Source organism: Sandaracinobacteroides saxicola (genome assembly GCF_014117445.1).
Lineage (GTDB): Bacteria > Pseudomonadota > Alphaproteobacteria > Sphingomonadales > Sphingomonadaceae > Sandaracinobacteroides_A > Sandaracinobacteroides_A saxicola.
Map to the genome: position 1 here is coordinate 2,959,376 of NZ_CP059851.1, position 220,548 is coordinate 3,179,923.

The window sequence follows — 220,548 nt, forward strand, 5'->3', positions numbered from 1 at the left end:
TGGCGCTGGCCTGCGCGCGGGAAAGCGATGGCGTGGCGAGCTGGGACCGGTTCGTGATGACGCCGGCGATTGCCGCGCGCCTGCTGGGGCGGCTGCGGGGCGCCGGGCTGTTGCTGGATGTGCCGGCGTGGCAGGACAAGGCCGAGTGGCTGTTGCGGCTGCCGCCGGAGGATGTGCCGTTCATCCCGCGTTCGCGCGTGCTGGCGGAGGCAGACAAGGTGGGCAAGGGGGTGCTGAGCCAGCTCCACCTGGGGAAGATGCCGACCGAGGCCGATGTGGCGCAGGCGACGGTGTTCTTCCTGGCGGACCGGGCGGTGAGCGGCGAGACCTTCATGCCCTCCGGCGGGTTGAGCGTGGAGCGGTCGACCACAGAACGCGAACTGTTCGGCAGCCCGAAGCAGGAGCGGCTGGACCAGATGCGGGGCAAGACCGTGTGGCTGGTGGGCGAGCATCTGACCGATTATCTGGCGGAGGCGGCGCGGGCGTTCGTGGAGGACTGCCATGTGGCGCGCGTGGTGCTGCTGTGCGCCACGAAGGCCGGAGCGGAGGCGCTGAGGGGCGCGCTGGGCGCGTTGCCGAAGGGCAGCGTGGAAACGCTGGTAACGGGTGACGCGGTGGAAGCCGCGATGGACAGGGCGCTGGGCAAATGGGGGCGGCCGACGACGCTGGTGTCGACGCCGTGCTCCGCCCTGCCCGATATGCTGTTCGGGGAGGGCGGATTGAGCCCGGCGGATTTCGGTGCGGTGGTGGAGGCGAACCTGACCTGGCATTTCCGGGTGGCCAAGAAGGCGTCGCTGTATGACGGCTGCCAGCTGGTGCTGGTGTCCCCGGATGTGCCGATGGGCACCAAGGGGCCGGCGTTCGCACTGGCGAATTTCCTGAAGACGACGCTGCATGCCTTCACGCTGACGCTGGCGGTCGAAAATGAGCGGCTGGTGCATGACGTGGCGGTCAACCAGATCAACCTGACGCGGCGGGTGCGAAGCGAGGAGCCGCGCGACCTGGACGAGCATCTGGAGGAGGTGCGGCGGTTCGCGCGCGCCGTGCTGCTGCTGGGCGCGCCGCTGCCCGACGCCGAGGACAGCCGGTATCGGGCAAGGATTTATCGGGGGATGTCGATGACCGTCTGAGGGGGTTGAGACACTACTGACCCGATTAGCAATTGTGTATCTTGCAAACATTGGCCAATAGCCGCCTTATTGGCGAAAGTACGGGCTATAATTCGGATTTGGGATCGTCTTTCGGCTTCTGCGTCGCTACTTTTTCAAGTTAGCAGCCCAGCAGGAACTGTTCCCATCTCATTGGAGGTCGCGGGCTGCTTGCTTTAAGCGCTATAGCTAAAAAGTGTGAGGTTCGGTCATAGAAGTTTCTTCAGGCGATTCGTGGAGGTCACCCGATATATGAATGGGCCTCTTCGACTTCGGCATACAGCTATCATCTTGTCATAGTTGTGAGCCAAGCTTTTCATCTTAAAGAAGCCAAGCGAGCTTGCGCCGTAAAGATAGAAGCAACCAATACTGTGTTGTTGGATCGCCTTCAGCGCCGCGCTTTCATTCTGCCATTTCGCGTCGTGGCTGCACACGATCCATCCTTTGGGGCCGACCTCATTTAGCCACTCGTCATCTGGCATGTTTGACGAGAATCGCTCACCGTCGTGAGAGCGCACCTCGAAGGGACACCTCAACATACTCAACGCACGGGGAAAATTTTTCCCCATGTTGCGATCAAAATACAGGGTCAGTGACGCGTTTCCCTCCCTTGAAGATTCACGCCTTCGAATTCCAAGGCCGCCAGCACATCAGAATTTGCTACGCCAAAATCATCGGCGATGTCATCGAGCAGCTCTCCTGCCTCCCATCTCCCTTTGAACGCCCAGGTGGCGATGCCTTCGACCGAAGGCGCGCCAAACTGGATACGAGGATCGATAACAAGCGGACTATTGCGACCAGCGAGGTGCCATCGCACCGCCAAGCCTGCCCTTTCATACTCAAACTCTTGCAGCCGCCCGATTATGTCGGTCCATGCCAACTGGCCCCCGGCAGAAGCCTTGAGCAACTTATTGTCGCCCATCTTGGCTTCGATCTCGGCGTAGTCCATCCAAAGGTCTTTACCGTCCGTTTTGAAACGATATTCAGCGAAGGGAAACTCGGCATTAAGCTGCTTGCTGACATATTCGCGCGCAGCCCGAATCTTGTCGAGACGCACGTTTGCGCGACGGAACTGCGCCACGACCGCGACCTCGATAAGCTGGAGATAGGACAGCGATTGCCCCTTGTTTTTATTGCTCAGCGTTCCTCGCTTGTTGCTCTGTCCTGTTTGATGCCAGCGAGCGACCGTCTGCGAAGATATATCGGCATACCGCGCGGCTTCGCCGATACGATAGTTTGGAACGAAGAGTCGCTGCCTCCAAAATTCGGTCGGTTGAGGCATCGCGTTCATGCAGATACGCCTAGCAGTCAATTCACTCGAAGTGAATCGACTTTTTGTAGCGGCATCAGAGCCGTCACAGGAATGGTGTAAGCCATTGATTTCCCTGCATTTTACGATGCGGCTCGGACACTGGTTGTTTGATTGACGATCAGACCAGCTCCCCCAGCGCCGCGCGGTCGAAGGGGGTGAAGTCGGTGCGTTGGTCGCGGACTTTTTCGGCCCAGTCGGGGTCGACGATGAGGGCGCGGCCGACGGCGACCAGGTCGAATTCGCCGTCTTCCAGGCGTTTGGCGACATCGTCGATGGGGGCGGGCGCGCTGGCTTCGCCGGCGAAGCCGGCGATGAACTCGCCGGTCAGGCCGACGCTGCCGACGGTGATGGTGGGGGCGCCGGTGAGTTTCTTCGCCCAGCCGGCGAAGTTCAAGGGGCTGCCCTCATACTCCGGTTCCCAGAAGCGGCGTTGCGAGCAGTGCAGGATGTCGACGCCGGCATCGACGAGGGGCGTGAGCCAGGCCTCCATCGCAGCCGGCGTGTCGGCGAGTTTGGCGCCATAATCCTGTTGCTTCCATTGCGACAGGCGCAGGATCAGCGGGAAATCGGGGCCGATGGCGGCGCGGACGGCGGCGACGACCTCGCGCGCGAACCGCCCGCGTTCGGTGCCCCATTGGTCCTCGCGGATGTTGGTGCCGCTCCATTGGAACTGGTCGATCAAATAGCCGTGGGCGCCGTGCAGTTCGACCGCGTCGAAGCCGATGCGTTTGGCGTCCGCGGCGGCCTGGGCGAAGGCGGCGATGGCGTCGGCGATGTCGGCGTCGGTCATGGCGCGGCCGTGCGGGCGTTCGGGTTTGAACAGGCCGCTGGGGCTTTCCGCCTCGGCAGGCGGCGTGACGCCACGGTTGATGGCGCTGCCGACGTGCCACAGCTGCGGCGCGATGCGGCCGCCGGCGGCGTGGACCGCCTCCACCACGCGCGCCCAGCCGGCGAGCGCGTCCTCGCCGTGGAAATGCGGCACATTGGGATCGTTGGCGGCGCCGGGGCGGTTCACCACCGTGCCTTCGGTGACGATCAGGCCGACGCCGGCGCGGCGGGCGTAATAATCGGCGACATTGGCGCCGGGGATGCCGCCGGGCGAGAAGCTGCGCGTCATGGGGGCCATGACGATGCGGTTGGGGAGCGTGAGGTTGCGGCTGTGGAAGGGTTGGAACAGGGCGTCGGTGCTCATGCTTGGGTCTCCTGCGCGGCCCATTCCATACGGGCGCGCTCGTTGAGTTTCAGGCTGGCGTCCATGCGGGCCAGCTGTTCGGGGGTGGCCTGGGGCTGGCGCGCCTTATACGCGGCATAGGGTTCGCCATAGACGTGGGTGCGGGCGTCATCGCGGCTGAGGGGGATGCCGGCGTCGTGGGCGGCGTCCTCCAGCCATTCGGACAGGCAATTGCGGCAGAAGCCGGCGAGGCCCATCAGGTCGATGTTGGTCGCGTCCTGCCGCTGCCGCAGGTGGATGAGGAGGCGGCGGAAGGCGGCCGCCTCCAGGGCCTCTCGCTGTGAATCGGTCATCGCCAAACTTTCATGCCGCCCGCTATAAGGTGATTCTTGCCTCACCACGCCAGCCCGGCGCGGGCAAGCAATCATATGAGGGAGTGAAGTTTGTCTGTTGCCCGACCACCCCGCGCCCGCCACATCCGGGTGCTCGCCACGCTGGGACCGGCATCGAACACGCCCGAGCGCATCCGCGCGCTGTATGAGGCCGGGGCGGACGCGTTCCGCATCAACATGAGCCATGGCGACGAGGCGGCGCGGGGTGCGCTGATCGCGGCGGTGCGCGGGCTGGAGGGGGAGATCGGCCGGCCGATGACGATCCTGGCCGACCTGCAGGGGCCGAAGCTGCGGGTGGGGAGCTTCGCGGAGGGCAAGGTGATGCTGGCGGCGGGGACGCCGTTCCGGCTGGACAGCGACCCGGCGCCGGGGGACGCGCGGCGGGCGCATCTGCCGCATCCGGAGATCCTGGCGGTGCTGCGGCCGGGGCACCGGTTGTTGCTGGATGATGGCAAGGTGGTGCTGAGCGTGACGGACCATGGCCCGGGCTTCGTGGAGACGCAGGTGACGGTGCCGGGGGTGCTCTCCAACAACAAGGGGTTGAACGTGCCCGATGTGGTGGTGCCGATGGCGGCGCTGACCGAGAAGGACCGGCGCGACCTGGCGTTCGCGCTGGATGCCGGGGTGGACTGGATCGCGCTGAGTTTCGTGCAGCGGCCGGAGGATGTGGCGGAGGCGCGCAAGCTGATCGGCACGCGGGCCAGCCTGCTGTCGAAGATCGAGAAGCCGGCGGCGCTGATGAGCCTGGACGGGATCATCGAGCTGTCGGACGCGGTGATGGTGGCGCGCGGCGACTTGGGGGTGGAGCTGCCGCCGCAGAGCGTGCCGCGGGCGCAGAAGCGGATCGTGGCGGCGGCGCGGGCGGCGGGCAAGCCGGTGGTGGTGGCGACGCAAATGCTGGAATCGATGATCCAGTCGCCCTCCCCCACGCGTGCCGAGGTGAGCGATGTGGCGAACGCCATCTATGATGGCGCCGACGCGGTGATGCTGTCCGCCGAGAGCGCGGCGGGGCAGTGGCCGGTGGAGGCGGTGGCGATGATGGACGCGATCGCGCGGGAGGTGGAGGCGGACCCGCTGTTCACCAAGCGGGTGAATTTCGTGGAGACGCGGCCCGAGCCGACAACGGCGGACGCGATGTGCGAGGCGGCGCGGGAAATCCAGGCGATCGTGGGGGCGAAGGCGGTGGTGTGCTTCACCACGTCGGGATCGACGGCGCGGCGGGTGAGCCGGGAGCGGATTCCGGCGCCGCTCCTCGTGCTGACGCCGAAGCTGGCGACGGCGCGGCGCGCGGGCATCTTGTGGGGCAGCCATGCGGTGCACACGCGCGACGTGCACGATTTCGAGGAGATGGTGGGCAAGTCGAAGCGCATGGCGCTGCGGCACGGGCTGGCGGCGGCGGGCGACCGGCTGGTGCTGATGGCCGGTGTGCCGTTCGGCGTGCCGGGCAGCACCAACGTCGTTCATGTGGTGCGGCTGGCGGGGGATGAGCTGGACAAGCGATAGGCTCAGCGCCCGCGCGGGGTAAGGGGGAAGACCAGGCAGGTGGTGGTGCCGGTGGCGAGCAGCCGGCCTTCGGCGTCGACGATGCTGCCGCGCGCGGTGGCGATGCGCTTGCTGGCGCTGATCACCTCGCCACGGGCGGTGACGCGGCCGGTCGCGTCGGTCATGGCCTTCAGATAGGTGATGTTGAGGTCGACCGTGGTGTAGCCGAAGCCGGCGGCGACGCGGGTGTGGACGGCGCAGGCCATGCAGCTGTCCAGCAGCGTGGCCGCGAAGCCGCCGTGGACGGTGCCGATGGGGTTGTAGTGCGCGGCGGTGGGGGTGGCGAAAAACTCCACCCAGCCGTCGCCGACGCTCATGCCGTTGAAGCCCATCAGCTCGCCGATGGGGGCGCGCGGCAGGGCGCCGCTGGCCATCGCCTGCATCAGTTCGAGGCCGCTCATCGAGGCGAGGGCGTCCTTGGGGAGCGGTGCGCTGCTCATTGGGCGGCACATTTCGCCAGGGTTTCGGCGGCGACCGGGGTGGCATCGACGGTGAAGGCCGCGACCGCCCCGGCGGCGCGGACGATGTCGGCGCAGACGCGGGCGGCGGAGCGGGGGCGGCGGTCGACGACGGAGCCGGTGCAGGCGGCGCCGTCGCAGCGCCAGGGCCGGCCGTCCGCGACCAGTTCCAGCGGTTTGGCGAGCGGGGTGGCGAGGGTGGCGGTGGCGGGCGTGTCGGCATGCGCCGGCGCCGACAGGGCGATGGATGCAATTGCAGCAATAAGCAGGGTCTTCATGGCTTCTTCCTTGACAGGTTACAGACGGGGGAGGGCGGAATCGATGGCGCGGTGAAGCTCGGCGCGGTCCTCGCCCAGGCGGGCGCTGACCTGCCGGTCGGCGGTTTCCCAGCCGGCGAGCGCGGCGCGGACGCGGGCGGCGCCCTTGTTGGTGAGGCGCAGCGCGCGGGCGCGGGCGTCGTAGGGATCGGTTTCGGAGACCACCAGCCCTTCGGCGATCAACGGTTTCAGCAGTCGGGACAAAGTGGAGGCATCGGCCATCATGTCGTCTGCCAGGTCCATCACGCGGCGGGCGCGGCTGCGGCGGAGGCGGCCCAGCAGGCCGAACTGGCCGATCGTCATGCCGTGCGGGGCGAGCGCGGCATCGTAGATGGCGTTGACCCGGCGCGCCAGCTTGCGCGCCCGCATGGCGAGGCACTGGGTTTCGGCGGGGTGGGGCAGTGCCATGACAGGCGCTCTCTCACTGCGTGCAATTGCAGGCAATCTGGCGGAATTGAGAGGCGTGGGAGGATTTGGGTTAGAGCAAGCAGCGCAAAATCTGGCGCAGACTGCTTGCTCTATCTCTTTGCAATCGCATCGCTCATTGCAAAAAACCGGTTCCCACTTTTTTGCGCGATGCTCTAAGGATCAGATGTTGGCGGCCATCCAGAGCAGGGCGGCGTCTTCGGCTGCTGTTTCGGCCGGGGCGGCGCGGCGGTTCGTGACCATGCGGGCGTGCAGCGCGGTGATGGCGCGGCTGCCGGTGGTGCGGCAGAGGCCGGGGATGAGGGCGTGGACGAAGCAGGCGGCGGAGGCGCGGGCGAGCGCCCAGCCGAAGCCGGCGGCGACGGCGGCATGCTCGGCGTAGCTTTCGCCGACGTCCCGAGGATGATCGATGAACAATGTGCGCAGCATGAAGGCCTCCCTGCGCCGGATATAGCGCGGCCGCGGGCGAATCCTTTTGCGATTCTGCCTGCCATTGCCATGGATGGAGAAAACTGCTTCCATGGTTTCCGGCCCCGATGAAACAGCTTTCCACCGAACTCGATCTGATCGACACGCGCATCCTGCGGGAGGTGCAGCGCGACGCGACGCTGTCGCTGGCGGAGCTGGCGGCGAAGGTCGGCCTGTCCGCCACGCCATGCTGGAAACGGATCAAGCGGATGGAGGCCGCGGGCATCATCACCAAAAGGGTGACGCTGGTCAACCGCGAGGCGGTGGGGCTGGGGGTGACGGCCTTCGTGTCGATCCGGGCGGGGGCGCATGACGAGGGCTGGCTGGAGCGGTTCGCCGGCGGGGTGTCGGCGATCCCGGAGGTGGTGGAATTCTACCGGATGGCGGGAGAGGTGGATTACCTGCTGAAGGTGGTGTGTCACGACATCGCCGATTATGACCGCATCTACAAGAAGCTGATCAAGGTGGCGCCGATGGGGGATGTGTCCTCCGCCTTCGCCATGGAGCAGATCAAGTTCACCACCGAAATGCCGCTTTTATGAGCCCGGCTGCGCCGGGAGAAGGCGGCGCACTGGCGCCGGCGCCCGGTCGGGCTTGCCGCCTTCGGCGTTTTTGTGCCCGGCTGACGCCGGGAGAAGGCGGCGCACTGGCGCCGGCGCCCGGTCGGGCTTGCCGCCTTCGGCGGATCAGACCTTGACGCAGCGGACAGGCTCCCGGCTGCCCGGCTCCGCGATTGCCTGGGCGAGTTTCGAGGGGTTGCGCAATCCGCTGATCATCCTGTGCACCATCTATGTGTTCGCGCCCTATTATGTCGGCACGGTGGCGGCGTCGCCGGTCGCCGGGCAGGCGCTGATCGCGCAGGCGAACCAATATGCCGGCTGGATGGTGGCGCTGACCGCGCCGCTGATGGGGGTGGTGGTCGACCGGATGGGGCCGCGCAAGCCGGGGCTGGCCATCATCGTGGCGCTGCTGCTGCCGATCCTGTGGACGCTGTGGTTCGTGGTGCCGGGCGGGCCGATCGGCGCCGGCGCTGTGTTGATGCTGTTCACCGCCTATACCGCACTGTTCGCCTGGACCGAGGTGTTCCACAACGCGCTGCTGGTGCCGGCGGCGAAGGGCGAGGTGGCGCACACGTCCGGTCTGGGGCTGGCGCTGGGCAACCTGTTCAGCGTGGCGGCGCTGGTGGCGGTGCTGTGGATGTTCGCGCTGCCAGGCAGTGTCGATTGGCCGGGCGTGCCCGATGCGCCGCTGTTCGGGGTGGATGCGGCGGCGCATGAGCCGGCGCGGCTGGTGGGGCCACTGTCCGCAGTGCTGGTGGCGCTGGGGTTGCTGGTGATCGTGCTGGGCGTGCCCGATGCGCCAAGGACCGGCGTGCGGCTGGGGGCGGCGCTGCGCGCGGGGCTAGCGGATTTGCGGGCGATGCTGGGGGAGTTGAAGCGCAACCGCGAGGCGGCGAAGTTCCTGCTGGCGCGGATGCTCTATGCCGACGGCAAGACGGTGATCATCGCCATGGGGGGTGTGCTGGCGTCCGGCGTGATGGGCTGGGGGACACTGGACATGCTGGCGTACGGCATCATCCTGTCGGTGTTTGCCGTTCTGGGCGGGTTCCTGGCGGGGCCGCTGGACAATGCCATCGGGCCGAAACGCGCGATCCTGATCGAGATCGGCGTGACGAGCGCGGTGCTGGTGGCGCTGCTGCTGAGCGACCAGGGACGGATCGCCGGGTTCGCGGTGCCGGCGGCGCCGCTGTGGGGCGGGCCGGTGTTCCAGACGCTGCCGGAGCTGGGCTATCTGGCGCTGGCGTGCATCAGCGCGGTGAGCATCACCGCGGCCTACGCGAGCAGCCGGACGATGCTGGCGGTGCTGGTGCCGGTGGAGAAGAGCGCGAGTTTCTTCGGCCTTTATGTGTTGTCCGGCACGGCGACGATGTGGCTGGGGCCGACGCTGCTGGCGATCGCCACCAGTTATTTCCAGTCGCAGCAGGCCGGGTTCGCGACGGTGCACCTGCTGCTGGGGGCGGGGTTCGCGGTGTTGCTGACGGTGCGGGCACCGGGGGGTCGGGTGGTGGCGGTGTAGGATCATGGAAGGCTTGGCGAAAAAAGGGCGTTTTGATTCAAGGGGTTGGGGGAAAGGCGGTTTTTTCGCGCTGCGTTTGGTGTTGGTTGCGCCAGGGGTGCTGAAACAAGTTCAGCAGGACGGGTTGGATTTTGCAGGGAGAGGGCGCTGTCATCGGAGGGGCGTCACCCCTCCCGCACTGCGGGAGAAGGGGGACTCAACGAACGGTGCTGGCGTTCTGGTGGAAGAGGGCTTTTTTCTGGTCTTCGGTGATCGGGCCGGTTTGATATTCCGGGCGTTGCGCGAGGGCGTAGGCGCGGGCGGTGGCGGGGCGGGCGGCGATGCTGTCCACCCAGCGGGCGAGGTTCGGCATGGCGGTGCCTTCGGGGAGCATTCTGGTGCCGAGCATGGCCCAGGGGTAGCTGGCCATGTCGGCGATGCTGTAATCGTCGCCGGCGAGGAAGGCGCGGTCGGCGAGGCGCTTGTCCATCACCTTCAACAGGCGCAGCGTTTCGTTGGTGTAGCGTTCCAGCGCATAGGGGATGGGTTCGGGGGCGTAATTGCGGAAGTGACCGGCCTGCCCCATCATCGGGCCGAGGCCGGCCATCTGCCAGAACAGCCATTGCAGGGTTTCGGCGCGGCCGGCGGGGTCGGTGGCGAGGAAACGGCCGGTCTTTTCGGCAAGGTGGAGGAGGATGGCGCCCGATTCGAACAGGGTGAGGCCGGTTTCGTCATCCTCGATCGCCGGCATGCGGTTGTTGGGGGCGATCTTCAGGAACGCGGGCTTGAACTGGTCGCCCTCGCGGATGTTGACGGGGTGGAGTGTGTAGGGGAGCGCCGCTTCCTCGAGGAAGAGCGTGACCTTGTGGCCGTTGGGGGTGGGCCAATAGTGGAGGTGGATCATGGCGGTGCTCCGTCCAAAGGGATGGCGCATGGTAGCGGACGGCCCCACCCCCGGCCCCTCCCCTGAAGGGGAGGGGAGTGGTTTGGGCTTTGGTGGCAAAGCGGGGGAAGGGAGAGCGCATATGGCGGATCAGGTGGCACCATTCGGGGGGTTCAGCCGGGCGACGCCGGACGATGCGCTGGTGAACCCCGAGGTCTATACCGACATGGACGAGATCCACGCGCTCTACACGCAGCTGCGGGAGGGCGATCCGGTGCACTGGTGCACGCCGGCGGGGTTCCGGCCCTTCTGGGCGATCACGAAACATGCCGACATCCTGGCGGTGAGCAAGGCGAACGACCGCTTCATCAATCGGGAGCGCACCTATCTCTCGCCGATCGAGGGGGAGGAATGGATCCGGTCGATGACCGGGGACACGCACCTGTTCCGGACGCTGGTGGACTTGGACGACCCCGAGCATCGCAAGCTGCGCGCCATCACCAACGGCTGGTTCCAGCCGGGGGCGGTGCGGGCGCGGCTGGAGGGGGAAATCCGCGCGCTGGCGCGGAGCCACGTGGCGCACATGCGGTCTTTGGGGCCGGAACTGGATTTCGTGAACGAGGTCGCGCTCTTCTATCCGCTGCGGGTGATCATGCGCATCCTGGGGGTGCCGCCGGCGGACGAGCCGCTGATGCTGAAGCTGACACAGGAGACGTTCGGCGCGATCGACCCCGATGTGGTGGCGCGCAGCCAGCGGCTGACCGAGGGTGCCGGGCTGTGGAGCGGCAGCAGCGGCAATGCGCAGGTCGACCTGCTGGCGCTGGCGCAGACCTTTTTCCAGTATTTCGGCGCCGTGCTGGCCGACCGGCGGGCGAACCCGCGCGACGACGTGGCGAGCGTGATCGCCAATTCGACGATCGACGGTGCGCCGATTCCGGAACGCGAGGCGCTGAGTTATTATGTGATCATCGCGACCGCCGGCCATGACACGACGAGCAGCACCGCGGCGGGCGGGTTGCTGGAGCTGGCGAAAAACCCGGCGGAGTTGCGCAAGTTGCAGGCGGACCCCGGCCTGATCCCGCGGTTCGTGGAGGAATCGATCCGCTGGGTGACGCCGGTGAAGCATTTCATGCGGACGGCGACCGAGGATACGGCGCTGGGCGGCAAGACCATCCGCAAGGGCGACGGGCTGGCGCTGTTCTATTGGAGTGGCAATCGCGACGCGGATGTGTTCGAGGCGCCGTTCGAGTTCAGGGCCGACCGCGAGCATAACCCGCACATCGCCTTTGGCCATGGCGTGCATCTGTGCCTGGGGCTGCATCTGGCGCGGCTGGAGCTGCGGATCCTGTTCGAGGAGCTGTTGCCGCAGATCGCGACGCTGGCGGTGGCCGGCGAGCCGAAGCTGAGCCTGGCGAACTTCGTCAGCGGGCTGAAGACGCTGCCGGTGCGGGTGGGCTGGAACTGATGGCGTACAAGGATGATGCGCGGCGGTTGGCGGTGGAAAGCTGGGCCTGGCAGCTGCTGGTGCCGACGCGCTTTGCCGACATGGACCCGAACCGGCACCTGAACAACACGGCGATCGCCCGGCTGTGCGAGGAAGGGCGGGTGCGGTTCCATTGGCATCTCAGGAAGGCGCATCCGGCGATCGGCCATCCGCATTTCCTGGTGGCGCATGTCGGCGTGGATTATCTGGCGGAGGGGCATTATCCGCACGACGTGACGCTGGGGCTGGCGGTGACGCGGGTAGGCAGCAGCAGCTACACCATCGCGCAGGGACTGTTTCAGGTGCGCCAGGGCGCGTTGCGGGCCTTCGCGCTGGCGGAGAGCGTGCTGGTGCACCGTGACGAGGCGATGCGGCCACTGGCGATGCCGGCGGCCCTGACGGCGGCGCTGGGGGAGTATGGGCTGCGATGAGCCGGGACGCGATTCGGGCGCTGAACGACGCCTATGCCGATGCGGTGTTCCGGCGCGATGCGGCGGCCTGGGGCGCGCTGTGGACGGCGGACGCCGTGTGGACATTGATGGGCGCCCGCATTGAGGGACGGCACGCCATCGTGGCGGCGTGGCAGGGGGCGATGGCGCAGTTCGGCTTCGTGGGGTTCTTCGTGCAGCTGGGGGCGGTGACAGTGGACGGCGATGCGGCGGATTGCGTTGTCTATACGCATGAGGTGCTGGCGGCGGCGGACGGGTCCGTGCGGCGGCCGGTGGGGCGCTATGCCGACCGCTGCGTGTTGACCGACGAGGGATGGCGCTTTGCGGCGCGGGATTTTAGCCTGTTGTGGGGGTGAGCATGAGAATCGTGATTGCGGGGGAAGTGGACCTGACGCCGGGGGTGCGGGAGGCGGCGCTGGCGGGGGCGGCACCGTTCATCGCCATGGCGCTCGCGGAGGAAGGCTGCCGGCATTATGCCTGGAGCGCGGACCCGGCGCTGCCCGACCGGGTGCATGTGTTCGAGGAATGGGACGACGCGGCGACGCTTCAGGCGCATCTGGAAGGCGACGCCTATCGCGCGATGCTGGGGCATCTGGGCGGCTTCGGCATCGTGGCGGCGGACACGCGGAAATATCGGGTGACGAAGCAGGCGCCGGTTTATGGCGCGGATGGCGTGGCGAGCGCCCGGTTCGGGGACGAGGCATGAAGGGCAAGGTCGCACTGGTGCTGGGCGCCGCGGGCGCGGGCAACATGGGGCAGGTGATCGCGCGGCGGCTGGCCGGCGCGGGCGCGCGGGTGTGGGTGGCGGGGCGGCGGCTGGAGCCGCTGCAAGCGCTGGCGGCGGCGATCGGCGGCGTGGCGGCGCGGTGCGACATCACGGTGAAGGCCGAGGTGGAGGCGCTGGCGGCGGACATGCTGGCCGCCGAGGGCCGCGTGGATGTGGCGGTGAACGCCACCGGCTGGGGATTGATGAAAGGGCTGCACGAGGTGACCGAGGACGAGCTGGACGCGATGTGCGCGTTGCAGTTCAAGGGTGTGCATCATTTCCTGAGCGCCTTCGTGCGGGCGATGCCGCATGGTGGCTCGATCATCCAGGTGAGCAGCGCCACCACGCAGGTGCCGATTTTCGACCATGCCGCCTATATCGGCACCAAGGCGGGGTCGGAGGCGCTGGTGCGGGCGGTGGCGAACCAATATGGCAGTCAGGGCCTGCGGGTGAATTGCGTGTCGCCGGGGCTGACGGCGTCCCCCATGACCGCGGATGCGATGGCCGCGCCGGGGCTGGAGGCGGCGTTCGCCAAGGAATATCCGCTGGGGCGGATCGGCACGAGCGAGGATATCGCCGACGCGGTGCTGTGGCTGGCGGGCGATGGCGCGTTCGTGACCGGTCAGAACATCCAGGTGAACGGCGGGTTGACACTGCGGCGCAATCCGCGCCCTGAGGAGATCGGCGCGGCAATCGCCGCCGCGATGGGCCAATGACGGGGGCGTGACCTGATGGATTTTTATTCGGACAATGCCGCCGGGGTGCACCCGGCGGTGCTGGCGGCGGTGACCGGTGCGGCGGGGCCGCATGCGAAGGGCTATGACGCCGACGATTGGACGGCGCGGCTGGACGCCGCGTTCGGCGCGCTGTTCGAGACGCCATGCCGCGTGTTCGCGGTGCCATCGGGCACGGCCGCCAATGCGCTGGGGCTGGCCGCCATGCTGCCGCCCTGGGGGGCGCTGTGGTGCGAGCGGGAGGCGCATGTCGAGGTGGATGAAGCGGGTGCCGTGCCCTTCTACAGCGGCGGGGCGACGCATCTGCTGGTGGCGGGCGCGCATGGCAAGTTGTCGGTCGAGGCGTTAAGCGAAGCGGCGGGGCGGCGGCGGGGCGACGTGCACCAGACGCAGGCGGCGGCGCTCAGCCTGACGCAGGCGACCGAGGCGGGCACGGTCTATGCGCCCGATGAAATCGCGGCGCTGTCCGCCTGGGCGCGGGCGCGGGGCTGCCGGGTGCATATGGACGGCGCGCGTTTCGCCAACGCCGTGGCGCATCTGGGCTGCGCGCCGGCGGACGTGACCTGGCGCGCCGGGGTGGAGATATTGAGTTTCGGCTGCATCAAGAATGGCGGCATGAGCGCCGAGGCGCTGGTGGTGTTCGCCCCCGACCTGGCGGCGAGCATCCCGCACCGGCGCAAGCGGGCGGGGTTGATGCCCTCCAAAGGCCGGTTTGCCGCGGCGCAGCTGCTGGCGATGATCGACGGCGGCGTGTGGCTGGCCAATGCGCGGGCGGCCAATGCCGGCGCGGCGGCGATTGCGGCGGCGGTGCCGCAACGCCTGCTGCATCCGGTGCAGGCGAACGAAGTGTTCCTGCGGCTGGACGCGGACGAACGGCAAGCGCTTCGGCGGCAGGGGTTCGGCTTTTACGAGTGGGAAAGCGATGGGCCGGGCGCGGCGCGGCTGGTGGTGCGCTGGGATGCGGACAGCCATGCAATCGCGGCGCTTGTTGCCGCGTTGCGCGCCCTCTAACCCGGCCGCATGACCTATCCGGCGCGCACCTGGTGGCAGTTCGCCGCGGTCACGATGATCTGGGGGACCACCTGGCTGATCATCAAGACGCAGCTGGGGGTGGTGCCGCCGACCTGGTCGGTCGCGTACCGCTTCGCCATCGGCGGCGTGGCGCTGGGGCTGTGGTGCCTGTGGCGCGGCCAGAGCCTGCGGCTGCCGGCGGCGGCGCACCGGTTCGCGCTGCTGGTGGCGGCGTTCCAGTTCGTGGGCAACTTCAACTTCGTCTATCGGGCGGAGGAGCATGTCGCGTCCGGCATCGTCGCCGTGGGGTTCGCGCTGTTGATGGTGCCCAATGCGCTGATGGCGTGGCTGTTCCTGCAGCGGCGGGTGAGCGCGCGCTTTCTGGCGGGCAGCGTGGTGGGGATCGCCGGCGTGGCGCTGCTGTTCGCGAAGGAACTGGGGGCGCCGACCGCGGGCAGCGGCGATGTCGCGCTGGGACTGGCGCTGTTCTGCGGCGGGTTGCTGTGCGCGTCGACCAGCAACGTGTTGCAGGCGACGGAGACGGCGCGGCGTTTTCCCTTCCTGCCGGTGCTGGCGGTGGGGATGCTCTATGGCGCGGTGGCCAACGCCGGGCTGGCGCTGTGGTGGGACGGCGCGCCGGTGTGGGACCCGCGGCCCGCCTATCTGGCGGGGTTGCTGATGCTGGGGGTGATGGCGAGCGCGGTGGCGTTCGCCTGTTATTTCGACATGATCCGGGTGATGGGGCCGGGCGAGGCGGCCTGGTCGAGCGTGCTGATCCCGGTGATCGCGATGGCGATCTCGACGGTGTTCGAGGGTTATGAGTGGACCGCGCTGTCCTTCGCCGGCGCCGGGCTGGCGGTGGTGGGGATGGTGGTGGCGTTGGGGCCGGGGCGACGGATTGCATGATAGACGCTTGACGGAGCGCGACGGGCTGGCACGATGCAGATGTCTGTCGGGAGTGGCGTGGTGCGCAGATTTGCGGGGTGGTTGGGCTTTCTGCTGGCCTGTGTGGTCGGCGCGGCCGCGGTGTTCGGCGTGCTTTACTTGTTCGCGCCCGTGGCGCCGGCGTTGTGGACGCTGCTGATGGTGCCGCTGCTGGTCGGCACGGCGCTGGCCTGGTTGCTTGCGCGCATGCTGGGGCCACGCCTTGGACTGCGACCGGCGACGGCGGGCATCGCGGCGGCGTTGATCGCTGCCTTGCCGTTGACAGGGCTGATCACGGCGATGCTGTTGAGCCCGGCACAGCCGCGCGCTGCGCCGGGCGTCGATCCGCGCGGGCCGCATCAGACGTTGCGCACGCCGGCGGGCTCGGCGATTGCCTGGTGGTCGCTGCCGCCTGCGGTGCCGAAGCATCGGACGCCGGTGATTTTTCTGCATGGCGGCCCGGGGACATTCATACGTCCCCGCGATTTTGCCGTCGGCGATGGCTTTCGCGCCGCGGGCTTTCGCACGGTGTTTTACGATCAGTCGGGTAGTGGTGCGTCGGGGCTATTGCCGGCTGCCGATTATACCCTGGCGCGGGCCGTTGCCGATCTGGACGCCTTGCGGGCGGCGTTGGGCGCCGAAAAGCTGGTGCTGTGGGGGCAGAGCTGGGGCGCATCGCTGGCGGCGGCATATGCACGGGCGCATCCGGATCGGGTTGCGGCGACGGTACTGGATTCGCCGGGCGATTTCCCCGGGGAGCCGCTGCCGCTGGATTATTCAGCCACCGATACCGATGGTGGCTTTCAGCCGACCTTGCGTGACGCGACGCTGTATCTGCTGATCGGCCATGCGCCGCAACTCGCCGAGCAATGGCAGACGCAGCGCGATGCGCAGGCGGTTGGACAGGCGCGCGCGAACCGGAAAATGTTTATGTACGGCTATCAATGCAAGGGCGCGCCGGCGAAGCTGCCCCGGCCGGCTTCACCGGGTGGCGGCAACCTATATCCGCAACTTTTGCTGCAGAATGATCTGGAACGGCAGGCCAAGGTGACCGGGCCGCTTTCCACCGCGCCGATGCTGCTGATCCGGCCTGCCTGCGATTTCATCCCGGCGGCAACTACCGCGCGCTACATGGCGGCCTATCCGGCGGCGCGGCGTATCGACGTGCCGGGGCGCGGGCACGGCTTCTTTGGCCATGACGCGGAATTGCGCGCATTGCTGCAGGGCTTTGCCGCGAAGGATCTTGCGCAGCTACCGTGACCGATGGTGCGCGCCGTCAGGGAGTGGACGTGGCCCGCGTCAGTCGCTGCTGTGAAGCCCCGCATAGCGCCCGCGATGATAGAGCAGCGGCGCATGAGCCGGATCGGCGGTGAAGCCCTTGATGTGGCCGATGAAGATGACATGGTCGCCGGCCTCGATATCCTGTTGCACGGTGCATTCGAAGGTGGCGCAGGCGCCGGTCAGCAGCGGCACGCCGAGGGTGGCGTGGTGCCAGTTTGCCCCGGCGAAGCGGTCGATGCTGCGCTGGGTGAAGCGGCGGCTGATCGCTTCCTGGTCCACCGCCAGGATGTTGACGCCGAAGGCACGGCTGGCGCGGATGGCGGGCAGCGCCGAGACGCCGTGCGCGGCGCAGACCAGCAGCAGCGGCGGTGTGAGGCTGACGCTGGTGAAGCTGTTGGCGGTGAAGCCGACCGACGCGCCCTCTGCCGTGGTGGCGGTGATGATGGTGATGCCGGTGGCAAAGGCGCCGAAGGCGTCCCGCAGCGCGCGGATGTCTGGGGTGGTCATGCGGATATCACGTCCGTCCGGCTGAAATCATCCCCCACGAACAGCAGCGGGCAGGCGCGCTCGATCGCCAGTGCATAGGCGAAACAGTCGGCAAGGTTGAGCGCGGCGGGGTGGACGCCTTTGCCCCATTTGTCATAGGCATCGGCGACACGTCGCGCGAAGGCTTCGGTTACCGAAACAATGTGGAGCTGAGTGTCGCCTAGCAGATCATCCATTTGTGCAGCTTTGCCGCGCCTGCGTGCAACAATCAGGGTTTCTGCAAGCGTCGCTGCGGAGATAAGGGCGTCATCTGCTGCCATCAGGGTTGTCCGACAGCGCAGTGCTTCAGCTTCGCCAAGAATGATTGCCATCAGTGCCGACGTATCGACAATGATCACAAACCATTCTCGTCATAAAGAAAATCCTGGCTTCGTGCAGCACATGGTCCGGGCAACGCCGGATGCGTGCGTGCAGCTTCGATAGCACGATCGATCGCTGCCATGCGTCGGGCCATGTCCACTTTGGGCGTCACCGGCACCAATCGCACCGCCGGCTTGCCGTTGCGGGTCAGCAGCACGTCTTCCCCTGCTTCGGCACGGCGAACCAGGCTTGTCAGTTTTCCCTTGGCTTCACTCACCGCGATCTGCATAGCATGTCCCTTGATGGACCATAGAAATAGTCCATTTCATGCCTATGTCAATCATTTGCCCGTGAACACCGCCGGGCGTTTCTGCAGGAAGGCCATGACGCCTTCGGCGAAGTCCGCGCTGCGGCCGGCGTGGAGCTGGTTGCGGCGTTCGACCATCAGGCCTTCGGTCAGCGTCTTGTCGAGGCAGTCGCGGATGCCGTGGCGGATGAGCGCGAGCGCTTTCGTGGGGCCGTTCGCCAGCTTGCGGGCGATGGCGCCGGTGTCCGCCATCAGCTCCTCGGGCTCGCTGACCTTCCAGATCATGCCCCAGTCGAGCGCGGTCTCGGCCGGAATGCGCTCGCCGAGCATCATCATCGCCTGGGCGCGGGCCTTGCCGGCAAGACGGGGGAGCAGCCAGGTGGAGCCGACATCCGGCACCAGCCCGATGTTGACGAAAGCCTGCAGGAAATAGGCGCTGCGCGAGGCGACGACGATGTCGCCGGCAAGTGCGAAGGAGCAGCCGGCGCCGGCGGCGGCGCCGTTGACCGCGGTGACGAAGGGCACGGGCAGCGCGAACAGCCGTTCCAGCAGCACGTTGAAATGGGTTTCCAGCACCTTGCCGGCATCGACCGGCCCCTTGCCCATGCTGGTGCCGCCGGCGCCGCCGCCGGAGAGGTCGGCGCCGGTGCAGAAGCCGCGACCGGTGCCGGTCAGCACGAGGCAGCGCGCGGAGGAGGTGCCGTCGCGGATCTGGTCCACCGCATCGATCATCTCGGCGATGACGCCGGTGTGGAGCGCGTTCATCACCTGCGGGCGGTTGATGGTAAGCGTCGCGACGCCCTCCTCCTCGGTCCAGAGGATATGTTCATAGCTCATCGGTTGCCCTTCCCGGCTGGTGTCGGACGCTGTTAGCGTGGTTTGGCGGGCGGGTGGGCTGTGGTTATCGGGAGGGACGCCCGCGCCGGTTTCAGCGGCGGGCAGGGACCTGAAGGAAGGCGGGGACGCCTTCCTCGCCGAAGCCGGCGAAGCGGGGGCCGAGGTCGTCGCCGCGCTCACCGCGGCGCCCTTCGTTCTCGCGCTCACCGCGGCGCCCTTCGTTTTCGCGCTCACCGCGGCGCCCTTGGTTCTCGCGTTCAGCGCGGCGCCCTTCGTTTGCGCGACCTGTGCGGCGCCCGTCATCTTCGCGCGGGGCGCGGCGCGTGTCGCTGTCGCGGGGCGGCCGCGGTGCGCGTTCCCGCCGGGGGGCGGGTTCGGCGCGGGGTTCGGGTTCCGCGCCGGTCTCGGCGGGCGGTTCGGCGCGGCGCGCGGCAGGCCGGCTGCGTTCGCGTGGCGGCCGCGATGGCGGTTCCGCGGTGTCGGGCGCGTCATCGTCTCGGCTGGCGGCGGGGCGGCGGCGGGAGGGACGCTCGGCTGGGGCGGTTTCGGCCGGGGTGGCGGACCCACCGGCGCCGCCGTCGCGGCGCGGGATCGCCTGGCCGATCAGCTTTTCGATGCGCTCCACCGCCTCCATGTCCGACGGCGCGGCGAGCGTGATGGCGATGCCGGTGGCGCCGGCACGGCCGGTGCGGCCGATGCGGTGGACATAGTCATCGGGATGCCAGGGCACGTCCATGTTGAAGACATGGCTGACGCCCTTGATGTCCAGCCCGCGCGCGGCGACGTCGCTCGCCACCAAGATGTCGATCTCGCCGGCCTTGAAGCGGTCCAGTTCCTTCAGCCGGTCCGACTGCTCCATGTCACCATGGATCTGGCTGGCGCGGAAACGGCTTCGTTTCAGGCCGGTGGCGAGGTCGCGCACGGTGGTCTTGCGGTTGCAGAAGACGATGGCGTTCTTCAGGCCGGGATCGCGCAGCAGATCCTCCAGCACGCCGCGCTTGGCGCGTTCGCTGCCGACGAGCATCACGCTCTGGGCGATGTCCGCATTGGTGCTGGCGGCGCGGGCGACCTGCACGGTGCGCGGGTCGGTCATGAAGGCGTCGGCGAGCTTGCGGATCGGGCCGGGCATGGTGGCGCTGAACAGCAGCGTCTGGCGTTGCGGTTTCAGCAGCGCGCAGATTTTTTCGACATCGGGGATGAAGCCCATGTCGAGCATGCGGTCGGCCTCGTCGATCACCAGCACATCGACGCCGGAGAGCAGGATCTTGCCGCGGCTGTGCTGGTCCATCAGCCGGCCCGGCGTGGCGATGAGGACGTCGACGCCCTTTTCCAGCGCCTTGTCCTGATCCCCGAAGGCGACGCCACCGATCAGCAGCGCCATGCTGAGCTTGTGGTATTTGCCGTATTTCTCGAAGTTTTCCGCCACCTGCGCCGCCAGTTCGCGGGTGGGTTCCAGGATCAGCGAGCGCGGCATGCGGGCGCGGCTGCGGCCCTCCGCCAGGATGTCGATCATCGGCAGCACGAAGCTGGCGGTCTTGCCGGTGCCGGTCTGCGCGACGCCGATCAGGTCGCGGCCCATCAGCACCTGCGGGATGGCGGCGGCCTGGATGGCGGTGGGTTCGTCATAGCCGCTGTCGGCGACAGCGCGCAGCAGGGCATCGGACAGGTGAAGGTCGGAAAAGGGCAAGCGGGTTCCTTGGGATTGTTGCGCCCGCTTGCCGTCATGCCATGCGAAATGTCAATGCGGAGGGCATGCAAAGGGGGGAACGGTTGCCCGTTCCCCCCGCTCCCTCCCCCGAGAGATGAAGAAGACTATTGCTGTCGCATCGCTTGTCGCCAAAAACCGGTTCCCACTTTTTGGCGCGATGCCCTAGAACCGAACGCCGACCACTCCGCCGAAGCGCCGCGGTTCCAGCGTGAAGATGTTGGTGAACAGGCCCGACGACGGGTCGGTCACATATTGGCCGGTGATGCCCTGGTTGTCGAACAGGTTCTGCACGAAGGCGCGGACGTACCAGCGCTCCTCCCGGCCGTTCAGCTGGATCGACAGGTTGACGGTTTCATAGGCCTTGATGCGGTCGATCGGCAGGTTGTAGTTGCGGCCCCATTGTTCGCCGACGAAGTTGAGGTCGGCGCGGATCACCGCGCTCATGTCGTTCGCCATTTCGGCGGTGTATTGCGCGCCGGCGGTGAATTTCCACTTCGGCGAGTTCTGCAGTTCCTTCCCATCCAGGTTGACCGCGTTGCCGGAGGGCAGGTTGGTGCGGGCGAGGATGGCGGGATCGGTGATCGGCACAAAGCCGGTCGCCGTCGGCACGCGGTTGACGCCGGTGGGCAGGGTGATGTTGAACGGCAGGCCCTGGGCCGCGATGGCGGACCCCATGGCAGAGCAGATGCCGAACGCGCCCATGGCGTTGGTGCCCGGCACGGCCACCGCCGGCCGCAGCAGGCCGCCGGTGGCGGCCGCGTTGAAGCCGTTGACGAAGGCGGCAGCCGACCCGGGCGGCAGGGTGGCCGCCGGGGTGACGACGCAGTTCGCCGCGTTGGTGACGTCCTTGATGATGACGCTGTCGGCGCGGCCGCCGCTCGGGTCGCGGACATCGACCAGGCTCAGGTCCTTCACCTTGGTCTTCAGATAGCTGGCGGTGGCGTTGAACTGCCAGTTGCGGGTGGGGGCGACGATGAATTCGCCTTCCACGCCATAGACTTCGGCGTTGGTGTTGTCGTTGAAGCTGGTGCGGTTGATGATCCGGCTGATCTGGAGATTCTTGTAGTCATAGTAGAAGCCGGTCAGGTTGGCCTGGAAGGTGCCGCCGGCAAAACGGTTCTTCGTGCCGATTTCGAAGGCGTTCACCTTTTCCGGCAGATAGGTGACGGGCGCCGAGAACAGGGTCGGGTCGAACGGCGGGTTGATGCCGCCCGGCTTCGAACCGCGGCTGTAGCTGGCGTAGATCAGCGTGTCCTCGGTGAAGCTGACCTCCGGCTTCCAGTCGAGCACGACGCGGCCGGTGACGGCATCGCTGTTCAGGCGGGCATCGCGGAAGGGCTGGCGGCCGGGCGTGTTGATGTCGGCGTCGACGGTGTCGTTCAGGATGGTGCCGGCGTTGGCTTCACCCAGCGGCACGAGCGCGTTGAACAGCCGCTGCCGGTCCTGCACGCGCTTCTTGTCGTTGGAATAGCGGGCGCCGATGGTGAGTTTCAGCGTGTCCGTCATCTGCCAATAGGCTTCGCCGAAAATGCCATAGCTCTTCAGGTCGAAGCGCTGGGTTTCGGAGTTGAAGAAGGGCGAAGCGTTGAAGCGGGTGCCGCCCGATTGCAGCGCGCCGAGCAGGCCCGAGCCATAGTCAAGGCCGGTCGAGGTGACGAAATAGTCGCTGTCCGACCGGTTCTCCAGATAGATGGCGCCGATGCGGAAGTTGAACTTGCCCTCGAACTGGCTGGACAGCACGCCTTCGACCGACCATGTGCGCGACGAGCCGTTCGACTGATCATATTGCGTCGGGTCGGGGAAGCAGCCCAGCGTCGCGCCGCCATAGATGCCGGAATAGAGCCGGCTGGCGTTGGAGATGCAATAGTTGGCCCCGCTGTAGAGACGGTTGGCGACATTCGGGAACAGCGCCTTCAGTGCCGCATTCTGTCCCGGCCCGGGGCCGGTGACATTGTTGTAATCCTGCCGCGAGGTAACATTCGATTCCTGCCAGCTGCCGGTGACGGCCAGCGTCATGGTATCGAATTCCTGGTTCAGCTTTGCCTGCACATATTTTTCGCGGGTGCGATAGCTCGGGGTGAAGTTGGTGCTGACGGTGCGCAGGTCGGCGGGGTTGGTCAGGCCGGTATATTGGCTGGGGCCATAGACGCTGAGGTTGCCGAAGGGCAGTGCCGCGGCACCCAGCGCGATGGCGGCGAATTCGCGGCTCTGGATGATGTTGCCCAGCGTGGCGTTGCCATTGAGGTAGCCGTTGCCCAGCTTGTCCGGCGAGCAGCCGAGGATGGCGGTGGGATCGCTGTTGCACAGCTGTTTCTGGATGCGCATCCGGTCGCTGTTCTCGCCGGCATAATAGCCGATGAGGTCGATGGTGGTGGTATCGGTCGGGCGGAAGCGCAGCGACAGGCGGGCGCTATACTGGTCGCGGCCGTCGATCTTCGTGTTGTTGTAGAGGTTGGTGGTATAGCCGTCGCGCTTGATATACTGCCCGGCGAGGCGGACGGCGAACTTGTCGCCCAGCGGCAGGTTGATGATGCCCAGGCCGCGGAAGGCATTGTAATTGCCATATTCGCCTTCGACGCGGACGCTGAGGTCGTTCGTCGGCTTGGCGGTGATAAAGTTCATCACGCCGCCCGTGGCGTTGCGGCCGAACAGGGTGCCCTGCGGTCCGCGCAGCACTTCCAGCCGTTCGAGGTCGAGGAATTCGGTTTCGAAGATCAGCGGGCCCTGGATGGGCGCATCGTTGTAGTGGATGCCGACACCGGCGTCGCCCGAGGTGGCGACCGCGGGCGAGCCGATGCCGCGGATAGTCAGGTTGGCGCCGGTGAAGTTGCCCTTGGTGAAGGTGATGTTCGGAAGCGCCAGTTGCAGCTGGCTGGTGTTGTTGAGCTGCTGCCGTTCCAGGTTTTCGGAGGTGAAGGCGCTGACCGCGATCGGCACGTCCTGCAGGCTCTGCGCCGAGCGCTGCGCGGTGACGACGATTTCCTCGACACCGGTGTTGACCGCGGCGGGCTGCGCCGTCTGCTGCTGCGCCTGCGCGCCGACCATGCCGAAAAGCGATACCGCCGAAAGCAGCGCAAGGCGCGCCGAAAGCTGGCTGGCTGTCATCTGATGTCCTCCCATCCCAAAACTAGATCGCGCGCCAGTGGGCTGGCGTCATTGTCGACACCCAATCACCGGCTCTCCCAAGCCGCCTCCTGGCGCGTTTCACATATACAATCAGGGCAATGGCCGCTTGTCCAGCGGCAGCGGGGGGAAAACGGCCCTGTTCATATTGATGAGGGCGAGTGTCGCTTTTCGGCAACGGCTGTGACGCCGTTGTCAATATTTCACTTTTCGCATCGAAACGATCGCCGCGATACGGCAGCTGCCGCCTTCACGGCCCATCAGCTTGTCCCGGCCGGCGCACAATTGCCCGTCACGACCGCGCTTGTAGTAAAATCCGCCATAATAGGCGAGCTGCGGGCAATCGCTGGCAAAGCGCAGCCGCTTGCGCACCCCGCCGCGCATCGACAGCTCCACCGTGCGGCTGCCCAGCACCAGCGCGCCGCCGATGCGGTCGGCGGGGATGCAGGCGCGCGGATCGGGGCGGCCCAGCGCCCAGCCCGCCGGCGCGGCGAGCAGCGGCGCGGCGCGGACGGCGGGCACATGCGACACCGGTTGCGCCGGCAGCGCCTGCGCCAGGAGCAGGCCGGCGAGCCCGCCGAGCCATGAGATCGGATGCCGCACGCCGCTCACGCCAGAAGGAAATCCGGAACCATGCGAAGGGGCATCGGCGGCATCGGGTGAACTTTGGCTGAATTGCCGATGAATGCAGGGCTTAGCGGGCGGGCTTCATGAATTTCAGCGTCATGCGATCGGATTCACCGATGGCGGTGTATTTCTCCCGGTCCTTGTCGCCCAGGCGCAGGTTGGGTGGCAGGGTCCAGACGCCTTCGGGATGGTCGGCGGTGTCCTTCGGATTGGCGTTGATCTCGCTCGTCGCCACCAGCTTGAAGCCGGCGGCCTCGGCCATGGCGATCACCGCGGACTGTTTCATGTAGCCGCTCTTCGCCGTCTTCTCGTCCTCGGTGCGGTTTTCCGGCAGGCGGTGCTCCTCGATGCCCAGGATTCCGCCGGGTTTCAGCGCGGTGTAGAAAGCCTGGAAGGCCTGCGGCGCGAAGCCCGCCATCTGCCAGTTGTGGACGTTGCGGAAGGTCAGGATCATGTCGGCACTGCCCGGCGCGGCGATGTTGCCCAGCAGCTGGCGACCGAAGCTGGTGACCGCGGGCTTGCCGAACACCTCGGGCGCGGCCGCCAGGCGGGCGATATAGTCCGCCCGCTGTTTCTGGGCGTTGGCGCTGCCGTTGGGGTTGTTGTGGGCGGCGATGAACACGCCCCTGTCTTTCAGCACCGGCGCGATGATGTCGGTGTACCAGCCGGCCGATGGCGAGATTTCAACGACCGTCATGGTCGGGCGCAGGCCGAAGAACAGCAAGGTTTCCTTGGGGTTGCGATACCGGTCGCGGGCCTTTGCTGCGGCGCTGCGGTGTTCGCCGGCGATGGCCTTGTCCAGCAGGGCGGCGGTTTCCGCCTCCGCCTTCTGCGCCGCGGCGGGCTTGTTGTGGTTCTTGTGGTTGTTGGCGAAGCTGGGTGCGGCAAGAAGCGCGAGCGCGGTGGCGGCAAGCAGGCTGGACAGGCGCAAGGTTGGTCTCCCCGTTGGATGGCTGATGCGCCATATGGGGCGGCCGGTGCATTCGGCAAGCTGAACGGGGCCTGAGGAAAAAGATGGGATATGAGGAAACGGCGTGGATGGCGGGAGTGGCGGCGGCATTGCTGCTGCTGGCGGGCCTGTTGCACCGCCGCCGGCATCGCCGCGGGCCGGCGGTCGGCGCGCCCTGGGCGCTGCTGCCCTGGGACTATGTCATGCTGCTGGCCGGCGTCTGCCTGATCGTGTCCATCGTGCACCTGCTGGCGCTGTGGCGGGACGGGTTATAAAGCGAGCGGCCGTTCGTTGCTGGCGTCGTACATCTTCACGTCCAGGCTGAGCACGGCGCCTTCGGCGGCCTTGTTGAAGGCGGCCATGTGCGGTGCCTTGAAATGCGCCTTCAGCGCCTCCGCATCGGCCCAGCGTTCGGCGATGCACAGCACGGCAGGATGGCCGTCGCTGCCGTCGCTCTCCACCGCCAGGCTGTAGGACAGGCAGCCGCTTTCCGCCCAGGTGGCGCGCATCATGTCGTTGAGCGCGCCGCTGAGGGCCGCGAGCCGCTGCGGCTTCACCTCGGCGCGGCCCATGATGATGATCATTCAGTGATTCCTGCCTCTGTCTTGGGTTTGGCGACGGTCACCAGTGCCGGACGCAGCAGGCGATCGCGGAAGACATAGCCGGCCTGCAATTCGCTGACCACCGTGCCGGGCTCGGCTTCATGCTCCACCTCCACCATCGCCTGGTGCTGGTTCGGGTCGAGCGGCAGGCCGGTCGCCGCCACGCGCTTGATGCCGTGGCGGCCGAAGATGGCGTGCAGCTCGCGCTCGGTCGCCTCCAGCCCGCCCTTCAGCCCGGCATCGGTGTCGGCTGGGAGCGCGGCGAGCGCCCGGGCGAGATTGTCGGCGACCGCCAGCATGTCCCGCGCGAAGCCGGCGGCGGCGTAGCTGACGGCGTCGGCCTTGTCGCGCTCCAGCCGGCGGCGCACATTCTCCGCCTCGGCCACCGCGCGCAGCGCGCGGTCGCGCTCGGCATCGCGCGCCTCGGTAAGGGCGACGATCTCGGCGCGAGCGTCCTCCAGTTGCTGCTCGATGCTCTTTTCCTCGACCGCTTCTTCGGCGGCATCCGCTTCGTTCATGACATCAACCTGCTCAATCGATTTGCTGTGAAATCCACGATGGGGACGACGCGGGCATAGTTCAACCGGGTCGGCCCGATAACCCCCACCACGCCGACAATCCGCCCGTCGGCGCCGCGATAGGGCGCGGTGATGACGCTGGAGCCGGAGAGCGCGAACAGCTTGTTCTCCGCGCCGATGAAGATTTTGAGCGCGTCGGCCTCCCGCGCCTGGTCGAGCAGGCGGGCCATCTCCTCCTTCGCCTCCAGCTCCTCCAGCAGCAGGCGCGTGCGGTCGAGGTCGCCGCTGTCGAGCAGGTGCGCGCTGCCGCGCACGATCAGAATGGGGCGGGCACCGTCCGACGACCAGGCGGCCAGCCCCTGCGCGACCATGTCGGCGGTCAGCCGGTCGAGCTCGGCGCGGTTCGCCGCCACCTCCTGCCGCAGCCGGCCGGAGGCCGCGGTCAGGCTGAGGCCGGAGAGCCGGGCGTTGACGTAATTTTCCGCCTGCGCCAGCACCGCGGCCGGCAGGTCGGGCGGCAGGTCCAGCACCCGGTTCTCGACGCTGCCGTCCATGCCAACCAGCACCGCCAGCACCCGGCCCGGCGCCAGCGGCACGAAATTGAGCGCGCGCAATTGCGGCTCCGCCTTGGGCACCACCACCATCGCCGCGCATTGCGACAGGCCGGAGAGCGCCGCGGTGGTGCGCGACAGCACCTCCTCCAGCGGGGCGCCCGAGGTGCTGGCCTCCCGGTCGATCAGCGCGGTCTCCCGCGCGTCCGGCTGCGCCACCTGCATCATGCCATCGACGAACAGCCGCAGGCCGCGTTCGGTGGGGATGCGGCCGGCGGAGGTGTGCGGCGCCGCCAGCAGGCCCAGCTCCTCCAGATCCTGCATGACGTTGCGGATGCTGGCCGGCGACAGGCCGAGCGATCCCAGTTTGGACAGCGTGCGCGAACCCACCGGCGTGCCGGTGGTGAGGAAGGAATCGACGAGCTCGCGGAAGATGATCCGCGAGCGATCGCTGAGGTCGGAGACGGACAGGGCGGGCTGCACTGCCCCTACATAGGGCAGGGTGGCGGTGCCGCCAAGGATGACAGGGCCGCACGGGGCCGCTATGCCCACTGCCTTACGAAACAAAGGAATTGACCATGCGCCCCAGCGGCCGCGCCCCCGACCAGATGCGTTCGATCACCATGACCCCGCGTTTCAGCCGCCATGCCGAAGGGTCCTGCCTGGTGGCATTCGGCGACACGCATGTGCTGGTCACCGCCAGCGTGGAAGAACGCGTGCCGCCCTTCCTGCGCGGCAAGGGCAGCGGCTGGGTGACGGCCGAATATGGCATGCTGCCGCGCGCCACCCACACGCGGGGCAGCCGCGAAGCCGCGAAGGGAAAACAATCGGGCCGCACGCAGGAAATCCAGCGGCTGATCGGGCGCAGCCTGCGGGCGGTCACCGACCTGAAGGCGCTGGGCGAGCGGCAGATCACGCTCGACTGCGACGTGTTGCAAGCCGATGGCGGCACGCGCACCGCGGCGATCAGCGGCGCCTGGGTGGCGCTGCGGCTGGCGCTCGATGGCATCCATGCGGCGACGCCATTTGCGGCCGATCCCCTCGCCGTCCATGTGGCGGCGGTGAGCTGCGGCGTGTTCGAGGGGACGCCGGTGCTCGACCTGGATTACCCCGAGGATTCGAATGCGGGGACGGATGGCAATTTCGTGCTGACCAGCACCGGCGGCCTGGTGGAGGTGCAGGCGACCGCCGAGGGCGAACCCTATGACGAGGAGACGCTGCTGCGCCTGCTGCGCCTGGCGCGCATCGGCTGCGCCGAGATTTTCAGCTGCCAGCGGGCGGCAACGGGGCGCTAGGGTGCGGACAGTGGCGATGCCCGACACGCTGCTCCTCGCCACCCACAATGCCGGCAAGGTCGCCGAATTCGCCGCCATGTTCGCGCCGCTCGGCATCACACTGGTGTCGGCGGGGGACCGGGGCCTGCCGGAGCCGGTGGAGACGGAAGACAGCTTCATCGGCAATGCCCTGCTGAAGGCGCGGCGTGCCCATGCGCTGACCGGGCAGGCGACGCTGGCGGATGACAGCGGGCTGTGCGTCGATGCGCTTGGCGGCGCGCCGGGGGTGCATACGGCCGACTGGGCGGAAACCGGGCAGGGGCGCGACTGGATGCAGGCGATGGCGCGGGTGGAGCGCGAACTGGCGGCGCAGGGGCCGGGCGTGTCGCGGCGCGCGCATTTTGTCGCGGTGCTGGCGCTCGTGCTGGCGGACGGGACCGAGCATGTGTTCGAGGGGCGTGCCCATGGCAGCCTCACCTGGCCGCCGCGCGGGCACATCGGCTTCGGCTATGATCCGGTGTTCGTGCCCGATGGCCACAGCCAGACCTTCGCCGAACTGCCCTTCGAGGCCAAGCAGGCGCTCAGCCACCGGACGCGGGCGTTCGAGGCGCTGCTGGCGGCGGGGGTATTGGCGACGTGACGTCGGACGGGCTGGCGCTGCCCCTCCACGCGGGCAAAGCCCGCGCTGCGGGCCAGCCCCACCCGCCGGCCGGAGACGCTCGGGAGTCTGTGGACGTTCAGCCGAATGCGATGCATTCGCCTTCCACGCCACAGCCCCTCGCGCTCTACATCCACTGGCCCTTCTGCGTCACCAAATGCCCCTATTGCGACTTCAACAGCCATGTCCGGCCGGACCGCGACGAAGCCGCCTGGGCGGGCGCGCTGCTGGCAGAGTTGGCGCATGAAGCGGCACTAACGCCCGACCACCGGCTGGGCAGCATCTTCTTCGGCGGCGGCACGCCCTCGCTGATGGCGCCGGCCACGGTTGCCGCGGTGATTGACGCCGCCACCCGGCACTGGCGCGTCGATGCCGACATCGAGATCACGCTGGAGGCCAACCCCTCAAGCGTGGAGGCGGCGCGTTTCGCGGGGTTCGCGGCCGCCGGCGTCAACCGGGTCAGCCTGGGGTTGCAGGCGCTGGACGACGCGGCGCTGAAGCTGCTCGGGCGGCCGCATGACCTGGCGGAGGGGCTGGCGGCGCTCGACGTGGCGCAGGCGCATTTCGGCCGCGTCAGCTTCGACCTGATCCATACGCGGCCGGGGCAGAGCGTGGCGCAGTGGCAGGCCGAACTCGCCCGCGCGCTGGCGTTCGGCACCACGCACCTCAGCGCCTATCAGCTGACCATCGAGCCGGGGACGCGCTTCGCCAGCCTGTTCGCCAAAGGCCTGCTGACGCTGCCGCACGAAGATGATTCCGCGACCATGTTCGAACTGACAGGGGCGATGTGCGCCGCCGCCGGCCTGCTGCCCTACGAGGTCAGCAACCATGCCCGGCCCGGCGATGAAAGCCGCCACAATCTCGCCTATTGGCGCTATGACGACTATGTCGGCGTCGGCCCCGGCGCGCATGGCCGGCGGCACGGCGCCGCGACCGCGCGGCTGAAGCGGCCGGAAAGCTGGATCACGGCGGTGACGGCCGACGGCCATGGCATCGAGACGAGCGAGGCAATTCCCCCCGCCACCGCGGCGCGGGAGGCGCTGCTGATGGGCCTGCGCCTGGCGGACGGCATCGACCCGGCGCATTTCGCCGCGCGCACCGGCGTGGCGCTGGACGCGGCCATCGACAGCGTCGCCCGCGCGCGGCTGACCACGCTGGGCCTGCTGCACCCGGGCGAACAGCTGCGCGTGACGGACGCCGGGCGCAGCGTGCTGAACCGGGTGATCGCCGAGTTGGCGGGTTGAAACGCTTGTCTGGCGTCGCGAGCAGGGGTAGAAAGGGGCATGGTTGCCATCGCTCCTGCGCGCACTCTCACCATGAAGCTTGGGCCCTATTTCGACAGGCTGATCGAAGGCCAGATCGCCAGCGGGAGATATGGCAGCGTTGATGATGTCATTCGCGAGGCGCTCACCCGACTGCAGGATCATGAAACCCGCGTGGAGGCACTAGGCGAGGCACTGCGAGAGGGGGAAGAAAGCGGCCTGCATGGCCCCCTTGATGCCAATGCCTTTCTGCAGGAATGTCGTGCCGCTCGAAGCGCATGAGCTCGGCGCTCTACAGCAACAGGGCGGTCGACGACCTTCGCACCATCGAAACCTACACCGCAACGCAATGGGGTGATGCCCAAGCCGACCGATATGTTCGGGCCATCATGACGGCAGTGGACAGGCTGGCTGAAAATCCTGCGCTTGGACGGGCAGTTGCCGTCAACTTCGGACAATATCGACGGATATCATCGGGCTCCCATGTTATCTATGTCGTTGTGCAGGATGGCCAGACGACAGTCGTTCGCATTCTGCACCAGCGCATGGAACCTGGGCTGCATCTCTGATCCCTGCCACCCCTTGCCTTCGGCGCCAGGTTTCCCATTTCCTGTTTCTTCCTGCCGCCCCTTCCAACCCGGCAGATGTGGAGCCCGACCATGATGACCCTGCGCAAGGCCGCCGACCGCGGCGTGGCGGATTTCGGCTGGCTGGACAGCCGGCACAGCTTCTCCTTCGGCCATTATCATGATCCCGCGCACATGGGGTTCGGCCCGCTGCGCGTGATCAACGAGGATCGCGTGGCCGGCGGTGGCGGCTTTCCGCCGCATGGCCACGCCGACATGGAGATCCTCAGCTATGTGATCGACGGCGCGCTGGAGCATCGCGACAGCATGGGCAATGGCGCGGTCATCCGCCCCGGTGAAATCCAGAAGATGCGCGCCGGCACCGGCGTGCAGCACAGCGAATACAACGCCAGCAAGACCGATCCGGTGCATTTCCTGCAGATCTGGATCATCCCCGCGCACCGGGGGCTGGCGCCGGGCTATGAGCAGGTCGCGCTGCCGCCCGTGCCGGCGGGCAACTCCCGGCTCGACCGCATTGCCGCGCCCGGCGGCGGCGAAGGCGTGGTGGACATCGCGCAGGACGTCACGCTGTGGCGCGCGACGCTGGCGGCCGGCGGCAGACTGAACCACGCGACCGCGCCCGACCGGCGGTTGTGGGTGCAGGCGGCGCGCGGCAGCGCGCGGGTGAATGACGAGGTCCTTACCGCTGGCGATGGCCTGGCAATCGCCCATATGTCTGCGGTGGACTTCGACGCCGACAGCGAGGCCGAGCTGCTGTTGTTCGACATGGGGGCATAGTTCGGCGCGGGGCTTGGAACAAAGCTCCGCGCTTCCCATTTCCCTCGTCTCATCCACAGGAGGCGTTCATGCTTGGCAAGATCATCACCGCGCTGGCGGGGCGCAGCATTGCCCGATCGGTCGGCGGTGCCTCCGCCGGGCCAACCGGCGCGATCATCGGCGCGGTGGTACCCACCGTTTTGCCGCGCATCGCCCGCCGCCTCGGCCCCGTCGGCATGATCGCCGCCGCGGCCGGTGGCTATGCGCTGACGAAATTCCTGGAAAACCGCCGCAAGGTGCCCGTCACGCCCGCCCTGCCGGCACCTCAAAGCGCCGCGCCACCCGTTGCTGCCACGCCCACACCGCCGGCGTGACCCCCAGCTCCAGCAACAGACCGATGCGATAGCCGCTGGAGGGCCATCCCTCCAGCAGGCCACCGCCCAGCCGGGCGAGACCGCCCAGCACCACGGCCAGGCAGACGAAACCGAACAGCCGGCCCTCTCGCTCGATGTGCCGGACGCACGACAGCAGCATGATGCCCAGACCCAGGAAGATGCCCGACAGGTAGCGCCAGTGGCTGCTGACATCCCCCGCCACGGCGTCGCCCTCCCCCAGCCCCGCCGGACCGCCCAAGGCGCCCAGCAGCCCGACCGACAGCGGCGACAGGGCGAGCAGCAGCAACGTCGCCTGCAACAGCCGCTTCTCGGCGGCAGGCGTCACTCGGGCGTCACCTCGACCAGCAGCTTGCCGAAATTGCCGCCGGAATAGAGCAGCTTCACGCTGTCGCGCGCATGCTCCAGGCCCGGGCGAATGTCCTGCCGCGTTTTCACCTGGCCGCCCAGCATCCAGCCGGCAAGGTCGCGGAACGCCTCGCCAAAGCGCGGTGCGAAATCGGTGACGATGAAGCCGCGAACCGTCAGCCGCCGCATCAGCATCAGCGTCCAGAACCCGCGCGGCTCGGCATTGCTGGTCGCGTTATAGCCGCTGATCATGCCGCACAGCGGCATGCGCCCGAACAGCTTCATGCGGCTCACCACCGCCTCCATGATCGGGCCGCCGACCTGTTCGAAATTGATGTCCACGCCGTCGGGCGCCAGCCGGTCGAGCGCCGCGCCGACATCCTCCGCCTTGTAATCGATGGCGGCGTCAAAGCCCAGTTCGTCGACGATGTAGCGGCATTTGTCCGCGCCGCCGGCGATGCCGATCACCCGGCAGCCCTTCAGCTTGCCGATCTGGCCGACGATCTGCCCCACGCCGCCCGCCGCCGCGCCGACCACCAGGGTCTCGCCGGGCTTCGGCTGGCCGATGTCGAGCAGGCCGAAATAAGCCGTCGGCCCCACCACGCCAAAGGTGCCGAACGCCGCCGCCACCGAAATGCCGGGGATCTCCGGCATCGGCGCCATGCCCTCGCCGCGGCTCACCACGATGTCCGCCCATTCGCCCAGGCCGGCCATCAGCTGCCCCTCGCTCACGCCCTCCTTGCGGCTGGCGATCACGCGGCCCACCACGCCGCCCCGCATGGGATCGCCCAGCCCGACCGGCGGCATATACTGCTCCATGTCGCTCATCCAGATGCGATTGGTCGGGTCGAGCGACAGGTAGTTCACCCACACCGCGAACTCGCCGTCGGCCAGCTCGGGCATCGTTTCCGTCACAAAATGCAGGTCGTCGTCCGCGATGTCCCCCACCGGCCGCTTCGCCAACCGCCACACCCGCCGCGTCATGCTCATGCCCGTCTCTCCCGCTCGTTCCCGCCCGCCTTACCGGCGCCGCCCCCGCCACGCCAGCTACCGAAAGCGCCACATCAGGCCGGGCTCCAGCGGCGTCCACAGCCCCACCCGCACGCCCGCCGACGCCAGCGCATCGCGCACCCACTGGTTGCAGGTACGGAGCGCGGAATAACGGCCGCGCGCGACATAGAAGGCATCGTCGGCGCCATAGCCGGCGCCGGGCAGCGGCTGCACATCACCGGCGCTGCCCCGGGCAAAACTGGCGGCAAGGACATCCACCAGCACCGCATATTGCGCCGGCGACAGGCGGATCGGCACGCCCTCGGGCGCGGCCAGCCGGTCGACATGCACCAGCGTCCGGTCGCTGCCGAGCGCGGCGCTGAGGATGCGGTCGACGCGGGCATCGGCCCAGGTCGGCGTGTTCAGATAGAAGTCGCGCTCGCCCCAGCCGAAGGCAAGCCATTGCTGCCCCGCCGGCGCCCCGCGAAAATGCCCGTCCCGCACCAGCGCGCGCCAGTCCGCGCCGGCGGTGACCAGCGGCAACACCAGGTAGGCGTGGACACCGTTGCTCGCCAGGTGAACGGTCACGCCGGCCGGCGCCTGCCGCCAGCCGGCGTTCTGCGGAATGACCGCGCCACCGACCAGCGCGAGCAGCAGCAGCGCGCACGCCGCCGCCAGCGCGCGCAGCAGCCTCATCACACGCGCGCCAGCAGGCGGTCGATCGCCGCCAGCGCCTCCGGCTCCGCCAGCGTCGGGGCGTGGCCGACGCGCGGCACCGTCACCGCCTCCAGCCCCGCCACGTCCCTGACCATGGCGGCCTGCGCCGCCGCGGCGAACACGTCCGACAGCTCCCCCCGCAGGCTGAGCAGCGGCAGACCCTGGAGGCCGCGCAGCGCCAGCGCCAGATCGACCCCCGAATCGCCCCCGGGCAGCCGGAACGGCGCGGAAATGCGCGGATCATAATCCCACACGATCCGGCCCTTCGGGCTCAGCCGGCACAGCCGCTTGGCATGTGCCAGCCAGTCCGGCAGCTGCCAGTCGGGATAGACCCCGGCCTGGCGTTCGGCGATGTCGCGCGCCGCGTGCAGCCAGGTCGGCCAGCCGTTGCCGCGGCCCACCTGCGCGCGGATGCGCTCCAGCCCCGCCGCCTCCAGCTGCGGGCCCACGTCGTTCAGCACCACGCCCGCCAGCCGTGCCCGCTGCGTGACGCCCAGCAGCATCGCCAGCAGCCCACCCAGCGAGGTGCCCACCACCACCACCCGGTCCAGCGGCACGGTTGCCAGCAGCCGGCCGATATCCTGCACATAGGTCAGCGGCACATAGGTCAGCGGATCCTTGGCATAACCCGATTCGCCCCGGCCGCGCAGCGACACGCTGACCACCCGCCAGCCCCGCCCCTGCAGGCGCAGCGCGAGGTCGTGGAAATCCCGGACATTGCGGGTCAGCCCCGGCAGGCAGAGGATCGCCGGCCGCCCGGCGGCGCCGGCATAGTCGCGGAAATGCAGCCGCACGCTGTCGGCGGACCACCAGTAACCGTCGCTGAAACCGTCCATCGCGCGATGCTAGGCCGGCGGCGAGCGAAAGTCATCGTTAACGCCATGCCGGAACTTTTGACTGCCACTCAGATTCATGGCATAGGCCCCGCACGGATCGGGAAAGAGACAGAAAGAATGGCATCGAAGGCTTCGGACGCTCGCGCGCGCCGCTATGATCCCACCGAAACGCGGCAGCGTGTGGTGGAGGCCGCCTATCAGCTGTTCGCCACCCGTGGCTATGCCCAGACCGGTACCGCCGACATCGCGCGCGAGGCGGACGTCTCCGAAGGCTCGATCTTCTATCATTTCGGCTCCAAACGCGCGCTCCTGGCCGAACTGGGCCGGCTGCACGGCGAAAAGATGGTCGCCGCCATGCAGGGCGATGACGCCATCGAGGATCTGGAACCCGGCATCAACATCCGCCGCTGCTTCGCCTTCTGCGTGGAGAATGAAACCTGGGAGCGCATGGCGGAGGCCGGCGCGCCCTGCCCCAGCGGCAGCGGGAAGGGGCACAAGAACCACAATCCCGAGGCCGAACCCTTTTTCAATGCCGCGCGCGAAGTCACCCAGCGCTGGGTGACCGAACAGCTGGTCCGCAGCTTCGCCAAGCGCGGCATCACCGGCATCGATCCCGAAATCGCCGCCAGCCTGACCTTCACCGTGGTGGGGGATGCGCTGCAGATGGCCTTCGGCGACCCGGCCACCCCGCCCGAGCGCATCGCCTTCATCCAGGAACAATGCGTGCGCTTCGTCCGCGCCGCCTGCGGTTATCCCGCCGACCTCGACTGATTGCCAACGCGCCAAAGCCTGCCACACTGGCATGGTGACCGATCCGCGCCTGCCCCATTTTCGCCCGTCCCGCGCCATCCTGGCGCTGGAAGAACTGCTGTGCGACGTCGTGGCCGCGGCGGAGTTCCCGCAAGCCATCCTGCGCTATCGCAACCAGGCGGCCGCCCGCGAGGTGGGCCTGGACCCGCTGTCGGACGGCGAATGGGTGCAGCATTTCGGCCGTTTCGAGCCGCTGAACGGCAGCCTCTGCCGCCCGCGCGCGCTGCGCTATCACGGCCACCAGTTCCGCCACTACAACCCCGAGCTGGGGGACGGCCGCGGTTTCCTGTTCGCGCAGATGCTCGATTCGCGGGGCCGGCTGATGGACCTGGGCACCAAGGGCAGCGGCACCACGCCGTGGAGCCGGCGCGGCGACGGCCGGCTGACGCTGAAGGGCGCGGTGCGCGAAATCCTGGCGACGGAGATGCTGGCGGCGCTGGGGGTCACCACCAGCCGCACCTTCAGCGTGATCGAAACCGGCGAGGCGCTGGAGCGCGGCGACGAACCCTCACCCACCCGCAGCGCCGTCCTCGTCCGCCTCAGCCACGGCCATATCCGCTATGGCAGTTTCCAGCGGCTGGCGGCGCTGGAGGATGACGGCGGTCTGGCGGCGCTGACGCATTATGTGCTCGACCATTTCGCGGACGGCGCGGACAGGTCATCGCCCTATGCCGCCCTGATGGACCATGCCGTCGCCGGCGCCGCGCGGCTGGTCGCGGAATGGCATGTCGCCGGCTTCGTCCACGGCGTCCTCAATACTGACAACATCAACATCACCGGCGAAAGCTTCGACTATGGCCCGTGGCGCTTCCTGCCCGCCTGGGACATGGGATTCACTGCGGCCTATTTCGACCAGTTCGGCCTCTACGCCTTCGGACGGCAGGCGGAGGCGCTGCACTGGAACCTGTTCCAGCTCGCCGGCGCGCTCAAACGGGTGGCGCCGGTCGATGACCTCATCCCCGCGCTGAAGACCTGGCCCGAGCGCGTTGCCGCGAACAGCCGCCGCCAGGCGCTGTGGCGACTGGGCCTGGAGCCGCAGGACGAGGCGGCCGACATCGCCCTGCTGATGGCGTGGGAGAGCGCGCTGGCGGCCAGCGGCGTGCAGCCCGACCGCGCCTGGTTCGACTGGCGCGGCGGGCGGCGCAGGCAAGGCTATGACGGCGCGGCGTGGGCAGTGTTCGCGGAAAAGGTCGCCGACCATCCCGCCGTCCCCGGTGCGCTTGACCATCCCTATTGGGCCGACCCCGCCCCCTGCACCATGCTGATCGAGGAGGTCGAAGCGCTCTGGCGCCCCATCGCCGAGGTCGACGACTGGGCGCCCCTGAATGCGAAAATCGCCGCCATCCGCCGCATGGGGACGGCGCACTTGACGTCCTTGCAATGCCCCTCACAGCCATCTATCTTGCCATCCTAGAGAGGCAATTGATATGGCAACCGCCTTTGCCCCACCAGTGTCGAACGCGCTCGATGGCGTCGTCGATACGTTGCGGCTGACACAGGCCGAAATCGCCCGTGCGGCCGGCCTCCCACGCGAGACGCTCGCCCGCAAGGAACGGCTGCACAGCCCGTCTGCCCAGGCCCGCCTCCGGTTGCTCGCCGATATCCTTACCCGCGCCTCGGCCTGGACTGGCGGGCCGCTCGCCGCCTTTGCCTGGTATCGCTCCCAGCCCCTCCCCTCCTTCGGCGACATGACCGCCGAGGATCTGGTCCGCGCCGGGCGGGGCGAGGCGGTGCGCGACTATCTCAGCCGCATCGCGGTGGGCGGTTACGCCTGATCCCGAACCCGGCGTGACGCTGCCCTTCATCCGCTTCTCCGGGCTGGTCTTCCGCGCCCACCATCCCGGCTGGGCGCATCAGCCGCTCTCCGGCGACGGCGCGCGGCAATGGGGCGGTCGCTTCAACCCGCCCGGCATGGCGGCGCTCTACACCTCGCTGCGCTTCGAAACGGCGTGGCTGGAGGCGCAGCAGGGCTTTGCCTTCAAGGCGCAGCCGATGACGCTGTGCGCCTATCGTGTCGATTGCGCCCATGTCCTGGACCTGACCGACGCCGCGACGCTCACCGCGCTCGACATCGATGCCGCCACCCTCGCCTGCCCCTGGGAAGGCCTGCTGTCTCGGCGCGCCCCCGTCCCCAGCCATGATCTGGCGAAGCGGCTGGCGGCGCAACGCACGGCCGGCATCATCGTGCCCAGCCACGCCGCTGGTGCAACTCCCCGCGATCGCAACCTCGTCTTCTGGCGCTGGGGCAAGGCGCCCCACAGTTTGACCCTGATCGACGATTATCAGCGTCTGGCGACCTGAGTGCCCGTCAGGAACTCCGCCGCCGCCCGCGCGATTCCCGCCGCCACCGCCCGCTGGCCATCCCGGTCGAACAGATAGTCGCTGTCCTCCGCATTCGACAGGTAACCGGTTTCCAGCAACACGGCGGGCACGCCGACATTCTTCAGCACCGCAAAGCCGGCGAAATGGTGGAACCGGCTGCGGAAGCGCACGCCTTCCGGCTCCAGCGCCGCCTGCAACCCCTGCGCGAAATCCACGCTGGCATTCATCGAATCGCGCTGTGCCAGGTCGATCAGCAGCCCGGTGGTCTCCCGGTCCTGCCCGCGCAGCGTCACGCCGGCGATGGCATCGGCGTTGTTCTCCTTCGCCGCCAGCCGCGCCGCCTGCGCGTCGGACGCGACCTCGGACAGGGTATAGACGCTCGCCCCGCGCGCCGCCGCGTTGGGCGCGCTGTCGGCGTGCACACTGATGAACAGGTCGGCGCCCCAGTCGCGCGCCAGCCGCTGCCGCTGCCCCAGCGTCAGGAACCGGTCGTCATCGCGCGTCAGCCGCACCCGCAGCCGGCCATCGCGTTCGATCGCGCGCTTCGCCGCCTGCGCGATCGCCAGCGTCACGGTCTTCTCATAACCCCCGTTTACCGAGATGGCGCCGACATCCTTGCCGCCATGACCGGGGTCGATCACGACCAGCGGCTTGCGCCCGTCGCGCCCGCGCGGGCGGGGGGCGGCGGCCGCCGCCTCCGTGGGTGGCGCCACGACGGGTGACGGCGGTGCCGGTGGCGGCGCCGCGGTCGCCGGCGGCTTTCCGGCGGCGGGCCGGGGCGCGGCCGGCGCGATCACCGGTTTCGCCACCGCCTTCCCCGCGGCCTCCTGCGCCCGCAGCTGTTCGGTCAGGATCGCCTCCACCTCCTCCAGCCGACCGGCCGCCGGCGCGCCGACCGCCGGCCCGGTAAAGCCGGGAATCGGGTTGCGCCCGCGCGACACCAGCCCGCGAAACCCCGCCGCATCAATGGGCGCCAGCGTCAGCAGCAGGCGATTTTTCGCGTCCTGCTCTGCCTTCACGATTCGCATCGGCGCGGACAGGTCGATCACCACGCGAACAATGTCCGCATCGAACTGCCCCACCCGCGCCGCCTTCACCGTGCCGGCACCCCCGGCTTCGATCCGGCTGGCCGACGCGCCCGACAGATCGACCGCCCAGCGCATCGGCTGCGGCAAGGCAAACGCCCTTGGCGGCGCAGCGAGCGGCCGCGACAGCGGCACGGTCACCGTCACCTCCCGGGCACTGCCCGCCACCGACAGGCCGGTGGCCACCACCGGGCGCGACTGTTGCGCCAACGCAGGCGCGACCGCGACAATCAGCACGAACAGCAGGCGCAACAGCATCGCGATCTTCATAGCGACCCGCGCCGCCCATGGGAATCCGCCCCGCCACCACTTGTCGCAGGGCTGACCATCGGCCGGCGGCCACCCCATATCCGCCGGATGACGGTCACCCTCTGGTATGATGGCGCCTGCCCGCTGTGCTCGCGGGAGATCGCGCTGCTGCGCCGGCTCGACACACGACGCCAGGTGCATTTCATCGATCTTGCCGACCCAAGCGCCGCCTGTCCGCTCGAGCCTGCGGCCATGCTGGCCCGCTTCCACGCCCGCGAGGACACGGGCCCGCTGCTCTCCGGCGCGGCCGCTTTCGCCGCCGTGTGGCGCGCGCTGCCACTGCTGCGGCCGCTCGGTGTGGCGGCGCAATGGCCGCCGTTGCTGCGCCTGCTCGAACGCGCCTATGTCGCTTTCCTGGGCGTGCGCCCGCGCCTGCAACGCTGGCTCACGCCGCCAGCAGCGCCCTCAGCCGGTCGTTGACCATCGCCGGATTCGCCTTGCCGCCGGTCGCCTTCATCACCTGGCCCACGAAAAAGCCGAACAGCTTGTCCTTGCCGCCGCGATAGTCCGCCACCTTGTCGGCATTGGCCGCCATCACATCGGCGATCGCCGCGTCCACCGCGCCGCTGTCGTTCACCTGTTTCAGCCCGCGGGCCTCGGCAATCGCGCCCGGATCCTCGCCGGTCTCCAGCATGATCTCGAAAACCTGCTTCGCCAGCGGGCCGGACAGCGTGCCATCCGCCATCAGCGCCAGCAGCTCCGCGCCCTGGGCGGCCGACACCGGCGACTGCGCGATCTCCAGCCCGCGTTTGTTCAGCGCGCCGAACAGCTCCCCGGTCATCCAGTTCGCCGCCGCCTTCGCCATCTCCGCCTGCGGCCGGCCGGCCTTCGCCGCGCTGGTCGCCAGCAGCGTCTCGAACCAGGCGGACTGGTCGACGTCCGCCGTCAGCACCGCGGCCAGATAGGGGGAAAGCGCCAGTTCCGTCCGATACCGTTCCGCGCGGGCATCGGGCAGCTCGGGCAGGCTCGCCAGGCATTCCGCCACGAAATCCTCGCTCAGCTCCAGCGGCAGCAGGTCGGGTTCCGGGAAGTAACGATAGTCGTGCGCATCCTCTTTCGACCGCAGCGACCGCGTCTCGCCCCGGTCGGGATCGAACAGCCGCGTCTCCTGCACGACGGTGCCGCCCTCCTCGATCAGCTCCACCTGCCGCCGCGCCTCGTAAACGATGGCCTGCTGGATGAAACGGATGCTGTTCACATTCTTGATCTCGCAGCGCGTGCCGAACGTCGCGCCGGCCTTCCTGACCGACACATTCACGTCGGCGCGCATCGATCCTTCCTGCATGTTGCCGTCACAGCTTCCCACCGCCCGCAGGATCGCCCGCAGCTTCGTGACATAGGCGGCGGCCTCCGCCGGCGATCGCAGGTCGGGCTTGGAGACGATCTCCATCAGCGCCACGCCCGACCGGTTCAGATCGACATAGCTTTCGCCCGGCGCCAGGTCATGCACGGACTTCCCCGCATCCTGCTCCAGGTGGATGCGCTCGATGCCGATCTCCTTGACCGTCCCGTCCTCCAGCTCGATCGGCAGCACGCCTTCGCCCACCACCGGATACTGGAACTGCGAAATCTGATATCCCTGCGGCAGGTCAGCGTAGAAATAATTCTTCCGGTCGAACCGCGACCAGCGGTTGATGGTGGCACCCAAAGCCAGTCCCGTCCGCACCGCCTGCCGAACACATTCGCCGTTCAGCACCGGCAGCATCCCCGGCATCGCCGCGTCCACCAGGCTGACCTGCGTGTTCGGTTCCGCGCCGAAATCCGTGGCGGCGCCGCTGAACAGCTTGGACCTGCTGCTGACCTGGGCATGCACTTCCAGCCCCATCACCAGCTCCCACGGCCCCGTCCGGCCTTCGATCGTGTAAACCTCGCTCACGCCTGCTGCCTCGCCTTCGCGCCGAACCGCCGCCGCGCCCAAAGCTGGCCCGGCACCTCGACAAACCGGTAGGTCAGATAGGAGATTCCGACCACCAGCGCCAGCATCACGAACAGCAGCAGCGTGCCCTGCACCGGCGTCGCGCCGGCATAATCCACCATTTTTCCGGCATGGAGCATCGGTGTCAGCAGCGTCGCGCCGGTTGCCCGCTCGATCAGCTTCAGCAGGTCGTCGAACCGCGCCTGCACCAGCGCGTGCACCATGTAGATGGAGAAGGACAGCAGCCCCAGCCACTGGAACAGCGGCCGCCGCAGCAGCCGGCTGACCGCCCCCGCCTCGTGCGCGAACAGCAGCACCGCGGCCATGAACAGCGGCGGCAGCAGGATGTTCGCCGGGTTGCCGCCCAAGAGCGGCACCAGCAGCAGCAGCAGCGCCACCATCGCCAGCTCCGCCACCGTGCCCGGGGTCGCCCCCGGCCGCCAGGCCGCCACACGCGGCCATAGGGCCCAGGCCAACACCCCCAGCGAAAAGCCATAGACGCAGCGGATCATGCCGAAATCCCAGGTCACGTTGACGCCATGGTCGGTCAGCGTCAGCAGCAGCAGGGCACAGGCCACCACCGCGGCCAGCAGCGCGGCGTTCAGCCAGCGCCCGCAGGCGACCACCGCCACGGCGAACAGGCCATAGGTCCAGAACTCGGTGGCGATGCTCCAGCTCGGCTCGTTCCAGGTCAGCCCGCCCGTGGTGTGGAAACTGTGCAGCAGCAGGATGTTGAGACCCAGCGATTCGAGGCTGGTGTGGCCGGTGAACACGTCGCGCTCCATCACGCTCGCCCCCACGCCGCTCAACCCGATGGCTTCCGACAGCACGAAAAGCCCCAGCATGAACAAATGCAGCGGATAGACGCGCCCGAACCGCAGCCCCATGAAGCGCAGCAGCCCGAACCCGTCCGCCAGCCGCTGGCGATAGGTGCAGGCAATGACAAAGCCCGACAGCACGAAGAAGAAATCCACGAACAGCCAGCTTTCGCGCACCAGGGCCCAGTCGGCGACCGGGCTGTTCACCCGGAAATGGAACAGGCACACCAACAGGGCGCACAGTCCGCGCAGCGCATCGAGCACCTCGAAACGGTGCGACGGACCAGTCAACGACATGCGCGACAGGTAGCCGAATGCTGCACCGCGTCAATCGACGAACGATTGGCAGTGCTTATGTCACCACCAGTTGTCGGGGCGTGCCGCAAATCCCGCCGCCCGCTCCAGCGCAAAGCCCGCATTCAGCACCCCCGCCTCGTCCAGAGGCCGCCCGATGACCTGCAACCCCAGCGGCAGGCCATTGTCGTCCAGCCCCGCCGGCACCGACATCGCCGGCAACCCCGCCAGCGAGGACGGCACGGTGAAGACATCATTGAGATACATGGCGATCGGATCGTCGCTCTTGCTGCCCAGCGCGAAGGCGCTGGTCGGCGCGGTCGGCGTCAACAGCAGGTCGCATTGCTTGAACACGTTCTGAAAATCCCGCGCGATCAGCGCCCGCACCTTCTGCGCCTGGAGATAATATGCGTCATAATAGCCGGCACTCAGCACATAGGTGCCGATCATGATGCGCCGCCGCACCTCCGCGCCGAACCCCGCCGCCCGCGTCGCGGCATACATGTCGTTGAGGTTGCCGCCCTCGGGCGTCACCCGCAGGCCATAGCGAACGCCATCATAGCGCGCGAGGTTGGAGGACGCCTCCGCCGGCGCCACGATATAATAGGTCGGCAGCGCCTGCGCCGTGTGCGGCAGGCTGACCTCCACGATCTCCGCCCCCGCGTCGCGTGCCCAGTCCGCGCCCTGTTGCCACAGCGCCTCCAGCCCGGCGTCCATCCCCTCCATGCGATATTCGCGCGGGATGCCGATGCGTTTCCCGCGCAGGTCGCCATCCAGCGCCGCGGCATAATCCGGCACGGGCACGTCCAGGCTGGTCGAATCGCGCGGGTCGTGCCCCGCCATCACGCCCAGCAGGAGGGCGCAATCGGTGACGGTGCGCGCCATCGGCCCGGCCTGGTCCAGGCTGCTGGCGAACGCCACGATGCCCCAGCGGGAACAGCGCCCATAGGTCGGCTTGATCCCCGCGATCCCCGCGAACGCCGCCGGCTGCCGGATGCTGCCGCCGGTGTCGGTGCCGGTCGCCGCCGCCACCAGTCGCGCCGCCACCGCCGCCGCCGATCCCCCCGAGGACCCGCCCGGCGTCAGCGCCGCGTTGCTGTTCCGGGCGCGCCACGGCGACAGCACATTGCCGAAGGCACTGGTTTCGTTCGACGATCCCATGGCAAACTGGTCGAGGTTCAGCTTCCCCAGCATCGCCGCGCCGGCGCCCAGCAGCTTCGCGCTGACGAAACTCTCATATCGCGGCACGAAGCCGCGCAGCATGTCGGACGCCGCCGTGGTCTCGACGCCCTCGGTGGCGAACAAGTCCTTGATGCCCAGCGGAATCCCCGCCAGCACCCCGGCGCTGCCGCCTGCCAGCGCCGCGTCCGCCGCCTTCGCCGCGGCAAACGCATGCTCGGGCGTCTCGGTGATGAAGGCGTTCAGCGCCCGAGCGCCCTCCACGGCGGCGACATGCGCCCCCACCAGCTCGGTCGCGGAAAATTCCCGCGCCCGCAGCCCCGCCGCCATGTCGGCCAGCGTCAGATCGGTCAGCGCGGTCATTATTCGATCACCTTCGGCACCGCGAAATAGCCGTGGCTCGCCGCCGGCGCGTTCGCCAGCACCGCGTCACGCACCCCGCCGTCGCTGACCACATCCTCCCGCCACGGCGCGGTCTTCGGGATCACCGCGGTCATCGGCTCCACGCCCGCGGTATCCACCGCCGCCAGCTGGTCGATCCAGCCCATGATCTTGTTCAATTCGCTGACCAGCGGCGCCACCTCGTCGTCGCGCAGGGCAATGCGCGCCAGCCCGGCCACCCGCCGCACGATTTTCTCATCAACTGCCATGGCAGGGGGCGTTAGCGGCAATGGCCGCCTGCCGCAATGCGGCAGCGCTCAGCCGGCGTCGACGAGCATGGCATTGGCCGGCATCGGCTGCGGCATCACGCTGGTGCTCATCCGCGCCAGCAGCCTGCCCGTCTCATCCATCATGTCCGCCTCGGCAAAGGCGATGGTGCGCCCGCGCTTCACCACCCGCCCCTCCACATGCACCCAGCCACCCACCCGCGCCGGCGCCAGAAAGCTCACCTTGAACTCGATGGTGGGCACCACGATCCGCTCCCCGCTGTGCGCGATCACCGCGGTCGCCGCCGCATCGTCCAGCATGGCCGCGATGATGCCGCCCTGCATGTTGCCCATCGGGTTGCAGAATTCGGGCTTCACCGGAAAGCGCATCCGCGTCTGCCCTTCCGCGATGCTGACGGACAGCATCTCCATCCCCAGCAAGCGCGCGGTCGGCGGCACGCGGGTGGACATGCGCTGCAGCAGCTCGTCATCGGTCATCGTCATTCAGAACACCTCGAACGGGGGCAGGCCAAAAGCTTTCAGGGCCGGTGCATAGCGCTCCAGCCCCGGCACCGCCCCTGTCGCAATCGCGCGGTGACCACCCGGCGCCGGCCAGTGCCGCCCGGCCAGCAGATGCGCCGTCCGCCGCGCGATTCCCGCCGCCCCATCCACGAAGCGCAACGGCCGCGGCGCCACCGCCGCCAGGCGCTCCGCCACCAGCGGAAAATGCGTGCAGGCCAGCACCACCACGTCCATCGCGTCGCCCCCCGGCTGCATCAGCAGCCCCTCCAGCGCCGCGCGATAATCGGCATCCGCCGTCGCCTCGCCCCGAAGGTGCGCCTCCGCCAGCGCCACCAGCGCGCTGCTGCCGTGGCGCAGCACCGTGCAATCGGCGGCGAACCGCGCCGACAGCGCATCGACATAGGGTTGCCGCACCGTCGACGGCGTCCCCAGCACCCCGATCACCCGGCTCACCGACGCTTCCGCCGCCGGCTTGATCGCCGGCACCGTGCCCACCACGCCGACATCCAGCACGGCGCGCACATGCGCCAGCGCGATCACGCTCGCGGTGTTGCAGGCGATGACCACCAGCGAGGGCCGCAGCCGCTCGGCGAGCCGCCCCAGCCAGGCCGATACCCGTGTCGCCACCTCCATCTCGCTTTTCACGCCATAGGGAAAACCGGCGGTATCGGCGGCATAGACCAGCGGCGCCTGCGGCAGCGCTCGCGTCACCTCCCGCAGCACCGAAAGGCCGCCGATCCCCGAATCGAACAGCAGCACCGGCCCGGTCAAAGCTCGATCAGCCGATCGTCCAGCTCATTGGGGTTCTTCGGGCAGGGCGGAAAATGCGCCGCCAGCACCGCGCCGGCGATGGCGATCGCCTCCTCGAACGCCCGCGCCGGATCGCCGGCACGAAGGCCCCGCAACAGCGCCTCGTTGGTCTCCGCCCAGGTTTCCGGCGGCACCTTTTCATAGATGCCCTTGTCCGCCACCACCTCGGAAATCCGGTCCGCCACCGAGACGAACAGCAGCACGCCGGTCCGCCCCTCGGTCAGGTGGATGCCCTTCGCCAGGAACTGCCGCAGCGCCAGCTCATGCACCCGGTCATGCCGCAGGAAACGCGGCGCGAGACGCTGCGACAGCGGCGTCAGCCACAGCAGCGCGGCGATCCCCACGAACAGCGCCAGTTGCAGCGCGGCATACAGCTCGATGGCGCGCCGGTCGGCCAGGTCGGCGTCTCCCGCCAGCCAGCCGGCATCCCGCACCACCGCCAGCCAGGCCGCCGGGCCGAACCCCAGCGCCACCGCCGCGAACGGCAGCACGAACGCGATGAACGCCGCCACCGACAGCGCGAACCCGGTGTAGCGATGCCGCTCCTGCGTCAGAATGGCGAAAATCTCGCCCGACGTCGTCGCCTCCGCCGCCTTGATGGCGGCGCGCACCCGGGCATGGTCATCGGCGCTCAGCTGCATCACCACCCCCCGCTCGATCCGCCGCCGCCAAAGCCGCCGCCGCCACCACCGAAACCACCGCCCCCAAAACCGCCACCGCCGCCCCCCCAGCCACCGCCACGGTTGCCGCCGCTCAGCATGCCGGTTGCCACGCCCCACAGGAAACTGCTGCCCCCGCCCGAGACCACGCCCGAACGCCGCCGGCCCCGCCGCATCGAAAACAGCACCCACAGCAGCAGGAAGCCCAGCCACAGCAAGGCGCCGAGCCCCGGGCCATCATCCTCCGCCCCCGCGCTGGCGGTCGCCGCCGCCACATTCGCCCGCGCCTGCTCCGGCGGCAGGCCCAGCTGGCGGATGATGGCATCCGCGCCATCGCGCACCCCGCCCGCCAGGTCCCCGGCCTTGAACCTTGGCAGGATCGCCTGCTGGATGATCACGCTCGACAGCGCATCGGTCAGCACCGGCTCCAGGCCATAGCCCACCTCGATCCGCACCCGGCGTTCGTTGGGCGCGACGATCAGCAGCACGCCATCATTCGTCCCCGCCCGCCCGATGCCCCAGGCCCGGCCGAGCTGATAGCCATAATCCTCGATTTCCAGGCCCTGCAGGTCGGGCAGCGTCACCACCACGAACTGCGCCTTCGTCGCCGCCTCCAGCGCCGCCGATTTCGCCTCCAGGTCGGCGCGCACGTCGGCCGGCAGGATGTTCGCCGCATCCACCACCCGCCCCGTCAGCGCCGGGAAGGTTGGCGCCGCCTGCGCCAGCCCGGCAAAGGCCAGCAGCAGCAGGGCCAGGATCAGGCGCATCCGCCTCGCCTCAGAACTCGACCTTTGGTGCCGTCTCCGCGCCAGGGCTGACCGCCTGATAGGGCGTCATCGGCTTGCTGCCATAGATGATGCGCGCGCCGATGATCGACGGAAAGGTGCGGATCTCGGTGTTGAACGCCTGCACCGCGCTGTTGTAATCGCGCCGCGCGATGGCGATGCGGTTCTCCGTCCCCTCCAGCTGCGATTGCAGCGCCATGAAATTGGCATTGGTCTTCAGGTCCGGATAGGCCTCCTGCAACCGCTGCACCGCCAGGATGCTGGTCGACAGCCGCGCCTGCGCCTCGGCAAAACGCGCCATCGCCGCCGGGTCGGACAATTGCTCCCCGCTCAGCTGGATCTGTGTCGCGCTCGCCCGCGCCTCGGTCACCTCGCGCAGCACGTTGCGCTCCTGCGCCGCCGCGCCCTTCACCGCGCCCACGATCTGCGGCACCAGGTCGGCGCGCCGCTGATACTGGTTCTGCACCTCGCCCCAGGCCGCCTTCGCCGCTTCCTCCTTGGTGGGAATGCTGTTCACGCCACAGGCCGACAATGAAAGCGCCGCCAGAGCCGGCAGCAGGATGCGCATAAAACGGGCCATCAAACCTCTCCTCAAACGCCGGAACGGCAGCCGCCCGGCTATAGCGGCTCCGCGACAGGCTGTGCACCCCTCCCCCCTTGCCGCGCCAAGCAAACTGATATTTAATCGGGCAAAGGGTCAGGAGGGGTTGCAAATGCTACAGGAATTCAAGGCATTCGTGCTGCGCGGCAATGTGCTCGACCTCGCCGTCGCGGTGATCATCGGCGCCGCTTTCGGCGCCATCGTCGCCTCGCTCACTGATGATCTGCTGATGCCGCTCTTGGCCGCCATGATCGGCTCGCCCGATTTCAGCAGCAATTTCGTCCTGCTCGGCCCCATCCCCGATGGCTATCAGGGCTCGCTGACCGACTATGCCGCGCTGAAAAAGGCCGGCGCCGTGATGTTCGGCTATGGCGCCTTCATCACCAAGATCGTCAGCTTCCTGATCATCGCCTTTGCCATCTTCATGATCGTCCGCCAGGCCAACAAGATGATGCCCAAACCCGCCGAGGCGCCGCCCGCCGGCCCGTCCGAAGAGGTGCTGCTGCTCCGCGACATCCGGGATTCGCTGCGCAAGTGACCGGCTATCCGCTCGATGCCCTGCCGCTCGGGGCAACGGCGGTGCTGCTGTTCGTCGGCCTGATGCTGGCCTTCGGCGCCGGGCGGCTGATCGTCGGCCGCACGGCCGACCATGACAGCGACGACGAAGGCTTCATCCTCAGCGCCGCCCTCGGCCTCCTCGCGCTCCTCATCGGCTTCACCTTCAGCCTGTCGCTCAGCCGCTACGAGGAGCGGCGCGACCTGGTGCGCGCCGAGGCCAACGCCATCGGCACCGCCACCTACCGCGCCTATCTGATGCCGAGGAAGTTTCAGGAGACCGCGATCCGCCTGCACCTCGCCTATGCTGAGGCACGCCTGTCCATCGCCGCCGCCGGCGAGGACAGCGCGGCGATCGAGGCCGCGGAAGCCCGCGCCGACACCATCGGCCGGCAGATCTGGCGCAACGTCATCGCCGCGTCCGAAGACATCGACTCTCCCGCGGTCGATGGCACGATCATCCAGATCAACAACGACATGCTCGATCTCGGCACCATGCGCCACACCGCGCTCAGCGCCCGCCTGCCGGTCGCCGTCGTCGGCGCGGTCATCGTTTACGCCCTCGTCACCGCCCTGCTGTTCGGCTATTGCACCGGGCGCTCGCGGCAGAAGCACCTGTTCGTCTCCGCCATCATGTTCCTGCTGCTCACCATCGCGATCACGCTCATTCTCGATCTCGACCGGCCACGCACCGGTTTCATCACCATCAGCCAGATGCCGCTTGAAGAGGTGATCGCCCAGCTGAAAACCGTCCAACCGAAAGGATAAGACATGCGCACCCTGATCCTCGCCGGCGCGCTCCTGCTGGCCGGCTGCATGGAGGCTCCCGTGGCAAAACCCGCACCCGCCCCCGTCAGCGCCAGCCTCGCCGGCAGCGAGTGGCAGGTCGAAACCCTGGCCGGCGCCCCCGTCGGCACCGCCCGCGTCACCATGGCCTTCACCGCCGACCGCGTCGCCGGCAGCAGCGGCTGCAACCGCTACACCGGCGGCTGGAGCGGCAGCGGCAGCGGCATCAAGTTCGGCATGATGGCCGGCACCCGCATGGCCTGCATGGATGAGGCGCTCAGCCGCCTCGAAGCCGATTTCCTGAAATTCCTGGGGGATGCCAGCAGCTGGCGCATCGACAACGGCGTCCTCACCGTGAAGACCGCCGATGGCCGCGCCCTCACGGCTCGCGCGGCCACGCCCGCACCGCGGTAGGGCGCAGCCTGATCGCGTCGCCCGGCGCCAGCCCGGCGGGCGGCGCCAGCAGCGTCGCCTCCACCGCGCTGCCATCCGCCAGCACGCCATCCACCATCGTGCCCGCCCCCACCCGCACCAGCCGCTTGACCGTCACCGCCAGGCCATCGTCGGCAACCGCCCAATCATGCGCCCGCACATAGGCGATGCCCGGCCCCGTGCCCGCCGGCGCCGCGTTGGCGAAATCCCCGCCCGCCACCCGCACCCGCGCGCCCTCCAGCACGCAGGGCAGCTTCGTCGCCGCGCCCAGGAACTGGCAGACGAAGCCGCTCGCCGGCGTGTCATAGACCTCGGACGGCGTGCCCACCTGCTCGATCACGCCATGGTCCATCACCACCACCCGGTCCGCCAGCTCCAGCGCCTCCTCCTGGTCGTGCGTCACGAATACGCTGGTCAGCCCCACCGCCTCGTGCAGCTCGCGCAGCCAGCGCCGCAGCTCCTTCCTCACCTTGGCATCCAGCGCACCGAATGGCTCATCGAGTAGCAGCAGCTTCGGCTCCACCGCCAGCGCCCGCGCCAGCGCCACCCGCTGCCGCTGCCCGCCCGACAGCTGGCTGGGATAGCGCCCGGCGAGCGACCCCAGCTGCACCAGCTCCAGCAGTTCCTGCACGCGCGCCGCAATCGCCGCCTTCGCCGGCCGCTGCCCGCGCGGCTTCACGGACAGGCCGAACGCCACATTCTCCGCGACCGTCATGTGCCTGAACAGCGCATAATGCTGGAACACGAATCCCACGCCCCGCGCGCCGGCCGGCCGGTCCGAGACATCGACGCCATCGAACGCCACCCGGCCCGAATCGGGAAACTCCAGCCCCGCCATGATGCGCAGCAGCGTCGTCTTGCCCGAGCCGCTCGGCCCCAGCAGCGCCAGAAACTCCCCCGGCCGCGCCGCCACGCTGACATCGTTGAGCGCGGTGAACGCCCCGAACCGTTTCACCAGATTCTCCACGGATACGGTCATCAGTGCGCCCTGTGGTTGGCGGCGAGCGCATCGGCGTGCCGCCATTCGAGAAAGGATTTGGCGGCCAGCGTCACCAGCGCCAGCAGCGCCAGCAGGCTGGCGACCGCGAACGCCGCCACGAAATTATACTCGTTGTACAGGATCTCGACATGCAGCGGCATGGTGTTGGTCTCGCCCCTGATGTGCCCGCTCACCACGCTGACCGCGCCGAATTCACCCATGGCACGCGCGTTCATCAGCAAAACACCATAAAGCAGGCTCCAGCGGATGTTGGGAAAGGTCACGCGCCAGAACATCTGCCAGCCGCTCGCCCCCATGGACAGCGCCGCCTCCTCATCCTCGATCCCCTGCTCCTGCATCAGCGGGATCAGCTCCCGCGCCACGAAGGGAAAGGTGATGAACACCGTCGCCAGCACAATTCCCGGCACCGCGAAAATGACCTGCACGTCGCGTTCCTGCAACCACGGCCCCAGCCAGCCATGCGCGCCATAAAGCAAGACATAGATCAAACCGGAAACCACCGGTGAAACGCTGAACGGCAGGTCGATCAGCGTCGTCAGGAACGCCTTGCCGCGAAACTCGAACTTGGCGATGGTCCAGGCCGCCACCACGCCGAACAGCAGGTTCAGCGGCACCGCGATCGCCGCCACGATCAGCGTCAGTCGGATGGCGGCGATGGCATCCGGCTCGACGATCGCCGCCAGATAGGCATCGACTCCTTGCCGGAACGCCTCGGCGAACACCGCCGCCAGCGGCAGCAGCACCACCAGCGCCAGAAAGCCCAGCGCCAGCAGGGTCAGCGCCATCCGCACCAGCATCGGCTCGGCGGTCACGCGCTTCATGCGCGCGCCCTGAACGGCTTGCGCGTCATGACCGCCGCCGGCTCCAGGCCTGCAACAAGTTGATCACCAGCAGCATGGCGAAGGAAATCACCAGCATCACCAGCGCGATCGCCGTGGCCCCGGGGTAATTGAACTGCTCCAGCTGCACCACGATCAGCAGCGGCGCGATCTCCGACTTGAAGGGCATGTTGCCGGCGATGAAGATCACGCTGCCATATTCCCCCACCGCCCGCGCGAACGCCAGCGCGAACCCCGTCGCCGCCGCCGGCGCCACGGCGGGCACGATGATGCGGCTGAACACCTGGCCCCGGCTCGCCCCCAGCGTCGCCGCCGCCTCCTCCACCTCGGCCCCCAGGTCGGCCAGCACCGGCTGCACCGTCCGCACCGCGAACGGCAGCCCCACGAACACCAGCGCCACCACCACGCCCAGTGGGGTGAACGCCACCTTCACCCCCAGCGGCTCCAGCAGCTGCCCCACCCAGCCATTGGGGGCATAGAGCGCGGTCAGCGCGATGCCCGCAACGGCCGTGGGCAGCGCGAACGGCAGGTCGACCATCGCATCCACCAGCCGCTTGCCCGGAAAGCGATAGCGCACCAGCACCCAGGCGACCACGAACCCAAAGACCAGGTTGATGCCGGCCGCCAGGAACGACGCGCCGAAAGACAGGCGATAGGCCGCCCGCGCCCGCTCCCCCAGCCCCAGTTCCACGAACTGCGCCCAGCTCAGCTCGGTGGTCTTCAGCACCACCGCCGACAGCGGGATCAGCACGATCAGCCCCAGCCAGAACAGCGTATAGCCCAGCCCCAAACCGAACCCCGGCAGCACGCTCGGCGCCTTCCACCGCCCCCATGGCACAGCGCCGGCCATCAGCGCGCTGCCCGCCCGCCGCGATTCCGTCGATCCGTCCGCGCCACCCTCATCGCCGCCTGATGACAGCCTTTGCGGGCGATGGGAATGTCGGCGAAACCACAGCCCCTAAAAGCGCAGCTTCACTGTCGCCCCCCAGGTGCGCGGATCGCCCGGCTGCCCCACGATCAATCCGGTGCTCGCGGGCGCCGCGGTCAGAAACTCGAAATAGTTGACATCAAACGCATTTCTGACCCAGCCGAACAGCTCCCAGCCGCTCTTCGCACGCCACCCGCCGCGCAGGTTGGTCAGCGCATGGCCCTCGACATTCTGCACCGCCGACGGCGTCGGGCTGGACGAGAAATCCGACCGGAAGCTGCCGTCCACGCCCAGATACAGCTCGCCGGCATCCACGGGCCAGCGATATTCCGCGCCATAGCTCAGCGCATAGCGCGACACCCCCGGCATCCGCCCGCCGGAGGCATCGACGAACTGCACGGCGCCGCCGCTCAGCTCCACCGGCACCGGCGCGCCGGGAAAGCTGACATATTTCGCATCGGTCAGCGCGAAACTGACATAGGCGTTGAACGCCTCGACCGGCCGCACCGTCAGGTCCGCTTCGATGCCCTGACTGCGCACCTTGGGCACATTCGCGAGATAGCCGCGAATCACCCCGACGCTGCCGTTCACCACCGTCGCCTGGAAATCGCGGATGTCGGTGCGGAACGCCGCGATGTTCAGCGTCGCGGTGCCGTCCAGCCACCGCGTCTTCAGCCCGGCCTCATAATGATCGACCTTCTCCGGCGCCACATTCGCCGTCTCCAGCGCCGGCGTCACGCCATCGGCGCGCGTCGGCAGGCCGGACAGGTTGATGCCCCCCGACTTGAAGGACCGGGCATAGGTGACATAGCCCAGCAGGCCGTCGCGCGGCTTCCACGACAGCGTGATGTCGCCCGACAGGTTCCAGTCGCTGAAGGTCGAGGCATAGCTTTGGCTTTGCAGCACGCCGTTCTTCAGCGCCTGCTGCGCCGGCGTCGCCGGGGTCAGCCCGCCGCTCACCACCGCGTCATAGACGCCGCGCTTGCGGTCATAGTTCAGCCGCAGCCCCGGCGCGACGCTTAGCGTCTCGCCGATGTTCCAGGTCAGCTTGCCATAAAGCGCCGCGCTGTCGTTCGAATAGCGGATGTCATTGTCCGACCGCAGCCCGTCCAGCAGCGCCGGATTGGCGCCATTCGTCGGCCCCAGCAGCCACAGGCTCGCGGCCGAGCCCTGCACCTGCACCCCCTGGGTGTCGATCTTCTGATGGAAATAGAAGGCGCCGACGACATAGTCGAACCGGTTGCTGCCGTTGGACGCCAGCCGCAATTCCTGGCTCCATTGCTGCTGCTGGGAAGGGTTGGCGGACACGGTGGTGATCGGCAGCGCCGTGAAATCGCGGTCGTTGCTCGGCTTCCAGTCCCATTTGCGCCAGGCCGAGATCGAGGTCAGCGTCGCTGCTCCCACGTCCCAGTTCGCCAGCAGCGAGACCCCGGCGATCAACTGCTCCGCCCGAAGCGGCGAATCATTGTCTACCAGCCGGTCCGCCGGGTTGGTGCTGGCGGGCGCGTAGTTGGACAGCCGCGCCAGGTTGCCAAACTGCCGCGCCGACGCCCGCGCCGTCGGCACGACCTTCGCATAGAGTTGCGTGAAGCCTTCCGGCGACTGCTTGTTATAGTCCCCGCTCAGCGTCACATCAAAATTGTCGCCTGCCTGCCACAGCAATTGCCCGCGGACGCCGATATTGTCCTGCTCGTTCACCCGTCGCTGCGTCACCGTGTTGAACAGCGTGCCGTCGCGCCGCGTGAACGAGGCGCTCAGCCGTGCCGCCAGCCTGTCCGCGACCAACGGGCCGGACACCGACGCCTTCGCCTGCACATAATCGAGATTGCCATAGCTCGCCTCGGCGCGCAGCTCGGTCTCGAAGCTCGGCTTGCGCGTGCGGATGTTGACCGCGCCCGCCGTGGTGTTCTTGCCATAAAGCGTGCCCTGCGGCCCGCGCAGCACCTCCACCTGCTCGATATCGACGAAATCCAGCGTCGCGGCGGCGATGCGCGCATAATAGACCTGGTCGATATAGAGGCCCACCCCCTGCTCGATGCCGTCGTTCGTCAGCCCGAACGGCGCGCCGATGCCACGGATGTTGATCGCCGAATTGCGCGGGTTCGAGGAGATGAACTGCACCGAGGGCTGCAACTGCGTCAGCCGGGCGATGTTGAACGTGCCGGTCGCCTCGATCTGCGCCGCCCCCACCGCCGACACCGCCAGCGGCACATCCTGCAAATCCTCCGCCCGCCGCCGCGCCGTCACCACGATCTCATCCGCCGCGCCCGCGGCCGCCGCTGCGACCACCGCCCCCTGCGGCGCCGCCCCAACCTCGCCGGGCGCGAACGCCGCCAGCGACAACAGAAACAACCTCCTGGACATGACACGACACTCCCTGCCCCGGCGTCACCGCCGACAGCGATTCTGGTGATGAAACCTGCCTGCCTGGCCTCCTCGGAGACCGTTTGAGAAATGGCGCAGGCCGTGGCGAGAGGGGTGATTTGGGAGCCCCGAGGCGCAGCGACCTTCAGGGTCGTGAGCATCGGAGCGCAGCAAATCGCCCGTCGCAGCCCGGCATGGGCAATTTGTCAGACGGTCCCTAGCGTTTGGCGGCCTCGAAAATCTGGTCGAACTGACCACCGTCGTCGAAATGCGTCTTCTGCGCCGCCGCCCAGCCGCCGAAATCGCGATTGATGGTCAACAGCCGCAGCCTCGGAAACTGCGCGGCGAATTCCTTCGACACGCTCTGCACCTGCGGCCGGTAATAATTGCGCCCGATGATCCGCTGCGCCGCCGGCGTGTAAAGGAAATCCAGATAGGCCTGCGCCACCCGCGCCGTGCCGTTGCGCCGCACATTGGCATCCACCAGCGCCACCGGCGGCTCCGCCAGCACCGAGATGCTCGGCACGATGATGTCCACCTTGTCCGGTCCCAGCTCCTTCTTCGCCAGGAACGCCTCATTCTCCCACGCCAGCAGCACGTCCCCGATGCCGCGCTGCACGAAGGTGGTGGTCGATCCCCGCGCGCCGGTGTCCAGCACCGGCACGTTGCGATACAGCCGCGTCACATAGTCCCGCGCGCTCGCCGGCGATCCGCCGGGCTGGTTCAGCGCCCAGCCCCAGGCCGCCAGATAGTTCCAGCGCGCGCCGCCGCTGGTCTTGGGATTGGGCGTGATCACCTGCACCCCCGGCTTCACCAGGTCGCCCCAGTCGCGGATGCCTTTCGGATTGCCCTTGCGCACCAGGAACACGATGGTCGAGAAATAGGGCGTGCTGTTGAAGCGCAGCCGCTTCTGCCAGTCGCGCGCGATCAGGCCATTCTTCGCGATCTCGTCGATGTCATAGCCCAGCGCCAGCGTCACCACATCGGCGGGCAGGCCATCGATCACGCTGCGCGCCTGCTTGCCGCTGCCGCCATGGCTCATGCGGATGTTCACCGTCTGCCCGGTGCGCGTCCGCCAGTCCGCGGCGAAGGCGTCGTTCACATCCTTGTACAGCTCCCGCGTCGGGTCATAGCTGACGTTCAGCAGGGTGACCGTCTGCGCGGCGACCGGTGCCGCGACCAGAAGCGGGGCCAGCAGGGCCGCGGCAAGCAAAAGGCGTCGGTTCATCGAGGCGTCTCCTGTTGACGACCCATGGTCTAACGCGCCGCCCGCCGCCGGTTCACCGCATCTTTGCTATGTCACGACGAAGCGCCGCTTGAGCGCGCCCGCGTCACGCCGCGACCGACCGCATGCTGCGGATGACGCCCGGCTCCCGCGGCGGCTCGCCCTTGGGCAGCGCATCGACATGCTCCATCCCCGATTCCACCTCGCCCCACACAGTATATTGGTTGTCCAGGAAGCGCGCGTCGCCAAAGCAGATGAAGAACTGGCTGTTGGCGCTGTGGGGCGCGCTGGTGCGCGCCATGCTGCACGTGCCACGCCCGTGCGGCTCGGCGCTGAACTCCGCCTTCAGGTCGGGCAGGTCGCTGCCCCCCGTGCCGGTGCCCTTCGGGCAGCCGCCCTGCGCCATGAAGCCCGGAATCACGCGATGGAATTTCACCCCGTCATAGAATCCGGCATCCGACAGCTCGACCAGCCGCGCCACATGGCCCGGCGCCAGGTCCGGGCGCAGGCGGATGCGCACCTCGCCGCTGTCCAGCGTCATGGTCAGATGGGTGGCGCTGTCGGTCATCGCATGGTCTCCGCTGGAAAAACTGCGGCCTCATAACGCAAAACACCGCAGGCGACAGGCCCTGTTTTTCCTGCCAAGTGCATCCAAAGCGACGATGCTGCGTTGAGGTGATGGTGAAGTCACGCGCGACAATGGAAAAGCCGGGCGGGATGCGCGGCGGGGTGCTGGGCAGCCTCACCTGCACGATGCTGCTGGTCGCCGCGCCGCTCCACGCCCAGACGGCGCCGCCGCTGCCGGCCGACGCCGTTCCGGAGGTTCCCGCCGCCACCGAAACCCTGCCGCCGCTCGATCCCGTCATCCCCGACACGCCGCCGCTGCTGCAGCCGCTCACCCCGCTCGGCAGCTTCGATGCCACCCCCGCCGCCACCAGCGCGCTCACCGGCGAAACCGCCGAAGCCACCGCCCGCTACGGCGTCACCATCGAGGGTCTCGACCCGCTGCGCCTCACCGGCACCTTGAAGGCGGTGTCCGAACTGTGGAAAGGCCGCAACCGCCCCGCCACCGCCGGGCAGCTCGCCTCGCGCATCAAGCTCGACACCGTCACGATGCGCACGCTCCTCGAATCGGAGGGGCACTATGGCGCCGTCATCGACAGCAGCATCACACCCCGCGCCGCCAGGGGCGGCACGTCGCCGGACAATGCCGGCGGCGCCGACGTGCTGCTGCGCGCCGAGCCCGGCAAGCCCTATGTCTGGAGCAGCATCACCCTCGATGCCATCCCGCCCGGCCGCGGCGACCTCGCCCTCATCTTCGGCCTGAAGGTCGGCCAGACCATCCGCGCCGCCGAGGTGGAGAAGGCCGAGGCCGACTACCGCCTGCGCCTCGCCAACATCGGCTTCCCCTTCGCCGACCTCGGCCCGCGCGATGTCGAGATCGACGACGCGACGCAGACCGGCAGCTACCTGCTCACCGGCACGTCCGGCCCCATCGGCCGCATCGGCCGCATCCGCATGGAGGGCTATGCCCCCTTCGGCGTCGATCACGCCCAGGTCATCGCCCGCTTCCGCCCCGGCGACCGTTACTCCGCCGTGCTGACCGAGGACTTCCGCCGCGCGCTGGTGCAGACCCAGCTCTTCGCCGGCGTCACCATCAAGCCGGTGGACACCGGCGAACGCACGCCCGAAGGCGACGCCATCACCGACATCGTCGTCAACGGCAACCAGGGCCCCTTGCGCGCGCTCGCCGGCCAGGCCGGCTATTCCACCAGCGAGGGCGTCCGCGTGGAGGCGCAGTGGCGCCACCGCAACCTCGTGAAGCCCGAAGGCCAGTCCACCGCCCGCATCGTCGCCGGCACCATCGAGCAGGCACTGGGTGCCGAAATCCGCCTCGGCAACTTCCGGCAGCGCGACCGCACCGTCGTCGGCCTGGCCGAATTCGCCAACATCACCCGCCCCGCCTTCCAGGCGAAGACCCTCACCGTCGCCGCCCGCATCAGCCGCGATTCCACCCCGATCTGGCAGAAGCGCTGGACCTGGAGCGCCGGTTTCGAGCTGGTCGGCTCCGACGAGCGCGACCGCTCCGCCGGCCGCGACGCCCTCGGCCGGCGCCAGTATCTGGTCGCCGCGCTGCCGCTGCAACTCGGCTTCGACACCTCGGACGACCTCCTCGATCCCACCAGCGGCTATCGCCTGACCGCCCGGGTCAGCCCCGAAGCCGCGCTGCAGGGCGGCAGGTTCCGCAGCTACGCCCGCCTCCAGGGCGACGTCTCCGGCTATCAGCGCGCCGGCCCCATCGTCATCGCCGGGCGCATCCGGCTGGGCAGCATCACCGGCATCGACCGCGCCGAGGTCGCCCCCACCCGCCGGCTCTACGCCGGCGGCGGTGGCAGCGTGCGCGGCTATGATTTCCAGGGCGTCGGCCCGCGCAGCGCCAGCAACACGCCCTTGGGCGGCCTCAGCCTGGTCGAGGGCAGCGTCGAGGCGCGCTACCGCTTCGGCGATTTCGGCGCCGTCGCCTTCGTGGACGCCGGCCAGGCCTATGAAAGCAGCACGCCTTCCTTCAGCGGCATCCAATATGGCGCCGGCGTCGGCGGCCGCTATTACACCCCCTTCGGCCCGCTGCGCTTCGACATCGCCCGCGCCATCAACCGCCGGCCGTTCGATCCGAAATTCGCCATCTACATCTCGATCGGCCAGAGCTTCTGATGCGCCGCGCGGCCCTCATCCTCGTCGCCATCCTCGCGCTGGTCGCCGCCGCCATCCCCGCCGGCCTGTGGTGGCTTGCCCGCACCGACGCCGGCCGCAGCTTCGTCGCCCAGCAGGTGGCCGGCGTCTCGCCCGCCTCCGGCCTGAAGTTCAAGGTCGGCCGCATCGACGGCGACCTCCTCACCCGCTTCAGCCTGGTCGACGTCCAGGTCTATGACCTCGACGGCCTGCTGCTCACCGCGCCGCTCGTCGATGTCGCCTGGCAGCCGCGGCAACTGCTGGGCAACAGCATCGCCATCGACGACCTGCGCGTGCCCAGCGCCCGCATGCTGCGGATGTGGCGCATCAACCCGTCCGATCCGGACGAACCGCTGCTGCCCGACATCGACATCCGCATCGACCGGCTGACGCTCGGCGCGCTCACCCTCGAACCGGCGCTCGCCGGCCGTCGCACCGTCCTTTCGGCCAACGGCAAGGCCGACATCCGCGACGGCCGCGTGCTGCTCGACCTCGTCACCAGCAGCGACCGCGCCGACCGCCTCACCCTGCGCGCCGATGCCGAGCCGGACCGCGACCGCTTCGACCTCGCGGCCCGCCTCACCGCCCCCGCCGGCGGCCTTGTCACCACCATGGCCGGCCTCGCCAAGCCGCTCGCCCTCAGCCTCGATGGCGCCGGCCGCTGGAGCGACTGGCGCGGCCGCGCCATCGCCACGCTGGGCGGCGCGCGCGCGCTCGACCTTTCCATCACCCAGGCGCGCACCCTCACCCGCGTCCGCGGCAACCTCTTCCCCCCGGCCCTGCTGACCGGCCAGCCCGCTGCCCTGCTCGGGCCGACGCTGGCGATCGAGGCCGACGCCACCATCGCCGACCGCGCCATCGAGGGGCGCTTCGCCGCCACCGCCACCAGCCTCCGCCTCAGCGGCGGCGGCGGCTTCGACATCGACGCCAACCGCTTCCGCGCGCTCGCCGTCGAACTCCGCGCCGACAGGCCCGCGGCGCTCTATCCCGGCCTGTCGGGCAGCGCGCTGCAACTGCGCGCCCGCCTCGATGGCCCCCGCGCCGCTCCCGAATTCACCCTCAACGCCACCGCCGCCAGCCTGCGATACAAGGGCATGGGCGCCGACGGGCTTCGCCTCAGCGCCAGCGGCACCGCCGACCTGTCCCGCGCGCTCACGATTCCCGTCGATGTCGGCGTCACCCGCCTCGTCGGCCTGCCGGCGAACGTCGCCGCGCTCGCCGCCAATCCCCGCCTCCTCGCCACCCTGCGCTGGGACAAGGGCACGCTGTCCAGCCAGGACATCCGCCTCACCACCGCTGCCGCCCGCGCCACCGCCAGCGGCAACTTCACGCCCGCCACCGGCCGCTACGCCGGAACCCTCCGCGCTCAGGTCGACCGCTACGCCGTGCCACAGCTGGGCAGCATCGCCGCCACCCTCACCGCCAGCGTGGCCTCCACCGGCAAGGGACCCCCCGCCATCCGCGGCGCGCTCGACGCCCGCGCGCTCACCCTTGCCAACGCCGGCGTGCGGGATTTCCTGGGCGGCCTGCCCACCCTCTCCATCGCCTTCGCACCCGCCGCCGATGGCAGCATCCGCTTCAGCGATGGCCGCCTGACCGCACCCAAACTCACCCTCGCCAACACCACCGGCAGCTTCAACCCCTCGACCGGTCGCTTCACCATCAGCACCGCCGGCCGCAGTGCCGACTATGGCCCGCTCACGCTGGTGGCAGAGGGCACGCCCGCGCAACCCCGCGCCACCCTCACGCTCGCCCGCCCCGGCTTCGGCTTCGGCATCACCAACCTCGTCGCCGTCATCGAACCCGTCGGCAACCAGTTCGCCATCACCGCGCGCGGCCAGAGCCCGCAAGGCCCGCTCGATGGCCGCGTGCGCATCCTGCCGTCGCCGCTCACCCTGGACATCGACCGGTTCGCGCTCGCCGGCCTCACCGCCAGCGGCCGCCTCGCCGCCACCGCCGCCGGCCCCTTCGCCGGCACGCTCGCCATCAACGGCCGCGGGCTGGACGCCGACCTCACCCTGTCGGCGCGCGGCCGGGTGCAGGCGGTGGCCGTCGATGCCCGCGCCAACGGTGCCCGCATCCCGCTCGACACCCCGATCAGCATCGCCAACGGCCAGGCCAACGCCACCATCCTGCTGTTCCCCGGCGCACCGCACATCATCGGCGGCTTCAACGCCACCGGCATCCGCATCGGCGAGATCGCGCTCACCCGCGCCTCCGGTCGCGCCAACCTCGTCGGGCAGCGCGGCAATGCGCTGCTCTCGCTCGCCGGCGCCAACACCGACGGCACGCCCTACAGCGCCGACCTGGGCGTCACCGCGCTCGCCACCGGCTATCGCGTCGGCCTGACGGGCGCCATCGGGCGCCTGCCGCTGCGGCTCGCCCAGCCCGCCGAGATCGACCGCGTCCCCGGCGGCTTCGCGCTGCGCCCGGCTCGCCTGCTGCTGCCCAAGGGCCAGGTCGATGTGCAGGGCGAATGGGCGGCACGCCGCAGCCTGCGCGCCCGCCTGTCCGGCGTCGACCTGTCGATCGCCACCCTTGCCGATCCCGAACTTCGGCTCGGGGGCGCGCTCAGCGGCGACATCGACCTGGCGCTCGCCCCCGGCGCCGACCTGCCCACCGGCCGCGTCCGCCTCAACGTCGTCCGCCTCACCCGCGCCGGCCTCACCACCGTCTCCGCCCCCATCGATGTCGCCTTCGCCGCCGACGCCACCGCCTCGGGCATTGTCGCCGGCGCCACGCTCGCCAATGGCAACACCCCGCTCGGCCGCGCCCGTGTCACGCTCGACCCCGGCCCTGGAGAGGACGCGGTCGCCCGCCTCATGTCCGGCACGCTCGCCGGCGGCATCCGCTACAACGGCCCCGCCGAGGCGCTCTGGGCGCTTTCGGCCATCGAGGGGCAGGAGTTGGAAGGCGCACTCGCGCTCGGCGCCGACGTCAGCGGCCCCGTCCGCCAGCCGGCGATCACGGGCATCGCCCGCGGCCGCAACCTGACCTACAGCAACAACGCCACCGGCACCGTCATCAGCAACCTGCAACTGGACAGCCGCTTCACCGGCAGCCGGTTCGAGCTGCTCTCGCTCACCGGCACCGCCGGCAAGGGCAGCCTCAGCGCCAAAGGCGGCGCCAGCCTCGACAATGGCAGCCTCAGCGTCGACATCGGCGCCACGCTGGACAATGCCCGCCTCGCCAACAGCGAACTCATCGCCGCCACCCTCTCCGGTCCGCTGCGCCTCAGCGGCAGCGCCGGCCGCTACGCGCTCACCGGCGACCTGCGCCTGCTGGAGGCGCGCACCAAGCTCGTCCGCAGCAACAGCGCCGCCATCCCCGTCATCGCCGTCCGCCGCAAGGGCGAAGTCCGCGTGCCCGACGCGGACTCGCTCAGCCCCGGCCGCATCGCGCTCGATGTCGCGGTGAAGGCGGACAACAACATCTTCGTCGAGGGCATGGGCCTGGAAAGCGAATGGCGCACCGACATGCGGCTGCGCGGCACGCCGGCCGCCCCCGAACTGCTCGGCACCGCCCAGGTCGTGCGCGGCACCTTCGAATTCGCCGGCCGCGAATTCACGCTGAAACGCGGCCGCATCGGCTTCAACGGCGCGCCCCTCGACAGCAGCCTCGACATCCAGGCCGAAACCATCGCCGACACCATCACCGCCACCGTCGCCATCGCCGGCTCCGCCAAGGCCCCCTCCGTCAACTTCAGCTCGGTGCCCACCCTGCCGCAGGATGAGGTGCTCGCGCGCCTGCTGTTCGGCACCTCGGTCGCCGACCTCAGCCTGACCGAGGCGGTGCAGCTGGCGACCGCGGTCGCCAGCCTGCAGGGCGGTGGCGGCCTCGACCCCGTCGGCAAGCTCCGCCGCGCCGCCGGCATCGACCGGCTGAAACTGCTGGGCGAAGACAAGGCCAGCGGCCGCGGACCCTCATTGGCCGTCGGCAAGCGCCTCAGCCGCAACGTCTATGTCGAGGTCACCACCGACAGCGAAGGCAACGCCGCCACCCAGGTCCAGCTGTCCTTGAGCCGCGTGCTCAGCCTGCTCGCCCAGGTCGGCAGCTTCAACCGCAACAGCGTCAACCTGCGCTACTCACGGGATTACTGAGGGCAAACGCCCGCCGCCGGGCCCGCCGGATCATCCAGCCCACCAGCCCGAATCCCACGATCATCATCGCCCAGGCCTGCGACTCCGGCACCGGCGCCACCTGCGGCACATTGGCCTGCTCGATCGGCCGCCCCTTGCTCTCGCCCGGCCCCTCCACCGGTGGCGCCTCCCCGCCGCCCGCACTGCCCGGCACGCCGCCGCCATCGCCGATGAACGCCGGCGCCGCCGGCATGCCGTTGCTCCCCGGCACCACGCCCGGCAGCGGCAGCGGCACCCCGGCCACGCGCGCCCCGCCCGGTTCCAGCATCGGCTGCAAGGCCGACAGCCGCGCCACCGTCGCCTCTTGGCTGGAACAACCCTCCTCGCCCCGCTCGGGCACCACCTCCTCGAAGCGCACTTGCTGCTGCGCCAGGCTCACCTTCGCCCGCGCCGCCTGCGCCCCCGGCGTCGGCGCGGGCTTCGCCGCCTTCACCACCGCCGGCCTCGGCTTCGCCGCCACCTTCTGCACCGCCACGGTCGTTCCCGCGCCCAGCCCGCCCGCGGCCAGCAGCGCGCACATCTGTTTCAGCGTGGCCTGTGTAACAATCATGCCCGCCTTAACGGCCAGCAACGCATCAGCCTGCGTCCCCTCATGCTTAATGAAACTGACAGGCCCCCACCCCGTTGCCACCACACAGCCACCCACTATGTTCACCGCCGAAGGGGAAAGAGATGACCGATACGATGATCGACCGCGCCGACGCGCGAGACGCAGCCGCCATGCGCGCCACACTGGAGGCCCAGCGCGCCGCCTTCACCGCCGAACTCCCCGTCTCCGCCGCGACACGCAAAGACCGCCTGCGCCGCGCGCTCGACCTCGTGCTCGCCAACAAGGACGCCTTTGCAAAGGCGCTGTCCGACGATTTCGGCCACCGCAGCATCGAACAGACCATGGTCACGGACATCATGGCCTCGGTGAAACCGCTCAAACACGCGATCAGCCATCTCGACGCCTGGATGCGCCCGGAAAAGCGCAGCCTCGATTTCCCCCTCGGCCTGCTCGGCGCCAAAGCCAGCGTCGAATGGCAGCCCAAGGGCGTCGTCGGCATCATCGCGCCCTGGAACTTCCCGGTGAACCTCACCTTCGCGCCGCTCGCCAACATCCTGGCCGCCGGCAACCGCGCCATGATCAAGCCATCGGAATTCACGCCCGCCACGAGCGAGCTGATGAAGACCGCCTTCGCGACATATTTTTCGGAGGCCGAGATCGCCGTCATCCTGGGCGGCGCCGAAGCCGGCAAGGCGTTCAGCGAACTGCCCTTCGATCACCTGATCTTCACCGGCGCCACCAGCATCGGCCGCCATGTCATGGCCGCCGCGGCGAAGAACCTCGTCCCCGTCACCCTCGAACTCGGCGGCAAATCCCCCACCATCATCGGCCGCAGCGCCAACCTGCCCCAGGCCGCCGAGCGCGTCGCCATGGGCAAGCTGATGAACGCCGGCCAGATCTGCCTCGCCCCCGATTATCTCCTCGTCCCCGCCGAGGCGGAGAATGAGATGGTCGCCCAGCTCCAGGCCGCCACCGCCCGCCTATACCCCACCATGCTGGCGAACGACGATTACACCAGCGTCATCAGCCGCCGCCACCGGGACCGCCTGCAGGCCCATATCGAGGATGCCCGCGCGAAGGGCGCCGAGGTGGTCGAAATCAACCCCGCCAACGAGGATTTCAGCAAGCAGAACACCAACAAGATGCCCTTGACCGTGCTGCGCAACGTCACCGACGAGATGAGCGTCATGCAGGAGGAAATCTTCGGCCCCGTCCTCCCCGTCAAGACCTACAAGGCGGTCGACGACGCCATCGCCTACATCAATGCGAAAGACCGCCCGCTGGGCCTCTACTGGTTCGGCACCGACGCCAGCGAGGAACGCCAGGTCATGGACCGCACCATCAGCGGCGGCGTCACCGTGAACGACGTGCTGTTCCACGTCAGCGCCGAGGACCTGCCCTTCGGCGGCATCGGCCCCGCGGGCATGGGCAATTACCACGGCCATGACGGCTTCAAGACCTTCAGCCACCCCAAGAGCATCTACCGCCAGCCGAAACTGGACCTCGCCGGCCTCGCCGGCTTCAAACCCCCCTACGGCCCCAAAACCCGCAAAGCCCTCGCCCGCGAGTTGAAGGCGTAAGAATGAAGCCTCAAACCACACCCCTCCTGCCCCGCGAAGCGGAGAGCGGGAGGGGCGACTCGCGCGACAGCGCGGCGGGGGTGGGTGAACCGCAGGTCGAGCTGACGAACCACGGACCGAGAAAATGACCCCCCGCTCCATCGCCGGCGCCACCGCCCTCATCACCGGCGCCGCCAGCGGCATGGGCCGCGCCACCGCGCAGCTCTTCGCCGGGGAAGCCGCCCACGTCGCCGTCACCGACCGCGACCATGAAGGCGCCGAATCCGTCGCCCAGGAAATCCGCGCGCAGGGCGGCTCCGCCCGCGCCTGGCCGCTCGACGTGTCCGACCCCGCCGCCATCCGCGAAACCGTCGCCCAGGTCGCCGCCTGGCACAACCGCCTCGACATCCTCGTCAACAACGCCGGCATCGCCGGCTTCGCGCCGGTCGACTCGCCCGATTACGACGCCCTCTTCGCCCGCATGCTCGCCACCAACCTCACCGCCCACCAGCGCCTGATCCGCGCCGCGCTCCCGCACCTTCGCCGGTCCCCCGCGCCGCGCATCATCAACATCGCCTCCACCGAAGCGCTGGGCGCGACCTCACAGGACAGCGCCTACGCCGCGGCGAAAGCGGGCGTCACCGGCCTCACCCGCGCGCTCGCCGTCGAACTCGGCCGCGACGGCATCACCGTCAACTGCCTCTGCCCTGGCCCCATCGACACCGGCATGACCGCCACCATCCCCGATGCCGACAAGAGCCTCTACGCCAAACGCCGCACCGCGCTGGGCCGCTATGGCCAGCCGCACGAAGTCGCCCACCTCACCCTCGCCCTCGCCCAACCCGGCGCCAGCTACATCACCGGCACCACCATCCCCGTCGACGGCGGCCTGATGGCAAGAAACGCCTAAAACCCCTCTCCCGCTCGCTCGGGGTCCCCATGAACTTGTTCATGGGGTGGTTTGGGAGAGGGCGACGCGCGCCAGCGAGCGGGGCCAGGGCCACCATTCCCCTCCCCTTCAGGGGAGGGGCGACTCGGCAAAGCCGAGCGGGGGTGGGGCCGTCCAGCACCACCCCCCCAACCCAAGGCTACCCCATCACCCTCCGCCCCCGCCGCATGCTCACCCCCACCAGCCCGAATCCCATGATCATCATCGCCCAGGTCGCCGGCTCCGGCACCGCCGCCGCCGACGCGATGGTCAGATTGTCGATCGCGAAAAACCCGTCCGTCGTCGGCTTGCCTTCGACGCCAAAGGCAATCGATCGGATCAGCTTGTCGGATGTGATTCCCGGCGTCCCGCCATTCCCCAGCAGCAGCAGCTGCGTGCTGCCGTCCCCGAAGGTGATCAGGGAGGAGAAGGGCCGAAAGGCATTGGCCACCAGGTCCAGCGCCACGCCATACACCCCGCCCGTGCCGAAATCCGTCTGGTCGAAATGCAGCGTGAAACTGCCCTGGCAACCGGAACAATAGGCCGTGCCGCCGGCAATCCCCAGCAGCAGGTTGTTGCCCAGGATGCCGGTCGTCTCATAGCGCGTCTGGCCCACCACCGCCGACATCGCCGCATCGCCCAGCACCTGCGGCGACGGCGGATAGCCCAGGGCGGTCTCATAGGTATCGACAAAGTTGGCGCCGACCGCCGCGATGAACGAGGCACGGTCGCTGAACAGCGTGGTCGCCGCCGACGCCGGCAAGGCCAGCATCGACACCGCCGCCGCGGTGATGAGGAATTTGAACGTCATGAAAAATCTCCCGAGTGCAGGATTGCTCGCCCCCCATGACCCCCACCCGTTGCACGCACCGTTGCCACTGCCGTGTCGGCACCGTGGTTTCTGCTGGAAAATCGCCTGCACAGCTGAGGGCAAGGCAACGGAAGCCTCCCTCCAGCCCCTCCCCCGCTTGGCGGGGGAGGTGTCAGCGCCGCAGGCGATGACGGAGGGGGCCATCGCCTGCAGGCGGCACCCAATCGTCTCCCCTCCCCTTCAGGGGAGGGGCCGGGGGTGGGGCCGTCCCTCGATTGCGGTGGATTAGGATTGCTGCACAAGCGATCCGCCGTTCGGCTATAGCGTGTTTGGTTACGATGGGGCGAACCTGGTGGTGGAGAAGAGTTCGAACTATGCCATTACGCGCCGCTATGTTCACGGCCAGGGTGACGACGAGCCCTTGGTCTGGTATGAGGGAGCCGGGACGGGTGACAGGCGGTGGCTGGTTGCAGACGAGCGCAACTCGGTCATTGCGGTCACCGATGCCGGCGGAGCCGCGATCGCCGTGAACCGATACGACGAATATGGCATCCCGGCGTCGAGCAACCTCGGCCGGTTCCAGTATAACGGCCAGATGTGGCTGTCCGATATCGGCCTCTACCACTACAAGGCCCGCACCTACTCCCCCACGCTGGGCCGGTTCCTGCAGACCGATCCCATCGGCTACGACGATGGCATGAACATGTATGCCTATGTGGGCAATGATCCGGTGAATCTCGTTGATTCTACCGGACTAGGTCAGTGTATAGCAGGAGATGTGGGCGGAATCATCATTGTTCAGGTTGGAAATCAGGGTCAAGACCAAATTAGTAGTCTGATTTGTGGAAAGCGTTGAAATGGATTCTTTATATATTATTCTTTTTTGTATCTGCATACTCGTATTTGATCTGGTAAATTGGATTTACTATTTTGTCTATAAAAAACTCAATTCTGAGCTAGATTATCCTCTTTTTAGCAGCATTTACTTTCGGGGCTGGGCTCCAGTTTTTTTTGGCGTGCTTTTTGTGGGATTTTATGGCTATGTAAATAAGGACGATTTTAGCAGTATTTCTCAGTCAGGTGGGATGGATTTATTTCTGCTGGTGTCGCTTCTTATTTTATTTGCGTATATTTTTTTCGCTAGGCCAAGAATAATTGTTCAATATATGAAAAAGAGGAGAAATTGCAACAATAGCAAGTTATAGAACTACGAATTACGGTGATGGTGTGGACGGTACTCTGATTGGGGGTTTGGTTCGGCTGTGCCGACCCTTCAAGGTGTAACGTCGAGGTTCACCTGCAGGAGCATCCCCGGCCTTCGCCGGGGCAGGCTATGCCAACGCTACTCTCTGATCTGTCGTCTGTCACCGTTGTCGGGCTTGATCTGGCCAAGGATCTATTCCAAGTGCACGCCCTTGATGCGGCTGGCCACATCATCGTGGCCCGGGCGCTGTGGCGAAAGGATGAGCCAGCTTTCTTCGCCGCCTTGCCGCCAGCTTATGGGAAGCTTTGAAACAGCTTGCCAAATCCACTCACCTCTGATAACCATATTGGCATCATCGAGTCAGCATCCAACGTCCATCCACCCCGCGCGACCCGCCCAAACCCCCCGAAATCGCTAAGTCCTTGATTCAGGCTGTCACTTTTTTCGACAAACCTTCCAAGTTTCAGCGATGCAACAAACCAACAGCCTCACCCATCCCGTCACCCTGGGCTCGACCCGGGGCCCATTCGACACTCAGCCCACCCCAACAGCCCAACTGTCTCACAAACCCCCGTCCTGCTGAACTTGGTTCAGCACCCATGGTTCCTCCAACACCCCACATGGCGCAGAAATCGACCATTTCCGCCAACCCCTTGATTCAGGCTGTCACTTTTTTCGATCAACCTTCCATAATCCTACAGCCCCTGCGCGGCCAAGCCGCGCGAAACGAGCAGTGGCGCAGGCGGAAGGAGCGAAAAGAAGAAAAGTAAGAAGAAAAAGGCGTGGCAAAGCCACGCTGTCGGACGTGTCGGTCGGCCAAGGCCAACCGCACGCCGGCCAAGCTTGCCTGAGTCGGAAAATAGCTACGCTATTTTCCGCCAGGCGGCGCTCAGCGCCGTCCCCAACACCAACCCCCGCGCGCCCTCCCGAACCCCCAGCTCCCCGCTCTCCACCTCACCCCGCGCGCCCATCACCTGCCGCATCAACGCATCCAGCGCATGCGCGGACAGCCGCAGCGCATAGGTCGTCAGCACCATGAACCGGCTCTCCGCCCCCAACAGCGCCGCGCAATCGCTAAGCAACGGCGCCAGGTCGCGCGTCAGCTCCCACGTCTCCCCCGCCGGCCCCCGCCCGAACTTCGGCGGATCCAGCAGGATCCCGGCATAGACCCGCCCCCGCCGCACCTCCCGCGCCACGAACTTGCGCGCATCCTCCACGATCCAGCGCACGCTCTCCACCCCGTTCAGCGCTGCGTTCGCCCGCGCCGCCTCCACCGCCTTCTTGCTGGCGTCCACATGCGTCACCCGCGCCCCCGCCTTCGCCGCCACCAGGCTCGCCACCCCGGTATAGCCGAACAGGTTCAGAAACTCGTCCCCGGGCCGCAGCGTGTCGGCGATCATCCGCCAGTGCGGCATCATGTCGGGGAAGTATGCCAAATGCCGGAACGGCGTACACGCCGCATGGATGTCCACTCCCGGAAACGCCTCCACCACCCAGCTAGCCGGCACCTCGCCCGGGATGTGCCAGCGCCCGCCGCCCTCCTCGTCACTGCCGCCGATGAACTCGCCATCGGCGCGCCAGTCCGCCCCCGCCGGCGCCCACATCGCCTGCGGCTCCGGCCGGATGAAGCGATAGCGGCCATAGCGCTCCAGCTTCCGCCCATGGCCCGAATCGAGCAGCGCAAAGTCCCCGCCCGGCTCCGTCACCCAGGTCTTGAGCTGGCTCATCCCCGCTTCGGCCCCACCCGCGCCTCCACCTGGGCGCCCGCCAGCAACGCCGCCCCCGCCGCCCGCACCGCCTCCAGCGGCACGGCATCGATCGTCGCCGTCAACGCCGGCACATCGATGAACGCCCGGTGGCTCAACCAGCGCTGCCCCAGCCAGCTCGACAAGCCCCCCATGTCCTCCATCGCAAACAACAGGCTCGCCTTCAGCTGCGCCTTCGCCCGCGCCAGCTCCGCCGGGCTCAGCGTCGCTGCCGTCGCCGCCAGCGTCGCCCGGCTCAGGTCCAGCGCCTGCGCCGCATCCCGCGGCTGCGTCGCCATGCTCACGCTGAACAGGCCCGTCTCGGCATAGGGCGAATGCGACGCGCCAATCGAATAGGCCAGCCCCCGCTCCTCCCGCAGCTCCTGGAACAGCCGGCTGGACATGCCACCCCCCGCGGCCGTCGCGAACAACTGCGTCGCGAAATAGCCCGGATCATGAATCCCCGGCCCGGCAAATCCCAGCACGATATGCGCCTGCTCGCTGCGCTTCTTCACATGCTCCGAACCCCCGCGCCACACCCCGGCCTCCGCCACCGGCCCCGCCTCCGCCGCCAGGTCGCCGAACAGCCCCTCCGCCTGCCGCACCAGCGCCGCATGATCCACCGCGCCGGCCGCCGCCAGTACCGAGCCTGCCCCCCGATAATGCGTCGCCAGCCAGCGGTTCAGCCCCGCGGCATCCATCGCCGCCAGCGTCCCCTCATCCCCCAGGATCGCCCGCCCCAGCGGCTGGTCGGGAAAGGCCAGCGCCTGCGCCACATCCCACACCAGGTCATCGGGCGTGTCCCGCGCCTCCCCCAGCTCGGACAGCACCACCTCCCGCTCGCGCTCGATGTCGTCCGCATCGAAGCGCGGGTTGCGCACCAGGTCGGCGATCAGCTCCACCCCCAGTTCCACGTCGCTGGCCAGCGTCCGGGCGTGAAACGCCGTCACATCGCGCGCCGTCCAGGCGTTCAGGCTGCCGCCGGCATCCTCGATCGCCTCGGCAATCGCCCGGGCAGAACGTGTCCTGGTGCCCTTGAACACCATATGCTCCAGGAAATGCGCCAGGCCATTGTCCGCCGCCGCCTCGTGCCGCGCGCCGACATCCACATACAGCCCCACCGCCGCCGTGCTGACGCCGGGCACCGTCAGCGTCGCCACGGTAAAGCCATTGCCCAGCGTGCTGACCGCGGGCGTCATGCCGCCACCGCCCGCGCCGCGATGAAGGCCTGCAACGCCGCCTGGTCATTCGCCACCGTCTCATACCGCTCGACCCGGTCGAACAGCCCCGCGCACCGTGCCGGCAACCCCGGCCGGTGCCCGGTGGCCCGCTCCACCGCATCGGGAAACTTCGCCGGATGCGCCGTCGCCAGCGTCACCACCGGGCCGTCCAGCGGCAACGTCCGCGCCGCCGCCAGCCCCACCGCGGTATGCGGATCGATCACCTGGCCGACCTCCTGCGCCGCCCATTGCATCGCTGCCGTCATGGCATCGGCATCGGCGCGGAACGGCGTGAAATGCACCGCCGCCACCGCCTGCTGCTCCGCGCTCAGCGTCAGCCGCCGCGTCGCCTCGAACCCCGCCATCGCCGCCGCCAGCGCCGCGCCGTCTTGGCCATGGAGATCGAACAGCAGCCGTTCGAAATTGCTGCTCACCTGAATGTCCATGCTCGGCGTCGCCGTCGGCACCAGCCGGCCGCTGCTGTAATCGCCGCTCGCCAGCGCCCGCGCCAAGATGTCGTTCACATTGGTCGCCACCACCAGCCGCCCCAGCGGCAACCCCATTTTCGCCGCCGCATAGCCGGCAAACACATCGCCGAAATTGCCCGTCGGCACCGCGAAATTCACCCGAACGTCCGGCGCGCCCAGCCGCACGGCCGCATGGAAATAGTAAACGATCTGCGCCAGCAGCCGCGCCCAGTTGATGCTGTTCACCGCCGACAGCGTGAAGCGGCCGTTGAACGCCGCATCGTTGAACATCGCCTTCACATGCCGCTGGCAGTCGTCGAAATCGCCCTCCACGGCGATATTGTGCACATTCGCCGCCTGGATCGTCGTCATCTGGCGCCGCTGCACCTCGCTCACCCGGCCCTTCGGATGCAGCATGAAGATGTCCATCCCCGCCCGGCCGGCGACCGCCTGGATCGCCGCGCTGCCGGTATCCCCGCTGGTCGCGCCCACGATGGTCAGATGCTGCGTCGTACCGGCCAGAAACCGCTCGAACAGCCCGCCCAGCAGTTGCAGCGCCACATCCTTGAACGCCAGCGTCGGGCCATGGAACAGCTCCAGCAGCCACTGCCGGTGATCCAGCTGCACCAGCGGCGTCACCGCCGCATGCCCGAACCCGCCATAGGCCACCCGCAGCAGCCCGCGCAGCTCATCCGCGCTCAGGCAGTCCCCCACGAACGGCGCGATCACCCGCTCCGCCGTCTCGACATAGGACAGGCCGCGCATGTCCGCGATGTTGCCGGCCGACAGCCGCGGCCATTTGCGCGGCAGATACAGCCCGCCGTCACTGGCAAGGCCGGTCAGCGTCACGCCACGAAAATCGAGAACCGGCGCGGCACCGCGCGTGGACTGGTAATGCATCGCGCGGCGTTATACGCTGCAACGCAGCGACGCAACCGAACCAACCAGGCTATCGCCCGACATCGACCTCGTCGTCGTCGGCGTCGTCGCCCAGATCCTCGTCTTCCAATCCGTGCTCGCTCGCCACGTCGCCCAGTGGATCGTCGCCGTCGTCCGCCACGCCCTCCATCAGCGCGGCCTCATCCTCGTCACCCTCGGTATCGCCCAGCTCGTCTTCCTCATCGTCATGCATCGGCTCGCCGGCATAGGCGTCGTTGTCGATATGGCCGGACCGCAGCATCTCCTTCATCCGGTCGACCAGGTCCGGCGTGTCGTCGGGCACCGCCGCCGTCCGGTCCGCCCGCGGCTTGTGGCTTTCCAGCGGGTCGTGGCCATGATCGCCGTGCATCGCATCGTCGGCCACATCCTGGGCCTGCCCCTCATCCGCCTGCTCGCGGTTGAAGGTTTCGGGCGCCAGATTGTCATCGCGCTTCGGGTCTGTCATCGGGCGGATCCTTCCGCGGGGCATAAGTCCATCATGCCACGCTTGTTCCGCGCGCGCCAGCTAAGCGGCGCGCCGTCGCCGCATCATGAACAGCGCATAGATCACGCTCCAGATGGTGGCAAAGCTGAACCACTGGATCGCATAGGACAGATGGTTGTTGGGAATCTCGTCCAGCGCGGGCGGCACCGCGGCCGCCAGCCCCGGCCCCGTCGGCCGCGCGGCATAAAGCCGATAGGCGGGATTGGTGCCAGTCTCGATCAACCGGCCCAGCAACGTCATCCGCATCGCCGGCACCGCCTGACCGGCGAAACGCTGCCATTGCTCGGGCACGCTGAACCCCGCCACCAATTCCACCGGTGCACCAACCACCCGGCATTGCAGCAGCACGGCATAGCCGCTCTGCCCCCGCGCGCTGCGCCCGGCCCGCACGGTCGGCGTCTGCGCCGGGCAGTCGACCGTCGCCATCACCCGGCGAAACCCCAGCCCCGGCCCCGGCGCGCCACGCAGCCGCAGCACCGGCGCCTGCATCGCCGCCGCATAGCCGGCAAGTTGGGCTTCCTTCCAGCCCTTGCGCTGCACCTGCCAAGCCCCCAGGCCCAGCATGGTGGGAACCGCAATCAGCGTCATGACGGTGGCGGCAAGCGGCAGCCGCCGACGCGCCGGCGGGTCAGCCGAAATAGGGCGCCGCCGCCGCGCCGAAGTTGCTGCCCCAGATATAGATCGACAGGAACAGGAACAGCCACACGACATCGACGAAATGCCAGTACCAGGCGGCCGCCTCGAACCCGAAATGCCGCTTCGGGCTGAAATCCCCGGCATAGGCGCGCATCAGGCACACGGCCAGGAAGATGGTGCCAACGATGACATGGAAACCATGGAAGCCGGTCGCCATGAAGAAGGTCGCGCCATAGATGTTGCCGCTGAAACCGAACTCGGCATGGCTGTATTCATAGGCCTGCAAACAGCTGAACAGCACGCCCAGGATGATGGTCAGCCACAGCCCCTGCTTCAGCCCATCGCGGTCGCCATGGATCAGCGCATGGTGCGCCCAAGTGATGGTCGTGCCGGACAGCAGCAGGATCAGCGTGTTCAGCAGCGGATAGACGAACGGATCCAGCGCCTCGATCCCCTTGGGCGGCCACACCCCGCCCACGGCATCGCCGGCGTGCGGATAGAGCGCCGCCGAGAAAAAGGCCCAGAACCAGGCAACGAAGAACATCACCTCGGACGCGATGAACAGGATCATGCCGTAACGGTGGTGCAGCTGCACCACCGGCGTATGGTCGCCGGCATTGGCCTCGCGGCGCACATCGCTCCACCAGAAGATCATGGTCGCCAGCACGCCGATCAGGCCCAGGATCGAAATCCATTTGCCCGCCACCGAACCATGCATCCACAGCGCCCCACCGCCGGTCAGCGCCATCGCCGTGAAGGCGCCCATGATCGGCCAGGCGCTGGGCGGCAGGATGTGGAAGTCGTGCGTCTTGGTCGAAGCCATGGTCGTCCCCGTTAACGTCGTGCCGCGATGTCGCTGGCGGATGTGGTGGTGATTTGCGCGGGTTGGGTGGGTTTGTCCACCGGGAAGAAGGTGTAGGACAGCGTGATCTCGTCGATCCGCTTGGCATCCGGATCGTCCAGGATGGCCGGGTCGATGAAATACACCACCGGCATGTCCACCGTCTGGCCGGGTTTCAGCGTCTGCTCGTTGAAGCAGAAACACTGGATCTTGTTGAAGAAGCGCCCGGCGCTTTCCGGCGAGACATTGAAGGTCGCGGTGCCGGTCACCGTCGCCGCGCTCTGGTTGGTGGCGCGATAGAAGGCCATCTTCCGCTCGCCGATCTTCACCGTCACGCTGTTCTCAACCGGGTGAAAGGCCCAGGGCATCCCCGGCGCGCTGTTGCCGTCGAAGCGCACGCGGATGGTTTTCCCGGCCACGCTTTTCAGCGTCGCGGCATCAGGCAGCGCGCTGGCATCCGCCTTCTGCGTCGTGCCGCCAAAACCCGTCACCTGGCAGAAGATGCGATAGAGCGGCACGCTGGCATAGGCCAAGCCCACCATCCCCAGCGCGATCAGCGCCGCGATCAGCCCGGTGCGCCGGTTGGCCGTCGTCGATGTCGCCATCTCAGCCCCCCACCCGCGCCACGGTGATGCCATAGAACAGGATGACCAGCGCGCCCAGCACCAGCGCGAACAGGATGTTCCGCTGCCGCCGCCGCTTCTCGAACAACGCGCGCTCCGCCGGCGTCATCGCAGCCACCCGTCCAGCACCAGCGCGGCGAAGATCAGGAACAGATACAGGATCGAGAATTTGAACAGCGCCTTCTCCGGCGCCATCGCCACCGCCTCGGTCGCGCCGTTGCGTGCCACCCGCACCGCCAGCAGCAGGAAGACGGCACCCAGCACCGCCGCCGTCACGCCATAGAGCGCGCCGCTATACCCCAGCAGCCACGGCAGCAAGCTGACCAGCACCAGCGGCGGCGTATAGGCCAGCACCTGCCGGCGGGTTGCCGCCACGCCATGCGTCACCGGCAGCATGGGGATGCCGGCGTTGGCATAGTCACCCTTCACGAACAGCGCCAGCGCCCAGAAATGCGGCGGCGTCCACAGGAAGATGAGGCCGAACAGGATCACCGGCATCAGCGTGACATCGCCCGTCACCGCGGCCCAGCCGATGAGCGGCGGAAAGGCGCCCGCCCCGCCGCCGATCACGATATTCTGCGGCGTCCGCGGTTTCAGCCACAGCGTGTAAACGACGGCATAATAGAAGATGGAAAAGGCCAGTACCGCACCGGCCACCAGGTTGACGCCCAGCGCCATGATGGCCACCGATCCCACTGACAGGATCACCGCGAACGCCATCGCCTCGTCGCGGCTCATCCGCCCCGCCGGGATCGGCCGCTTCGCGGTGCGCTTCATCCGCGCATCCAGCTCCGCCTCGAACACCATGTTGAATGCCGCCGCCGCGCCGGCGCCGATGGCGATGCACAGGATCGCGGTGAACGCCAGCACCGGATGCAAATGCCCCGGCGCCACCGCCATCCCGCACAGCCCGGTGAACACCACCAGGCTGACGACACCCGGCTTCAGCAGCGCGACATAGTCGCGCCAGTGCGCCCCGGCCGGGTTGCCGCTGATGACCTCGGACTGGTTCACCGTCTCGCCTTACTTGATGACCGGCAGCGTTTCGAACTGATGGAACGGCGGCGGGCTGGACAGCGTCCATTCCAGCGTCGTCGCGCCCTCGCCCCAGGGGTTGTCCGCCGCCTTGCGACCGCCGAACAGCGCCCAGCCGATGTTCACGAAGAAGATCGCCATCCCCGCCAGCATGATCGCATAGCCATAGCTGGCGATCAGGTTGTAATGCGCGAACGCCGCCGGATAATCCGGGATCCGCCGCGGCATGCCGTCCTGCCCCAGGAAGTGCATCGGGAAGAACAGCACGTTCACGCCGATGAAAAACACCCAGAAGTGCAGCTTGCCCAGGAACTCATTATACTCACGGCCCGTCATCTTGCCGAACCAGTAATAGAATCCGGCGAACAGCCCGAACACGGCCCCCAGCGACAGCACATAATGGAAATGCGCCACCACATAATAGGTGTCGTGCATGTAGGTATCGAGGCCCGCATTCGACAGCAGGATGCCGGTCACGCCGCCCACCGTGAACATGAAGATGAAGCCGATCGCCCACAGCATCGGCGTGGGGAAGGTCACGCTGCCGCCCCACATCGTCGCGATCCAGCTGAAGATCTTGATGCCGGTCGGCACCGCGATGATCATCGTCGCGGCGGTGAAATACATCTTGGTGTTCACGCTCAGACCGGCAGTGAACATGTGGTGCGCCCACACGATAAAGCCGATGAAGCCGATCGCCACCATGGCATAGGCCATCCCCAGATAGCCGAAGGTCGGCTTCTTGCTGAAGGTGCTGATGATCTGGCTGACGATGCCGAACGCCGGCAGGATCATGATATAGACTTCGGGGTGGCCGAAGAACCAGAACAGGTGCTGGTACAGCACCGGATCACCGCCGCCCGCCGGATCGAAGAAGGTCGTGCCGAAATTGCGGTCGGTCAGCAGCATGGTGATCGCACCGGCCAGCACCGGCAGGCTGAGCAGCAGCAGGAACGCCGTCACCAGCACGCTCCACACGAACAGCGGCATCTTGTGCAGCGTCATGCCCGGCGCGCGCATGTTGAAGATCGTCGTGATGAAATTGATCGCCCCCAGGATCGAACTCGCGCCGGCGAGGTGCAGCGAGAAGATGGCGAGATCGACCGACGCCCCCGGATGCCCCGAGGTGCTGAGCGGCGGATAGACCGTCCAGCCCGTGCCCGCCCCGTTGAACCCCGCCGGCCCCGGCAGGAACATCGAGATGCACAACAGCAGGAACGCCGGCACGATCAGCCAGAAGCTGATGTTGTTCATCCGCGGAAAGGCCATGTCCGGCGCGCCGATCATGATCGGCACGAACCAGTTGGCGAACCCGCCGATCAGCGCCGGCATCACCATGAAGAACACCATGATCAGGCCGTGCGCCGTGATGAACACGTTCCACAGGTGATAGGCGCCGTCCAGCGTCCCCGCGTCCGCGCCATACATCGCCCGCGCGATGTCGGGCAGCACCTGCATCCCCGGATGCGCCAGCTCCCAGCGCATGAAGCCCGAAATCGCGCCGCCGACGATCCCGGCGAAAATCGCGAAGATCAGGTACAGCGTGCCGATGTCCTTGTGGTTGGTGCTGAACAGCCAGCGCTGCGCGAACGACAGCTTGTGATCGTCATGCGCATGATCGTCATGGTGGGCAACAAGCGCGTCGGCGGTATGGGCCATGGTCTATCGTCCTCGAAAAATCAGGCGGCCGGAGCCGGTTCGGCGGCAGCCGCGGGGGTTTCAGCGGCAGGGGCAGCAGGCGCAGCAGCCGCCGGCGCTGCGGCAGCCGACACCGGGGCGGCGATCCCCGGCCCCACCGGCGTGATGCCGCCCTCCTTCTGCTTCATCCGCACCCAGTCCAGGAACTTCTCGCGCGGCAGCACCTCGACCGCGATCGGCATGAAGCCATGCTTGGTGCCGCACAGCTCGCTGCACTGGCCATAATAGACGCCCGGCCGGTCCACCTTGAACCAGGTCTCGGTAATGCGGCCCGGAATGGCATCCATCTTCACCCAGAAGGCCGGCATCGCCCAGCTGTGCAGCACGTCCGCCGCCGTGATCAGCATCTTCACCGTGGCACCCGCCGGCACCACCACGCGGTTGTCCACCTCCAGGTGCAGCGGGCCGTCGTTCGGACCCAGCTCCTTCGCTTCCTTCGGCAGCGCGTCGAAGCTGATGTCGCCATAATCGGGATATTCGTAGGACCAATACCATTGGTGCCCGGTCGCCTTGATCGTCACGTCCGCCTTGGGCGGATCATATTGGTTCGCCAGCAGCCGGAAGCTGGGCACCGCGATGAACACCAGGATCAGCGCCGGCAGCAGCGTCCAGATCACCTCGATGGTAAAATTGTGCGTCGTGGTGGAGGGCGTGGGGTTCGCCGCGGCGCGATAGCGGATCACCACCCAGGCCAGCAGCCCCAGCACGAACAGCGAAATCGCCACCATCAGCGGATCGAGCACATGCTGCGCCAGGCTCGCCGCCTCCTTGCCGATCGGCGTCACAGGGGTCTGCAGGTCCCAGCCGCCATCGGGCTGGCCGATCCCCGGCGTCGGCGCCATCCGCTGATACAGCGGTGCCGCATCCGGCGCGGTCGCCGCAGCCGCCACCGGGGCCGCACCCGCGGCCGGCGCCGCATCCTGTGCCCACGCAACGGTCGCACCGCTCAGGATGAGCGCCGCCAGACCGATCCGTACCGTCCGTCCAATCATTCCAGCCCCTTTACCGGCACGGGCGCCACGCGCGGCGCCCACCACTTGAGTCTCTGCCGCCATATACCGCCCACCCCCTCGCCTCAAGCGCCGACTGCCCGGTGCGACTTTTGATGCCGGGTGAAGCTCGGGCGAGCGCTACGCCGCCAGGTCGGCAAAGGTCGCCTGGCCCTTGGTCATCTGCGCCGTCACCGCCTTCGCCATGTCCTCGCCCTGCAACATCGCCGCATTCCAGACCGCGACATATTCCAGCCCGTCCTCGATCGTCCGCCCCCGGCCATGGTTCAGCACCTGCTTGATGCCGGTGATGGCGAGCGGGCTCTTCTTCGCAATCTCCGCCGCCATCACCAGCGCCGCGTCCACCGTTGCCGCATGGTCCGGCAGAACCCTGTTCAGGAACCCCTGGCGGCCCGCCTCGTCCGCCGTCCAGCGCCGGCCGGTGTAGGCCAGCTCGCGGATCAGCCCCTGCGGCAGCAGATGCGGAATCCGCTGCAAGGTGCCGACATCGGCGACGATGGCAATGTTCACCTCCTGGATGGTGAAGAAGGCGTCCGCACTGCCCAGCCGGATGTCGCAGGCCGTCACGAAATCCACCCCGCCGCCGATGCAGCCGCCCTGGATCGCCGCGATCACCGGCACCCGGCACTGGTCCACCACCGTGAACGTGTCCTGCATATGCTTCACATGCCGGCGGAACTTTTCCCGCGCCCGCCCCGCGTCGGCGCTCTGGTTGCCCAGGCTGGTGCCCGCCCATTTCAGGTCCAGCCCCGCCGTGAAGTGCCTGCCCGTGGAGCTGATCACCACCGCCCGCACGCTGGCGTCCGCATCGATCTCGGCGAATCCGTCGATCAGCTCGGTCCAGAAGGCGCCGTTCATCGTGTTCAGCTCCTGCGGCCGGTTCAGCCGCAGGTGCGCCACATGATCCGCCACACTCAGGTCGAACGTGCTGTATCCCATGATTGCCAGTTCCTCTGCTGCCGCCTCCGGTGTATGAAGGCGCGCATGACAAGCTTCACCGTCAACGGCAACCCCGTCAAATATCAGCTTCCGGCCGACACGCCGCTGCTCTGGGCGCTGCGCGATGCCAGCAACCTGACCGGCACCAAGTTCGGTTGCGGCGCCGGCCTGTGCGGCGCCTGCACCGTGCATGTCGATGGCGTCCCCACCCGCAGCTGCCAGGTGACCATCGGCGACATCGAAGGCACGCTCGTCACCACGATCGAGGGGCTGTCCGAAGACCGCAGCCATGTCGTGCAGCAGGCCTGGCTTGCGGAGCAAGTCCCGCAATGCGGCTATTGCCAGTCCGGGATGATCATGGCGACCGTCGCCCTCCTGAAAACCACCCCGGAACCCACGCGGGAGCAGATCCGCGAGCAGATCACCAACCTCTGCCGCTGCGGCACCTATCCCCGCATCGAAAAAGCCATCCTCCGCGCCGCCGCCGCCATGAAAGCCGGCGAAGCCATCAGCGTGGTGCCGGGACCGGAAACCACGGTGGAGGAAGCGGCACGCCGGGTGCCGAGCCTCCAGTCATCGTAAGCTGTTGATATCGAGTCCGAATTCGCTGTTTGCGACTGTGATTCCAATATGTTATTGGTTTCGGCGGAGACCGGGCTGTGGCGCTTTCAAATTACGATCGCGAAGTGAAATCAAATTTCGACGCCTTGCAGCGCGAACTTGGCAACCTGCTGCCGCATCACGCGGGGCAGTACGCCTTGATGCAGAACCGCCAGATCCTCCAATTCTGCGCGACGATGTCCGATGCCGTCCGTGAAGGCGTCCGGCGGTTTGGCGAGGCGCCCTTTTCCGTTCAGGAGATTACCGATCAGCGTCTCGACATCGGAACGCTGATCAGTGCTTCCCATTGAGGGGCGGCTTCTCCGCAACGGCCTGCCAATGGTCGAAATCAGGTTGTTCGATGCCTTCTGCAACCCGATGGAACTGCGCCCGCTTCACGACGCGCCGCTGACGGCGCTGGTCGATACCGGCGCCAGCATTTCCGGCGTCTATTTCTCGCTCTATCGCTCAATGGGCTTGCGAACGATCCGGGACATCCCTGCCATCGGTATCGGAGGGGAGCAGAATTGTCCGGCGTCGCTGGTCCGTCTTGCCCTCGTCAAACAGGCCGAGGCCATCAACGACGTCAACGGCTTCTACATCCTGCCAGACGATGTGACCGTCGCCGCAATCCAGAACCATGGGTCGTTCGACATGATCCTTGGCATGGATGTCATCCGAACGCTCGGGCTGACCATCGAGCGAAGCGGCAGTTTCCGTCTGGGATAAGCCGGCCGGCGGCTTCACACTTGGCTGCTTGGCCTACTTGCACAGTCTGAAGATTCCGGAAATCGTTCGAGAAATTGTTCAGGCCGTCGGCGAAAATGGTGATTTGCGAGCACCGAAGCGCAGCGACCTTGATGGTCGTGAGCATCGGAGCGCAGCAAATCGCCATTTGCAGCCCCGGCATGGACGATTTATCGAGCGATTTCACACCGCCAGATACATCTGCGTCACCATCGCATACAGCATCGGCATCGAGAGGATGAAGTTCGTCCGGCTGAACATCATTGCCGTCGTCGCCGCCGCGGCCTTCGCCTCCGGCGTCGCGTCCACGATCCCCAGCGCCTTCTTCTGGTTCGGCCAGATGAACACCCAGACGTTGAACGCCATCACCATGCCCACATACATGCCGAAGCCGATCACCTTGAAGCCGTCCTGGAACGTCAGCGCCTCGATCAGATAGCCCTTCAGATGCGCCACGATCAGCCCGGTCAGCAGCGTCGCGATCGCCGCCCAGCGGAACCAGAACAGCGCCTCGGGCGCGATATATTTGCTCACCCCCGGCTTCAGCTCGGCCGGCACCTTCGGCATCGTCGGGATCTGCACCAGGTTGAAGTAATAGAGGAGGCCGATCCACAGCACGCCCGAAATCACGTGAAAGAACACGAACCAGGGCGCCAGATAGGCGCCGCCGAACTGGTCGCCATGGAACACCACCATCGCCGACACCAGCAGCAGCACGCCGATCAGGATCGCCGTGTTCAGATTGCCCAAAATCTTGCTCATGTTCCGCGTCCCTGTCCGTTAAACCATTGTCCCTGCAATAGCGCCATCGCCCGCGCCGTTGCAATCGCCATCACGGCTGACTAGCGTCCTTTCCAGTTGCACTGAAATGGGGCGGCACCGGCCCGCTCCCCCACCCGACCGCCCTGCGCCAGTATCCTATGGGCGGTCGGGTGGGGGAGCGGGCCGGTGCCGACTCTGACGAAGTCAGGTAAACAAGAATGCGCCTCGGCCCCATCCTCACCTACGTCATCGGCATGGCCTTCTTCTGCGCCATGGACGCCTTCATGAAACATCTGGTCGGCGTCATGCCCGCCAGCGCCGCCACCTTCTGGCGCTATGCCGCCGCCTTCGTCTTCGTCATCCCCTTCTGGCTGCATGCCGGCCGCCCCGCCATCACGCGGGAGATGCTGCCGATCAACATCCTGCGCGCCGTCTTCGGCTCCATCTCCGCCGTGCTCTTCTTCTGGTCCCTCACCGTCCTGCCGCTGGCCGAGGCGGTGACCATCGCCTTCGTCGCGCCGCTGATGATCCCGTTGCTCGCCGCCGTGCTGCTGCGTGAAAAGCTCCAGGCCTCCAACCTCGCCGCCGGCGCGTTCGGCTTCGCCGGCGTCCTCGTCGCCGCCGGCATCGACCCCGCCATGCTCGCGCCCGAGCGGCTGAAAGGCATCGGCGCGCTGCTGCTCGCCGCCCTCTTCTACGCCCTCGTCATCATCATCACCCGCCTGCGCGCCGCCAAGGACGGCCCCTCCGTCCTCACCCTCCTGAACGCCGCCTTCGCCGCCATCCTGATCGGCGGCTTCGTCGTCGCCACCCAGCCGCCGTCCGCCTGGCTGCCACCCACCCCGCTGGACTGGCTCGCCATCGCCGGCGTCGGCCTCACCGGCGCCGTCGCGCTCCAGCTCATCGCGGTCGCCTATGCCAAGGTCGAGGCGCAGGTGCTCGCCCCCTTCGAATATACCGCGCTGCCCTGGGCGGCGCTGTTCGGCTACGCCTTCTTCGCCGAACCCGTGGCGCTGCGAACCTGGCTCGGCGCCGCCATCATCATCGCCGCCTGCCTCTGGCAAAGCCGCCGCCAAACCCCCGACCTCAGCCAACCCCAAACCCCAGCGGCTTGATTTCCCCTCCCTCCCGCGAAGCGGCGAAGGGAGGGGCGACTCGCGCAGCGAGCAGGGGTGGGTGGCGGCCCCATCCCCCTGACTCCGCGCTTACTTTCGCCAGGTCGCCACATACCGCACGCCATCGTCCGTCTCATACCCCGCGACCCCGCGCGTCAGCAGCCCGGCCTTGCGCGCCGCCTCCCAGGCATCCTGATAGGCGGCGTTGGTCAGCCCATGGCGCTGCATCCCGCCCGCCGGCGTCGCCGCGTTGGCGATCGCCACGATGAACGGCGCGCCCCCCAGCCGATAGCCGTTGACATAGGCGATATTCTTCCCCGCCTTGCTGTTCTCGTCATAAAAGGCCTGATATTCCGCCGGCGTCAGCTGCGACCGCGCCGTCCAGGCCCCAACATCGCGCTTCTCCCAGATCGCGCTGTACCGCCGCCCGCCGCTGTCCACCACCGAGACGGAGACCGGCACGAACCCCTCCTTCTTCCAATTGTCCATGGCATTCTGGTGAAAGGCCGCCTCCTTGCCATGATAGACGCGATAGCCCGGCCCGGCGACTTTCCGGAACAGCGCGGCATAGCGCACGCCATCGTCGCGATAGCTCTCCAGCAGCACCGGCCGGAAGCCGTCCTTCTTCGCCGCGTCGAACTTCGCCTGATAACCATCGGCGTCCAGCCCATGATAAGCGCGCAGAGTCCCCGCCGTCGCCGGCCGGAAAACCGCATTGACGAACGCATCGCCGCCCTTGTTGGTCATGTCCAGCCACACCGGCTGGTATCCGGCGATCGCCGCCTGGTCGAACAGGCACTGGTAATCGACGATCGGCAGCCCGTGCCGCGCCACCTCCACGCTGCCGGCGCTCATCGGACCCGGAACCTTGCGGGCGGTATGGCTGTTGCCCGCCACGAAGCGCTGGTCCGGAATCGAACAGATCCGCGCGCGTCGGTTGCGCTTGCTGTCGCCATTGTCCTGCAGGAAGCCACCCACCGTGGTGATCGGATCGGTCGCCCGCGGCACGCCGACCTCGAAATGCAGATGGTCGCCACCGGCGCAGCCGACCTTGCCCTCGTCCCCCAGATAATCCCCGGCCTTCACCACGTCGCCCACCTTGCGCCCGGCCTTCACCTTGGTGCTGTCCTTTCGCATGTGCGAATATTTGCTCCACTCGCCATTGGCATGCTCGATCCACACATAATTGTTGGTGCAGGGCTTGCCGCTGTCGCTGTCGATCTGGGCGCTGAAACTGTCCTCGATGAAGCGGATCGTCCCCGGCGCCGCCGCGACGATGCGATAGGGCTCGCTGCCACCCTTGCCCACCAGGTCATAGCGGCCGATCGGCGTGTGCGTCTTCTCGTCCCGGTTCACCTTCATCTCGGTGCCGTCGGCATAGGGAATGCGATACAGTCCGGTCGACACCGGGATCGTCTGCGCCGTCGCCGCCACCGCGCATAGCGCCACACCACCGCAAAGCAGAGTATTGTTCATGGTCCCATCCTCCCGGACGGAACATTAACAGATTTCAAGAAACATTAACAGAGTTCATGGGCGGTCACAGAAACCGCGCCACCACCTCACGATAGCTGCGGCTCACCTTCACCGTCGCGCCGCTCGCCAGGGTCAGGAAACATTCGCCGTTGGTGTGCGGCTTCACCTGCTTCACATTGTCCAGATTGACGATTGTGCTGCGGTGCACCCGCTGGAACTTGCGCGGGTCCAGCCGCCGCTCCAGATCCTTCATCGTCTCGCGCAGGATCAGCGTCTGGTCGGCGGTCGTCAGGCACATGTAATCCCCGGCGGCGTCGATCTTCTCGATGCGGTCCACCTCCACGCGGAAAATCTGCCCCTGGTCCTTCACGTTGATCACGCGCTCGAACCGGTCGGCACCGGTCTCCAGCGCCGGGGCCAGCTCCACCACCGCGTCCGGGTCCACCTCCGCCAGCCGTGCCGCCAGCCGCTCGGCCTCCATCGCGCCCCGCTTCTCGTTCAGCACCTTGCGCACCCGCTCCATCGTCTGCGCCAGCCGCTCCGGCTCCACCGGCTTCATCAGATAATCCACTGCCTGCGCCTCGAACGCGCGGATGGCATGGTCGCTGAAGGCGGTCACGAAGACGAACAGCGGCGGCTCCACATCAGCGAGCGCGCCCACCACGCTGAAGCCGTCAAACCCCGGCATCTGCACGTCCAGGAACACCAGGTCGGGCTTCTCGGTGCGGATGGCGCGGATCGCCTCCCGGCCATTGGTCGCCCGGCCCACGATCTCCACATCGTCGAACGGCTGCAACCGCAGCTCCAGGCCCTGAATCGCCAGCGATTCATCATCCACCAACAACGTCCGGATGCTCATGCCGCCTCCGTCTGAAATGCAATATCGATAATCACGCGCAACCCTTGCGGCTGATTGGGCACCAGCTCGAACCGGTGGTCCGGGCCAAAGGCCTGCAACAACCGCTCCCGGATGTTGCCCAGGCCAACCCCCGTCCCTTCCGATGTCGGGCCGACTTTTCCCTCGATCAACCCCGGCCCGGTGTCCGCGACCGAGATTTGCAACCGTTCACCGACAATCCGCGCCGACACGTCGATATCCGCGCCCTCCTCCTGCGGCGTCACCGCATATTTCACCGCATTCTCCACCAGCGGCTGCAACAGCAGGCTCGGCAGCCGCCCCTCCAGCGCCCGCGGTTCGATGTCGAAGGTCGCACGAAGCCGGTCCTCGAACCGCGTCCGCTCGATCTCCAGGTAGAGCTTCAGCGCCGCCACCTCCTGCTCCAGCGTCGCCATCCCCGCCTGCTCCCCCACCAGGCTATAGCGCAGGAAGCTCGACAGCCGAGAGAGCATGGTGTTCGCCCGCTCGGTCTGCTGCAACAGCACCAGCGTGGAGATGCTGTTCAGCGTGTTGAACAGGAAATGCGGGTTGATCTGGTATCGCAGCATTTCCAGCTGCGCGGCATTGGCCTGGCTCGCCATCCGCTCCAGCCGGTCGGACTGTTCGTCCAGCAGCAGGTAATAGTTGATGCCGTAATACAGCCCCGTCCACGCCCCCAGCACCGCGAGCGTCAGCAGGATGGCACCGAAAAACTCCACCCCCTGCGGCCGCCAGCCGGCTTCGTAGAATGTCGCGTGCGCCCACACCTCCAGCACCGAAAACAGCACTGCCGCCACGATCAGGATGGCGACCGTCAGCGTCCACACCCACACCGGTTTCAGCCGGATGATCAGCCGATAGGCCCAGGCCATCAGCAGCGTCAGCGAAAAGCCCGTCACCGTCACCAGGATGGTGGGCAGGATGAACCCCACCCCCATGCGGTTGGCCAGGCCGCCGAGCGCCCGCAGCATGAAATAAGCGATCCAGCCGCCCGATTGCAGCACCCAGAAGGCGCGGTTCTTGTCCGTGAAAAACCCCTGCGGGCGCCCCGTCACCGTCATCCTGCCACCGTCATGTCATGCGGCTTAGCAGCTTCCGAGCGGCCTGTGAAACCCGCCCGCCAAACGCTATGCTGCCGCTATGGCCTTCCCCCCCAACCCCGCCATGGCCGCCGCGCTCGCCGCCGCCCGCGCCGCCGCCGCGATGGGCGAGGTCCCCGTCGGCGCCGTCATCACGGACAGCGCCGGCACCATCATCGCCACCGCCCACAACCGCACCCGCGTTGATCATGACCCCACCGCCCACGCCGAAATCCTCGCCATCCGCGCCGCCGCCAAAGCCCTCGGCACCGACCGCCTGACCGGCTGCACCCTCACCGTCACCCTGGAACCCTGCGCCATGTGCGCCGGCGCCATCGCCCACGCCCGCCTCACCCGCCTCACCTATGCCGCTCCCGACCCCAAAGGCGGCGCCATCGAACACGGCCCCCGCATCTTCACCCAACCCACCGTGCACCACAGGCCGGAAATCATCACCGGCGTCGCCGAAGCCGAAGCTGCGCAGTTGCTGCGGACCTTTTTTACCGAGAGACGCTAAACGCCCTCACGCCGTCCGCTGCGCCCGATCCGCCGCGTTCGTGCTCCGGATCGCCGCGTTGATCATGTCCCAATCGCCGCCATCCAAATTGGTCAGCGCATGGAAATTGCCGCCGCTCGCCAGCCACTGCCCGCCGTCGATCGGGATGCACGCACCGGTCAGATATTCGCACTGGTCGCTCATCAGGAACAGCGCCAGGTTCGCCAGCTCCTGATGCTCCCCCATCCGCCGCAGCGGGATGCTCCCCGCACCCGTCCCCGCCCCGGTCTTGGCCGCCAGCGGCGCCGGCATCAGTCGCTCCCACGCGCCCTTGGTGGGGAACGGCCCCGGCGCAATCGCATTGGCGCGGATGCCCTTCGGCCCCCACTCCACGGCCAGCGATTGCGTCATCGCGTTGATCCCCGCCTTGCTCATCGCGCTCGGCACCGTAAACGGCCCGCCGGTCCAAACCCAGGTGGTCACGATGCTGATGATATTGCCCTTGTGCCCGCCGGCGATCCAGCGCTTCCCCGCCGCCACCGTCGTGTTGAACGTGCCGTGCGCCACGATGCTGGCGATCGCGTTGAAGGCGTTGGCGGACAGGTCCTCCGTCCGGCTGATGAAGTTCCCCGCCGCATTGTTCACCAGGCCCGTCAATGGCCCGGCATCGAAGATCGCCTGCATCGCCTCGTCGATGGCGCCGGCGTTGCGGATATCCACCGCCATGTCGGACACCGTGCCACCGGTCTTCTCGCGGATTTCCGCCGCCGTCTCCTCCAGCACCGCACCCCGGCGACCCCAGATCACCACCTCCGCGCCATGTGCGGCATAGGCTTCGGACATGGACTTGCCCAACCCGGTGCCGCCCCCCGTCACCAGGATCTTGTGGCCGCTCAGCAGGTCGGGCTTGAACATCGTCTCTCTCCCAAAAATCGATGAACGCGCCTAAGCCTGCCCCGCCATGCCCTGCCAAGCTATCAATATCGACGCGAGAGGCCTGCGCTGCCCGCTCCCCGCGCTGCGCCTCGCCCGCGCCGTCCGCGAAAACGGCCCCGGCACCTACAGCCTCGCCGCCGACGACCCCGCCGCCACCCTCGACATCCCCGCGCTTTGTGCGGAGCGCGGCTGGCACCTCACCGCCGCCGGCGAAGGCGTCTTCCACGTCACCGTCCCCCTGTCCCCCAACAGCCCAAGCGCCTAAGGCGATCCCATGACCGACCGTCTGACTATCGTCCTCGCCCAGATGAACCCCGCGATGGGCGACCTCACCGCCAACGCGGACACCATCCTCGCCCTGCGCGCCGCACACCCGGATGCCGACCTGATCCTCACCCCCGAACTCTCCCTCATCGGCTACCCGCCCGAAGACCTGGTGCTGAAACCCGCCCTGGTCCAGGCCGCCGCCGCCCAGCTCGCCCGCCTCGCCGCCGCCACCGCCCCCCCCGGCCCCGCGCTGCTCGTCGGCACCGCCCACCAAGCGGACACCGGCCTGCACAACGCCATGGCCCTGCTCGATGCCGGCCGCATCGCCGGCGTCACGCTCAAACATGACCTCCCCAACTATGGCGTGTTCGATGAAAAGCGCGTCTTCGCCCCCGGCCCGCTGCCCTTCCCCCTGCTGTTCCGCGGCATCCAGCTCGGCATCCCCATCTGCGAGGACATGTGGACCCCCACCGTCACCGCCCACCTCTCTGCACACGGCGCCGAACTCCTCCTCGTCCCCAACGGCAGCCCGTACGAGATCGGCAAGGAAGCCCGCCGCCTGGCGCTCGCCCGGGCCCGCGTCGCCGAAACCGGCCTCCCCCTGCTCTACGTCAACCGCACCGGCGGGCAGGACGAGCTGGTGTTCGACGGCGGCAGCTTCGTCCTCAACCCGGACGGGCAGACCATGGCCCGCCTGCAGGATTGGGACGCCACCACCGCCACCGCGCACTTCGCCCGCACCGCCAACGGCTGGCGCGCCGACCCCGGCGAGACCCACGCGCCGGACAGCGACATGGAAGAAATCTACCACGCCATGCTGCTCAGCCTGCGCGACTATGTGAACCGCAACCGCTTCCCCGGCGTCGTCCTTGGCCTCTCTGGCGGCATCGACAGCGCGCTCTCCGCCGCCGTCGCCGTCGATGCGCTGGGCGCCGACCGCGTCCACTGCGTCATGCTCCCCAGCCGCTTCACCAGCCAGGAGTCGCTGGATGACGCCGCCGAATGCGCAAAGCTGATGGGCACAAGGCTGGACACCATCCCCATCGCCCCCGCCATGGACGCGTTCAACACCATGCTCGCCCCCCTGTTCGCCGGCCTGCCGGCGAACACAACGGAGGAAAACATCCAGTCCCGCATCCGCGGCCTCACCCTCATGGCGCTCAGCAACAAGTTCGGCCCCATGCTGCTCACCACCGGCAACAAGAGCGAGATGTCCACCGGCTACGCCACCATCTACGGCGACATGGCTGGCGGCTATTCGGTGCTGAAGGACGTGTACAAGACCACCGTCTTCCGCCTCTGCGAATGGCGCAACACCCACCGCCCGCGCTTGGGCCTCGGCCCCGACGGCCCCGTGATGCCCGCCCGCGTCATCACCAAGCCACCGTCTGCCGAGCTCCGCGACAACCAGCGCGATGACGACAGCCTGCCGCCTTATGAGGTGCTGGACGCGATCCTCCACGGCCTGATCGAGGAAGAGCGCAGCGTCGCCGACCTCGTCGCCGCCGGCCACGACGCGGCAACGGTCGCCCGCGTCGAACGCCTGCTCTACATCGCCGAGTATAAACGCCGCCAATCCCCCCCCGGCGTCAAAATCGGACCCCGAACCTTCGGCCGAGACCGCCGCTACCCCATCACCAACGCCTTCCGCACCAGCTAGCACCGAGAACTACGATACCCTCGATTCGGGTGTCATGACGACCGAGCCGCAATGACGAACAGTGCAATCCAAGATGGTGCATATAAAAGAATTTTTCTTAGGGTTTGTTGCTCAGCATGCCATAGAATCCGGCAACGAGATTGATTGGGTAGAATTTATTATTCAAAAACAACGCAATATACCATTTTAGAATATAACGCACTGGTTAAGTGAAAACGACATCCAAGGCCTGCATGATGTTATCCTCGGTATCCACACCTACCATATCTTGACATGCTGCTGAGCCTAACCGAAACAAAATGAGCCGAGGCACCTGCCAGTGCCTCGGCTCGGGTATTTCCACCGGCTCTGAACGCCGATGGTTGTGATCACTGCTAAGGCATGGCCGGTGGCAGCGTTCGCGTCAAGAGTGTTCAGGGCCCTCATTGTGAGAGGGCAGAGCAAATGAGTCCTTAAGGTAACTTCTTTCCGGCGCCGCTCCCGATTAGGTTGCGAACCGTTGTGATTGCACGAGCCCAAAAGCCCAAGCCTGCGGGAATACGTGCATCTATCACGCCATCTATGCGCGCGAAAGCAAGCTGGCCCAACCGGCTCCGTGCGTCGTCCCAGCTTGATGCTGGCAATTCAAACGACCACTCAGCCGCATTGTGTCGATAGGTGATGAGATAGCGATCAAATTTTCTTTCCATTAAGGAATCTCCCATGAACCATTATAAACTCTATCGTGACGCCTCCAACTATTGGAGGTGGCGGTTTGTCTCAGCGAATGGCCGCACCATCGCAGACTCTGCTGAGGGCTACAGCAACAAATCCGACGCACTCAATGGCATTGCCATTATGAAGGCATCGTATAGCGCCCCGGTCTACGAATAGTGAGAATGGCGGATAGTCTTAGCACTATCCGCCATTTATCAATAGATTAGACAATATGAGTCGCTCGTCTGGATAGAAGAAATAGGGCTTATTGGCACTCGACGACGACGTCGGATTCCACGGGCGCCAGCATCGTAAACGCCGCCATGGTCAGCGGCCTTATCGGCAATCCGTTGAAACGCCTCGGCATCCCCCTCCCCGAACCCACAGCCTTGCCACATCCCGCCGCCCCCGCCACCCTTCCCCCATGAAAACCCCCTTCCTCCTCGCCGCCCTGCTCCTCGCCACCCCCACCCTCGCCACGCCCCCGGCCTTCGGCGGGCCACCAACGACCATCTTCGTGCTCGGCAGCACCCACCTCTCGCAAACCCCCGGCATCAAGCGCGAGTATCTCCCGCCGCTCCTCGACCGTCTCGCCGGCACCCGCGCCGACATCATCGTCCTTGAAGGCCTCTCGGGCATCCAGTGCGACACGCTCCGCCGCTTCGAACCCCGCTACCCCGGCATGTATCGGGATTATTGCCGCGCGCCGGACATCGCGGCGAAATCCACCGGGCTGGACGTCCCCGCCGCCACCGCGGCGTGGGCGGCCACGCTGAAAAACTGGCCCGCCGCCCCCACGCCCGCGCAGCGTCGCACGCTGGCCAGCCAGTTCGCCGCCGGGGGCGAGCTCGAGTCCGCCCTCGTCCAGTGGCTGCGCCTGCCCCCCGCCGAACGCACCGAAGGCGATGGCATCGACACCGCGCTCAAAGACCTGCTGAACAAGCGCGAACTCGTCATGAACGAAAATACCCAGATCGGCGTGCCGCTGGCCGTCCGCTTGCGCCACGAGCGCGTCTTCATGGTGGACGATCACACGGCAGACAGCATCCAGGCAGAAAGCGGCCCGGCGCTCGACCCCTGGCTCACCGCGCTCTGGAAATCGCCGGCCGCCGCCGCCTTCGGGAAGGTTTATAACGCGCGGCAAAATCGTGTCACCGATGGCCCCAGCCTGATCGCCTTCTACCGCTGGATCAACACGCCTGCCGCCCAGCAGGCCGCCAACCGTGTCGACCAGGGCGCAGCCGCGCTGGACGCCAAACCGCCCCATCTCGGCCGCCACTATCTCGCCTGGTGGGAAACCCGTAACCTGCGCATGGTCGCCAACATCCGCGAGGCCGCCGGTGCCAGGCCCGGCGCCCGCATCCTCGCCATCGTCGGCAGCAGCCACAAGCTGCCCTACGAACGCTACCTCGCCACACAAACCGACATGCGCGTCGCCGACATCGACCCGTTGCTCAGATAGACCCCCACCGATCCTCCCCCACCTCGTGTGGGGGAGGTGCCGGCGAAGCCGGCGGAGGGGGGGGCCTCACAACCGCGCCTTCAGCTCGCTCTTCAACACCTTCCCATTGGCATTGCGCGGCAGCACCTCCGCCTCCACGAACACCGCCACCGGCACCTTGAACCCCGCCAGCCGCTCGCGCACGAATGCCCGCAGCTCGTCCGCCCCTGCGCTCGCCCCCGGCTTCAGCGTCACGAACGCCACCGGCTCCTCCCCCAGCACATCATGCGCCCGCCCCACCAGCGCCGCGTCCATCACCGCCGGATGCTCGCACAACACCCCCTCCACCTCCACGCAATAGATATTCTCGCCGCCCCGGATCAGCATGTCCTTCGCCCGGTCGACGATGGTGATGAACCCCTCCGCGTCGATCCGCGCCAGGTCGCCCGTCCGCACCCAGCCGTCGGGAAAGGTCTCCGCGCTCGCCTCCGGCCGGTTCCAATATCCCTTCACGATATTCGGCCCGAACCCGTACAGCTCCCCCACCTCGTCCACGCCCAGCACCGCCCCGTCCGGCCCGCGCACCTCCGCGTCGCACACCGCCACCGGCGGCCCGGCACTGTCCGGCCGGTGCAGATAATCCTCCGCCATATGGTGGCTGAAGGTCGCGCTCGTCTCGGTCATGCCCCAGCCATTGCCCGGCGCGCGGCCCCCGCTGCCGATCTGCCGCACCAGCTCCGGCGCCGAGGGGGCGCCACCATAGGCAATCGTGTCCAGGCTGCTGATGTCATGCTTGCCTACATCGGGATGCGTCAGCAGCTGCCAGGCGATCGTCGGCACGCCGCCGGCACTCGTGATCCGCTCCCGCTCGATCAGCTTCAGCGCCTCGCCCGCATCGAACCTGCGCTGCATCACCAGCTTGTACCCCGCCACCAGACTGGGGTTTAAAATGGCATGACACCCCGTCGCATGAAAAAACGGCACGCTCAGCAACGTCGCCTTCTGCGGTGAATCAGCACTGGGAACCGCCGGCATCTCCCCCCGCCGCAACGCACTCCGCGCCTGACTGTAGGCACTCGACAAGATGTTCGACACGATGTTCCGCTGCGTCCCCAGCGCGCCCTTCGGCCGCCCGGTGGTGCCGCTGGTGTAGAAAATCGTCGCATCATCCTCCGGGCCCAGGAACGGCACCGGCGTCGCCACCTCCGGCAAGCCCGCCCACTCCCCCGGCCGCCCGATCAGCCCCTCCAGCGTCACGTCGCCCTCACCGCGCGTTACGATCACCTGCCGCAAGTCCGGCAGCCGCGCCACACAGGGCGCAATGCGCCCCCAACGCTCGCCATCCACCAGCAGCACGCCCGCGCCACTGTCGGCCAGCCCATATTCCAGTTCCGGCCCCGTCCACCAGGCGTTCAGCGGCGTCAGGATCGCGCCGCACAGCACGCCGGCATAAAAGGCCACCGGCCATTCCGGCAGGTTGCGCATCACCACCGCCACCCGGTCGCCCGGCACCACCCCCATGCCGCGCAGCGCCTCCGCCAGCGCAATCGTCGCGCGCGCGAACGCCTCGAAACTCACCCGCTCGTCGTCCAGCACCAGGAAGGTCCGCTCGCCATGCGCGCGCCCCGCCGCGAAACAATGCTGAAGGCTGGCCGGCGCATTCTTCCAGGTGCGCGTCGGCCGGCCCCGGATCACCACCGTCTCCATCTCGAACGGCATCCCCGGCGCGGTCAGCATCTCCCGCGCCGCCGCGATGCTCATCGCCGGCCACTCTCCCATGTCATTCTCCCGCGCCGCCTCTCCCAGCGGTCTTCCCCGAACGCTAGCGAGCCACCGCCAACCCGTCCAGCCATTCCGCCAGATGCGCATTGACCGCTTCCGGCGCCTCCTGCTGCACCCAGTGCGACACCCCCGGCAGCCGCCGCAGCGTAAAGTCCGCCACCCATTGCTCCGTCCCCTCGGTGCAGCGGATGTTCAGCGCCGCGTCCTCCTCGCCCCACAGCATCAGCGTCGGCACCTCAACCCGGCCGTCGCCTGCATCGGGCGGAAAGCGCAACAGCGCGCGATAGTAGTTCACCATCGCTGTCATCGCCCGCGGCCGCAACGCCGCCGCTGCATAAATGTTCAGCACCTCCTCCGGAAAGCGTGCCTTGTCCACCGCCATCCCCACGAACGCTTGGCGAACGCCCCGCGCGCCATCGCGCGTCATCATCAGCTCGGGCAGCTTCGGCAGCTGGAAAAAGAACACATACCAGCTCCGCCGCAGCTGCCGCCAGTGCCGGATCTCCCGCCGCGCCACAAACGGATGCGGCACATTCATGATCACCAGCCCCACCAGCGGCCGCACGCGCTGGATGGCGAACTGCCACGCGATCAGCGCCCCCCAGTCATGCGCCACCAGCAGCACCTCGCGGGCACCGCTCGCGTCGATCAGCGCCGCCACATCCGCCACCAGCATGTCCATCGCATAGGCCGCCACCCCCTCGGGCCGCGATGAAGCGCCATAACCCCGCAGGTTCGGCGCCCACACCCGCCACCCCCGCGCCGCCAGCATCGGCATCTGGAACCGCCAGCTGTAGTTCAGCTCCGGAAAGCCGTGCAGGCACAGCGCCAGCCGCTCCCCCGCCCCACATTCCGCCACTTCAAAGCGCTGGCCGTTCGCCGCCACGAACGCTTGCGAAATCCCGCTCGCGGGTTCGGGCGTCCAGCTGAACTCCGGCATTGCAGCCTCCTATTTCGTGGGCGATTCCTTGATCACGCCCTCCAGCCATTTCTCGTTCAGCGGGGGTTGTGCCGCCGCCCGCGGCGCCTTCGCCGGCGGCGGCGCGGTCTGGTCGATGATCTGCCCGATCGGATCGCTCGCCGGGTCGCTCGCCCCCGGCACCGGCTCCGGCGGCAGGGGCGCGCCATCGGGGCTGATGCCATAGGCCTGGTTGTCCGGCTCAACCGCCCCCGCCAGCGGATCCTCCACCTCGGTGTTCAGCTCGCTCGCCACCGTCCCCGTCAGCGCCTTCGACATGAACACCCCGAACACCCGCGCCGGCGCCCGTCCACCCGCCAGCCCCGGCACGCGGCGCGCGTCATCGCGCCCGATCCACACGCCAGCCACCAGGTCCGGCGTAAACCCGATGAACCAGCCGTCCTTGTTGCTGCTCGTCGTCCCCGTCTTTCCGGCGAGCGGCCGGCCGATCTGCGCCGCGCGCCCCGTCCCCGTCTCCACCGCGGCGCGCAGCAGGTCGGTCATCCGCGCCGCCACGAACGGCGGCACCAGCACCCGCGGCGCCTCCGCCTCGCGCTGGTACAGCAGCGTCCCCCGCGCCGTCGTCACGCGCTGAATGGCCCAGGGCCGCGCCTCCACGCCGCCCGCCGCCACGCTGGCATAGGCGCCCGTCATCTCCAGCAAGGTCACATCGCTCGTCCCCAGCGCCATCGCCGGCCGGCGATCAATGGGCGTCGAAATGCCGAACCGCCGCGCCATCTCCGCCACCGTGTCGAATCCCACCTTCGCCGCCAGCTGCACCGCCACCGTGTTCACCGACAGCGCGAACGCCTGCCGCACGGTCACCTGGCCGCGGAACCGGTTGTCGCTGTTCTTCGGGCTCCAGCCATCCATCGTCAGCGGCTCGTCGACATAGACATCGTCCGGCGTCACGCCATTCTCCAGCGCCGCCAGATAATCGAACAGCTTCCAGCTCGATCCCGGCTGCCGCCGCGCCACCACCGCCCGGTTGTAGATGCTGCTGACATAATCGCGCCCGCCCACCATCGCCGTCACCGCGCCGTCGCGCCGCATCGCCACGATCGCCGCCTGCGTGCCCGGCAGGGCCTGCGTCTTCACCGCCAGCTCCGCCGCCGCCTGGTGCGCCGTCACCAGCGTCGTCACCACCTCCAGCGGCTCCACCGCCTCATCGGTCAGCGTGTCCAGCTGCGTCAGCACCCAATCCGTGAAATAGCGCACATCGCCCTGCGCCGCCTCCACCGCGAACCGCAACCCGTCCAGGTCCGCCGCCGCGGCGGCCGCCGGCGTGATCGCGCCGCTGTCCGCCATCGTCGCGATCACGATCCGCGCCCGGCTCTTCGCCCGCAGCGGATCGCTCGACGGCGCATAGCGGCTCGGCGCCTTCACCAGCCCCGCGATCACCGCGCTCTCCTCCAGGCTCAGCGTGGTCGCGCTGTGGCCGAAGAATTTGCGGGATGCGGCATCGATGCCATAGGCACCGCCCCCGAAATACACCCGGTTCAGATACAGCTCCATGATCGCACGCTTGGTGAACTTGCGTTCGATCGCCAGCGCCAGGATGATCTCCCGCACCTTGCGGCCATAGGTCTGGCGGCTGGTCAGGAAGATGTTGCGCGCCAGCTGCTGCGTGATCGTGCTGCCGCCCTGCACCTTCTCGCCCGCCTGCCAGTTCACCCACACCGACCGCGCGATGCCGATCGGGTCGGCGCCGGGATGCCAGTCGAACCGCCGGTCCTCCACCGCCTTCATGGCATCGACCATCGTCGCCGGAATCTGCTGATAGGGCAGCCAGCGCCCGAAACTCGGCCCCACCGTCACCAATTCCGTGCCGTCCGCCGCGCGCACCACCACGGACTGCCCCTGCGGCGACTTCATCATCTCCTCATAGCTGGGAAGCGACGCCACGCTGATCCCCACCGCCACCGCCAGCGCGATGAACCCCAACGCCGCGCCGATCAGCACGAACTGCACCCCGCGCACCAGCCAGCGGCGCGCGGAAGAGGGTCCGGAGGTGCGGGGAGAACGGGCCATGAACTGGCGGCTCCTTTAGCCTGCCCTCCCCACCCCCACAAGCCGCGGACTCAGCCATTGCACCGCCGCGTCACGCCCCCTATCCGCGTGGCGCAGCGGCATAGACAGAAAGGTCCGGGATGAACGACGTGAAAAAAGTGGTCCTCGCCTTCTCCGGCGGCCTCGACACCAGCGTCATCCTGAAATGGCTGCAAACCACCTACCAATGCGAGGTCGTCACCTTCACCGCCGACCTCGGCCAGGGCGAGGAGCTCGAACCCGCCCGCTCCAAGGCCCAGCTCATGGGCGTCAGGCAGATTTTCATCGACGACCTGCGCGAGGAGTTCGTCCGCGATTTCGTCTTCCCCATGATGCGCGCCAACGCGCTGTACGAGGGCCTCTACCTGCTCGGCACCAGCATTGCCCGCCCCCTCATCGCCAAGCGCCAGATCGAAATCGCCCGCGAAGTCGGCGCCGACGCCGTCAGCCATGGCGCCACCGGCAAGGGCAATGACCAGGTGCGTTTCGAACTCGGCTATTACGCCCTCAACCCCGACATCAAGATCATCGCCCCCTGGCGCGAATGGGACCTGACCAGCCGCGAGGCCCTCATCGCCTTCGCCGAAGCGCACCAGATCCCGATCCCCCGGGACAAACGCGGCGAAAGCCCGTTCTCGACCGACGCCAACATCCTCCACACCTCGTCCGAAGGCAAGGTGCTCGAGGATCCGTGGGAAGAGGTGCCGGACTATGTCTATTCGCGCACCGTCAACCCCGAGGATGCGCCGGACACGCCCGAATATATCACCCTCGATTTCGAACGCGGCGACGCCGTCGCCCTCAACGGCGAGGGCCACTCCCCCGCCACCCTGCTCGCCAAACTGAACGATCTCGGCCGCGCCCACGGCATCGGCCGGCTCGACCTCGTCGAAAACCGCTTCGTCGGCATGAAATCCCGCGGCATGTACGAAACGCCCGGCGGCACCATCCTCCACATCGCCCACCGCGGCATCGAATCGATCACGCTCGACCGCGGCGCGGCGCACCTGAAGGACGAGCTGATGCCGCGCTACGCCGAACTCATCTACAACGGCTTCTGGTTCGCCCCCGAACGGGAAATGCTCCAGGCCGCGATCGACCACAGCCAGGCGAAAGTCACCGGCACCGTCCGCCTGAAACTCTACAAGGGGCAGGCTTCGGTCGTCGGCCGCAAGTCACCGCACAGCCTCTACAGCCCCCGCATCGTCACCTTCGAGGATGACGCCGGCGCCTATGACCAGCGCGATGCCAAGGGCTTCATCCGCCTGAACGCGCTCCGCCTGCGCCTGCTCGGCCAGCGCGACGCCTGAGCGCCGCGCCCACCAGGCCGAAACCGGCGATCAGCATCGCCCAGGTCGCCGGCTCCGGCACCGGCGCGGAGCTGAAGGTCATGGTCACGCGGCCGCCCGCGGGGTTGTAGAAATAGGCCTCGCTGAACCCCATCGCCGTGGTCGCGCCCTGAAAACGCTCGGAGCAGATCCAGCCGGGAAACTGGACGCACTTGTCGATGGTCGTCGACAGCAGCGTATCGAAGGTCAGCGCGTCGGCGCTCACGGCACCGCCCACCGCCGACCCGTCGAACGTCAGGAAGGGCGGCGCCAGTCCCCAGGTCGCCGAAAGGGAGCCCGCGTCGATCCACGTCGTGTTGCCCAGCATGTCGCCCGTCACCGGATCGCGGGCCGACCATCGCCACTCCGCCATCCAGCCGGCGGCGAAACCATAGCCCTCCGCCCCGGTGCCGGTCACCCGGGTCCGCCACCGCCCCGGCGCGAAGGTCGGCACATAGGTGAACGCCGGCGCGCACACGGTCGCACCCCCCGGCCCGTCGAAACAGTCGGCGGGATCCAGCACAAAGGAATAGTTGATCGTCTCCGCCCGGGCGACACCCGTCACCCCCAGCGCCACCGCCGACGCCAGCGCGCCCAACATGATACCACGCAACCCGCCCATTACGCCCTCCACAGCAACCCAGACATCAAGGAACATCATTAACTATTGGAACAATATCATTGTCAATACTTTCCGCGCCGTGAATCATGAAGAAATCATGAAGACACGCTGTTAACCATGTCATGCGCAACAGCTGTCGGCTTTATTTACAGCCGTGCATCGGCTCCAAACAGAAATGGCAGGGAATCAAGTGCCTTGAGACGGGTACGCGTTTGGCACGGCGCTTGCATGGATGTGCAATGACAGCAGCGGTGTCGGAGCCAGCTGCAAACAAAGGAGTGTGTCATGCGGGTTCTGGGTCTTGGTGCGTCATTGCTGCTGCTCATGGCAGCGCCCGTTTCGGCAACGGTGATCTTCGCCGACAATTTCGACGGCGAAGGCGCCCCCGGCGCCAATATCCTGAACTACAACAGCTTCGCCAACTGGACCGTGACCACGGGCAATGTCGATCTGGTCGCCCAGGTCAACCCCTATGGCATCGGCAGCTGCCCGGGCAAGTGCGTGGACCTCGCCGGCACGCCGGGGCCGGGGGCCATCACCTCCAAGCCGATCTTCTTCAGCGCCGGCAACCGCGTGGACGTGTCGTTCCAGCTGTCGGGCAACCAGCGCACCGGCTCGGTCGACGATTTCGCCTTCAACCTCACCTTCAACCAGCCCACGTCGGGCTGCTGCCTGGGCGTCGACTCCGGGCCGGCCACCTTTGATTTCCCGGCCTGGCTCAACATCCTGAACCAGGTTGGCCCCTACACCGAAAGCGTCGCCGGTGGCCGCCCGTTCGTCACCTACTCGGCCTGGTTCATCGCCAGCCAGTCCGGCAGCTTCCAGCTCAGCTTCGCCGGCACCGGGACCGGCAACGCCAACATCGGCCCCATCCTCGATAACGTGCTGGTCAGCCAGGTGCCCGAACCCGCCACCTGGGCCATGCTGATCGCCGGCTTCGGCATGGTCGGCTTCGCCCTGCGCCGCCGCAGCGCGCTGGCGGCCTGACCCCTTTCGTCACGGAAAAAGCGGCGCGGGCACCCCCCGCGCCGCTTTTTTCATGCCCGGGTTTGCCTGCAACGCCATCCGCGCGTTAAGGTCACACGATGGCCGACAACCCCGACCCCCCCGTGCTCGAAACCACCCGCTCCAGCGGCGACGTCTTCCGCAACACGCTGGTCGCGGCCGCCGCCGCCGGGGTCGCCGTCCTGATCTGGCGCCTCGTCGACCTCATCCTGCTGCTCTTCGCCTGCGCGCTGGTCGCCATGATGTTCTACCAGTTCGCCCGCTGGCTGGAGCTGCGCCTGCGCCTGCCCTTCGCGCTCGCCCTCACGCTCGCCGTGCTGGTGCCGCTCGCCAGCCTCCTCACCGTCTTCACCCTGTTCGGCGCCATGCTCGCCGACCAGTTCGGCGATCTCTTCACCCGCCTCCCCGCCGCCTTCGCCAGCGCGGAAAAATGGCTGCTGCAACAGCCCATCGGGCAAGAGGTCATCACCCGCCTCAAGGGCCTCGCGCCCGACGGCAGCAGCATCGTCAACGCCGTCAGCGGCATCCTCGCCAGCACCGGCACCGCGCTTTCCGGCCTCGCCGTCGTGCTCATCGGCGGCATCTACCTCGCCGCCCAGCCCCGGCTCTACACCCGCGGCATCCTCATCCTCGTCCCCGCCGAACACCGCCCCCGCGTCGTCCACATCGTCGGCCAGATCGTCGAATCGCTGAACAGCTTCCTGAAGGGGCAGGGCGTCGGCATGCTCTTCGTCGGCGTCACCACCTCGATCGGCCTCTCCATCGTCGGGCTGCCCTCCGCCGTCGCCATCGGCCTCGTCGGCGGCCTGTGCGAGTTCGTCCCCTATCTCGGCGTCATCGTCGTCACCATCCCGGCGGTTATCCTCGGCTTCGCCCAGGGCACCGACACCGGCATCTGGACCTGCGTCGTGCTCCTCGTCGTGCAGCAGGTGCAGGGCAACATCGTCAGCCCGATGGTGCAGAGCCGCATGGTGGACATCCCGCCGGCGCTCACCATCTTCACCCTGATCGCCGCCGGCCTGCTGCTCGGCCCGCTCGGCGTCATCCTCGCCGTGCCCCTCACCGTCATCGGCCTCGTCCTGCTGCGCGAACTGGTCACCCACCGAAAGGCCTGACCGCAGGCCGGTAACTTGGCCCTTCCCGTTGGCGTCCGCCCGCCGCTGCGATAGGGCCGGTCCATGGACCTGAACCTGAAACAGCCCGGCCGCGCCGCCATGGATTTCATGGTCTCGCTCACCGCCGCCGCCCGGCCCCTCGCGGCCGCCTGGGCCTCCGAGCTCGCCGCCGCCGGCGTCACCGCGCAAACCCTGCCCGACGATCTCGACGCCCGGCACGAGCGCATCCACCAGGCACTCGCCCACAGCCGCGCCTTCGCCGTCTCCAGCCTCGCCATGGACTTCGCCAGCGTCGAACATGGCCGCGTCGCCACCGCCGCCTTCGAAGACCTCGGCCTCGAACCAACCCTGGCCATACTGGAGGCGAAAGGCCCCGCCGCCATCGAAACCCGCGAAGGCTTCGTGCCCCCCGATTATTACCGCGATGTCTGGTTCCACCGCACCACCGGCGGTTGGGACGGTCACCCGCAACAGGGCCTGATCCACGGCGAACTCATCCACCGCCATTATGTGGCGAAGAACTTCCCCGGCGACATCTTCGCCCAGCGCCGCCGCGTCCTCGCCGAACTGCCGCGCCGCGACTACACCCGCATCTTCGAAATGGGCAGCTCGTCCGGCCACTTCACCCAGGCCCTCGCCGAAACCTTTCCCGCCGCCCACATCACCGGCTGCGACATCAGCCTGCCGATGCTTCGCCAGGCGCTGCGCACCGCCAACGCCCACGGCTGGCCCTGGCGCCTGATCCAGTGCGCCGCGGAGGACAGCGGCCTCCCCGACGCCAGCTTCGACCTCGTCACCAGCTACATCATCCTCCACGAAATGCCGCGCGCGGCCATCGCGAAACTCTTCGCGGAGGCCTTCCGCCTGCTCGAACCCGGCGGCCACATGCTGATGAGCGACGTCACCCCCTACGCCGCGCAGGACCGCATGGCCGCCTGGCGCGCCGACTGGCTCGCCCGCCACGGCGGCGAACCCTGGTGGCGCGAATCGGCCACCACCGACCTCGCCGCGCTGGCCCGTGACGCCGGCTTCATCGATGTGCAGTCGCGCGGCATCGACGGCGCGCTTTATCCCTGGATCACGATGGCCACCAAACCCGCATGACCGACCCGAAACCACCCGGCCGAAGGCCGCAAGCGCGACCGCGCGCCGGCGCCAATGCGCCGCCTTCCTCCGGCGAAGCCGGCCAGACAGAAAACGGCCGAAGGCCGCAAGCGCGACCGCGCGCCGGCGGGAGTCCGCCGCCTTCTCCGGCGCAGCCGGCTACCATAAACGCCCGCGCGCTGCTCTTGCTCGCCCGCGAACTCTGGGTGGTGAAGGACCGGCAGATCATCCTCGAGGCGGTCCTCGCGCGCCACGGCCTCGACCTTGCCGCAGAGATCGCCGCCTTCCAGCCCGAAGGCGCTATCGCGGACCGCCTCGCCGCCGAACGCGCCGCCCTCCTCGAACGCCTGATCACCACCCTGGCGGAGGGCTGAATCCGGGCCGCCCGGCGGTAACCATCCTTTGCAATTCCCCCTCTCGCCCCCGGACGTGCAATAATCTATACCGTCACCATCATGGGTCGGACCTTCATCTCTTCGCGCGCCGCGCTGGCGCTGCTTCTCGCTGTCGCCACCGCGCCGGCCACCGCCACCACCTTGCTCCAGGGCAGCGTGCTGGATACCGGCACCACCGGCCTGCTCAGCGACACCGCGCTCAGCTACAGCCTGTCGGGCGACCAGTGGATCGCCGGCCGCTTCGTCCTTGCCGCCCCGATGCGCGTCGGCGGAGTCCAGGGCCTCATCCAGAACAATGGCAGCGTCGGCGACACCCTGCACGCCGTCATCCGCCTGCCCGATGCCCAGGGACTGCCCGGCGCCATCGTGCACAGCGCCCGCTTCGCCGTCACCAACGAGTATGAGGCCGACTGGGAAGGCCCCGAGTCCATCCGCTGGACCCTCGGCGCCGGCAGCTACTGGCTCGCCTTCGAGGTCCACGGCGGCGACAGCTTCACCGGCGGCATGCCCGACACCGCGCTCACGCCGCTCGGCAACTACAGCTTCAGCTACGCCGGCAATTATTACCGCTACCCCGCCCTCAACAGCGGCATGCGCCTGCTCGCCGCCTCCGCCGTCCCAGAGCCCGCCAGCTGGGCGATGATGATCGCCGGCTTCGGCCTCGTCGGCCTGGCGCTCCGCCGGCAGCCCTCCGCGCTCGACGCCGCACGGTTCCTCCCGCCGAATCAATAAATTGTCATTGCAGCGGCGTCACAAAACGCCGCCCCCGACCCGTGCCCGCCCGATTCCGCCTGCACGTTGCACTGCATGACCGCCTGTCGCCGGCGTCATCTTGTATCAAAAACGAATTGTATTGCCCGCCCTCTTAAACTTGGGTTCCCTGCCGGGGCGCGGGGGGCATCCCCCTGCCAACAGGGAGAATGAACCATGCGTATGCGTCTTTATGGGGCGGCTCTGGCGGCTCTGGTCGCCGCCTCCACCCCGGCCCACGCCTTGAAGATCGTCCTCGTCGATACCGGCGGCGTGAAGGGCTCGCCCGCCGGCGCCGGCTTCAGCGCCGCCGCACGCTATTGGGAAAGCGTCATCACCAACGATGTCACGCTGCGCCTGAACGTCGGCTTCGAGGATCTCGGCCCCAACGTGCTCGGCGCCACCGGCAGCACGCTCACCACCCGCGGCGTCCAGTTCGTGCAGAACCGCATCGATGCGCAGCGCAGCAGCTCGGCCGTCGACAGCACCATCCACGCCGTCGGCCGCGCCCCGCTCACCCCTGGCCAGCTCGGCATCGGCGCGCTGGATGTCGTCACCCCCGGCTATGTCGACCCGGTCGACCAGCTCGGCATCGACAATGCCGGCGCCGTGCTCGACACCGACGGCTCCTTCAACAACAGCGTCATCGCGCTCAGCACCGCCAACGCCAAGGCGATCGGCTATGTCTTCGATCCGCTCCAGGCGGATGCCAACATCACCTTCAGCTCCACCTTCCCCTTCGATTTCAACCCGAAGGACGGCATCGACACCGGCGCCTATGATTTCATCGGCGTCGCCATCCACGAAATCGGCCACGCCCTCGGCTTCCTCAGCGGCGCCGACGATTATGATTTCCTCGGCTGCCCGAACGGCCCCGGCTGCGCCGCCTTCGCGGACTACCCGGTGAACGACGACTGGTGGGGCTACACGCTCGACCTCTACCGCTACGGCAGGAGCTTTGATGGCCAGGCCCGGCTGGACTGGCGCCCCGGCGTCGAATCCTATTTCTCGATCGATGGTGGCGCGTCCGACGTCGGCCGCCTCGCGGAGGGCTCCTTCCACGGCGCCGCCGGCGACCAGGCCTCGCATTGGTTCGCCCCCACCCAGTCGCCCTTCTGCAGCGGGCTTCAGGGCATCATGAACCCCTATATCTGCAGCCGCACGCCGGCCATCGTCACGTCGAAGGACCTGACCGTGATGGACGCCATCGGCTGGAACCTGACGGACGAGGCGCAGAACGCCAATTATGTCCTGCCCACCAGCGCGCTCGCCTATGTGCCGGAACCGGCCACCTGGGCGATGATGATCGTCGGCTTCGGCCTGGTCGGCAGCACGATGCGCCGCCGCCGCCCCGCCGTCAGCGCCTGACCCTTACCCGCCGCCGGGGCGCCCGCGCGCCCCGGCGGCTTTTTCATGCGCCCGCGCAAACAGTGCCGCTCAACCGCAGCGGTGCAGCTTCACCCGCCGTCCGGCCTGCATCCGGTATTCGGTCGCGGCGCCGCCCGCTTCCCGCACGGTCAGTGTCATCCAGCCATCGGCGATCCGGCCGCTGAACCGCGCATTGTCCCGCAGCTGCTGGTCCCCCGGCGCGGGCCCCGGCGCATCCCGCACATGCAGGCCGCCGGCGCTGAACCGGCCGTCGCCATCCGGGGACAGCGCGCCACGGATCACACCGCTCGCGCAATCCGCGCTCAGCACCGCGCCATCGGCCGTCACACGCAGCATCACCCCGTCGCCCCCCCAGTCACCGGGGGGCAGCGGCGCGGCGGCGACCATCATCGCCGCCACCAGGATGATCTCAGCTGACGACAACCGCCGGGCGCCGCCGCCGCACGCTCGCCCCGATCAGCCCGAAGCCCAGGATGAACATCGCCCAGGTCTGCGGCTCGGGCACACCGCCCACGCTCAGCCCGGCGATATAGGTGCCCCAGCGCGAGCCACCGGTGCCGTTCGGATGGCCGAACTGCGGCAGGTTATACTCCCGCGCAAAGCCGCCCTGCACCCAGAAACCATGTGGATCCAGCGGATCAAGGCTGACCGACGAATAATCTTGCCAGCGCTGCCGCCCCGCCGCGGGCTGCCCGAAGATGCTGCCATTGTGATAATCATCCGTCAGGCTCACCTTCAGCACATGCTCGCTGCCCTTCTGCACCAGCGTGCCGTCGGCCTGCGTGTGGAACACCCGCGCCAGCAGCGTGATGCGCCCGTCGGTCGGGTTCAGGCCAGAGCGGTTGTAGCCGATCACCACCTGCCCCAGCCTGTTCACCGCCAGCGAGCCCTGGTAATAGTCATAGCCCGCCTCGCCGATCTCGCCCTCGTCCAGCACCGCGTTGGTCGCCTGGTCGATGACATAGTAACGCACCCGCGTCTCATCCTGGCCCACCGGCGTGATGGTGTGCACACCATAGAGTTTGCCGTCATATTCATACACCGAACTGCCGATGCGGTCGTCCAGCGTGTCGATGATCCGCTGGTTCGCCGCGATCGCCGCCGGTTGCCGCCCCGGGCTGTTGAAGGTGTAGGTGGAGCCGACATCCACGCCCGCCGTGCGCACATCCGCGCCGGTGCCGGCGTTCAGCACATCATAGCGGCTGACCGCAAAGTCGTTGATCGACACCGCCATGATGTTGCCGGTCGAGCTGTTCTCCCGGCTGTTCACCCCCTGGATGGCGAACCCCCGCGTGAAATCATTGGTCGGGCTGCCCGACACGAACGGCGTCACGAAGGCCTGGCGGTTCGCCGCCGTCGGCGCGGCGCCGAACAGGTCGCCCAGCGGAATGACGTTCAGCGTCGTGCCGCGGAAACTGCGCGTGCCCCCCGGCGTCGCCGCGCCGAAATCATTGGTGCCGATGTACACCGCGTTGCGATCGATCGCGAGCGTCGGATAATCCGCGATCGGCGCGAAGAAGCCGCCGTTGAACCCCTCGAACTGCGTCACCTTGTACGGCCCCAGCGCGTTGCTGGTCTGCGACACCGCGATCTGGATGTCCTTCGCATTGGCGCCAAAGCCGATGACGATCCAGCGGTTCGCCATCTCATTGTACATCACCCGCTGGTCGCCGCTGGACCCGGCCTGCCCCAGCCCCTGCCAGAAGGCATTGTCCGACACCAGGCTGGTGCGAACGCCCGTCGCCTTGTCATAAACGGCGATGCCGCCGTTCGTCGTCTGCATGATCTGCGTCCGGCCGGCGGCCGCGATCCCGTCCGAGGGGATGAAGTTCCGCCCCAGCGCGGCGCCATCATATTGGCTGATGCCCTCGAAGCCCAGGAACACCGGGTTCGGCCCGGCCATCGGCGTGGCGCGACCATTGTTGTCGAACGAAATGTCGCCCGGAATCGGCGTCAGCCCCGGCTTCTTGAACTCATAGCCCGGCTTGATCTCGTTGCCCCCCGGCACCCAGGCCTGGGCCGCGCCCGAAATCGCCAGCATCGAACCCGCGAGAATAAGTTTCCGCACGATCATGATACGCTCCCCCTTCACACGCCGCTCCCACGCAAGCGACTCATGCAGCGAAGGCTTTCACGCCTGCCGGCCGTGCGCAAGCGAAATATGAATTGGGTTTAATGATCGGCGAAGCGGCCCATGCCCCCATGATCGGCATGCCTGGCGCCCGCCCGGCAGGCCGCCGAAAACCATTCCCCGGCCGGTCTCAGCTCCCCGCGCCGCGCCCGCCCACGATCAGCAGCAGGATCACGAACACGATGGCCAGCAGCTGGAACACCACCCGCAGCGTCATGAACTTGTTGGATCGTTCGCCGCTCAGATCCTTGCCTTGCGCCATGTTGATCACGCCCTTCACCAGCACGAACGCGGTCGCGATCGCGGCCAGGATGATGAAGGCAATCAGCACCGTATTGATGGACATGCGCGCTCCTTACGCGCCAAAACCGCGCGCCGCATCCCCGAAATAGGCACGGACGCCCGCGCCGGAACCCCGGCGCGGTGTCGCACCGGCATGCATCGCGAAAAAAGCGGGAACCGGTTTTTCGCGATGCACGACCATGAGTCAGGCGACGGCGGCCCGCCGGCGACGCCGCAAGACTATCGTTGCACCGCGCGGACCCTTCGGCGTGCGGCGGCCCCCACCAGCCCGAACCCGGCGATCATCATCGCCCAGCTCGCGGGTTCGGGCACCAGTGAGATCGGGGTCACCTGTACCTGCGGGTTCAACATGCTGAACGTCACCCCCGGCAGCGTCGTCACCTGCGCCCCGCTGGTCGGCACGCCCCGGCGGAAATTGAACGCGAAGAAGGTGCCCACCCCCTGCTGCGGCGCAAACACCGCGCCCAGGTCGGGAAAGGCGCTGCCATTGATCAGCGTCGGCGCTGGTGCCACCACCGACCGCCCGAAATTGAAGCTCGACAGGAAAACATCCGCCGGCAGCGGCGCCGTCGTCGCCAGGTGCGGCAGGAACCCCGGCCCAAAGCTGAAGCCATAGGACAGGCTGAACTGGTCGAAGCGCAGGGTCGGCGGCAGCGACGGCGGCGCGCCATTGTCATAGACGAAGGCGCTGTGCATCGCATTGCCGGTCGCGGTCACGCCATAGCCGCCTACGCTGATGCCGAACCCCACCACCGCGAACGGATACATGGTGGCCGTGCCCTGCCCGCCTATCGGCGGCAGGGTCACCGGCGCCACCGCGCCGTTGATGATGAAACCCGCCTGCGCATATTGCCCGCCAAAGGGCACGCCCGTCACCGGGCCTGCGCCATTGTTCAGGAATCCCTGCACCGTCACCAGCCAGGCCGCGGCATCCGCCTGTGCCGCCCCTGTCAGCAGCACCGCCGCCAGCATCACCTTCCGCATCTGCAACCCTCCTTGTTTGTTAACTTGTTTATTACAGCCATTTAAGGCCCTGATTTTTACAGGGTCAAGGCACGATCCGCGCCAAATGGCACTTCCGCCAGCAGCCGCGCCGCCAGCCGGCCACCGTCCACCCCGCCCTCCCGCAGCGCCCGCAGCGTCGCCGCCCCATCACGCTTCGCCAGCCGCCGGCCATCGCCCGCCAGCAGCAGCGGATGGTGATGGTATCGCGGCACCGGCAATTCCAGCAGCGCCTGCAACAGCCGCTGGGCATGCGTCGCCGCGAACAGGTCGCGCCCGCGCACCACCTCGCTCACCCCGGCCGCCGCATCGTCGACCACGCAGGCCAGCAGATAGCCCACCCCGATGTCCTTGCGCGCCAGCACCACATCGCCGCCGGCGTCCGGCACGGCCCGCACCCGCCCCGCCGCCATATCCTCCCACCACAACGCCCCCACCAGGCGGAGGGCGGCTGCCACGTCCAGCCGCACCGCCCCCTCCCCCCAGCCCTTCCCCCGGCAAGTCCCCGGATAGACGCCCGCCTCGCCCGCATGCGGCGCGCCCCCCGCCGCCGCGATATCGGCGCGGCTGCACACACAGCGATAGGTCACCCCCAGCGCCACCAGCCGCGCCAGCGCCGCCGCATGCGCCGACGCCAGCGCCGACTGCATCACCAGCGCATCCCACTCCATCCCCAGCCAGCGCAGGTCCTCCAGGATGCCGTCCACGAATGCCGGCCGGCACCGCGTCGTGTCGATATCCTCGATGCGCAGCACGAACCGGCCTGCCCCGTCCCGCGCACGCCGCCAGGCCAGCAGCGCCGACCAGGCGTGGCCCAGATGCAACAGCCCGGTGGGGGAGGGCGCAAAGCGCGTCACAATCGCCATGCCCGCCAAATTGCCCCTTGCCCGAAACGATATCTAGTGGTTTCATCAAAGCGTCATCCCATATCGGGTATGACACCCCCGCGCCGAGCACCCCATGGGGCATCCGGCGCGAGAAATTGGCGGCCGCGTCTCCGGGCGCAGTCACCCGATGTGCGATAGGGCGGCGACCGGACATGCGACTGCAACGAGCAGGAGCGTGATGCATGTATCAGCCCGACCTTCTGGAACAGCGATGGGCCAGTCCGCAATCCTGCCCCGCCCTCGTCCTCAACGCCGATTTCACCCCGCTCAGCTATTATCCGCTCTCGCTCTGGAGCTGGCAGGACGCGATCAAGGCCAGCTTCCTCGAACGCGTCGATGTCGTCGCCACCTATGACCGCGAGATCCGCAGCCCCAGCCTGCGCCTGAAACTGCCCAGCGTCGTCGCGCTGCGGCAATATGTGAAGCCCGCGTCCCACCCCGCCTTCACCCGCTTCAACCTGTTCCTGCGCGACCGTTTCCAGTGCCAATATTGCGGCGCCGGCAACGACCTCACCTTCGACCATGTCGTCCCCCGCGCCTATGGCGGCCGCACCACCTGGTCCAACGTCACCACCGCCTGCGCGCCCTGCAACCTCAGGAAGGGCGGCCGCACCCCGGCGGAGGCGCACATGCAGCTCCGCTCGAAACCGCACCAGCCCAGCACCCACGCCCTCCAGGACCATGGCCGCGCCTTCCCGCCGCACTATTGCCACGAGACCTGGCGTGACTATCTCTACTGGGATGTCGAGCTGGAAAGCTGACCGTCCGGCGAAAAGCCTTGACAGGGCAATGGCGAAGTGATAACCATATCGGTTATTCCGCCAGTGTCGATTGCGACTGGTGAAATGTTAAGTGCTTGAATGCGAAAAAGAACAAAAAGCATAAAACAGTCAAGATTTCAATCTTGAAACATTCCCCTCACGCACTGGAATCCCACGATAAATTGCGTTAACCTGACCGTGCCAAGGTTCCGGCGAACGGGGGTATGCCATGCGCGTCCTGCTTCTTGCCCTGCCGCTGCTGCTCGCCGGCTGCGCCCGCGATGTCGTCCTCAAACCCGCCGTCATCACCTTCAACACCCAGGCCCGCACCGCAGTTGCCGCCGCCGAACGGCAATATGATGAAACCATCATCCGCCTCAACCAGCAGACCGCCGACTTCCTCGCCCGCAACCCCGATTGCGGCCTCGCGCTGGACATCGTGCCCCGCCGCCTCAACACGCCCGGCGCCACCCCCGCCGGCGCCGGCTACTGCCTCTCCGAGGCGGAGAAAGCCGCCCTCACCGGCCCCGTCAAAACCGAACGCCTGCCCCTCGCCAGCCGCGAAACCTTCGCCGCCCAGTTCCGCGCCCTCGGCCTCCTCGTCGACTATGTCAGCTTCCTCGCCAAACATGCCGACGACCCCAGCCTCACCGCCGCCGCCGACATCCAGTCGACCGCCAACGCCGTCAAGGGCCTGGGCCAGGGCCTCTCCAGCCTGAAAACCGCGCTCGGGGGCGAACCGATCGCCGAGTTCGCCAACGGCGGCCCGGTCGAAAAATTCGCCACCGCGCTCGCCTCCATCGCCGGCCAGTTCGAGCTGATCGCCAAACAGGCAAATGACGTCTCTGCCCTCGAACGCGCCATCAAATCCGCCCAGGTCCCGATCGGCGGCGCCATCGACACCCTGGCCGACAGCGCCGACGCCTGGGCCTGCGCCGCCCTCGAACGGCGCCAGATCGACGCCAACAGCTACGCCCTCAACTGGTCGCCGAAACTCGCCTCGCTCGACCCGGCCGCCCGCAAGGAGGTAGCGCAGGGCTGGGTGAACCGCGCCCAGTTCCGCCTCCCGGCCTTTTGCCCCGGCAGCGACAGCCCGGCCGCCATCCGCGGCGAGGTCGCCACCATGCTGCTCGGCGTCAAGCAGGCCCAGAACGAGCTGCTCGAACTCGCGAACCACAATTACACCCCCGCCCAGCGCAAGGCGATCATCGAGGCCACCCTCTCCCGCCTCGGCACGCTGCTCTCCCGCATCGCCACCCTCGTCCCCGTGCTGCCCTAAGGAATCCCCCGCCATGGCCGACTTCGACACGCTGAACACCGCCCGCGGCGCCCTTTTCCAGGCGGTCAACCGCGCCGTCAACAACGCCGCCTTCGCGCTCCCGGAACGCATCGCGCTCAACGAACTGCTCGCCGACCCGCTCGCCGCCGACCATCTCCTGCTCGCCCGCGCCATTGTCGAGGCGAAGCCACCCGAAGCCCTCGCCGCCGTCGAGGAAAAACTGGTCGAAGCCACCCGCCGCATGAGGCGCGTGCTGGCCGGCGAAAATGCCCGAGACCAGCGCCGCGACGCCATCGACCAGGTGGACGCCGCCAGCGATGCCCTCACCGCCCTGCTGGATTAGGCAAAGGCGCCTGACGCCACCAGCAGGTCATGCGCCTCCACCGCCGCGCGCAGCTTGTCCTCCTGCCCCCGGTCGCCGCCATTGCTGTCCGGATGGAAGCGCCGCACCCGCTCCCGATAGCGCGCCTTGATCTCCGCCAGCGTCGCGCCGTCGCCCAGCCCCAGCGTCCCCAGCGCCCGCCGCTCCGCCGCGCTCAGCACCCGGCCCGCCGGCGTGGCACGCCGCCCCTCCCCCCGCCGCCAGTTCAGGATGCCCAGCGCATCCGAAATCCGGTCCGGCCCGGTGGCGTTGGTGGCAAAGGCCCGCGCCGCCCCTTCCCAGTGCGGATAGGGCGACTGCGCGACATGGATCTCCTCCGGCGTCATGCCATCGAAATAATTCCAGGCCGCGTTGAATTCGCGCACATGCGCCAGGCACAGATATTGCCACTCCGGCGGCATCCCCGCCGGCAGCAGCGCGCTCCCCGGCCGCCGCACCGGCGCGCGATACTCGCCCGGTTCCCCGCACCCCGGATGCGCGCACCGCCGCTCGCCCTCGAACGCGCCCCGATATCGTCCCCGCGGCGTGCTCACACCCTGTCGTTCCCGTTCATCCCCGCTATATAGCCGCCATGACCCCAGACCAGAAGATGCCCGCCGGCCCCGTCGCCCGCGAAATCCACGCCCGCCTCATGGCCGCGCTCGACCCGCTGGCGCTCGACGTCATCGACGACAGCGCCCACCATGCCGGCCACGCCGGGCACGACCCGCGCGGCGAAAGCCACTTCACCGTCCGCATCACCAGCGCCGCCTTCATCGGCCAATCCCGCCTCGCCCGCCAGCGCGCCGTCAACACGGCGCTTGCCACGCTGCTGAAAGAGCGCGTCCACGCGCTGGCCATCATCGCCCGATCGCCCGAGGAAACCCGCTCATCCTGAGCCTGTCGAAGGATGATCTCGCCAGAACGCCAACTTCACACCGGCTGCTGCCCGTTCAGGCTCAGCGCCAGCCCCGCCAGGTGCAGGGACCCGGCGATCAGCACCGGCCCCGCCGTAACCGATAGTGCCGTCGCCACCGCCTCCCCCAGCCCCGCCGCGGTCCGCGCCGGCAGCATCGACACCCGCGCCCAGCCCGCCAGCACCTCGGGATCATGGCTGTCATGCCCCGGGATCGGCACCGCGATCACCTCGCCCACCCGCCCGGCGAAGGCGCGGATGAAGCCGTCGGCATCCTTGTTCGCCAGCATCCCCAGGATCAGCACCGGCTTCACCGCGCCGAAATGTGCCGCGATCGCCTTCCCCGCCGCCGGGTTGTGCCCGCCGTCCAGCCACACCTCCGCGCCCGCCGGCACCAGCGGACCGGGGGCCAGCCGCTGCACCCGCGCCGGCCACTCCGCCCAGGTCAGCGCCGCCCGCTGCGCGCTTTCCGGCACCGGCAGCGCGCTCTGCGCCCGCAGCATCGCCAGCGCCAGCGCGGCATTGTCCACCTGGTGCGCGCCGGCCAGTCGCGGCAGCGGCGCCGTCAGCGTGCCCTGGCCATCCTTCAGATGAAACTGCCCCTGATAGACGGCGGCATCCCACGCCACGCCACGCGCCATGACGGGCGAGCCGGCCAGCATCGCCACCTCGGTCACCTTCGCCGCCACGGCCGCCGCATATTTCTGCGTCACCAGCGGCACGCCCTTCTTGGCGATCCCGGCCTTCTCCGCGGCGATGTGCCGGATCGTCGGCCCCAGGATGGCAACATGGTCCATCGCCAGCTGCGCGATCCCCGTCACCGCCGGCGCCGGGATCACATTGGTCGCGTCCAGCCGCCCCCCCAGCCCCACCTCCAGCACCACCGCATCCGCCGGCGTCGCCGCGAACAACAGGAAGGCCGCCACCGTGAACGCCTCGAAGAAGCTCAGCGGCTGGTCGGCGTTGAAGCGCAGCACATCGGTCAGCGCGTCGCGCAGATCCTGGTCGCCCGCCAGCACGCCCGCCAGCCGCACCCGCTCGTTCACCCGGCACAGGTGCGGGCTGGTATAGACATGCACCTTGTGCCCCGCCGCCTCCAGCCCCGCCCGCAGGAAGGCGCAGCTGCTGCCCTTGCCGTTGGTGCCAGCGACATGGAACACCGGCGGCATCTTCAGCTGCGGCGAGCCGATCCGCCCCAGCAACCGCTCGATCCGGCTGAGCGTCAGGTCCACCCCCTGCACATGCAACGACCCCGCCGCCCGCAGCAGCCGGTCCAGCACCGGGTCGTCAGATCGTGCAAAATCCATCACGCCCCCCGGCTGGTTCACGCAGCCACGGGCTGTTTCATCAGCATCCCCAGCGTCCGCCCCAGCACCGCGGCCAGTTCGGCGCGCGGCACCACCATGTCCAGCATGCCATGCGCCAGCAGATATTCCGCCCGCTGGAACCCCTCGGGCAGCTTCTCACGAATGGTCGATTCGATCACCCGCGCCCCGGCAAAGCCGATCAGCGCGCCGGGTTCCGCGATCTGCACATCCCCCAGCATGGCATAGCTCGCCGTCACGCCCCCCGTTGTCGGATCGGTCAGCACCACCACATAGGGCAGCTTCGCTTCCCGCAGCATCGAAATCGCCACCGTCGCCCGCGGCATCTGCATCAGGCTCAGGATGCCCTCCTGCATCCGCGCGCCGCCGGCGGCGGTGAACATCACGAACGGCATCTTCCCCGCCAGCGCCGCCTTCGCCCCCGCCACGAAGGCATCGCCCACGCCGATCCCCATCGATCCGCCCATGAAGGCGAAATCCTGAACCCCCACCACCGCCTTCACGCCGCCGACACGGCCGGTCGCCAGCGCCAGCGCGTCACCCTCCTGCGTCGCCGCCCGCGCCGCCTTCAGCCGCTCCGGATAGCGTTTCTGGTCACGGAACTTCAGCGGATCGTCCGCCGTGCTCGCCGCAACGGTAATGCGCTCGAACACGCCATCATCGAACGTCAGAGCAAACCTGATCGCCGCCCCCACCCGCTCATGATGGTTGCAGGCGGTGCAGACATACAGGTTCGCCGCGAAATCGCGGCTATAGAGCATCGTCCCGCAATTCTTGCACTTGGTCCACAGATTGTCCGGCGTGTCCCGCCGCTCCAGCATCGCGGTGATCCGCGCGCGCCCCCGGTTCAACCAGCTCATGCCGCTTCCTCCTGCCGCGCCCCGTGGACGGCGTCCGCCAGGCTGCGCACGAACGCCGTCACCTGCTCGGGAATGTCGTTGGCGCGGGCCGCGGCGCCCGCACCGATCAGGTTGACGATGGCCGAGCCCACCACCACGCCATCGGCATGCCGCGCCATCGCCGCCGCGTCCGCCGGCGTGCGGATGCCGAACCCCACCGCGATCGGCAGGTCGGTCGCCGTCCGGATGCGCGCCATCGCATCAGCGATATCGCCCACGTCCGCGCTGTTCGCACCGGTCACGCCGGCCACCGCCACATAATAAAGAAAGCCCGACGCGCCCGCCACCACCGCCGGCAGCCGCGCGGCGTCGGTCGTCGGCGTCGCCAGCCGCACCATGTGCAGGCCGTGCGCACGAAGGTCGGGCAGCAGCTCGCCATCCTCCTCCGGCGGCAGGTCCACCACGATCACCCCGTCCAGCCCCGCCGCCGCCGCATCGCGGGCGAAGGCTGCGCCGCCATAGGCCAGGATCGGATTGGCATAACCCATCAGCACCAGCGGCGTCGCATCGTCGATGCTGCGAAACTCCCGCACCATCGCCAGCAGCCGCCTGAGCGTCATCCCCGCCCCCAGCGCCCGCAGATTGCCCGCCTGGATCGCCGGTCCATCGGCCATGGGATCGGTGAACGGCATCCCCACCTCGATCACATCCGCCCCGCCCGCCACCAGCGCGTGCAGGATGCGCGGGCTCAGGTCCGGCGTCGGATCCCCCGCCGTCACGAACGTCACCAGCGCCGCCCGCCCGCCCGCCCGCGTCGCCGCGAACCGCGCCGAAAGCCGGTCGCTCACAGTTCCACCCCCAGCGCGTCCGCCACGGTGAAGATATCCTTGTCCCCCCGCCCGCACAGGTTCATCAAGATGGTCTGATCGCGCCGCATCCCCGGCGCCAGCCGCGCCACACAGGCCAGCGCATGCGCCGGCTCCAGCGCCGGAATGATGCCTTCCTCCCGACACAGCAGCTTGAACGCCGCCAGCGCCTCGTCATCGGTCACGCTCTCATACCGCACCCGGCCGATCGAATGCAGCCAGCTGTGCTCCGGGCCGATGCCCGGATAATCCAGCCCCGCGCTGATCGAATGCGCATCGCTGATCTGGCCGTCCTCGTCCTGCAACAGATAGGTCTTGTTGCCGTGCAGCACACCCGGCCGCCCACCGGTCAGGCTCGCCGCATGGGCGCCGCTGTCCACGCCATGGCCTGCCGCCTCCACCCCCACCAGCTCGACGGGATCGTCCAGGAAAGGATGGAACAGCCCGATGGCATTGCTGCCACCCCCCACCGCCGCCACCGCCATGTCGGGCAGCGCGCCGGTCATCTCCAGCATCTGTGCCCGCGCTTCCGTCCCGATCACGCTCTGGAAATCGCGCACCAGTTCCGGATAGGGGTGCGGCCCCGCCGCGGTGCCGATGATGTAGAAAGTGTCGTGCACGTTCGTCACCCAGTCGCGCAGCGCCTCGTTCATCGCATCCTTCAGCGTCTGCGAACCACTCACCACCGGGCGGACTTCGGCCCCCAGCAGCTTCATGCGGAACACGTTGGGGGACTGCCGCTCGACATCGCGCGCCCCCATGAAGATGGTGCAGGGCAGGCCGAACCGTGCCGCCACCGTCGCCGTCGCCACGCCATGCTGCCCGGCGCCGGTCTCGGCGATGATCCGCGTCTTCCCCATCCGCTTCGCCAGCAGGATCTGCCCGATGCAATTGTTGATCTTGTGCGCGCCCGTGTGGTTCAGCTCATCGCGCTTCAGCCAGACCTGCGCGCCCCCCAGCGTGCGCGACAATTTCTCCGCCCAATAGAGCGGGCTGGGCCGGCCGATATAATGCGTGTTCAACCATGCCAGCTCGGCCCGGAACGCCGGATCGGCCTGCGCCGCCCGATATTCCCGCTCCAGCTCCAGGATCAGCGGCATCAGCGTTTCCGCCACATAGCGCCCGCCGAACGCCCCGAAATGCCCGTGGCGGTCCGGCCCGGCCCGCAACGAGCCGGTCCAGCCAACAACCGCGTCCAACGTCCCGCTACCCATGCGCCGCCTTCACAAAGTCCCTGATTTTCGCCGCCGATTTCACGCCCGGTGCATCCTCCACGCCGCTCGACACGTCAACCGCCCGCGCGCCCGTCAGCCGTACCGCGTCCGCCACCGTCGCCGCGTCCAACCCGCCGGACAGCACCCAGCGCGACGGCAAGGCCACTTCAGCCAATGCGCGCCAGTCGAACCTGAGCCCGTTTCCGCCCGGCATCGGCGCCTCCTCCGGCGCCTTCGCATCGAACAACAGCGCATCGGCACCGGCAAAGTCCCGCACCAGCGCCCGCACATCCGCCGCCGTCCGCACCCCCGCCGCTTTCCACACCGGCTTGCCGAACCGCGCCCGCACGTCCGCCACCCGCGCCGGTATCTCCCGCCCGTGCAGCTGCAACACATCGACCGCCGGCGCCACCGCCGCCAGCAGCGCATCATCCGCATCCACCACCACCGCCACCCGCGTGCAGGCACGCGGCGCCGTCGCCGCCAGCCCCGCCAGCGCGTCGGGCCCCAGATGCCGCGGGGAGGGCGCAAAGCAGACGAACCCCACATGGCTCGCCCCCGCCCCCACCGCCACGTCCAGCATCGCCGCATCCCGCAGCCCGCAGATTTTCACGTCCACCCTCACAGCCCCAACCCCAGCGATTCCGCAATCGCCGCCGCCGCCGCCGCCGGATCGACCGCGCCCGTAATCGGCCGCCCGATCACCAGCACGCTCGCCCCGGCCTCCAACGCCGCGCGCGGGGTCATCACACGCTTCTGATCCCCCACATCGGCCCCGGCCGGGCGAACCCCCGGCACCACGAAAGCGCCGTCCGCCCAGCCCGCCTTCAACCCCGCCACCTCGTGCGGCGAGCAGACCACCCCGTCCAACCCCTCCGCGCGCGCCAGCGCCGCCAGCCGCGTCACCTGCGCGGCGGCGCCATCGCCCACCCCCATCGCCCCCAGATCATCATCGTCCAGGCTGGTCAGCACCGTCACCGCGATCAGCTTCGTGGTCGCCGGGCACGCCGCCCGCGCCGCCGCCAGCATCGCCGCGCCGCCGCCGGCATGGACATTCACGAGTCCCAGCTCCAGCGGCGCCAGCGCCCGCAACGCACCCGCCACCGTGTTCGGAATGTCGTGCAGTTTCACGTCCAGAAAGATCGGCAGCCCCAGCGCCGCGATCCGCCGCACCCCCGCGGCGCCATGCGCCATGAAAAACTCCAGCCCCAGCTTCAGCCCGCCGACATGGCCGCGCACCATCCGCCCCAGCGCTTCCGCCCGATCGACATCGGGCGTGTCCAGCGCCACATGGATCGGGTTCACCCTGCGCCGCCCGTCATGCGCCGGCGGGTGGCGTCGGCAGGTGCAGCGCCTGTGGCAGCTCCGCCTTCGGCGCCGTCACCGGCGCACCCGCCGCCACCGGCGGCCGCAGCAGCTCCACCTTCGCCTGCGACAGCGACGCCTCGCTCTTGTCCAGCGCCGCCTGCAACTTCGTCACCCGGCGGTTCAGCAGCAGCCGCTGCGCCGACGCCGACAGCCACACCGGCAGCAACCCCGCCAGAAAGCTCACCAGGATCACCAGCGGCAGCCACACGTCATAGCTCGCCACGCCGAAATTCAGCGCCACATGCACGTCGTTCGCCACCGCGAACAGCGTCAGCAGCACCACCACCGTCACGATGAGGATCGTCCGAACCAGGTTCATAATTCGCCCTCCACCGGTTCCAGCGCCATCGCCCGCAGCCCCGCCAGCAGGTCGGCGCTCGCCGCCGCCAGCGCGTCGCCGCTGACGCCACGCAACACGAAATTCGCCCCCACGCGCCGCTCGCGCCAGAAGGGATAGCTGCCGATCTGCACGCCCTCATGCGCCTTCTCGGTCCGCGCCAGCAGCTCGGCCACCTGGCTCTCCGGCACCCAGGCCCCGACCGTGCGCGACAGCAGCGGCCGCCCGCCCTCCAGCTTGCCCACCAGCCCCGCCAGCATGCCCTGCGTGATCTTCGGCACGCCCGCCATGATGAACAGATTGCCCACCCGGATGCCCGGCGCGCTCGTCTCCGGATTGACCAGCAGCGTCGCCCCTTGCGGCACCCGCGCCATCCGCAGGCGCGCGTCGGTCAGCCGGTCGCCATAATGCGCCCGCAAAATCGCCTCCGCCTCCGGGTGCAGCACCACCGGCACCCCCAGCGCCGCCGCCACGGCATCCACCGTGATGTCGTCATGCGTCGGCCCGATGCCGCCCGTGGTGAACACATAATCGTGGCACGCCAGCATCGCCGTCACCGCGTCGCCGATCGCCGCCATGTCGTCCGCCACCACCCGCGCCTCGCGCAGCCGGATGCCCTGCATGTTCAGCCATTTCGCCAGATAGGCCAGGTTCGCGTCCTGCGTCCGCCCGGACAGGATCTCGTCGCCGATCACGATCAGCGCAGCGGTCCAGACGCGTTCGGGGTCAGCCATCCGCTTGCCCTAGTCGGCGCAAGCGCCTAAATCCACCATCTTATGTCCGACGCCGACCTCGACGACCGCGCCATCACCCTCCACGACGCCGCCGGCTTCGAAGGGATGCGCGCCGCCGGCCGCCTCGCCGCCAGCGTGCTCGACATGCTCGTGCCCCATGTCCGCCCCGGCGTGCCCACCGCCACGCTCGACCGTCTCGCCTATGATTATGTCCTGGCGAACGGCGGCATCCCGGCCACCCTCTTCTACCGCGGCTACAGCCACAGCCTGTGCACCAGCATCAACCATGTCGTCTGCCACGGCATCCCGGGCGCGAAACCGCTGCAAAGCGGCGACATCGTCAACATCGACGTCACCGTCATCCTGAACGGCTGGCACGGCGACACCAGCCGCATGTATCTCGTCGGCGACGTGCCGCTGAAGGCCCGGCGCCTCGTCGACCTCACCTATGAATGCATGATGCGCGGGATCGAGGCGGCGAAACCCGGCGCCACCCTGGGTGACGTCGGCTTCGCCATCCAGTCGCTCGCGGAGAAAAACCGCTGCTCCGTGGTGCGCGACTTCTGCGGGCATGGCCTCGGCCGCCGCTTCCACATGCCCCCCAACGTCGTCCACGCCGGCAACCGCGGGAAGGGCGTCCGCCTCGAACCCGGCATGTTCTTCACCATCGAACCGATGATCAACCTCGGCCGCCCCGAATCGAAAATCCTCGACGACGGCTGGACGGCCGTCACCCGCGACCGCAGCCTGTCCGCCCAGTTCGAACATTCCGTCGGCATCACCGACGACGGCTGCGAAATCTTCACCCTCTCGCCGGCCGGCCTCAACCACCCGCCCTATGGCTGAGGGCGATGCGCCTGTCCGGTGCCGGTCCGTATCCCCACCCGGCCAGCCAACGGGCGTGATCTGAATGGGTGGCCGGGTGGGGGTGCGGGCCGGCACCGACTCCGACGAAGTCGGCCAAAAAAACGGCCATCGCGAACGGATGCGGCAACGCCTGCTCTCCTCGGATGGCGACGCCTTCCTCGATTACGAACTCCTCGAATATGTCCTCGGCCTCGCCATCCCGCGCCGCGACACGAAACCGCTCGCCAAACAGCTGCTCGCCGAGTTCGGCGATCTGCCCACCCTTCTCGCCGCCGCCCCCGCCGAGCTCGCCCGCGTCGATGGCCTGGGCGAAGGCGCCGCCGCCGCCCTGAAATTCGTCCACGCCTGCGCGCTGCGCAGCGCGCAGCGCAGCGTCCTCGCCCGCCCCGTCCTCGCCAATGCCGAGGCGCTGCTCGCCTATCTCCACACCCGGCTGGCGCACAGCCTCACCGAGGAGTTCCGCGTCCTCTTCCTCAACAACCGCAACATCCTGATCCGGGACGAGGCGATGGGCGACGGCACCGTCAACCAGGCGCCGGTCTATCCGCGCGAGATTATCAAGCGCGCCCTCGAACTCGGCGCCACCGCGGTCATCCTGGTCCACAACCACCCCAGCGGCGACCCCGGGCCGAGCCGCGAGGACATCAGCATGACCCGCACCATCGCCGAGGCCGGCAAACCGCTCCACATCGCCGTCCACGACCACCTCATCATCGCCCGCACCGGCCACAGCAGCCTGCGCGGCATGGGACTCATCTGACCCTCAAAACCCATAAACCAGCGTCAGCCGCGTAATGGTGTCGGTTGCGCGCCGCCCCGGCAGCGGTTCGCTCTCGTTGATCAGGCTGAAGCTCGCCCGCGCCGACAGGCTGTCCGTCAGCTTCGCCGTCAGCGCCGTTTCCGAGGTGAAGGTGTTGGTCGTCGTCTCGAACAGCGCCGTCGCCGCCTCGGTGAACAGCAGCCCGTCCGCAATCGCCCAGCGCAACCGCGCCGCCGCCCGCCCCGCCGTGCGCCGCTCGTTGAACCCCGTCACCAGCCGCGTCTGCCGCAGCGCCGGCCCGCCCTCCACGTCCAGGTCGAGCGTCGCCGTATCGATCAGCCGATAGCCGACCCCCAGCGACTCGGTGAAACGATGGTCGAACCCGGCAAAACGGTTGCGCTCGAACTGCAGCGTCAGCAGCGCATAGAGCCGCGGGCTGATGTTGTAATTGCCCTCATAGCCCACGCCGAACCGTTCCGCGCTGGTCACGCCATTGTTGCGCTGCGTGTCGAAACTCGCGCGCAGCGAATGGCGCCAATGCTCGCTCTCCTTGTTCAGCGTCAGCGCCGCGGCCAGGCTGCGCGTGCTGCTGTTGCCGCTGCTGGTGGAAAAGCCCAGCTCGCCGCTGCCGGACCAGCCCTCGAACATCCCCTGTTGGCGCAACGCCGCCAGCCGCGCCGCCTTCGCGCCCTCGGTGATCGCCGCCACCCGCGCATCCACCGCCGCGGCAGACGCCGGATAGGCCTTCTTCGCCACCTCGGCGACCGTCCTCAACGCCGCCGCATCGCCCGCCGCCGCCTCGATCATCGCCGCGACTGCCGGCGGCATCGGTTCCGCCACCGCCGGTGGCATGGGTTCCGCCGCCCGCACCGGCATCGCCGCCAGCGCCGCCAGCACCATCATCGTCCGCATCCCGCTCACCCCACCATCCGGCCACCCTCGGGCCACCAGGCCTTGCGCAGCTCCTTCTTCAAAATCTTGCCGCTCGGGTTGCGCGGCAGCTCGGCCACAAAATCCACGCTCTTCGGCACCTTGTACGCCGCGATCCGCGTCCGCGCGTGCGCGATCAGCTCCTCCGCCGTCGCCTCGCCCCGCAATACCACGATCGCCTTCACCGCCTCCCCCCATTTCGCGTCCGGCACGCCGATGACCGCGCAGTCCGCCACCGCCGGATGCCCGTGCAGCGCATTCTCCACCTCCGCCGGATAGATGTTCTCCGCCCCCGACACGATCATGTCCTTCACCCGGTCGTGGATGTACAGATAGCCATCCTCGTCCATCCAGCCGGCATCGCCGGACAGGTACCAGCCGTCACGAATGGCCTTCGCCGTCGCCGCCGGGTTGTTGTGGTAGCCCAGCATGGTGCTTACCGAGCGGATGGCGATCTCCCCCACGGCGCGCGGCGGCAGCGGGTTCAGCGCCTCGTCCACGATGCGGATCTCATTCCCCGGAAACGGCTTGCCGCACCCCGCCATGCGCGGCGTGCCGTTCACGTCATGGTCGGCCGGCGGCAGATACACCACCGTGCCGCTGGTCTCGGTCGCGCCATAGCATTGGATGAAGCTGGCGTTCGGAAACTTCGCCATGCTGCGCTTCAACACATCCAGCGGGATGGGGGAGGCGCCATAGAGCAGCGCCTTCACGCTCCCCAGGTCCGCGCCCTCGCCCCTTGGGTGCGACAGGATCATGTTCAACACCGCCGGCACCGCGAACATCTTCGTCACACGGTGCGTCTCCACCGCGTCGATGATCGCCGCGATGTCCGGCCGCGGCAGGATCACCGCCGTCGCGCCGGCCGCCAGCGCATGCAGGCTCCAGCCGCTGCCGCCGATATGATAGAGCGGCATCGCCACCAGGCAGACATCGTCCGGCTTCCATTCGCTCCAGCTCTCGCCGGTCAGCCCGCCTTTCGCCACCGTCCCCGCCAGCGACCGATGCGTCAGCAGCGCGCCCTTGGGAAAGCCGGTCGTGCCGCTGGTGTAAAGCTGCAACGCCACATCATCGACCGAAGCGGCGTGACATTCCGCATCCGCCGCAAACCCGGCGATCCAGTCGCCGAACGCCGGCGTCTCGTCCGCCGCATCGGTCAGCACCAGCCGCCCGATCGCCGCCTCTCCCCGCGCGTCGGCAATCGAACCTGCGAATTCGCTGTCCGCCACCAGCAGGCGCACCCCGGCATCGCGCAGCACGAAGGCGATTTCCGCCGCCACCAGCCGCCAGTTGATCGCCACCAGCACCGCGCCCACCCGGAAGCAGGCATTCATCAGCACCACATAGTCGGCATGGTTCAGCCCCAGATGCCCCACCCGGTCCCCCGGCCCGATCCCCGAGGCGCGCAGCGCCGCCACCGTCCGCAGCACCCGCGCGTGCAACTCGGCATAGCTCCAGCGCGCCTCGCCAAAGACGATCGCGGTCTTGTCCGGCGTCTCCCGCGCCCAGGTCTCGCTCATCTCGCTCAACAGGCTGAACCGCATCCCATCACCCTTTCGGCAACCCCGGAAAAAACGCATTGGTCCGCGCCGCATAGGCGGCATAACCGGGCCGCGAGCGCTTCAGCTTACGCTCCAGCATCGGCACGCCGCTCCACCGCATCAGCGTAAAACTCAGGAAAAGCGGCCCCACCACGCTTACCCACCCCCAGGGCGCTCCGCAGGCAATCAGCCACAGCCCCCACCAGACGCAGAAATCCCCGAAATAATTGGGATGCCGCGTGAACCGCCACAGCCCCCGGTCCATCACCTTGCCCGCATTCGCCGGATCGCGCTTGAACCGCGCCAGCTGCGCATCCCCCACCGTCTCGAACAGGAACCCCAGCGCGAACAGCGCCACCCCCGCCCAGCCCAGCACGCCGATAGGGGCATAGGCCTGATACTGCCCCAGCTGCACCGGCAGGCTGACCAGGAACATCAGCACGGCCTGCAATCCAAACAGCTGCAGCAGCGTCGTCAGCCCGAAACCCCAGCCGCGCCGCTCCATCGTCGTGCCAACGATCGCCCTATAGCGCGGGTCCATCCCCTCCACCCGCCACCGCGCCAGCAGATGCGTCCCCAGCCGCAACCCCCACAGCGCGCACAACCAGGTCAACAGCCAGTTGCGCGGGCTCAGCACCTCGGTCTGCAGGAAACTGCTGACCGCCATCGCCACCATGCCCAGCGCCCAGAAGGCGTCGATGAAACTGGGATCGCGCGTGCGCAGATTGACCAGCCACAGCAGCGCAAACAGCATCGCGGCCACCGCCGCATTGGTCAGCAGAAACCCCGTCATCGCCTCTCCCCACCCCTGCGTTAGCCGGGCCGGAAAGCCGCCTCAACCCCCAAGAGTTGCCAGAAACCGCGCCGCATCGCTCCGTATCTCCGCCTGCCGCGCCGCGCTGAACCGCCGCCAGCCGTCATAGACCGTCCACAGCCGCTGGTTCTTCGACAACCGCTCCTCATGCCGCGCCAGGAAATCCCAATAGAGATAGTTGAACGGGCACGCCGTCTCCCCCGCCTTCGCCTTCACGTCATATCGGCAGCCCCGGCAATGGTCGCCCATGCGGTTGATGTAGGCGCCGCCCGCGGCATAGGGCTTCGACCCCAGCAGGCCGCCATCGGCGAACTGGCTCATGCCGATCACATTGGGCGCCTCCACCCATTCATAGGCATCGGCATAGACCACCAGAAACCACTCATGCAGCTGGTGCGGATCGACCCCGGCCAGCAGCGCGAAATTGCCCAGCACCATCAACCGCTGGATATGGTGCGCATAGGCCAGGTCGCGCGTCTGCGCGAACGCCGCGTCGAAACACGCCATGCCGCTGTCGCCACCCCAATAGATCCACGGCAGGTCGCGCGTCGCGCCCAGCGCATTCTCCCGCACATAGTCCGGCCCGGCGTGGAAATAGATGCCGCGCACATATTCCCGCCAGCCCAGGATCTGCCGCACGAACCCCTCCACCGCGTTCAGCGGCGCCGTCCCCCGCTCATAGGCCGCCACCGCCACGTCGATCACCTCCCGCGGATCGAGCAGCCCCAGGTTGATGCTGGTCGACACCAGGGCATGGAACATCGTCGGCTGGCCGCCGATCATGGCATCCTGATAATCCCCGAACCAGGGCAGTCGCGCCGCGATGAAATGATCCAGCGCCTCCAGCGCCTGCGCCCGAGTCACCGGCCAGTTGAACGCGTCCAGCGTGCCGAAATGATCGGCAAAACGCCGTTCCACCAGGGTAACAACCTCCCGCGTCACATCGTCCGGCGCAAAGCGCGGCGGCACCGGAAAGTCGGTTCCCTTCGGCGGCTTCTTCCGGTTCTCCGCATCATAATTCCACTTGCCGCCCACCGGCGCATCGCCGTCCATCAGGATGCCCGTCTCGCGCCGCTGCCAGCGATAGAAATCCTCCATCCGGAACAGCTTGCGTCCCCTGGCCCAGCCATCGAACGCCGCGCGGCTCACGATGAACCGGTCATCCGGCAGTATCTCCACCGGCACCGGCAGCCGCCCGGCCCACTCGCCCTGCATCGCGCACACCCGATGCTCCCCCGCCGCGGTCGCCCGCACCCCGCGCGCGCCATGCCGCGCGACCGCCGCCACCAGCTCCCCGGTCAGGCTGCCACTGTTGCCCGCATCCTCCAGCGCGCGATAATCCACCCGCCACCCCGCGCCGCGCATTTCATCGGCAAAATGCCGCATCGCCGATAAAACCAGTACCAGCTTCTGCTTGTGGTGCGGCACGTAACGCGTCTCGTCCGCCACCTCCGCCAGCAGCAGCACGACGTCATCCTTCGCCACGCCGCGCAGGCTCGCCAGCCCCGGGCTCAGCTGATCCCCCAGCACCGGCAGGATCAGCGGACCGCTCATCGGCTCTCCGCCGCCACATGCGCGCCCATCAGCGAATAGCGTTTGCGCCAGCGCATCACCGGCTTCTCCACCAGATGCCAACTCAGCATCGCCACCGCGAGCACGATCGGCACCGCCACCAGCGCCAGCATCCCCCAGTGGGTGAACCCGAACGCCATCACCAGCAGCTGCAGGATCGGGAAATGCCACAGATAGATGCCATAGCTGTAGTCGTTGCCCCGCCCGGCGATGGTGAGCGCCGGCAGCGGCGTCAGCCCGGCCCACACCACCAGATAGGCAAGCGGCGGCCCCGACAGCAGCCACAGCATCGGCTCATGTCGCGCGTCGGGCGGCACCACGAACCCCACTCCCACCAGATAGATCATCGCCAGCGCCGCCAGCCGCCCATCATAGGGGATGCGATCCCGCAACAGGTAGATCAGCGCGCCGAGCAGGAAATAGGGAATGATCTTCGACCCCTGCGCGAAATGATTGCTCTGGATCACCGCATCCAGCGGCCCCGGCAGCGTGCCCGCCGGCAGCAGCACGCGTGCAAACGCCAGCAGCGTCAGCCCGGCGAAAATCGCCCCCACGCTCCACCAGCGCTTTGCCAGCCCCAGCAGCATCAGCACCGCCATCATGGCATAGCTCAGGAACTCGTGCGGCACCGTCCACAGGCTGCCGTTGACCACGCCCTTCAACGGGTTCGCCTCGAACACGCCCGGCAGCAGGAAGCCGGGAATGCCCATGATGTTCAACAGATAGCGCGCGACCATTCCATCCGTGAAATAACGATCCACAGGCAAACTGCTCACCAGCGGGCCGAGCAGCAACGCGCTCACCACCACCACGATGCTCAACGCCGGCACGATCCGCGCCGCTCGGTTCATCAGATAGGGCCCCACCTCCAGCCGGTTCGCACTCGCCGTCACCAGGTAACCGCTCACCACAAAGAACAGCGGTACCATCGCGCTCAGGAAGAACCACAGCGGCGTCGCCTCGATCAGCTGCGGCGTCCCCGTCGTCAGCGGGAAACAGTGCCACAGTACCACGCCCGAGGCGAGGAACAGCCGCACGAAATCGAACCCCGGCCCGAACCCCGAATATTCCGCCAGCCGGGCCTCGAAACTCCGCATCGCCACCCTGTTAAGCGCAACCCCCGCCATAGCCAAGCACCTCCGTTCAGGGCTAAAGACGGCGCATGGCCACGCAGCTCAAACCCGCCACCGATCCCCATGCCGATCCGAACGCCGATTGGGGCCTCCCCGGCTGGGCCTATACCTGCCCGCGCCTGCTCGCCGCCGAAACCACGCGCGTCCTCGCCACCGCGCCGCAATTTGTCTGCCACGCCAACGACATCCCCCACCCCGGCGACTGGCGCGCCGTCGAGCTGCTCGGCGAATCCGTCCTCGTCGTCCGCGGCGAGGACGATACGCTGCGCGCCTTCGCCAACGTCTGCCGCCACCGCGGCCACCGCCTCGTCGCCGGCGCCGCCGGCTGCGCCAAACGCCTCATATGCCCCTACCACCACTGGGCCTATGCGCTCGACGGCCGCCTCACCGGCGTGCCGGACAGCGCCGACTATCCCACGCTCGACCGCGCTACCCAGGGCCTCGTCCCCCTCCCGCTCGAAAACTGGCAGGGCCTGCTGTTCGTCCGCCTCCAACAGGATGCGGACACCCCGCCCGTCACCGCCATGCTCGCCCCCTTCGCCGCGGAAATCGCCCCCGACCGTCTCGCCGACCTCCAGCCCCTCGGCCCGCCCAGCTTCCGCCCCGTCGCCGTCAACTGGAAGAATGTCGGCGACAATTATTCCGATGCCCTCCACATCCGCCCGGCGCACCCCGGCCTGAAGCGCGTGTTCGGCCACAATTACAGCCTCACCAGCGCGGCCTTCGTCGACCGCCTCGGCGGCCCCCTCGAACGCCCCGGCGCGGGCGCCAGCTGGTCCGAACGCGCCTACGCCCGCCTGCTGCCCGCCATGCCGCACCTGCCCCCCGAACGGCAGCGCGCCTGGCTCTACCTCAAACTCTGGCCGAACAACGCCATCGAAATCTACCCCGACCAGATCGGCCTGATGCAATGGTGGCCCACCGGCCCCACCACCTCGCTCATCCGCACGCTTGCCTACGGCCTGCCGGACAGCCGCCGCGAAACCCGCGCCGCGCGCTACCTCAACGACCGCATCAACCGCCTGGTGGGTCGGGAGGACAAGCTGCTCATCGAGTCCGTCCAGGCCGGCATGGCCAGCCGCTTCTTCACGCCCGGGCCGCTCGCCGCCACCGAGCCTGCATTGCGCAACTTCAACGCGCGGCTACGTGCCCGCATCCCCGAACTCCTGAACCCCGAAGGCTTCGCATGACCGACGCTCTGATCATCGGCGGCGGCCACAACGGCCTCGTCTGTGCCTTCTACCTCGCCCGCGCCGGGCTGAAAGTGCGCGTGCTCGAACGCCGCGGCATCATCGGCGGCGCCTGCGTCACCGAGGAGTTCGCCCCGGGTTATCGCAACTCGACCGCCAGCTACACCGTCAGCCTGCTGCGCCCCAAGGTCATCGCCGACATGCGGCTGCACGACCACGGCTTCCGCATCATCGAACGCACCATCTCCAACTTCTTCCCGCTCGAGAATGACTATCTGAAACTCGGCGGCGGAACGCAGCGCACCCAGGCCGAATTCGCCCGCTTCAGCACCAAGGACGCCGAAACCTTCCCCGCCTACGAGGCCGCACTGGAAGGCGTCGCCGAAGTCCTGCGCGACATCAGCCTGAAAACCCCGCCCAACGCCGGCGGCGGCGTCCGCGCGCTGCTGAACGCCGCCATGCAGGGCCGCCGCGTCGCCGGCCTGCCGCTCGATGCCCAGCGCGACGTGCTCGACCTGTTTGTCAAATCGGCGCGCGACTTCCTCGACGGCTGGTATGAATCCGATGCCGTGAAGGCCGCCTTCGGCTTTGATGCCGTCGTCGGCAACTATGCCTCGCCCGACACGCCCGGCTCCGCCTATGTGCTCCTCCACCATGTCTTCGGCGAGGTGAACGGCAAGAAGGGCATGTGGGGCCACAGCGTCGGCGGCATGGGCGCCATCACCGCCGCCATGGCGAAGGCCTGCACGCTCGCCGGCGTCGAGATCAGCCTCGATTCCCCGGTCGAAAAACTCCTCGTCGACGGCGGCAAGGCCGTCGGCGTCCGCCTCGAAGGCGGCCAGGAGCTGTTCGCCCCCCTCATCGTCGCCAACGTCGGCCCCGCCCTGCTCTACCGTCAGCTCATCGACAGCAGCGACCTGCCCGCCGAGTTCAACCGCCGCATGAGCACCTACCGCACGGGCAGCGGCACCTTCCGCATGAATGTCGCCCTCTCCGAACTCCCCGATTTCTCTGTGCTCCCCGGCAAGGACAAGGCCGAGCACCACACCGCCGGCATCATCATCGCCCCCAGCCTCGATTACATGGACCGCGCCTTCACCGACGCCAAAATCCACGGCTGGTCCCAAAAACCGATCATCGAGATGAAACTCCCCTCCACCGTGGACGCCAGCCTGGCCCCGCCCAATGCCCACATCGCCAGCCTGTTCTGCCAGCAATTCGCCCCCGACCTGCCGAACGGCCAAAGCTGGGACGATGTGCGGGAGAAGGTCGCCGACCACATCATCGACAGCGTCACCGCCCACGCCCCCAATTTCAGGGCGTCGGTCATCGCCCGCCAGATCCACTCGCCGCTCGACCTCGAACGCAAGTTCGGCCTTGTGGGCGGCGACATCTTCCACGGCCGCATGAGCCTCGACCAGCTCTGGGCCGCCCGCCCGATCCTCGGTTATGGCGACTACCGCACGCCGCTCGCCGGCCTCTACATGTGCGGCAGCGGCACCCACCCCGGCGGCGGCGTCACCGGCGCCCCGGGCCACAACGCCGCCCACGAAATCCTCGCCGACCGCCAGCCGCTGGGCCACCTCCGCCGCCTCCTCAGCGCCTGACAACGCTCCTCCCCCTGCAAGGGGGAGCGACTCGGCGTAGCCGAGCGGAAGGGGTTTCACCCCTGCCGCACCACCACCCCCCGCCGCGTCCACAGCCATACCGGCAGCCCGGCCGCCATCAGCACCAGCACCCACAGCGTCTCCCGCCCCCCCGCCACCGCGAATGCCGCCACACAGAAAAGGCCCGACAGCACACAGGCCGCCACGAACGGCGCGCTCCGCTCCACCCGCCCCCGCCGCGCCAATACCAGCGCCGCCACCGCCACACCGGCATAGACCAGCAGCGCCGCCAGCACTGCCACCTGCGCGATGAAGCTGAAGATCGCCACGGCGCCCGAATCCGCCGTCATCAGCAGCACCCCGCTCACCAGCACCGCGGAGATGACGAGCGCGATCCCCGGCGTGCCATCCCCCCGCCGCGCCGCCATCGCCCGCGGGAACAGCCCTTCCCCGGCCAGCGCCGCCGGCACCTCGGCCTGCAACATGATCCAGCCGTTCATGCAGCCCAGCGCGCTCACCAGCGCGGCCAGCGCGATCACCGTCCCCCACTCGCCGCTCGCCCAATGCGCCACGAAACTGGCGAGCGGCGCCGGATCGCTCGCCAGCGGCACCGCCGGCAAGGTCAGCACCACCGCCGCCACCACCCCCAGCGTCACCAGCGCGCTGATCGCCGTCCCCCCCACCGTCGCCAGCGGGATCGTCCGCCGCGGGTTGGCGATCCGCCCCGCCGGCACCGTCGCGCACTCCATCCCCAGGAACGCCCACATCGTCAGCACCACGGCACCGCCGATGGCAAAGGGGCTGGCCGGCACCGGCGCCGGGGTCGCCAGCACCGCGCTGCCGTCGCGCAGCAGCACGAACGCCCCCACCCCGATCACCGCGGCCAGCGGCACCAGCTTCAACAGCGTTGTCGCCGTCTGCACCGCGCCCGCCGTGCGCGTCCCTGCCAGGTTGACCAGCGTGAACAGCCAGATGGTGCCGATCCCCACCGCCGCGGACAGCGCCGCGTCCGCCTTCAGCACGGGAAAGAAATGGCTGGCATAGGCGGTCGCCGCCACCGCCAGCCCGGCGTTGCCGAACCAGATCACCAGCCAGTATGTCCAGCCGGTCACGAACGCCGCCGCGTCCCCGAACGCCGCCCGCACATAGGCATGCGGGCCGCCGGGCAGCGGCAGGGTCACGCTCAGCCGCGCGAACATGAAGGCCAGCAGCAGCGCCCCCACCGCCGACAGCAGCGTACCCACCACCGCGCCCCAGCCATAGGGCGCCAGGCTGGCGGGCAGCAGGAACACCCCCGAGCCGATCTGGCTGCCCACCACCAGCGCGGTCGCCGCCAGCAACCCCAACCGTCCCCGCTCAGCGCTCACCCGTCCCTCCGCTTTGACGCAGAGACTGGCAGCGCCACGCCGGAAGTCAAACGCCTAGAAGCGCTGGCCCACGCGAATCCCCACCGTCAACGGCTGGATCGGCACCACATAGACCCGGCTGCACGTCGTCGGCGCGCAGGCGGTATAGCGTGTCGCATCGCCCCGGCTGTCGAACAGGTTGCGCGCGAACAGCTCCGCGCTCCAGCCCTCATTCTTCCAGCCCAGCGCGACATCCACCGTGGTATAGGCACCGCGGTTGCCAATGATCCCGTTCTGCAACACCCTGAGGTCGCTGGTCGCATCGGACTGATAGGCAACGCCCGCCATGGCATGGCCGGTGCCGCCCATCAGGTCGAACTCATAGCGCCCGTTCACGTTGAACTTATATTCGGACGTCACCGGCAGCCGCGTACCCTTGGGGGCCTGCGGCGTCGCGCAGTTGGTCTGCGGCGAGCCATCGGCGTTCAGCGTGCCGCAGTAATTGTCCGCCAGCTTGGCATCGATATAAGCCGCCGCGCCCGACAGCGTGAAGCCATTGCCCACCGCCCAGCTCAGGTCGGTCTCCACGCCGTTGACGCGCGCCTTCGCCGCATTGGCGATCACGGTCAGGCCGTTCTGCCCCAGGAAGCTGAACTGGAAATTATTCCATTTCTGGAAGAACACCGCGCCGTTCCAGCGCACCGCATTGTCGGCGAACTGCGTCTTCCAGCCGAACTCGAAATTCTTCAGCGTATCGGCGCCATAGGGCGGCAGCGTGCCACGCCGGTTCACACCCCCCGGCCGGAACCCGGTCGAGTAGGTGCCATAGAGCATGACATCCTCCACCGGCTTCCACTGCAAATTGACCCTCTGCGTCGTGCCGCTGTCCTTGGACTGTTTCGGGCTCAGGTCGGTGGTGCTTGCCGACAGGTTGGTGCAGGGCGAGCCCTCCACCACCGCCGGACGCCCGGCGCACTGCCCCTGCCCGCTGCTGCCGAACGGACTGTTCGGGCCATAGCCGAAGAAGCCGACCAGCGTGTTGTTGAACTTGTAGCCGCGGATGCCGCCGCTCAGCGTCAGATTGTCGGTGATGTCGAAGGTCAGCTCGCCGAACAGCGCCTGGTCGCGATCCACCCGATATTGCTGCGTCAGCCACACACTGTTCGCCGTGCCGCTCACCTTCAGCGCATCGGCGATGTCGACCACATTATATTCCTGGCGGATATTGTGCGTCTGCCGCGCGATGTAGGCACCGATCTGACCGCGCAACCGCTGGTCGCTCGGGCTGGCGATGCGCAGCTCATGGCTCATCTTCGAATAACGGTCCCGCCCCTTGGTGATCTGGCTCGGATTGATCAGCTGGCCGGCATTGTTGCGGTAATAATCGCCGAAGTTGAACGACGGATCCTGGAAATAGATGGTGTCATAGAAGAAGCTGTAGTCGCTGTAGTCCACCAGCGTGTCGCGCTTCCGCTCCATGTACGCCCCGGCATAGGTCAGGTCGAAATTGCCGATCTTGCCCTTCACCGTCAGCGCCGCCTGATACCAGCGGTCCTTGCTGTAATCCGGATAGAAACGCTTCACCTGAAGGTCGCCCACGGTCGGGTCATAGGCGAAATTGCCGGACTGCCGGCTTTCCTGCCCCATGATCGTCGGCGTGATCTCCCACTCGTCGTCCAGGTCGATCTTCAGCGCCGCGCGCCCGCCATAGGTGTCGTTGGTGTTGGCATTCTTCTTCACCAGCGCATTGTTGTTGATGGTGATGCCGCTCGTGGGAAAGCGCAGCGTCCCCGGCACATTGTCGATGAAGCCCGCGTCCCGCTTGTAAAACGCGGTGATCCGCGCCGCCGCATTGCTGCCCAGCGGGATGTTGACGAAGCCTTCGGCCTTGCCGCCGACGCTGCCCTTGGCAACGAAATTGCCCTCGATGTCCCAGCCACTCTTCAACACGCCGATCTGCGGCTTGTTGGTGATGATGCGCAGCGTGCCGGCCTGGCTGGAGGCGCCGTACAGCGTCCCCTGCGGCCCCGCCAGCGCCTCGATCCGCTCGATGTCATAGATATGCACGTCCAGCGCGCCGCCGATCGTCGTCACCGGCTGCTCGTCCAGATAGACGCCCACCGACGGCAGCGGCCCCGAGTGGTTGCCGTCCCCGCCCGAGGCGATGCCACGCATGTAAACCGTGGTGTAACCCGGCGCCGCCGACTGGAAACTCACCGAGGGCAGCAGCTTGGCATAGTCCTGGAAGTTGGCGATCCCCAGCTGTTCGATCTTCTTCGTGCCGAACGCCTGCACACTGATCGGCACATCCTGCAAATTCTCGCTGCGCTTCTGCGCCGTCACGATGATGTCATCCAGCCCGGCGCTGTCCGCCGCCGCGGTCTGCGCCAGCACCGGCGAGGACAGGCTCGCCAGCGCGGTTCCCGCCATGGCCCAGGCAAAAGCCGCTTTACGCTTCTCGAACATCGCTGATCTTCCCTGATATGTTGTTCTTTGGCGCCAGTGTGCGCTGCAACATCAAAACCCGTCAAGCGCGACTGTCGGCACATTCACCGCAGATTCTGCGGTATGCAGCCGATTTCACCGCCAATCCTGCAACACATCCCCCAGCGCCGCCTCCAGCGGCCCCAGATGCGCGGCATAGCGCCGCCACTGGTCGGTGCCCTCGCTGAAGATCGGCCGCCGCACCTGCTCGCTCGATGCCGTCCGCACCGCCCGCGCATTCTCGTGGAAGCGCAGGCACTGCGCCTCGAACGGCAGCCCCAGCCAGTCCAGCAGCCGCCGCACCTCGCCCTCCAGGTCGGCAACCACATCCTCATAGATCACCCGCGTCAGCCGGTCGGCCGGCAGCACCGCGGTCAGATGTGCCATCAGCCGCACATAGTCGGCATAATATCGCCCCACCGTCTCCAGCCCATAGGTGAACCCCTGCCCGCGCGCGAAATGCTGCTTGAACGCCGAGAAGCAGCAGCCCAGCGGATGCCGCCGCGCGTCGATGATCCGGGCATTCGGCAGGATCAGGTGGATGAAGCCGGCGTGCAGGAAATTGTTCGGCATCTTGTCGATGAAAAAGGGCCGCCCCGCCCGCCGATGCACCCGCGTCCGCTCCAGAAACGCCGCGCCCAGCGCCCGCAGGTCCGCCGTCTCCAGCGCCGGCCCATAGTCTCCCCCCTCGCCCGCCGTGCGCCGCGCCAGCGCCAGGATGTCGGGCAGCTCCATCGTCCCCTCGACCATCGAATGGCTGGCCAGGATCTGCTCGATCAGCGTCGACCCCGCCCGCGGCAGCCCCACGATGAAGATCGGGTCCGGCGCCGCGCACCCCCGCCCCGCCATCCGCGCCACGAAGTCCGCGCTGAACCGCGCCACCTGCCGGTCGACATGCAGGGTCGTCTCCGCCGGATCATAGCCCATCTGCCCGGCGCGCAGCGCATTGCCCCGCGCATAATGGGCGAAGCTCGCGTCCACCTCGCCCCGGTCCTCCAGCGCCTTGCCCAGCGCGAACTCGAAATGCAGCCGGTCCTCCACCTCCAGCCCCGGGGTCGCCAGCGCCCCCCGCATCGCCGCCAGCGCCGCCTCGTCAAAGGCATGGGTCTTCAGGTTGGCCAGGCTCCACCACGCCTCCCCCAGCGTCGGCGCCAGCGCGATCGCCCGCTCATAGGCCGCCTCGCAGTCCGCCCGCCGCCCCATCGTCTTCAGCGCATGGCCATAGCTCAGCCAGCCCTTCGGCATGTCGGGATGCTTTGCCAGCAGCGGCTCGTACAGCGCCACCGCGCCCTCATAATCCCCCACCTGCCCCAGCGCCGCCGCCTTCAGGTTGCGCGCGTTCGGCTCCTGCGGATCGGCGCGCAAAATCCGCTCGCACTCCGCGATCGCCAGTTCGGGGCGGGACGCGCGATAATGCACCAGCGCCAGATTGTGCCGCGCCGCATGAAACCCCGGCACCAGGTCCACCGCCCGCTCCAGCAGATGCTGCGCATCCTTCAGCCGCCCCAGACGGATCGCCAGCTCGGCGAGCATCCGCATCGCCGCCACATGCAGCGGATCGGCCTTCAACAGCGCCCGCAGCAGCTTCTGCGCCACGTCCAGCCGCCCCTCCGCCAGCGCGGCTCCCGCCTCCAGCGTGGCGGGATCGCTGTCCGCACCCTGCAACCGTCGCACGGCATAAGTCTGTTCAGGCGTCATCCGCTTGCCGATAGCGCCATTGGAACCCGCCGGGCAATCATGCTAACCGCACCGCATGACCCCGCTCGCCCGCCTCCGCGCCGAACTCGCCCGCCGCCACCTCGCCGGCTTCGTCATCCCGATCTCGGACGAGCATATGAGCGAATATGTCGGCGCCTATGCGCAGCGCCTCGCCTTCCTCACCGGCTTCCTGGGCAGCGCCGGCAGCGCCGCCGTCACGCAGCGCGACGCCGCCATGTTCGTCGACGGCCGCTACACGCTCCAGGTCCGCACCCAGGTCGACGGCGGCCTCTACGAATATCGCTCTGTCCCCGCCGAACCGCTCATCCCCTGGCTCGCCGCCCACGCCCATCCCGGCGACCGCATCGGCTTCGACCCCTGGCTGCACACCCGCCCCTGGGCCAGCGAAGCCCGCGCGGCCCTTGCCGCCGTCGGCGCCACACTGGTCGCGGTGGAGAGCAACCCCATCGACGCCATCTGGCCGGACCAGCCCGCCCCCTCCACCGCCCCCATCCTCGTCCACGACACGCTGTTCGCCGGCGAAACCAGCGCCGCCAAGCGCGCCGCGCTCGCGCAAACCCTGCGCAGCCTCGGCGCCGACGCCACCGTGATCGCGCCGCTGGACTCGGTCGCCTGGTTGTTCAACATCCGCGGCTCCGACGTCGCGCGCACCCCCGTCCCGCGCGCCTTCGCCCTGCTGCGCGCCGATGCCACCGCCACCCTCTTCACCGACCCCGCCAAACTCACGCCGGAGGTCCTTGCCCACCTCGGCCCCGAGGTCGCCACCGCCCCCTACACCGCGCTGGCCGACGCGCTGCGCAGCCTCGCCGGCCAGACCGTCGCCGCCGACCCCGCCACCTGCGTCGCCGCCATCTTCGGGGCGCTCGAGGGCGCAACCATCCTCGAAACCCGCGACCTGTGCGCGCTGCCCAAGGCGCGGAAAAACCCCACCGAGATCGAGGGCACCCGCGCCGCGCACGTCCGCGACGGCCTCGCCCTCACCCGCTTCCTGCACTGGTTCGACCGCGAGGCGCCGAACGGCCAGCTCGACGAACTGATCGCGCAGGACAAACTCGAATCCGTCCGCCGCGAATCCAACCTGCTGAAGGACCTCAGCTTCGACAGCATCTCCGCCTTCGGCCCCAACGGCGCCGGCCCGCATTACAAATCCAGCCCCGCCAGCAACCGGCGCATCGCGGGCGACAGCCTCTACCTGATCGACAGCGGCGGCCAGTATCCGGACGGCACCACCGACGTCACCCGCACGCTGGCCGTCGGCTCCCCCAGCGCCGAGATGCGCGACCGCTTCACCCGCGTGCTCAAGGGCCACATCGCGCTCGCCACGGCACGGTTTCCGCGCGGCACCCGCGGCATCCAGCTCGATACTTTCGCCCGCCAGTTCCTCTGGGCCGCCGGCCTCGACTATGCCCATGGCACCGGCCACGGCGTCGGCAGCTTCCTCGCCGTCCACGAAGGCCCCGCCCGCATCGCCAGCGCCCCCGGCGCCAACGGCATCGACGAACCGCTCGCGCCGGGCATGATCCTCTCCAACGAACCCGGTTTCTACCAGGACGGCGACTACGGCATCCGCATCGAGAATCTCGTCCTTGTCACCGATCATGGCGACGGCACGCTGGGTTTCGAAACCCTCACCCTCGCCCCCATCGACACCCGCCTCATCGACCTGTCGTTGATGACCGACGCCGAACTCGCCTGGCTCAACGCCTACCACGCCCGCGTCGCCGACACCCACCTGCCACACCTTGATCCCGACGCCGCCCAGTGGCTGCGCGCCGCCACCGCGCCGCTCGCCCGCCCCCTCGCGCGCGCCGCCTGATGTCCGCCAAGGCCCTGCCGCTCTGGAGCCTCGCCGCGCCCGCCGCCGCCTGGGCGCTGCTCGCCGCCTGGTTCGCCGGCGCCGGCTTCACCGGTCCGCTGGCGCTCGTCGCTGGCCTCGGCCTCCTCGGCGCCGTGCTCGCCGCCGTCCACCACGCCGAAATCCTCGCGCTGAAACTCGGCGAACCCTTCGGCACGCTGCTGCTCGCCCTCGCCGTCACCGTGATCGAGGCCGGACTGATCGTCACGCTGATGCTCGCCGATCCCGAAGACACCACCGCGCTCGCCCGCGACACCGTGTTCGCCGCGGTGATGATCATCTTGACCGGCGTCGTCGGCCTCTGCCTGATGGCCGGCGCCGCCCGCCACCATGTCCAGCGCTTCACCGTGCACGGCGTCAACGCCGCGCTCACCACGCTCGCCGTGCTCGCCGTCAGCGTGCTGGTGCTCCCCAACTTCACCGTCACCACGCCCGGCAGCACCTACGCCCCCAGCCAGCTCGCCCTCATCGGCCTGGTGTCGCTGCTGCTCTACGGCACCTTCGTCCTGGTGCAGACGGTCCGCCACCGCGATTATTTCCTGTCCGACACCGCCGAGGATGACGTCCACAGCCTCATCCCCTCCAACCGGGATACCGCGCTCGCCGGCCTGCTGCTCGTCGTCGCGCTGGTCGCCGTCGTCCTGCTGGCCAAGGCGCTGTCCCCCGCGATCGAGGCCAACATCGACGCCGCCGGCGCCCCCAAGGCCGCGCTCGGCGTCGTCATCGCCGCCCTCGTCCTGCTGCCCGAAAGTGTCGCCGCCTGGAGCGCGGCGCGCGCCAACCGCCTGCAAACCAGCCTCAACCTGGCGCTGGGCAGCGCGCTCGCCACCATCGGCCTCACCATCCCCGTCATCGCCGCCCTGTCGCTCTGGTTCGGCTGGACCCTCACCCTCGGTCTCGATCCCAAGGAGATGGTGCTGCTCGCCCTCACCCTGCTCGTCTCGGCGATCTCGCTCGCCACCGGCCGCACCACCGTGATGCAGGGCGCCGCGCACCTGGTGCTGTTCGCCCTGTTCCTGTTCCTGACCTTCGTGCCATAAGGGCAGGCATGAAGGGTCTCGCCGGCTGCCTCCTCGCCTTCCTCACCGGCCTCGCCGCCGGCGCGCTGCTGATCACTGTCCTCAGCAGCTTCGGCTGATCACTCCGGCTTGCGCCGCGCCCGCCAGGCCGCCCCCACCATCGTGCGCAGCAGCACCCCGAACGCCTGCGCCAGCGCGAACGGCAACAGCACCAGGCCCACCAGCGCCAGCAACATGCTTTCCGCGAACAACCCGGCCATCGCCCATATCCTTCCACCCACCCCTACGGCGCAGCACCCGCGCGGTTCCCTCGCGGCATCGCCATCCGGCGCTCGACAGCGTCACATCGCCACGCCATAGGCCGCGCCCATGCGCGCCGCCGTCATCCTTGCCCTGCTGCTCGCCGCGCCCGCCACCGCCCAGCGCGCGGAGGACAATATCGTCACCGCTGCCACCGACGCCTTCGGCGCCTCCATCGGCCGCGAATCGATCGGGCTTTACGACGAGGGCAATGTCCGCGGCTTCTCCCCCGAAACCGCCGGCAACATCCGCATCGAGGGCCTGTATTTCGACCGCCGCGCCTTCATGACCGGCCGCGTGCGCCAGGGCAGCACCATCCACGTCGGCCTCACCGCGCTCGATTTCCTCTTCCCCGCCCCCACCGGCATCGCCGATGTCAGCCTGTATCGCGCCGGCGCGAAACCGCTCCTCACCCTCACCACCGGCGTCGAACCCGTCTATGCGCCCTACGCCGAGGCCGAGCTGCAACTGCCGCTCGCCGACACGCTGGGCGCCACGATCGGCACCGGCCTGTATCACGACCATTACCCCAACGGCGGCCGCGGCCTCTTCTTCTCCAACGCCGTCACGCTGCGCTGGAACCCCGCCCCCGGCGTCGAGATCACCCCCTTCTGGAGCCAGTCCGACGCCAGCAGCCAGACCTTCGGCCCGCTTTATGCCCCCGCCGGCGATTTCCTGCCGCAACCCGTCGACCGCGCGCGCTATTTCGGCCCGCGCTGGGCCGTCGCCAGCTTCCTCAACAGCAATTACGGCCTCCTCGCCAAGGCCGATCTCGGCAATGATTTCCGCCTCGAATCCGGCCTGTTCCGCTCCATCGTTAGCAACCGCCGCACCTTCGGCGACCTCATCACCGGCATCACGCCCGACGGTCGCGGCCGCCAGCTCATCTTCGCCGACCCCCCCACCCGCAACGCCAGCCTCAGTGGAGAGGCCCGCCTGTCGAAATCCTTCCTGACCGGTGCCATCGCCCACCGCCTGCACCTGTCGCTGCGCGGTCGCGGCGTCGAACAGAGCTTCGGCGGCAACGACACGCTCGACCTCGGCCCCGTCACCATCAACACGCCCTCCGGCGCCCCCGCTCCCGCCGGCTTCCGCTTCGGCACCCCCACACAGGACCGCGTCCGCCAGGGCACGGTGGGCCTCGCATGGGAAGCGCGCTGGGCCGGCGTCGGCCAGCTCGCCCTCGGCCTGCAACGCAGCGACTATCGCAAGACCGTGCGCCTGCCCGGCACAGCGCCCGTCATCACCCGCGCCTCCCCCTGGCTCTGGAACGCCAGCCTCGCCCTCACCCCCACGCCGCGCCTCACCCTCTACGCCGGCGCCACCCGCGGTCTGGAGGAGAACGGCATCGCGCCTGCCGACGCCGCCAACCGCAACGCGGCGCTCCCGGCGCTCGAAACCCGCCAGGTCGATGCCGGCCTCCGCCTCGCCCTCACCAAGGACCTCACCCTGCTTGCCGGCCTGTTCAGCATCACCAAACCCTATTTCGCCCGCGACCCCGCCAACCTCTTCACCCGCCAGGGGGACGTCCGCCACCGCGGCGCCGAACTCTCGCTCTCCGGCAGCCTTGCCCCCGGCCTCACCCTCGTCACCGGCGCGCTCTTCCTGGACTCCAGCGTCAGCGGCCCGGCGGTTGCCGGCGGCGCCATCGGCCGGCGCCCGGTGGGCCGCGCCCGCTTCCAGGGCCAGCTCAACCTCGATTGGCGCCCCGCGCCCGACCACCCCTGGTCGTTCGACGCCGGCCTGTTCCACAACTCCTCCACCATGGCGACGCTCAACAACCGCGTCTCCGTCCCCGCCGTCACCACGCTGGACGCCGGCGTCCGCTACCGCGCGAAACTGGGCACCCGCCCCGTCACGCTCCGCGTCCAGGCCCTCAACCTCACCAACCGCTTCGCCTGGGAGGTGATCGACGACGGCCTCTACGACGTGAACACGCCCCGCACCGTGCAGTTCTCGATTACAGCCGACATCTAAACCCGCCCTTGCACCCGCCGCCCGCGCTGGCTATAGCGCCGCTTCCCATGCCGAGAGTGGCATCAGGCCGGTCACGGGGACGTAGCTCAGATGGGAGAGCGCAGCAATCGCACTGCTGAGGTCAGGGGTTCGATCCCCCTCGTCTCCACCAGCTTCTTTGCCGGCTGACGCCGGAGCAGGCGGCGGGCTCCCGCCGGCGCGCAGTCGCGCTTGCGGCCTGCGGCCGATAAACGGATCATCCAACAAATGGGCTTGATCGCAACGTCATCCTGTCGTATTTAGACGACAATGTATATCATTGAGCGCACCGTCGTCTTTGATGGGTGGCTCGATGGCCTGAAAGACCGGACGGCGCAAAAGCGGGTTGCCATGCGCCTGACGCGCATTGAATCGGGGCTTCTGGGCGACTGGAAAACACTCGGAGACGGCATCAGCGAACTGCGAATCGACCATGGCCCCGGATACCGGATTTACTTCACCCGGCGGGATCAACGGATCATCATCCTGTTGTGTGGCAGCGACAAGGGAGATCAGGATCGGGCGATCAGACAGGCAAGGCAAATGGCCAAAGACCTTGATATCCCTCTGATGACATCTCCCCGTCCCCAACGACCTGGAACAACGGAGTGACCATGACCCAGCTTGCGACCACCCCATTCGACGCCGCCAAATATATCACCGAGCCCGCGGATGTGGTCGACTTCCTCAACGACGCGTTCGACAGCGGCCATGCCCCCTACATCGCCAAAGTGCTGGGCATCGTCGCGCGCAGCGAAGGCATGTCGAAAATCGCCGACAAGACCGGCGTCAACCGTCAGGCCCTCTACACCGCGCTCAGCGAGCAGGGCAATCCGACGCTGGAAACGCTCCTCAAGGTCCTGTCCGCCCTCGGCATGAAACTGAAATGCGAACCCGACCTGGCGAAAGCAGCATAGCCTGATGGCCGTTCCCTAAGTTTTTTCGGTCGTTCGTTTTGTTGGTGGTGCTGCGAAAAAATAGACGTTAGTCTTGAGACATGACTAAGGATGGCCGCCCTTCCCGGATAAATGACATCAGGCTTTTTATTGGAGACCGCTCTGTCTCATCGTCTTACCTCAAAGGGCAGGAAGAGGCGGTTGCTTACGCTCGTCGAATTGCTTGGCTTCTGAATGGTGAGGAATTTAGTCTTGGAGCTTACCCAGCCTTATACGTGTTATTCACACAGTCGCTCCAACCCGGTGTAATCCGCGTGACTGATGAAGGCGGTGACTGGTGGCAACGATACGTCCATGTTGGCGTGACCACAGACTTCCCAAACATCACTGATGCCTTTGATGTCGCAACGCGCGGGATCGTTGATTCGCTACTCGCAGTAAGACCCGATCAGGTCGACATTATCCGGCATGCTGACGCGATAGTGCGCCAACATGGTAACGATCTACGCTTCCTATTGAAACGTCGCGAGTTGTCAAAGCTGATTGTTGAAATTTCGGTCAACATCGCTGCCTGGCCGACGAGATCCCATTTGTTCATGGCTCACATCGACAAGGCTACCAACGTCTATTTCGAGGCCGACCCAATCCCCATGATGTTTTATTCGGAAGGTTTTGACTTAGTTGGAGGTCTCAGGCTTCAAGATGCAAAAAACTTGAAAGAAGTTCCATCTTTGCCACCCATGTCGAAAAAAGTGAACATTAGAAGGTAAGGCGGCTTTTGCGCGCCTGAGTTGAAAACCCGCCTGTCCGGTCTCCCCTACGATCCCTACTCCCCCCGGAAATCTCAGGACAATCCCCGCCGCTCCCCCAAATCCGAAACCGCCCCGCCTGCGTCTCGATCGTAACCCACCGCGTTTCGGTAAAACCGTTGATCCCCAGCCGCCCGCCAAAGCGGCCATGCCCCTACGCCGCCGAACGGCATCTGCGGCTTGTGATGCACCGTCGGGCCGTTGATAGGGTACATGCCCGACCAAATGCGCCCCGCCAGCCGGCCAAATTGAAAGCCAACACGCCTCACAAATTGAGATAAAGGAAACCATGATGATCGAGCACCAAGGCAGTTGCCATTGCGGGCGGGTCCGCCTCACCCTGCGCAGCGATCCGACCGAAGCCAGCGAATGCAATTGCTCGATCTGCCGCCGCACCGCCGGACTGTGGCACTATTGCCCGCCGGAATCGGCCTCGGTCAACGGAGACGGCATCGCCTACCAGCAGGGCGACCGCGCCCTCGACCTGTGGCACTGCCCGACCTGCGGCTGCACCACCCACTGGACCCCAACCGACCCCACCTACCCCCGCATGGGCATCAACCTCAGAATGTTCGATCCCAACCTGTGGCGCGACCTGCCCCGCCGCCTCGTCGATGGCGCCGCCTATCAAAGCTCAGGCAGTTAAGACCCACCCACCCCCTCAATAATCCCCCAACCCCCGCAGCGCCCCATAGACCGGCGCGAAATCCGTATCCCTTGTCGCCCGCAACAGCGTCCCGAAATCCGGAATCACGAAATAGCGTTCCTGAAAATCATCGATCCGGTACGGCGTCCGCATCACCCGCATCAGCTCGAACGGCAGCCGCTCCGGCACGTCACTTTCCAGCGCATACCTTGTCTCCCCAAAACTGCTCACGATCCCCGCGCCATAGATCCGCAAGCCCTCTTCCGTCGCGATCAGCCCGAACTCCACCGTGTACCAATACAGCCGCGCCAGCCGGTCCAGCATCCCGAACTTGATCGATCGCAACCCGCCCTCGCCATAGGCCTGCATGTAATCGGCGAACACCGGGTCCGCCAGCAGCGGCACATGCCCGAACACGTCATGGAACACATCCGGTTCCTGCAGGTAATCTAGCTGGTCCCGCCGCCGGATGAACCGCCCCGCCACGAACCGCCGGTTCGCCAGATGCTCGAAAAACACATCCTCCGGCACCAGCCCCGGCACCGCCACCACCTGCCACCCCGTCCGCGCCATCAGCCGCTCGGAAAGCTCGGCGAAATCCGGGATCCCGGGCCTGGACAGCCGCAGCACGTCCAGCCCCGCCAGGAACTGCGGCGCCACCCGCCCGGGCAGCAGCGCGCACTGCCGCGCGAACAGCGTGTCCCACACCGCATGGTCCTCCGGGCGGTAGGCCTCCCAATCCTGCGGCACCGTCCAGTCGTCGGACGCGGGTTTCACCACGGGCGCGTTTGGTAACATGCGTTACCATATAGCGCGCATGCCGGAAAAGTGTGAGCGGTTTTCCGATCAGCATGCGCGCCAACAAAAAAAGGCAGACCCCATTTTGGCCCCGTCAAATGCCATGGGGTCTGCCACTCTTGCGCCGCCCGCCAACCGCGCTACCTTGTCCCCAAGTGCGGATGGCAACCATCCGTGAAGACCAAGACGGAACAACGGTGGACATTCTCAACAGCGCGATCCCCGCGCCCTCTCCCGGCCCCCCCCAGGGCCTCCATGCCCCCCGCCGCGCCGCTCGCGGCCTTTATGGCGCGCTCGACCTCGGCACCAACAACTGCCGCCTCCTCATCGCCCGCCCGGCGCAGGACAGTGGCGGCCACGAAAGCTTCCAGGTGATCGACGCCTTCAGCCGCATCGTCCGCCTGGGAGAGGGGCTGATGGCCAACGGCGCCCTGTCCGATGCCGCGATGGACCGCGCCGTCGCCGCGCTCGCCGTCTGCGCCGAAAAACTCGCCCGCCGCGGCGTCGGCCATGTCCGCTCCGTCGCGACGGAGGCCTGCCGCCGCGCCACCAACGCCGCCCACTTCGTCGCCCGCGTCTATGCCGAAACCGGCCTCGCGCTCGATGTCATCTCCCCGCGGGAGGAAGCCCGCCTCGCCGTCCTCGGCTGCCAGACCCTGATCGACCCCACCGCCCGCCGCGCGCTGGTGTTCGACATCGGCGGCGGCTCCACCGAGGTCGTGCTGGTGAAACGGCGGGACGATGGCTTCACCACCCAGGGCTGGGTCAGCGTCCCCTGGGGCGTCGTCTCGCTCGCCGAAACCGAGCTGCACGACGCCGGAGACGCCCCCGCCCGCACCGCCGCCTATGCCCGCATGAAGGCCCGCGTCGCCTCGCACCTCGGCGGCCTCTCCCGCCAGATGCGCCGCGACGTGCAGCTGCTCGGCGCGTCCGGCACCGTCACCACGCTGGCCAGCCTCAACATGGGCCTGCCGCATTACGATCGCCGCCAGGTCGATGGCGCCTGGGCCGATCCCGCCGCCATGCGCGCGCTCGCCGCCCGCCTCGCCGCCCTCTCACCCGCCGAACGCGCCGCCGTCCCCGGCATCGGCGCCGACCGCGCTGACCTCGTCGTCGCCGGCGCCGCCATCCTGGAGGCCGTGATGGACAGCAGCCCGCACTCCCCCCTGCGCGTCGCCGACCGCGGCCTTCGCGAAGGCATCCTGCGCGCCATGATGGCCCGGCCATGAGCGCCGGCGGCAAAGGCGGCGGCAAAAGCGGCGGCAGCGGCGGCAGTGGCGGCGGTGGCTTGGGCGGCCGCAGCCAGGGCGGCCGCGAGCGCGTCCGCACCGCCCGCGGCCGCAGCGCCTCCTCGGTCCGCTGGCTCGACCGGCAGCTGAACGACCCCTATGTCAAACGCGCCCAGGCCGATGGCTACCGCGCCCGCGCCGCCTACAAGCTCCTCGAGCTCGACCAGCGCTTCGGGCTTTTGCGCGGCGTCAACCGTGTCGTCGATCTCGGCGCCGCCCCCGGCGGCTGGAGCCAGGTGGTCCTCCGCGCCCGTCCCCAGTGCAGCGTCGTCGGCATCGACCTGCTGCCCGTCGAACCGCTCGCCGGCCTCACCTTCCTGCAACTGGATTTCCTCAGGGAGGACGCCGCCGAACAGCTCGAGCTGGCCTTGGGCGGCGCCGCCGACCTGGTCCTGTCGGACATGGCCGCCAACACCGTCGGCCACCACGCCACCGACCACCTGCGCACCATGGCGCTGGTGGAGGCCGCCGCCGGCTTCGCCGCCACGATATTGGCCCCCGGCGGCGCCTTCGTCGCCAAGGTCCTCGCCGGCGGCGCCGAATCCCACCTCGTCGCCGAACTCAAACGCCAGTTCGCCTCCGTAAAACACGCCAAACCCCCCGCCAGCCGCAAGGAATCCAGCGAAACCTACGTCATCGCCCAGGGGTTCAAGGGCTGAGCAAAGACAACATCACCTTTGGACCATGCGCCGACCCCGCGCACATGCATACCGGCACGCAGGCGTTCCGGACGTTTCTGGCGAAGACCCGGTCACCGGCCCTTGCGTGCCACTCAATTGCAGCAAATAGGCGGCGGCGCAAAAGCACCGACCTCTGATTTGTTATGGATTCAGCATACGCAGTTTTCGGTGACGCTATGCAGACATAGGAGATGTTCGCTACTGGAGCATTGCAGAAGCAACGCACCATTCCTGATTAGTAGTTGAGGCGGTGGTTGCTCACGATTTCTGTGCCGGGCGCTCGCCTCGCGCCCGCTGGTTTCATCGGCAAGTCACGGATCGTGAGCAGGTAACACAGCGCTTCCATCGCAAACGTGCATTTCGCAAAGTGCTTGAATTGCTTTTCGTTGGCCGCGCTAAAATGCCCATGCGCCACTTTCGACCGAAATTTGGTCGCTTGCACCAGGTCGTCGATGATCGTTTCCCCGAACGCATTCTCGCCGAAGCGCTTCCGCACACTGGCGACAAGTCGGTTGAAGCGCTGCGCGTTGGTTTCAGTCTTCAGCTGGCCACGTATTACTCCCTTCACACGATCTTTGAATTCACCATGGCCAAGGCGGTCCGCTTCAGCGGCGGCAACACTAGCGATCTTATCGATGTCATGCGCGCTGACGACTACAGCAGAGTCTGCGCCGGGAATTTCCTCGAGCCATTTGCAGGAGGTCAGCAGTCTTTCCGACGAGATTACATCGCGCATTTTGAATGCCATCATCATCAGGCTGGCCGAATTTTCCCAAGCCTCGTAGCGCTCAATCCAAACCCTGAGACAATCGATAAAGTGTGCTAACTCTTTTTTATCGCGGACATGCGTGAATGCACGCCCAACGCATAGGCTGCCTGACGGCGGTGGCGTTTCCGACCAGATATAGTTGATGACGTGATCGCCGATGTAGGTCTGCGCCTCAATTGCCTTCATGTAGTTTTCGAAGGACACACGCGACACCTCTATTTTTGACGGTACAAAATTATGCCCGAGCGCTGCCGACATAAAGCGCACGATGCAATCGACCCAGGGCAAGTAGCTGCGGATCGTGACCGGTTCATCAAACTCTAGCGAATAGCGAACGCCGATCGTGGTGGCGCGCTTGAAATCACTATTGCCCGAAGCTGCGTACCAAGCGCTGACCTGCATCAGGCCGACCTTGAGCTTAAAGATTGTCGAGTCTGGGTGCTTGCCGACTTTAGCCTCAGCCATCGCATTGAACGTCTTGCTGTGGCGTAGCAGATCGTTCGTATGGGCGATATCAAAGCTCACACGGCGGATCGGATCGTCCTCTTTCCACTCATCCCGACCCACGATCGCAATACTCGCTCCAATCGAGCAGTTGTAGGAGGAAAGTTTGGGCTCCGTGAGATCATAATTCATGCCTATGCTCTTATAGATATCATGCATAGTTACGAAACAGTTGTTCTCCAACCGAAGAAGGATACTTTCTTCCTTTAGGAAAAATGGATCGTCCAACTGATGCAGACGAGCATTGATATTTGACTTTTCGATGCGAAAAATACCGTTCAGATTTTTGCCGCTGGTCAATTCGCGACAAAAATACTCGCGGCCAATTTCTAGGTCGTTGCGTGCCATCGGCCGGTCTTAAACATCCCAGCCGCATACACCAAGGTGCTCGGGGAGTGGCAACCTTGCATGACGCGAAGTCGTAGGTCGCCGCAAGCGATGTGAAGCTTTCCGGAGCAGACGCTGGTTGAGCGAATGACGCACTTCTTCAACCAACGTCAAAAAACCATCCGTCGGCAAACCGACGCCGAGGCGAGGTCAAATTGGGGATAGGCTTGAATCGGCGCGCAGACCCTACTCAAAAAAACAGCGTCCTCGTCAAACCCCCTCACGCCGCAATGGCCAGCCTAACCCCCAGCGCCTTCATAACCCGCAGCAGCGTATCCAACGTGGGATTCCCCTTGTCGCCAAACGCGCGATACAGCGCCTCCCGGCTGATGCCGCTCTGCCGCGCCAGCTCGGACATGCCACGCGACCGGGCAATCGCCTTCACCGCCCGCAGCAGCTCCTCGGGCGTGCCATCTTCCAGATAGGCATCCAGATAGGCGGCAATGTCCGCCGGCGTGTTCAGCACCTCGGCGGCATCCCACGGCTTGGTTTCGATCGCCATCGTCAAACCTCCTTCGCCATCAAGATCGCCCGGTCGATGTCACGCACCTGGCTCTGCTTGTCGCCACCACACAGCAGGATGACAACAACCTGACCGCGCACCGTGAAATAAACCCGATACCCCGGGCCGAACGTAAACCGCAGTTCGCTCACGCCGCCGCCAACGGACTTGGCATCCCCGAAATTGCCGTCCACCAGCCGGTCAAGGCGTTTTGCAATCCGCGCCCGCCCCTGCACATCCTTCAACCCAGTCAGCCAGTCGATGAATGCGCCCGTCCGCCTGACCTCAAACATGTGACTTATAATACACATTCGCGCGCATCAATCAAGCCATCTGAGAACCGATGACTAAGTATAAGGTTTTGACAATCATCACCGTCGTCGCCCTCAGCAATCGGGCAAACCCCTACCCCGCCCCAAAGAGACTGTTTGAGAAATCGTTCAGGCCGTCGGCGAAAATGGTGATTTGCGAGCACCGAAGCGCAGCGACCTTGATGGTCGTGAGCATCGGAGCACAGCAAATCGCCATTTGCAGCCCGGCATGGGCGATTTATCAAACAGTCTCTAAACCAGCGTCTCCGCCTCCACCCGCCCTTCCCGGATCGCATCCACCAGCGCCTCATGATCCCGCGCATTCTGCTCGGCATACCCCATTGCGAACCGCGCCATCGCATCGGCGAACCCGTCCCCCTTCCCCAGGTATCCGCTGATCACCGCCGCGTCCGCGCTCCGCTTGTGCGCCCGCGCCAGCGCCCAGCCGCACGCCCGGCCATAGCGCGCCAGGTTCGCCGGCTTCATCACATTCACGTCCGCGGACACCTTCGAATCCCGCAGCTGCCGCACATAATAATGAAAATCCTCGCTTTTCGTGATGCCCAGGAACACGTCGCTCGCCGCCTGCATCAGCCGCTGGCCGAACACCACCCGCTCGCCATGATGCCTGAAATGCCCCCGCCCCTGATAGGCCTCCAGCACCGAGGCCCGCGCTTCCTTGAACTGAAGGAACAGCGGATCGCCATTGCCGGACGTCAGCAGCACGATGCCGCAGCGCGTCCCCACGCTGCCCACCCCCACCACCTTCATCGCCACATCCACCACCCGGAACCGGTCGAACAGCAACCGCCGCTCCGGCGCCAGATTGTCACGATACCGCGTCAGCATCACCTCCGCCTTCGCCCGGAAATCCGCGTCCCGCTCGAAATCGGCATCGTGGAAGATCAGCGGCGGCGCCTCCTTGATGCGCAGCGCACCGTCCTTCACCTCGGTCAGCTTGCTGAACTGGTGCAGGTTCGGGTCGCGCCCCGCCTCTTTCCGCAACCGCGCCTGGTGCAGCCGCCGAAGGTCATCATCGCTGGTGTCGGCGATCAGCTCCTCCAGGTCGATCCACTCATAGAAAGCCTTCAGGATCGGCATCGCGCCATACCGCCCCATATGGTCGCGGTAACTGTCCGCCGCGCTCCACGCCGCCGCCGCCTGCGCCACCGCATCGAAGCCCCGGTCGGCCGCCGCGATCGCCAGGCTGGCGCACAGCCGCTTCACGTCCCACTCGAACGGGCCGATGCTCGCCTCGTCGAAGTCGTTGATGTCGAACACCAGGTTGCGCTCCGGCGTGGCAAACCCGCCAAAGTTCATCAGATGCGCGTCCCCACAGATCACCGGCTTGATGCCGGCATCGGCGCTGCCGTGCAGGTCATGCGCCATGATCGCCGCCGCGCCCCGGTAAAAGGCGAACGGGCTGGCCACCATCCGGCCATAGCGGATCGGCAGCAGCGCCTCCACCCGCCCGGCGCTGTTCGCCTGCAACAGGTCGATGGGATCGGCGCGGTCGGCCCGCACCCGATAATCGCCCAGCCCCTTGCGCGGCGCCCGGGCCCGCAGCGCCCGCCCCATCGCCGCCCGCTCAGCGAGCGGCTTCAGGAAACTGGCGGACGAAAGCGCCTCGGCCTTCTTCATGCTCATGCTCCTGCCGACGGCCGCGCCGCCACCCGCTCCCGCCACCCCGGCAGCCAGCTGGCGCCCGTCGGGATCGGCTGCCGCACGGTCGCCCCGAACTGCACGAACGCGAACAACAGGATATCCGCCAGCGTGAAGCGCTCGCCACACACCCAGGTCCGCCCCGCCATCAGCCCGTCCAGCCACAGCAGCTTCTCCGCCGCGATGGCCTTCAGCTCCGCGCCGGCCTCCGGCGTCACCAGCGTCATGCGCGGCGCGAACAGCGGCCGGCCCTCGGTCGCGCGAAAGCCGTTCGCCATCGGCTCCAATATGTAGAGGTCGATGCGCCGCATCCACATCCGCGCCTCCGCCCGTTCCGCCGCCGTCCGCCCGATCAGCGGCGGCTCGGGGTGCAGCTCCTCCAGATATTCGGCAATCGCCGTGATTTCGCAGATCACCGCGCCATCGTCGGTCTCCAGCGCCGGCGTCCCGCCCGCCGGGTTGCGCGCCACATGCGCCGCCTGCCGGTTCTCGCCCTTCAGGATGTCCAGCGTCACCGTCTCGATGGCCAGGCCTTTTTCCGCCATCACCATCCGCACCACATGCGGGTTCGGCCCCACGCTGTCATAGAATCTCATCGCTTTCTCCCTTCCCCACAGGATGCGGCGCGCGCCGGGGGTTGGCAAGACCGGCGCCGGCTCGCATGAAGGCGGCGATGACCGACCGCCTGCCCCGCCAGCATTTCGCGCTGCTCTTCGTCGCGCTGCTGGTCACCGCGGCGGGCAACACCGCGCTGCAAACCGTGCTGCCGGCCATCGGCCGCCAGATCGGCATCCCCGATCTCCTCGTCGCCCTCGTCTTCAGCCTGTCGGCCCTGCTCTGGACTTTCAGCGCCCCCTTCTGGGCAGAGGCGTCGGACAAGCGCGGCCGCCGCCGCCTGATGCAGGTCGGCGTCGCCGGCTTCGGCGTCTCGATGCTGCTCTGCGCCAGCATCATCGTCGCCGGCCTCAACGGCATCTTCGCCGCCGTCACCACCATGATCCTGTTCACGCTCGCCCGCGCCATCTTCGGCATCTTCGGCTCGGCGGCGTCGCCCGCCAGCCAGGCCTATGTCGCCAGCCGCACTTCGGAAGGTGAGCGCACCACCGCGCTCGCCACCCTCTCCAGCGCCTTCGGCCTCGGCACCATCCTCGGCCCGGCGATCGCGCCGCTGTTCATCATCGCGCCGCTCGGCCTCTCCGGTCCGATGTTCGGCTTCGCCCTCATCGCGTTCGCCGTCCTCGTCGCGCTGCAACTCGGCCTGCCCGATGACGACCCCACCCATGCCATCCACCTGACGCGCGGCTATGCCAGCGGCGCGTCCGTCGCCATGCCGTCGGTCGGCGGCGCGGCCCCCGGCGCCAGCATCACCGCCGCCGGAGAGGCCACCCGCCGCGGCAAGCGTGAGCGCCTCAGCGTCCGCGACCCGCGCGTCAAACCCTTCATGATTTTCGGTTTCACCAGTGGATCGCTGCAGGCCGTCGCCGGCCAGACGCTGGGCTTCCTGGTGATCGACCGCATCCAGGTGCCGCCCGCGCAGGCACCGCAATTCCTCGCCATCATCTTCATGGCCGGCGCCGGCGCCACGCTGCTGGCGCAATGGGGCCTGATCCGCATGCTGCGCCTCAACCCCTCGCAACTGATGCGCTACGGCACGCTGCTCGCGGCGCTCGGCACGCTCTGGATCGCCTTCGCCGCCGATTTCCACGCCCTCGTCATCGCCTATGCGCTCGCTTCGCTCGGCTATGGCTTCGCCCGGCCCGGCTTCACCGCCGGCTCCTCGCTCGCCGTCGGACCGGAGGAGCAGGGCGGCGTCGCCGGCGCCGTCACTGCGGTCAACGGCGCCTGCTTCATCGCCGCGCCCTTCGTCGGCATCGGACTCTACGAACTCATCCCCACCCTGCCCTACGAGCTCGGCGCCGCCGGCCTCGCGGCGCTGCTGATCTACGCCTGGCGCAACCCCGTCCTGCGCGCCAGCGCCGCCCACCGCGAACCCTTGGCCGACGTCGAACAACCATGATGGCATGTTCCACGTCGAACATGGAACCGATCAAGCCCTGATCAGCCAGCCCTTTCGCTGCATCGTCCGCAACGGCACCGTGCACAGCGCCGTCGCCACCACCGCGAACAGCAAAGACGCCCAGGGCAGCGGCAGCCCCGTCGCCGCAAACGGCGCGAACGCCAGCTCCCAAAGTTTCACCACCCCGTCCGGCTTGCGCACCAACACGGCCAGCAGCAGCATGTGCAGCACATAGAGCGTCAGCGCCGTCTGCCCCAGCAACAGCAGCCAGCGCGCCACCGCCATCCCGCCAACCCGGCCCCAAACCCGTCGCAACCCCCACCAGAACAAAAGCCCCAGCCCCGCCGTCACCAGCACGAAACTTCCCGTCCACAGCGCCTTGTTCACCGGCAGCACCAGCGCCAGCGCCAGCCCCGCCAGCAGCAACGCCGCACCCGCCGCCAGCAACCCGCCATCGCCCATCCCGCCGCGCAGCGCCCGCATCACCGCCACGCCCAGCAAGCCCGACGCCAGCGCCGGCAGCGTGGACAGCACCCCTTCCGGATCCCAGGTCCCGCGGAACACCCGGCCGGGCAGGAAGTGCCGGTCGAACCAGCCGCTCCACCCCATGCCCGGTGCCAGGCTCGGCAGGACTTCCCCCGGCGCCGGCACGAACAGCAGCAGCAGGCTGTGCGCCAGCAGGATCAGCGCCGCCACCCCCGCCGCCGGCCGCCATCCCGGCGCCGCCCGCATCAGCAGCGCGCAGCCCAGGTAAACCAGCGCGATCCGCTGCAACACGCCCGACGTCCGGATGTCGTGAAACTCGAACCGCGGCCGGATCAGCCACGACAGCAACACCCCCAGCGCGAACAGCACCAGCACGCGCCGCAGGATGGCCGGCCATCGCGGCGACGTTTGTCCGTCCAGCGCCAGCGGCACCGACAGCCCCACGATCAGCAGGAACCAGGGAAACACCAGGTCCGCCAGCGTCAGCCCGTCCCATTCGGCATGCGCCAGCCAGGGCAGCACATGCGCGGGGGAGCCCTGCACATTCACCAGCACCATCAGCACCACGGTCAGCCCGCGAAACGCATCCAGGCTTCCGTCCCTCGTCATGCCAGCAGGATCTGCCACCCCGGCCGCTCCGCCAGGAACGCCACCAGCCCCAGCGCCTCCACCCCCGGCGGCAGGTCGGCGGCGCGCAGGCCGTGCGCGTCCATCGCGCTCTGGCACAGCCCGATCCACACCCCGTCGCGCCACAGCATGTCCAGCGCCGTCGCCACCTTCGCATTGCCCAGCGCCCCCGCCGCGCCCTCCTTCAACAGCATCGCCACGCCGCGATCCATCGCGTTCAGCGTCGCCGCCAGCTCGACCGCGGCGGCAAAGCGCGGCCCCGGTGCCTCGGTCACGATCATCGCCACCCCGCTCATGCCGCCCCGCTCATGCCACCCCCCCATGCGCCGGGCAGGCGGGATCGCGCGGCACCCGCAGCGTCCGCTGCCGCTGCCCCAGCGCATCGTAGAGCAGAAGCTTCCCAAGCTGCGGCTCGCCGAACCCCAGGATCAGCCGCATCACCTCCAGCGCCGCCATCGCGCCGACCACCCCCGCCAGCGCCCCCAGCACGCCCTCGTCGGCGCAGGTGCCGCCCTCGCGCTCGGCGGCATCACCGGCAAAACAGCGCCAGCAGGCAGCATCGCCCAGATGCCCGGCGAACACCCCCAGCTGCCCCTCGAACGGGCCGATGGCCGCCGCCACCAGCGGGATGCCCAGCGCCACCGCGGCATCGCTCACCGCGCGCCGCGTCGCAAAATTGTCGCAGCCATCGGCGATCACATCATGCCCCGCCAGCATCGCCCGCGCGTTCGCCTGCCCCAGCCGCGTCGCCCGGGTCGCGATCCGCACATCGGGGTTCAGCGCCGCCAGCCGTTCCCGCGCCACATCCACCTTGTGCCGCCCCACGTCCGCCGTCCCGAACAGCGTCTGCCGCTGCAAATTGCTCAGGCTGACGGCATCATCGTCGATGATGCTGATGTTGCCCACCCCCGCCGCCGCCAGATAGGTCAGCATCGGCGAGCCCAGCCCGCCCGCGCCCACCACCGCCACCTTCGCCGACAGCAGCCTGCGTTGCCCCTCGCCGCCCACCTCCCGCAGCACGATATGCCGGGCATAGCGGTCGAGCTGCGCGTCGTTCATGTCCGTCCGGTCGAGCCGAACCCGCCCGCGCCGCGCGCCGTGTCATCCAGAGGCGCCACCCGCCACGCTGCACGCGTCACCGGCGCCAGCAGCAGCTGCGCGATCCGCATGCCGCGCGTGATGGTGAAGGGCGTGTCGGAAATATTGGCCAGGATCACCTTCACCTCGCCGCGATAGTCGCTGTCGATCGTCCCCGGCCCGTTCGGCACGATCAGCCCGGCATTCAGCGCCAGGCCCGAGCGCGCCCGCACCTGCACTTCATAGCCCGCCGGCACCGCCATCCGCAGGCCGGTCGGCACCGCCGCCCGCGCGCCGGGCATCAGCACGAAATCCCCCTCCACCGCCGCCACCGCATCCATTCCCGCGGCCCCTTCGGTGGCATAGGCCGGCAGCGGCAGGCCCAGCCCATGCGGCAGCACCTCCACCGCGATCTCAACCGAGCTCATCAGCGATCCCCGCCGCCAGCCGCGCCGCCACATCGGCCTTCGGCATCTCGTCCCAGCTCTCCACGCCGCCGGCGCGCACTACATGCACCCGGTTGTTCGCCCCGCCCATCACGTCGCCCGACACGTCATTGGCAACGATCCAGTCCGCGCCCTTCCGCTCGAGCTTCGCCCGGGCATGCGCGATGACATCGTCGGTCTCCGCCGCGAACCCCACCACCAGGCGGGGTCGCGCCGGCCCCGCCGCCGCAACGCTCGCCAGGATATCGGGATTCTCCACCAGCCGCAGCTGCGGCGGGCCATCCCTCCCCTTCTTCAGCTTGCCGGCGGCCGCCTCCACATGCCAGTCCGCCACCGCCGCCACCATCACCGCCACATCGGCGGGCAGCGCTCCCATCGTCGCCGCCAGCATCTCCCGCGCGCTCTCCACATCCACCCGCGTCACGCCCGCCGGCGTCGGCAGCGCCACCGGCCCCGCCACCAGCGTCACCCGCGCCCCCAGCGCCGCGCACGCCGCCGCGATCGCAAACCCCTGCCGCCCGGAGGAACGATTGGCCAGATAGCGCACCGGATCGATCGCCTCATGCGTCGGCCCCGCCGTCACCACCACATGCCGCCCCGCCAGCGCAGGCGCGTTGAGCGCTTCTCTCCCCTCCCCTTCAGGGGAGGGGCCGGGGGTGGGGCCGGGGGTGGGGACGAGCGCAGCAAGGGCCGCCTCGATCGCCTCCGCAATCACCCCCACCTCCGGCAACCGCCCCGGCCCGAACTCGCCGCACGCCATCGCGCCGACATCCGGCTCCATCACCGTCACGCCCCGCGCCCGCAGCGTCGCCACATTCGCCACCGTCGCCGCATGCTGCCACATGCGCACATTCATCGCCGGCACCGCGAACACCGGCTTGTCGGTCGCCAGCAGCAGCGTGGTCGCCAGGTCATCGGCGATGCCCGCCGCCATCCGCGCCAGCAGGTTCGCCGTCGCCGGGCACACCACCACCAGATCGGCCTGCCGGCTGAGCTGGATATGCCCCATCTCCGCCTCGTCCTTCAGGCTGAACAAATCCTCATACACCGGCGATTCGCTGAGCGCCGCCAGGCTCATCGGCGTCACGAACTGCTTCGCCGCCGCCGTTACCACCGGCGTCACATGGCCCCCCCGCGTCCGCACCAGCCGGATCAGCTCCAGTGCCTTGTAGGCGGCGATCCCGCCGCCCACGATCAGAAGAATGCGCCTGCCCTGCATGGCCCACGCCTTACGCGCCGAACGCCGCCGCGCCAAGCAGCCCCAGCAACACCCCCAGCGCGACGCCCATCATGGTCGCCCCCCAGGCGAACGGCCGCCGCACCGGCAGCGGCGGCAGCGGGATCGTCGGCGGCGCCGCGCCATCGGGCGGCAGCAGCCGCTCCGCCCGCCGCAGCAGCGTCGGCAGCCGCCTGAGCGTGCCCAGCCGTTTCAGCAGCCCGTCCGCCAGCGCCGCCTCCGGCCCCAGCTCGGCGCGGATCCAGTCGCGGATATAGGGTTCGGCCGCCGCCCACATGTTCACCTCGCGGTCCAGCGCCAGCGCCACGCCCTCCACCATCACCATCGTCTTCTGCAACAGCAGCAGGTGCGGCTGCACCCCCATGTCGAAACTGCGCGTGATCGCGAACAGCCCGTCCAGCAGGTTGGCGATGCTGATATCCTTGGCATTCTTGCCGCGAATGGGTTCCCCCACCGCCCGCAGCGCCGTCGCGAACTCCCCCACATCATGATGCGGCGGCACATAGCCCGCCTCGAAATGAATCTCCGCCACCCGCGCGTAATTGCCAACAAGAAGCCCGTAGAGGATCTCCGCCAGATAAACCCGCGCCCGCCGATCCAGCCGCCCCATGATGCCGAAATCAATGAGCACCAAAATGCCATCGGGGCGGACGAACAGATTGCCCTGGTGCAGGTCGGCATGGAAAAAACCGCTGCCGATCGCCTGCCGCAGGAACCCGCGCACCAGGCTCGTCGCCAGCGCCTTGCGGTCGATCCCCGCCGCCTCGATGGCGGCAACATCCGTCAGCTTGATGCCCTCCACCCATTCCAGCGCCAGCGTCCGGCGTGTCGTCCATTCCCAACGCACCGCCGGCACCATCACCCCGGGTTCGCCGCGCACCGCATCCGCCAGTTCGCTGGCGTTCCCCGCCTCGCGCCGCAAATCCAGCTCCGCCAGCGTCCATTGCCGGAAGGTCGCGATCACCAGCCGCGGCTTCAGCCGCGCGAACTCGCCGCCCAGCCGCTCCAGCTGGGTCGCCGCCCAAGCATAGTCCGCCAGCGCCGCCTCGAACTGCGCCTCCACGCCGGGCCGCAGCAGCTTCAGCGCCACCACGCTGCCATCATGGGCCACCGCCCGATGCACCTGCGCGATGGAGGCGGCGCCGACCGGCGTTTCATCGATGGAGGCGAAATGCACCCGCCAATCACCCCCCAGCGCCCGGTCGAACGCCGCCGACACCTCGTCCCACGGCGCCGGCGGCAGCGAATCCTGCAACCGCAGCAGATCGCGCGCCACATCCGCGCCGATCAGGTCGGGCCGTGTCGCCAGCGCCTGCCCCAGCTTGATCGCCGCCGGCCCGCACGCCTGCAATCCACCGGCGAAATCGGGTTTCGCCGGCGCACCGGCGCCGAACCGCAGCAACCGCGCCGCCACCCGGCCGGCCAGCGGTACATCAGCATGCCCCTCGAACGGGCGCAGGGCCCCGCGCGCCGCCAGCCGCCGCAGGTCGCCCAGCAGGCGCAGCCCATGACGCAGGTCAGCCAGCAACTACAGCTTCCACCCCGAGTGGATCGCCACCGCGCCGCCCAGGATCGGCGTCACCGCGACGCGAGAGAAGCCCGCGGCGCGGATCATGCCGGCAAACGCCTGCATGTCGGGAAAACGCCGGATGGACTCGATCAGGTAACGGTAACTTTCCGCATCGCCCGCCACCGCCTGCCCGATGCGCGGCACGACATGGTGCGAATAGGCATCGTACAGCTTCGCGAACCCCGGCCATTCGCAGGTCGAGAATTCCAGGCAGAAGAAGCGGCCGCCATATTTCAGCACGCGGTGGATGTCGCGTAGCGCCGCCGGGATGTCGGTGACGTTGCGGATGCCGAACGCGATCGCCGCCGCATCGAAGAAGGCATCGTCGAACGGCATCGCCTCGGCATTGGCGGCGCGCCAGGTCAGGCCCGCGATGCCGCGCTTGGCCGCCCGTTCCTCCCCCACCGCCAGCATGTCGGCATTGATGTCCGCCACCGTCACCGAAGCGCCGGATGTCGCCAGCCGGAAGGCGATGTCCCCCGTGCCGCCCGCCAGGTCCAGGATCGCCTCCCCGGCGCGCGGCCGCACCCGGCCCACGAAATCATCCTTCCACAACCGGTGCGCCCCCGCGCTCATCAGGTCGTTCATGATGTCATAGCGCCGCGCCACCGACGAGAACACCGCCCCCACCTTCGCGGTCTTCTCGGCGGGGGTCACATCGGCATAGCCGAAGCTCACGGTTTCGGGCGTGCTCATCTCCTTGCCTTAGCCGAGGCCACGAAGGCGGGGAAGGGCGCCCGCGTCGCAGGGCCTATGCGGCAAGCTTCCGCAGCACATAGGGCAGGATGCCGCCGGCGTAAAAATACTCCACCTCGTTCGCGGTATCGATCCGGCACAGCGTCTCGAACGAGCCCGCGCTGCCATCCTCCCGCACATAATCCACCACCAGCGTCTGCCGCGGCTTCAGCTCGGCCATGCCGCGGATGGTGAAGCGTTCCCTGCCCGTCAGCCCCAGGCTCGCGGCGCTGTTGCCCTCCAGATGCTGCAACGCCAGCACGCCCATGCCGATCAGGTTCGACCGGTGGATGCGCTCGAAACTCTCGGCGATCACCGCGCGCACGCCCAGCAGGGTGGTGCCCTTCGCCGCCCAATCCCGGCTGCTGCCGGTGCCATATTCCTTGCCCGCCAGGATCACCAGCGGCGTGCCGGATTCCTTGTACTTCATGGCCGCGTCATAGATCGCCATCACCTCGCCGGTCGGCAGATAGGTGGTCACGCCGCCCTCCGTCCCCGGCGCCAGCTGGTTCCTGATGCGGATGTTGGCGAAGGTGCCGCGCATCATCACCTCATGGTTGCCGCGCCGCGCGCCATAGCTGTTATATTCGCTCTTCGGCACCTGCCGCTCGCTCAGGTAACGCCCCGCCGGCGAATCGCCCTTGATGCTGCCCGCCGGGCTGATGTGATCGGTGGTGATGCTGTCCCCCAGCACCGCCAGCGCGGCGGCCTCCACCACATCCACCACCGGCGCCGGCGTCATCGTCATCCCCTCGAAATAGGGCGGGTTCGCCACATAGGTGCTGGACGGGTTCCATTTATAGGTATCGCCGCCGGTCACCCTTATGCCCTGCCAGTGCGCGTCGCCGTCGAACACATTGGCATAGCGCGCGCGGAACATCTCCGGCGTCACCGCGCTCGCCACCATCGCGCCCACCTCGGCATTGGTCGGCCAGACATCGCGCAGATAAACGGGCTGGCCATCGCTGCCCGTGCCCAGCGGCGCCTGCGTGATGTCGCTGCGCATCGTGCCGGACAGCGCATACGCCACCACCAGCGGCGGACTGGCGAGATAGTTCGCCTTCACATCCGGCGACACGCGGCCTTCGAAATTGCGGTTGCCGGAGAGCACGCTCACCGCCACCAGGTCATTGCCGTTGATCGCCTCGCTGATCGGTTCGGGCAGCGGCCCCGAATTGCCGATGCAGGTGGTGCAGCCATAGCCGACCAGGTTGAACCCCAGCGCATCCATGTCGGCCGTCAGGCCACTTTTGTTGAAATAATCCGTCACCACCTGGCTGCCCGGCGCGAAGCTGGTCTTCACCCAGGGCTTCGGCCGCAACCCCAGCGCATTTGCCTTGCGCGCGACCAGCCCGGCCGCCACCAGCACATTGGGGTTGGAGGTGTTGGTGCAGCTGGTGATCGCCGCGATCACCACATCGCCATGCCCCAGGTCATGCGCGCCGCCGCTGACCGCCACGCGCCGCTCGCTGTCGTCGGCCTTTTTGTAACCGCCCGCCAGTTCCAACTCGAACGCCTCGTCCGCATCCCCCAGCAGCACCCGGTCCTGCGGCCGGCGCGGGCCCGCCAGGCTCGGCATCACGCTTCCCAGGTCCAGCTCCAGCGTGTCGGTGAACACCGGGTCCGGCGTCTGCGCATCGCGCCACATGCCTTGTGCCCGCGCATAGGCCTCCACCAGCGCGATCCGGTGCGCATCGCGCCCGGTCAGCCGCAGATAGTCGAGCGTCTTGGCGTCCACCGGGAAGAAGCCGCAGGTCGCGCCATATTCCGGTGCCATGTTGGCGATGGTCGCCCGGTCGGCGAGCGTCAGCGCGTCCAGCCCCGGCCCGAAAAACTCCACAAAGCGCCCCACGACCCCCTTCTTGCGCAGCATCTGCGTCACGGTCAGCACCAGGTCGGTCGCCGTCACCCCCTCGGCCAGCGTACCGTGCAGGCGGAAGCCGACCACCTCGGGAATCAGCATGGACACCGGCTGGCCCAGCATCGCCGCCTCCGCCTCGATCCCGCCGACGCCCCAGCCGAGCACGCCCAGGCCGTTCACCATCGTCGTATGGCTGTCGGTGCCGACCAGCGTGTCCGGGTAGGCAATATGCGCGCCGTCGGCCGCCTCGCTCACCCACACCGTCTGCGCCAGATATTCCAGGTTCACCTGGTGGCAGATGCCCGTCCCCGGCGGCACCACGCGGAAATTGCGCAGCGATTGCGAACCCCAGCGCAGGAACTCATAGCGTTCGATGTTGCGGGCATATTCCAACTCCACATTGTTGCCGAACGCCTGCGGCGTGCCGAACTCGTCCACCATCACGCTATGGTCGATCACCAGGTCGACGGGCACCAGCGGGTTGATCTTCTGCGCGTCCCCGCCCAGCTTCGCCATGGCGTCGCGCATCGCCGCCAGATCGACGACCGCCGGCACCCCGGTGAAATCCTGCATCAGCACCCGCGCCGGCCGGTACTGGATCTCCTGGTCGCTCGTCCGCGTCGCCTGCCAGCTGGAAATGGCCTTCACATCGTCAACGCTGACCGTCACCCCATCCTCGAACCGCAACAGATTCTCCAGCAGCACCTTCATGCTGAACGGCAGGCGCGACACATCCCCGATCGCCCCCTGCGCCGCCTGCAGGCTGAAATAATCATAACGCCGCCCCTCCACCTCCAGCGTCCGACGGGTGTTCAGCATGTCGTGGCCAAGCGCGGTCATCGGAGGTCCTTACATCGATAAAAGGCAAGGCGCGGTCATAAGACGAGCGCGCCACAGGGGCAAGCAGAAGGCTGGCTCCGAATAGACTTAGCGACAGAGCAACCCCGCCAGATACCCCCCCGTATAACTCCTGCTCGCTCCCGCCACCATCTCCGGCGTGCCCTCCGCCACCAGCATGCCGCCGCCGCTGCCGCCCTCCGGCCCCATGTCCAGCACCCAGTCGGCGGTCTTGATCACCTCCAGATTATGCTCGATCACCACCACCGTATTGCCCTGCTCCACCAGCGCGTGCAGCACCTCCAGCAGCTTGCGCACATCCTCGAAATGCAGGCCCGTCGTCGGCTCGTCCAGGATATAGAGTGTCTGCCCGGTCGCCCGCCGGCTCAGCTCCTTCGCCAGCTTCACCCGCTGCGCCTCGCCACCGCTCAGCGTCGTCGCCTGCTGCCCCACGCGGATGTATCCCAGCCCCACCTCCGCCAGCATCGCCAGCCGGTCGCGGATCGGCGGCACAGCCTGAAAGAGGCTGACCGCATCCTCCACCGTCATGTCCAGCACATCGGCGATGCTGTGGCCCCGGTGCTTCACCTCCAGCGTCTCGCGATTGTAGCGCTTCCCATGGCAGACATCGCAGGTGACATAGACGTCGGGCAGGAAGTGCATCTCGATCTTCAGCACGCCGTCGCCCTGGCACGCCTCGCACCGCCCGCCCTTCACGTTGAAGCTGAACCGCCCCGGCTTGTAGCCGCGCGCCAGGCTCTCCGGCAGCCCGGCGAACCAGTCGCGGATGTGCGTGAACGCGCCCGTATACGTCGCCGGGTTCGACCGCGGCGTGCGGCCGATCGGCGATTGGTCGATGTCGATCACCTTGTCCAGATGCTCCAGCCCCTCGATGCCGTCATGCGCGCCCGAGACGATGCGCGCCCCGTTCAGCGCCTTCGCCGCGGCGGCATAGAGCGTGTCGATGGTGAAGCTGCTCTTGCCGCTGCCCGACACCCCGGTCACGCAGGTGAAGGTGCCCAGCGGGATGCCCGCCGTCACCCCCTGCAGGTTGTTCGCCCGCGCGCCCCGCACCGTCAGCCGCCGGCCATTGCCCTTCCGCCGCACCGCCGGCACGGGCACGCTGCGCCGGCCCGCCAGATAATCGCCGGTCAAACTCTCCGGCGCATTCAGGATGTCCGCCAGCGTCCCCTGCGCGATCACCCGGCCGCCATGCTCGCCGGCGCCCGGCCCCATGTCCACCACATGGTCGGCGGTGCGGATGGCATCCTCGTCATGCTCCACCACCAGCACGGTGTTGCCCAGGTCGCGCAACCGCCGCAGCGTCAGCAGCAGCCGGTCATTGTCGCGCTGGTGCAGCCCGATGCTCGGCTCATCCAGCACGTAGAGCACGCCCGACAGCCCCGACCCGATCTGGCTCGCCAGCCGGATGCGCTGCGATTCCCCACCAGAGAGCGTCCCTGAATTGCGGTTCAGGCTGAGATAGCCCAGCCCGACATTCACCAGAAACCCCAGCCGCTCGTTGATCTCCTTCAGGATGCGAACGGCGATCTCGTTCTGCTTGGCCGTCAGTTTTTCGGACAGCCCGCTGAACCAGCCAAAGGCATCGGTCACGCTGCGGTCCACCCCCTGCGCGATGCTCTCGCCGGCGATCTTCACGCACAGCGCCTCGGGCTTCAGCCGCGCGCCATGGCAGGTCTCGCACGGCGCGCTCGACTGGTATTTCGCCAGCTCCTCGCGCATCCAGGCGCTCTCGGTATCCTTGAAGCGCTTGTCCAGATTGGCGATCACGCCATCGAACGCCTTGTTCACCTCATAATTCTTGCGCCCGTCCTCGAACCGCAACGGGATCGCCTTGCCCTTCGTCCCGTACAGGATCGCCGTCCGCGTCGCCTCCGGCAGTTTCACGAACGGCATGTCCACGCTGCCCCCCAGCGCCCGCACCACGCTTGAGAGCACCTGCATGTAATAGGGCGACGGCGGCGACGATTTCGCCCACGGCACCACCGCCCCCTCCGCCAGGCTCAACCCCTCGTTCGGCACCACCAGCCCGGGGTCGAAAAACAGCTTCTCCCCCAGCCCGTTGCAGCTGGGGCAGGCCCCCTGCGGCGCGTTGAAACTGAACAGCCGCGGCTCCACCTCCGGCAGGGTGAAGCCGCTGACGGGGCAGGCGAATTTTTCGGAGAAGGTCAGAATTCTCCCCTCCCGTTGACCTTCGGTCGCCTGCGGCTGAGGGGAGGGGCCGGGGGTGGGGCCGTCCGTCGCCGGCGCATCCACCATCTCCACCACCGCCAGCCCGTCCGCCAGCTTCAGCGCCGTCTCGAAACTCTCCGCCAGCCGCTGTTCCAGCCCCGGCCGCACCACCAGCCGGTCCACCACCACATCGATGTCATGCTTGTATTTCTTGTCGAGCGCCGGCGCCTCCTCGATCTCATACAGCGTGCCGCCGATCCGCACCCGCTGGAAGCCGCCGCGCTTCCACTCCGCCAGCTCCTTGCGATATTCCCCCTTCCGCCCGCGCACCACCGGCGCCAGCAGCATGAAGCGCGTGCCCTCGGCCAACGCCATCACCCGGTCCACCATCTGGCTGACCGTCTGCGCCGTGATCGGCAGGCCGGTCGCCGGCGAATAGGGCACCCCCACCCGCGCCCACAGCAGCCGCATGTAATCATAGATCTCGGTCACCGTCCCCACGGTGGAGCGCGGGTTGCGGCTGGTGGTCTTCTGCTCGATGCTGATCGCCGGAGAGAGCCCCTCGATATGATCGACATCAGGCTTCTGCATCAGCTCCAGGAACTGCCGCGCATAGGCGCTCAGTGATTCCACATAACGCCGCTGCCCCTCGGCATAGATGGTATCGAACGCCAGGCTGGACTTGCCGCTGCCCGAAAGCCCCGTGATCACGATCAGCTGATCGCGCGGCAGGTCGATGTTCACATCCTTCAGATTATGCTCGCGCGCACCGCGAACCGAAATATGAGTCAGCATAAACGTTCTTTAATTGTTCCCTATCGGACGGACAACCCCGCCACCGCCAGCGATTTGGCAATATCGGCAATCGACCGATAGAGCAGCATCGGATCGTCTCGTGTCGGCGTGAATCCGCGCGATGCCCAGAACGCCTGTGCCTCTTCGTCAATGGCATTCACCATCAAGGCGCGGCCACCGATCAATCCTGCGGCCATGATGCTGCGCTGCAGGGCATGCTTCAACAAACCATTGCCGACACCGCAGCCGGCATAGGTTTGATCGACCGCCAGCTGCCCGAGCAAAATGCAAGGCACAGGATCCGGCGGTTGTCCCGTCCTGATGGCGCGCGGGAAGAAGCCGGGCACAACCGCGGTCGGCGCCAAGCCATAAAAGCCGACCACGCGCTCCTGCGCTTGTACAACCATGACCGCCGTGAAGCCCTTCTGTTGGTTGGATACGGCCCGTTCCCGCAGCCAACGGTTCAGCGCCGGCTTGCCGCAGGAAAAAGCGGATACGTCATGGTCGGGCCGGATGGGTTCGGGTAAAGAAACGATCATGCTCAGGGCTCCAACTTTAAAGGAACCGCGCACATGCTCACCCCTATTTTCATTGACAGCGCAAGATCACTGCACCGCAGCTAACCGGAACGACAAGTAACTTACGAAATGGTCATTCATCCTCCCAAGGTGCCTTCCGCGCCAAACGGGATACCAGTTCGGGAACCACAACCGCCTCGCTCTCCAGCTTGGCAACAAAATCGGCAAAAGCTTCAGAACTCATGCGAAGCAAGGTCGATTCCATGATCAACGCCTCCGCACTGCGGACCGCAGCCTCGCGCATGAAATCCGTCCGGCTGCTGCCGCGCAGCCGCGCCGCCCGGTCGATGATCGCAATATCCCGCTGCGGCAGCCGCAACGAAAGCGGATGATCTCGATGGGTGTCAACCTGTGCCATCGCGCTGAAATACACCGCCGTATCGCAAATTACAATACGCCTTGCCTAGCGGCGGATCAGCAGCAGGTCACGCCCGCCCCGCCCTGCCACGAACAGGTCCATCTTCCCATCACGATTGGCATCCACCGCCGCCACATCGAACCCGCGCGCCACCGCCGTCGGCGGCAGCCAAACCTCGCTCACATCCTCGAACCGCGCGCCCCGGTTCAGCAGGATGCGCACCGGCCCGGTCGGGTCCGCGCCGCGCAGGTCGGCCGCCACCCCCACCGTCACCAGGTCGAGCCGCCCATCACCGTCCAGATCGATCGCCAGCGCGGCGATGCTGTTCTCCCGCCGCTGCGGCAGCCGGTCGGTCGCATCCACGAACCGGCCCTTGCCATCGTTCAGCAGCAGCCGGTTCTGCGCCACCGCATTCGGGTTCCACAGCTTCGTATTGGCGAAAAACAGGTCCGCGTCGCCATCGCCGTCGGCATCGAACAGCAGCGCATCGCGCGTCTCCTCCGGCCCCGCCGCCGGCCGCGGCAGCACCTCCGCCGGCGCCAACGCGAACAGGCCCCTGCCGTCGTTCAGATAGATCTGGTTCCGGTCCTCATTCCCCAGCACCAGGTCCGGGTCGCCATCGCCATCCAGATCGCCCGCGCTCACATCCTGCGTGCCGCCATAGGTCGCCGGCAGCCGCGCCACGCTTTCATCCCGGAAGCGTCCCTTGCCCATCCCCATCCACAGGCTGGACACCTTGTCACCGCCAAAGAACAGGTCGGGCCGCTTGTCGCCATCGGCATCGAACGCCGTCACCGCATTCGCCTTCACCCGGTGCCGGATGCGCTCGCTGGCGTCGGTGAAACGGCCCCTGCCATCGTTCAGATACAGCTCCGGCAGCAGGTCATCCTCGTTCGCCACCGCGATATCCAGGTCGCCGTCGCCATCCAGGTCGGCAACCGCGCTCTCCTCGCTGTCGCGCGCCGCCCGGGGCAGCCGGTCGCTGGCATCGCGAAACCCGCCCTTGCCATCGCCCAGCAACAGCCGGTTCGGGTCGCGCTCCATCGCGATCACCAGATCGTCGATGCGGTCGCCATCGACATCGGCCACCACCACGTTCATCGAATGGCCCTGCCCCGGTTTCACCGGCAACCCCGCCGAGGCATCGATGAAATTCGGCACCGGCATCGCCGCGCCGGTCAGCAGCATCGCCATCGCACACGCCCATCGCCGCATCTTCACCTCCCTATCCCGCATCCCGATCCGACACCGCCGGCCCCTCCGGCCGCGTCAGTACGAACAGCGCGCTCGCCCCCAGCGCCAGCGCCTGCACCGCCAGCACCCAGCCCGACACCCCCAGCGCCAGCGACACGCCGAACACCGCTGCCATCGACAGCGCCGACACGATCTTCACCCGCCGAGAGATCGCCCCATGCCGGTGCCAATTCTCGATGAACGGCCCGAACAGCCGGTGCCCCAGCAGCCAGCTATGCAAGCGCGGAGATGAACGCGCGAAGGCGAACGCAGCCAGCAGCAGGAAAGGCGTGGTCGGCAGCAAGGGCAGCACCACGCCGATCGCCCCCAACGACAGCGCGGTCAGACCAAAGGCAATCCACAAGGGGCGTGTCACGCGGTTCTGCTCATGCGCTCCGCCTCTAGCACATCGCCGCAATCGCGCTAACCTCATGCCATGAGCTGGCAACCCGAAATCGACGAACTCAACCGCCGCCGCCAACTCGCCCATGCCATGGGCGGGCCCGACAAGCTGAAACGGCAGGCCGACGCCGGCCGCCTGGATGCCCGCGCCCGCATCGCCGCGCTCGCCGATCCCGGCAGCTTCCATGAACTGGGCGAACTCGCCGGCTTCGGCAGCTATGCCCCGGACGGCAGCCTGACCGCCTTCCAGCCGGCCAACTTCCTCTATGGCCGCGCCACGCTGGACCAGCGCCCGGTCGTGCTGACCGCCGACGATTTCACCGTCCGCGGCGCCGCCGCCGACGCCGCGCTCCACCGCAAGCTGACCGAGGCCGAACGGCTGGCGAACGAATATCGCCTGCCGCTGATCCGCATGATCGAGGGCACCGGCGGCGGCGGTTCGGTCAAGACGCTGGCCTCCTCCGGTTACACCTACATTCCCGAACTGCCGGGCTGGGAGGTGATGATCGACAATCTGGCGACCGTGCCCGTCGTCGCGCTGGGCCTCGGCCCGGTCGCCGGGCTGGGCGCCGGCCGGCAGGTGATGGCGCATTTCAGCGTGCTGGTCGATGGCCTGTCACAGATGTTCGTCGCCGGCCCACCGGTGGTTCTTGCTGCGGGCGAAAAGCGCAGCAAGGAGGAGCTGGGGGGTGCAGCAATCCATGCAGCAAATGGCGCCATCGACCTGCGGGTGGCCACCGAAGGGGACGCCTTCGCCGCGCTGCGCCGTTTTCTTTCCTATTTGCCCTCAAGCGTTTACGAAATTGCTGCGCGCAGCAATCCCGCCGACGATCCGCGTCGCCGCGCCGAATCCCTGCTGTCCGCCATCCCCCGCGATGGCCGCAAGCTCTACGCCATCCGCCCCATCCTGGACGCCATCGTCGATCACGGCAGCCTGTTCGAGATCGGCCGCGAATGGGGCACCGCCATCGTCACGGCCTTCGCCCGGCTGGACGGCTGGCCGGTCGCCATCCTCGCCTCCGATCCGATGGCGCTCGGCGGGCTCTGGACGGCGGCGACCGCGCGCAAAGTGGAACGCTTCGTCGACCTCGCCGACACCTTCCACCTGCCGGTGGTGCACCTGGTCGACAATCCCGGCTTCATGATCGGGCGAAAGGCGGAGGAGGAGGCGACCATCCGCTGGGGCAGCCGCGCGCTGATGGCGATCTATCAGGCCACCACCCCCTGGTGCAGCGTCATCCTGCGCAAGGCCTATGGCATGGCCGGCAGCGGCCATGGCCCGGCCGACCGCTTCCGCTGGCGCATGGCCTGGCCCAGCGGCGACTGGGGCAGCCTGCCCATCGCCGGCGGACTGGAAGCCGCCTATCGCGCCGAGCTGGAGGCCGCCGAAGATCCCGCCGCCACCCTCGCCGCCATCAAGGCGCAGCTCGACGCCGTGCGCTCGCCGTTCCGCACCGCCGAGCATTTCGGCGTCGAAAGCATCATCGACCCGCGTGACACCCGCGCCGAACTCTGCCGTTTCGCCACGCTCGCACAGCGCCGCCTGACGCCGGGCAAACGCCCCGGCGGCTGGCGACCCTGACCATCAAAAACTGCCCGACCCCAGCCGCGCGACGATCAGGTCGAGCTGGTCGAGACTGCTGAAACTCAGCGTCACCTGCCCGGCGCCATCCTTCGCCTCGATCCGCGTCTTCAGGCCGGTCGAATCGGCGATGTTCCGCTCCAGCGCCTCGATATCCGCGTCGCGCGCCGGCTTCGCCTTGCGGGGCTTCGCCATGCCCTTCGCCCGCACCAGCGCCTCCAGCTGGCGTACCGTCAGCGCCTGTTCCACCACCCGCCGCGCCAGCGCCAGCGGCTCTTCCACCCCGGCGAGCACCTTGGCATGGCCCAGGCTCAGCCGGCCGTCGGCCACCATCGCCTGCACCTCCTCCGGCAGATAGACCAGCCGAACCATGTTGCTGATATGACTGCGGGATTTGCCGACCCGCTTCGCCATCAGCTCATGGTCCACCTGGTGCCGGTACATCAGCTGGCGATAGGCCTGCGCTTCCTCCATCGGGTTCAACTCGGCGCGCTGGATATTCTCCACCAGCGCCGCTTCCAGGATCGATTCCCCGTCCACATCGTGGATGATGACCGGAATGTCATGCCGTCCCGCCATCCGGGCCGCGCGCCAGCGCCGCTCCCCGGCGACGATGATATGGCGCCCCTCGCGCTCCGCCGTCACCACGATCGGCTGCAACAACCCCATGTTGCGGATCGAACTCGCCAGCTCTTCCAGCGCCGCGGGATCGAAATGCCGCCTCGGCTGGTCCGGATTGGGCGCGATCATCGCGATCGGCAGCATCAACGTATCGCCGCTCTTCGGCTTCGCCGGCGCGCCCATCTCGTCCAGCAGGGCCGAAAGCCCGCGCCCCAGACCCCGTTTCGCCGCAGCTTCCGTCATCGTCACCCTTTCATGCCGCCCGCGCCGCCGGCGCACCGATGATTTCACGCGCCAGGGCCAGATAGGCCTCCGACCCCGGACAGCGCAGGTCATAGAGCAACGCCGGCAGCCCGTGGCTCGGCGCCTCCGACAGGCGCACATTGCGCGGGATCACCGTGCGCAACACCTGGCTCCCCAACGCCGCGCGCACGTCCGCCTCGACCTGGCCCGACAGGCTGTTGCGCCGGTCCACCATGGTCATCAACACGCCCAGCAGGGCCAGCCGCGGATTCCCGCGTGACCGAACTTGTTCAATGGTTTGAAGGAGTTGCGTCAACCCTTCCAGCGCATAATATTCCGCCTGCAATGGGATCAGCACCGAATCGACCGCCATCAGCGCATTCAGCGTCAACAGGCCCAGCGACGGCGGACAATCGATCAGTACCCAATCGGGCAGGACCGCATCGGCCAGCACCGCCTTCAGCCGTTCGGTGCGGCGCGGCACCTCCACCAGCTCGACCTCGGCGCCTGAAAGCTGCTCATGGGCCGGCACCACCGACAGTCCTGGAACCAGGGCGGGCCGCGAGGCGTCCGCGAGCGTGGCGGTGCCTGTCAGAAGCTCGTAGCTGGAGGGTGAACGCTGATCGCGCGCGATGCCCACGCCGGTTGACGCATTGCCCTGCGGGTCAAGGTCGATCAGCAAAGTCGAAGCCCCGCTGGCAGCCAGGGCGGTGGCCAGGTTGACCGCGGTGGTCGTCTTTCCGACCCCCCCCTTCTGGTTGGCGATGGCAACGCGCCGCATCAACCCGTCTTTCGTCTGACATCGGTGGCGAGAAGGATTCGCGCCTCCGGCTCCGTCATACTCGGCGCAAGGGTCACGTCAAAGCGATAGCGGCGCTGCGCATCGGATATTTCGGCCGCATGGCGGACGCCCTTGGGCAGCACCCAGCGCGTATCGGGCCGGGCGTGCGACAAACCCCAATCGAACAGGCGTTCCACCGGCGCGCATGCGCGGGCGGTCAGGATGTCCGGCCGCATCGGCGCCAGGGCTTCGACACGGGCGCAATGGACCTGCACATGGGTCAATCCCATCTCGGCAACGGCTGCGGCCAGAAAATCGCATTTCTTGCCAACCGATTCGATCAGATCGAAGCGGCTGCCATGATCCATCGCGGCCAGCACCAGCGAAGGAAAACCGCCGCCAGCCCCCATGTCCACCCAATGCTGGCCCGCCGGCGTCAGCGCTGCCAACTGCGCTGAATCGGCGAAATGGCGATGCCAAATGGCCGGCAAGGTCGATGGTGCGACCAGGTTCATGCGCCCTTGCCACTCGACGAGCAGGGCGGCGTAGCGGTGCAGCCGATCCAATGTTCCACGTGGAACATTGAACCGGTCCGCAAACGCCTCCGGTGTCACGCCGCCTCGGCCAGCGCATTGCGGCGCAGCCAGGCGATGAGGGCGGTGATGGCGGCAGGCGTGACGCCGTTCACTCGGGATGCCTGCCCGATCGTGGCCGGTGCCGCCCGGCCCAGACGCTCGATCATCTCGGTGGACAGGCCCGCGACGCGCGCAAAGTCCATGTCCCGTGGCAGTCGCAGCGTCTCATCCCGATGCAGGGCGGCAACGTCCGATTCCTGTCGGCTGAGATAGACGACATAGCGCGCATCGGTTGCGATGCGGTCCGCGATGGCAGCGGGAATGGCCGCGAAACGCGGATCGGCCCGGCCAAGCAGTGCCCAATCGACGGTGGGAAAGCGCAGCCAGTCCCAAGCGCTTCGTTGCTGACCATCGTTGCGGATTTCGGCGCCGTTGTCGATGAGCGCGGCGGGATTAAGAATCGTCTCGCGTGACAGCGTTTCCGCGCCCTTCAGCGCCGCCTGGGTATCCGCCCATTGCGCTGCCCGACGGGCACCGACCAGGCCCATTGACAGGCCCAACGGTGTGAGTCGGGCGTCGGCATTGTCCGCGCGAAGTCGCAGGCGATATTCGGCGCGGGAGGTGAACATGCGATAGGGCTCGCTGACGCCCTGTGTGGTCAGATCGTCGATCATCACCGCGAGATAGCTGCTGGCGCGATCGAGCGGCAGCGGCCCCAAGCCGGACGCGGCGCGCGCGGCGTTCGTTCCGGCGACCAGACCTTGCGCGGCGGCTTCCTCATAACCGGTCGTGCCGTTGATCTGCCCCGCCAGCCACAGCCCCGGCATCGCCCGCAGTTGCAGGCTGCTGTCGAGCGCACGCGGGTCGATATGGTCATATTCGACCGCATAGCCCGGTTCGACAATCTCCACCCGTTCGAGGCCGGCGATGGTCCGGAGCATCGCCAACTGAACATCCACGGGCAGGCTGGTTGAAATGCCGTTGGGATAGACCAGCGGATCATCGACGCCTTCGGGCTCCAGGAAGATCTGGTGGCCGTCGCGGTCGCCGAAGCGCATGACCTTGTCTTCGACGGATGGGCAGTAACGCGGCCCGACGCCATCGATTCGGCCGGCATACATCGGCGCGCGATGGATGTTCTGCCGGATGATGGCATGCGTGGCGGCGTTGGTGCGCGTGATGAAACAGGACAGCTGCGGCAGCGCGGCAGCGGTGGTGAAGCTGGAGAAGAAGCTCGGCTGGCTGTCGCCCGGCTGTTCCTCCAGGCCGCTCCAGTCGATGGTGCGGCCATCGAGACGCGGCGGTGTGCCGGTTTTCAGACGGCCCATCGGAAGGTTCAGCGCGCGCAGCTGTTGGGCAAGTCGATGCGCGCCGCCCTCACCAACACGACCGCCGATCTTCTGCGATTCGCCACGGTGCATGATGCCGCCAAGAAAGGTTCCCGTGGTAAGGACAACAGCGGCGGCCGACATCGCGCCGACACTGGTCTCTATGCCCACAACGCGCTGCCCGGCATGGCTCAGCGCCAGCACTTCGGCTTCGACGATGTCGATCCGTCCCTGCTCGCGAAGCAGGGCGCGTGTCGCGGCGGCGAAATGCTTGCGGTCGGCCTGACTGCGCGGGCCCTGCACCGCCGGGCCTCGGCTGCGGTTCAGCAGTCGGAACTGGATCGCGGAAGCATCAGCCGCGCGCCCCATGATGCCATCGAGCGCGTCGATCTCCCGAACCAAATGCCCCTTGCCCAGCCCGCCGATGGCGGGATTGCAGCTCATCTGACCGATATTGTCGGCGCGAAGCGTCACCAGGATCACATGCGCGCCCAGCCGGGCCGCGGCGGCCGCCGCCTCCGTCCCCGCATGGCCGCCGCCGATGATGATGACATCGCATTTCATCGGCCCGCCCTAATTCACCCAGGCGATTCGGTCAAAGCTGTCTGTCCGCCATCCATGTTCCACGTGGAACATCGGTCTCATTGTTCCACGTGGAACAGTCATTTGCCGATGCAGAAGCGGCTGAAAATCTGGTCGAGCACCGCCTCGGCATCGACTGCTCCGGTCAGGCGCCCCAAGGCGCGCACGGCCAAGCGCAGGGACTCGGCGCGCAGGACGGGATCCGGCTGTCGCTGAGCGGCACGCAAATCCTCCCGCGCCGTGGACAGCCAGTGGACATGTCGCGCATGGGTAACAAGCGCCGGCTCGCCCGGCGGCATCTGCGCGCGTGCCCAGGCAATCAGCCTGTCGAGCAGCGAATCCAGCCCGGCACCGGTCGTCGCCGAGAGCGCCACATGGCTGCCGTGGTCGCCCGGCCTCTCTTCGCTCAGATCGATCTTGTTGCGAATCTTCAGCACGGAACCGGGGACATCGATCGACTCTTCGCCCAGCAACAGGATCAAATCAGCGGAGGCGGCGCGGGCGCGGGCGCGGGCGATGCCTTCGGCCTCGACCGGGTCCGTGCTGTCGCGCAACCCGGCGGTGTCGAGCACGATGGCCGGGACGCCACCGAGGTTGAGGGGGACTTCGATGATGTCCCGCGTCGTTCCGGCGTGGGGCGTGACAATGGCGACATCGCGCGCCGCGAGCGCGTTGACGAGGCTGGACTTGCCGGCATTGGGGGGACCGATGACGGCGATGGTCAGGCCGTCGCGGACACGAGCGCCGCTGTCGGCGCTGGCAAGGGCCGAGTCGAGTTCAGCCAGCAGCGGCGCGACGCGATGCCGGACCGTGGCAAGCCCCGCAGCGACATCGGCTTCCTCCTCAGCGAAGTCGAGATCGGCTTCCGCGTCGGCGAGGAGGGTGAGGAGGTGATGGCGCCAGCTCTCGGCCTTGGCACGCAGGCGGCCGCTGGCGTTGGTCAATGCCTGGTCGCGCTGCGCGGCGGTCTCGGCGACGATCAAGTCCGAGAGGGCTTCGGCCTGGGTGAGGTCGATGCGGCCGTTGAGGAAGGCACGACGGGTGAATTCGCCGGCTTCGGCGGGATGGAGGCCCGGCATCGCCGACAGGGCATCGAGGACACCGGCGACAACGGCCGGGCTGCCATGAAGATGAAGTTCGACGCAGTCTTCGCCGGTGAAGCTGGCCGGGGCCGGGAACCAGAGCGTGAGCGCGGTGTCGAGCAGGGTCCCGGTGCGGGGGTCGTGCAGGCGGCGGAGGCTGGTGTGACGGGGAGCGGGCAAGGGACGGTTGGTCAGCGCTTTGAGGGTCGGGCCGGCTGCCGGGCCGCTGAGCCGGATGAGGGCGACGCCGGCGGGCGGGGTGCCGCTGCCCAGCGCGAAGATGGTGGACATTCAGTCCTTCTTGCCCCCGTCTTTCTTGCCCATGCCTGCCGCTGACCAGAAGAGTTGCTGCATCTTTTCAAGGCCTTCGGACATGCCGGGGAGGCCGCCGGTCCAAGCGCGGGTCATGCGGTCGATGTCGGCCGGCGTGATGCCCTCGGTCATCAGCGCCTGGGCACGGGCCAGCCAGGCGTCATGCAGTGGCGTGACGTCTGGCAGGCCCAGGAAGGCGCGGGCTTCGGCCGGGGTGCAATCGATGTCGAAGGTGATCTTCATGGCGCGCCAATCCCCAAGTTCATGCAACGAGTATATCCTGTTCCATCATCCGAAACAAAATGTGTTTGTTTTCAATGTTTTGACTGCTCATTTGGCGGTCGGGACGAGGGTTGCCGTGGTGAGGGGCGCGTCCTTCTGGCCGCGGGCATGGGCTTCGTTGGCGCGCATCACGCGCAGCAGATTCTCACCGGCGAGCTTGCGCAGGTTCGCGTCGCTCCAGCCGCGGCGGGCGAGCTCGGCGAGAAGCGCGGGGTAGCGGTCGACGCCCTCGAGGCCGACGGGGGTGATGTCGATGCCGTCATAGTCGCCACCGAGGCCGACATGATCGTGGCCGGCGACCTTCGCGGCATGCTCGATGTGGTTGGCGACCTCGGCGAGCGTGGTGACGGGGCGCGGGTTGGCGGCGTCCCAGGCGTCGGTCGCGGCCTTGATGCGGTCGGGCTGGCCGAGGAAGCGGGATTTCGCCCGGGCGGCTTCGGCCTCGCGCGCGGCGCCCCAGTCCATGCGCGCCTGGCTGAGGAACTGCGGCACGAAGGTGATCATGATGACGCCGCCGTTGGCCGGCAGGCGGGCGAGGATGTCGTCGGGCACGTTGCGGGGATGGTCGCAGAGCGCGCGGACGCTGCTGTGGCTGAAGATCACCGGCGTCTTGCTGATGTCCAGCACGTCGGCCATCACCTTCGGGCTGACATGGCTGATGTCGATCAGCATGCCGAGCCGGTTCATCTCGGCGACGACGCTTTTGCCGAAGGGGGCGAGGCCGTTGTGGCGCGGGGTGTCGTTCGAACTGTCCGCCCAGTCGATGGTGGCGGTGTGGGTGAGCGTCATGTAACGCGCGCCGGCGTCGAAGAATTGCCGCAGGACGCCGAGGCTGTTGTCGATCTGGTGGCCGCCTTCGATGCCGATCAGGCTGGCGACCCGGCCGGCGCGGTGGATGCGCACGATGTCGTCGGCGGTGCGGGCGAGTTCGAGGTCCTTCGGATAACGTCGCACCATGGCGTGAACGAGGTCGATCTGTTCGGCGGTGAGCTTGACCGCCGCCGGCCCGGTGATGTCGGCGGGGATCCAGACGCTCCAGAACTGCGCGCCGACGCCGCCGGCGCGCAGCCGCGGGATGTCGGTGTGGCGCGGTTGTGGCAGCGCGCGGCTGTCGGCCGTCAGGTCCTGGGTGTAGCGGGCATCGCCATGGGCCTTGCGCAGCGCCCAGGGCCAGTCGTTGTGGCCGTCGATGAGGGGGGTGGTGCGGAGCAGGCGGGCGATGCGGGTGGCTGTCTGGGGTGACTCCCCCACCCCCGGCCCCTCCCCTGAAGGGGCGGGGAGTGCGGGCGATGCGGCCGCAAGGAGGAGGGCGAGGAGGAGGGGTTTCATTGGCTGTCGGCCAGGGTGGCGACGAGGGTGTGGAGATAGTCGCGGCCGTCGAGGACGGACTTGACACGGATGCGCTCATTGAGGCCGTGGACGCCGCCGCCGTCCTGGTCGAACAGGATGCCGGGAACACCGTAGGTGGGGATGCCGGCGGCGGCAAGGAAGATGGCGTCGGTGGCGCCCGTAGAGACGATGGGGACGAAGGCGACGCCGGGGAACATTTTTTGGGCGAGCGCCTCCATCGGGCCGACGATTCGGGGGTCGAGCGCCGGGGGCTGGGCGATGGGGCCGCGGGCGCCGCGCGGCGTGATGGTGACCAGCGGGTCGTCGATCAGCTTCGCCAGCGTCGCCTGCGTCTGTTCGATGGTCTGGCCGGGGAAGATGCGGCAGTTGATGTTGGCGCGAGCCCTTTGTGGCAGGGCGTTTTCGGCGTGGCCGGCGTTCAGCAGGGTGGCGACGCAGGTGGTGCGCAGCGTCGAGTTGATGAGCGGGTCGCGGCGCAGCAGGGCGTTGGCGGCGGGATCGTCGGGCGTGGCGAGGATGGTGCGCATGGCATCGCCGGCGGGGCCGCCGATCACGGGCGCGAGGCGCGCCATCTGGGCGCGGGTGGTGTCGTTGAGGCTGGTGGGGAAGTGGAAGGCCTCGACCTTTTCGACGGCGCGGGCGAGCGTGTAGATGGCATTGTCGGCGCGCGGCATCGAGCTGTGGCCGCCGGGGTTGGTGACTTCGAGCGTGTAGTTGGTGCTGGCCTTTTCGCCGACCTGGAGGGCGAGGAGGAGGGGCGTGCCGTCGGCCTTGAGGCGGCCGCCGCCACCCTCGTTCAGGGCATATTGCGCGTCGATCAGCTGGCGGCGGTTCGTGCTCAGCCATTCGGCGCCGTTGAAGGCGTTGTTGGTTTCCTCGCCGCAGGTGAGCGCCAGTTTGAGGGTGCGTTTGAAGCGGGATTTCGCGCTTTTCCAGCGAATGAGGCTGTCGGCGAAGATGGCGGCCATCGCCTTGTCGTCCGCCACGCCGCGGGCGTAGAAATAGCCGCCTTCCTCGATCAGGGTGAAGGGGTCGCGGGTCCAGTCCTCGCGCTTCGCCTCCACGACGTCGATATGGGCGAGGAGAAGGATGGGCTTGAGGGTCTTGCTGGTGCCGGGGAAAATGGCGACGAGGCCGCCTTCCTTGGGTTTTTCCGGCACGCTGAAGATCGTCAGGTCGCTGTCGGCGAAGCCGGCGGCCTTTAGCCGGGCGGCGACCTGGGTGGCGGCTTTGGTGCAGTCACCGGCGGACAGCGTGGTGTTGGTTTCAACGAGTTCCTTGTAGAGCGCGCGGAAGGCGGGTTCGCCGGCACGATCCTGCGCCAGGGCCGGGATGGCGAGGATGGCGGCAATGCCGGCGGCGAGGATGGCGCGCATGGTTTTCTCCCTGAATGGGGGGCAGGTTAACGCATCGCGCCGAAAAGTGGATACCGGTTTTTGGCAAAAAGCGATGCGACGAAAAAAGCGGCGCGATGGGTGCGGGGGAGCAAGCCCTGTTCAGGGGAGGGTGAGGGTGAAGCTGCCGGTGCGGCGGATGTGGAGGTCGCAGCGGCTGATGATGTCCATGCCGATGAGGACGCCGAATTCGGGGTGGTCGGCCCAGTCCATGCCCTGGACGATATCGTCCAGAAACCAGGGAAGACGGGCATCGTCGGCGCTGTCCAACCGGAAGCCGAGGCGAAAATTGAACAGGCGATGGGGCGCCGAACCGGACGCGTTGTTGACGACGATCTTGCCGCGGCTGGGCAGCTTCAGCGCTGCTGCGAGGCTGCGTGACAGGCCGGAACGCAGGGCCCCGGTGTCGAGCAAGCCCGTGCTGGTCTGAAACTGAAGCATGGCGGGGGATTCGCCATCGGCCGGCAGGCTTGCGACCGCGATGGGGAGCAGGATGCGGAAGGAGCCGCGTGCCGGTTGCAGGGCACCTTCAATGCGCGGCAAGTGACCAATAGCCCATGTCGACGGGATCGATCACCACCGGCTGGATGGAGTAGGGCTGGCCGGGAAAGCGACGAGCGCCCTCCTGCTCGGCAGTGCCGGGGCTGTCGTGAATGGCGATGAGCTGGCCGTCGTGCAGCAGGGCATAGCGGCCTTCATGGTCCGGAAGCAGGTTTGCAATCTGGCGCATGAACGCGTCATAATTGCGATCGATCGCATCGAGCCATTGCTGTTCCACATGGAACATATAGCATGCTTCATGAGGGGAATCAAAGCGTTGCAAGTGATTCGAACTATTCGACAATGGTTGTGGGGTGTGGCCGGGATCGGCATCTGCCTGGCCTTGACCGCCCCTTCGGCCAGCGCGGACGAGGCATTGGCGGCGCGGGTGGGGGCGGTGTTGGCGGAGGCGGGGGTTGGGGTTCGGTTCGGGATGCTGGTGGTGGATGACGATGGCCGGGAGGTGGTGGCGATCGCGCCCGACATGCGGTTCATCCCCGCATCAAACACCAAGCTGCTGACCACGGCGGCGACGTTCGACCATGCCGCGGGGCTGGCGGGCACTGGCGAGCGCGCGCTGGAAGGGCGCGCGACCGGCGGCGCGGCGGTGCGGCTGGAGGGCGGCGACGTGATTCTGGAAGGGCGCGGGGAAGCGCGATTGTCCAGCGCGCCGGATTGCGTGGCGACGTGTCTGTCGACGCTGGCGGATGCGGTGGCGGCGAAAACCCGCCGGGTGCGCGATGTGGTGGGGGATGACAGCCGTTTTCCCGACGAGCGCTGGCCGGCGGGGATGAGCTGGAACAACCTGCCCGAGCGATCGGGGACGGGGATTTCGGCGCTGACGCTCGACAACAATGAGCAGCTGTTGCGGGTGGTGCCGGGGGCGGTGGGACGGGCGCCGGTGATCGAGACGGGGACCTATCTGGCCATCGACAATCGCGCGGTGACGGTGGCGGCGCCGGGCGCCGGGCGCCGGCCGGGCGCGATGGACGTGGGCCGGCTGGCGGGCGAGCGGGTGGTGCGGCTGGACGGGGCGATCTCCGCCGGTGCGCCAGAGACGATCGGGCTGGGGATCGACGATCCGGCGCACTATGCCGCCTGGCGGCTGGCGGCGATGCTGCGCGAGCGCGGCGTGGTGGTGACGGGGGACGTGCGCGTGCGGCACCGGGCACCGCGGCCGTTCGATGACCCGCGGGTGCGTGCCGGGGCACCGGCAATGCGGCCGCCGCGGCCGGCGGTGCTGGCGGAACTGCCGGCGAGCGAACTCGAGGCGACGGCGACAGTGGTGAACAAGGTGAGCCAGAATCTTTATGCCGAGCTGCTGCTGCGCCGGCTGGGGGCGATCGACGGCACGGGGAGCGTGGCGGACGGGCTGGCGAAGGTGGCGGAGACGATGGCGCGCGCCGGCGTGGCGCGGACGGCATGGGACCTGTCCGACGGGTCGGGGATGTCGACCTACAACCGCCTGTCGCCGCGGGCGACGGTGACGCTGTTGCGCTGGGTGGCGACGCAGCCGTGGGCGGCGGCGTATCGCGCGACGCTGCCGGTGGCGGGGATGGACGGGACGCTGCGGCGGCGGTTCCGGGGGACGCCGTTGCAGGGCGTGCTGGTGGCGAAGACCGGGGCGGTGAACGCGACCAATGCGCTGGCGGGCACCATGGTGGCGGCATCGGGGCGGACGCTGACCTTTGCCATCTATGCCAATGATGTGCCGGGTGGCGGCGGGGTGACGGGGGTGATGGACCGCGCGCTGGGGGTGGTGGCGGCGGGGAGTTGAGGGAGGATTTCGGCTAGTTGGAGGGCACCCACCCCCGCCGCGCTGTCGCGCGAGTCGCCCCTCCCGCTCTCCGCTGCGCGGGGCAGGAGGGGTGTGGTGCGCGAGGCTGCTCAATTGAAGCGGCGGTGGCGGGGTATGGGGCGATAATGGGTGTTGCCGTTGGGCAACGGTGGCGGGGTTCCTGAACTGTGGTTAATGTTGCGGCTGGCGGGGCGCGGGCGGGCGGTTAGACTTGGTTGCGGATGCGGCCGGTGCGGTTGCGCCGGGATGAACGAAGGCGCCGAATGGCGCGCGAAGGGGACAGATGATGCGGCAGGGATCGATGCGGGCGGCGCTGGTTTCGGGGACGGCGCCTGGGGCAATGCTGGGCACGATGCTGGGGGCGATGCTGCTGGCGGGCGCGGTGCGGGCGCAGACGGCGGCGCCGGCGCCGGGCGCCGATGAGGGCGAGATGATCGTGGTGACGGGGTCGCGCATCAAGCGCAACCCGAACGACAGCCCGCTGCCGCTGCAGGTGTTCACGCCCGATGACCTGTCGCGCGAGAGCATCGTGAGCCCCGAGCAGTTCATCAGCCTGCTGTCGACCAACGGCAATGGCGCGGACAATCTGGCATCGAACACCGATGTGACGAGCGGCGCGCAGCGCGGCACCAACGGGCTTTCCGCGGCGAACCTGCGCGGGCAGGGGAGCGCGGCGACGCTGGTGCTGCTGAACGGGCGGCGGGTGGCGGCGCACGGGCTGTCGGGCCAGGCGGTGGACGTGAACCAGATCCCGTTCGCGGCGATCGAGCGGATCGAGGTGCTGAAGGATGGCGCCTCCGCCATCTATGGCACGGACGCGGTGGGGGGTGTGATCAACTTCATCACCAAGACCAATTATCAGGGGGTGACGCTGAACGGCTTCACCGATGTGACGGGGAAGGGGGACAGCCCGATCTACCGGATTTCCGGGACGGTCGGCTATGGCGACCTGAAATCCCAGGGTTTCAACATCATGGGGGCGGTGAGCTATAGCTGGAACAGCATCCTGCGCGGGTCCGACCGCAGCTTCGTGAACGGCAACCAGCCGAACCGGGGGCTTTCGGTGGACACGCGGGGGACGCCGATCGCGACGCTGTTCCCGGTCAACCCGACGGCGCCGGGCGTGGGCATTTCGCAGGGTGGCACGCTGCTGGGCGGCACCAGCGGATCGACGGTGCTGGATGATCTGATCTTTCCTGGATCCATATCGGCTGCCAATCCGAAAGGTGTCCGCGCGTCGGGCGGGATCAACGTGCTCGACCTGCCGGGCGGGGCGGGCTGCCAGTCCATGGACGGGGGGATGGCCTATGACGACAAATTGTGGGCCAATCCGGCGGCCGCCTTTGCCTGCGCCTGGGACACCGGGCGGGCGGCGATCCTGCAGCAGCCGCTGGAGACGCTGACCTATTATGGCCGGGCGACGGTGGAGCTGGGTGAGCATCAGCTGTTCGCGGAGATCACCGGATCAAAGGCGGATTCGTCGAAGCAGTTTTCCAACAACCAGCTGACGGCGAACAACACGACGCTGCCGCTGGCCTATCCGCTGAACGACCTGACGCGGGCGACCTACAATGACATCTACAACAAGGTGGTGGCGCAGTTTCCCGCGATCTCGGTGAATTATGGCAAGCCGATCGCCTTCCGCTGGCGCTGCATCGCCTGCGACGTGCGCGAATATGCGACCGAGACCAAGACGCTGCGGGCGACGGTGGGGGCCGAAGGGCCGCTGTTCGGCGACTGGGATTATCGCGCCGGCGCCTCCTATGCGCGGAGCGAAAGCTCCTCGGTGCTGGGGACGGGCTATCATTTCCGCGGCACCTTCGTCTCGGCGGCGCAGGCGGCGGCGTCGGGGATCCCCGGCGCCATCGCCGGCTCGCCCGATCCGCGCGCGCCGACGGCGCCGGGCGCCAGCGCGCCGGGGCTGGTGGGGCTGATCAACAGCGGCATCCTGAACCCCTTCTCGCTGGTGCAGTCGCAGCAGGCGATCGACGGGCTGAAGGCGATCTCGGCGACGGGGACGACGCTGTATGGCGGCAAATATGAGGTGAAGCAGGCCGATGCCTCGGTGTCGGGCAGCCTGTTCGAATTGCCGGCGGGCAGCGTGAAGGCGGCGATCGGGGTGGATTTCCGGCAGGAGAAATATGGCTTCAACGGTTCGCCGGCGGATGCCATCGACAAGCCGAACATCTTCAACGCGGCGTTCGACAACGTCAATGCGCTGACCGGGGTAAAGCGCGACATCAAGGCCGCTTATGCGGAGGTGCTGTTTCCGATCTTCACCGGGTTCGAGATCACCGGCGCGATTCGGGTGGACGATTACACCGGCTTCGGCACGACCTGGAACCCGAAGGTAGCGTTCAAGTGGCGGCCGATCGATTCGCTGCTGTTCCGCGGCAGTTACAACAGCAGCTTCCGGGTGCCGAGTTTCAACCAGATTTTCAATGGCGTGACGCTGTCGCCCTATTCGGGCCGCGACCTGGTGGACCCGGTGAAATGCCCGAGCAACAAGGTGAGCGTGACCGATCCAAACTGCTTTCAGATCAACCCGGACATCGCCAATGGCGGTTTCCCGGAGCTGGGGCCGGAGAAGGCGAAGCAGGTGAACCTGGGCGTGGTGTTCCAGCCGAACCGGTTGTGGAGCGCCAGCGTCGACTGGTGGATGATCAATGTGGACGGCACGATCACCATTTTGACGCTGCAGGACCTGGTGAAGAATGCGACGCTGTTTCCCGAGCGGTTCGTGCGCAATTCGGCGGGGACGATCATCGTGATCGACCAGCGCTGGGTGAATGCCGGCGCGCGGCGGACGCAGGGGCTGGAGATATCCCTGCGCGGCGGGCATGAGTTCGACGACGGCAGCGCCATCACCGCGGGGCTGGACGGCACCTATCTGTTGAAGAAGCGGGAGCAGTTGATCCCCAACACGCCGTTCGGGCCGAGCCTGATCGGGGTGTTCACCTTTGCCGGCGACCTGGGGCTGCGGTGGAAGCACAATGCCTGGGTGACGTGGAGCAACGAGCAGTTTTCGGTCTCGCTCTCCCAGATTTTCCGGAAAGGCTATACCAACCAGGAGCTGCCGGGCGTGACCGCGGGGCTGGTGAGCCCGCCGGACCTGCAGAAGCAGGTGAAGGACTATGTCATCTACAACCTCTCTGCCTCCGCGACGATCCAGAAGAATCTGAAGGTGATCTTTGGCGTGCGGAACCTGTTCGACAAAGATCCGCCGTTCGCGATCACCTATGACAGCAACACCGGGGCCGGCAGCAGCTGGGAGCCGCGGGTGGCCGATCCGCGCGGGCGGAGCTTCACGCTGTCGGCGGAGGTGAAGTTCTGAGGGCCTGCCTTAGAGCATGGTCCGTGTCTGTGGAATCACCAGCATCGGAAAGCCATGCGGCAAAACAAGGAGATAGAGCGGCCGATCTGATGCAGTCAGATCGAGACTCGCTCTAGGGGCTGGCTGAGGGCATGAAAAAGGCGGGCTTCGGGGATGCCGAAGCCCGCCTTCATCTTGTCCGGGGATCAGGCGGCGACGTGGCGGCGGCGGCGCAGGGTGCCACCGACGAGGCCGAAGCCGAGGATCATCATGGCCCAGGTGGCCGGTTCGGGGACCACGGCGAGGCTGATATTGTCCAGCAGGAAGAAGCTGGGTTCATTGTAGAAGATGAAGCCGAGCTCGGTGCTGCTGGTGGACGCGGTCAGCGTTGTGGTGAAGGTCTGATAGTCGAACGAATCGAGATCGAAATCGATGGAGACGAAGCCGCCGTCCCAGAAGACCCCGTAGGCGTTGGGCGGGCCGCCGAGATTGGCGAGGTCGAACGACAGGGTATAGACGCCGCCGGCGGTGGTGTTGATCAACTGGACGATGCCGCCGCCGCCGGGATCGAGCGGGCCGAAGGCGGCGTGGAAATCACCGTCCGTCGGGCCGCCGCCCGCCAGTTCATCGGTGACGAAGGTGAAGCTGGTGTCACCCACCTGCTCCCACCCGCTGAAGTCGCCGGTTTCGAAGCTGCCGTTGGAGACGAGGTTGCCGCCGGAGAAGGAGATGACGCCGGGCTGGTTGGCGAAGACCGGCACCAGCGTGTTCTTGGAGAAGACGGTGGCGCTGGCGGGAAGCGCGAGCACGAGCGCGGCGGTGGTGAGGATGGTTTTCAACATGGTAAGCCCCCATGAAATGACCCAGTGGGTGGATGAAACATGGTTAATGATGATTCGTCAAGGCGCTGCGATGCAACAAGGGGGCATTGCGTCACAGGTGAGATGTCAGCGGGCGTCGTATGAAATCATCCCCTACCCTCCAGAGGGCAGGGAACAGTCTGTGGGATAGCCCTGTCTGCCGCCTTGGCTACTGGTTCATCGAATCGAAGAAGTCGGCGTTGGATTTGCTGTCCTTCAGCTTGTCGAGCAGGAACTCCATGCTGTCGATGGTGCCCATCTGCATGAGGATGCGGCGCAGCACCCGCATCTTCGACAGGATGGCGTCGTCGACCAGCAGCTCTTCCTTGCGCGTGCCGGACTTGCCGATGTCGAGCGCGGGGAAGACGCGCTTGTCGGCGATCTTGCGGTCGAGCACGATTTCGCTGTTGCCGGTGCCCTTGAACTCCTCGAAGATCACCTCGTCCATGCGGCTGCCGGTGTCGATCAGCGCGGTGGAGATGATGGTGAGCGAGCCGCCTTCCTCGATATTGCGCGCCGCGCCAAAGAAGCGTTTCGGGCGCTGGAGCGCGTTGGCATCGACGCCGCCGGTCAGCACCTTGCCGGAGGACGGCATGGCGGTGTTGTAGGCGCGGCCCAGGCGGGTGATGTTGTCCAAGAGGATGATGACGTCACGCTTGTGCTCGACCAGGCGCTTGGCTTTCTCGATCACCATTTCGGCGACCTGGATGTGGCGCTGCGCGGGTTCGTCGAAAGTGGAGCTGATGACCTCCCCCTTCACCGTGCGCTGCATGTCGGTGACTTCCTCCGGCCGCTCGTCGATGAGGAGCACGATGAGGTAGCATTCGGGGTGGTTCTGGCTGATGGCGCGGGCGACATTCTGCATCATCACCGTCTTGCCGACGCGCGGCGGGGCGACGATCAGGCAGCGCTGGCCCTTCCCCAAGGGCGTGACGATGTCGAGGACGCGGCCGGTGCGGTCCTTCACCGTGGGGTCGTCGAGGGAGAGGGTGAGGCGCTCGTCCGGGTAGAGCGGGGTGAGGTTGTCGAAATTGACGCGGCGGCGGACGACCTCTGGATCGTCGAAGTTGATGGTCAGGAGCTTGACCAGGCTGAAATAGCGTTCGCCTTCCTTGGGCGCGCGGATTTCGCCCTCCACCGTGTCACCGGTGCGCAGGCCGTGGCGGCGCACCTGCGCCGGCGAGATGTAGATGTCGTCCGGGCCGGCGAGGTAATTGGCCTCGGCAGCGCGGAGAAAGCCGAAGCCGTCCTGCAGCACCTCGATGGTGCCGGCGCCGATGATGTCCTCGCCGCGGTCGGCGATGACCTTGAGGATGCCGAACAGCAGGTCCTGCTTGCGCAGCGTGGAGGCCTGTTCGACGCCGAGCTCCTCGGCCATGGCGACGAGTTGCGCGGGGGTTTTTTTCTTGAGTTCCTGGAGATGCATTCAATCTGTCCTGGGGGCCGCCGGCGCGCGAAGGGCATCAATCGGCGGGAAAGGGGCGCGACCGAGGACCGGTGCGCCTGTTGGGAGCTAAGCCGACCTCAGGCGGGTGTCAAGCGGCGAGCGGTCAGAAGGGTTTGAGGATGGCGAGACCGACCAGCAGGATGGTGAAGAAGGCGGGGACTTCATTGAGGTAGCGCAGGCTTTTTTCCGCCATGGGGCGCTGGCCGGCCGCCATTTTCTTCGACATGCCGACCGCCCAGCCATGGTAGCCGCTGAGCAGCAGGACGAGGAAGATCTTGGCGTGGATCCAGCCGGAGCCGGCGAGGCCGTAGGAGGTGGCGACCATCAGGCCGAGGATCCAGACCGCGATGAGGGCGGGGTTGAGGATGATGCGGCGCAGGCGGGCGGTGCGCTCCGTCCATTTGAGGTCTTCGGGCGAGCCGGGGGTCTCGCCGGCCTGGTAGACGAGGTAGCGCGGCAGCATGAACAGGCCCGCGATCCAGAAGAAGGTGACGATGACGTGCAGCGCCTTCACCTGGACGTAGAAACCGCCGAGCCAGCCCATCATGTTTTCCATGGCCGGGTTATGCGGGGGTTTGGCGGGAGGGGCAAGGGGGCTTGGGGCTGCGGCTTGCTGGCCCCCTCCGCCGCCGCTGCGCGGCGAGTCGCTCCCCCGTGCCGGGGGAGAGGCATGAGCAGCTACGGCTCGATGTGCTTGCACCCACCGTGTGCATCGGGCTCGCCTTCGCTCGCACCCACCCCCTGCCCCTCCCTTCTCCGCTGCGCGGGAGGGAGGGGAGTTAAGCACGGAGGTGGGTAAGCAGGGCTTCGACGTGGGGGATGGGGGTTTGTTGCAGGATGCCGTGGCCGAGGTTGAAGATGTGGGGGCGGCCGGCGAGGGCTTCGCAGATGCGGGTGATGGCGGCGGTCAGGGGCTCGCCGCCGGCCAGCAGGGCGAGGGGGTCGAGGTTGCCCTGCACGGGGAGGTCGGCGGGCAGGTTGGCGTGGGCCCAGGCGGGATCGAGGGCTTCGTCGAGGCCGACGGCGTCGACGTGCGTTTCGCGGGCGTAGCGGGGGAGTTTCTCGCCGGCGCCCTTGGGGAAGCCGATGACGGGGATGTGGGGGTGGCGGGCTTTCAGCTGGGCGACGAGTGCGGCGGTGGGGGCGATGACCCAGCGGTCGAACTCGGACGGGGCAAGGCTGCCCGACCAGCTGTCGAACAGTTGCAGGGCTTCGGCGCCGGCCATGACCTGGCCGGAGAGATAATCGAGGGTTGTCGCGCTGATGCGGTCGATGAGGGCCTGGAAGGCGGCGGGGTCGCGGTAGGCAAGGGTGCGGGCGGGGGCCTGCTCCTTGGTGCCATGGCCGGCGACCATGTAGGTGGCGACGGTCCAGGGCGAGCCGGCGAAGCCGATGAGGGTGACGTGGGGCGGGAGCGCGGCGGCGACCTTGGCGACGGTCTGGTAGATGGGATCGAAATGGTGGAGGGCGGGGGTGAGGCCGTCGATCCAGGCGCCGGGATCATGGGGGGTGAGCGGGGGCGTGAGGCGGGGGCCTTCGCCTTCGGTGAAGGTGAGCTGCTGGCCGAGCGCGTGGGGGACGATGAGGATGTCGGAAAACAGGATGGCGGCATCCATGCCGAAGCGGCGGATGGGTTGCAGGGTGATCTCGGCCGCGGCGTCGCTGTCATAGACCAGGTTGAGGAAGCTGCCTTTCTCGGCGCGCAGCGCGCGATATTCGGGGAGGTAGCGGCCGGCCTGGCGCATCAGCCAGAGCGGGGGGGTGGGCAGGATCTGGCCGGCCAGCGTCGCGAGGATGGGTTTCATGCCCGCCATGGTGGGAGAGCGGAGGGCCGGGGGTCAAGCGCCACAAGCCAGGGACTCCTTTATATTTAAGGAATCCTTGTTGTTGGTTGTTGTGCTGTGGATGCTGGGGATGCTTCGCTGTCCACCTTGTTGTCCACAGGGATGACGGGGTGCAAGCCCTTCCGCACGCTTGGGGATCCGGGTTTGTCAGGCTTTTGCCACGGCAGCGTCATGGACTTGTCCCGAGGCGGACAAGCGGGTTTTGGCGGGGGCTGGCGGCGGGGGAGCGATGGCGCGGCCGTGATGAACAGAGCCTTCCCCCGGCTTTTCCGCTCGGCTATCCACAGACTTGTGAGCATCCTGCACCTGCATCTGGTTTCGGATTCGACCGGCGAGACGCTGGAATCGATGGCGAAGGCGGGCTTGAGCCAGTTCGAGGGGGTGGAGGCGGTCAAGCATTTCTGGCCGATGGTGCGGAGCGAAGGGCATCTGGACCGGGTGCTGGACGAGATCGCCGCGCGGCCCGGGCTGATCCTCTATACGCTGGTGGGGGGTGCGGTGCGGGCGCGGCTGGAGACGCGGGCGGCGGCCATGGGCCTGCCGGTGGTGGCGGTGCTGGATCCGGTGGTGGAGGGGCTGAGCCGGGTGCTGGGGCGCGAGGCCAAGGCGCGGCCGGGGCGGCAGCATGTGATGGACGCGGCCTATTTCAGACGGGTGGAGGCGATCACCTTCACCATGGCGCATGACGACGGCCTGCTGGCGGACGACTGGGAGCAGGCGGACATCGTGCTGGCGGGGGTGAGCCGCAGCAGCAAGACGCCGACCAGCATCTATCTGGCGAACCGCGGCTATAAATGCGCGAACATGCCGCTGGTGCCGGGCGATCCGACGATGCAGGGGCTGCTGACCCTGAAGAAGCCGCTGGTGGTGGGGTTGACGGTGAGTGCCGAGCGGCTGATCGCGGTGCGGCGCAACCGGCTGACGGCGCTGGGGCGCGGGCCGGACGACAGCTATGTCGACCCCGACGGGGTGGCGCGCGAGCTGATGATGGCGCGGCGGCTGTTCGCGGACCGGGGCTGGCCGGTGATCGATGTGACGCGGCGCAGCATCGAGGAGACGGCGGCGGCGGTGATCAACCTCTATAACCAGCGGGAAGAGCCGGCGGGGGTGGTGGGTTGATGGAATTGATCCTGGCGTCGGAGAGTGCGTCGCGGCGGGCGATGCTGCTGGCGGCGGGGGTGCCGGTGACGTGCGTGGGGGCGCAGGTGGATGAGGGGGCGATCCGGGATTCGCTGCGGGCGGAAGGCCGGCGGGTGCGGGATGTGGCGGATGCGCTGGCGGAGGCGAAGGCGGTGAAGGTGAGCCGCAGGCATCCGGGGGCACTGGTGCTGGGGGCGGATTCGATGCTGGCGTTCGGGGACCGGCATATTGACAAGGCGGAGAGCATCGCGGCGGCGCGGGACCAGCTGCGGGCGCTGCGGGGGCAGCCCCACAGCCTGGTGAGCGCCGCGGTGGTGGCGCTGGACGGGGTGCCGGTGTGGCGGCATGTGGGCGTGGCGCGGCTGGTGATGCGGGACTTTTCCGACGCCTTTCTGGAGGAGTATGTGGCGGCGGAGGGGGAGGCGCTGTTGACGACAGTGGGCGGCTATCGGCTGGAGGGGTTGGGAGCGCAGCTGTTCAGCGCGGTTGAGGGGGATTATTTCACGGTGCTGGGCCTGCCGCTGCTGGCGGTGCTGGGCTATCTGCGGGAGCGGGGGGTGATGGCGGCATGAGCTTGCCCGTCGCAGGCGTTGTCGGCTGGCCCGTCGCCCATTCCAAATCCCCGCTGATCCACCGCTTCTGGCTGCGGTGTTTGAGCCTGGACGGGGAGTATGTGCGGTTGCCGGTGAAGCCCGAGGCCTTGCCGGCGGCGCTGGCGGGATTGCCGGTTCTGGGGTTCCGGGGCGTGAATGTGACGGTGCCGCACAAGGAGGCGGCGCTGCGGGCGTGCGGGCATGTCGATGCCAGCGCGGCGGCGGTGGGGGCGGCCAATATCGTCTGCGTGCGGGAGGATGGCACGCTGTCCGCGCACAACAGCGACGTGCAGGGGGTGCTGGCGGCGGGGCTGCCGAAGGATGGGCTGGTGGTGATCGGTGCCGGCGGCGCGGCGCGGGCGGCGCTGACCGCGGCCAGCCTGGTGGGGGCGAAATCGGTGACATTGGTGGTGCGCGATGCGGCGAAGGGGCGGGCGTTGCTGGCGGCGTTCCGGCTGGTGGGCGATGTCATCGGGTTTGAGGAGGGGCTGCCGGCGGCGACGGCGATGCTGGTGAACGCCGGTCCGCTGGGGATGGTGGGGCAGCCGGCGATGCCGCTGCCGCTGCTGGTGGCGGTGGAGGGGCTGCGCGCGGACGCCAGCGTGTTCGACATGGTCTATGCGCCGCTGGAGACGGACTTGCTGGGGGCGGCGCGGCGGCGGGGGCTGCGGGTGGTGGACGGCTTGACCATGCTGATCGCGCAGGCGGCGGCGGCGTTCCGGCTGTTCTATGGGGTGGAGGCGCCGCGCGAGCGGGATGCGGAGTTGCGGGGGTTGCTGGGGGGATGAGGGGTGCTAACTGCAGACAAACACCCACCCCCGCTCGCCTTTGGCGAGTCGCCGCTGGCGCTTTGCGCCGTCTTCGACTTCCCGCTCTCCGCTTCGCGGGGCAGGAGGGGTATTGCGCGTCCATGCCCTTGTTGTTGATCGATACGATGAGAATTGGTCGATGAGACGACCCGTGGTGATTGGATTGACCGGGAGCATCGGGATGGGGAAATCCACGGTGGCGGCGATGTTCCGGCGGTTGGGGGTGCCCGTCTATGATGCCGATGCGGCGGTGCGGGCGTTGCAGGGGCCCGGGGGGGCGGCGCTGGGGCGAATCGAGGCGGCGTTTCCGGGGGTGACGGGGGTGGCGGGGCTGGATCGGGCGAAGCTGGGGGCGGCGGTGTTCGGCGCGCCGGAGAAACTGCGGGTGCTGGAGGGGATACTATACCCGCTGATCGCGGAGACGCAGGCGCGGTTTCGGCGGCGCTGGCGGCACAAGCGCTTGGTTGTGCTGGATGTGCCGCTGCTGTTCGAGAAGGGCGGCTGGCGAACGGTTGACATGACGGTGGTGGCGAGCGCGCCGGCGCGGGTGCAGCGCGGGCGGGTGCTGGCGCGGCCGGGGATGACGCGGGACAAGTTCGCGGGCATCCTGGCGCAGCAGATGGGCGATGCCGAAAAGCGCGCGCGCGCCGATCTGGTGGTGGAGACCGGCCGCGGGCGGTTGCTGACTTGGCGGACGGTTCGCGCGCTGGTGCGCGAACTGGGATAGGAGTGGGTGATGGATGACATCTATCCGGTGAGTGCGGCAGCGGCGGCGGGGACGCGGTGCGATGCGGCCACCTATGCGGCGATGCACGGGCAGGCGCTGGCCGATCCGGACACTTTCTGGCGCGGGCAGGTTGATCGTTTGCAGTGGGTGCGCAAGCCGCGGGTGATGGGCAACTGGCGCTGGGACCCGGTGAACATCCGCTGGTTCGAGGATGGGGTGCTGAATGTCAGCGTGAACTGTCTGGATCGCTGGGCGGCCGCCGATCCGGAGCGGCTGGCGATCATCTGGGAGGCGGATGATCCGGCGGTGCCGAACCGGCGGCTGAGCTATGGCGAGTTGCTGGGGGAAACCTGCCGGATGGCGAATGCGCTGGCCGACATGGGCGTGCGGCGCGGCGACCGGGTGACGATCACCATGCCGATGATCCCGGAGGCGGCGGTGGCGATGCTGGCCTGCGCGCGGCTGGGCGCGGTGCACAGCGTGGTGTTCGGCGGCTTCAGCCCGGAGGCGATCGCCGGCCGGATTGCCGATGCCGACAGCCGTTTCGTGGTGACGGCGGATGCCGGGATGCGCGGCGGCAAGGTCGTGCCGCTGAAGGCCCATGTCGATGCCGCGCTGGCGATCGAGCCACGGGTGGCGGCGGTGCTGGTGGTGCGCCATAGCGGCGCCGAGGTGGCGATGGTGCCGGGGCGCGACCGCTGGTGGCATGAGGTGCGGGGCGGGGTGGCGAAAGTGTCACCGCCGGAGCCGATGGGGGCGGAGGATCCGCTGTTCATCCTCTATACCAGTGGCTCCACCGGCAAGCCGAAGGGCGTGCTGCATACACAGGCGGGCTATCTGCTGTGGGCGAACCTGACGTTCGAGACGGTGTTCGATTATCGTGCGGGCGAGCTGTTCTGGTGCACGGCGGATGTGGGGTGGGTGACCGGGCACAGCTATATCGTCTACGGCCCGCTGTCCGCGGGGGCGACGGTGCTGATGTTCGAGGGGGTGCCGACCTGGCCGGAGGTGGACCGCTTCTGGGCGGTGGTGGCGAAGCACAAGGTCAATATCTTCTATACGGCGCCGACGGCGCTGAGGAGCCTGATGCGCGAAGGCGAGGCGCCGGTTGAGCGGCACGACCTGTCGAGCCTGCGGCTGCTGGGGACGGTGGGGGAGCCGATCAATCCCGAGGCCTGGCGCTGGTATCACCGGGTGGTGGGCAAGGGGCGGCTGCCGATCGTCGACACCTGGTGGCAGACCGAGACCGGCGGCGCGATGATGACGCCGCTGCCCGGCGCCCATCCGGCGAAGCCGGGGGCGGCGGGGTTCCCATTCTTCGGGGTGGCGCCGGCGCTGGTGGATGCGGACGGGCGCTTCATCGAGGGCAATGATGTCAGCGGCAACCTGGTGCTGACGGCGAGCTGGCCGGGGCAGGCGCGGACGGTTTATGGCGATCACCAGCGCTTTGTGGAGACCTATTTCACCGCCTATCACGGGCTGTATTTCACCGGCGACGGCGCGCGGCGCGATGCCGACGGGCAATGGTGGATCACGGGGCGGGTGGATGACGTGATCAACGTGTCCGGCCACCGGCTGGGGACGGCGGAGGTGGAGAGTGCGCTGGTGGGCCATGCGGCGGTCGCCGAGGCGGCGGTGGTGGGGTTCCCGCACGACATCAAGGGGCAGGGCATCTATGCCTATGTCACGCTGAAGGCGGGGGTGGAGGGTTCGGACGCGCTGGTGGCGGATTTGCGGGCCGAGGTGCGGCGCAGCATTGGGCCGATTGCCTCGCCCGACCATATCCATCTGACGCCGGCGCTGCCCAAGACGCGCAGCGGCAAGATCATGCGGCGGATTTTGCGCAAGATCGCGGAGAATGAGCATGGCAGCCTGGGCGATGTGAGCACGCTGGCGGACCCGGCGGTGGTGGAGGCGCTGGTGGCGGGGCGGTTGAACCGGTAGAGTGTTCGTGTATATTGGATATACGAGGTGTGACAAAGGCGGTTGCGAAAAGCAGGACATTCCAGTCTGGCAACAGCGAGGCGGTTCGCTTGCCGCGCGGGCTGGGGTTTGGCGTGGGAACCGATGTGCGGATCGAAAGGCGCGGCGATGAGGTGGTGATCGCGCCGCTGTCGCCGGAACGGCTGAACTTCGCCGAGATGGTCGCGAGAATGCGCAAGCTGGGGGTGCCGGCGGATGGCGTTCAGGCGCGTGAGCCGTTCGAATATCCGGAACGGCCGGGGCTGTTCGATTGATTTTGCTGGACACCAGCGTGGCCATTCCTTTGCGGGATGGTGAACCGCGATTGCTGGCCCGGATGATTGCGGCGACGGCGCTGGTGCGGGGGTTGCCACTGGCGACGTTGAACCCGGACGATTTTGCCGATGTGGCGGGCTTGCGGGTGGAGGATTGGTCGCAGGCGTAAGCGGGCCATGAAAAAGGCCGGCTGTCGGGGGGACAGCCGGCCGGTTTCAGGAGGTTCGGGCGATTACGCGCCGGGCTGGTCGCCGCCCATGGTGCGGGGCGTGGCCGGGGCCGCGCCACCCAGGCCGCCGCCGCTGCGCCGGCCCGATTTGGGAATGCCGGCGACACCGCCGATGCCCAGCGGGGGAAGCTTGGCGGCGCTGTCGGGGCGGTCGATGCTCTCGCCGGCCATGACGCGCTTGATCTCGTCCCCGGTCAGCGTCTCATATTCCAGCAGGGCATTGGCCAGGGCGTGCAGCTGGTCGATATTCTCGCTGAGGATCGACTTGGCGCGATCATAGCCCTGCATGACGATGCGCTTCACCTCGGCATCGATCAGCTGCGCGGTCTGTTCGGAGACATTCTGCTGCCGGGTGACGCTGTGGCCGAGGAACACCTCCTCCTGGTTCTCGCTGTATTGCAGCGGCCCGAGCGTGTCGGACATGCCCCATTGCGTGACCATTGCTTTTGCAAGGCCGGTCGCCATCTGGATGTCGCCGCTGGCGCCCGACGAGACCTTGTCATGGCCGAAGATCAGCTCCTCGGCGATGCGGCCGCCCATGGCGACGCTGAGGTTGGCGTGCATCTTGTCCCGGTGGTAGCTGTAATTGTCGCGTTCGGGCAGGCGCATGACCATGCCGAGCGCGCGGCCGCGCGGGATGATGGTAGCCTTGTGGATGGGGTCGCTGGCGGGTTCGTGGACGCTGACAACGGCGTGACCGGCCTCGTGATAGGCGGTCATCTTCTTCTCGTCCTCGGTCATGACCATCGACTTGCGTTCGACGCCCATCATGACCTTGTCCTTGGCGTCCTCGAACTCCTTCATGGAGACGAGGCGGCGCGAGCGGCGGGCGGCGAGGAGTGCTGCCTCGTTCACCAGGTTGGCGAGGTCGGCGCCGCTGAAGCCTGGCGTGCCGCGGGCGATGACGCGGGGGTTGACGTCGGGTGCGAGCGGCACCTTGCGCATGTGGACGGCGAGGATGCGTTCGCGCCCCTCGATGTCCGGGCGGCCGACGACGATCTGCCGGTCGAAGCGGCCGGGGCGCAGCAGGGCGGGATCGAGCACGTCGGGGCGGTTGGTGGCGGCGACGATGATGATGCCTTCATTGGCGTCGAAGCCGTCCATCTCGACCAGCAGCTGGTTCAGCGTCTGTTCGCGCTCGTCATTGCCGCCGCCCAGCCCGGCGCCGCGATGGCGGCCGACGGCGTCGATTTCATCGATGAAGATGATGCAGGGCGCGTTCTTCTTCGCCTGGTCGAACATGTCGCGCACGCGGCTGGCACCGACGCCGACGAACATCTCGACGAAGTCGGAGCCGGAGATGGTGAAGAAGGGGACGTTGGCTTCACCGGCGATGGCGCGGGCGAGCAGGGTTTTCCCGGTGCCCGGCGGGCCGACGAGCAGCGCGCCCTTGGGAATCTTGCCGCCGAGGCGGTGGAATTTCGACGGGTCCTTCAGGAAGTCGACGATTTCCTGCAGCTCCTCGCGCGCCTCGTCGATGCCGGCGACATCGTCGAAGGTGACGCGGCCGTCCTTTTGCGTGAGCATGCGCGCCTTCGACTTGCCGAAGCCCATGGCGCCGCGGCCCTGGCCATTCTGCATCTGGCGCATGAAGAAGATCCAGATGCCGATCATGATGATGAAGGGCAGCGCGCCGACGATGATCTGGCTGAGCAGGCTGGGGCGTTCCTCCGGCTGGGCGTCGAAGGTGACGTTCTTGGCGCGCAGGCGGCTGATAAGTTCGGGGTCGCCGGGGTTGTAGGTGCGGAACTCGCTGTCGTTCGCGAGTTTGCCGGCGATCTGGCGGCCGGAAATTTCGACGTTGCGGACCTGGCCCTCATCGACCTTGGTGAGGAATTCCGAATAGGCCATCTGCTGGCCGGCGGCCTCGGTCTTGGAGGGGCCCTGGAAGAGCTGCACGAGGAGCACCAGCGCGATCAGGATGCCGCCCCACATCAGCAGGTTGCGGATCAACGGGTTCTGCGGCTTTTTCGGGTCGGGCATGGCAGACTCACTTTCGGCACTCCAAATAGGGACGGCGGGGCGTCGTTGCAATTGAACAAAAGTGGGAAGACTGTTCGCCGCAATCGATGAGAGGGATGCAGGCGGGATGCTGAAACAATGGCGGAGCCGGTCACTGTGGCATGCGCTGGCCTGGCTGCTGCTGGTGGTGACGGCGATGGCTGCGGCCGGGACGCTGCTGTTCGTGGCGCTGCTGGCGATTGTCGGCTCGCTTTGACGCAGGCAATCGTTGCGGTTCCGGGCGCGGACGGGGTAAGGACGCGCGCTTGCAGCGGATGAGAGTGTGACGGTGACCCTTTTTGATCGGTTCGGCGAGGCGGTGGACGCGGCGGTGGCGGGGCTGGTGGCGGAGGGTACGCTGCCGTCGGACACTGCCTTGCCGGTGCTGACGCTGGAGCCGCCGCGCGATCCGGAGCATGGCGACCTGGCGTCCAACGCGGCGATGGCTTTGGCGAAGGCGGCGCGCGCGAACCCGCGGGTTCTGGCGGTGCGGCTGGCGGGCGCGCTGGCGCGGCATGAGGGGATCGAGAGCGCCGAGGTGGCGGGACCGGGGTTCATCAACCTGCGGCTGGCGCGCGGCGTGTGGGAAGCGGAGCTGCGCGCGATCCTGCTGGCGGGCGCGGACTATGGGCGCGGAGCGCCGGCGGCGGAGACGCTGCCGGTGAATGTGGAATATGTGAGCGCCAACCCCACGGGGCCGATGCACATGGGGCATTGCCGGGGGGCGGTGGTCGGCGATGCGCTGGCGAGCCTGCTGGCGTTCGCGGGGCACAAGGTGACGCGCGAATATTATGTCAATGACGCGGGCGGACAGGTGGATGTGCTCGCGCGATCGGTGCACCTGCGCTACCGCGAGGCGTTGGGCGAGGATGTCGGCATGATCCCGGAGAGGCTGTATCCGGGGGATTATCTGGTGCCGGTGGGGCAAGGTCTGGCGGCCGAGTTCGGCGCGCGCTTTGTCGGCGCCGGTGAGGGCGAATGGCTGGCGCTGTTCCGCACCCGCGCGGTGGCGGCGATGATGGACATGATCCGCGCCGACCTGGCGCTGCTGGGCATCCATCATGACCTGTTTTCCAGCGAGGCGGCGGTGCAGGCCTCCGGCGCGGTCGATGCGGCCGAGGCGGATCTGCGGGCGCGCGGCCTGGTCTATGACGGCACGCTGCCGCCGCCGAAGGGCGAGGTGCCGGAGGATTATGAGGCGACGGTGCTGCCGCTGTTCCGCAGCACGGCGTTCGGCGACGATGTCGACCGGCCGATCCGCAAGAGCGACGGCAGCCGGACCTATTTTGGCATCGACATGGCCTATCATGCGATGAAGGCGGGGCGCTCCAGCGCGCTGGTGAACATCTGGGGCGCCGACCATACCGGCACGGTGAAGCGGATCGAGGCCGCGGTGGAGGCGCTGACGCGAGGGCAGGTCAGGCTGGACGTGCGGCTGGTGCAGATGGTCCGGCTGTTCCGCGCCGGCGAGCCTGTTAAGATGTCCAAGCGCTCGGGCAATTTCGTGACGCTTGCCGATGTGGTGCGCGAGGTCGGCAAGGATGTCGTGCGCTTCATCATGCTGACCAAGCGCAGCGACAGCCAGCTGGATTTCGATTTCGCGAAGGTGGTGGAGGCGAGCCGGGACAATCCGGTTTTCTACGTGCAATATGCCCATGCCCGCGCCTGCTCCGCGAGGCGCAAGGCGGCGGGGATGGCGCTGCCGGCGCCGGACTTCGCGCTGCTGGACGCGGACGAGCTGGGGCTGGTGAAGCTGGCGGCGCAGTGGCCGCGGGTGGTGGCGATGGCGGCGGACGCGCGGGAGCCGCATCGCGTGGCCTTCTTCCTGCACGACCTGGCGAGCGCGTTCCATACGCTGTGGAACAGGGGCAATGATGATGCGACCAAGCGGCTGGTGATGCCGGAGGATGCGGCGTTGACGGCGGCGCGGCTGGGGCTGGCCGAGGCGATTGCCGGCGTGATCCGCACCGGGCTGGCGGTGATGGGCGTGGAAGCGGCGGAGGAGATGCGCTGATGGTGGAACGGCGCGGACCTTCACCGGCGGATGCGCGGCCGCCGTGGCTGGAGGAAGCCGAGGAGGAGGCGCCGACGCACACACTGGTGGGGCGCAACTTCCTGTGGCTGGTGGTGATCGGGCTGCTGCTGGTGGCGGTGGGCGTGGCGGTTGGCGTCGCGCTGATCGTGAAGCGCAGCGATTCGCCGATCGAGGTGCAGGCGATGGGCGGGGAGGTGCAGACTATTCCCAACCCCGGGCCGTGGAAGGAACGGCCGGAGACGCCGGGCGGAACACCGGTGGAGGGGCAGGGGCAACTGGTCTATGACGCCGGCGACGGGGCGGATCCGGGGGGGACGATCGACCTGAATGCGGTGCCCGAGGCGCCGGTGGAACGGCCGGGGACCGAGGTGATTCCGGTGACGCCGGACGGGGTGGTGTTGCCGCCGGCCGCCACCGCGCCGCCGCCCAAACCCCTGTTGCCGCCGGTGGCGGCACCGTCGAAGCCTCTGCCGCCGGCCGCAAAACCGGCGCCGATCCCGCCGGTGGCGAAGGCCGAGGTGGTGGCGAAGCCGGTGGTGGAAAAGGCGGCGCCCAAGCCGCCGGTGGTGGCGCCGAAACCGGTGGAGGTTGCCGCGCTTGGTGGCGCCGGCCTGTTGCAGCTGGGGGCATTTTCATCGGAGGCGAAGGCGCGGGAGGCGTGGAAGGGCTATTCGAAGCGCTTCCAGTATCTGGCCGGGCTGACGCCGGTGATCGCGCCGGTGGCGCGGGACGGGGTGACGCTGTATCGGCTGCGCGCCAGCGGGGCGGCGGACGCCGCCAACCTGTGTGCCCGGCTGAAGGTGGCGGGCGAGGATTGCAGCGTAGTGAACTGACGGGAACCTTCACCGCATTGTCGCATTTCTGCCCTTATCAGCAGGAGTTTCGGCGATGCGTATCCGGGCGGGTTACCAACTGACCTTTGATTGTCCGGCGCCGACGCCGGCGTTGCTGATGCTGAGCGTGCACCCGACGCGACGGGGCGACCTGCTGACGCTCGATCGCATGCTGAACGACCGCGGGCTGATGCCGCACTGCTATCACGACATGTTCGGCAACATGGTGCACCGCCTGCTGCTGCCCGAGGGGCGGACCGCCTTGTCGACGGATTTCGTGATCGAGGACAGCGGCCTGCCCGATCCGGTGATGCCGGAGCTGGCGGAGCACCGGATCGAGCGGCTGCCCGACGAGGTGATACAGTTCCTGCTGCCCAGCCGCTATTGCGATGTTGAGGCGCTGTCCGACACCGCCTGGCAAATGTTCGGCACGGTGCGGCCGGGCTGGGGCCGGGTGCAGGCGGTGTGCGATTATGTGCACGAACGCATCGCCTTCGGCTATGCCCATGCGCGGGCGACCCGCACGGCGAGCGAGGCGCATGCCGAGCGCAAGGGGGTGTGCCGGGACTATGCCCATCTGGCGGTGACGCTGTGCCGGGCACTGAACATTCCGGCGCGCTATGTCACCGGCTATCTGGGGGACATCGCGGTGCCGCCGGTGCCGTTTCCGATGGATTTCAGTGCCTGGTTCCAGGTGTTCCTGGGCGGCCAGTGGCGGACCTTCGATGCCCGGCACAATGTGCCGCGGGTGGGGCGCATCCTGATGGCGACCGGGCGCGATGCCGCCGATGTGGCGCTGAGCACGACCTTCGGCGCGGCGACGCTGGCGGGATTCGCGGTGCATACCGACGAGGTGGTGGAGGAGCGGGTGGCGCTGGCGGCCTGAGCGGAAGACGAGGGCCCCCTCCGTCATCGCCTGCGGCGCTGACACCTCCCCCACAAGTGGGGGAGGAGCTTAGAGTCTGTCCTAATTAGGTTGAGTCGATGGGGGATTCCCAAGGGGGCATGATTGTGATTCAAGCTGCTGGCTGGGCAGGAGGCCGGCAGCGATGGCACGAGCCTATTGCGATGATCTTCGAGAGCGTGTTGCGGCGGCGGTTTTGTCGGGCCGATCGGGTCGCGAGGTTGCAGCGTTGTTCGGTGTGAGCGTGGCGAGCGCGTTGAAGTGGTCGCAGCGGTTGCGGGAGACGGGCAGTGCTGGTTCGCGCCCGATGGGGGGCCGCAAGCGGCGGGTCTTGGCGGGCGAGCAGCAATGGATGCTGCTGCGGCTCGAGGAGTGCCCGCATTTGACGGTGCGAGGGTTGGCGGTGGAGTTGGCCGAACGCGGTTACCGGGTCAGCCCGAACACGGTGTGGTCGTTGCTGCGCAAGGCCGGCCACAGCTTCAAAAAAAAGCCTGTTCGCCAGCGAACAGGATCGCCCGAAGATCGCGCGGCGGCGGGCGCAGTGGCAGAAGTATCAGGGCCGGCTTGATCCAAGGCGGCTGGTCTTCATCGACGAGACCTGGGCCAAGACCAATATGACCCCGCTTAGGGGATGGTCCAGGCGTGGCAGCAAGCTCATCGCCAAGGCCCCGTTCGGCAAATGGAAAACGCTGACCTTCGTTGCCGCTCTGCGCTGTGACCGGATCGATGCGCCCTGCGTGCTCGACGGACCCATCAATGGCCAGCTCTTCACCGCCTATGTCGAGCAGTTCCTCGTCCCAACCCTCTCACCCGGCGACATCGTCATCATGGACAATCTCGGCAGTCACAAGGGGCAGGCCGTGCGCAAAGCAATCCGGGCGGCAGGCGCCAAGCTCCTGTTCCTCCCGCCCTACAGCCCCGACCTCAATCCAATCGAACAGGTCTTCGCCAAGCTCAAGCTGCTCTTACGCAAAGCCGCCGAACGGACCGTCGAGGCAACATGGAAACGCATCGGCCACCTCCTCAACGCCTTCCCTCCGCACGAGTGCGCCAACTACCTCAAAAACAGCGGGTATGCCTCAATCTAAACAGGACAGACTCTAGGCGCGCGCCCAGCCCGACTGCGTCTGCCGCACCAGCCCGCGCGCGCGCATGTCGATCAGATGCGCCAGCACGCTTCGCCCCGCTGCCGGGTGCAGCGCGCGGTCGACCGCCGCATACATCACCGCCACCATCGCGGGGATCGTCTTCTCCCCGGTCGCCAGTTGCGTCAGGATCTGCGTCTCGCGCTGCCGGCGGTGGGTGATCAGGCCGCGCACCAGCCGCTGCGGCTCGGTGATGGCGGCGCCGTGGGTGGGGTAATAGACGCCGTCATCGCGGTCCAGCAGCAGCGCCAGCGAGGCCATGTATGCCGCCATGTCGCCATCCGGTGGCGCGACGACGGTGGTGCTCCAGCCCATGACATGGTCGCCGGTGAACAGCGCCTTCTCCTCTGCCAGCGCATAGCAGAGATGGTTGGAGGTATGGCCCGGCGTGGCGACGGCGGTCAGCGTCCAGTCCGGGCCGGAAACACGCTCGCCGTCGGCCAGCACGCGGTCCGGCGCATAGCTGGCGTCGAACCCGGCGTCGGCGCGCGGGCCATCGTCGGAGAGCACCAGCGGCGCGCAGCCAATGACCGGCGCGCCGGTGGCGGCGGCGAAGGGGCGGGCCGCCGGCGAATGGTCCATGTGGGTGTGGGTGATCAGGATGGCGGCGACCGTCTCGCCGGCGACCGCGGCGTGCAGCGCGGCCAGATGCGCCTCGTCCAGCGGGCCGGGGTCGATCACGGCGACCTGTCCGCTGCCGACAATGTAGGTGCCGGTGCCGGTGTAGGTGAAGGGCGAGGGGTTTTTCGCCAGCACGCGGCGCACCCGCGGCGACAGCCGCTCGGCGACGCCGAAGGGCGCCTTGGCCAGAAGCTCGTCAATCGCGCTGTTTTCCATGCCGCTCACCCGTTGACCTTGGCCGCGCCGTGCGGAAGGATGCCCCCGCTATAGTCGGGAGAAGCGCGATGACGAAACTGTTGATGGCGGTGGCGATGCTGGGGCTGCTGGGGGCACCGGTCGCGGTGCAGGCGAAGCAATGCCGCGACGCGAACGGCAAGTTCATCAAATGCGCCGACGCCGCGCCGGCCAAGGGCACCAAATGCAAGGACGAGAAGGGCAAGTTCGCCAAGTGCGGGACACCGGGCGCCAAACCCATCTAAACCCTACAGCCGCTCCACGGTCAGCAGCGCGCCGTTCACGGCGGTGACGCGCATGGGGGTACCGGGCGCGCTGTCCGGTCCCTCCGCCTGCCAGGGGCTGTCGCCCACCTGCACCCGTCCGCGCCCGTTGACGATGGCATCCAGCACCACCACCCGCGCCCCCACCATCCGGTCGCCGCGCTGGTTCAGCGCCGGATCGTCGGACGCGATCGGGTGCCGCCGCGCCAGCCGCTTGCTGCCCAGAATGGAAAGCAGCGCGAACAGCGCGAACGCCGCCAGCTGCCATGGCGCGCCCAGGCCGAGCAGCGCGGTGGTCGCCGCGGTGATCACCGCCGCCACCGCCAGCCAGATCATGAAGGCGCCCGGCAGGAAGATTTCCACCCCGGCCAGCACCGCGGCGAGCACCAGCCACATCCACGGATTGAACAGGCTGTCTGTCATCACGGCCGCGGCCCCCAGGGCGAAGCGCCGCCATCCTTCGCCGGCAGGCCGGCGGACTTCACCAGCTCGCTGATGCCGCCGATGCTGCCGATGAGCGCGCTCGCCTCCAGCGGCAGGAACAGGGTTTTCGCGTTCGGGCTGGTGGCGAACGCCGTCAGCGCCTCGGTATATTTCTGCGCCACGAAGTAATTGATCGCCTGCGTGTTGCCGTTGGCGATCGCCTCGCTGACCATCTTGGTCGCCGCCGCCTCGGCCTCGGCGCTGCGCTCCCGCGCCTCGGCGTCACGGAAGGCCGCCTCACGCCGGCCCTCGGCTTCCAGGATCTGCGCCTGCTTGGCGCCTTCCGCCCGCAGGATGTCGGCGGCGCGCTGGCCTTCGGCCTCCAGCATCACGGCGCGCTTCTCCCGTTCCGCCTTCATCTGCCGGCCCATGGCGTTGACGATGTCGGACGGCGGCCGGATGTCCTTCACCTCCACGCGGGTGACCTTCACACCCCAGGGGCTGGTGGCATGGTCGATCACGCTCAGCAGCCGGGCATTGATCTCGTCGCGCTTCGACAGCGTCTCATCGAGGTCCATGCTGCCCATCACCGTGCGCAAATTGGTCTGCGACAGGTTGGTGGTGGCGACCACCAGGTCGCTGACCTCGTACGCCGCCTTCGCCGCTTCCAGCACCTGGTAGAAGACGACGCCGTCGACCGCGACGATGGCATTGTCCTTGGTGATGATTTCCTGCGTCGGGATGTCCAGCACCTGCTCCATCATGTTCACGCGCCGGCCGACGCGGTCGATGAAGGGGATGATCAGGCTGAACCCCGGTTTCAGCGTGGTGGTGTAGCGGCCGAAGCGTTCGAGCGTATATTCAAAGCCCTGCCGCACCACGACGACCGCCTGGCTGACCGCCACGACGGCCAGCACGAACAGCACGAGGGAGAAGATGGCGCCGCCTTCCATGGGGTGACCTTTGCGTTGGATCGCAACAATCTACCCGCACGGAAGGCACGCCGATAGCGAAATCGGCGGCGCGATCCGCGGTCAGGCGATGGCCGCCCGCCGCCGACGCAAGGTGCCGCCCACGAGGCCGAAGCCGGCGATCAGCATCGCCCAGGTGGCGGGTTCGGGAACCATGCTGCCATATTGCAGGTGATCGACTTCCCAATCGGTGCTGAACGGCATGGTGATGGTGATGGACCCGATGCCGCCGGGATTGATCACGCCGAAGAAACGATCCTCCGCCGTGGTGCCGTTGGCGACGCCGTCCCCGACCGTGGCGGACAGCGTGCCGAGCGCATTGCCCAGGCCATCGACCGCGCTGAAGCGCACCGGGCCGACGCCGGCGAAGCTGCCGCAGCATTCGCCGTCGCTGAACCCCAGGTCGGTCCAGACGATCCCGGCGTGGGTGGGCAGCGCGCCGTGCAGCGCGGCATAGTTGGCGAAGCTGAAGGTGACCGAATAGGACCCGTTCGAATACCAGCTGCCCGGCGTGGAGCCGTTGCCGCCGACCGAATCGATGAGCGTGCCGAAGTTCAGCCAGCTGCCCGCGCTCGCGGTCACCTCGCTGGTGTCGAGGCCCTGATTGTCAAAGGTCTGCAAGGTGAAAAGGCTGAAAGTGCCGCCGTTGAACGGGCTGTCGGCGAAGGACAGATAGGGGGATGGCCCCAGCAGCGTTGCCGCGGACGCGGGAATGGCAAGACAGGCAGCGGCAACCGCCGCGAACAGACGCAATTTCATGACCGACCCTTTCATGCGGGCGCACGGCAAACCTCCATCTGCCGCACGGCGCGTGCCAATTTCCCTAGCCGATTTCCCTTCATTGTTGAAGCGGCAAAAAGGTAAACAAGGATTAAGGGCAACGGGCCTGGACGCGGGCGCGGCGCTTTGACTTGCGGCGCCGAACCGGCTTGAAGCGGCGGGCAACAGGAGAAGCCCATGCCGTCCCAACGCCCGCGCCGCAGCATCCTCTACCTTCCCGGCAGCAATGCCCGCGCCATCGAGAAAGCCCGCGACCTGGAGGCCGATGTGGTGATCATCGACCTGGAGGATGCCGTCGCGCCCGCGGCCAAGGAGGCGGCGCGGGAGGCGGCGGTGGCGGCGGTCAGGGCCGGCGGCTGGGGCCGGCGGGAAATCGCCATCCGCGTCAATGGCCTGGCGACGCCGTGGAGCGAGGCGGACTTCGCCGCGGTCGCCGCCTCTGGCGCCGATGTGCTGGTGGTGCCCAAGATCGACGGCGCGACCGATGCCGCCGTCGCCGTGGCGCGCGCCGGCGGCCTGCCGGTGTGGCCGCTGATCGAGACCCCGCGCAGCGTGCAGGCGGTGGACGCCATCGCCGATGTGGCGGGCATCGAGGGGCTGGTGTGCGGCTTCGCCGACCTGACCAAGGACCTGCGCGCCAGGCCGGGCGCCGATCGCGCGCCGCTGCTCTACGCCGCCAGCCGCATCGTCAACGCCGCGCGCGCCAGCGGCATCCTGGCGTTCGACGGCGTGTTCGTGGACATCCAGGACGAGGCCGGGCTGGAGGCCGAGACGCGGCAAGGACTGGCGCTGGGGTTCGATGGCAAGACCTGCATCCACCCCTCCCAGCTCGCCACCGTCAACCGCCTGTTCAGCCCCACCGCCGAGGAAGTGGCGCACGCGCAGGGCGTGATCGAAGCGCATGCGACAGCGGTTGCCGAGGGCAGGGGCGTCGCCACCTTCAAGGGCAAGCTGATCGAGGTGCTGCACGTGGTGGAAGCCAACCGCGTGCTGAAAGTGGCCGAGGAAATCGGCGGCATCGGCGCCGCCACGCTGGAGATCGCGAGCGAGATCTGAGGATCACGCGACCCGGGATCAGCCTGTCGTTCCGAACCCAAAAAAACACGCCGTCCACCACGCCGGGTGCCACGCCGCCGGCCACGCCGGCCCCTCATCGCCCCTGCCGGACAATGGACGGAGATGACGGTGTCGGATGGCAAGGCAGGCGGTCGCCTGCAATCGATCGACGCGCTGCGGGCGCTGGCCCTGTTCGGCGTGATCGTGATGAATTTCGGGGCGATGGTGATGCGGTTCGACGGGCCGAACATCCGGCTGCACGCGGGTGGCGCCGATCTGGCGGCGATGGCGTTCAGCCTGATCCTGATCCAGGGCAAGGCACGGATGCTGTTCGCCATGCTGTTCGGCATGGGCATCGCCATCAGCCTGGCGCGCGGCGCGGCGTCGGGTCGCCCGGCGGGCATCATCCATGCACAACGCATGGCCGCGCTGTTCCTGATCGGGGTGCTCAACCAGCTCTTCCTGTTCTGGGGTGACATCCTGGCCACCTATGCCATCCTCGGCCTGCTGCTCTGGTTCGCGCGCGACTGGCGACCGGCGGCGCTGCTGCGGGTCGGGCTGCTGCTGGTGCTGGGATCGCCGCTCCTGCTGGCGGCCATCGAACTGCTGGCGGGGCCGGTGCCCAGCCTCGTGCCGCTGGATGGGAAGGCCTTCGCGGCAGCGGGCCGCGCGCTGTTGCTGCACGGCGACTGGCTCGACCGCCTGGACTTTTTCGCCGGCCAGGCCTGGTTCCGGCGCGGCACCGATACAGCCCATGCCGTGCTGGCGGACATCACACTGCTGGGCACTTTCCTGATCGGGGCGTGGGTGGCACGGGTCGGGCTGCTGACCGATCCGGCGGCGCATCGGCCCTTACTGCGGCGCGTGGCGATCGGCTGCATCCCGATCGGGTTGCTGGTGTGCATCGTCAACGCCGCGCGGCTGGGCGGCATCGCGCTGTCGCCGGTGGCGAGCGCGCTGGTCAGCGCGGCCTATGTCGGCATCGCGATCTTCGCCGCCGGCTATGCCGCCCTGTTCACGCTGTGGTTCGCGCGCGGCGGGCGGCGGGTGGAGGCGCTGCTGGCACCCGCCGGGCGCATGGGGCTGACCAACTATCTCGCCTCCGGCGCGATCGGCTGCGCGCTCTTCTACGGCCATGGCCTTGCGCTGATGGGCGATGTCGGCATGCTGGACACGGTGCTGCTGGCGGCGGCGACCTTCGCCCTGCTGCTGGCTGTCAGTCACCTCTGGCTCGGCGCCTTCCGCCTGGGGCCCGCCGAATGGCTGTGGCGGTGGCTGGCGGGCGCGCGGCTATCGCGCCGGCGGCCCGTGGAAGCGCACTGAGTCGCCATCGACCGTTAGCGTTGCATCGGTGAATTCCCGTTTCACATGCGCCATCTGCAGTTCGCCATGGCGCGCCCCGCGGATCGTCCCCGCCTCCCTCGGGCCGGCGGGCGTATGCGCCATGATCGCGGTGCCCGGCGCGTGCGCGCTGGCGGTGACCAGCGCCACCAGGCTGCGCCGCACCTTGTCGCGGTGGTGCATGCGGGCGGTGTTTTCCTGGCCGACATAGCAGCCCTTGGTGAAGCTGACGCCGCCCAGCGCCTCGGCATTGGTTTCCAGCCAGAGCAGGTCGGTGGCTTCGTCGCCATCGGGCAGGCCCAGGGTGAGGCGATGGACATGCCAGTCCTCCAGCGCGGCGGTGGGTTCGGCCGCGCCCGGCGGCGCCGCGAACCGCCGGTCGCCTCCGCCCCATTGCGCGAACACGGCCAGCGCGGGTTCCGGCGCGACGCGCACATCCCTGCGCAGTTTATACAGGGTGAGGCGTTTCGCCAGTGCATCGGCCTGCGCCGCCGGCAGGTCGATCAGCACGTCCCCGCCATCGGCATGCAGGAAGAAGGCGAACAGCGTCTTGCCCTGCGCGCTCAGGTGCCCGGCATAGAGCGGCGCATCGGGGCCGAGCAGCGCGATGTCGTTGGTGATCTGCCCTTGCAGGAAGGACCGCGCGTCGGCGCCGGAAAGCCGCAGCAGCGCGCGGTCGGAAAGATGGGCAAGCGGCATGATGATGGCTAGATAGGCGTGAAACCGGAGTCGGTGAAGGGCAGCGATGGCAGGCTTTGAGACGATCTTTCGCGGCGGCAGCGTCTGGACGCCGGCGGGGCCGGAGACCATCGATGTCGCGGTCAGCGGCGGCAAGGTGGCGGCGCTGCTGCCGCCGGGCGGCGGTGCTGCCGGCAAAAGCGTCGATTGCAGCGGGCTGACCCTCCTGCCCGGCGCCATCGACACCCAGGTGCATTTCCGCGAGCCGGGGCTGGAGCACAAGGAGGATCTGGAAAGCGGCAGCCGCGCCGCGGTGCTGGGCGGCATCACCGCGCTGTTCGAGATGCCGAACACCAAGCCCAATACCGACAGTGCCGAGGCGCTGGCCGACAAGCTGGCCCGCGCCAGGGGCCGGATGTGGACCGATCATGCCTTCTACATGGGCGCGACCGGCGACAATGCGGAACTGCTGGGCGAGCTGGAGCGCGTGCCGGGCTGCTGCGGCGTGAAGGTGTTCATGGGCGCGTCGACCGGCAGCCTGCTGGTGCCGGACGACGAGACGCTGGCACGGGTGCTGGCGCATGGCCGGCGCCGCGTGGCGATCCATGCCGAGGACGAGGCGCGGATGCAGTCCCGCGCCAACCTGCGGGTCGCCGGCGATCCCGCAAGCCATCCGGTGTGGCGCGACGACGAAAGCGCGATGCTGGCGACCCGGCGTGCCGTCACCCTGGCGCATCGATACCGCCGCCGCGTGCATATCCTGCATGTGACGACGCCGGCGGAGCTGGAGTATCTGGCGCAGCACAAGGATATCGCCAGCGTCGAGGTGACGCCGCAGCACCTGACGCTCGCCGGCGAGGAGGCCTATCCGCGGCTGGGGACGCATGCGCAGATGAACCCGCCGATCCGCAGTGGCGCGCACCGCGCCGGGCTGTGGCACTGGCTGAACCAGGGCGTGGTGGACGTGATCGGCAGCGATCATGCGCCGCACACGCTTCCCGAGAAAGCCGCGGACTATCCGGCGACACCCAGCGGCATGCCGGGCGTGCAGACGCTGCTGCCGCTGCTGCTGAACCATGTGCACGAGGGCCGGCTGACGCTGGCGCGGCTGGTGGACCTGACCAGCGCCGGCGCGATCCGGTTGTTCGGCATCGTCGGCAAGGGGCGCATCGCCGCCGGGTATGACGCGGATTTCTCGATCGTCGACCTGAAGGCGCGCTGGACGGTGGAGGAGAGCTGGCTCGCCAGCCGCTGCGGCTGGTCGCCGTTCACCGGCATGGCGCTGACCGGGAAGCCGGTTGGCACGGTGATCCGCGGCGAGCGGGTGATGTGGGAGGGCACGCTGGCGACAACCCCCGCCGGCGTGCCATTGCGCTTTGAAGAGACGATGGGAGCCAATTTGTGATGCAGGTGGATTTTGCCGGGTTTGCACCCGAAGGCGCGGTGTTGGTGGTGCTGGCGGGGCCGGACGGCGCGATGAGCGGCGGGGCCAGCGCGGCCGATGCGCTGAGCGGCGGCCAGCTGGCGCGGGCGATGGCGGCGGCGAAGTTCAGCGGCAAGGCCGGCAGCGTGCTGGAGCTGGTGGCGCCGCAAGGCATGACCGCGCCGCGCCTGCTGCTGGTCGGCCTGGGGGACATCGCCAAGGCCGACGCGGCGGTGTTCCAGTCGGTCGGCAGCGCGGTTGCGGTGAAGCTGATGACCGCCTCGGCGCATGCCGCCGTCGACCTGACCGACCTTGCCGATGCCGCCATCCCGCTGGCCGACGCGGCGGCGCACATCGCCCATGGCGCCAGCCTGCGCGCCTGGCGCTGGGACAAGTACAAGACCAAGCAGCCGGAAGCGGAAAAGGCCCTGTTCCGGCAGCTGACGCTCGTTGGCTCGGCACCCGGCGCCGCGGAGGCGCATGCGGCGCTGACCGCGGTGGAGGCCGGCGTGTTCCTGACCCGCGAGCTGGTGACCGAGCCGGCGAACATCATCTATCCGGAAAGTTTTGTCGCCCGCGTGCGTGCGGCCGTCGAGCCGGCGGGCGTGAAGGTGACGGTGCTGGGCGAGGCGGAGATGACCGCGCTGGGCATGGGCAGCCTGTTGGGCGTGGGCCAGGGCAGCCGGCGCGAATCGCAGCTGCTGGCGATGGAGTGGAACGGCACCGGAGACGCCGAGGCGAAGCCCGTGGTCTTCGTGGGCAAGGGCGTGTGTTTCGACACCGGCGGCATCAGCATCAAGCCGGCCGCCGGCATGGAGGACATGAAGTGGGACATGGGCGGCGCCGGCGCAGTGGCCGGCGCGATGCTGGCGCTGGCCGGGCGCAAGGCCCGCGCGCGGGTGGTCGGCGTCTGCGGCCTGGTGGAGAACATGCCCGCCGGCAATGCGCAGCGGCCGGGTGATGTCGTGACCAGCATGAGCGGCCAGACCATCGAGGTGATCAACACCGATGCGGAGGGGCGCCTGGTGCTGGCGGACGCGATCTGGTGGGCGCAGGAAACCTACAAGCCCGAGGTGGTGGTCGACCTGGCGACTCTGACCGGGGCGATCATCGTGTCGCTGGGCCATGAATATGCCGGGCTGTTCAGCAATGATGACGGCCTGGCCGCGCAACTGACAGCCGCCGGTACCGCGACGGCCGAGAAATTGTGGCGGCAGCCGCTGAGCGAGGTGGGCGGCCCCTATGACAAGCTGACCGACAGCGCGATTGCCGACATGAAGAATGTCGGCCCGCGCGAGGGTGGCAGCATCACCGCGGCGCAGTTCATCCAGCGCTTCGTGCAGCCCGGGGTGAAGTGGGCGCATCTGGATATCGCCGGCACGGTATGGAAATCCAAGGCCGACACGCTGCACGACAAGGGCGCGACCGGTTTCGGCGTGCGGTTGCTGGACCGGTTCGTGGCGGATACCGCTGAGGGCGCGTGACCGATATCGGTTTCTACCACTGCACCCGGACGCCGGCGGCGGATGCGGCGCTGAAGCTGGTGGTGCGCGCGCATGCCAGCGGCGCGCGGGTGCTGCTGTGGGCCGACGAGGTGGCGCTGACGGCGATGGACGCGGCGTTGTGGAGTTTCGATGCGGCCAGCTTCGTGCCGCACGGTCGGGATGACGCCGCCCGACAGCCGGTCTTGCTGGCCAGCGAACCGCAAGCGCTGAACGGCGCCGACCACCTGATCAGCCTGGGGCGCGGCGTGCCGCCGGGGTTCGAGGGCTTCACCCGCCTGTTCAACCTGTTCGAGGAAGGCAGCGACGCCCATGCCCGGGCACGCGCGGACTGGAAGGCGATCGGCGGGCGCGACGGCGTGACCCGCACCTATTGGCAGCAGGGCGAGCGCGGCTGGCAGAAGGCGGGTTAGGCCATTTCCCAAGACTTGTGCACTGCACCATCGCAGGCTAAAGCGCGCGCCATTCCCGAACATCAGAGCGAGACTTTTTCCATGGCCGTGACGCGCACCTTCTCGATCATCAAGCCCGATGCCACCCGCCGCAACCTGACCGGCGCGGTGACGGCGATGCTGGAAGGTGCCGGCCTGCGCGTGGTGGCGTCGAAGCGCATCCAGATGACCCGCGCCATGGCGGAAGGCTTCTACGCCGTGCATCGCGAGCGGCCCTTCTTCAACGACCTGGTGGCGTTCATGATCTCCGGCCCGGTGGTGGTGCAGGTGCTGGAGGGCGAGGACGCCGTCGCCCGCAACCGCGCCATCATGGGCGCGACCAACCCGGCGAACGCGGATGAGGGCACGATTCGCAAGGTGCATGCCGAATCGATCGAGGCGAACAGCGTGCACGGCAGCGACAGCGACGAAAATGCCGCGATCGAGATCGCCTATTTCTTCGCCCAGACCGAGATCACGGGCTGAGCCGACCGTCGGCGCGGAAGCGCGCGGCGCCGGCATCGATCAGCGCGCCGAGTTCGGCGAACAGCGGCGCATCGACCTTGGCGAAGTTGAAACAGCTTTTGCCCTGCATCCGCTTGACCAGCGCCGCTGACAGCGGGGCCAGCATGTCGGGATGGACATAGACCGGGATGACGTGCGCGGAGACATAGTTCTTCTTGATTTCGACACCGCCGAAGCTGGTGCGGTAGCCGTCCTTCGCCCGCACCTCATGCGTGCCGAGATAATAGGCGGTCGGGCTGTCGGCTGTTACGACACATGACCGGGCGTGCCGCTCGAACAGCGGACGCAAGGCCGCGAAAATCGGCTCCAGTTCACTCATGACATGACCATAGCAGTGTTGGCGGCCTTGCTCCAGAACCATGCCCGCGTAAACTGTCCGCCAAAGGGAGAGCGGGCATGAGCGACATCAACATCATCGCCGAGGGGCTGGCCTTTCCCGAAGGGCCGGTATTCATGGACGATGGCAGCATCATCGTCTGCGAGATCGCGGCAGGCCGCATCACGCGGGTGCGGCGCGACGGCACCACCCATGTCATCGCCACACCCGGCGGCGGGCCGAACGGGGCGGCGATCGGCCCCGACGGCGCGCTGTGGGTGTGCAACAATGGCGGGTTCAACTGGGCGACCATCGACGGGATGCTGATCCCCGGTGCCCAGGCCGACGATTATGAGACCGGCCGGATCGAGCGCATCGACCTGTCCACCGGCCGGGTCGAGCGCGTCTATCAGACAGTGAATGGCCACAACCTGTCCGGCCCCAACGACCTGATGTTCGATGCCGCCGGCGGTTTCTGGTTCAGCGACCATGCCAAGATCCGGGCGCGGGAAAGCGACCATGGCGGACTGTTTTACGGGCGAAGCGACGGATCACTGGTGAAACAGGCAGTCTATCCGCTCGACCATCCCAACGGCGTCGGCCTGTCGCCCGATGGCTGGACGGTGCATGTTGCGCTGACCATGCAGCGGCTGATCCTGAGCTTCGAGATTACGGGGGAGGGCGAGGTGGCGCCGTCGCCGCTGGCGGCGGTGCCGGGGCGGGTGGCGGCGAGCTTCCCCGGGCGGGTGCTGCTGGACAGCCTGGCGATGTTCGCGGACGGCGACATCGCGCAGGCGACGCTGGTGGAGCGGCCGGGGATCGCCACGGTCAATCCGGCGACGGGCGATGTCAGCTATCGCGATTTTCCCGACCTGCTGACGACCAACATCGCCTTTGGCGGCGCGGACATGAGGGAGGCGGCGGTCTGCCTGTCCACCACCGGCAGGCTGGCGATGACGCGGTTCGACAAGCCGGGGCTGCGGCTGGCGTTCAACGGCTAGACCCTATTGCATTTTGATGGAATCAAAATGCGGGTCTATCTTTTTGTTGTCGTGCATTTTTATCGGAAAACCGCTTCACACTTTTCCGAAATGCACTCTAGCGCAGGATCGAAGCCGGTCGAGGCCGCCCCAGCGCTCGAACGCGGCCTTCGCGGCGGTTTCCACCGTTTCCGCCGTGTAGGGCGGCGGCAGCCTGTCGCCGCCGAAGAAGACCCAGGTGACGCTGTCGCTGCTGACGGCGCCGACGAAGCGCTCGCTGCGCGGCAGGGCGGGGTCGGGAGCGATGCCGGCGAGGCGCCGCGCCAGCGCCGGCGAGCCTTCGCCGATGCGCGGGCCGAGGTCCGAGACGATGAAGGGCACCGCGATGCCCTTGTCGGCGCGGAAGGCGACGCCGAGCGTGCCGGTGCGGACACCGAACGGCGTCAGCCGGTTGCGGGTGGGGATGACGGCGGTGGCGATGGTCAGCGGCTCGACATAGCGGCGCTGGTCGGTGACGGCGAAGGCCGGGTCGGCGAGCGTGGTGGGGGAGACAAGGAAGCCGTCGGGCAGCTCCGCGGGCTTCACGCCGGTGACGGTGCGGCCATTCACCCGCGCGCTGCCGGTGCCGACGACACCGAACCATTCGACCCCGCCAACGCTGCCGTCGCTCCAGCCGGCGGCGCGGATGCGGGCGAGATCGGTCATGAACTTGCCGGTGCAGGTGGCGTTGCTCTCGCTACCCTCGTAGCTGGGGCGGCCGGCGGGGTGGACGCGGGCACCGTTGCACAGGTGAATGAGGCCGCGGCTGTTGTCGAAGTTATAGGCGCGGCCGGAGCCATCGATGTTGATGTTGAGCTTCGCCTTCGCCAGCACGCTGCCGTCGGCGAGGAGCCGGATCGGCTGGTTGCCCGCCATCTTCGCGGTGCCGGGGCAGCCTTGCGCGGCGGCGCCCCCCGCGATGAGGGCGATGGCTATGACGAACGCGTGGCGCATGGCATCCTCCCGCCGATGACCGGCCCTGCCCCACCCTATCCGATTCGGCGGTCGCGCGCATGAGCGAAAGCATCGGCGACGCCCGCGCCATCGCGCTGTTCCTGGACATGCTGCGCGCCGAACGCGGCGCGGCGCGCAACACGCTGCTGGCCTATGCCCGCGACCTGGAGGGGGCGAGCGAAGCCCTGGCGGGCGGGCTGGCGGCGGCGGACACGGTGGCACTGGCGCGGCTGCTGGCGGGCTGGGGGGACCTGGCGCGGGCGAGCGTGGCGCGCAAACGCTCGGCCTTGCGGCAGTTTTTCGGGTTTTTGCTGGCGGAGGGCATCCGAGGCGATGACCCCAGCCGCCTGCTGGAGCCGGTCGCCACCGCACGCGCGCTGCCGAAGACGCTGAGCGTGGCGGAGGTGGACGCGATGCTGGCGGCGGTGGCAGAGGCGACGCCGACGCCCTCGGGCACGCGGCTGCGCGCGCTGGTGGAGCTGCTCTATGGCAGCGGCCTGCGGGCAACCGAGCTGGTCAGCCTGCCGCGCCATGCCATCCGGGCCGGCCAGGAGTTCGCCATGCTGCGCGGCAAGGGCGACAAGGAACGGTTGGTGCCGGTGAGCGCGGCGGCGAACGCGGCGGTGCAGGCGCACGCGGCGAATGTGCCGAAGGAGGCGCGGTTCCTCTTTCCCTCGGGCCGCTCGCATCTGTCCCGCGTGCGGCTGTTCCAGCTGGTGAAGGCGCTGGCGGCGCGCGCCGGCATCGCGCCCGAGCGGGTCAGCCCGCATGTGCTGCGCCATGCCTTCGCCACCCACATGCTGGCGGGCGGCGCCGACCTGCGCGCGTTGCAGACGCTGCTGGGCCATGCCGATATCGCGACGACGCAGATCTACACCCATGTCGAAACGTCGCGGCTGGTCGAGCTGGTCGCGTCGCGGCACCCGCTGGCGGATTGACGTTCCGGCTTGCGTGTGTATGATGCGCACTGTGAGAAGTTCCGACCTGATCGCTGAGTTATGTGCGGAAGGTTGGATTTTGGATCGGGTGCGGGGCTCGCACCATGTGTTCCGTCATCCGACGCGAGCGGGCATCACGGTTGTGCCCCATCCGAAGAAAGATCTGGGCGTCGGGCTTGTGGCCGCCATCCGACGCCAGGCCGGCATGAGGAAGGAGAGGTGATGCGCTATCCGATCGCGATCGAGCCGGCAACGGCCGGCACTGCCTATGGGGTGGTCATTCCGGACCTGCCGGGGGCTTTTTCAGCGGGAGACACGCTTGATGAGGCCATGGCAGGCGCGGAGGAGGCCGCGGCTGCCTGGATCGACGCGACCCTGGATGCCGGGGGTGCCATTCCTGAGCCTTCCAGCCTGGAAGCCGTTCGCGATGATCCCGCCTTTGCGGGATGGAGTTTCGGCGTGATCACGCTCGATCCGGCGCTGCTTGACGATGCCATCGAACGGATCAACGTCACGCTGCCACGCCGGGTGTTGCGGCGTCTGGACAGCATGGCCCGGTCGGCCGGCGCGAGCCGGTCCGGGTATATCGCGCGCATGACGCTGTCCGACCGGACGGCTTGAAACGCTATTCCGGCAGGAAGTCCGGCACGCTCAGGTACCGTTCGCCGGTGTCATAGTTGAAGCCGAGGACGCGGGGGTTGGCGCCGAGGTCGGGCAGCTTGGCGGCGATGGCGGCCAGCGTGGCGCCGCTGCTGATGCCCACCAGCATGCCCTCCTCGCTGGCGGCGCGGCGGGCCATCTCCTTCGCCTTGTCGGGCGCCACCTGGATCACGCCGTCGAGCAGCTGCGTGTGCAGGTTCGCCGGGATGAAGCCGGCGCCAATGCCCTGGATGGGGTGCGGCGCGGGCTGGCCGCCGCTGATGACCGGCGAGAGGGTGGGTTCGACGGCATAGATGCGCAGGTCCGGCCAGCGCGCCTTCAGCACCTGCGCCACGCCGGTGATGTGGCCGCCGGTGCCGACGCCGGTGATGATGGCATCGGGGGGGCTGTCGGCGAAATCGGCGAAGATTTCCTCCGCCGTGGTGCGGACATGGACGGCGATGTTGGCGGGATTGTCGAACTGTTGCGGCATCCAGGCGCCGGGCGTGGCGGCGACCAGTTCCGACGCGCGCTCGATCGCGCCCTTCATGCCGCGTTCGCGCGGCGTCAGGTCGAAGGTGGCGCCATAGGCGAGCATCAGCCGGCGGCGTTCCAATGACATGGATTCGGGCATGACGAGGATCAGGCGATAGCCCTTGACCGCGGCCACCATGGCAAGGCCGATGCCGGTGTTGCCGCTGGTCGGCTCGATGATGGTGCCGCCGGGCGTCAGCGCGCCGCTGGCCTCCGCCTCCTCGATCATGGCGAGCGCGATGCGGTCCTTGATGCTGCCGCCGGGGTTGCTGCGTTCGGATTTCACCCAGACCTCCGCGTCCGGAAACAGCCGCGACAGGCGGATGTGCGGCGTGTTGCCGATGGTGGCAAGGATGTTGTCGGCCTTCATGAGTCTGCTCCTGACTGTTGCGCCACGTCATGCCGCAGCGGGGCACGGGGCTTCAACCTGCTTTTGCTGTTTCGCCCTGAACCGGGGCTTCGTCCAGCCGGTCGGCATTGCGCAGTTCGGGGAACCAGCGCGCCCACAGCAGCGTGACGACGATCGCCAGCGCCCCGCCGATCACAACCGATTCGACCGCGCCGACGGCGGCGGCGGTGACGCCGCTTTCGAACTCGCCCAGCTCGTTCGAGGCGCTGACGAACAGCATCGAGACGCTGGAGACGCGGCCGCGCATGGCGTCCGGCGTGTGCAGCTGGATGAGGCTGCTGCGGATGTAGACGCTGACCATGTCGGCGGCGCCCAGCACCACCAGGCTGGCGAGCGACAGCCAGAACAGGGTGGAGAGGCCGAAGACGACCGTCGCCAGCCCGAAGATGGCGACCGAGGCGAACATCTTGACGCCGACTCCCTGTTTCAGCGGGCGTTGCGTGAGCAGCAGCGCGGTCAGCGCGGCGCCGGCGGCGGGGGCGGCGCGCAGCAACCCCAGCCCGTCCGGCCCGACCATCAATATGTCGCGGGCGTAGATCGGCAGCATGGCGGTGGCGCCGCCCAGCAGCACGGCAAACAGGTCGAGGCTGATCGCGCCGAGCACGATGCGGTTGCGGCGAACATACACCAGCCCTTCCTTCATCGATTGCCAAGGCGTCAGCGGCGAGGGCGCGGGACGGGGCACGGGCGCGATCAGGAACAGCGCCACCAGGGCGACCAACAGCAGCACGCAGGCGACGAGGTAGGGCGTGGCGGGGGCCAGCGCGAACAGCAGGCCGCCCGCCGCTGGCCCGCCGATGGCCCCCACCTGCCAGCCGATGCTGTTCCAGGCGATGGCGGTGGGCAGCACCGCGGGGGGTACCAGATTCGGCGCGAGCGCGGAAAGCGAGGGCGCGGCGAAGGCGCGGGCGACGCCGAGCACGAAGGCGACCGCGAACAGCGGCCACAGCGCGGTGGAGCCGGCGAGCGCCAGCCCGGCGAGCGTGGCGGCGCACAAGAGTTCGAGCGCGATGGCGGCGCGGGCGATATGCCGCCGGTCCAGCCGGTCGGCGATGATGCCCACGACCAGCACCAGGCCGAACACCGGCAGGAACTGTGCCAGGCCGACCATGCCGAGCAGGAAGGCGGCCTCTGGCACGCTGCGGCTGGCGCGGGCGAGGTCATAGACCTGCCAGCCGATCACGACGACCATCATCATCTGCGCCAGCGTGGAAGCGAGCTTGGCGGCGAAGAAGGCGCGGAAGGCGGGGAAGGCGAAGGGAGAGGCCGGCGGCGACACGCGGGTGTGGTTAGCGGGGCCGGCGTGGCTTGGGAACCCTCAGCGGAACCCTCCGCCCTGTCCGGCGGCGAGCGCGGCGATGAAGGCGGCGATGGAAAGCGCGGTGCGCAGCCGGTGCCAGCGTTCCCAGCGACCGCGCAGGCGGACGATGTCGGCGGGCAGCATGTCCATGCCATGGCGCACCAGCCTGCGGTTCAGCGGGACCAGGCGCCGCACCGTCAGCTGCATGCTGAGCAACAGCAGCAGCGCGGACAGGCCCATGGGAAGCACCGTGCCCGGCACGACCAGCGCGCACAGCAGCGACACCGCCAGCGATCCCAGCATCAGCGGCGGCATCGCGCGGCGGAAGCCGGCATCGCGCATGGCGTGCATCGCGGCATAACCGCTGGCCGGCAGGGCGCCGACCCGCCAGTCGTGGATGATGACCGACAGCATGATGCCGGCCTGCAGGCCGCAGCCGAAGATGGCGACCGCCGGCAGCAGGTCGAGGAGCTGAGGCGGCACGCTCATATCCCGACCAGCCCGCCGGCGGCGGCGACGATGGTGACCAGCATGATGATGACGCTGAACCCCACCACCGCGGCACCGATCAGCAGGGCGACCAGCGCATCCCGCGTCGATTCGTCCGGCGGCCCGCTCATGACCCTGTTTCCGCCGGCCGCGATGGAGCGCGAACCTGGCGGCGCCGCATCGCCGCCCCGACCATGCCGAAGCCGCCCACCAGCATCGCCCAGGTGGCGGGTTCGGGCACGCCTTCGGCCAGGAAGGTGCCCTTGTCCTGCAGCAGGTCGGCGATCAGCGCGTTGCCGCCGCCGCTGCGCGTCCAGAGATTGTAGCGATAGTCACGCAGCGCCGCGCCGCGCGAAGGCAGCAGGTCGAACGGCACGAAGGCGAAGGCGACCGACCCGAAGACATCGGCCTGGGGATCGGAAAGCGCGGTGACGGTGGGCGGGGCGCCATCGTTGAACGCGATCACCTGGCCGCTGCCGTTGGCGCGCAGCACCACCACCGCGTCGAACGTCACCCCCGGGCCGACCGGCGGCGTACCGGTGAACAGGCCGGGCGTGCCGGCGCCGCGGTCGATGCCCCAGACCAGCGAGATGTCCGGCGTCAGGCCGATGCGGTCGAACATGACGGCGCCGAATTGCAGGTGGCTGGTATCGATGATCACGGTGCCGGCGCCGATGTCCAGGTCGTCGGCCGGGGTGCCGGTGAAGCTGGGCAGGAAATCCCCGCGGGCATCGGACGCCACCGCCAGAACCGGGGAGGCGAGGCAGAGCATCGCGGCCAGGGCGGCGCGCAGCGGCGGGAAGGGAAGGGTCTTTCTCATGGCACTCTCCTGTTGGGCACGCGCGGAAACAGCCCGCCGGCCTGTGCGGCGGGTGTGGCCGCGGGGCGTGGCAGCGGGCGTGGCCGGGGACGTGGGTGCCGGCGTTGTTTTTTGGGCCGCATTGTGAAATCATCGCGCGCGGCGGGCCGCGGGTCCGCAGAGTGCGGAAGGACATGGGGTGGTCGGCGCGCTGCGGATTGATCTGATCGGCGGCCTCAGGGTGTTGCGCGATGGAGTCGCGGTGGCGCTGCCGCCGTCGCGGCGGGCGCGCGCGCTGCTCGCCTGGCTGATCCTGCACGAACGGCCACAGCACCGCGAGCATCTGTGCGAGCTGTTCTGGGACATTCCCGACGATCCGCGCGGCGCGTTGCGTTCGGCGCTGAGCAAGCTGCGGCCGCTGGTGAACGACGTCGGCCGGCAGCGGCTGGTGGCGGACCGGGAGGCGGTGCGGTTCGTGGCCGACGATGTCGAGGTCGACCTGCTGCATTACCGCACGCTGGTCGACAGCGACGACGCCGAGGCGCGGCGGCTGGCGTGCGAGGTGCTGGACCAGCCGCTGCTGGCCGGGCTGGACCTGCCCAACCAGGGCAGCTGGCAGGCCTGGCTGACGGCGATGCGGGACGAAGCGGCGGCGCTGCGTGCCCGGCTGATGCCCGAGGTCGCGGTGGCTGCCCCCCTGCCGCTGCCCACCGACCCGCTGCTGTCACGGCAGCGGATCGGCTTCACGCTGGCGCGCGATGGCGTGCGGATCGCCCACGCCTCGGTGGGCGAGGGGCCGCCGCTGGTGAAGGTGGCGAACTGGCTCAACCATCTGGAGCTGGACTGGGACAGCCCGATCTGGGCGCCGCTGTTCCGCGAGCTGGCGCGCGACCATCGCTTCATCCGCTATGACGAGCGCGGCAACGGCATGTCGGACTGGCAGGTGGCGGACCTGAGCTTCGATGCCTTCGTGCGCGACCTGGAGGCGGTGGTGGCGGCCAACCGGCTGACGCGCTTTCCGCTGCTGGGCCTGTCGCAGGGTGTGGCGGTGGCGATCGATTATGCCGCCCGGCACCCGGACAAGGTCAGCCACCTGATCCTGTGGGGCGGCTATGCCGCGGGCTGGCGGCATGAGGACAATGCCGAACTGCATGCCGAACGCGGCGCGATGATCACGCTGGTGCGCCATGGCTGGGGCCGGACCGATCCGTCCTATCGCCAAATCTTCTCCCAGGCCTTCATGCCGGGGGCGACGCATGAGGAGATCGACTGGTTCAACGATTTCCAGCGGCGGACGACGTCCGCTGAAAACGCCGCGCGCTTCATGGACGTGTTCGCCGACATCGACGTGCGGCACCAGCTGGCGCGGGTGCGCTGCCCGACGCTGGTGATGCACGCGCGCGGCGACCGGCGCGTGCCGCTGGAACAGGGGGGCCGGATCGCGGCACAGATCCCGGGCGCCGAGCTGGTGATCCTGCCCACCGACAATCACCTGCTGCTGGGCCGGGAGCCGGTGTCGGCGGCGTTCGTCGCCCATGTGCGGGCGTTCCTGGCGCAGGGATAAAACAGTGTTTCAGAGCGAGCCTCGATCTGATTGCATCAGATCAGCCGCTCTGTCTTTTTGTTTTGCCGCATGGGTTTTGCGATGCTGGTGATTCCACCAGATCGGAACATGCTCTAGATATGGATCGGTTTGCCGCGCACCGCCATCGCCGCTTCTTTCATCGCTTCGTTGTGCGTCGGATGGGCGTGGCAGGTATAGGCGATGTCCTCGCTGCTGGCGCCGAATTCCATCGCCTGCGCCGCCTGCGCGATCATCGTGCCCGCCATGCGCCCGATGATGTGGACGCCGAGCACGCGGTCGGTCTTTGCATCGGCGATGATCTTCACCAGGCCGAGCGTGTCGCGGTTGGCCTTTGAGCGGCTGTTGGCGGCGAAGGGGAATTTGCCGATCTTCAGCGCGTGGCCGGCGGCCTCCGCCTCCTCCTGCGTCAGGCCGACGCTGGCGACCTCCGGCTGGGTATAGACGACCGCCGGGATGACGGCGTGGTTCACATGGCCATGGAGCCCGGCGATGTTCTCGGCGCAGGCGACGCCTTCATCCTCTGCCTTGTGCGCCAGCATCGGGCCTTCGATGACATCGCCGATGGCCCAGATGCCCGGCACGGCGGTGGAGAAATCGGGATTGGTGGGGATGCGGCCCTTGCCGTCGAGTGCCAGCCCGGCCTTGTCCAGCGCCAGGCCATCGGTGTTGGGGCGGCGGCCGATCGAGAGCAGCACGATGTCGGCGTCGAGCGTCTCGGCGGCGCCGCCAGCGGCGGGTTCCAGGGTCAGGGTGGCGCCGGCGCCCTTGCGTTCGATCTTCGCAACCTTGGTGCCTGTCTTCAGCACCATGCCCTGCTTCACCAGGATCTTCGCGAATTCAGCGGTGATTTCGCGGTCCATGTTGGGCGTGATGGTGGGCATATATTCCACGACGGTCACCTTGGCGCCCAGCCGGCGCCAGACGCTGCCCATTTCCAGCCCGATATAGCCGCCGCCGACGACCACCAGATGGCCGGGCACCCTGGGCAGCTCGAGCGCCTCGGTGCTGGTCACGATCACCTCGCCATCAGGCACGACGCCAGGGATCAGCGCCACCTCGCTGCCGGTGGCGATGATGAAGTTCCTCGCGGTCAGCCGGCGTTCGCCGACCATGATGGTCCGGGCATCCACGAAGGCGGCGGCGCCCTTCACCCATTCCACCTTGTTCTTCTTGAACAGGAACTCGACGCCGCCGGTCAGCTCCTTCACCGCCTTGGCCTTTTCCGCCTGCATGGCGGGGAGGTCGAGTTCGACGCCCGACAGTTTCACGCCGAACTTGGCCATGGCGCCATGCGCCGCCTCCTCATACAGCTCGCTGGCGTGCAGCAGCGCCTTGGACGGAATGCAGCCGACGTTGAGGCAGGTGCCGCCCAGCGTGGCGCGCTTTTCCACGCAGGCGGTTTTCAGGCCGAGCTGCGCCGCGCGGATGGCGGCGACATAGCCGCCGGGGCCGGCGCCGATGATGATCACGTCAAAGTCGGGAGTCATGGATTGTCCTTGGAAATCGCGGGAACGAGATCGGTCTGGGAAAAGTCGTTGCCCTTGAACAGCAGCGGACGATTCGCCAGCTGGGCGGTGGCATAGACGATACAATCACCAAAGTTCAGTTTGGCGGGGTGGTTGCCCTTACCGAATTGCTTGGCAGCCTGTCGCGCCAGTCGGGCATGTTCTGCGGTGAACGACAGAGTCCCCAAACCAAGCATTGCGATGGTATCATCAAGACGCGGGCCCAAAGGCTTTTTCAGATCGCCGTCCAGCTTCAGCGCCGCTTCCAGGTAGGTCACCGCCGCCATCGCAGGCGTCGATTCGGCAAGAATCAGCCGAGCGAAGGATTCCGCTTCGGGTTCACCATAGATGATGGCCAGAAGGGCAGATGTGTCAACGATCAATGCGGCAGGCCTTGATCGTCATACATCCAGGCATCGAATTGCTCTGCGGTCATGGCGTCGGGCCGCAAGTCCGCCTGTATGGAACTGGCCATGGCCCGAAGTGCAGCCAGTTTCGCTTCAACTTCCGCCTGGCGCGCGCCTTCGAGGCGTGCCAGCCGTTCGCGCAAGCTGACGACAACAGCGTCCGTCATGCTCTCACCCGTTTTCCTGCTCAACCGCTCCGCGAGCGCCCATGCGTCGTCATGCTTGATGTTCAGCTGTCGTCCCACGACCGAGTCTCCAGGTAGAACTCCATCTGTTAATCTACCACATCGGCCGGTCAAAGGTCAATCAGCAGCCGCGCCGGGTCCTCGATGGCGTTCTTCACCGCGACCAGGAAGGTTACCGCCTCCTTGCCGTCGATCAGGCGATGGTCGTAGCTGAGCGCCAGATACATCATCGGGCGCACGACGATGGCGCCGTCGCGCACCACCGGGCGGTCCTCCACCCGGTGCATGCCGAGCACGCCCGACTGCGGCGGATTGAGGATGGGGGTGGACATCAGGCTGCCGAACACGCCGCCGTTGCTGATGGTGAAGGTACCGCCCTGCAGCTCCTCAATCTTCAGCTGACCGTCGCGCGCGCGGCGGCCGAAGTCGGCGATCGCCTTCTCGGTGTCGGCGAAGCTGCGCTGGTCGGCATTTTTCAGGATCGGCACCACCAGCCCGCCGGGCGAGCTGACCGCGATGCCGATGTCGGCATAGCGGCGATAGACGATCTCCTCGCCTTCGATCGCAGCGTTGACGCTGGGCACATCCTTCAGCGCCTGGACACAGGCCTTCACGAAGAAGGACATCAGCCCCAACCGCACGCCATGCTTCTTCTCGAACGCGTCCTTGTAGCGGTTGCGCGCCTCGATCACCGCGCTCATGTCCACATCGTTGAAGGTGGTGAGCATGGCGGCGGTGTTCTGCGCCTCCTTCAGCCGCCGCGCGATGGTCTGGCGCAGGCGGGTCATGCGCACACGTTCTTCGGTGCGGGGCGGCTGGCCCCCTCCGCTCGCTTGTGGCGAGTCGCTCCCCTGTGCCGGGGGAGGGGCGATGATTGTCTTGGCCGTGCCCGCCTCGATGGCGGCAAGCACATCCTCCTTGGTGATGCGGCCGTCCTTGCCGCCGGCGGCGATGCTGGCGGGGTCGAGGTGATATTGCTCGACCAGGCGGCGCACGGCCGGCGACAGCATGTCATCAGCGGCGGCTGGCTCTGCCTTCGGCGCTTCCGGCTTCGGCGCTTCCGGCGGCGGGGCCGCGGCGGGGGCGGGCGGCGTTGCCTCGGCTTTCGGGGGCGCAGGCGCGGGTTTCACCGCCGCGCCTCCCTCGCCGATGCGCGCGATCACGGCGCCGACGGCCACGGTTTCGCCCACCTTCACCAGCTGCTCCACCAGCACGCCGGCCATCGGTGCCGGCACTTCCACCGCGACCTTGTCGGTCTCCAGGCTGACGATGGGCTCGTCCGCGGCCACCGCGTCGCCCACATTCTTCAGCCATTGGCCGACTGTCGCCTCGGTCACGCTTTCGCCCAGCGCGGGGATCGTCACATCGCTTGCCATCATCTTGTCCTTACGCTGCGCGCTTGCCCAGTTTTGCGCCGGCCTTCAGCCCGGCGCGCACGGCGGCGGTCACCGCCTTGCGATCCTGCCCCAAGGCTTCCGCCACCAGCTTGTTCTGTTCGGCGATATGCCGCTTGGCCAGGCCGGTGGCGGTCGAGGCCGCCGCCGCCCGCCCGGCATAGACCGGCCGCCGGCCCAGCGCCTCCTCAATGAGTTCGTTCACGAAGAACCAGGCGCCGGCGTTCTTCGGCTCCTCCTGCGCCCACACCACCGTTTCCAGCGCGGGAAACTGCGCGG

230 protein-coding genes, 1 tRNA gene and 3 pseudogenes (2 of these 234 only partly in view) are annotated in these 220,548 nt (G+C 68.0%); 97 read left to right on the forward strand and 137 right to left on the reverse strand.

Going from position 1 to position 220,548, the window contains the following annotated elements:
• Positions 1 to 1,130, forward strand: the final stretch of a protein-coding gene (locus H3309_RS14805) for an SDR family oxidoreductase (RefSeq protein WP_182295571.1). 2,512 nt of this gene lie to the left of the window's left edge; 1,130 of the gene's 3,642 nt are visible here — the last part of the coding sequence; the start codon falls outside the window, past its left edge; the stop codon is at positions 1,128 to 1,130.
• Between the two features lie 227 nt (positions 1,131 to 1,357).
• Here H3309_RS14805 and H3309_RS17840 read toward each other — a convergent pair whose 3' ends face one another.
• From H3309_RS17840 to H3309_RS14825, 4 genes are all read right to left on the reverse strand, one after another.
• Positions 1,358 to 1,717 (reverse strand): PIN-like domain-containing protein, encoded by a 360-nt coding sequence (locus H3309_RS17840; RefSeq protein ID WP_182295573.1) that lies wholly within the window; start codon positions 1,715 to 1,717, stop codon positions 1,358 to 1,360.
• Positions 1,718 to 1,737: 20 nt separating this feature from the next.
• Positions 1,738 to 2,439, reverse strand: a complete 702-nt coding sequence (locus H3309_RS14815; RefSeq protein ID WP_182295575.1) for a DUF433 domain-containing protein — start codon at positions 2,437 to 2,439, stop codon at positions 1,738 to 1,740.
• Between the two features lie 139 nt (positions 2,440 to 2,578).
• The gene (locus H3309_RS14820) at positions 2,579 to 3,652 is read right to left on the reverse strand and encodes an NADH:flavin oxidoreductase (RefSeq protein WP_182295577.1); all 1,074 of its coding nucleotides are present in this window, start codon (positions 3,650 to 3,652) and stop codon (positions 2,579 to 2,581) included.
• Complete coding sequence (locus tag H3309_RS14825; RefSeq protein ID WP_182295579.1) at positions 3,649 to 3,984, reverse strand: DUF1244 domain-containing protein; 336 nt, start codon at positions 3,982 to 3,984, stop codon at positions 3,649 to 3,651. Before H3309_RS14825 ends, H3309_RS14820 begins: the two co-directional genes overlap by 4 nt.
• Positions 3,985 to 4,074: 90 nt before the next feature.
• Here H3309_RS14825 and pyk point away from each other — a divergent pair, with 90 nt between their 5' ends.
• Complete coding sequence (gene pyk, locus H3309_RS14830) at positions 4,075 to 5,526, forward strand: pyruvate kinase (RefSeq protein ID WP_182295582.1); 1,452 nt, start codon at positions 4,075 to 4,077, stop codon at positions 5,524 to 5,526.
• Positions 5,527 to 5,528: 2 nt separating this feature from the next.
• Here pyk and H3309_RS14835 read toward each other — a convergent pair whose 3' ends face one another.
• From H3309_RS14835 to H3309_RS14850, 4 genes are all read right to left on the reverse strand, one after another.
• Positions 5,529 to 6,005: a PaaI family thioesterase gene (locus tag H3309_RS14835; protein WP_207791520.1), complete on the reverse strand. Its 477-nt coding sequence runs from the start codon at positions 6,003 to 6,005 to the stop codon at positions 5,529 to 5,531.
• Positions 6,002 to 6,301: a CC_3452 family protein gene (locus H3309_RS14840; RefSeq protein ID WP_182295586.1), complete on the reverse strand. Its 300-nt coding sequence runs from the start codon at positions 6,299 to 6,301 to the stop codon at positions 6,002 to 6,004. Before H3309_RS14840 ends, H3309_RS14835 begins: the two co-directional genes overlap by 4 nt.
• Before the next feature lie 18 nt (positions 6,302 to 6,319).
• Positions 6,320 to 6,748, reverse strand: a complete 429-nt coding sequence (locus H3309_RS14845; RefSeq protein ID WP_182295588.1) for a MarR family winged helix-turn-helix transcriptional regulator — start codon at positions 6,746 to 6,748, stop codon at positions 6,320 to 6,322.
• A gap of 180 nt (positions 6,749 to 6,928) precedes the next feature.
• Positions 6,929 to 7,195 carry a DUF6356 family protein gene (locus H3309_RS14850; protein WP_207791521.1) on the reverse strand — a complete coding sequence of 89 codons (267 nt, stop codon included), beginning with the start codon at positions 7,193 to 7,195 and terminating at the stop codon, positions 6,929 to 6,931.
• A 107-nt stretch (positions 7,196 to 7,302) separates the two neighbouring features.
• Between H3309_RS14850 and H3309_RS14855 the strand changes: the two genes are divergently transcribed.
• Positions 7,303 to 7,776, forward strand: a complete 474-nt coding sequence (locus H3309_RS14855; protein ID WP_182295590.1) for an Lrp/AsnC family transcriptional regulator — start codon at positions 7,303 to 7,305, stop codon at positions 7,774 to 7,776.
• A gap of 151 nt (positions 7,777 to 7,927) precedes the next feature.
• Positions 7,928 to 9,310 carry an MFS transporter gene (locus H3309_RS14860; RefSeq protein WP_243453760.1) on the forward strand — a complete coding sequence of 461 codons (1,383 nt, stop codon included), beginning with the start codon at positions 7,928 to 7,930 and terminating at the stop codon, positions 9,308 to 9,310.
• A gap of 196 nt (positions 9,311 to 9,506) precedes the next feature.
• On the opposite strand, the gene H3309_RS14865 is transcribed toward H3309_RS14860, so the two are convergent.
• Positions 9,507 to 10,193, reverse strand: a complete 687-nt coding sequence (locus tag H3309_RS14865) for a glutathione S-transferase N-terminal domain-containing protein (RefSeq protein ID WP_182295594.1) — start codon at positions 10,191 to 10,193, stop codon at positions 9,507 to 9,509.
• A gap of 121 nt (positions 10,194 to 10,314) precedes the next feature.
• Between H3309_RS14865 and H3309_RS14870 the strand changes: the two genes are divergently transcribed.
• The 8 genes from H3309_RS14870 to H3309_RS14905 are packed head-to-tail and all read left to right on the forward strand — an operon-like array spanning position 10,315 to position 16,799.
• The gene (locus H3309_RS14870) at positions 10,315 to 11,637 is read left to right on the forward strand and encodes a cytochrome P450 (RefSeq protein WP_182295596.1); all 1,323 of its coding nucleotides are present in this window, start codon (positions 10,315 to 10,317) and stop codon (positions 11,635 to 11,637) included.
• Positions 11,637 to 12,086, forward strand: coding sequence for an acyl-CoA thioesterase (locus tag H3309_RS14875; RefSeq protein WP_182295598.1), 450 nt, complete (start codon positions 11,637 to 11,639; stop codon positions 12,084 to 12,086). Before H3309_RS14870 ends, H3309_RS14875 begins: the two co-directional genes overlap by 1 nt.
• A complete protein-coding gene (locus H3309_RS14880) occupies positions 12,083 to 12,460 on the forward strand; it encodes a nuclear transport factor 2 family protein (protein ID WP_182295600.1) in 378 nt (125 codons plus the stop codon). The genes H3309_RS14875 and H3309_RS14880 overlap by 4 nt, the downstream gene beginning before the upstream one ends.
• Before the next feature lie 2 nt (positions 12,461 to 12,462).
• Positions 12,463 to 12,810 carry a putative quinol monooxygenase gene (locus H3309_RS14885; RefSeq protein ID WP_182295603.1) on the forward strand — a complete coding sequence of 116 codons (348 nt, stop codon included), beginning with the start codon at positions 12,463 to 12,465 and terminating at the stop codon, positions 12,808 to 12,810.
• Positions 12,807 to 13,586, forward strand: a complete 780-nt coding sequence (locus tag H3309_RS14890; RefSeq protein WP_182295605.1) for an SDR family NAD(P)-dependent oxidoreductase — start codon at positions 12,807 to 12,809, stop codon at positions 13,584 to 13,586. Before H3309_RS14885 ends, H3309_RS14890 begins: the two co-directional genes overlap by 4 nt.
• 15 nt (positions 13,587 to 13,601) lie before the next feature.
• Positions 13,602 to 14,615, forward strand: a complete 1,014-nt coding sequence (locus H3309_RS14895; RefSeq protein WP_182295607.1) for a threonine aldolase family protein — start codon at positions 13,602 to 13,604, stop codon at positions 14,613 to 14,615.
• Between the two features lie 9 nt (positions 14,616 to 14,624).
• Positions 14,625 to 15,521, forward strand: a complete 897-nt coding sequence (locus tag H3309_RS14900) for a DMT family transporter (RefSeq protein WP_182295609.1) — start codon at positions 14,625 to 14,627, stop codon at positions 15,519 to 15,521.
• Between the two features lie 33 nt (positions 15,522 to 15,554).
• Positions 15,555 to 16,799: an alpha/beta hydrolase gene (locus tag H3309_RS14905; protein ID WP_182295611.1), complete on the forward strand. Its 1,245-nt coding sequence runs from the start codon at positions 15,555 to 15,557 to the stop codon at positions 16,797 to 16,799.
• Between the two features lie 39 nt (positions 16,800 to 16,838).
• Here the strand turns inward: H3309_RS14905 and H3309_RS14910 are convergent, their stop codons facing one another.
• From H3309_RS14910 to H3309_RS14945, 8 genes are all read right to left on the reverse strand, one after another.
• Complete coding sequence (locus H3309_RS14910; protein ID WP_182295613.1) at positions 16,839 to 17,327, reverse strand: flavin reductase family protein; 489 nt, start codon at positions 17,325 to 17,327, stop codon at positions 16,839 to 16,841.
• A complete protein-coding gene (locus H3309_RS14915) occupies positions 17,324 to 17,704 on the reverse strand; it encodes a type II toxin-antitoxin system VapC family toxin (RefSeq protein WP_182295615.1) in 381 nt (126 codons plus the stop codon). Before H3309_RS14915 ends, H3309_RS14910 begins: the two co-directional genes overlap by 4 nt.
• The gene (locus H3309_RS14920; RefSeq protein WP_182295617.1) at positions 17,701 to 17,955 is read right to left on the reverse strand and encodes a type II toxin-antitoxin system Phd/YefM family antitoxin; all 255 of its coding nucleotides are present in this window, start codon (positions 17,953 to 17,955) and stop codon (positions 17,701 to 17,703) included. Before H3309_RS14920 ends, H3309_RS14915 begins: the two co-directional genes overlap by 4 nt.
• A 51-nt stretch (positions 17,956 to 18,006) precedes the next feature.
• Positions 18,007 to 18,810 (reverse strand): enoyl-CoA hydratase-related protein, encoded by an 804-nt coding sequence (locus H3309_RS14925; protein WP_182295618.1) that lies wholly within the window; start codon positions 18,808 to 18,810, stop codon positions 18,007 to 18,009.
• Positions 18,811 to 18,901: 91 nt separating this feature from the next.
• Positions 18,902 to 20,497: a DEAD/DEAH box helicase gene (locus H3309_RS14930; protein WP_182295620.1), complete on the reverse strand. Its 1,596-nt coding sequence runs from the start codon at positions 20,495 to 20,497 to the stop codon at positions 18,902 to 18,904.
• 183 nt (positions 20,498 to 20,680) lie between these two features.
• The gene (locus H3309_RS14935; RefSeq protein ID WP_182295622.1) at positions 20,681 to 23,623 is read right to left on the reverse strand and encodes a TonB-dependent receptor; all 2,943 of its coding nucleotides are present in this window, start codon (positions 23,621 to 23,623) and stop codon (positions 20,681 to 20,683) included.
• 213 nt (positions 23,624 to 23,836) lie between these two features.
• Positions 23,837 to 24,253: a hypothetical protein gene (locus H3309_RS14940; RefSeq protein ID WP_182295624.1), complete on the reverse strand. Its 417-nt coding sequence runs from the start codon at positions 24,251 to 24,253 to the stop codon at positions 23,837 to 23,839.
• 82 nt (positions 24,254 to 24,335) lie between these two features.
• Positions 24,336 to 25,199 carry a class I SAM-dependent methyltransferase gene (locus tag H3309_RS14945; RefSeq protein WP_182295626.1) on the reverse strand — a complete coding sequence of 288 codons (864 nt, stop codon included), beginning with the start codon at positions 25,197 to 25,199 and terminating at the stop codon, positions 24,336 to 24,338.
• A gap of 83 nt (positions 25,200 to 25,282) precedes the next feature.
• Here H3309_RS14945 and H3309_RS14950 point away from each other — a divergent pair, with 83 nt between their 5' ends.
• Positions 25,283 to 25,492, forward strand: a complete 210-nt coding sequence (locus H3309_RS14950; protein ID WP_182295628.1) for an LPXTG cell wall anchor domain-containing protein — start codon at positions 25,283 to 25,285, stop codon at positions 25,490 to 25,492.
• Here the strand turns inward: H3309_RS14950 and H3309_RS14955 are convergent.
• From H3309_RS14955 to hrcA, 3 genes are read right to left on the reverse strand one after another with little or no spacing between them, the layout of a single operon-like run.
• Entirely contained in the window at positions 25,487 to 25,801 is a 315-nt protein-coding gene (locus H3309_RS14955; protein WP_182295630.1) for a putative quinol monooxygenase, read from the reverse strand. The genes H3309_RS14950 and H3309_RS14955 overlap by 6 nt on opposite strands.
• Positions 25,798 to 26,337 carry a nucleotide exchange factor GrpE gene (locus tag H3309_RS14960; protein ID WP_182295632.1) on the reverse strand — a complete coding sequence of 180 codons (540 nt, stop codon included), beginning with the start codon at positions 26,335 to 26,337 and terminating at the stop codon, positions 25,798 to 25,800. Before H3309_RS14960 ends, H3309_RS14955 begins: the two co-directional genes overlap by 4 nt.
• Entirely contained in the window at positions 26,334 to 27,371 is a 1,038-nt protein-coding gene (hrcA, locus tag H3309_RS14965; protein ID WP_243453761.1) for a heat-inducible transcriptional repressor HrcA, read from the reverse strand. Before hrcA ends, H3309_RS14960 begins: the two co-directional genes overlap by 4 nt.
• Positions 27,372 to 27,466: 95 nt before the next feature.
• On the opposite strand from hrcA, the gene rph reads away from it, so the two are divergent.
• From rph to H3309_RS15000, 7 genes are all read left to right on the forward strand, one after another.
• A complete protein-coding gene (rph, locus tag H3309_RS14970; RefSeq protein WP_182295634.1) occupies positions 27,467 to 28,183 on the forward strand; it encodes a ribonuclease PH in 717 nt (238 codons plus the stop codon).
• A gap of 16 nt (positions 28,184 to 28,199) precedes the next feature.
• On the forward strand, positions 28,200 to 28,802 hold the full coding sequence (locus H3309_RS14975) for a non-canonical purine NTP pyrophosphatase (RefSeq protein ID WP_182298825.1): 603 nt from the start codon (positions 28,200 to 28,202) through the stop codon (positions 28,800 to 28,802).
• A 110-nt stretch (positions 28,803 to 28,912) separates the two neighbouring features.
• The gene (gene hemW / locus H3309_RS14980; RefSeq protein ID WP_182295636.1) at positions 28,913 to 30,064 is read left to right on the forward strand and encodes a radical SAM family heme chaperone HemW; all 1,152 of its coding nucleotides are present in this window, start codon (positions 28,913 to 28,915) and stop codon (positions 30,062 to 30,064) included.
• Between the two features lie 39 nt (positions 30,065 to 30,103).
• Complete coding sequence (locus tag H3309_RS14985; protein WP_207791522.1) at positions 30,104 to 30,364, forward strand: type II toxin-antitoxin system ParD family antitoxin; 261 nt, start codon at positions 30,104 to 30,106, stop codon at positions 30,362 to 30,364.
• Complete coding sequence (locus tag H3309_RS14990) at positions 30,361 to 30,651, forward strand: type II toxin-antitoxin system RelE/ParE family toxin (RefSeq protein ID WP_182295638.1); 291 nt, start codon at positions 30,361 to 30,363, stop codon at positions 30,649 to 30,651. The genes H3309_RS14985 and H3309_RS14990 overlap by 4 nt, the downstream gene beginning before the upstream one ends.
• Positions 30,652 to 30,741: 90 nt before the next feature.
• Positions 30,742 to 31,446 (forward strand): pirin family protein, encoded by a 705-nt coding sequence (locus tag H3309_RS14995; RefSeq protein ID WP_182295640.1) that lies wholly within the window; start codon positions 30,742 to 30,744, stop codon positions 31,444 to 31,446.
• 68 nt (positions 31,447 to 31,514) lie between these two features.
• Positions 31,515 to 31,799 carry a hypothetical protein gene (locus H3309_RS15000; protein ID WP_182295642.1) on the forward strand — a complete coding sequence of 95 codons (285 nt, stop codon included), beginning with the start codon at positions 31,515 to 31,517 and terminating at the stop codon, positions 31,797 to 31,799.
• Here the strand turns inward: H3309_RS15000 and H3309_RS15005 are convergent.
• From H3309_RS15005 to H3309_RS15020, 4 genes are read right to left on the reverse strand one after another with little or no spacing between them, the layout of a single operon-like run.
• On the reverse strand, positions 31,729 to 32,145 hold the full coding sequence (locus H3309_RS15005) for a DUF4345 domain-containing protein (RefSeq protein ID WP_182295644.1): 417 nt from the start codon (positions 32,143 to 32,145) through the stop codon (positions 31,729 to 31,731). The two genes, H3309_RS15000 and H3309_RS15005, sit on opposite strands and share 71 nt — an antisense overlap.
• A complete protein-coding gene (locus tag H3309_RS15010) occupies positions 32,142 to 33,155 on the reverse strand; it encodes an NADP-dependent oxidoreductase (protein WP_243453762.1) in 1,014 nt (337 codons plus the stop codon). Before H3309_RS15010 ends, H3309_RS15005 begins: the two co-directional genes overlap by 4 nt.
• 57 nt (positions 33,156 to 33,212) lie before the next feature.
• Positions 33,213 to 33,851, reverse strand: a complete 639-nt coding sequence (locus H3309_RS15015; protein ID WP_182295646.1) for a TIGR02117 family protein — start codon at positions 33,849 to 33,851, stop codon at positions 33,213 to 33,215.
• The gene (locus tag H3309_RS15020) at positions 33,851 to 34,708 is read right to left on the reverse strand and encodes an alpha/beta fold hydrolase (RefSeq protein WP_182295647.1); all 858 of its coding nucleotides are present in this window, start codon (positions 34,706 to 34,708) and stop codon (positions 33,851 to 33,853) included. Before H3309_RS15020 ends, H3309_RS15015 begins: the two co-directional genes overlap by 1 nt.
• Positions 34,709 to 34,825: 117 nt before the next feature.
• On the opposite strand from H3309_RS15020, the gene H3309_RS15025 reads away from it, so the two are divergent.
• From H3309_RS15025 to H3309_RS15040, 4 genes are read left to right on the forward strand one after another with little or no spacing between them, the layout of a single operon-like run.
• Positions 34,826 to 35,479: a TetR/AcrR family transcriptional regulator gene (locus H3309_RS15025; RefSeq protein WP_182295649.1), complete on the forward strand. Its 654-nt coding sequence runs from the start codon at positions 34,826 to 34,828 to the stop codon at positions 35,477 to 35,479.
• Positions 35,480 to 35,510: 31 nt separating this feature from the next.
• A complete protein-coding gene (locus H3309_RS15030; RefSeq protein ID WP_182295651.1) occupies positions 35,511 to 36,932 on the forward strand; it encodes a protein adenylyltransferase SelO family protein in 1,422 nt (473 codons plus the stop codon).
• A 13-nt stretch (positions 36,933 to 36,945) separates the two neighbouring features.
• On the forward strand, positions 36,946 to 37,293 hold the full coding sequence (locus H3309_RS15035) for an antitoxin Xre/MbcA/ParS toxin-binding domain-containing protein (protein WP_182295653.1): 348 nt from the start codon (positions 36,946 to 36,948) through the stop codon (positions 37,291 to 37,293).
• A gap of 13 nt (positions 37,294 to 37,306) precedes the next feature.
• The gene (locus tag H3309_RS15040; protein ID WP_207791523.1) at positions 37,307 to 37,819 is read left to right on the forward strand and encodes an RES family NAD+ phosphorylase; all 513 of its coding nucleotides are present in this window, start codon (positions 37,307 to 37,309) and stop codon (positions 37,817 to 37,819) included.
• Here H3309_RS15040 and H3309_RS15045 read toward each other — a convergent pair.
• Entirely contained in the window at positions 37,801 to 39,195 is a 1,395-nt protein-coding gene (locus H3309_RS15045; protein ID WP_182295655.1) for an N-acetylmuramoyl-L-alanine amidase, read from the reverse strand. The two genes, H3309_RS15040 and H3309_RS15045, sit on opposite strands and share 19 nt — an antisense overlap.
• Before the next feature lie 87 nt (positions 39,196 to 39,282).
• Here H3309_RS15045 and H3309_RS15050 point away from each other — a divergent pair, with 87 nt between their 5' ends.
• Complete coding sequence (locus tag H3309_RS15050; RefSeq protein WP_182295657.1) at positions 39,283 to 39,654, forward strand: thiol-disulfide oxidoreductase DCC family protein; 372 nt, start codon at positions 39,283 to 39,285, stop codon at positions 39,652 to 39,654.
• Here the strand turns inward: H3309_RS15050 and gatB are convergent.
• From gatB to H3309_RS15095, 9 genes are read right to left on the reverse strand one after another with little or no spacing between them, the layout of a single operon-like run.
• Positions 39,620 to 41,059 (reverse strand): Asp-tRNA(Asn)/Glu-tRNA(Gln) amidotransferase subunit GatB, encoded by a 1,440-nt coding sequence (gene gatB / locus H3309_RS15055; RefSeq protein ID WP_243453941.1) that lies wholly within the window; start codon positions 41,057 to 41,059, stop codon positions 39,620 to 39,622. The genes H3309_RS15050 and gatB overlap by 35 nt on opposite strands.
• 47 nt (positions 41,060 to 41,106) lie before the next feature.
• A complete protein-coding gene (locus H3309_RS15060) occupies positions 41,107 to 42,264 on the reverse strand; it encodes an acyltransferase family protein (protein ID WP_182295661.1) in 1,158 nt (385 codons plus the stop codon).
• Between the two features lie 60 nt (positions 42,265 to 42,324).
• Positions 42,325 to 43,803, reverse strand: a complete 1,479-nt coding sequence (gene gatA / locus H3309_RS15065) for an Asp-tRNA(Asn)/Glu-tRNA(Gln) amidotransferase subunit GatA (RefSeq protein WP_182295663.1) — start codon at positions 43,801 to 43,803, stop codon at positions 42,325 to 42,327.
• The gene (gatC, locus tag H3309_RS15070) at positions 43,803 to 44,090 is read right to left on the reverse strand and encodes an Asp-tRNA(Asn)/Glu-tRNA(Gln) amidotransferase subunit GatC (protein WP_182295665.1); all 288 of its coding nucleotides are present in this window, start codon (positions 44,088 to 44,090) and stop codon (positions 43,803 to 43,805) included. The genes gatA and gatC overlap by 1 nt, the downstream gene beginning before the upstream one ends.
• A 48-nt stretch (positions 44,091 to 44,138) precedes the next feature.
• Positions 44,139 to 44,591, reverse strand: coding sequence for a PaaI family thioesterase (locus tag H3309_RS15075; RefSeq protein ID WP_243453763.1), 453 nt, complete (start codon positions 44,589 to 44,591; stop codon positions 44,139 to 44,141).
• Positions 44,592 to 45,368 (reverse strand): glutamate racemase, encoded by a 777-nt coding sequence (murI, locus tag H3309_RS15080; RefSeq protein WP_182295667.1) that lies wholly within the window; start codon positions 45,366 to 45,368, stop codon positions 44,592 to 44,594.
• Between the two features lie 8 nt (positions 45,369 to 45,376).
• Positions 45,377 to 46,060, reverse strand: coding sequence for a TPM domain-containing protein (locus H3309_RS15085; RefSeq protein ID WP_182295669.1), 684 nt, complete (start codon positions 46,058 to 46,060; stop codon positions 45,377 to 45,379).
• Positions 46,060 to 46,845: a TPM domain-containing protein gene (locus tag H3309_RS15090; RefSeq protein ID WP_182295671.1), complete on the reverse strand. Its 786-nt coding sequence runs from the start codon at positions 46,843 to 46,845 to the stop codon at positions 46,060 to 46,062. The genes H3309_RS15085 and H3309_RS15090 overlap by 1 nt, the downstream gene beginning before the upstream one ends.
• 10 nt (positions 46,846 to 46,855) lie before the next feature.
• Positions 46,856 to 47,443, reverse strand: coding sequence for a LemA family protein (locus H3309_RS15095; protein WP_182295673.1), 588 nt, complete (start codon positions 47,441 to 47,443; stop codon positions 46,856 to 46,858).
• 133 nt (positions 47,444 to 47,576) lie between these two features.
• Here H3309_RS15095 and mscL point away from each other — a divergent pair, with 133 nt between their 5' ends.
• From mscL to H3309_RS15110, 3 genes are read left to right on the forward strand one after another with little or no spacing between them, the layout of a single operon-like run.
• Positions 47,577 to 48,002, forward strand: coding sequence for a large conductance mechanosensitive channel protein MscL (mscL, locus tag H3309_RS15100; protein ID WP_182295675.1), 426 nt, complete (start codon positions 47,577 to 47,579; stop codon positions 48,000 to 48,002).
• Positions 47,999 to 48,787 (forward strand): bestrophin-like domain, encoded by a 789-nt coding sequence (locus H3309_RS15105; protein WP_182295677.1) that lies wholly within the window; start codon positions 47,999 to 48,001, stop codon positions 48,785 to 48,787. The genes mscL and H3309_RS15105 overlap by 4 nt, the downstream gene beginning before the upstream one ends.
• 3 nt (positions 48,788 to 48,790) lie before the next feature.
• Complete coding sequence (locus H3309_RS15110; RefSeq protein ID WP_182295680.1) at positions 48,791 to 49,219, forward strand: META domain-containing protein; 429 nt, start codon at positions 48,791 to 48,793, stop codon at positions 49,217 to 49,219.
• Here H3309_RS15110 and H3309_RS17410 read toward each other — a convergent pair.
• The 6 genes from H3309_RS17410 to H3309_RS15140 all read right to left on the reverse strand — a co-directional run bounded on the left by H3309_RS17410 (position 49,185) and on the right by H3309_RS15140 (position 56,161).
• Positions 49,185 to 50,216 carry a sulfate/molybdate ABC transporter ATP-binding protein gene (locus tag H3309_RS17410; protein WP_182295681.1) on the reverse strand — a complete coding sequence of 344 codons (1,032 nt, stop codon included), beginning with the start codon at positions 50,214 to 50,216 and terminating at the stop codon, positions 49,185 to 49,187. The two genes, H3309_RS15110 and H3309_RS17410, sit on opposite strands and share 35 nt — an antisense overlap.
• The gene (gene cysW, locus H3309_RS15120) at positions 50,216 to 51,058 is read right to left on the reverse strand and encodes a sulfate ABC transporter permease subunit CysW (RefSeq protein WP_207791524.1); all 843 of its coding nucleotides are present in this window, start codon (positions 51,056 to 51,058) and stop codon (positions 50,216 to 50,218) included. Before cysW ends, H3309_RS17410 begins: the two co-directional genes overlap by 1 nt.
• A gap of 25 nt (positions 51,059 to 51,083) precedes the next feature.
• A complete protein-coding gene (gene cysT / locus H3309_RS15125; protein ID WP_182295683.1) occupies positions 51,084 to 51,926 on the reverse strand; it encodes a sulfate ABC transporter permease subunit CysT in 843 nt (280 codons plus the stop codon).
• A gap of 108 nt (positions 51,927 to 52,034) precedes the next feature.
• Complete coding sequence (locus H3309_RS15130; protein WP_182295685.1) at positions 52,035 to 54,368, reverse strand: TonB-dependent receptor; 2,334 nt, start codon at positions 54,366 to 54,368, stop codon at positions 52,035 to 52,037.
• A 217-nt stretch (positions 54,369 to 54,585) separates the two neighbouring features.
• Positions 54,586 to 55,596 (reverse strand): sulfate ABC transporter substrate-binding protein, encoded by a 1,011-nt coding sequence (locus H3309_RS15135; protein WP_182295687.1) that lies wholly within the window; start codon positions 55,594 to 55,596, stop codon positions 54,586 to 54,588.
• Between the two features lie 103 nt (positions 55,597 to 55,699).
• A complete protein-coding gene (locus H3309_RS15140; RefSeq protein WP_182295689.1) occupies positions 55,700 to 56,161 on the reverse strand; it encodes a peptidylprolyl isomerase in 462 nt (153 codons plus the stop codon).
• 110 nt (positions 56,162 to 56,271) lie between these two features.
• Here H3309_RS15140 and H3309_RS15145 point away from each other — a divergent pair, with 110 nt between their 5' ends.
• Together H3309_RS15145 and H3309_RS15150 are read left to right on the forward strand one after the other, a co-directional pair.
• Positions 56,272 to 58,305, forward strand: coding sequence for an autotransporter assembly complex protein TamA (locus H3309_RS15145; RefSeq protein WP_182295691.1), 2,034 nt, complete (start codon positions 56,272 to 56,274; stop codon positions 58,303 to 58,305).
• Positions 58,305 to 62,423 (forward strand): translocation/assembly module TamB domain-containing protein, encoded by a 4,119-nt coding sequence (locus H3309_RS15150; RefSeq protein ID WP_182295693.1) that lies wholly within the window; start codon positions 58,305 to 58,307, stop codon positions 62,421 to 62,423. Before H3309_RS15145 ends, H3309_RS15150 begins: the two co-directional genes overlap by 1 nt.
• On the opposite strand, the gene H3309_RS15155 is transcribed toward H3309_RS15150, so the two are convergent.
• Entirely contained in the window at positions 62,395 to 63,012 is a 618-nt protein-coding gene (locus tag H3309_RS15155) for a hypothetical protein (RefSeq protein WP_182295695.1), read from the reverse strand. The genes H3309_RS15150 and H3309_RS15155 overlap by 29 nt on opposite strands.
• 122 nt (positions 63,013 to 63,134) lie before the next feature.
• Between H3309_RS15155 and H3309_RS15160 the strand changes: the two genes are divergently transcribed.
• Entirely contained in the window at positions 63,135 to 64,592 is a 1,458-nt protein-coding gene (locus tag H3309_RS15160) for a coniferyl aldehyde dehydrogenase (RefSeq protein WP_243453764.1), read from the forward strand.
• A 124-nt stretch (positions 64,593 to 64,716) separates the two neighbouring features.
• The gene (locus H3309_RS15165; RefSeq protein ID WP_182295697.1) at positions 64,717 to 65,481 is read left to right on the forward strand and encodes an SDR family NAD(P)-dependent oxidoreductase; all 765 of its coding nucleotides are present in this window, start codon (positions 64,717 to 64,719) and stop codon (positions 65,479 to 65,481) included.
• 178 nt (positions 65,482 to 65,659) lie between these two features.
• On the opposite strand, the gene H3309_RS15170 is transcribed toward H3309_RS15165, so the two are convergent.
• The gene (locus H3309_RS15170) at positions 65,660 to 66,310 is read right to left on the reverse strand and encodes a PEPxxWA-CTERM sorting domain-containing protein (RefSeq protein ID WP_243453765.1); all 651 of its coding nucleotides are present in this window, start codon (positions 66,308 to 66,310) and stop codon (positions 65,660 to 65,662) included.
• A gap of 325 nt (positions 66,311 to 66,635) precedes the next feature.
• On the opposite strand from H3309_RS15170, the gene H3309_RS15175 reads away from it, so the two are divergent.
• Both H3309_RS15175 and H3309_RS15180 read left to right on the forward strand, forming a co-directional pair.
• Positions 66,636 to 67,166, forward strand: coding sequence for an RHS repeat-associated core domain-containing protein (locus H3309_RS15175; protein WP_182295699.1), 531 nt, complete (start codon positions 66,636 to 66,638; stop codon positions 67,164 to 67,166).
• 477 nt (positions 67,167 to 67,643) lie between these two features.
• Positions 67,644 to 67,823: a hypothetical protein gene (locus H3309_RS15180; RefSeq protein ID WP_182295701.1), complete on the forward strand. Its 180-nt coding sequence runs from the start codon at positions 67,644 to 67,646 to the stop codon at positions 67,821 to 67,823.
• 554 nt (positions 67,824 to 68,377) lie between these two features.
• On the opposite strand, the gene H3309_RS15185 is transcribed toward H3309_RS15180, so the two are convergent.
• The 12 genes from H3309_RS15185 to H3309_RS15235 all read right to left on the reverse strand — a co-directional run bounded on the left by H3309_RS15185 (position 68,378) and on the right by H3309_RS15235 (position 79,151).
• Positions 68,378 to 69,241, reverse strand: coding sequence for a class I SAM-dependent methyltransferase (locus tag H3309_RS15185; protein ID WP_182295703.1), 864 nt, complete (start codon positions 69,239 to 69,241; stop codon positions 68,378 to 68,380).
• Complete coding sequence (locus H3309_RS15190) at positions 69,238 to 70,458, reverse strand: M16 family metallopeptidase (protein ID WP_182295705.1); 1,221 nt, start codon at positions 70,456 to 70,458, stop codon at positions 69,238 to 69,240. The genes H3309_RS15185 and H3309_RS15190 overlap by 4 nt, the downstream gene beginning before the upstream one ends.
• Positions 70,455 to 71,846, reverse strand: a complete 1,392-nt coding sequence (thrC, locus tag H3309_RS15195) for a threonine synthase (RefSeq protein WP_182295707.1) — start codon at positions 71,844 to 71,846, stop codon at positions 70,455 to 70,457. Before thrC ends, H3309_RS15190 begins: the two co-directional genes overlap by 4 nt.
• Before the next feature lie 49 nt (positions 71,847 to 71,895).
• On the reverse strand, positions 71,896 to 72,330 hold the full coding sequence (locus H3309_RS15200) for a hypothetical protein (RefSeq protein WP_243453766.1): 435 nt from the start codon (positions 72,328 to 72,330) through the stop codon (positions 71,896 to 71,898).
• Between the two features lie 60 nt (positions 72,331 to 72,390).
• Positions 72,391 to 72,957, reverse strand: coding sequence for an SURF1 family cytochrome oxidase biogenesis protein (locus tag H3309_RS15205; protein ID WP_182295709.1), 567 nt, complete (start codon positions 72,955 to 72,957; stop codon positions 72,391 to 72,393).
• 40 nt (positions 72,958 to 72,997) lie between these two features.
• Complete coding sequence (locus H3309_RS15210; protein ID WP_182295711.1) at positions 72,998 to 73,828, reverse strand: cytochrome c oxidase subunit 3; 831 nt, start codon at positions 73,826 to 73,828, stop codon at positions 72,998 to 73,000.
• Between the two features lie 11 nt (positions 73,829 to 73,839).
• Entirely contained in the window at positions 73,840 to 74,451 is a 612-nt protein-coding gene (locus H3309_RS15215) for a cytochrome c oxidase assembly protein (protein WP_182295713.1), read from the reverse strand.
• A gap of 1 nt (position 74,452) precedes the next feature.
• Positions 74,453 to 74,578: a hypothetical protein gene (locus H3309_RS17575; RefSeq protein WP_256401422.1), complete on the reverse strand. Its 126-nt coding sequence runs from the start codon at positions 74,576 to 74,578 to the stop codon at positions 74,453 to 74,455.
• On the reverse strand, positions 74,575 to 75,483 hold the full coding sequence (locus tag H3309_RS15220) for a heme o synthase (protein WP_182295715.1): 909 nt from the start codon (positions 75,481 to 75,483) through the stop codon (positions 74,575 to 74,577). Before H3309_RS15220 ends, H3309_RS17575 begins: the two co-directional genes overlap by 4 nt.
• A gap of 9 nt (positions 75,484 to 75,492) precedes the next feature.
• Positions 75,493 to 77,163: a cytochrome c oxidase subunit I gene (gene ctaD, locus H3309_RS15225; RefSeq protein ID WP_182295717.1), complete on the reverse strand. Its 1,671-nt coding sequence runs from the start codon at positions 77,161 to 77,163 to the stop codon at positions 75,493 to 75,495.
• Between the two features lie 20 nt (positions 77,164 to 77,183).
• The gene (gene coxB / locus H3309_RS15230) at positions 77,184 to 78,194 is read right to left on the reverse strand and encodes a cytochrome c oxidase subunit II (protein ID WP_182295719.1); all 1,011 of its coding nucleotides are present in this window, start codon (positions 78,192 to 78,194) and stop codon (positions 77,184 to 77,186) included.
• A 138-nt stretch (positions 78,195 to 78,332) separates the two neighbouring features.
• Entirely contained in the window at positions 78,333 to 79,151 is an 819-nt protein-coding gene (locus H3309_RS15235) for a crotonase/enoyl-CoA hydratase family protein (protein WP_182295721.1), read from the reverse strand.
• A 45-nt stretch (positions 79,152 to 79,196) separates the two neighbouring features.
• Between H3309_RS15235 and H3309_RS15240 the strand changes: the two genes are divergently transcribed.
• The 3 genes from H3309_RS15240 (at position 79,197) to H3309_RS15250 (ending at position 80,480) form a co-directional block, all read left to right on the forward strand.
• A complete protein-coding gene (locus H3309_RS15240) occupies positions 79,197 to 79,733 on the forward strand; it encodes a (2Fe-2S)-binding protein (protein ID WP_182295723.1) in 537 nt (178 codons plus the stop codon).
• Between the two features lie 77 nt (positions 79,734 to 79,810).
• Positions 79,811 to 80,062, forward strand: a complete 252-nt coding sequence (locus H3309_RS15245) for a DEAD/DEAH box helicase family protein (RefSeq protein WP_182295725.1) — start codon at positions 79,811 to 79,813, stop codon at positions 80,060 to 80,062.
• Positions 80,049 to 80,480: a retropepsin-like aspartic protease gene (locus tag H3309_RS15250; protein ID WP_182295727.1), complete on the forward strand. Its 432-nt coding sequence runs from the start codon at positions 80,049 to 80,051 to the stop codon at positions 80,478 to 80,480. Before H3309_RS15245 ends, H3309_RS15250 begins: the two co-directional genes overlap by 14 nt.
• Positions 80,481 to 80,681: 201 nt before the next feature.
• On the opposite strand, the gene H3309_RS15255 is transcribed toward H3309_RS15250, so the two are convergent.
• Positions 80,682 to 81,260: a urate hydroxylase PuuD gene (locus H3309_RS15255; RefSeq protein ID WP_182295729.1), complete on the reverse strand. Its 579-nt coding sequence runs from the start codon at positions 81,258 to 81,260 to the stop codon at positions 80,682 to 80,684.
• 218 nt (positions 81,261 to 81,478) lie between these two features.
• Between H3309_RS15255 and H3309_RS15260 the strand changes: the two genes are divergently transcribed.
• A complete protein-coding gene (locus H3309_RS15260) occupies positions 81,479 to 82,375 on the forward strand; it encodes a DMT family transporter (protein ID WP_182295731.1) in 897 nt (298 codons plus the stop codon).
• Positions 82,376 to 82,465: 90 nt separating this feature from the next.
• Here the strand turns inward: H3309_RS15260 and H3309_RS15265 are convergent, their stop codons facing one another.
• The 3 genes from H3309_RS15265 to H3309_RS15275 all read right to left on the reverse strand — a co-directional run bounded on the left by H3309_RS15265 (position 82,466) and on the right by H3309_RS15275 (position 85,789).
• Positions 82,466 to 83,851, reverse strand: a complete 1,386-nt coding sequence (locus H3309_RS15265; protein WP_182295733.1) for a peptidoglycan DD-metalloendopeptidase family protein — start codon at positions 83,849 to 83,851, stop codon at positions 82,466 to 82,468.
• Between the two features lie 64 nt (positions 83,852 to 83,915).
• On the reverse strand, positions 83,916 to 84,710 hold the full coding sequence (locus tag H3309_RS15270) for a LytR/AlgR family response regulator transcription factor (protein ID WP_182295735.1): 795 nt from the start codon (positions 84,708 to 84,710) through the stop codon (positions 83,916 to 83,918).
• Entirely contained in the window at positions 84,707 to 85,789 is a 1,083-nt protein-coding gene (locus tag H3309_RS15275; RefSeq protein ID WP_182295737.1) for a sensor histidine kinase, read from the reverse strand. Before H3309_RS15275 ends, H3309_RS15270 begins: the two co-directional genes overlap by 4 nt.
• Before the next feature lie 79 nt (positions 85,790 to 85,868).
• On the opposite strand from H3309_RS15275, the gene H3309_RS15280 reads away from it, so the two are divergent.
• Positions 85,869 to 86,324: a nucleoside deaminase gene (locus H3309_RS15280; protein ID WP_243453767.1), complete on the forward strand. Its 456-nt coding sequence runs from the start codon at positions 85,869 to 85,871 to the stop codon at positions 86,322 to 86,324.
• Between the two features lie 6 nt (positions 86,325 to 86,330).
• Here H3309_RS15280 and H3309_RS15285 read toward each other — a convergent pair whose 3' ends face one another.
• Entirely contained in the window at positions 86,331 to 87,218 is an 888-nt protein-coding gene (locus H3309_RS15285; RefSeq protein ID WP_182295739.1) for an SDR family oxidoreductase, read from the reverse strand.
• Between the two features lie 46 nt (positions 87,219 to 87,264).
• On the opposite strand from H3309_RS15285, the gene H3309_RS15290 reads away from it, so the two are divergent.
• The 4 genes from H3309_RS15290 (at position 87,265) to H3309_RS15305 (ending at position 91,324) form a co-directional block, all read left to right on the forward strand.
• A complete protein-coding gene (locus H3309_RS15290; protein WP_182295741.1) occupies positions 87,265 to 87,504 on the forward strand; it encodes a sulfurtransferase TusA family protein in 240 nt (79 codons plus the stop codon).
• Positions 87,505 to 87,513: 9 nt separating this feature from the next.
• Positions 87,514 to 89,166 carry an NAD+ synthase gene (locus tag H3309_RS15295; protein WP_182295743.1) on the forward strand — a complete coding sequence of 551 codons (1,653 nt, stop codon included), beginning with the start codon at positions 87,514 to 87,516 and terminating at the stop codon, positions 89,164 to 89,166.
• Between the two features lie 702 nt (positions 89,167 to 89,868).
• Positions 89,869 to 90,039 (forward strand): YegP family protein, encoded by a 171-nt coding sequence (locus H3309_RS17845; protein ID WP_182295744.1) that lies wholly within the window; start codon positions 89,869 to 89,871, stop codon positions 90,037 to 90,039.
• A gap of 247 nt (positions 90,040 to 90,286) precedes the next feature.
• Positions 90,287 to 91,324: a DUF5694 domain-containing protein gene (locus tag H3309_RS15305; protein ID WP_182295745.1), complete on the forward strand. Its 1,038-nt coding sequence runs from the start codon at positions 90,287 to 90,289 to the stop codon at positions 91,322 to 91,324.
• A gap of 66 nt (positions 91,325 to 91,390) precedes the next feature.
• Here H3309_RS15305 and H3309_RS15310 read toward each other — a convergent pair whose 3' ends face one another.
• From H3309_RS15310 to H3309_RS15320, 3 genes are read right to left on the reverse strand one after another with little or no spacing between them, the layout of a single operon-like run.
• On the reverse strand, positions 91,391 to 93,082 hold the full coding sequence (locus H3309_RS15310) for a class I adenylate-forming enzyme family protein (protein WP_182295746.1): 1,692 nt from the start codon (positions 93,080 to 93,082) through the stop codon (positions 91,391 to 91,393).
• A 43-nt stretch (positions 93,083 to 93,125) separates the two neighbouring features.
• Entirely contained in the window at positions 93,126 to 94,025 is a 900-nt protein-coding gene (locus H3309_RS15315) for an alpha/beta fold hydrolase (RefSeq protein ID WP_182295747.1), read from the reverse strand.
• Between the two features lie 9 nt (positions 94,026 to 94,034).
• Complete coding sequence (locus tag H3309_RS15320; RefSeq protein WP_182295748.1) at positions 94,035 to 96,074, reverse strand: transglycosylase domain-containing protein; 2,040 nt, start codon at positions 96,072 to 96,074, stop codon at positions 94,035 to 94,037.
• A 119-nt stretch (positions 96,075 to 96,193) separates the two neighbouring features.
• On the opposite strand from H3309_RS15320, the gene H3309_RS15325 reads away from it, so the two are divergent.
• The gene (locus tag H3309_RS15325; RefSeq protein ID WP_182295749.1) at positions 96,194 to 97,402 is read left to right on the forward strand and encodes an argininosuccinate synthase; all 1,209 of its coding nucleotides are present in this window, start codon (positions 96,194 to 96,196) and stop codon (positions 97,400 to 97,402) included.
• On the opposite strand, the gene H3309_RS17415 is transcribed toward H3309_RS15325, so the two are convergent.
• On the reverse strand, positions 97,350 to 98,081 hold the full coding sequence (locus H3309_RS17415; protein ID WP_243453768.1) for a PEPxxWA-CTERM sorting domain-containing protein: 732 nt from the start codon (positions 98,079 to 98,081) through the stop codon (positions 97,350 to 97,352). The genes H3309_RS15325 and H3309_RS17415 overlap by 53 nt on opposite strands.
• 246 nt (positions 98,082 to 98,327) lie before the next feature.
• Here H3309_RS17415 and H3309_RS15335 point away from each other — a divergent pair, with 246 nt between their 5' ends.
• The 7 genes and pseudogenes from H3309_RS15335 to H3309_RS17850 all read left to right on the forward strand — a co-directional run.
• Positions 98,328 to 99,029 (forward strand): PEPxxWA-CTERM sorting domain-containing protein, encoded by a 702-nt coding sequence (locus tag H3309_RS15335; RefSeq protein ID WP_182295750.1) that lies wholly within the window; start codon positions 98,328 to 98,330, stop codon positions 99,027 to 99,029.
• Positions 99,030 to 99,127: 98 nt separating this feature from the next.
• On the forward strand, positions 99,128 to 100,162 hold the full coding sequence (locus H3309_RS15340; protein ID WP_182295751.1) for an AI-2E family transporter: 1,035 nt from the start codon (positions 99,128 to 99,130) through the stop codon (positions 100,160 to 100,162).
• Positions 100,163 to 100,225: 63 nt separating this feature from the next.
• Complete coding sequence (locus H3309_RS15345) at positions 100,226 to 101,266, forward strand: class I SAM-dependent methyltransferase (protein WP_182295752.1); 1,041 nt, start codon at positions 100,226 to 100,228, stop codon at positions 101,264 to 101,266.
• Between the two features lie 185 nt (positions 101,267 to 101,451).
• Positions 101,452 to 101,640 (forward strand): hypothetical protein, encoded by a 189-nt coding sequence (locus H3309_RS15350; protein ID WP_182295753.1) that lies wholly within the window; start codon positions 101,452 to 101,454, stop codon positions 101,638 to 101,640.
• An 81-nt stretch (positions 101,641 to 101,721) separates the two neighbouring features.
• Positions 101,722 to 102,393 carry a PEPxxWA-CTERM sorting domain-containing protein gene (locus tag H3309_RS17420; protein ID WP_243453769.1) on the forward strand — a complete coding sequence of 224 codons (672 nt, stop codon included), beginning with the start codon at positions 101,722 to 101,724 and terminating at the stop codon, positions 102,391 to 102,393.
• A 201-nt stretch (positions 102,394 to 102,594) separates the two neighbouring features.
• Positions 102,595 to 103,569: pseudogene (locus H3309_RS17425) on the forward strand (NF038122 family metalloprotease); the annotation flags it as partial.
• 111 nt (positions 103,570 to 103,680) lie between these two features.
• Positions 103,681 to 103,779: pseudogene (locus H3309_RS17850) on the forward strand (PEPxxWA-CTERM sorting domain-containing protein); the annotation flags it as partial.
• 69 nt (positions 103,780 to 103,848) lie between these two features.
• Here the strand turns inward: H3309_RS17850 and H3309_RS15365 are convergent.
• The 5 genes and pseudogenes from H3309_RS15365 to gluQRS all read right to left on the reverse strand — a co-directional run bounded on the left by H3309_RS15365 (position 103,849) and on the right by gluQRS (position 108,102).
• Positions 103,849 to 104,223 (reverse strand): hypothetical protein, encoded by a 375-nt coding sequence (locus tag H3309_RS15365; protein WP_182295754.1) that lies wholly within the window; start codon positions 104,221 to 104,223, stop codon positions 103,849 to 103,851.
• Positions 104,210 to 104,317, reverse strand: a pseudogene (locus H3309_RS17855) (PEPxxWA-CTERM sorting domain-containing protein); the annotation flags it as partial. The pseudogene H3309_RS17855 and the gene H3309_RS15365, both read right to left, overlap by 14 nt.
• Before the next feature lie 1,744 nt (positions 104,318 to 106,061).
• Positions 106,062 to 106,277 carry a twin transmembrane helix small protein gene (locus tag H3309_RS15375; RefSeq protein ID WP_182295755.1) on the reverse strand — a complete coding sequence of 72 codons (216 nt, stop codon included), beginning with the start codon at positions 106,275 to 106,277 and terminating at the stop codon, positions 106,062 to 106,064.
• A gap of 176 nt (positions 106,278 to 106,453) precedes the next feature.
• A complete protein-coding gene (locus H3309_RS17435) occupies positions 106,454 to 107,218 on the reverse strand; it encodes a PEPxxWA-CTERM sorting domain-containing protein (RefSeq protein ID WP_243453772.1) in 765 nt (254 codons plus the stop codon).
• A gap of 56 nt (positions 107,219 to 107,274) precedes the next feature.
• Positions 107,275 to 108,102: a tRNA glutamyl-Q(34) synthetase GluQRS gene (gene gluQRS / locus H3309_RS15385; protein ID WP_182295757.1), complete on the reverse strand. Its 828-nt coding sequence runs from the start codon at positions 108,100 to 108,102 to the stop codon at positions 107,275 to 107,277.
• Between the two features lie 203 nt (positions 108,103 to 108,305).
• Between gluQRS and H3309_RS15390 the strand changes: the two genes are divergently transcribed.
• From H3309_RS15390 to H3309_RS15400, 3 genes are all read left to right on the forward strand, one after another.
• Entirely contained in the window at positions 108,306 to 108,884 is a 579-nt protein-coding gene (locus H3309_RS15390; RefSeq protein ID WP_182295759.1) for an HNH endonuclease, read from the forward strand.
• A 229-nt stretch (positions 108,885 to 109,113) separates the two neighbouring features.
• The gene (locus H3309_RS15395) at positions 109,114 to 110,163 is read left to right on the forward strand and encodes a hypothetical protein (protein WP_182295761.1); all 1,050 of its coding nucleotides are present in this window, start codon (positions 109,114 to 109,116) and stop codon (positions 110,161 to 110,163) included.
• A 13-nt stretch (positions 110,164 to 110,176) separates the two neighbouring features.
• Positions 110,177 to 110,506 (forward strand): hypothetical protein, encoded by a 330-nt coding sequence (locus tag H3309_RS15400; protein ID WP_182295763.1) that lies wholly within the window; start codon positions 110,177 to 110,179, stop codon positions 110,504 to 110,506.
• On the opposite strand, the gene H3309_RS15405 is transcribed toward H3309_RS15400, so the two are convergent.
• The gene (locus H3309_RS15405) at positions 110,503 to 111,078 is read right to left on the reverse strand and encodes a J domain-containing protein (RefSeq protein WP_182295765.1); all 576 of its coding nucleotides are present in this window, start codon (positions 111,076 to 111,078) and stop codon (positions 110,503 to 110,505) included. The two genes, H3309_RS15400 and H3309_RS15405, sit on opposite strands and share 4 nt — an antisense overlap.
• A 38-nt stretch (positions 111,079 to 111,116) precedes the next feature.
• Between H3309_RS15405 and H3309_RS15410 the strand changes: the two genes are divergently transcribed.
• Positions 111,117 to 111,422, forward strand: a complete 306-nt coding sequence (locus tag H3309_RS15410) for a BolA family protein (protein WP_182295767.1) — start codon at positions 111,117 to 111,119, stop codon at positions 111,420 to 111,422.
• Between the two features lie 35 nt (positions 111,423 to 111,457).
• Here the strand turns inward: H3309_RS15410 and H3309_RS15415 are convergent, their stop codons facing one another.
• The 8 genes from H3309_RS15415 to H3309_RS15450 are packed head-to-tail and all read right to left on the reverse strand — an operon-like array spanning position 111,458 to position 118,123.
• On the reverse strand, positions 111,458 to 112,747 hold the full coding sequence (locus H3309_RS15415; protein WP_182295769.1) for a bifunctional folylpolyglutamate synthase/dihydrofolate synthase: 1,290 nt from the start codon (positions 112,745 to 112,747) through the stop codon (positions 111,458 to 111,460).
• Between the two features lie 17 nt (positions 112,748 to 112,764).
• Positions 112,765 to 113,625 carry an acetyl-CoA carboxylase, carboxyltransferase subunit beta gene (gene accD, locus H3309_RS15420; protein ID WP_182295772.1) on the reverse strand — a complete coding sequence of 287 codons (861 nt, stop codon included), beginning with the start codon at positions 113,623 to 113,625 and terminating at the stop codon, positions 112,765 to 112,767.
• Entirely contained in the window at positions 113,622 to 114,452 is an 831-nt protein-coding gene (gene trpA / locus H3309_RS15425; protein ID WP_182295775.1) for a tryptophan synthase subunit alpha, read from the reverse strand. Before trpA ends, accD begins: the two co-directional genes overlap by 4 nt.
• Positions 114,449 to 115,684 (reverse strand): tryptophan synthase subunit beta, encoded by a 1,236-nt coding sequence (trpB, locus tag H3309_RS15430; RefSeq protein ID WP_182295777.1) that lies wholly within the window; start codon positions 115,682 to 115,684, stop codon positions 114,449 to 114,451. Before trpB ends, trpA begins: the two co-directional genes overlap by 4 nt.
• Positions 115,677 to 116,309, reverse strand: coding sequence for a phosphoribosylanthranilate isomerase (locus H3309_RS15435; protein ID WP_182295779.1), 633 nt, complete (start codon positions 116,307 to 116,309; stop codon positions 115,677 to 115,679). Before H3309_RS15435 ends, trpB begins: the two co-directional genes overlap by 8 nt.
• Complete coding sequence (pyrF, locus tag H3309_RS15440) at positions 116,306 to 116,989, reverse strand: orotidine-5'-phosphate decarboxylase (RefSeq protein ID WP_182295782.1); 684 nt, start codon at positions 116,987 to 116,989, stop codon at positions 116,306 to 116,308. Before pyrF ends, H3309_RS15435 begins: the two co-directional genes overlap by 4 nt.
• 13 nt (positions 116,990 to 117,002) lie before the next feature.
• Positions 117,003 to 117,371 carry a lipopolysaccharide assembly protein LapA domain-containing protein gene (locus tag H3309_RS15445; RefSeq protein WP_182295784.1) on the reverse strand — a complete coding sequence of 123 codons (369 nt, stop codon included), beginning with the start codon at positions 117,369 to 117,371 and terminating at the stop codon, positions 117,003 to 117,005.
• A complete protein-coding gene (locus tag H3309_RS15450) occupies positions 117,368 to 118,123 on the reverse strand; it encodes a competence/damage-inducible protein A (protein ID WP_182295787.1) in 756 nt (251 codons plus the stop codon). The genes H3309_RS15445 and H3309_RS15450 overlap by 4 nt, the downstream gene beginning before the upstream one ends.
• Positions 118,124 to 118,165: 42 nt before the next feature.
• On the opposite strand from H3309_RS15450, the gene map reads away from it, so the two are divergent.
• Positions 118,166 to 118,969 carry a type I methionyl aminopeptidase gene (gene map / locus H3309_RS15455; RefSeq protein WP_182295789.1) on the forward strand — a complete coding sequence of 268 codons (804 nt, stop codon included), beginning with the start codon at positions 118,166 to 118,168 and terminating at the stop codon, positions 118,967 to 118,969.
• A 64-nt stretch (positions 118,970 to 119,033) separates the two neighbouring features.
• Positions 119,034 to 119,750: a RadC family protein gene (radC, locus tag H3309_RS15460; RefSeq protein WP_182295791.1), complete on the forward strand. Its 717-nt coding sequence runs from the start codon at positions 119,034 to 119,036 to the stop codon at positions 119,748 to 119,750.
• A 3-nt stretch (positions 119,751 to 119,753) separates the two neighbouring features.
• Here radC and H3309_RS15465 read toward each other — a convergent pair whose 3' ends face one another.
• Genes H3309_RS15465 through H3309_RS15485 form a run of 5 tightly spaced genes read right to left on the reverse strand, consistent with a single transcriptional unit; the run spans position 119,754 to position 125,704 of the window.
• Positions 119,754 to 120,662 (reverse strand): DUF481 domain-containing protein, encoded by a 909-nt coding sequence (locus H3309_RS15465; protein WP_182295793.1) that lies wholly within the window; start codon positions 120,660 to 120,662, stop codon positions 119,754 to 119,756.
• A 5-nt stretch (positions 120,663 to 120,667) separates the two neighbouring features.
• Positions 120,668 to 122,224 carry a long-chain-fatty-acid--CoA ligase gene (locus H3309_RS15470; RefSeq protein WP_182295797.1) on the reverse strand — a complete coding sequence of 519 codons (1,557 nt, stop codon included), beginning with the start codon at positions 122,222 to 122,224 and terminating at the stop codon, positions 120,668 to 120,670.
• A gap of 4 nt (positions 122,225 to 122,228) precedes the next feature.
• Complete coding sequence (locus H3309_RS15475; protein WP_182295800.1) at positions 122,229 to 123,014, reverse strand: DUF1295 domain-containing protein; 786 nt, start codon at positions 123,012 to 123,014, stop codon at positions 122,229 to 122,231.
• 42 nt (positions 123,015 to 123,056) lie between these two features.
• The gene (locus tag H3309_RS15480; RefSeq protein WP_182295802.1) at positions 123,057 to 124,589 is read right to left on the reverse strand and encodes a cryptochrome/photolyase family protein; all 1,533 of its coding nucleotides are present in this window, start codon (positions 124,587 to 124,589) and stop codon (positions 123,057 to 123,059) included.
• Entirely contained in the window at positions 124,586 to 125,704 is a 1,119-nt protein-coding gene (locus tag H3309_RS15485) for an acyltransferase family protein (protein ID WP_182295804.1), read from the reverse strand. The genes H3309_RS15480 and H3309_RS15485 overlap by 4 nt, the downstream gene beginning before the upstream one ends.
• A gap of 65 nt (positions 125,705 to 125,769) precedes the next feature.
• Here H3309_RS15485 and H3309_RS15490 point away from each other — a divergent pair, with 65 nt between their 5' ends.
• Positions 125,770 to 126,930 (forward strand): aromatic ring-hydroxylating oxygenase subunit alpha, encoded by a 1,161-nt coding sequence (locus H3309_RS15490; RefSeq protein ID WP_182295807.1) that lies wholly within the window; start codon positions 125,770 to 125,772, stop codon positions 126,928 to 126,930.
• Positions 126,927 to 128,537, forward strand: a complete 1,611-nt coding sequence (locus H3309_RS15495; RefSeq protein WP_182295810.1) for a phytoene desaturase family protein — start codon at positions 126,927 to 126,929, stop codon at positions 128,535 to 128,537. Before H3309_RS15490 ends, H3309_RS15495 begins: the two co-directional genes overlap by 4 nt.
• Before the next feature lie 56 nt (positions 128,538 to 128,593).
• Here the strand turns inward: H3309_RS15495 and H3309_RS15500 are convergent, their stop codons facing one another.
• The 3 genes from H3309_RS15500 to H3309_RS15510 all read right to left on the reverse strand — a co-directional run bounded on the left by H3309_RS15500 (position 128,594) and on the right by H3309_RS15510 (position 134,065).
• Complete coding sequence (locus H3309_RS15500) at positions 128,594 to 129,904, reverse strand: amino acid permease (RefSeq protein WP_182295812.1); 1,311 nt, start codon at positions 129,902 to 129,904, stop codon at positions 128,594 to 128,596.
• Between the two features lie 54 nt (positions 129,905 to 129,958).
• Complete coding sequence (locus H3309_RS15505; protein WP_182295815.1) at positions 129,959 to 132,349, reverse strand: TonB-dependent receptor; 2,391 nt, start codon at positions 132,347 to 132,349, stop codon at positions 129,959 to 129,961.
• Positions 132,350 to 132,463: 114 nt separating this feature from the next.
• The gene (locus tag H3309_RS15510) at positions 132,464 to 134,065 is read right to left on the reverse strand and encodes a tetratricopeptide repeat-containing sulfotransferase family protein (protein ID WP_182295817.1); all 1,602 of its coding nucleotides are present in this window, start codon (positions 134,063 to 134,065) and stop codon (positions 132,464 to 132,466) included.
• Between the two features lie 55 nt (positions 134,066 to 134,120).
• On the opposite strand from H3309_RS15510, the gene H3309_RS15515 reads away from it, so the two are divergent.
• Together H3309_RS15515 and H3309_RS15520 are read left to right on the forward strand one after the other, a co-directional pair.
• Positions 134,121 to 135,902, forward strand: a complete 1,782-nt coding sequence (locus H3309_RS15515; RefSeq protein WP_182295819.1) for an aminopeptidase P family protein — start codon at positions 134,121 to 134,123, stop codon at positions 135,900 to 135,902.
• Entirely contained in the window at positions 135,902 to 136,981 is a 1,080-nt protein-coding gene (locus H3309_RS15520; RefSeq protein ID WP_182295822.1) for a calcium:proton antiporter, read from the forward strand. Before H3309_RS15515 ends, H3309_RS15520 begins: the two co-directional genes overlap by 1 nt.
• Positions 136,982 to 137,079: 98 nt before the next feature.
• On the opposite strand, the gene H3309_RS15525 is transcribed toward H3309_RS15520, so the two are convergent.
• On the reverse strand, positions 137,080 to 137,220 hold the full coding sequence (locus H3309_RS15525) for a hypothetical protein (protein ID WP_182295824.1): 141 nt from the start codon (positions 137,218 to 137,220) through the stop codon (positions 137,080 to 137,082).
• Between the two features lie 109 nt (positions 137,221 to 137,329).
• Between H3309_RS15525 and H3309_RS15530 the strand changes: the two genes are divergently transcribed.
• From H3309_RS15530 to H3309_RS15555, 6 genes are all read left to right on the forward strand, one after another.
• Positions 137,330 to 139,237: a TonB-dependent receptor domain-containing protein gene (locus H3309_RS15530; protein ID WP_182295826.1), complete on the forward strand. Its 1,908-nt coding sequence runs from the start codon at positions 137,330 to 137,332 to the stop codon at positions 139,235 to 139,237.
• 75 nt (positions 139,238 to 139,312) lie between these two features.
• Positions 139,313 to 139,388 (forward strand) — tRNA-Ala (locus tag H3309_RS15535).
• A gap of 137 nt (positions 139,389 to 139,525) precedes the next feature.
• Positions 139,526 to 139,867, forward strand: a complete 342-nt coding sequence (locus H3309_RS15540) for a type II toxin-antitoxin system RelE/ParE family toxin (protein WP_182295829.1) — start codon at positions 139,526 to 139,528, stop codon at positions 139,865 to 139,867.
• Positions 139,868 to 139,869: 2 nt separating this feature from the next.
• Entirely contained in the window at positions 139,870 to 140,172 is a 303-nt protein-coding gene (locus H3309_RS15545) for an addiction module antidote protein (RefSeq protein WP_182298847.1), read from the forward strand.
• An 80-nt stretch (positions 140,173 to 140,252) separates the two neighbouring features.
• On the forward strand, positions 140,253 to 140,921 hold the full coding sequence (locus H3309_RS15550; protein WP_182295831.1) for a hypothetical protein: 669 nt from the start codon (positions 140,253 to 140,255) through the stop codon (positions 140,919 to 140,921).
• 328 nt (positions 140,922 to 141,249) lie between these two features.
• Complete coding sequence (locus H3309_RS15555; RefSeq protein WP_243453773.1) at positions 141,250 to 141,606, forward strand: GFA family protein; 357 nt, start codon at positions 141,250 to 141,252, stop codon at positions 141,604 to 141,606.
• A gap of 15 nt (positions 141,607 to 141,621) precedes the next feature.
• On the opposite strand, the gene phhA is transcribed toward H3309_RS15555, so the two are convergent.
• Positions 141,622 to 142,383 (reverse strand): phenylalanine 4-monooxygenase, encoded by a 762-nt coding sequence (gene phhA, locus H3309_RS15560; RefSeq protein WP_398398828.1) that lies wholly within the window; start codon positions 142,381 to 142,383, stop codon positions 141,622 to 141,624.
• A 182-nt stretch (positions 142,384 to 142,565) separates the two neighbouring features.
• Here phhA and H3309_RS15565 point away from each other — a divergent pair, with 182 nt between their 5' ends.
• Positions 142,566 to 143,633 carry a Ppx/GppA phosphatase family protein gene (locus H3309_RS15565; RefSeq protein ID WP_182295836.1) on the forward strand — a complete coding sequence of 356 codons (1,068 nt, stop codon included), beginning with the start codon at positions 142,566 to 142,568 and terminating at the stop codon, positions 143,631 to 143,633.
• Positions 143,630 to 144,352 (forward strand): RlmE family RNA methyltransferase, encoded by a 723-nt coding sequence (locus tag H3309_RS15570; protein ID WP_182295839.1) that lies wholly within the window; start codon positions 143,630 to 143,632, stop codon positions 144,350 to 144,352. Before H3309_RS15565 ends, H3309_RS15570 begins: the two co-directional genes overlap by 4 nt.
• A gap of 256 nt (positions 144,353 to 144,608) precedes the next feature.
• On the opposite strand, the gene H3309_RS15575 is transcribed toward H3309_RS15570, so the two are convergent.
• The 5 genes from H3309_RS15575 to H3309_RS15595 all read right to left on the reverse strand — a co-directional run bounded on the left by H3309_RS15575 (position 144,609) and on the right by H3309_RS15595 (position 149,104).
• Positions 144,609 to 145,994 (reverse strand): hypothetical protein, encoded by a 1,386-nt coding sequence (locus H3309_RS15575; protein ID WP_182295842.1) that lies wholly within the window; start codon positions 145,992 to 145,994, stop codon positions 144,609 to 144,611.
• A gap of 259 nt (positions 145,995 to 146,253) precedes the next feature.
• The gene (locus H3309_RS15580; protein ID WP_182295844.1) at positions 146,254 to 146,535 is read right to left on the reverse strand and encodes an addiction module antidote protein; all 282 of its coding nucleotides are present in this window, start codon (positions 146,533 to 146,535) and stop codon (positions 146,254 to 146,256) included.
• 2 nt (positions 146,536 to 146,537) lie between these two features.
• A complete protein-coding gene (locus tag H3309_RS15585; protein WP_182295847.1) occupies positions 146,538 to 146,828 on the reverse strand; it encodes a type II toxin-antitoxin system RelE/ParE family toxin in 291 nt (96 codons plus the stop codon).
• Between the two features lie 270 nt (positions 146,829 to 147,098).
• Positions 147,099 to 148,487, reverse strand: a complete 1,389-nt coding sequence (locus H3309_RS15590; RefSeq protein WP_182295850.1) for a DUF2252 domain-containing protein — start codon at positions 148,485 to 148,487, stop codon at positions 147,099 to 147,101.
• A gap of 2 nt (positions 148,488 to 148,489) precedes the next feature.
• The gene (locus H3309_RS15595; protein ID WP_182295852.1) at positions 148,490 to 149,104 is read right to left on the reverse strand and encodes a glutathione S-transferase family protein; all 615 of its coding nucleotides are present in this window, start codon (positions 149,102 to 149,104) and stop codon (positions 148,490 to 148,492) included.
• 77 nt (positions 149,105 to 149,181) lie between these two features.
• Between H3309_RS15595 and H3309_RS15600 the strand changes: the two genes are divergently transcribed.
• Entirely contained in the window at positions 149,182 to 150,525 is a 1,344-nt protein-coding gene (locus tag H3309_RS15600) for an MFS transporter (RefSeq protein ID WP_207791526.1), read from the forward strand.
• Between the two features lie 30 nt (positions 150,526 to 150,555).
• Here H3309_RS15600 and H3309_RS17695 read toward each other — a convergent pair whose 3' ends face one another.
• The 13 genes from H3309_RS17695 to H3309_RS15665 all read right to left on the reverse strand — a co-directional run bounded on the left by H3309_RS17695 (position 150,556) and on the right by H3309_RS15665 (position 164,934).
• Positions 150,556 to 151,620, reverse strand: coding sequence for an acyltransferase family protein (locus H3309_RS17695; RefSeq protein ID WP_182295856.1), 1,065 nt, complete (start codon positions 151,618 to 151,620; stop codon positions 150,556 to 150,558).
• A complete protein-coding gene (locus tag H3309_RS15610; protein ID WP_182295858.1) occupies positions 151,617 to 151,961 on the reverse strand; it encodes a DsrE family protein in 345 nt (114 codons plus the stop codon). The genes H3309_RS17695 and H3309_RS15610 overlap by 4 nt, the downstream gene beginning before the upstream one ends.
• A complete protein-coding gene (locus tag H3309_RS15615) occupies positions 151,945 to 152,697 on the reverse strand; it encodes a HesA/MoeB/ThiF family protein (protein WP_182295860.1) in 753 nt (250 codons plus the stop codon). Before H3309_RS15615 ends, H3309_RS15610 begins: the two co-directional genes overlap by 17 nt.
• Positions 152,694 to 153,143, reverse strand: a complete 450-nt coding sequence (gene dut / locus H3309_RS15620) for a dUTP diphosphatase (protein WP_182295862.1) — start codon at positions 153,141 to 153,143, stop codon at positions 152,694 to 152,696. The genes H3309_RS15615 and dut overlap by 4 nt, the downstream gene beginning before the upstream one ends.
• Positions 153,130 to 154,380: a bifunctional phosphopantothenoylcysteine decarboxylase/phosphopantothenate synthase gene (locus H3309_RS15625; protein WP_182295864.1), complete on the reverse strand. Its 1,251-nt coding sequence runs from the start codon at positions 154,378 to 154,380 to the stop codon at positions 153,130 to 153,132. Before H3309_RS15625 ends, dut begins: the two co-directional genes overlap by 14 nt.
• Positions 154,381 to 154,390: 10 nt before the next feature.
• Complete coding sequence (gene ubiB / locus H3309_RS15630) at positions 154,391 to 155,926, reverse strand: 2-polyprenylphenol 6-hydroxylase (RefSeq protein ID WP_182295866.1); 1,536 nt, start codon at positions 155,924 to 155,926, stop codon at positions 154,391 to 154,393.
• Entirely contained in the window at positions 155,927 to 156,664 is a 738-nt protein-coding gene (locus H3309_RS15635) for a class I SAM-dependent methyltransferase (protein ID WP_182295868.1), read from the reverse strand.
• Between the two features lie 55 nt (positions 156,665 to 156,719).
• Positions 156,720 to 159,404, reverse strand: coding sequence for an aconitate hydratase AcnA (acnA, locus tag H3309_RS15640; RefSeq protein ID WP_182295870.1), 2,685 nt, complete (start codon positions 159,402 to 159,404; stop codon positions 156,720 to 156,722).
• An 87-nt stretch (positions 159,405 to 159,491) separates the two neighbouring features.
• Entirely contained in the window at positions 159,492 to 162,389 is a 2,898-nt protein-coding gene (gene uvrA / locus H3309_RS15645) for an excinuclease ABC subunit UvrA (protein ID WP_182295872.1), read from the reverse strand.
• A gap of 20 nt (positions 162,390 to 162,409) precedes the next feature.
• Complete coding sequence (locus H3309_RS15650) at positions 162,410 to 162,928, reverse strand: GNAT family N-acetyltransferase (RefSeq protein WP_182295874.1); 519 nt, start codon at positions 162,926 to 162,928, stop codon at positions 162,410 to 162,412.
• Between the two features lie 112 nt (positions 162,929 to 163,040).
• Positions 163,041 to 163,325, reverse strand: coding sequence for a type II toxin-antitoxin system TacA family antitoxin (locus H3309_RS15655; RefSeq protein ID WP_182295876.1), 285 nt, complete (start codon positions 163,323 to 163,325; stop codon positions 163,041 to 163,043).
• A gap of 45 nt (positions 163,326 to 163,370) precedes the next feature.
• A complete protein-coding gene (locus tag H3309_RS15660; RefSeq protein ID WP_182295878.1) occupies positions 163,371 to 164,540 on the reverse strand; it encodes an FG-GAP repeat domain-containing protein in 1,170 nt (389 codons plus the stop codon).
• A 10-nt stretch (positions 164,541 to 164,550) separates the two neighbouring features.
• On the reverse strand, positions 164,551 to 164,934 hold the full coding sequence (locus tag H3309_RS15665; RefSeq protein WP_207791527.1) for a YbaN family protein: 384 nt from the start codon (positions 164,932 to 164,934) through the stop codon (positions 164,551 to 164,553).
• A gap of 60 nt (positions 164,935 to 164,994) precedes the next feature.
• Between H3309_RS15665 and H3309_RS15670 the strand changes: the two genes are divergently transcribed.
• The gene (locus H3309_RS15670) at positions 164,995 to 166,542 is read left to right on the forward strand and encodes an acyl-CoA carboxylase subunit beta (RefSeq protein WP_182295882.1); all 1,548 of its coding nucleotides are present in this window, start codon (positions 164,995 to 164,997) and stop codon (positions 166,540 to 166,542) included.
• Positions 166,543 to 166,545: 3 nt separating this feature from the next.
• Here the strand turns inward: H3309_RS15670 and H3309_RS15675 are convergent, their stop codons facing one another.
• The 10 genes from H3309_RS15675 to H3309_RS15720 form a co-directional block, all read right to left on the reverse strand.
• Entirely contained in the window at positions 166,546 to 167,406 is an 861-nt protein-coding gene (locus H3309_RS15675) for a ParB/RepB/Spo0J family partition protein (protein WP_182295884.1), read from the reverse strand.
• A gap of 10 nt (positions 167,407 to 167,416) precedes the next feature.
• Complete coding sequence (locus H3309_RS15680; protein WP_317983330.1) at positions 167,417 to 168,187, reverse strand: ParA family protein; 771 nt, start codon at positions 168,185 to 168,187, stop codon at positions 167,417 to 167,419.
• The gene (gene rsmG, locus H3309_RS15685; protein ID WP_182295888.1) at positions 168,187 to 168,801 is read right to left on the reverse strand and encodes a 16S rRNA (guanine(527)-N(7))-methyltransferase RsmG; all 615 of its coding nucleotides are present in this window, start codon (positions 168,799 to 168,801) and stop codon (positions 168,187 to 168,189) included. The genes H3309_RS15680 and rsmG overlap by 1 nt, the downstream gene beginning before the upstream one ends.
• Positions 168,798 to 170,654 carry a tRNA uridine-5-carboxymethylaminomethyl(34) synthesis enzyme MnmG gene (gene mnmG / locus H3309_RS15690; RefSeq protein WP_182295890.1) on the reverse strand — a complete coding sequence of 619 codons (1,857 nt, stop codon included), beginning with the start codon at positions 170,652 to 170,654 and terminating at the stop codon, positions 168,798 to 168,800. Before mnmG ends, rsmG begins: the two co-directional genes overlap by 4 nt.
• A gap of 98 nt (positions 170,655 to 170,752) precedes the next feature.
• The gene (gene mnmE / locus H3309_RS15695) at positions 170,753 to 172,045 is read right to left on the reverse strand and encodes a tRNA uridine-5-carboxymethylaminomethyl(34) synthesis GTPase MnmE (RefSeq protein WP_182295892.1); all 1,293 of its coding nucleotides are present in this window, start codon (positions 172,043 to 172,045) and stop codon (positions 170,753 to 170,755) included.
• Positions 172,046 to 172,309 carry a DUF6489 family protein gene (locus tag H3309_RS15700; RefSeq protein ID WP_182295893.1) on the reverse strand — a complete coding sequence of 88 codons (264 nt, stop codon included), beginning with the start codon at positions 172,307 to 172,309 and terminating at the stop codon, positions 172,046 to 172,048.
• Between the two features lie 87 nt (positions 172,310 to 172,396).
• Positions 172,397 to 173,677 (reverse strand): dipeptidase, encoded by a 1,281-nt coding sequence (locus tag H3309_RS15705; RefSeq protein ID WP_182295895.1) that lies wholly within the window; start codon positions 173,675 to 173,677, stop codon positions 172,397 to 172,399.
• Positions 173,674 to 175,074, reverse strand: a complete 1,401-nt coding sequence (locus tag H3309_RS15710) for a M20/M25/M40 family metallo-hydrolase (protein ID WP_182295897.1) — start codon at positions 175,072 to 175,074, stop codon at positions 173,674 to 173,676. Before H3309_RS15710 ends, H3309_RS15705 begins: the two co-directional genes overlap by 4 nt.
• A gap of 120 nt (positions 175,075 to 175,194) precedes the next feature.
• Positions 175,195 to 175,635, reverse strand: a complete 441-nt coding sequence (locus H3309_RS15715; protein ID WP_182295899.1) for a pepsin/retropepsin-like aspartic protease family protein — start codon at positions 175,633 to 175,635, stop codon at positions 175,195 to 175,197.
• Positions 175,622 to 175,879: a hypothetical protein gene (locus H3309_RS15720; RefSeq protein ID WP_182295901.1), complete on the reverse strand. Its 258-nt coding sequence runs from the start codon at positions 175,877 to 175,879 to the stop codon at positions 175,622 to 175,624. The genes H3309_RS15715 and H3309_RS15720 overlap by 14 nt, the downstream gene beginning before the upstream one ends.
• Positions 175,880 to 175,975: 96 nt before the next feature.
• Here H3309_RS15720 and dacB point away from each other — a divergent pair, with 96 nt between their 5' ends.
• Positions 175,976 to 177,409 carry a D-alanyl-D-alanine carboxypeptidase/D-alanyl-D-alanine endopeptidase gene (gene dacB, locus H3309_RS15725; RefSeq protein ID WP_243453774.1) on the forward strand — a complete coding sequence of 478 codons (1,434 nt, stop codon included), beginning with the start codon at positions 175,976 to 175,978 and terminating at the stop codon, positions 177,407 to 177,409.
• 304 nt (positions 177,410 to 177,713) lie between these two features.
• Positions 177,714 to 180,764, forward strand: coding sequence for a TonB-dependent receptor domain-containing protein (locus H3309_RS15730; RefSeq protein ID WP_182295905.1), 3,051 nt, complete (start codon positions 177,714 to 177,716; stop codon positions 180,762 to 180,764).
• Positions 180,765 to 180,949: 185 nt separating this feature from the next.
• Here H3309_RS15730 and H3309_RS15735 read toward each other — a convergent pair whose 3' ends face one another.
• From H3309_RS15735 to hemE, 4 genes are all read right to left on the reverse strand, one after another.
• Complete coding sequence (locus tag H3309_RS15735; protein ID WP_182295907.1) at positions 180,950 to 181,585, reverse strand: PEPxxWA-CTERM sorting domain-containing protein; 636 nt, start codon at positions 181,583 to 181,585, stop codon at positions 180,950 to 180,952.
• Between the two features lie 187 nt (positions 181,586 to 181,772).
• Positions 181,773 to 183,029: a transcription termination factor Rho gene (gene rho, locus H3309_RS15740; RefSeq protein WP_182295909.1), complete on the reverse strand. Its 1,257-nt coding sequence runs from the start codon at positions 183,027 to 183,029 to the stop codon at positions 181,773 to 181,775.
• 124 nt (positions 183,030 to 183,153) lie between these two features.
• A complete protein-coding gene (locus tag H3309_RS15745) occupies positions 183,154 to 183,606 on the reverse strand; it encodes a CopD family protein (RefSeq protein WP_243453775.1) in 453 nt (150 codons plus the stop codon).
• 223 nt (positions 183,607 to 183,829) lie between these two features.
• Positions 183,830 to 184,864, reverse strand: a complete 1,035-nt coding sequence (hemE, locus tag H3309_RS15750) for a uroporphyrinogen decarboxylase (protein ID WP_182295911.1) — start codon at positions 184,862 to 184,864, stop codon at positions 183,830 to 183,832.
• A 321-nt stretch (positions 184,865 to 185,185) separates the two neighbouring features.
• Between hemE and H3309_RS15755 the strand changes: the two genes are divergently transcribed.
• The 7 genes from H3309_RS15755 (at position 185,186) to H3309_RS15785 (ending at position 190,570) form a co-directional block, all read left to right on the forward strand.
• Positions 185,186 to 186,013: a pyruvate, water dikinase regulatory protein gene (locus H3309_RS15755; protein WP_182295913.1), complete on the forward strand. Its 828-nt coding sequence runs from the start codon at positions 185,186 to 185,188 to the stop codon at positions 186,011 to 186,013.
• A complete protein-coding gene (locus H3309_RS15760) occupies positions 186,013 to 186,606 on the forward strand; it encodes a Maf family protein (RefSeq protein WP_182295915.1) in 594 nt (197 codons plus the stop codon). The genes H3309_RS15755 and H3309_RS15760 overlap by 1 nt, the downstream gene beginning before the upstream one ends.
• On the forward strand, positions 186,603 to 187,415 hold the full coding sequence (locus H3309_RS17580; protein WP_182295917.1) for a shikimate dehydrogenase family protein: 813 nt from the start codon (positions 186,603 to 186,605) through the stop codon (positions 187,413 to 187,415). The genes H3309_RS15760 and H3309_RS17580 overlap by 4 nt, the downstream gene beginning before the upstream one ends.
• 160 nt (positions 187,416 to 187,575) lie before the next feature.
• Positions 187,576 to 188,163, forward strand: a complete 588-nt coding sequence (gene coaE, locus H3309_RS15770) for a dephospho-CoA kinase (protein ID WP_182295919.1) — start codon at positions 187,576 to 187,578, stop codon at positions 188,161 to 188,163.
• A gap of 9 nt (positions 188,164 to 188,172) precedes the next feature.
• Entirely contained in the window at positions 188,173 to 190,107 is a 1,935-nt protein-coding gene (gene acs, locus H3309_RS15775) for an acetate--CoA ligase (RefSeq protein WP_182295921.1), read from the forward strand.
• Between the two features lie 125 nt (positions 190,108 to 190,232).
• On the forward strand, positions 190,233 to 190,400 hold the full coding sequence (locus tag H3309_RS15780; RefSeq protein ID WP_182295923.1) for a hypothetical protein: 168 nt from the start codon (positions 190,233 to 190,235) through the stop codon (positions 190,398 to 190,400).
• A 17-nt stretch (positions 190,401 to 190,417) separates the two neighbouring features.
• Positions 190,418 to 190,570, forward strand: a complete 153-nt coding sequence (locus tag H3309_RS15785; protein WP_182295925.1) for a PIN domain-containing protein — start codon at positions 190,418 to 190,420, stop codon at positions 190,568 to 190,570.
• Positions 190,571 to 190,633: 63 nt separating this feature from the next.
• Here H3309_RS15785 and ftsH read toward each other — a convergent pair whose 3' ends face one another.
• Entirely contained in the window at positions 190,634 to 192,613 is a 1,980-nt protein-coding gene (gene ftsH / locus H3309_RS15790) for an ATP-dependent zinc metalloprotease FtsH (protein ID WP_182295927.1), read from the reverse strand.
• A gap of 106 nt (positions 192,614 to 192,719) precedes the next feature.
• On the opposite strand from ftsH, the gene H3309_RS17585 reads away from it, so the two are divergent.
• The 5 genes from H3309_RS17585 to H3309_RS15810 all read left to right on the forward strand — a co-directional run bounded on the left by H3309_RS17585 (position 192,720) and on the right by H3309_RS15810 (position 197,491).
• On the forward strand, positions 192,720 to 192,848 hold the full coding sequence (locus tag H3309_RS17585) for a hypothetical protein (protein ID WP_256401486.1): 129 nt from the start codon (positions 192,720 to 192,722) through the stop codon (positions 192,846 to 192,848).
• A 72-nt stretch (positions 192,849 to 192,920) separates the two neighbouring features.
• Positions 192,921 to 194,645: an arginine--tRNA ligase gene (gene argS, locus H3309_RS15795; protein WP_182295929.1), complete on the forward strand. Its 1,725-nt coding sequence runs from the start codon at positions 192,921 to 192,923 to the stop codon at positions 194,643 to 194,645.
• Complete coding sequence (locus tag H3309_RS17700; protein WP_182295931.1) at positions 194,645 to 195,499, forward strand: SPOR domain-containing protein; 855 nt, start codon at positions 194,645 to 194,647, stop codon at positions 195,497 to 195,499. Before argS ends, H3309_RS17700 begins: the two co-directional genes overlap by 1 nt.
• A gap of 55 nt (positions 195,500 to 195,554) precedes the next feature.
• The gene (locus H3309_RS15805) at positions 195,555 to 196,385 is read left to right on the forward strand and encodes a transglutaminase-like domain-containing protein (RefSeq protein ID WP_182295933.1); all 831 of its coding nucleotides are present in this window, start codon (positions 195,555 to 195,557) and stop codon (positions 196,383 to 196,385) included.
• Positions 196,386 to 196,548: 163 nt separating this feature from the next.
• A protein-coding gene (locus tag H3309_RS15810; RefSeq protein WP_182295935.1) for an IS630 family transposase occupies positions 196,549 to 197,491 on the forward strand; the annotation gives its coding sequence in 2 pieces (ribosomal slippage) (positions 196,549 to 196,884 and positions 196,886 to 197,491; 942 coding nt in all).
• 12 nt (positions 197,492 to 197,503) lie between these two features.
• Here the strand turns inward: H3309_RS15810 and H3309_RS15815 are convergent.
• On the reverse strand, positions 197,504 to 198,385 hold the full coding sequence (locus tag H3309_RS15815; RefSeq protein WP_182298853.1) for an MBL fold metallo-hydrolase: 882 nt from the start codon (positions 198,383 to 198,385) through the stop codon (positions 197,504 to 197,506).
• A gap of 68 nt (positions 198,386 to 198,453) precedes the next feature.
• On the opposite strand from H3309_RS15815, the gene H3309_RS15820 reads away from it, so the two are divergent.
• Positions 198,454 to 198,648, forward strand: coding sequence for a hypothetical protein (locus tag H3309_RS15820; protein WP_207791528.1), 195 nt, complete (start codon positions 198,454 to 198,456; stop codon positions 198,646 to 198,648).
• Between the two features lie 3 nt (positions 198,649 to 198,651).
• Here the strand turns inward: H3309_RS15820 and H3309_RS15825 are convergent, their stop codons facing one another.
• From H3309_RS15825 to H3309_RS17475, 3 genes are all read right to left on the reverse strand, one after another.
• A complete protein-coding gene (locus H3309_RS15825; protein WP_182295937.1) occupies positions 198,652 to 199,089 on the reverse strand; it encodes an NfeD family protein in 438 nt (145 codons plus the stop codon).
• Complete coding sequence (locus H3309_RS15830) at positions 199,089 to 200,042, reverse strand: SPFH domain-containing protein (RefSeq protein ID WP_182295939.1); 954 nt, start codon at positions 200,040 to 200,042, stop codon at positions 199,089 to 199,091. The genes H3309_RS15825 and H3309_RS15830 overlap by 1 nt, the downstream gene beginning before the upstream one ends.
• Before the next feature lie 81 nt (positions 200,043 to 200,123).
• Entirely contained in the window at positions 200,124 to 200,819 is a 696-nt protein-coding gene (locus tag H3309_RS17475; protein WP_182295941.1) for a PEPxxWA-CTERM sorting domain-containing protein, read from the reverse strand.
• Positions 200,820 to 201,017: 198 nt separating this feature from the next.
• Here H3309_RS17475 and H3309_RS15840 point away from each other — a divergent pair, with 198 nt between their 5' ends.
• Positions 201,018 to 201,896, forward strand: a complete 879-nt coding sequence (locus H3309_RS15840) for an HpcH/HpaI aldolase/citrate lyase family protein (protein ID WP_182295943.1) — start codon at positions 201,018 to 201,020, stop codon at positions 201,894 to 201,896.
• A gap of 123 nt (positions 201,897 to 202,019) precedes the next feature.
• Positions 202,020 to 203,219: a DUF418 domain-containing protein gene (locus H3309_RS15845; protein ID WP_182295945.1), complete on the forward strand. Its 1,200-nt coding sequence runs from the start codon at positions 202,020 to 202,022 to the stop codon at positions 203,217 to 203,219.
• On the opposite strand, the gene ygfZ is transcribed toward H3309_RS15845, so the two are convergent.
• Entirely contained in the window at positions 203,187 to 203,936 is a 750-nt protein-coding gene (ygfZ, locus tag H3309_RS15850) for a CAF17-like 4Fe-4S cluster assembly/insertion protein YgfZ (RefSeq protein ID WP_182295947.1), read from the reverse strand. The two genes, H3309_RS15845 and ygfZ, sit on opposite strands and share 33 nt — an antisense overlap.
• A gap of 46 nt (positions 203,937 to 203,982) precedes the next feature.
• Between ygfZ and H3309_RS15855 the strand changes: the two genes are divergently transcribed.
• From H3309_RS15855 to ndk, 4 genes are all read left to right on the forward strand, one after another.
• Complete coding sequence (locus H3309_RS15855; protein WP_182295948.1) at positions 203,983 to 205,320, forward strand: dihydroorotase; 1,338 nt, start codon at positions 203,983 to 203,985, stop codon at positions 205,318 to 205,320.
• A complete protein-coding gene (locus tag H3309_RS15860) occupies positions 205,320 to 206,822 on the forward strand; it encodes a leucyl aminopeptidase (protein ID WP_182295950.1) in 1,503 nt (500 codons plus the stop codon). The genes H3309_RS15855 and H3309_RS15860 overlap by 1 nt, the downstream gene beginning before the upstream one ends.
• Positions 206,819 to 207,253 (forward strand): DNA polymerase III subunit chi, encoded by a 435-nt coding sequence (locus tag H3309_RS15865; protein WP_182295952.1) that lies wholly within the window; start codon positions 206,819 to 206,821, stop codon positions 207,251 to 207,253. The genes H3309_RS15860 and H3309_RS15865 overlap by 4 nt, the downstream gene beginning before the upstream one ends.
• Before the next feature lie 81 nt (positions 207,254 to 207,334).
• Positions 207,335 to 207,757 carry a nucleoside-diphosphate kinase gene (ndk, locus tag H3309_RS15870; RefSeq protein ID WP_182295954.1) on the forward strand — a complete coding sequence of 141 codons (423 nt, stop codon included), beginning with the start codon at positions 207,335 to 207,337 and terminating at the stop codon, positions 207,755 to 207,757.
• On the opposite strand, the gene H3309_RS15875 is transcribed toward ndk, so the two are convergent.
• Positions 207,747 to 208,115 carry a hypothetical protein gene (locus H3309_RS15875; protein ID WP_182295956.1) on the reverse strand — a complete coding sequence of 123 codons (369 nt, stop codon included), beginning with the start codon at positions 208,113 to 208,115 and terminating at the stop codon, positions 207,747 to 207,749. The two genes, ndk and H3309_RS15875, sit on opposite strands and share 11 nt — an antisense overlap.
• A gap of 77 nt (positions 208,116 to 208,192) precedes the next feature.
• On the opposite strand from H3309_RS15875, the gene H3309_RS15880 reads away from it, so the two are divergent.
• Entirely contained in the window at positions 208,193 to 209,113 is a 921-nt protein-coding gene (locus H3309_RS15880) for an SMP-30/gluconolactonase/LRE family protein (RefSeq protein WP_182295958.1), read from the forward strand.
• A 75-nt stretch (positions 209,114 to 209,188) separates the two neighbouring features.
• Here the strand turns inward: H3309_RS15880 and H3309_RS15885 are convergent, their stop codons facing one another.
• Positions 209,189 to 210,085: a hypothetical protein gene (locus tag H3309_RS15885; protein WP_182295960.1), complete on the reverse strand. Its 897-nt coding sequence runs from the start codon at positions 210,083 to 210,085 to the stop codon at positions 209,189 to 209,191.
• A gap of 59 nt (positions 210,086 to 210,144) precedes the next feature.
• Between H3309_RS15885 and H3309_RS15890 the strand changes: the two genes are divergently transcribed.
• From H3309_RS15890 to H3309_RS15900, 3 genes are read left to right on the forward strand one after another with little or no spacing between them, the layout of a single operon-like run.
• Positions 210,145 to 211,023: a tyrosine recombinase gene (locus H3309_RS15890; RefSeq protein WP_182295962.1), complete on the forward strand. Its 879-nt coding sequence runs from the start codon at positions 210,145 to 210,147 to the stop codon at positions 211,021 to 211,023.
• Positions 211,024 to 211,045: 22 nt separating this feature from the next.
• Positions 211,046 to 211,246, forward strand: a complete 201-nt coding sequence (locus tag H3309_RS15895; RefSeq protein ID WP_243453945.1) for a type II toxin-antitoxin system HicA family toxin — start codon at positions 211,046 to 211,048, stop codon at positions 211,244 to 211,246.
• Positions 211,246 to 211,644, forward strand: coding sequence for a type II toxin-antitoxin system HicB family antitoxin (locus tag H3309_RS15900; protein WP_182295964.1), 399 nt, complete (start codon positions 211,246 to 211,248; stop codon positions 211,642 to 211,644). Before H3309_RS15895 ends, H3309_RS15900 begins: the two co-directional genes overlap by 1 nt.
• 4 nt (positions 211,645 to 211,648) lie before the next feature.
• Here H3309_RS15900 and cysK read toward each other — a convergent pair whose 3' ends face one another.
• Genes cysK through H3309_RS17480 form a run of 5 tightly spaced genes read right to left on the reverse strand, consistent with a single transcriptional unit; the run spans position 211,649 to position 215,214 of the window.
• Complete coding sequence (gene cysK, locus H3309_RS15905) at positions 211,649 to 212,566, reverse strand: cysteine synthase A (protein ID WP_182295966.1); 918 nt, start codon at positions 212,564 to 212,566, stop codon at positions 211,649 to 211,651.
• Positions 212,567 to 212,618: 52 nt separating this feature from the next.
• A complete protein-coding gene (locus H3309_RS15910) occupies positions 212,619 to 213,884 on the reverse strand; it encodes an MFS transporter (RefSeq protein WP_182295968.1) in 1,266 nt (421 codons plus the stop codon).
• Positions 213,885 to 213,923: 39 nt separating this feature from the next.
• Positions 213,924 to 214,388, reverse strand: coding sequence for an anthrone oxygenase family protein (locus H3309_RS15915; protein ID WP_182295970.1), 465 nt, complete (start codon positions 214,386 to 214,388; stop codon positions 213,924 to 213,926).
• A gap of 2 nt (positions 214,389 to 214,390) precedes the next feature.
• A complete protein-coding gene (locus H3309_RS17590; protein ID WP_256401498.1) occupies positions 214,391 to 214,525 on the reverse strand; it encodes a hypothetical protein in 135 nt (44 codons plus the stop codon).
• Complete coding sequence (locus tag H3309_RS17480) at positions 214,522 to 215,214, reverse strand: PEPxxWA-CTERM sorting domain-containing protein (protein ID WP_243453776.1); 693 nt, start codon at positions 215,212 to 215,214, stop codon at positions 214,522 to 214,524. The genes H3309_RS17590 and H3309_RS17480 overlap by 4 nt, the downstream gene beginning before the upstream one ends.
• A gap of 178 nt (positions 215,215 to 215,392) precedes the next feature.
• Between H3309_RS17480 and H3309_RS15925 the strand changes: the two genes are divergently transcribed.
• A complete protein-coding gene (locus H3309_RS15925; RefSeq protein WP_182295972.1) occupies positions 215,393 to 216,757 on the forward strand; it encodes an alpha/beta fold hydrolase in 1,365 nt (454 codons plus the stop codon).
• Positions 216,758 to 216,870: 113 nt separating this feature from the next.
• Here H3309_RS15925 and lpdA read toward each other — a convergent pair whose 3' ends face one another.
• The 5 genes in view from lpdA to H3309_RS15950 are tightly spaced (at most 50 nt apart) and all read right to left on the reverse strand, a layout consistent with a single transcriptional unit that may run on beyond the window.
• Positions 216,871 to 218,265 (reverse strand): dihydrolipoyl dehydrogenase, encoded by a 1,395-nt coding sequence (gene lpdA / locus H3309_RS15930; protein ID WP_182295974.1) that lies wholly within the window; start codon positions 218,263 to 218,265, stop codon positions 216,871 to 216,873.
• On the reverse strand, positions 218,262 to 218,666 hold the full coding sequence (locus tag H3309_RS15935; protein ID WP_182295976.1) for a type II toxin-antitoxin system VapC family toxin: 405 nt from the start codon (positions 218,664 to 218,666) through the stop codon (positions 218,262 to 218,264). Before H3309_RS15935 ends, lpdA begins: the two co-directional genes overlap by 4 nt.
• Positions 218,663 to 218,935, reverse strand: a complete 273-nt coding sequence (locus tag H3309_RS15940; protein WP_182295977.1) for a type II toxin-antitoxin system VapB family antitoxin — start codon at positions 218,933 to 218,935, stop codon at positions 218,663 to 218,665. The genes H3309_RS15935 and H3309_RS15940 overlap by 4 nt, the downstream gene beginning before the upstream one ends.
• A 50-nt stretch (positions 218,936 to 218,985) precedes the next feature.
• A complete protein-coding gene (odhB, locus tag H3309_RS15945) occupies positions 218,986 to 220,251 on the reverse strand; it encodes a 2-oxoglutarate dehydrogenase complex dihydrolipoyllysine-residue succinyltransferase (RefSeq protein ID WP_182298858.1) in 1,266 nt (421 codons plus the stop codon).
• 10 nt (positions 220,252 to 220,261) lie between these two features.
• Positions 220,262 to 220,548 carry the 3' portion of a 2-oxoglutarate dehydrogenase E1 component gene (locus tag H3309_RS15950; RefSeq protein ID WP_182295979.1) on the reverse strand. 2,542 nt of this gene lie beyond the right edge of the window, so 287 of the gene's 2,829 nt are visible here — the last part of the coding sequence; its start codon lies off the right edge, out of view — the gene reads right to left on this strand; the stop codon is at positions 220,262 to 220,264.

Coding starts and splice junctions, on each gene's coding strand:
- H3309_RS15295 (WP_182295743.1), top strand. CDS start 87,514: ATGACCGACCGTCTGACTATCGTCCTCGCCCAGATGAACCCCGCGATG.
- H3309_RS14955 (WP_182295630.1), bottom strand. CDS start 25,801: ATGATCATCATCATGGGCCGCGCCGAGGTGAAGCCGCAGCGGCTCGCG.
- H3309_RS14985 (WP_207791522.1), top strand. CDS start 30,104: ATGGTTGCCATCGCTCCTGCGCGCACTCTCACCATGAAGCTTGGGCCC.
- H3309_RS14950 (WP_182295628.1), top strand. CDS start 25,283: ATGGGATATGAGGAAACGGCGTGGATGGCGGGAGTGGCGGCGGCATTG.
- H3309_RS15890 (WP_182295962.1), top strand. CDS start 210,145: ATGAGCGAAAGCATCGGCGACGCCCGCGCCATCGCGCTGTTCCTGGAC.
- lpdA (WP_182295974.1), bottom strand. CDS start 218,265: ATGACTCCCGACTTTGACGTGATCATCATCGGCGCCGGCCCCGGCGGC.
- H3309_RS15200 (WP_243453766.1), bottom strand. CDS start 72,330: ATGACAGACCCGAAGCGCGATGACAATCTGGCGCCCGAAACCTTCAAC.
- H3309_RS14905 (WP_182295611.1), top strand. CDS start 15,555: ATGCAGATGTCTGTCGGGAGTGGCGTGGTGCGCAGATTTGCGGGGTGG.
- H3309_RS14880 (WP_182295600.1), top strand. CDS start 12,083: ATGAGCCGGGACGCGATTCGGGCGCTGAACGACGCCTATGCCGATGCG.
- H3309_RS15655 (WP_182295876.1), bottom strand. CDS start 163,325: ATGGCACAGGTTGACACCCATCGAGATCATCCGCTTTCGTTGCGGCTG.
- odhB (WP_182298858.1), bottom strand. CDS start 220,251: ATGGCAAGCGATGTGACGATCCCCGCGCTGGGCGAAAGCGTGACCGAG.
- H3309_RS15160 (WP_243453764.1), top strand. CDS start 63,135: ATGACCGATACGATGATCGACCGCGCCGACGCGCGAGACGCAGCCGCC.
- H3309_RS14995 (WP_182295640.1), top strand. CDS start 30,742: ATGATGACCCTGCGCAAGGCCGCCGACCGCGGCGTGGCGGATTTCGGC.
- uvrA (WP_182295872.1), bottom strand. CDS start 162,389: ATGCTGACTCATATTTCGGTTCGCGGTGCGCGCGAGCATAATCTGAAG.
- H3309_RS15825 (WP_182295937.1), bottom strand. CDS start 199,089: ATGACAGACAGCCTGTTCAATCCGTGGATGTGGCTGGTGCTCGCCGCG.
- cysT (WP_182295683.1), bottom strand. CDS start 51,926: ATGGCCGGCGCTGTGCCATGGGGGCGGTGGAAGGCGCCGAGCGTGCTG.
- cysW (WP_207791524.1), bottom strand. CDS start 51,058: ATGAAGCGCGTGACCGCCGAGCCGATGCTGGTGCGGATGGCGCTGACC.
- H3309_RS17415 (WP_243453768.1), bottom strand. CDS start 98,081: ATGATGTTCCTTGATGTCTGGGTTGCTGTGGAGGGCGTAATGGGCGGG.
- H3309_RS15345 (WP_182295752.1), top strand. CDS start 100,226: ATGGACCTGAACCTGAAACAGCCCGGCCGCGCCGCCATGGATTTCATG.
- H3309_RS17590 (WP_256401498.1), bottom strand. CDS start 214,525: ATGAGCGGGCCGCCGGACGAATCGACGCGGGATGCGCTGGTCGCCCTG.
- H3309_RS15705 (WP_182295895.1), bottom strand. CDS start 173,677: ATGAAACCCCTCCTCCTCGCCCTCCTCCTTGCGGCCGCATCGCCCGCA.
- H3309_RS14910 (WP_182295613.1), bottom strand. CDS start 17,327: ATGACCACCCCAGACATCCGCGCGCTGCGGGACGCCTTCGGCGCCTTT.
- coxB (WP_182295719.1), bottom strand. CDS start 78,194: ATGATTGGACGGACGGTACGGATCGGTCTGGCGGCGCTCATCCTGAGC.
- H3309_RS14890 (WP_182295605.1), top strand. CDS start 12,807: ATGAAGGGCAAGGTCGCACTGGTGCTGGGCGCCGCGGGCGCGGGCAAC.
- H3309_RS15815 (WP_182298853.1), bottom strand. CDS start 198,385: ATGGAAAACAGCGCGATTGACGAGCTTCTGGCCAAGGCGCCCTTCGGC.
- H3309_RS15395 (WP_182295761.1), top strand. CDS start 109,114: ATGCGCGTCCTGCTTCTTGCCCTGCCGCTGCTGCTCGCCGGCTGCGCC.
- H3309_RS14935 (WP_182295622.1), bottom strand. CDS start 23,623: ATGACAGCCAGCCAGCTTTCGGCGCGCCTTGCGCTGCTTTCGGCGGTA.
- H3309_RS15840 (WP_182295943.1), top strand. CDS start 201,018: ATGCCGTCCCAACGCCCGCGCCGCAGCATCCTCTACCTTCCCGGCAGC.
- H3309_RS15130 (WP_182295685.1), bottom strand. CDS start 54,368: ATGTCCAGGAGGTTGTTTCTGTTGTCGCTGGCGGCGTTCGCGCCCGGC.
- H3309_RS15550 (WP_182295831.1), top strand. CDS start 140,253: ATGACTAAGGATGGCCGCCCTTCCCGGATAAATGACATCAGGCTTTTT.
- thrC (WP_182295707.1), bottom strand. CDS start 71,846: ATGCATTACCAGTCCACGCGCGGTGCCGCGCCGGTTCTCGATTTTCGT.
- H3309_RS15830 (WP_182295939.1), bottom strand. CDS start 200,042: ATGGAAGGCGGCGCCATCTTCTCCCTCGTGCTGTTCGTGCTGGCCGTC.
- H3309_RS15235 (WP_182295721.1), bottom strand. CDS start 79,151: ATGGGATACAGCACGTTCGACCTGAGTGTGGCGGATCATGTGGCGCAC.
- H3309_RS15265 (WP_182295733.1), bottom strand. CDS start 83,851: ATGAACAATACTCTGCTTTGCGGTGGTGTGGCGCTATGCGCGGTGGCG.
- H3309_RS15335 (WP_182295750.1), top strand. CDS start 98,328: ATGCGGGTTCTGGGTCTTGGTGCGTCATTGCTGCTGCTCATGGCAGCG.
- H3309_RS15450 (WP_182295787.1), bottom strand. CDS start 118,123: ATGGCTGACCCCGAACGCGTCTGGACCGCTGCGCTGATCGTGATCGGC.
- H3309_RS17845 (WP_182295744.1), top strand. CDS start 89,869: ATGAACCATTATAAACTCTATCGTGACGCCTCCAACTATTGGAGGTGG.
- H3309_RS14825 (WP_182295579.1), bottom strand. CDS start 3,984: ATGACCGATTCACAGCGAGAGGCCCTGGAGGCGGCCGCCTTCCGCCGC.
- H3309_RS15205 (WP_182295709.1), bottom strand. CDS start 72,957: ATGACGCTGATTGCGGTTCCCACCATGCTGGGCCTGGGGGCTTGGCAG.
- ygfZ (WP_182295947.1), bottom strand. CDS start 203,936: ATGCCGCTTGCCCATCTTTCCGACCGCGCGCTGCTGCGGCTTTCCGGC.
- H3309_RS15570 (WP_182295839.1), top strand. CDS start 143,630: ATGAGCGCCGGCGGCAAAGGCGGCGGCAAAAGCGGCGGCAGCGGCGGC.
- H3309_RS15315 (WP_182295747.1), bottom strand. CDS start 94,025: ATGCCGGAGTTCAGCTGGACGCCCGAACCCGCGAGCGGGATTTCGCAA.
- H3309_RS17420 (WP_243453769.1), top strand. CDS start 101,722: ATGGGTCGGACCTTCATCTCTTCGCGCGCCGCGCTGGCGCTGCTTCTC.
- accD (WP_182295772.1), bottom strand. CDS start 113,625: ATGAGCTGGTTGAACCGGGGGCGCGCGCGGATCACCGCGATGCTGGAG.
- H3309_RS15035 (WP_182295653.1), top strand. CDS start 36,946: ATGGCAACCGCCTTTGCCCCACCAGTGTCGAACGCGCTCGATGGCGTC.
- H3309_RS15390 (WP_182295759.1), top strand. CDS start 108,306: ATGTATCAGCCCGACCTTCTGGAACAGCGATGGGCCAGTCCGCAATCC.
- H3309_RS15275 (WP_182295737.1), bottom strand. CDS start 85,789: ATGACGGTGACGGGGCGCCCGCAGGGGTTTTTCACGGACAAGAACCGC.
- H3309_RS15880 (WP_182295958.1), top strand. CDS start 208,193: ATGAGCGACATCAACATCATCGCCGAGGGGCTGGCCTTTCCCGAAGGG.
- H3309_RS15760 (WP_182295915.1), top strand. CDS start 186,013: ATGGAATTGATCCTGGCGTCGGAGAGTGCGTCGCGGCGGGCGATGCTG.
- H3309_RS15565 (WP_182295836.1), top strand. CDS start 142,566: ATGGCAACCATCCGTGAAGACCAAGACGGAACAACGGTGGACATTCTC.
- H3309_RS15700 (WP_182295893.1), bottom strand. CDS start 172,309: ATGAAGATCACCTTCGACATCGATTGCACCCCGGCCGAAGCCCGCGCC.
- H3309_RS14850 (WP_207791521.1), bottom strand. CDS start 7,195: ATGCTGCGCACATTGTTCATCGATCATCCTCGGGACGTCGGCGAAAGC.
- H3309_RS14855 (WP_182295590.1), top strand. CDS start 7,303: ATGAAACAGCTTTCCACCGAACTCGATCTGATCGACACGCGCATCCTG.
- gatC (WP_182295665.1), bottom strand. CDS start 44,090: ATGGCAGTTGATGAGAAAATCGTGCGGCGGGTGGCCGGGCTGGCGCGC.
- H3309_RS14920 (WP_182295617.1), bottom strand. CDS start 17,955: ATGCAGATCGCGGTGAGTGAAGCCAAGGGAAAACTGACAAGCCTGGTT.
- H3309_RS15520 (WP_182295822.1), top strand. CDS start 135,902: ATGTCCGCCAAGGCCCTGCCGCTCTGGAGCCTCGCCGCGCCCGCCGCC.
- H3309_RS15280 (WP_243453767.1), top strand. CDS start 85,869: ATGGCCTTCCCCCCCAACCCCGCCATGGCCGCCGCGCTCGCCGCCGCC.
- H3309_RS14815 (WP_182295575.1), bottom strand. CDS start 2,439: ATGAACGCGATGCCTCAACCGACCGAATTTTGGAGGCAGCGACTCTTC.
- H3309_RS15150 (WP_182295693.1), top strand. CDS start 58,305: ATGCGCCGCGCGGCCCTCATCCTCGTCGCCATCCTCGCGCTGGTCGCC.
- H3309_RS15525 (WP_182295824.1), bottom strand. CDS start 137,220: ATGGCCGGGTTGTTCGCGGAAAGCATGTTGCTGGCGCTGGTGGGCCTG.
- H3309_RS15615 (WP_182295860.1), bottom strand. CDS start 152,697: ATGAACGACGCGCAGCTCGACCGCTATGCCCGGCATATCGTGCTGCGG.
- gatB (WP_243453941.1), bottom strand. CDS start 41,059: ATGGGGCTGGAAGTGCATGCCCAGGTCAGCAGCAGGTCCAAGCTGTTC.
- H3309_RS15325 (WP_182295749.1), top strand. CDS start 96,194: ATGAACGACGTGAAAAAAGTGGTCCTCGCCTTCTCCGGCGGCCTCGAC.
- H3309_RS15400 (WP_182295763.1), top strand. CDS start 110,177: ATGGCCGACTTCGACACGCTGAACACCGCCCGCGGCGCCCTTTTCCAG.
- H3309_RS14885 (WP_182295603.1), top strand. CDS start 12,463: ATGAGAATCGTGATTGCGGGGGAAGTGGACCTGACGCCGGGGGTGCGG.
- H3309_RS15165 (WP_182295697.1), top strand. CDS start 64,717: ATGACCCCCCGCTCCATCGCCGGCGCCACCGCCCTCATCACCGGCGCC.
- H3309_RS17575 (WP_256401422.1), bottom strand. CDS start 74,578: ATGACGCCGGCGGAGCGCGCGTTGTTCGAGAAGCGGCGGCGGCAGCGG.
- mnmG (WP_182295890.1), bottom strand. CDS start 170,654: ATGAAATGCGATGTCATCATCATCGGCGGCGGCCATGCGGGGACGGAG.
- ctaD (WP_182295717.1), bottom strand. CDS start 77,163: ATGGCCCATACCGCCGACGCGCTTGTTGCCCACCATGACGATCATGCG.
- H3309_RS15145 (WP_182295691.1), top strand. CDS start 56,272: ATGGTGAAGTCACGCGCGACAATGGAAAAGCCGGGCGGGATGCGCGGC.
- H3309_RS15680 (WP_317983330.1), bottom strand. CDS start 168,187: ATGCGGCGCGTTGCCATCGCCAACCAGAAGGGGGGGGTCGGAAAGACG.
- H3309_RS15650 (WP_182295874.1), bottom strand. CDS start 162,928: ATGATCGTTTCTTTACCCGAACCCATCCGGCCCGACCATGACGTATCC.
- H3309_RS15465 (WP_182295793.1), bottom strand. CDS start 120,662: ATGCGGACGATGATGGTGCTGGCGGCGCTGGCGGCGATGCCGGTGCGG.
- hemW (WP_182295636.1), top strand. CDS start 28,913: ATGCATTCGCCTTCCACGCCACAGCCCCTCGCGCTCTACATCCACTGG.
- H3309_RS15010 (WP_243453762.1), bottom strand. CDS start 33,155: ATGAGCATGACGCGGCGGGTGTGGCGGTTGGCGAAGCGGCCGGTGGGG.
- H3309_RS15730 (WP_182295905.1), top strand. CDS start 177,714: ATGATGCGGCAGGGATCGATGCGGGCGGCGCTGGTTTCGGGGACGGCG.
- H3309_RS15855 (WP_182295948.1), top strand. CDS start 203,983: ATGGCAGGCTTTGAGACGATCTTTCGCGGCGGCAGCGTCTGGACGCCG.
- H3309_RS15255 (WP_182295729.1), bottom strand. CDS start 81,260: ATGAGCAAGATTTTGGGCAATCTGAACACGGCGATCCTGATCGGCGTG.
- H3309_RS15340 (WP_182295751.1), top strand. CDS start 99,128: ATGGCCGACAACCCCGACCCCCCCGTGCTCGAAACCACCCGCTCCAGC.
- H3309_RS14960 (WP_182295632.1), bottom strand. CDS start 26,337: ATGAACGAAGCGGATGCCGCCGAAGAAGCGGTCGAGGAAAAGAGCATC.
- H3309_RS14820 (WP_182295577.1), bottom strand. CDS start 3,652: ATGAGCACCGACGCCCTGTTCCAACCCTTCCACAGCCGCAACCTCACG.
- cysK (WP_182295966.1), bottom strand. CDS start 212,566: ATGAAGGCCGACAACATCCTTGCCACCATCGGCAACACGCCGCACATC.
- H3309_RS15635 (WP_182295868.1), bottom strand. CDS start 156,664: ATGAGCACGCCCGAAACCGTGAGCTTCGGCTATGCCGATGTGACCCCC.
- H3309_RS15590 (WP_182295850.1), bottom strand. CDS start 148,487: ATGAAGAAGGCCGAGGCGCTTTCGTCCGCCAGTTTCCTGAAGCCGCTC.
- radC (WP_182295791.1), top strand. CDS start 119,034: ATGGGTGGCCGGGTGGGGGTGCGGGCCGGCACCGACTCCGACGAAGTC.
- H3309_RS15660 (WP_182295878.1), bottom strand. CDS start 164,540: ATGCGGCGATGGGCGTGTGCGATGGCGATGCTGCTGACCGGCGCGGCG.
- H3309_RS15530 (WP_182295826.1), top strand. CDS start 137,330: ATGCGCGCCGCCGTCATCCTTGCCCTGCTGCTCGCCGCGCCCGCCACC.
- H3309_RS15190 (WP_182295705.1), bottom strand. CDS start 70,458: ATGACGCCCGCGGTCAGCACGCTGGGCAATGGCTTTACCGTGGCGACG.
- H3309_RS15210 (WP_182295711.1), bottom strand. CDS start 73,828: ATGGCTTCGACCAAGACGCACGACTTCCACATCCTGCCGCCCAGCGCC.
- mnmE (WP_182295892.1), bottom strand. CDS start 172,045: ATGTCCACCATCTTCGCGCTGGGCAGCGGCACCCCGCCCGCCGGCGTC.
- H3309_RS15505 (WP_182295815.1), bottom strand. CDS start 132,349: ATGTTCGAGAAGCGTAAAGCGGCTTTTGCCTGGGCCATGGCGGGAACC.
- H3309_RS15510 (WP_182295817.1), bottom strand. CDS start 134,065: ATGACGCCTGAACAGACTTATGCCGTGCGACGGTTGCAGGGTGCGGAC.
- H3309_RS14865 (WP_182295594.1), bottom strand. CDS start 10,193: ATGATCCACCTCCACTATTGGCCCACCCCCAACGGCCACAAGGTCACG.
- H3309_RS15185 (WP_182295703.1), bottom strand. CDS start 69,241: ATGAGCCAGCTCAAGACCTGGGTGACGGAGCCGGGCGGGGACTTTGCG.
- H3309_RS14845 (WP_182295588.1), bottom strand. CDS start 6,748: ATGGCACTGCCCCACCCCGCCGAAACCCAGTGCCTCGCCATGCGGGCG.
- H3309_RS15805 (WP_182295933.1), top strand. CDS start 195,555: ATGCGTATCCGGGCGGGTTACCAACTGACCTTTGATTGTCCGGCGCCG.
- H3309_RS15470 (WP_182295797.1), bottom strand. CDS start 122,224: ATGCGGTTCAGCCTGTTGAGCGAGATGAGCGAGACCTGGGCGCGGGAG.
- H3309_RS15025 (WP_182295649.1), top strand. CDS start 34,826: ATGGCATCGAAGGCTTCGGACGCTCGCGCGCGCCGCTATGATCCCACC.
- H3309_RS14895 (WP_182295607.1), top strand. CDS start 13,602: ATGGATTTTTATTCGGACAATGCCGCCGGGGTGCACCCGGCGGTGCTG.
- H3309_RS15475 (WP_182295800.1), bottom strand. CDS start 123,014: ATGACGGGGTTTCTGCTGACCAATGCGGCGGTGGCCGCGATGCTGTTT.
- H3309_RS15720 (WP_182295901.1), bottom strand. CDS start 175,879: ATGTTCCATGTGGAACAGCAATGGCTCGATGCGATCGATCGCAATTAT.
- H3309_RS15900 (WP_182295964.1), top strand. CDS start 211,246: ATGCGCTATCCGATCGCGATCGAGCCGGCAACGGCCGGCACTGCCTAT.
- H3309_RS15155 (WP_182295695.1), bottom strand. CDS start 63,012: ATGATTGTTACACAGGCCACGCTGAAACAGATGTGCGCGCTGCTGGCC.
- H3309_RS15090 (WP_182295671.1), bottom strand. CDS start 46,845: ATGCGCCTGATCCTGGCCCTGCTGCTGCTGGCCTTTGCCGGGCTGGCG.
- H3309_RS17580 (WP_182295917.1), top strand. CDS start 186,603: ATGAGCTTGCCCGTCGCAGGCGTTGTCGGCTGGCCCGTCGCCCATTCC.
- H3309_RS15480 (WP_182295802.1), bottom strand. CDS start 124,589: ATGAGCGGTCCGCTGATCCTGCCGGTGCTGGGGGATCAGCTGAGCCCG.
- H3309_RS15610 (WP_182295858.1), bottom strand. CDS start 151,961: ATGGGGGGGTGGCATGAGCGGGGCGGCATGAGCGGGGTGGCGATGATC.
- H3309_RS15575 (WP_182295842.1), bottom strand. CDS start 145,994: ATGGCACGCAACGACCTAGAAATTGGCCGCGAGTATTTTTGTCGCGAA.
- trpB (WP_182295777.1), bottom strand. CDS start 115,684: ATGGGTAGCGGGACGTTGGACGCGGTTGTTGGCTGGACCGGCTCGTTG.
- acnA (WP_182295870.1), bottom strand. CDS start 159,404: ATGACCGCGCTTGGCCACGACATGCTGAACACCCGTCGGACGCTGGAG.
- map (WP_182295789.1), top strand. CDS start 118,166: ATGTCCGACGCCGACCTCGACGACCGCGCCATCACCCTCCACGACGCC.
- H3309_RS15595 (WP_182295852.1), bottom strand. CDS start 149,104: ATGAGATTCTATGACAGCGTGGGGCCGAACCCGCATGTGGTGCGGATG.
- H3309_RS15050 (WP_182295657.1), top strand. CDS start 39,283: ATGACGGTCACCCTCTGGTATGATGGCGCCTGCCCGCTGTGCTCGCGG.
- H3309_RS15820 (WP_207791528.1), top strand. CDS start 198,454: ATGACGAAACTGTTGATGGCGGTGGCGATGCTGGGGCTGCTGGGGGCA.
- H3309_RS17480 (WP_243453776.1), bottom strand. CDS start 215,214: ATGAGAAAGACCCTTCCCTTCCCGCCGCTGCGCGCCGCCCTGGCCGCG.
- H3309_RS15285 (WP_182295739.1), bottom strand. CDS start 87,218: ATGTTCAAGCCCGACCTGCTGAGCGGCCACAAGATCCTGGTGACGGGG.
- H3309_RS15270 (WP_182295735.1), bottom strand. CDS start 84,710: ATGAGCATCCGGACGTTGTTGGTGGATGATGAATCGCTGGCGATTCAG.
- H3309_RS15675 (WP_182295884.1), bottom strand. CDS start 167,406: ATGACGGAAGCTGCGGCGAAACGGGGTCTGGGGCGCGGGCTTTCGGCC.
- H3309_RS15030 (WP_182295651.1), top strand. CDS start 35,511: ATGGTGACCGATCCGCGCCTGCCCCATTTTCGCCCGTCCCGCGCCATC.
- H3309_RS15095 (WP_182295673.1), bottom strand. CDS start 47,443: ATGGCCCGTTTTATGCGCATCCTGCTGCCGGCTCTGGCGGCGCTTTCA.
- H3309_RS15015 (WP_182295646.1), bottom strand. CDS start 33,851: ATGAGGCTGCTGCGCGCGCTGGCGGCGGCGTGCGCGCTGCTGCTGCTC.
- H3309_RS15895 (WP_243453945.1), top strand. CDS start 211,046: ATGCGCACTGTGAGAAGTTCCGACCTGATCGCTGAGTTATGTGCGGAA.
- H3309_RS15075 (WP_243453763.1), bottom strand. CDS start 44,591: ATGACGATGACCGATGACGAGCTGCTGCAGCGCATGTCCACCCGCGTG.
- hemE (WP_182295911.1), bottom strand. CDS start 184,864: ATGGCGGGCATGAAACCCATCCTCGCGACGCTGGCCGGCCAGATCCTG.
- H3309_RS17700 (WP_182295931.1), top strand. CDS start 194,645: ATGGTGGAACGGCGCGGACCTTCACCGGCGGATGCGCGGCCGCCGTGG.
- H3309_RS15735 (WP_182295907.1), bottom strand. CDS start 181,585: ATGTTGAAAACCATCCTCACCACCGCCGCGCTCGTGCTCGCGCTTCCC.
- H3309_RS15585 (WP_182295847.1), bottom strand. CDS start 146,828: ATGTTTGAGGTCAGGCGGACGGGCGCATTCATCGACTGGCTGACTGGG.
- H3309_RS14990 (WP_182295638.1), top strand. CDS start 30,361: ATGAGCTCGGCGCTCTACAGCAACAGGGCGGTCGACGACCTTCGCACC.
- dut (WP_182295862.1), bottom strand. CDS start 153,143: ATGAGCTCGGTTGAGATCGCGGTGGAGGTGCTGCCGCATGGGCTGGGC.
- H3309_RS15670 (WP_182295882.1), top strand. CDS start 164,995: ATGAGCTGGCAACCCGAAATCGACGAACTCAACCGCCGCCGCCAACTC.
- coaE (WP_182295919.1), top strand. CDS start 187,576: ATGAGACGACCCGTGGTGATTGGATTGACCGGGAGCATCGGGATGGGG.
- H3309_RS15135 (WP_182295687.1), bottom strand. CDS start 55,596: ATGAACCGACGCCTTTTGCTTGCCGCGGCCCTGCTGGCCCCGCTTCTG.
- H3309_RS15215 (WP_182295713.1), bottom strand. CDS start 74,451: ATGGCGACATCGACGACGGCCAACCGGCGCACCGGGCTGATCGCGGCG.
- H3309_RS15410 (WP_182295767.1), top strand. CDS start 111,117: ATGACCCCAGACCAGAAGATGCCCGCCGGCCCCGTCGCCCGCGAAATC.
- H3309_RS15060 (WP_182295661.1), bottom strand. CDS start 42,264: ATGTCGTTGACTGGTCCGTCGCACCGTTTCGAGGTGCTCGATGCGCTG.
- H3309_RS17475 (WP_182295941.1), bottom strand. CDS start 200,819: ATGAAATTGCGTCTGTTCGCGGCGGTTGCCGCTGCCTGTCTTGCCATT.
- H3309_RS15875 (WP_182295956.1), bottom strand. CDS start 208,115: ATGAGTGAACTGGAGCCGATTTTCGCGGCCTTGCGTCCGCTGTTCGAG.
- gatA (WP_182295663.1), bottom strand. CDS start 43,803: ATGACCGCGCTGACCGATCTGACGCTGGCCGACATGGCGGCGGGGCTG.
- H3309_RS15375 (WP_182295755.1), bottom strand. CDS start 106,277: ATGTCCATCAATACGGTGCTGATTGCCTTCATCATCCTGGCCGCGATC.
- H3309_RS15110 (WP_182295680.1), top strand. CDS start 48,791: ATGCGCACCCTGATCCTCGCCGGCGCGCTCCTGCTGGCCGGCTGCATG.
- H3309_RS15290 (WP_182295741.1), top strand. CDS start 87,265: ATGCCCTGCCAAGCTATCAATATCGACGCGAGAGGCCTGCGCTGCCCG.
- H3309_RS17840 (WP_182295573.1), bottom strand. CDS start 1,717: ATGGGGAAAAATTTTCCCCGTGCGTTGAGTATGTTGAGGTGTCCCTTC.
- H3309_RS15000 (WP_182295642.1), top strand. CDS start 31,515: ATGCTTGGCAAGATCATCACCGCGCTGGCGGGGCGCAGCATTGCCCGA.
- H3309_RS17695 (WP_182295856.1), bottom strand. CDS start 151,620: ATGACGAGGGACGGAAGCCTGGATGCGTTTCGCGGGCTGACCGTGGTG.
- rph (WP_182295634.1), top strand. CDS start 27,467: ATGCGCCCCAGCGGCCGCGCCCCCGACCAGATGCGTTCGATCACCATG.
- H3309_RS15320 (WP_182295748.1), bottom strand. CDS start 96,074: ATGGCCCGTTCTCCCCGCACCTCCGGACCCTCTTCCGCGCGCCGCTGG.
- H3309_RS15540 (WP_182295829.1), top strand. CDS start 139,526: ATGTATATCATTGAGCGCACCGTCGTCTTTGATGGGTGGCTCGATGGC.
- H3309_RS14835 (WP_207791520.1), bottom strand. CDS start 6,005: ATGAGCAGCGCACCGCTCCCCAAGGACGCCCTCGCCTCGATGAGCGGC.
- H3309_RS17435 (WP_243453772.1), bottom strand. CDS start 107,218: ATGCGGAAGGTGATGCTGGCGGCGGTGCTGCTGACAGGGGCGGCACAG.
- H3309_RS14875 (WP_182295598.1), top strand. CDS start 11,637: ATGGCGTACAAGGATGATGCGCGGCGGTTGGCGGTGGAAAGCTGGGCC.
- H3309_RS15490 (WP_182295807.1), top strand. CDS start 125,770: ATGGCCACGCAGCTCAAACCCGCCACCGATCCCCATGCCGATCCGAAC.
- gluQRS (WP_182295757.1), bottom strand. CDS start 108,102: ATGGCGATTGTGACGCGCTTTGCGCCCTCCCCCACCGGGCTGTTGCAT.
- H3309_RS14900 (WP_182295609.1), top strand. CDS start 14,625: ATGACCTATCCGGCGCGCACCTGGTGGCAGTTCGCCGCGGTCACGATG.
- H3309_RS15170 (WP_243453765.1), bottom strand. CDS start 66,310: ATGACGTTCAAATTCCTCATCACCGCGGCGGCGGTGTCGATGCTGGCC.
- H3309_RS15710 (WP_182295897.1), bottom strand. CDS start 175,074: ATGCGCGCCATCCTCGCCGCCGGCATTGCCGCCATCCTCGCCATCCCG.
- H3309_RS15445 (WP_182295784.1), bottom strand. CDS start 117,371: ATGAACCTGGTTCGGACGATCCTCATCGTGACGGTGGTGGTGCTGCTG.
- H3309_RS15495 (WP_182295810.1), top strand. CDS start 126,927: ATGACCGACGCTCTGATCATCGGCGGCGGCCACAACGGCCTCGTCTGT.
- H3309_RS15485 (WP_182295804.1), bottom strand. CDS start 125,704: ATGCGGAGTTTCGAGGCCCGGCTGGCGGAATATTCGGGGTTCGGGCCG.
- mscL (WP_182295675.1), top strand. CDS start 47,577: ATGCTACAGGAATTCAAGGCATTCGTGCTGCGCGGCAATGTGCTCGAC.
- H3309_RS15555 (WP_243453773.1), top strand. CDS start 141,250: ATGATGATCGAGCACCAAGGCAGTTGCCATTGCGGGCGGGTCCGCCTC.
- H3309_RS15600 (WP_207791526.1), top strand. CDS start 149,182: ATGACCGACCGCCTGCCCCGCCAGCATTTCGCGCTGCTCTTCGTCGCG.
- rho (WP_182295909.1), bottom strand. CDS start 183,029: ATGCATCTCCAGGAACTCAAGAAAAAAACCCCCGCGCAACTCGTCGCC.
- H3309_RS17410 (WP_182295681.1), bottom strand. CDS start 50,216: ATGACCGTATCCGTGGAGAATCTGGTGAAACGGTTCGGGGCGTTCACC.
- H3309_RS15745 (WP_243453775.1), bottom strand. CDS start 183,606: ATGGAAAACATGATGGGCTGGCTCGGCGGTTTCTACGTCCAGGTGAAG.
- H3309_RS15625 (WP_182295864.1), bottom strand. CDS start 154,380: ATGCAGGGCAGGCGCATTCTTCTGATCGTGGGCGGCGGGATCGCCGCC.
- acs (WP_182295921.1), top strand. CDS start 188,173: ATGGATGACATCTATCCGGTGAGTGCGGCAGCGGCGGCGGGGACGCGG.
- H3309_RS15845 (WP_182295945.1), top strand. CDS start 202,020: ATGACGGTGTCGGATGGCAAGGCAGGCGGTCGCCTGCAATCGATCGAC.
- H3309_RS15545 (WP_182298847.1), top strand. CDS start 139,870: ATGACCCAGCTTGCGACCACCCCATTCGACGCCGCCAAATATATCACC.
- ftsH (WP_182295927.1), bottom strand. CDS start 192,613: ATGCCCGACCCGAAAAAGCCGCAGAACCCGTTGATCCGCAACCTGCTG.
- H3309_RS15305 (WP_182295745.1), top strand. CDS start 90,287: ATGAAAACCCCCTTCCTCCTCGCCGCCCTGCTCCTCGCCACCCCCACC.
- H3309_RS15860 (WP_182295950.1), top strand. CDS start 205,320: ATGCAGGTGGATTTTGCCGGGTTTGCACCCGAAGGCGCGGTGTTGGTG.
- H3309_RS14840 (WP_182295586.1), bottom strand. CDS start 6,301: ATGAAGACCCTGCTTATTGCTGCAATTGCATCCATCGCCCTGTCGGCG.
- H3309_RS15180 (WP_182295701.1), top strand. CDS start 67,644: ATGCCAACGCTACTCTCTGATCTGTCGTCTGTCACCGTTGTCGGGCTT.
- H3309_RS15140 (WP_182295689.1), bottom strand. CDS start 56,161: ATGACCGACAGCGCCACCCATCTGACCATGACGCTGGACAGCGGCGAG.
- H3309_RS15515 (WP_182295819.1), top strand. CDS start 134,121: ATGACCCCGCTCGCCCGCCTCCGCGCCGAACTCGCCCGCCGCCACCTC.
- H3309_RS15310 (WP_182295746.1), bottom strand. CDS start 93,082: ATGGGAGAGTGGCCGGCGATGAGCATCGCGGCGGCGCGGGAGATGCTG.
- H3309_RS15580 (WP_182295844.1), bottom strand. CDS start 146,535: ATGGCGATCGAAACCAAGCCGTGGGATGCCGCCGAGGTGCTGAACACG.
- H3309_RS14870 (WP_182295596.1), top strand. CDS start 10,315: ATGGCGGATCAGGTGGCACCATTCGGGGGGTTCAGCCGGGCGACGCCG.
- H3309_RS14975 (WP_182298825.1), top strand. CDS start 28,200: ATGCCCGACACGCTGCTCCTCGCCACCCACAATGCCGGCAAGGTCGCC.
- H3309_RS15415 (WP_182295769.1), bottom strand. CDS start 112,747: ATGGATTTTGCACGATCTGACGACCCGGTGCTGGACCGGCTGCTGCGG.
- H3309_RS15240 (WP_182295723.1), top strand. CDS start 79,197: ATGACAAGCTTCACCGTCAACGGCAACCCCGTCAAATATCAGCTTCCG.
- H3309_RS15045 (WP_182295655.1), bottom strand. CDS start 39,195: ATGAAGATCGCGATGCTGTTGCGCCTGCTGTTCGTGCTGATTGTCGCG.
- H3309_RS15260 (WP_182295731.1), top strand. CDS start 81,479: ATGCGCCTCGGCCCCATCCTCACCTACGTCATCGGCATGGCCTTCTTC.
- ndk (WP_182295954.1), top strand. CDS start 207,335: ATGGCCGTGACGCGCACCTTCTCGATCATCAAGCCCGATGCCACCCGC.
- H3309_RS15885 (WP_182295960.1), bottom strand. CDS start 210,085: ATGCGCCACGCGTTCGTCATAGCCATCGCCCTCATCGCGGGGGGCGCC.
- H3309_RS15020 (WP_182295647.1), bottom strand. CDS start 34,708: ATGGACGGTTTCAGCGACGGTTACTGGTGGTCCGCCGACAGCGTGCGG.
- H3309_RS14925 (WP_182295618.1), bottom strand. CDS start 18,810: ATGAGCTATGAACATATCCTCTGGACCGAGGAGGAGGGCGTCGCGACG.
- H3309_RS17585 (WP_256401486.1), top strand. CDS start 192,720: ATGCTGAAACAATGGCGGAGCCGGTCACTGTGGCATGCGCTGGCCTGG.
- H3309_RS15085 (WP_182295669.1), bottom strand. CDS start 46,060: ATGCAGCTGAGCGCCGATGACCATGCCCGGGTGCGCGCCGCCATCAAG.